Raw genomic sequence first — 230,686 nt, forward strand, 5'->3', positions numbered from 1 at the left:
GGTTTTAAACCAACTTATGCTTATTTTTGAAGAAAGGCTCAGATTATAAAATCCAAGACCTAACTTTTTAACTTACAAACTTAACGGAATAGTGTCAGACTTGCTTTTGAGAAACAAGTCTATTACTGTAAATCCATCACTTGTTTTTCTATATAGCAAAGATATTGCTATGTCTAATTGCAACCTATTCTTAAAGTGATCTTGTCTTTTGAAACTACCACAAACACTATATTCTAAATCATAAGTTTTCCATATTATTAATTTTTTTTAACTTTTTCATTTAAGAAATCGTGACAACGTGAGAAACCATTTAACTGTTTAAAGATTTTAATGAATATTACACTAATTCAAATTTATCTATAACTGAAGTTTTATACTAAACCAATACTCGTGCCTTATCTATATTTCATCGGTAAAAATCTGCGTTCTATCGGTAAAGATTTTAATTAACGTTTGACGGTTTTAGTTTTGACAAAAAATAAACATTATGTCATTACTAACACCACTTCTTTGGATTGCAATTATGCTTCCTTTCATTATTTTAGCAATTGTAAAAACTAACAAACCGAACTTAAAATATCTGCTCTATTTTCTTTTGTATTTTTTGGTCGATTGCAGTATACAAGGTTTAGCAAAAGATTATTTTCACTTCAAATCATTAGAATTAAATTTTGCTTGGGGAGGGAAAATTTTAAGTTTATTACTTTCGTTAGGAATTATATTTTCTTTAAACATGCAAAACCGCGAAGCTGTTGGATTCACTTTTAAAACCAATTCTAAAAAACAAGTAAAAGTCGGTGTTTTTGTGTTTCTAGGATTTTTGTTATTTGATTTTATCTTCAAAATGATTTTGTTCCCTAAAGGAGGAACTTTCGATTTAGAAACTTTTTTATTCCAAGCAACATTGCCAGGTTTAACGGAAGAAATTGCATTTCGTGGAATTGGATTTTGGCTTTTAGATAAAGCTTTTCCTACAAAATGGAATTACAAAGGAATCCAATTCGGTTGGGGATTTATCATCATCACAATACTTTTTGGCGTTGGTCATGGTGTCATTTTAACGACAGATTATCAAGTGAAATTTGATTTTGTAACCATTATTTATCTCATTTTAATCTCCTCATTTAGCGTTGGTGTGCTCAGAAAATTCAGTGGAAATCTCATTTTTCCAATTATTGGGCACAATTGTATTAATCTCATGAATGCTCTTATAAGAATTTTGTAATATTTTTACCATCAAAAACTTTATTGAAAGCTTCCTTTCGATAAAGTTTTCAACTAAATTTTATGGAAAATTCATCTTTTTTATCCAGTAAACTGTCCGAAAAAATTGCCGATTTAGATTTTGAAAAAGAAATAACTTGGAAGAATCGAATCATACTTCACACCTTTATGTGGCTAAGTTTTGCAATCCTTTTATTTTTGAGTTACCGATTAGCTTATGCTTTAACAACGTTCAATAGTGTTATTTTAACCCTCCGAATGGCAGTTAGTAATATGACGATATTTTATCTGTTTTTTTATGTAATTGCTCCCAAATTATTTAATCAAAAATTGGGAATTGCCATGATAATTCTTAGTCTCACATTGCCTTTATTGACAAACATTTGGTTATGGATTACATTTGGTTTTTCGGTTTTATACCATTATTTAGGCTATGAAATTGGTTTTGGAGAATTAAAAGGAGCGATAACTGCAAGTGCGCAACAAACATTTTGGGGAGCGGTTTCGGTATCTAGAATTATTTCGCAAACTATCATCATTATTTCGTTGTTGTCGCCTTTTTTCTTTGTTAAAATTTTGTTTGAAATTTCAAAATTATATTCAAAATCTTTAAAAATATCGAAGCAAAATTCTCAACTTCAAATCCAAAATATCAATATCGAAAAAGACTTTTTAAAATCTCAACTTAATCCCCATTTCTTATTTAACACCTTAAATAATTTATACAGTTTAAGTCTTAAAAAAGATGATAAAATGCCCGATATGATTCTCAATTTATCCTACACGATGAGTTACACACTTTACGAATCGAACGCGGAACGACTACCATTAACAAAGGAAATTGAGTTTATTAAAAACTATGTCGAACTAGAAAAAATGCGTCATGGCGAAGAGAAAAGTATTTCGATAATTTTACCCAACGAGAACGAAACCAAAGGAAAAACAATTGCGCCTTTACTCACTTTTTCACTTATTGAAAACGCTTTTAAATATGGTTTAAAAAATAAGGAAAACGCATTTCTTAATTTAAAAATTGAAGTTAAAGATCATAAGTTTTCATTTAATTTAGAAAATGATTTTCTTCCCAAAACTGAACTTAAAAACTTTGGAGGCATCGGTTTAGAAAACCTTAAAAAGAGACTTCAACTGATATATCCAGAGAAACATTTTCTATTGGTAACGAAGAATAAAAACACGTTTAACGTGCAACTTGACATCGAACTATAACCTATGAAGACGATAAAAACGATTATTATTGATGATGAGCCTTTAGCAATTGAAGTGATTGAAAATCTTGCTTCGCAAATTCCTTTTTTGGAAATTATTGGGAGTTTTCAACATCCAATAGACGCTGTATGGTTTCTGCAAAATAATGAAGTGGATTTGGTCTTTTGTGACATTGAAATGCCGCAGCTTAATGGTATAGAAATTATCAAATCTTTAGAAAAACCACCTGTTTTTATTATGATTACGGCGTATCGAGATTTTGCAATTGATAGTTTTGAAGTTGGCGTTTTTGATTATTTGGTGAAACCTGTTCGCATGGATCGATTTTTAAAAGCTGTAAATAAAGCCAAAGATTTTATTAATTTGAAATCACATTCAGAAATTCAACAAGTTAATGAAGATCGAATTTTCATCAAGACTGAAGGTAAATTGGTAAAAATTTTGTTAAACGAAATTTTATATATCGAAGCGCAAGGCGATTATCTTAAATTTGTTTTAAAAGATCAAAGCTACTCTACTCAGACGACTTTAAAATCACTTGAAGAAGCTTTAGTCTTCCAATCTTTTTTTAGAGTTCAAAGGTCATTTATCATCAATCTTGAAGCGGTACGAAGTATCCACGGCAACCTTGTTGAATTGACCACAGGAACACAAATTAGCATTGCGCCCAACAAAAAGGAAGAGCTTTTGAAATTGTTAGGAATAAAATAATTTCACCCCATCCTCCTGGGCAAGCCAATTTCGTGCTCTTGTGGATATGGTTTTCGGTGTGTCATGCTGATGTCTTCTTTTAGCTTTTGCATAACTTCAAAGCGCTTTTCTTCTGTGGAATGATAGCGCGGATCCGGAATCATCGGCATTTTTGCCATTTTATGAATTGTAATCGTCGGAAAATGAAAATCGACTTCTACAGTTCCCAGAAGCAAATAACAACCGCCACCCTGAAAATCATATTCTTTTAAACTATCAGGAAAATGTGCGGTGTCAAAATAATCACCATTTACGTCAATCCAAGTTCCGAAATACATCGTTCCTTTCTTTGTAGGAACGTGTTTTCGCGAAATAAGATACGCCAACATTCGCACTTGTTTTTTATGATTTTGAAGTAAATCTTTTACAAAAACATCACCTCGAAATTTGGTTTGCAACAAGTCAAAAGGCGTGCAAGAAACGGTAAAACCAATCAATTCGAATTCATCAAAAGCATCTTCAAAAGGCTCTCTTTTCAGTTGTGGAAGTCGATATTCTTGGATTGGTTCTTCAATCAACATCAAACCTCTATTTTCTGGTTTAAAATTGACTAAAAGTAATCTCGCTTCAACGAGCAATTCATTTTTTTGTTTTCCTGTAAACCTAAAAGCATCAATAAAAATGAGAATTTGTATCGTTTCCAAACCAACGGGAATTCTGCGAATAAAATCGTGTAAAGATTTAAAATCTCCATTTTTACTACGTTCTTCGGCAATTCCGTGAGCGATTTTAGATTCTAAACCATCCAAAAGCATAAAACCCAAATAAATTTCTTTTCCTTTTAAAACCGTTTGAAAACAACTCGTATTAACACAAGGATTTCGGATGATTCCTCCCGACATTTTGGCTTCGTGAACATAAACTTCGGTACGATAAAAGCCACCTTGATTGTTAATCACCGACACCATAAATTCCAGCGGATAATAAACTTTGAGATACAAACTTTGATAGCTTTCCACAGCATACGACGCGGAATGCGCCTTGCAAAACGAATATCCCGCAAAAGATTCTATCTGTCTATACGCTTCTGCAGTCAGTTTTTCGGAATGTCCTTTTTCTTTACAAGATTTGAAAAAATTGTTTTTAACTTCTTGAAGTTTTTGGATAGAACGACTTTTGCCACTCATCGCTCTTCGCAAAATATCGCCGTCCGCCAAAGTTAAACCTCCAAAATACTGTGCAATTTTAATCACATCTTCCTGATAGACCATGATTCCGTAGGTTTCTTTTAAATGTTTTTCGAATTCGGGATGAAAAAACTCGAACTGATCGGGATTATTATGGCGGAAAATATATTCGCGCATCATGCCACTTTGCGCCACACCAGGACGAATAATCGACGAAGCCGCAACCAAAACCTTGTAATTATTACATTTCAAACGGCGAAGCAAACCACGCATAGCAGGAGATTCGATGTAAAAACAGCCAATGGTTTTTCCAATCTGCAAATATTCGTTGGTTTTTACTTCATCTTTAGACAAAGTCGTGTCGCGAATATCGACGTCGATTCCGCGGGTTTCTTTAATGAGTTTCACCGTGTCATTAATCGTTCCCAAGCCACGTTGCGACAAAATATCGAGTTTTTCCAACTTAATTTCTTCGGCAACATTCATATCAAACTGAACAATCGGAAAACCTTTCGGCGGCATTTCCAAAGCGGTAAAATTCGTAATTGGCTCCTCGGAAATCAAAATTCCACAAGCATGCATACTTCGCTGATTTGGGAACTTTTCCAGCAATAATCCGTATTTATGAACCATCTTCACTACATCATTCTTATCATGCGTAGCCATCGGATTTTTTGCCAATGCATCGAGTTCTTCTTTAGGCAAACCAAATACTTTCCCCACTTCCCGAAAAATCGAACGGTATTTAAACTCTACATTCGTTCCGCAAAAAGCAACGTGATCGCGACCATAGCGATTAAAAATATATTCTAAAATCGTATCCCGATCTTGCCAACTCCAATCGATATCGAAATCGGGCGGAGATTTTCGGTTTAAATTTAAAAAACGTTCGAAATACAAATCCAATTCGAGTGGACAAATATCCGTGATTCCCAAACAATAACTGACAATAGAATTGGCACCACTTCCGCGTCCAACATGCATAAAACCCATTCTATTGCTGTACTGAACAATATCCCAAGTGATGAGAAAATATGCGCAAAAATTAAGTTCATCAATAACTTTCAGTTCTTTTTCCACTCTTTTTTTGGCGACTTCATGGTTCAATCCATAACGTTTTTCCAGACCAGAATAAGCTAGCTTTTTGAGAAGTTCTACATCTTCTTCTTTTGAATTGGTGAAACTTTTTTTGTTCTTAACTTCATTAAAATCAAACTCGAAACTGCATTGTTTCAATAAATTTTCGGTATTTTCTATTAATTGAGGATGAAATTTAAAATCATCTTTTAACTGTGATAAAGTTTTGAAACGCTCATTTGACTTACAACAATCCTTATCATTGAGTTTTGAAATTAATGTATTGAGTTCAATCGCTCGCAAAATCTTATGAAGATTGAATTCTTTTTGCGAACTCACCGTCACAGGCTGCCAAACGAGCATTTTGTATTGTAAATCCTTTAATTCAGGGCGGATTAAAAAATTAAGTTCCTCTTCTCGAATACCGATAAACTCGTTTTCTAAAAGTTTTTCGGGGATATTTTCTAAAGGATAAACTACAAAAACCTGCTTGAAATCTGGATTTTGTTTTGGTAAATCAATGCCGTGACAATTATAATTCGTCAACATTTTATTGATTTCACCAATCCCTGAAAACTCCTTTGCAATGCAGATGTACAGTAATTGATTATCTTTTCTGATTTCTACACCAACAATAGGTTTAATGCCTTTTTCTTCACATTTTTTCTTGAAATCGTAAATTCCTGTCACGGTATTAATGTCTGTTAACACCAATTCTTTCAAGCCAAAATAGTCGGCTTGTTCCACCAAACCATCGATGGATAAAATACCGTAACGCAGACTGTGATATGAATGACAATTGATGAACATGGGAAGATTTGAAATTTGAAATTTGAAATTCGGGACGTAAAACATTAAACTTGAAACCCGAAAACATTAAAAAATTTACACCTTCAACACATTAAAACCCGCCGCGCGACCGACCGCATTGGAGCCAAACCTATTTTTGAGATAATCCATGCTTTGATAGAGGTTGATTAACTCTTCGGTATCTTCAAATAAATCCATTTGATGTTGACCGTGAACAAGATTCGTAAACCGAAGTCCGACCAATCGCAAACGCATTCTTCGGGTATATAACTTCTCGAAAAGATCCAGCGCAACTCGTGACAAAGTATGATCTACAGCCGTATAAGCGACTCTGCATTGCTTGGTTTCGGTATCGAAATTGGCATAGCGAATCTTTAAAGTCACAGTAGAAGTCAGCCATTTTTCTTGCCGAAGTTGATATGCTAATTGTTCTGCCATTCCTGCAATCAAGCCTTTTAAAGCGACAATATCCATGGTATCGTTGGTGAATGTTCGTTCTGTGGAAATCGACTTCCTTTCAGAATAAGGAATGACGGGATTTTCATCAATTCCGTTGGCTTTTTTCCAAAGTTCGGTGCCGTTTTTACCAATCATCTGTTGAAGCACATGAACAGGCATTTCCGACAAAGTTTGTATCGTTCGAATTCCAATTCTTGATAACAATTGAAACGTAACATTCCCAACCATCGGAATTTTCTTGATGGATAAAGGGTTTAGAAAAGGTTTTATTAAAGCCTCTTTGATTTCTAATTTTCCTAGAGGTTTAGCTTCTCCAGTTCCGATTTTAGAAACGGTTTTGTTTGTAGATAAGGCAAAACTGATGGGCAAACCAGCTTCTTTTTTAACCGCTTCTGCAATTTCTGTCGTCCATTGATAGCACCCAAAAAACTTGTCCATTCCAGATAAATCGAGGTAAAATTCATCAATACTCGCTTTCTCCATCACGGGAACTTTTTCTTGGATAATTTCGGTCACGAGATGTGATAAATTAGAGTACAATTCGTGATCGCCACGGATGATTTTTGCATCAGGACAAAGTTTCATCGCCATACGAATGGGCATTGCAGAACGAACGCCAAATCTACGCGCTTCATAAGAGCAAGACGCCACAACACCACGATCGCCACCACCGATTATCAAAGGGATACCATTAAGTTCAGAATTGTTCCGTCTCTCGCATGACACAAAAAAAGTATCCAAATCCATATGTACAATTGCACGATCCATCATTAAGTTGAAATTTGAATTTCAAAATTAGTATGTTTTATATCAAAAAACAACATATTTATTGATACAAATTATAACAATTTTAATTTTATATAAAACCTTTAGTTGTCAAAAAAAATAGTTAGTTTTCCGGAGTAGGTTAATATCAAATAACAATTTTTAAAGCTTTGAAGTCGTAAATTATTTCCTTAGTATTTCTTTATTAAAGCTGTCATATTCTTTTAATTTTAGACTAAGAACAACTGAAATTTCGAGTACAAAACGCTGATTGACGATATTCCTAATTTTACTCTTTGCTCTTCAGCAGAAATCCTTCTGCACTAGAAGCCAAGCAAGCTGTTTGTTTATTTTATAGCATAAGGATTTCATCATTAAATTCTTAATCGTACTTTTCAATTGTTTTGACTTAAGACTCTAATTCGGTTTCCAGCGTATCCTCAGAAAGTTGAAGATGTTCAACAATTTAGTAGATTCCAAGCGATGATTGAAATAGTTTGCGATCTCTAATTGGAAATTTTTCGCTTTTTCGTATCGAAATTTTTCCCTATAATAGAGATTTTTTGTAATTCGTTCAATTTATGTAACATGAAAATGCTCAAGAATCATTGTCCTGTTTTCTAACTGAACCAATATCGTCTAATGTTAATAAGATTTCTTTGACTTTTAGATCGGCTTTTGTTTAATCTAATATTGTAATATTACGTAGATGAACTGTATAAAAAAAATCCTAAACATTATGTTTAGGATTTCATGTGCGGAGAGAGAGGGATTCGAACCCCCGGACCTGTTACAGTCAATAGTTTTCAAGACTACCGCAATCGACCACTCTGCCATCTCTCCAAAACAATAATTATATCGTTGTTTTGAGTGGTGCAAATATATAAAGCTTTTATATACTGACCAAATTATTTTCTAAATTATTTAAATTCTATTTCTTTTATTAACAGATCATACAACACATTCCTTTTACTTGTAAATGAAAAACTAAGTCACGATCTCATTAATCTTTGCTTATCTAAACATCATTGCTACACCATATTATAAATTATTATTTGTTGAGATAGGATTATTTTAATAATTTATATAATAAATCCAAAGCGACTACCCTCACCTATTTCGCTTTCTACGAAGATTTTTCCGCCTTGTGCTTCTATAAACTCTTTGCTGATGCTTAAGCCAAGTCCTGTTCCTTCTTTTCGAGTTCCTGGGATTCGGAAATATCTATCGAAGATTTTCTCTTGATATTCCTTTTCGATGCCGCGACCTTGATCTTTAACAACAAACAAAATTTTATCATTTTCAGGATACACTTCAACCGTCACTTTCGAATTTTCATGCGAGTAACGTATCGCATTTGATAAAAGATTATTAAGAACCCACGAGGTTTTTTCGCTGTCTGCTGTTACAAAGTCTGCATCATCGGAAAGCTTAACTTGGATATCGATTTGCTTTTGTTCGGCAGCCGCTTTATTTGCCATCACCGCATAATCAACAATTTCTGCAACGCTGGATTTTTTGATATTCAGTTGCATTACACCACTTTCGACTTGCGTAATGTTAAGCAACTCGGATGTAATTTTTAATAAACGTTCGGTATCTTCTTTGATGCCGTCAACAAGATTTTTTTGTTCAGAATTTAATTTGCCAATCCTATTATTTTCTAAAAGTTGTAATCCCATTTTAATGGAAGAAATTGGCGTTTTGAACTCATGCGAAACCGTACCCATAAAGTTGGTTTTAGCCAAATCTAATTCTTTGAAAGGTGTAATATTTTTTAACATTATTACTTGTCCGATAAACTGCGAATCGCTTTCCCCCGTTGATATAATGTTGATGTCGATAACTTCTTTTTCAAAATAGCTTTCTTTAGCATCTGCATAGATTTTCATCGGCTCTTCATTAGGATTAATCGGCGTCCCAGCAATAATTTCTTTAATCATTTCACGAATTAAATCGTTATTAATAGCGACATCCTGAATTTGTTTTCCGACAAGCTGTTCTTTTTTTAAACCCGAAATTTTTAAGGCTTCATCATTTACAAAAAGGACGATTTTATGTTCATCAATTCCGATGACAGGATCGTGCATATTGTCGATAAGTGTTTCTATACGACGTTTTCCTTTAATGATACGATCGAGTTTACTTTCAGAATAAGCTTGAATTTTTTCTGCCATAATGTTAAAAGATCTTGCTAATTCTCCAAATTCGCTATGACTCTCAAAATGGACACGTTCTTTGTAATTTTGATTTGCAATTTGCTTAATACTGTTCGACAATTCTTGGATTGGATTTGCAATATTAGCTGGTAAATTAATTAATAAAATAAATGCTAAAAGAAAACACAAAGTCCCAACCACCGACACGACTGTAATTGCATTGTGCGCCGTTGTGTCTGCGATGCTACTTTTATGTTCGATAGCTTCCATGTTAAGCCGCATTAGTTCGGCAATATCTTTCCTAATCGAGGAAATAATCTGCTGATTTTCTGGCTCTTTTTTTAATAATTCAAAATGGTTAGCAACATTTTCGGTAGCTTCTTTTTCGCCAAGTTCTGTTACATTTTTTTGTTGTTTCTGGAGGTGTTTTTGAAAGGTCGAAATTGCCATTGGGTCGGACTTAACATCTTCCAAAGTCAGCAACATATTACGAGAATACAACAAGGTATTGTAATTGGCCATCAATATATTATTGGTGTCGCGTTTTAGCTGATTGATGTACCATCCACTAACGACAGAAAGAACAATAATCATCAAAAAAAGGAAACCTACACCAAAGGTTAATTTTGTTTTTATTTTCATCTCAAATTGCGTTTCTGTGGTATATTAGCTAAGAATTACCAAGTCTATTTTTTCTTTTTCTAAACGGTTAAGAAGAGTATTAAAAGTATCGGTTGCCAACACGATTTTCCAAAGTTTAAGCCTTGGTTTCCCAATGCATACATTTGTAATCTTGCGCTGGTCACATTGTTCGATAATACTTTTGGTTACATTAGAAGCCTCCACTTTTATAATTTCGGCGCCCAATTCTGTCGCTAATTTAAAATTATTAATTAAATGTCGTTGCTTGTCTAAAGCTATTTTGTCAGCACTTTCTTTCGGAATTTGCACATAGAATACAAACCATTTGCTGTTATAATAATTTGCTAAACGAGCGGTTTTTCTGATAACATTTTTCGCGGTTTTTTCGTTGGAACTTATACAAGCCAAAAATTTTTCTTTCTTCGTGTTTTTTGATAATACAACTTCGGTTTCAACTTTTCTTTGTACTTGCGATGCGACTTCCTTCAGCGCTAATTCACGAAGTTGCAGAATATGTTCGGATTTAAAAAAGTTAGTTAACGCAGACTGAATTTTGGTTTGATCATAAATCTTGCCCTGAGTCAATCGACTAATCAACTCTTCGGCAGTTAAATCAATATTAACAACCTCATTAGCCTGCGCTAAAACACTATCAGGAATCCTTTCTTTAACCTCTACACTTGTAATCTGCCGAACTTCTTCATTAAGACTTTCGATGTGTTGAATATTAACCGCACTTATCACATTAATACCAGCATCCAAAATATCCATCACATCTTGCCAGCGTTTTTCGTTTTTGCTACCTTCGATATTGGTATGCGCCAACTCATCAACAATAACCACTTCGGGATGCATATTGATTACCATTGCAACATCCAACTCTTCCAACTCTTTGCCTTTATAGAATAATTTGCGACGCGCAATCATCGGAAGACCTTCGAGTAATGCATGGGTTTCTTTACGATTATGAGTTTCGATGTAGGCAATTTTGACATCAATGTTGTTAGCTAAAAGACTATGCGCCTCTTGAAGCATACGGTAGGTTTTTCCAACGCCCGCACTCATCCCGATGTAGATTTTGAATTTTCCACGGCGAGATTTTTTAATGAGATCTAGAAATTCTTCTGCAGATTTGCGTGTTTCCTCCATGTTATGTTTAATTCTATTCGAATAGTATAAGTTACTTAAAATTAAATAAAACGATTATTTCCATTAAAAACTGACTGCCAGAGATGTCGTTACAAAATAGTTGTTAGGAACCAACTGGTTATCTTTTTCAAAAATTCTATCTTTCGATGATAAGCCGCGGGCTTCAACACGCCACATTACATTATCTAGGATTTTGTAATCGTAATTGATTGAATATCCAAAAGTTTGAAATTCGTTTTTAGTTTCCGTAGGAATCATCACGCCATTTTTATCATTATAATATTCTAATCTTGCACTTAGTCTGCTTTTTTCATTGGGTGTAAAATGCGCCATCATCACAGGCGAATACCAGCAATTATATTGGCTACTGGCTTTTTCTTTCTGTTCTACACCAATGTCGAATCCAGCTAATAATGCCCATTTTTCGTTTAATTGAAAATTGGCGTAAAGGTCATGAAAATAACGCATCTGGCGAAGGCTATCTGTTTTATCATTACCAATGAAAGAGCTACTATTAATGCTTATTTTATCATTGAATTTATAAGTCAATTGATGACCAAAGGAAATGGAGTTATTGCCATCTACTTTTTGGATCCTTTGCCAAGCATTAAGCACCAATCCGGCAAGATACAATTTGCCGTTATCTGAGGTGTAAGATACGCGCGCACCAGTCTCAAAATAAGGCGAATTTTCGGCAGTAATACTTCTTGTTAAAGTCCAACAATCGGTTCCAATAGCGCTTTCCCAACCGATATGAGAAGGTAAAATCCCAGCATCTAGCCAGATATCTTTGGATTTTGATAACTTAACTCCAATGTTAGCTTCGTAGATATTTTTAAGTACACCTGACTCCGCAGCATAATTCGCATTCATGTAAGTACCCGTGCCCAAAGCGATGTTAGCTCGTACATTCTCTTTGTTGTATGACGCTTTTATTATACCGATATTAAGATTAACCTCATTATGACGCTGAAATGCGTACATAAAATCGGGACGATTGTGATGACTTGGATTTCCAAAATCGTAGCTATAATAGACATCAGCATATCCACTGATTTTTAAAGGAGATTCTTGTTTCAAAGAATCGATTTGTGCATAAGATATTGAAGTAAACAATGTCATAATGCCGAAGAAAAGTTTTTTCATTGTTTTGGAGAAATTTTCCGGCAAGCCATACAACTTGCCAAAAAACAAAATATAAATTAATAAATATGGATTCTTTAGAAATTGACGAATAACAGTCATCCGTCAATCTTTGTTTAATGTAATTGATCTAGCGCAATATTAATCTTCAAGACATTAATTTTTTCTGGTCCAAAAAGTCCTAATGCAGGTTTTTCGGTTTCAGTTTTTATTAGATCTAACACTTTAGTTTCAGAAAGTTGACGACGACTCGCAATTCTTTTAGCTTGTACTTCTGCTGCTTTTACAGAAATATGAGGATCTAGACCCGATCCACTCGCGGTAATCATATCCATTGGGATGTCCTGTTTTGCAATACCAGGATTATGTTTCTGAAAATGCTGAATTCTCGCTTCTACTTCTTTAAGATATTCTGGATTGGTTGCCCCTTTATTACTAGCTCCAGAACCTGCTGCATTGTAGTCTACAGCTGACGGTCTCGACCAAAAGTAATTGTCGTTATCAAATTTTTGCCCCACATTCGAGTAGTATTTTTTGCCTTGATAAGTTACAATTTCACCTTTTCCTTGGTTGGGACTCAACTGAGCAATTCCCCACATCAAAGCTGGATAAGCAACAGCCAAAACAAGTATTAAAACTAAACTCATACGCAAGGCTGGTAATATATTATTTTTCATTTTTTTTTAAATTTTAAATAAAAACAAGTCAATGATTAAAAGAAGAATGACACTAGTATATCGATGATTTTAATCCCAATAAACGGTACGATAATACCACCAAGTCCGTAGATAAATAGATTTCTTCTTAATAAAGCCGAAGCTCCGATCGGTTTGTACGCAACACCTTTCAAGGCCAACGGAATTAAAAATGGGATAATAATCGCATTGAAAATAATCGCAGAAAGAATAGCTGACTCTGGCGAATGCAATCGCATGATATTAAGTCCTTGCAAAGCCGGAATTGCCGCAATAAAAAGCGCTGGAATAATAGCAAAATACTTAGCCACATCATTCGCAATACTAAAAGTTGTTAGCGTACCACGCGTCATCAAAAGCTGTTTTCCGATTTCTACAATCTCGATTAACTTCGTTGGGTCGTTGTCCAGATCCACCATATTCCCCGCTTCTTTGGCTGCTTGCGTTCCGCTGTTCATCGCTACGCCAACGTCCGCTTGGGCCAAGGCTGGTGCATCGTTGGTCCCGTCTCCCATCATCGCTACCAATCTTCCTTCGGATTGTTCTTTTTTGATGTAGTTCATTTTATCCTCGGGTTTTGCCTCCGCGATAAAGTCGTCGACACCAGCTTTCTCTGCAATGTATTTCGCTGTTAAAGGATTGTCACCCGTAACCATCACGGTTTTAATTCCCATTTTGCGAAGTCTTTCAAAACGCTCTTGGATCCCTGGCTTTATAATATCTTGAAGTTCGATAACGCCTAATACTTTCTCATTTTCTGCCAAAACTAAAGGCGTTCCGCCGTTGGTCGAGATTCTGGTAACTTCTTCTTGAATTTCTTTGGGAACTGTATTTCCCGCTTTTTCCACTAAATTTTTAATCGCGTCAAAAGCACCTTTTCTAATTCTTTGATTTTCGAAATCAAATCCAGAACTCCTCGTCTCTGCCGTGAATTTTATAAATTGAATTTTAGACAAGGCATAATTCAACATTGTTCCGCGGTTGTTATAAGCGATTTTCTCACTATCTGTTGTCCATTGTCCTTCGTCCTGTTGTGCTGCCAACTCCACAATCGATTTTCCTTCAGGCGTTTCGTCCGTTAAAGAACTCAACGCGATAACATTTAGAAAATGCTGACTATCTACCCCTTGCGCTGCAAAAAAGTTAGTAGCCTTACGATTTCCAATGGTGATTGTTCCGGTTTTATCCAAAAGTAAAACATCGATATCACCAGCCGTTTCGACAGCTTTACCACTTTTAGTAATAACATTGGCACGTAGAGCTCTATCCATTCCCGCAATACCAATCGCAGAAAGCAATCCACCAATCGTTGTCGGAATAAGACAAACAAATAATGAGATAAATGCTGCAATGGTAATTGGCGCTTGTGCGTAATCTGCAAAAGGTTTTAGCGTCACTGTAACGATGATAAACACTAATGTAAAGCCAGCCAATAAGATTGTTAAAGCAATTTCGTTAGGTGTTTTTTGACGTGCTGCACCTTCTACCAATGCAATCATTTTGTCCAAAAAACTTTCGCCTTGTTCGGTGGTTGCAACCACTTTAATTTGGTCAGACAAAACTTTAGTTCCGCCAGTCACGCTACTTTTGTCACCACCAGCTTCACGAATAACAGGCGCACTTTCACCAGTAATGGCACTTTCGTCAATCGTTGCTAAACCTTCGATAATTTCGCCATCGGCAGGAATAATATCGCCCGCTTCGCAAAGGAAAATATCGCCTTTCTTTAAAGTTGATGAGTTGATAACCGTAATCGGATATTGATCAGATTTTTCACGAGAAAATTCGCTGTTTCCGATATTCAGCTTTTTTGCGGGCGTTTCTTCTCTTGTTTTTCTAAGACTATCCGCTTGTGCTTTTCCTCGTGCTTCTGCGATAGCTTCAGCAAAATTTGCAAAAAGCAAAGTCACAAATAAGATTAAAAAAACTGCAAAATTGTATGCAAAACTGCTTTGTGATTTTTCGCCAAGTAGCGTCCAAATACTAACGCAGAGCATAATAACTGTCGCTATTTCTACCAAAAACATAATTGGATTACGGAACATTGTTTTAGGCTTTAGTTTAACAAAAGATTCTACAAGCGCTGTTTGCACCATATCTTTTTGAAACAATGATTTATTTTGAGATTTCATTTCCTGTTAAAATTTATTTTATAGAAAAATATTCAGCGATTGGTCCCAAAGCAAGTGATGGGAAAAATGCAAGTGCTGCAATAATGATGATAACGGCAAAAATCATTAATCCAAAAGTTGCTGTGTCGGTTTTTAAAGTACCTGCACTTTCTGGGATAAAACGTTTCTCAGCCAATAATCCAGCGATAGCAACAGGACCAATAATCGGAAGATAACGGCTAAGGATTAATACAAATCCTGTAGAGATATTCCACCAAGGCGTATTATCACCAAGTCCTTCGAAGCCACTTCCGTTATTAGCTGAGGCGGAAGTAAATTCGTACAACATTTCGCTAAATCCGTGAAAACCTGGATTATTAAGCGTTGCAGCGCCTTCACTTGGCATTGCCGCCGTTAAGGCTGTCCCCACAAGAATTAAGAAAGGATGTAAAAGTGCTATCATCATAGCGATTTTCATTTCGCGCGCTTCAATTTTTTTACCTAAAAATTCAGGCGTTCTACCCACCATTAATCCGCTGATGAAAACAGCCAAAATAATAAAGACGAAAAAGTTAAGAATACCAACGCCAACACCGCCGTAGAAGGCATTAATCATCATGGCCAGTAGCTCATTCATCCCAGATAAAGGCATCGAACTGTCTTGCATTGCGTTAATAGATCCGGTTGAGATAACGGTCGTTACAATACTCCAAAAGCCTGATGCCGCGGCACCAATTCGGGTTTCTTTACCTTCCATTGCACCTAGTGCATTATCAATCCCCATGGACGAAATCATTGGATTGCCATTCATCTCCATAATGATATTTGGTACCGCTAAAGCAAGAAAACCAACAGTCATTACGCCATAGATCATCCAAGACAATTTTCGACGTTTAATAAAAAATCCAAAAGCGAAAACCATTGCTACAGGAATTATGAACTGCGCAATCATTTCCGTCATATTAGTTATATAAGTAGGGTTTTCGAAAGGATGAATACTATTAACACCGAAAAACCCTCCACCATTGGTCCCTAAATGTTTAATAGCAATAAAAGCTGCTGCTGGACCACGAGAAACGTCGATTTTATCACCTTGGAAATTAACAATCGTATCCTTTCCTTCAAAAGTCATTGGCGTACCTTGGAAAGCCAAAATACTTGCAACAACAATAGACATTGGTAAAAGAATACGTGTACAAGATTTCACAAAGAAGTTGTAAAAATTACCGAGTTGCGTTGTTGTCTTGTCCCTAAATGCGCGGAAAACAACTGCAGCCGCCGCCATACCAACACCAGCACTTACGAATTGTAAAAACATCAACCACATCTGTCCCAAATATGACATGCCCGTTTCTCCAGAATAATGCTGAAGATTACAGTTAACCATGAAAGAGATAATTGTATTAAACGCTAAATCTGCAGACATGCTAGGATTATGATCAGGATTAAGAGGTAAGCTACCTTGCGTCATCAAAATGACCATACCTAATAGAAACCAAACCAAATTGATTGTTAATAAGGCTTTAAGATGTTTTTGCCACGTCATTTCTGCGTTAGGATTGACACCTGCAACTTTAAAAATTAGTTTTTCTAGTGGACCGAAAATCCGATTACCACTTTTACTTTCTCCGCCATATACTCTGGCAATGTACTTCCCTAGCGGAAAAGCCATCAGCATTGTTAGCGTAAACATGGCTATAACGCCTAGTATTTCTGTGTTCATTTCTGAAAAAAATATTTTATAGAATTATTAAATCTGCTTTAGCCGAATCAAAGTCAAGTATACTATAGCAACAACAAATGCCCACATCATTAATACAATAAAAAAATTGTGAATTTGCTTTTTGATTTCGGGTTTCATTTTTTAGAATTTTTCTGGTTTTAACAACACATAGATGATGTAGATAAACACCATGATTGCGATAATAAATAGTAATGTCATTTTGATAAATTTTGAATTTTGATCTGTAATTACATTCTTTCGAAAAAGTCAATGGCTTTATAAAAAATTGCAAAACACATAATTCCTGCAAGGACTAGAATAATTGTAAGCATCAGTGGAAAATTTAATCATGATAAAAATTGAGCGATAGCGCATGCGATAAATCCGAAGATTGCAATTCCCAAAACAATATGTTTGGGTTTTATACCGTAATGATGAAACTGTGTTCGTCTTACTAAATGAATTTTTTGAGCTCTTGTTCTCATATGTTTATTTTATTTGTTCGAAAACACTAATGCCAAAACATAATCCATTTCAGAAATAAACAAACTAACCCACTGAAAACAAGAACATTATAAAACAACCCCTTATTTACAAACACAAAAAAAGCCTATCAAAATGATAGGCTTCTTCTCAAAACGATACTATTTTTTAGAGTTGGTACTCTTCTATTTTTCGGTACAGAGTGGCAATTCCGATTTCCATGAGACGCGCGGCCTCGGCTTTGTTACCTTTGGTAAATTTCAGAATCTTTTGGATGTGTTGCTTTTCTATATTCGCCATCGAAAACTCAGACAAATCATGATCCTTAGCAGAAGCCGAATTAACAATAAAATCTAAAGGAAGACTTTCTAACAAAAGCTCGGAACCATCAGTTAAAATGACACTTCGTTCTATAATGTTGCGAAGTTCGCGAATGTTGCCCTTCCAGTTATGTTTTTGCAAAGCCTCCAAATATTCTGACGAAATCGACCTAATATGTTTGGAAGATTTAATGGAAAATTTAGATAAGAAAAACTGTGCTAATGCAGGAATATCAGCAACTCGATCGCGCAAAGAAGGCAACAAAATTTGGAAAACCGCAATCCTGTAAAACAAATCTTCTCGGAAATTAGAAGCGTCAATTTCTTGTTGTAAGTTGCGGTTGGTTGCGGCAATAATCCGCACATTGACTTTTATAGGTTTGGTATCGCCGACTTTCAAAAACTCGCCAGATTCTAGAACTCGTAATAATTTGGCTTGTAAATCGAGCGGCATTTCACCAATCTCATCGAGGAAAACCGTACCGTTATTTGCTTCTTCAAAAATGCCTTTTGCATCTTTAACCGCGCCAGTAAAAGCACCAGCTTTGTGTCCAAACAATTCATTTTCCAGAAGTTCTTTGCTAAAAGCCGAACAATTGACAGCAATAAAATTCTGTTTATTGCGTAAACTAGCATTATGAATGGCTTGTGCGAAAACTTCTTTTCCCGTTCCTGTTTCGCCAGTCAACAAAACTGTTGCATCCGTTGTTGCTACTTTCTTTGCCGAATCTATTGCCAGCTTCAGCGACTTCGATTCTCCAACAATACTGTCAAATGATTGTTGATCTCCTAATTGTTTTTCAAGTTGAAGAAGGCGACGATTAAGATTTACTTTTTCGGCAGCTTTGTAAACCAACGGAATAATCTTGTTATTGTCATCGCCTTTAGTAATATAGTCGAACGCACCATTTTTAATCGCTTGGACACCGTCTGGAATGTTTCCAAACGCGGTCAACAAAATAACTTCGGTCGCTGGATATTTATTTTTCACCAATTTAGAAAAATCGACACCGCTACCGTCCGGCAATTTGACATCGCAAACTACTACATCAATATCATCCAATTCTAAACGTTTGGTAGCTGCTTTCAGATTAGAAACAGTTATAACATCAAAATCTTCAAGGCCTAAAATTCGGGCTAATAAAGTTCTGATTTTTTCTTCGTCGTCGATGATAAGAATCCTCGTCATAATAGGAAATTATTGTGCAAATATATTTTTATAGTTTCAAATAAGGAATTAAATCAATTATTTTAAATTCTATTTTACATATAAACGCTTAATTAGTTCATAAATCTCAAAATTGTAATGGGAAAAATTATAAGATAAAAGGCTTTAGAAGAGATTTTTATTTAAAAATAAAAATAAGGGAAAGTTGATGATATGATTTAACTGTTTTAGTGCTAATTTGCTCTTGATATCAAAATTTTGGACTGAGAAAGCGATTTTAATTTATCAAGAGTATTTTACTTCATTATAATTTTGAGTTTCCATGAAGTTATTAAATCATTTATAATTTGGATAAAAAAAGTCCCAAACTTTCGTTCGGGACTTTTAGTAAGCGGAGAGAGAGGGATTCGAACCCCCGGACCTGTTACAGTCAATAGTTTTCAAGACTACCGCAATCGACCACTCTGCCATCTCTCCAAAACAGCGATGGTATCGTTGTTTTGAGTGGTGCAAATATATAAAGCTTTTATATACTGACCAAATTATTTTTTAAGTTTTTTGATGAAATTTAAACTCGCTATCATCAAAATATTTTAAAAGTAAATATACTTTATTGAAAATTAATACTTTGTAAATTTTATACTTAAAGTGTAATTTAAAAAAAATAATATTAAAAAGTTAGATTTTAGTTTTTTGCAAAAGATAAACCCATTAATACTGCAAAAAATCCTAAAATGATACTTAGTAAAATATAAGAAATAAGGGAAACGTAATTTCCGTTTTGATAAAGCGTGACATTCTCTGCAGAAAAGGTTGAAAATGTTGTAAAACCGCCACAAAACCCAGTGATAAACAAAAATTTGAGTGCTGAATCTTGTTTAATAAAATAAGCCGAAAATAAGCCTATTAAAAAGCAACCAACCAAATTAATGATCAAAGTTGCAATCGGAAAGCCCGAAGTTTTGAAAAACTTCAAGGAAAAAAAAGAGATGAGATAACGCAAAATACTGCCTATCCCACCTCCTACGAATATTAAAACTAAGTTTTTTAACATTAGTCTTGCACTACCCAAGTATGATTTTCGCCACTTAACTCGCCAATGTATTTTTCTGCATCCATTGCCGCCATACAACCGCTACCAGCCGCTGTAATCGCTTGTCTGTAATGCGAATCTTGTACATCACCCGCAGCAAAAACGCCTGGCAAATTGGTTACAGTAGATTTCCCTTCTGTGATGATGTAACCATGCTCGTCCAAGTTAATTTGTCCTTTGAAAACATCTGTATTTGGTTTGTGTCCAATCGCGATAAAAATACCATGAACATCAATTTTTGATTGTTCTTGCGTTTGGTTATTAATCGCTACAGCTCTTTCTACCATAGAGTTTTCACCTTCGATAGCAATTAATTCATGATTAAATTTAACTTCGATATTTGGAGTTGACATCACGCGATCTACCATTACTTTTGACGCACGGAAATGATCTTTACGAACCAACATTGTCACTTTATTACAGATTTTAGATAGATAAGTCGCTTCTTCCGCAGCCGTATCACCAGCGCCTACCACGATAACATCTTTTCCTCTATAGAAAAATCCGTCGCAAGTTGCACAAGCCGAAACCCCGCCACCAGCGTACTTTTTCTCATCTTCAAGCCCAAGATATTTAGCAGCTGCACCAGTTGAGATGATCACCGTTTTTGCTAAGATATCGCGACTTCCCGTAGAAATCTTGTGTACCCCACCTCTTTCTTTAGCGAAGTCTACTTTCGAAATCATTTCGTAATGTACTTTGGTCTCAAATCGTTCTGCTTGCTTTTGCAATTGCATCATCATTTCTGGACCAGTAACGCCATCAGGGTAACCTGGGAAGTTTTCGACTTCTGTCGTCGTTGTCAACTGTCCGCCTGGCTCAAGTCCTGTGAATAATTCTGGTTTTAGGTTAGCTCTTGCAGCGTAAATTGCCGCTGTGTAACCTGCAGGTCCTGACCCAACGATAACACAATCTAAAATGTTTTCCATATCTTTTTTCTCTCTTTTAAAATTAAAGTTTCAAAAATCGTAATTAATTTTAGTTCAAGCTAATTTTGACTAATTAATTTTTTCGATTTTGATATTTATATAATCTTATCTATTTATGAAGCTTTTTTGTTTTAAACCATTTTTTAAAAGTTTTAAACAACTTAAAGTCTTTATAATTAAATAGTTAAATTAATTCATCTTGATTTGGTCGATGTTTAAAATTTTAAAAGTCATTTCGACATAGATTTCATCATCTTCCATTTGACGTACGCCTAGACCTTTTGATTTTAAATCCATTTCGCGAATGACAGAGATAATTCTGGTCGCTAATTTAAGTGGATAAAAACGTGCTGCTTCTGCAAAATTCTGAATAGCATAAGGATTTACGCCAATTTCTTTTGCGATAACCGATGGCGATTGCCCAATTAAAGTATGGTACATCACCAGATCCGAGAAGAATTTATACAAAGCGCCAATCGACATTTGGATGGGATTTGACTTTTTATTTTTGCCCATATAATAAGCAATTTTAAAGGCACGTTCTTTATTTTTTGTTGCTATAGCTTTTTGAAGTTCGAAGATGTTGTAGTCTTTGCTAATCCCGATATGTTCTTCAACAATTTTGTTATCGAGAACATCACCTTCTTTTAAAACTAGTTTAAGTTTATTAAGCTCGTTCGCAATACGAGAAAGGTCGCTACCAAGATATTCAGCTAAAAGGAAACTAACATTGGGCGCCGCTTTGTAACCAAATCTTTCAATTTCGGATTGTATCCAAGTGGCTAATTGTGAGTCTTTTATTTTATCACTTAAAAATAAAAATTTCTTTGTTGTCAGTTCTTTACTAACTTTTTTACGAGAGTCCAGCTTCTTGTGTTTGTGGGCAAAAACGAGAATTGTCGATTCAACCGGCGCATTGAGATAAGCCAAAAAAGCGTCGGATTCTGACTCTTCCAATTTGAGATCTTGCGCTTCTTTAACAATGATTAATTGCTTGTCGCCCATCATCGGATATTGCCTTGCCAAGGACAAAATCTCGCCATAATTAGTGTCTTTTCCGTAGACAACGGTTTGGTTAAAAGCCTTTTCATCTTCTTCCAAAACATCATTTTCGAAATGTTTGGTCGCTACATCAATATAATAAGGTTCTTCGCCATGTAAGAAATATATTGGTAAAAACTCTTTATTTTTAATACTTTTGAGGACAATTTCTATATCTTTCATAAGACTTTATGCAACTACCTAAACTAAACTTCAATACCGAATTTGACTTGAAAATCAAGCAAGACAAAGATACATTATTTATTTATGATTCGGTGCGTAAGATGTGGTTGGTATTGACGCCGGAAGAATGGGTGCGACAACATTGGGTTGCTTATTTTCTGAAAATTAAGAAGAAAAATGCGTCATCTCTTATTTTGGAACAAAAATTGGAACTCAATTCTACGACCAAGCGCCTAGATATGCTGATTACGCATCGTACAAAAGCACAAATTTTAGTGGAATTGAAAGCGCCAAATATCAACTTGACCGAAAAGCAATTTGAGCAAATTGCACGGTACAATTCTGTTATCCAAGCACCAGAAATCATCTTGTCCAACGGCTTACATCACATTTATGCAAAATATCTGGATGGACAATATCGATTTGAAGCTTTTGAATTTTAATTATCTTTGAACAAAAACGCAATAGATGGAAACTAAAAAGACATCAAAAAGAAAGAAAATAATTGTAACAAGTATTTCTGTTCTATTGTTACTTTTGGTAGCTTTTCCTTTTCTGCTCAACATTTATCTGAAAAGCAAACTTCCGGATTTAGTCAACGAAAAAACACCTTATCATGTTGATATGGCTCAATTTAATTTTGATTTAATTTCGGGAAATCTCCTTATTAACGATGTTAAAATAAAAACTAAAAATCCTAAAGATACCGCCGTTACACAATTATCTGGAACAATTGGCGAATTACAGGTTGCTGATTTTGGTGTTTTCAAAGCGCTGTTTTCTAAAACTTATAAAGCGAAACTTGTTAAAATTAAAAACCCAAACTTGGATATTCGGTTTGCAAAAAAGAAAAAAGATGCTGCAAAAAATAACAAAAAACCAGACATTTTTCTCAGCGAATTATTAATCGAAAATGGTGAGATAAAAGCTGTCAATGATGAGGGTAAATCGGTTTTTAATGGTAATAAAATCAATGTTGATCTCCAAGATATTGATCTAAATAATGATGATAATACGCGTTTGCCTATTGGTTTTAAAAAGTTGAGCATTCATGCAGAAAATCTTGTTGTTACGGTCAACGATTATTATCAAATTCTAGCTGATAAAGTTAACACGGTTGATAAAGAAATAGCCATCCAAAATCTCCACCTTAACCCGACACAATCGACAGCAGAATATAATGCAAAAAGCGTTTTCGATTTTAAAGCTAAAAACTTTACGGCGTCTAATCTTAACATTAATCGTGACTCGCTAATCGCTGAAAGCACGTTAATTGACGAGCCAAATTTGACGATAACCGCAACCAACAAAAAGATCATAAAAGACAATCCTAAAGAACTGAATCTCAAAATTGCGTTAAAAGATATCAATCTCAAAAATGGGAAATTATTGGTGCAAAAATCCGATAAAACCAAGAGTGCGTCTGCTGACAAATTCAATATTAATATTACAAAAATTGTATTTGATAAAAATACTGTTAAAGAGAAAATTCCTTTCAAGTTTGATCAGCATAATGTTGACATTTCTAAAGTTTATTTCCGAGTAAACAACAACCAGGAAGTGCGTGTTGGTCATGTTTTCTCGAAAGATGCTAACCTTGCGGTAGACAGCATTCAAGTGGCGAAATTAGGTGCAAACCCGACTCAAAATCTTTGGTCAGGTTTTATTAAAAAAGTCAATATTCAGAATATTAAGCCAAAATTTGAGGGTCAAAAAATTAATTTAAATTTGAATGCAATGACGGTTGATGATGCAAGAGTTGCCATGATTTCTAAAACCCATAAAGCTGCAAAAAAACCAGACCGAAAAAATTCAGATTTAAACTTAAATATTGGCGCTATAAAACTGAATAATGCCAACTTTCAACAACTAACAAGTAGTGGGCAGCAGAAAGCTACAGTTGCAAGTATTAATGCGATTTTCAATAATTTTAAAATCAATGAAACCACTTTAAAATCCAAGACCGCATTTACGATTGCTAATCATAATATCAAAACGGGAGAAATCTTTGTCGATGCTGGTAAATATTATACGCTGCGCATTAAAAATCTTGAAAATAGTGATAAAATTAGTAGCATCAAAAATCTAGCATTTAAATCTAAATATAATCGTAAAGAGTTTTCTAGGATTATTTCGAAACAAGAAGACTTATACGATGTTACAGCAAATAGCATTCAGATTTTTGATCGCGTGTCACTATTCGAAAATCATGACCAGATTCTTTTAAACAAAGTTGTACTAGATGGTGTTAAATGTAGTATTTTTCATGATTTGGCGCCACCAGAAGACAAAACTGCCAGAACAATGTTTAATGAAAAGCTGAGAAATATTAAGGTGCCTTTGTTTGTTAACAATGTTGAGCTTCGTAATTCTTATATTTCTTACGAAGAAGATGCGGTTAATAATAACAAACCTGGCAAATTATTCATGGATGCTTTTAATGCTACTATCAAAAATGTTGGGAACGGAAAAGTAAAAGGTACGTCAAGTGTCGTGGCTGTTGATGCAGGTTTTAAGTTTTTTGGGACTGCTCCTACAAAGGTTAATTGGACTTTTGATGTGTTAAATAAAATGGACAATTTTAAGATCAATGGGAAAATTGAAGATCTTTCTGCCAACGAAGTCAATCTTTTTGTTAGACCTTATCTTAATCTAACTTTGGACGGTGAAATCAATTATTTGAAATTCAATTATTTCGGAAACAAAAATGTCATTAAAGGTGATTTCTTCCTAAATCATCACAATATTAAAGTTAACTTCCTCAACAAAAAAGGAGAAAAACGCAAATTCTTGAGCAAAGCTGTCAATATTCTAGTGAAAAGCGACGCAAAGGGAGGTGGTAAAAATGTACAAATCCAAAAAGAAAGAGATGCCGATCGTTCGTTCTTCAACATGCTGTGGAAAGGTATTATGGAAGGATTAAAGAAAACTTTAATCTCAGAGAAAATTTAAATTTACAACTAGAAATTTGATATATTTTCTTGTAAATTAAGGATTCTCAGCATTGTTAGTTTTATTATAAAATGTGTAGTTTTTTGCTGCAAGTCTTAAAGTTTTTTCCATTCTTTCACGCAATTTCAACGGTTTTAGAACGGTTAAGAACTCTCCCATCCCGAGGATCATTCTTTCTAGCTCAAAATTAAGCTGAACACAGATTCTAAAAGTTGTTCCGTTTTCATCTTCATTCAAAATCTGTTGACTGTGATGGAAAGGCTTTGTTTTGACATAAGGCGCCTGTTTTTTGGAAACAAAAAAATCTACATTTCGTGGACGCTGCGTCTCGGAAACTGTTGCCCCAATGACTTGTCCAAAATAACGATCAGCATCCAAATTGTAATCGATGTAAGTTGAGTTTTCATCGACCGTAATTTCCTGCATTCTGTCCAAAGCCAAATTGTAAAGCTTCCCTTTGTGCAGACAAATCAAAAACCAACGATTGTTATATTCTTTCAACAATTGTGGATGAACAGTCATTTTTTGCACTTCTCGAGCTGTAAAACTTTGATACAAAATTCGTATAACTTGCTTATTGAGAATCGCTTGATACAAAACATCAATATACTCTAAACCTTTTAAGCGCTCATTTTTATCAAGATGAATAATCGATTTTTGTTGCGTAGCTTGTATAGAATCTTCCAATTTCTGGATTATCCCATTCATTTCCTTGAACATCGAAAAATCTTTAAACTGCTTCAAAATTTGAACAGCGTCAGTCATTGCTTTCAAATCGCTTTCTGTAACCGAAATATTATGAATACTGTATTCTGGGTCGCTATAACGATAGTATTTTCGCTCGTAAACTTCGATAGGCGCTTCATAACCAAATTTTTCGCTGCGCATATTCTGCAAATCCATTTGTATAGTTCGTTTGCTAACAAAAGATTCTTTGCCTTCAAACTCGAACAAAGCTTCGGAACACTCATCGATTAAATCGTCAAGCGAATACTTTTTATACATATTCTTCAAGCATTTATCGAGGGTTTTGTACCGAATTAAGGCGTTTTTATTAGAAGACATTTAATTAGTATTAGTGGTTGGAGATATTAAGTAGTTCTTTTTGTTCTTTTGTAAGTCCCTTAAATCTTATTTCCAAAGTCATTGAGGGAAAATTCTCATCGCTTAATTTGATAAGTAGATCTCGATCAATATAATTATGGATTGTTCTTACTATTGGAAATTCTGCTTTAGGAAATAACTTTTTATGTTCTATTTTATTCTTAGAAACAACAAAGACTGTTTTACAAATTTTCAAATTAAAGAGCTTGTAGTAGCCGCAAATTAAAAAAGCACCATCAAAAATATATAAATCGGCTCTATTAAAAAGGTAATTCGTATTTCTACTTCCAAAAACAAGAGTCGTGCATTGAGTACCAATAATTTTCTTCAGTTCCTGAGTTCTTGATAGCTCGTTTATAACTTCAATGGAATTATGAAAAGCTTTTGACCTTTCATGAAAGAAAAAAACACTTAATACTATTAGAATTAAAACAATGAAAAGATAAAATGTCATGGAAAATTTATACTTAACATTATAAAAATACAAAATTAAAATATCTACGCAACATCAATGCGCAATAAATTTCCGAGTACAAAAAAAGCTTGTCTCTTTTCGAAACAAGCTTAGATATTATAGAGAAGTAAAGATTACTTCACTATTTTAATATTGACTGCTGAAAAACCTTTTGGAGATTTTTCTTTCTCGTAAGTTACTTTGTGACCTTTTTTCAATTCTTCTTCCGAGTTGTTGATGTGGAAAAAGATGTTTTCTTTCGATCCATTTTCTGTGATAAAACCATAGCCTTTATCACTCAAGAATGTAATAATTCCTGTGATTTCTGTATCGTCCACCTCAATTGGAGCTGCACCTAACTGAATATCGTCTAGGTCAATTTCAATTTTTTCACGTTGGTCTGGTGGCGTGCTTGTCAATTGACCAAACTCGTCCACGTACATAAACATTTCGTCAAGCGCTTTACCTTTGTTGTTATCAGATTTGCGCTCTTCACGGCGTGCCGCTTTTTCTTTTTGTTTCTGTTGTTTCTTTTTAAAGTTTTCTTTTTTTGAGAAAGAATCTGCCATAAATATTTTTAAATTTTATTTTATTGTTACTAAATTACACGTTATATTGAGTTCAATTTTCGGTAAAAACCTACTTTAATTGACCTCTTCATTTTTTGAGAATCCCGAGAGATTTCTCTTCTGTTTGTCGTAGTTTGTATTTAAGTTGCTGGTGAAAGCAGCGAAAAACTGAAAGTAATGAATATAATAAACTCTTCTAAGTTTACGAAAAACAAGTGCTTTCTTTACTAATGCGGTACAAAGATACGATAAAAGAAATTAATATAGTCTATAACTCCTATTTCTAAAATCTGATGATAGTTTCCATGGTTAGAATTATATATTGATTAAATGTTTTTAGTCCTTATTCTTTTGTCTTGAAACAAAAGAACTAAAAATTCAAGACTTGGAAATTCCCGCTAAAATTCTGAATATTTTCCTAAAATCTCCAAAACTCGGGCAGAAGAAAAGATTTGACATATCAAGATAAATTTCCCCCCTTCAAACCGTGGAGATTTTTTTACGGAAATTCTTCAAAATTTCTTGACGCTTCCATTTCCGAGGTCGAATTAATGACACCCAAAAATTTTAACCTCAACAATAAATTAGAATCATTTTGAAATATTTTAAAATATTTTTTACTACGCAAATAGATTGCGCACTAAGGCAATTACTTTGCATCATCAAACAAGGAGATTGTAGTTCAGTTGGTAGAGCAACGTAAAACGCTTTATTAAGTTTGAACCTTTTCAAATAGGTGTGATAGTAAAGTTACTTCGATTATTAATCCGTGTGTCGCAGGTTCGAGTCCAGCCAATCTCCCAAATTGGAAGCGGTGTGAGGATACTGGTTACTTCGTTCAATGGAAAAAAACACCATATTCAGATTTAACCGCTTCTTATTTTTAATTTTAAAAAAGAAAAAAATGTCAAAATTCAACTTAAAAAAATCAATTTTCGGAACGGGAAAAATTGCAGGTGCAACCACCGCAAAAGCTGGAAAATATACAGATTACGAGTTGTTAAGACGTGTAACGCTTGCCAATCTTTTATTTGAATCCAATTACTATCAACCTGCCGACGAAATTATGACGCAGATTGAAAATTTGTGTTCAAAAGTTTCGGGTGAGCAAATTGTAGAATTGGCTTTGGAATGTCGTTTTGAACAAAAATTGCGACACACACCGCTTTGGTTACTGATTTTAGCCAATGAAATTCACGATACGCCTGTGAAAGACGCAATTGCGAAAATTTCGAATCGACCGGATATGACCATGGATCTTTTGCAAATGTTGAAGGTGAGAAATGGTTCTTACAAAATGTCGAAATCCGTGAAAAAAGGCTTGGCTAGAGCTTTTGATAATTATGATGAATATCAAATTTCAAAATACAAAAAAAACAATTTAGACTTATCTTTAGTTGATGTTGTGAATTTGGTTCACCCAAAACCAACGGCAAAAAATGAAGCGGCTTTAAAAGCTTTAATTAATGACGAATTGAAACCTGCAAACACGTGGGAAGTTGCTTTATCACAAGGTTCTGACAAAAAAGAAACCTTCGAAAGAATGATTTCTGAAAAAAGTTTGGGTTCCTTAGCGATTTTGCGAAATCTTAGGAATATGATTGAAACGAATCTTTCTCGAAAAGATATTCAAAATGCGATTTCTCAAGTGAACAGCGGTTGGTTGACGCCTTTGAACTTTTTGGCTGCGCAAAGAAATGCACCAGAATTTACTTCGGATATTGACAAAGCGATGAGAAACTGTTTTTCTCAAGAGAAAATCTCAGGAACAACCATTCTTGCCATCGATGTTTCGGGAAGTATGGGCGGAATTACAAGTTCTAATTTAAAATTTTCGAGAATGGATTTGGCTTTTGCGATGGCAGCTGTTGGAACTTATGTTTTTGAAGTTTTAATCTTGGTTTTCACAGCAGGTAGCGATGCAGAACGTAAAGGTGCGCATCTCGTTTGGAAAAACGGTTATGGGCTTGGACTTTTCGATCATTTTAATGATATTTATGGGAGTTTAGGCGGCGGTGGAATTTTCACTTACCAACTTTGCGAATGGCTGAAAGACGAAGGTTATGCAAAAGATGCGGATCGATTAGTGGTTATTTCTGATAGCCAAGATATCGACGCACATTACGGTTCGGCAAAAATCCCTGACACAAAACCGTATAAATCGTCATATATTATTGATATTTCGTCGCACACACATGGAATAAAAACCAATCATTGGATCGCGGAAATCAACGGTTGGAGTGATAAAGTTTTTCAATACATTCGCGCGTTGGAAAAGGATTTGAATTCATAATAAATTCAAGAATTTAATATGAATCCACCTCGATTTGAGGTGGATTTTTTTTTATTTCATTTTTGATTTTGCAGCTATTTTGTTGAAATCTAAACTAATTTTCATCCAATAATTAAAATCTTTGGCTTTTCTAAAACCTTCTGGCTCAACATAACAAAATCCATCCATTTGTTTTCCCTTCATAATCATTGGAAGGAAGCCAACTTTTCTGGAAACTTGCTCTTCTAAATCCGGATTATAACGCAGCATTAAATTTTCGCCACTCACATTGACGCACATTTTATCGTCAACCAGAAAAGCCAAACCGCCAAACATCTTCTTTTCTGCAATATTTAGATTTGGGATTTTCGCGAGATATTCACGTATGCGGTCTGCAAGCTCAATATTGTACGCCATAAGATTTTTATTAAAGTAGTTTACGATCCCAAAATAGCAACAATCTCTTTGAAGCCCATCTCTTTTGCATGTTGTAGAGCGGTAATTCCATCTTTATCTGGAATTGATAAATCCGCTTTATTATCTTTTAAAATCTGAATGATTTCTTGATATTTTTTACTTCCGTTTCCGAGAACAACCGCTTCCATTAATGCTGTCCAACCCAGTCGATTTACATGATTGATTGGAAAATCTTTTGTCGTCGCTAATACTTTTACCGTTTCTACATGACCGCGTTCACATGCTAGAATTAAAGCCGTTCCATTGATTCGATTAAAAACATCGAATTTTGCTCCATTTGCTAGGAATAATTTCACCAATTCGGTTTGTCCGCTCGCTCCAGCGTAAAGAAAAGCGCTATCCAAATTTTCCGCTTGTAAATTGACATCTGCTTTGTTAGAAACCAATAATTTCGCCATTTCAGTTTGTTGATTAAGCGTCGCAATTAACAATAACGACTGTCCGTTTTTGTTGTGGGTATTTACATTTGCGCCTTTTTCCAAAGCAGATTTTACGGCTTCAATTTTATTATTTTGAACTAAATTTACGATATCGCTTTGTTGCATAACATTTTCTGTTTGAGAATTTTTAAAATCTGATGAACAAGCATTGACATTTGCGAAAGAGAGAAGAAAAAGTAAGGTTTTCATAGACTCTGTTTTAAATCTAAATTACTCCGAAGATAAGGAAAACCAAAAAACCACCTCAATTTGAGGTGGTTTCGTATTTATATTAAGCTAAATTAAGCTTGTTCTGCTGGTTTGTCTCCTTCTGGTTTTGGAGCGTCGCCTTCAGTCCTTGGCTTTTGTTCTGGCTTTGGAGGTCTTGGAAGAAGAACTTTTCTTGAAAGTTTCATTTTCTTACGATCATCGTAACCCATGAATTTCACTTCAACTTCGTCGCCTTCAGCATAAGGAACTTTATCCAAACGCTTCCACTCGATTTCTGAAATATGTAATAGACCTTCTGTCCCTTTTGCAATCGCTACGAAAGCGCCAAAATCCATTACTTTCACTACTTTTCCTTTGTAAACTTCGCCTACAACTGGTACGAAAGTAATTTCGTTGATTTTTGCAACCGCCGCGTTGATTTTCTCTCTATCAACACCAGAAATTTCGATACGTCCGATTTCACCAATTTCTTCAATTGCGATAACGGTATCCGTATCTTTTTGCATTTGCTGAATGATTTTTCCTCCAGGTCCGATTACCGCACCAATAAAGTCTTTAGGAATTTCCATCATCACCATTTTCGGAGCGTGAGGCTTCACGTCTTCTCTTGGCTCAGCAATTGTTTCTTTGATTTTTCCTAAAATATGTAATCTTCCGTCTTTTGCTTGCATTAAAGCTTGCTCCATGATGTCCATAGAAAGACCTTGGATTTTGATATCCATTTGACAAGCCGTTATTCCGTCCTCAGTTCCTGTTACTTTGAAGTCCATATCACCTAAGTGATCTTCGTCTCCTAAGATATCAGAAAGAACGGTGAATTTTCCTGATTTTTCATCAGTAATCAATCCCATTGCGATACCAGAAACTGGTTTTTTAATTTGAACTCCCGCATCCATCAAAGCCAATGTTCCAGCGCAAACTGTTGCCATTGAAGATGAACCGTTAGATTCTAAAATATCAGAAACTACACGAATCGTGTACGGATTTTCTTCAGGAATCATGTTTGCTAAAGCTCTTTGAGCCAAGTTTCCGTGTCCAACTTCTCTTCTTGAAGTTCCTCTTAATGGTCGCGCTTCACCTGTTGAAAATGGTGGGAAATTATAATGCAAGAAGAATTTTTCGTCGTGGTTGGTAACAACGCTGTCTACCATATTTGCATCTTTAATCGAACCTAAAGTTACTGCTGTTAAAGATTGCGTTTCACCTCTTGTGAAGATTGCAGAACCGTGCGCTCCAGGCAAATAATCGATTTCTGACCAAATTGGACGAATCGTTTGAGGATCACGACCATCAAGACGAACTTTTTCGTTCAAAATCATTTGACGCATCGCTTCTTTTTCCACATCGTGGTAATATACTTTTACGAAAGGCGTAACTCTCGCCAATTCCTCTTCATCTGTATATTGAGCTAAGAAATCGTTAAGAACCGCTTTGAAGTTTTCACCTCTTTCTTCTTTAGCAGAAGGCGTTTTAGCAACTTCATAAACTTTATCGTAAGTCTCTTTCCAAACTTTTTCACGAATTTCTTCGTCGTGAACTTCGTGAGAATATTCTCTTTTTGGAGAAGAACCAGCTACTTTTGAAGCCAATCTTTCTTGAGCTTCAATTTGATTGATAATTTCTTTGTGTGCGAATTGGATAGCTTCCAACATCTCTTGCTCAGAAATTTCTTTCATTTCGCCCTCTACCATTACGATAGAAGATTTTGTAGCACCAACCATAATATCCAATTCAGCGTTTGCTAAATCTTCATATCTTGGGTTAATTGCTAATTTTCCGTCCAATTTTACAACTCTAACTTCAGACATTGGTCCATTGAAAGGAATATCTGTAATCGCGATCGCTGCAGAAGCCGCTAAACCAGCTAAATCATCAGGAATTGTTTGACCATCGTAAGAAATTAGGGAAATCATCACCTGAACTTCCGCATGGAAATCTTCAGGGAATAAAGGTCTCAAAACTCTGTCTACCAAACGCATCGTCAAGATTTCTTGATCCGATGGTCTTGCTTCTCTACGGAAGAAGTTTCCAGGAATTTTACCTCCTGCGTAGAATTTTTCTCTGTAATCTACTGTTAAAGGAAGGAAATCAACGCCAGGATTTGCTTCTTTATTTGCTACAACGGTAGCCATAAGCATTGTTCCTCCTAATTTTACTACAACAGATCCGTCGGCTTGTTTCGCCAACTTACCTGTTTCTAGAGTAATTTCTCTGCCGTCAGCTAGAGTAATTAGCTCTGTGATTGCTTGTGGTGCACTCATAAAAATGTCTTTTGTACTCCGTATTGAGTACGTTAAATTATTTAAACTCTTTAAATTTTCGTGGGCAAAGATACGGAATTTGGGCGGAAGTTGGTTGGTTTTGGTTGATGGAGTGTCCTTTTAATAATAATGAAATGTAAAAATTGAATTTGAAAGTTTAAATTTTAAGTCAAAACAAAAAAAAGAAGACCTACTCGCCTTCTTCTTTTTCCTTTTCTTTAATTCTGTCGATGAGACTTTCAAGTTCCGAAATTTTATCTCTTAATTGTTTTATTTCGTAACGATTAGATGAGACTTTACTCTTTAACATGACTGTTCTAGCACGTTCGCCGTGATCCTCGTCTTCTTCATCTTCATTAATTTCCTCAATATCTTCTTGGATTTCGTCGATATCTTCATTAATCTCCTCGATGTCTTCACTGATATCTTCTATATCTTCGCTAATTTCCTCGATATCTTCACTAATCTCTTCAATATCTTCTTGGATTTCGTCTATATCTTCCTGAATTTCTTCTACATCTTCTCTCAGAACCTCAATATGTTCGCTACTTTTATTAACAGACATCTGAATAAAAATCGCTAAATAAATCGCTTCTAAAGACAATAAAGTTGTTAATACCAACAACATGTGATCCCAATCTACAAGACCAATTATCGGTAATGCGAAACATACAATAAAGAAAATAGTATGCACAACCAAAGATGGTATCGATCCAATCCACCACATAATGCCATTAGCAATCTTCTCTAAAGCGCTTAGTTTTTCTTGATTTTCATCCGTTAATTTCATGCTTCTTATTTTTCTATTTGCAAATTTAAAGATTCTTATTAAAACTATGTATCAACAAAAAAGCAACTCTTTGGGAGTTGCTTTATGTTTTTTCTTAGCAAGAAATTATTTTCTAATTCCAAGTTCAGCGATAATCGCTCTATATCTTGCGATCTCAACTTTCTTAAGATAATCTAATAATCTTTTTCTCTTACCTACCAACATCACTAGAGAACGCTCTGTGTTGTAATCTTTGTGATTAGCTTTAAGGTGTTGAGATAAATGATTAATTCTGTAAGTGAACAATGCAATTTGTCCTTCTGCGCTACCAGTATCTGTAGCTGACTTACCATGCTTTGCGAAAATTTCCGCTTTTTTTTCTGCTGTTAAATACATTCCAATATTGTTTAATGATTATTATGTAATTCGGGTGCAAATATACAACTTATTTTAGTTTTGACGACATTAGTTTTAATTTATTTAAAAAATAAGATTCTATTGACTAACTTTACCATCACAATAATATAAGAAAGCTCATGCAAGTCTTCATCAAAAATATGGTTTGTAATCGCTGTATATCGGCGGTTGAAGGAATTTTTAATCAATTAGAAATTTCCATAGATGATATTAAATTAGGTGAAGTAAATACGAAAAATTCTATTTCGGATGAGGAATTATCACTTTTGGAAACCAATTTAAAAGATCTTGGGTTTGAAAGAATTAGAGATTCTGCACATCAATTGAACGATAAAATAAAGACTTTTATAATTCAAAAAATATCGGATTTGGATATTAGCGAAAACTTTGTCCTTTCTGAATTTTTAAGCAATAATTTACATAAAGATTATTCTGCACTTTCTAAGAATTTTTCTCAAAATGAAAATTTTACTTTAGAACAATATTTTATCCTTCAAAAAATTGAAAAAGTAAAAGAACTCCTCCTCTACAACGAATTAACATTAACGGAAATCGCAGGAAAGCTAGGTTACAAAAGTGTTCAACATCTTTCGACACAGTTTAAAAACAATACAGGTTTCACACCAACCGAGCTTAAAAAAGCCAAAGACCATAATCGTATAGCCTTGGATGAATTATAATCAATTACTGGTATTAGATTTCAAACACCAATTGGGTTCGTAAAAAACTAAATTTACTATTGATTTTATTCTCCAAAAATTTCATCAAATTATTCGTTTATTCCATCCTAAAATTAATCTCTGCATCTAACTTTGGAAATTTATAGTCCGAAACGAAATTTTTCCCAGTACAATCTATTTCTTTCCAACCTTTTTTACGACCCAAATCTCCGATTTCAACAACATAAGGCACAAGCTTTATATTTTTGATTTCTTCATCGAAAATTTCTTTATATTGTACCGCAACATCTAACACGCAGTCAAAATTGGTATTAAGCTTTACATTGCGATAAATAATGTCAAAATGACTTTCTTTATTCTCAGGAATGCTAAAATAAGTTTCATAACCAATAGAATCGCCTCGCAAAACTGCCATCGCTTTTAGAGCGTAAAACAAAGCATAGGTATAGAATTTTCGTGTTTTTTCGCGACCATAATCGTCTGGATAAAATCCACCTTCAAATAAAATAGTCGGAATGCCTGATTTCATAAGATTATCTCCCGCGGATGTTGGATAAAACTCATCATTATAACGCGCTATTTGTTTAGGCAAAAAGTTTTGCATTTGGATAAATATTCCAGCAATAATTGCCATACTTTTTTTACGATTCTCTGTCAAACTTCTGTCAATATCTTCTGATGGCGCAAGGAAAGATAAGGTGGCAGGCATATCATCACTTGCCGAAAATATGGTGCGTTGATCATGAAGATTAAGCGCATAATCATACTTCTTAGCCTTGATAAAGTCTTTAAGAAGACGAAGCTCTATACTCGATTCTTTCAAAAAATCACGATTGATATCGATATCAAATGCATTGCGACGCGTCCAGATTTCGGAACCATCAGGATTTAGCATGAAGATAAAATCTAAAGTTAAAGCCGAAAACAACTTTTGCTTAACCTGATCATTCTCTTTAAAGAATTCTAAAAGATCCAACATCGCCAATGTAGCAGTTGATTCGTTACCATGCATTTGCGACCAAGCAGCAACCTTTACAGGTCCATTTCCTAAACTCAGTTTATAAATTGGTTTCCCTAAAGATGATTTTCCGATTTCAGAAATGTAATCGCTGAGATTGTCCTGTAGGTAAGAAAATAATTTTTCAGGGGAAACATATCGTTCTGAGAAATTTTGGTTTTTAACGTATTGAAAGACTCCAGCCATTTATTAACAATTTAAGTTTGTCAAAAATAATGATTTCAAATGAAAACTTACCTGTTTACAAATGTAATTTCATTAAACATTTACACATGCCATTTTGTCTGTTAATTTTAATGTTGATTACATTTATTATAATATATAATCATAATTATTTCAAAATCACATTGTAATAACATTTATATAAAGTTAAATTATAAACCTACTTTAAGTATTTAAATTTAGATTTATCCCCAATTAAGGAAGAATTTACCAAACAATGACAATGTGGATAATGTATTGTTAATTAAATAAATATACATTAGTAAACTACTAGAATTTTAATGGAAATGTCATAAGTTGACTTTAAAATAGCCATAACTATATATCAATAAACTATTTAATTTAATCTGTAATAGTTTCTAGATATTATCTAATATTATAATTTAATAATGTAAACTGAAATTTTCATAACATATAATTCACAAAAAGAGCTTACTAACATTATAAATAACTGATTAACAATATTATTAACATTAATTTACATTTGTACATTTTTGCGATATACTTTTGTTAATTTGAACGCTTTTACAGTTCTAAAACATTTATTACATTTGTAACATGGAAATAAATGAGAGAATCTCCATCATTATGGAGCATTTTAATATAACACCTTCGGAGTTTGCAGAAAAAGTCGATGTGCAACGTTCGAGCATTTCGCACATCACTTCGGGACGTAACAAACCATCTTTGGAATTTATCACTAAAGTCAAAAACGCCTTCCCAGACATAGAATGGGATTGGTTGATCAATAGTAATGGACCTATGATAAAACCAAAAATCGAAATTGTTGAGGAAAAACCCGAAGCCAAGAAGCTTCCCCTACCCGACCTCTTCTCTATTATAGAAGATGAAAGTTTTGGTCAAGAAAATTCCGAAAACAAATTGCTCAAAAAGACTAATCGTTCAGAACCGATTGTTTCTGCTCCTATTAAAGAAGAAAAAAAAATAATCGATTCTCAGCCATTAGAGAATTTTCCAATTCCGCAAGGAAAAACAACAAAAAAAGTAAAGCGCGTTATTCTTTTTTTTGAAGACGGAACTTTTGAAGCTTTTGAAAATTAATTTTTGTTAGGCATGAATTTTGAAAAAGAGAATGTCATGAAAAACTCATTTTATTTTCTCATTATCCTCTTCGCACTAAGCTCGTGTGGCGCTATACATAATACTCCAAAATCGCAAACGCCCAATAAAATCGAAAGCTCTAGCATGGCTTATTCCTTCGTGGATCAAAACGGAAATTTCTATCCAGATAATTGGAGTTCGCAATATGGAAAACCTCCTAAAAATGCGAAAAGCAAAGAGTTTTCTTTAAAAAAATTAGCGAGTGAAAAAGGCAAAGAAATAGAACTTTCGGCTTCTGAAAAAACCAAAATCGCACAAGTCGCCAATAGTGGAAAAAACAAGAATCGAATTTTCGTTTTTGTTCATGGTTTTAATGCAAGTTCGGAGGAAGTTACGAAGAGTTATAGAGCGATAAAATCGCAACTTAATACAACAAACAAAGATCAAATTATCAATTTCTACTGGGACGGATTGGTGGCGCAGTCGATGTTTGGGGCAGGTAAAATTTGGTTTAACGCCACTAACAACAGTCAAATGGCTGGAGAATTTGGACTTAGACGACTTCTTAATTCTTATCAAAACAAAGACATTTATATTATTTCGCACAGTCGTGGTGCATCGGTTGTTCTTAGTTCTTTAAGCAATCCACCTTTTAGTAAACGTGAAATCGAGGATCGAAAAGACGACCACAATGTTGATATCGACAACGATTCCAAAATATTGCAAGAGAAAAACAACAGTATCTATTGTATCATGTTGGCGCCAGCGATTGGGACAAAAGATTTCAAATCGGAAGATCTAAAATCGGGCGAGGACAGCTACCGCGAATTCAGTCCGCAACTGAAAAAAGTGCATATTACAATTAATAATACAGATCCTACTTTGAAGAAGTTTTTAGGCTTTTTATCGGACAAACTAAAACCGACCGATTTGGGCTATAAATCAGACGCTTTTGATGCTTTGAAGGAACATTATGACTTCTTAGAGAAAACGGATTTTAGCGGTCAAAAATCACATAATTTTGATGTTTATATTCGGAATCCGAAGTTCAAAGCTATTTTAAAAGAATTCAATATTGCGAAATAAAAAAAGCCTTGAGATTTTCAAGGCTTTTTTGTTATTTAAGAATTTCCGCTAAAAAAATCAAAGTATGTTTCCAAGCACGTTTTGCCATAATTTCGTTATAGTCAGGCGATTCTGGATTTGTAAATGTGTGCCCAGAATTTGCATAAGTAATAATTTGCCAATCCGCTTTTCCTTCATTCATTTCTTTAATTAAATTATCATAATCATCTTTAGTCACACTTTTATCATCAGCAGGATTTTCGACTAGAATTTTTGTTTTAATCAAAGAATTTGGACGCGATTTATCTTTCGCCAAATCACCGTGAATACTCACAACACCTTCAACAGGAAAGCCAGCTCTCGCCAGTTCTAAAGCACCAGTTCCACCAAAACAATAGCCAATAACAGCAATCTTTTTAGGATCAGCATTTTGTTTGATTAAGGCTTCTAACGCCAAATTGATGCGATTTTGGTAAGCTTTGTAATCCGTTTTATACGACGTTGCGATTTTTGACGCTTCTTCGTTGGTCTTCGGGATGTAACCTTCTCCATAAATGTCGGCGATTAAAGCAATGTAACCTTCTTTTTGAAGATCAAGCGCCGCTTGTTTTGCTTCGTTATCAATACCTTTCCAAGCAGGTAAAATAAGAACTGCTGGACGTTTTTGGTTGGTATTATCCGTTACCAAAGCATTTAACTTTTGTGAGCCATCTTTATAAGCAACATTTTTGAGTGTTTGTGCAGAAATATTTGTCATCATAACTAAACTCAAAATTGCAATTATCTTTTTCATATTCAAAATTTTTGGTGTTTTTAAAATTAATCATTTTTGAAATAATTAAACAAAAAAAAACAGTTCCAAATCTGAAACTGTTTTAATAATTTATCTTGTATTTTTTCCGTCAACTTTGATTCGTTCTGGACGATTCGCCAACTCCCAAGCCGTTGTGAAAACCAATTGTGTTCTCTTATGCAGCAACGGATAGTCGATTCTGTCCGGCGTATCTGTTGGTTTGTGATAATCCTCGTGGATGCCATCAAAGAAAAATGCAATTGGCACATTATGCTTTGCAAAATTATAATGATCTGACCTGTAATACAATCTGTCCGGATCGTTAGGATCATCGTATTTATAATTCAGGATTAAGTTATGAGTGTCTTTGTTAGCTTGTTCGTTAATTTTTTTTAATTCTGTACTTAACATTTCAGAACCTATAACGTACACATATTGCTTACCTCTATTTTCGGCATCATCACGACCAATCATATCAATATTAAGGTTAGCAACAGTATTTTCTAATGGGAAAACTGGGTTTTTAGAATAATAATCAGAACCCCAAAGTCCGTGCTCCTCACCTGTTACGTGTAAAAACAAAATAGAACGTTTTGGACCGTAACCCGCTTTTTTAGCTTTTTGAAAAGCCTCTGCAATTTCCATAACAGCTACCGTTCCGCTACCGTCATCATCTGCGCCATTGTATACAACACCGTTTTTAGTACCGATATGATCGTAATGTGCAGAGATCACGATAAGCTCCTCTGGTTTTTCGCTACCTTCAATATAAGCAAGAATATTTTCTGACTCTGGAAGTTGACCGTTACGCGTTTTCATAAACTCCGACGGCACTGTTTGATAATAAGAACCTAAAGCTTTTGGAAACGAAACGCCATAACTTTTGTATTGGCTAATCATGTATTCGCCAGCTTTCTTTTGACCTTTAGTTCCCGTGTCACGACCTTCCATCTCGTCCGATGCAATGATGTAAAGATTCTTTTTAAGATCCTCAACCGTGATGCTGTTATAGGCTTTTTTGAATCCATCACCATTCACCGCGTAATTCTTGCTACCAGCGACATTAGAACTTGTGAAACAACTTTGCACAAAAGCAGCAACTGCGACAAGTCCTAAATACTTTAAATTCTTCATATAGTTTATTTTTTGCTTTTTTAAAATTTTTTAATGCGCTTCTAGCCAATTGTCACCAACACCAACCTCCACTGTCAAAGGTACTTTTGTTGAATAAGCCGACTCCATCGCATCTTTAATAATTGTCGAAACCTCATCAACCTCATCCAATGGCGCTTCGAAAATTAATTCGTCATGAACCTGAAGTAACATCTTGGTTTTCAATTGTTTTTCTGTCAAAATGTTATCAATTTTAATCATTGCTAATTTAATAATATCAGCTGCACTTCCTTGGATTGGTGCGTTAACGGCATTACGTTCCGCATGACCTTTCACTACAAAATTACTAGAATTAATGTCTTTAAGATGTCGTTTTCTTCCCAACATTGTTACAACGTAACCGTTTTTTCTTGCATTTTCGACTTGTTCGGACATATATTCTTTAAGTCTCGGATAAGTTTTAAAATACGCATCAATCATCGCTTTAGCTTCTGATCTCGACATTCCTGTTTGATCCGCAAGTCCAAATGCACCTTGTCCATAGATGATTCCGAAGTTGACACTTTTCGCTTGAGAGCGTTGTGTTTTGCTAACTTCTTCAATCGGAATTTTAAACAATTTTGCAGCCGTTGCAGCATGAATATCTTCACCGTTTTGGAAAGCTTCAATCATGTTAAGTTCATCAGAAATCTCTGCAATAAGGCGTAATTCGATTTGTGAATAATCAGCAGAAATAATTTTGTAACCTTTATCCGCAACAAAAGCGCCACGAATTTGCTGTCCACGAAGCGTACGAATCGGAATATTCTGTAAGTTAGGATTAACACTCGCCAAACGTCCAGTCGCTGCCACCGTTTGTGCGTAAGTCGTATGCACACGATCGTCAATTGGATCAATCTGGTTAGGAAGTGCGTCTACATACGTTGACTTCAGTTTTTGAAGCTGACGATAATCGAGGATTAAAGCAATAATTTCGTGTTTTGAAGCCAACTTTTGTAACACATCTTCCGATGTTGCGTATTGTCCAGTCTTAGTTTTTTTAGCTTTTGGATCAAGTTTTAATTTTTCAAATAAAATCTCTCCCAATTGTTTAGGAGAATTCATATTAAATTCTTCCTCAGACAATTCAAAGATTTTGGTTTCCAGATTTCGAAGGTCGTTTTCTAGATCGCCACTTTCTTTTTTAAGCCATTCAGAATCGAGTTTAACACCAATTAATTCCATTTTTGCAAGAACCAACATCAAAGGCATTTCAATATTATTAAAAACCTCTTCTAAGTTTTCTTTAATTAATTGCGGAGCAAAAAGTTGATACAATTGGAAAGTAATATCGGCATCTTCCGCAGCGTAGGCGGTTTGTTCCTCCAAACTAACACCTCGTAAAGTCAACTGATTTTTACCTTTTTTACCAATTAAAATTTCGATCGGAATTGGTGTATAATTAAGGTACATTTCGGATAAATAATCCATACCATGTCGACCATCAGGATTCAGCAAATAATGCGCAATCATCGTATCGTACATCGGACCTTTGACTTCGATATTGTAATTTTTTAATACTTTAAAATCGTATTTAAGATTATGAGCAATTTTTAGAACTTTTTCATCTTCAAAAAATGGTCGGAAAATTTCAACAATTTCTTGTGCTTTTTCTTGATCTTCAGGAATCGGAATATAATACGCCAATCCAGCTTTGTATGAGAAACTTATCCCAATAAGTTGCGCCTCTAACTCGTTAAGCGACGTTGCTTCTGTATCAAAACAAACCGCAGACTGCGCTAACAAATTGTTAAGCAAAATTCGCATCGCTTTCGGCTGATCTACAAATTGATAAAGATGATCTTTTTCTTTAATATTCGATTTGGAAGACGTGGCTTCATTTAACTCTTCAAAATTGGCGAAAAGATCAAGTTGTGTAGTTTGGGGTTTTGCTGAAGTCGAAGTTTTAACCTCAGAAACTTCTGCAGGAGCAACAGTTTCTGTTGAGAAACTTCTGTAAAGATTCTCGTACAAGCGACGGAATTCTAATTCTTCAAAAATCTCTTTAACCTTCTCAAAATCAGGTGTTTCGAGGTCGTAATCTTCTTCTTTAAAATCAATCGGGGCATCACAAAGAATCGTCGCAAGCTTTTTTGACAACAAGCCACGCTCGGCACTAGCTTCAACTTTTTCTTTTAATTTACCTTTTAACTCGTTGGTGTGCGCCAAAAGATTCTCCATAGAACCATATTCTTTAATGAATTTCTTAGCGGTCTTTTCGCCAACACCTTCCAAGCCAGGAATATTATCAACGGCATCGCCCATCATCCCAAGATAATCTATAATCTGTTTGGGATCGTCAACTTCATATTTAGTTTTAACTTCTTCAACACCTAAAATCTCAACATCGCCACCTTTTAATCCTGGTTTATAAATTTTAACCTTATCCGTCACCAACTGCGCAAAATCCTTATCTGGTGTTACCATAAAAACATTATAACCTTTGTCCGAAGCTTTACACGACAAAGTCCCGATCACATCATCCGCTTCATAACCTTCCACTCCCAAAATCGGAATGTGCATCGCTTCAAGAATCTGATGAATATAAGGTTTTGCAAGAATAATCGCTTCTGGTGTTTCGGCTCTGTTGGCTTTGTAATCGCTATAATCATCGTGTCGAACATTAGTTCTTCCAACGTCAAAAACCACCGCTAGATGGCTAGGACGCTCTCTTTTAATAAGCTCTATCAAAGAGTTGGTAAATCCGAAAATAGCTGATGTATCCAAACCTTTTGTGGAAAGTCTCGGATTCTTTATAAATGCATAATAACCACGAAAAATCATCGCATAAGCATCGATTAAGAAAAGTCTTTTGTCTGTTGTCATAGCAACAAAAGTAATGAAAATTGAAAATTCAAACAACGATTATTAAAAATACGGCAAATGTCTTATTTCACAATAATCATGTTTAAAATAGATTTGCTAATAAATAATACAAAATTAATTTACATGAAAACAAAAATTTACTTTAGAAAAATTGCATTTGTTGCAATGAGTTTGTTTGCTTCATCATCTTATGCAAACAATTTGAAAATCACAGGAACAACAATTGATTCCAGTGCAGGAACTGTTACCTTTAATATACAATGGGACAACAGTTGGAAAACTAATATAGCACCAAGTAATTACGACGCTGTTTGGGTATTCATTAAGTATCAAGATTGTTCTGATAAACTTTGGAAACATGCTAACCTAAGTTCAACGTCATCAGATCATTCGACCACATCTTTATTAAAAATAGATGCGGTAACCGATGGTAAAGGTGTATTCATCTACAGAAATGCAAATGGTGGTGGTAATATACCATCAACAAGTATTACCTTAAAAATGAATGTTGCTTCAGCCAACTATGAAAATTATAACTTTAAGGTTTCGGGAATTGAAATGGTGAATATTCCTCAAGGTTCATTTTGGATAGGTGACACTACAAATATTGGATTTGGCGTAAGCAGCAGTACTCCTGCATACACCTACCAAGTGACAAGTGAAAATTCTAATCTAGCAGCAGGCTCTATCGGAACAGGTAATACAGCCGGAAGTAATTTTCCGAAAGGTTATAAGAGTTTTTATTCTATGAAATACGAAATTACTCAAGAGCAATATGTAGAATTTTTAAACACATTAACATATAAGCAACAAGCGAGACGATCAATTGCTAGTCCAGATTCTGCAGCTAATACTTTTGCATTTAATAGTACTTATGGTAATGGTGTGAAAATAAAAACACCTGGTAATAATGCATCTATCCCAGCCGTATATGGTTGCGACCTTGTGACGGGAGACTTTGATGATTTAAATGATGGACAAAACAATGCCATGAATTGGTTAAACTGGGAAGATGTAAAAGCCTATCTAGACTGGTCTGCCTTACGACCAATGACCGAAATAGAATTTGAAAAAATATGTCGAGGACCACTAGATCCTGTTGCTGGAGAATATGTATGGGGAACAACAACAATTAATAATGTTATTGCAAGTGGTGTCATTAATGCAGGAACGGGAAATGAAGGATACAATTCTGTTGCAGATGGTAGAGCAAATTATGGTGTTTACCCAACCTCATACACAAAACCTACAAAAGTTGGCTTTACAGCAACTAACTCATCTGGTAGAGCTTCTGCATCAGCATCATACTATGGTGTTATGGAAATGGGAGGAAATGTCACTGAGATGACAATTACAGCTAAAGCAACTGCAGCCAATTTTATCAACAAAACAGGTGATGGTAACCTATCAGAACTTGCAGCAACAGCAGGAGATGCAGATATTACAGAATGGCCTGATACAACTGGTACAATTATGAGAGGAGGCAGCCTAGGAGGTAGCGAAACTTGGAATTACAATGGTGCTTCCCTTGTTCGTACATCCGACAGAAATGGAGGTGCAGTAGGTACTACACGTTATCAAGGTTATGGTGGTCGCGGTGTAAGATAATTACTTCTAATTTGACTGAGTGGAAAACACTCTAATAAATAAACAATAACTAACAAATAAATCAAATTAGAAGATGAAAACTTATATTACCAAAATTTCGGTGGTCTGTCTCATCTTGCTATTCCATCTGAAGGTATTTGCTCAAGATGAAGTATATGCATATCGTGGTGGTATTGCAGATGGTTTCACAACAGAGACAATCGTCAACAATACTTGCGCGACTCCAATCCATCATTATGCTTATTTTGGAGGAGAAGGAGACGGATCGGCACTAATGACATTAGAAAATGTATCTTGTTCAACTCCATTTCATCATTACGCATATTTTGGAGGAGAAGCCGATGGCGCCACAACTATGACTATTGAAAGCTCATCATGTGCAACGCCATATCATCAGTACGCGTACTTTGGTGGTGAAGCCGATGGTTATGGCTCGAACAGTACTACTAATGTTTGCCCTATTAATCCACCAGTAGCCGATTTTATTGCAGATAAAACAAATGTTTGTACAATGCAATCAGTACAATTTACTGATACATCGACGAATATGCCAACTGGTTGGAATTGGACTTTTGAAGGTGGACAACCTAGCACTGCTACTACCAAAACGGTGACAGTTACATACAATACTTCTGGATTATATCAAGTTAAATTGGTGGCTGCAAATTACAATGGCACAGACACCAAGATAAAAGTTGATTACATCAACGTTGTGGAAGATTGTAGTAGTTTAGGATTAGGCAATATCAGTAAGAAAAATATTGAAATTTATCCAAATCCTACAACAGGAATTCTTAACCTAAAATCTCAAAGCGAGATTAAAACTATTGATGTGTACGACATGAGTGGTAAGAAAGTAACTTCCATTGTACCAAATAACAAGCAAGTTCAAATTAATCTTGAAAAACTTAATGCAGGTGTTTACATCCTAAAAATAAAATCTATTTCAGGTGTAGAAACAGTAAAGGTCATCAAAAAAGATTAATAACAAAACATTTACTTTATAAAAAATCGCTCTACTGGAGCGGTTTTTTTTATTACAACTTTCACTATATTAAAAAAAAAATTATAAATCAAGTAATTACATAAAAAAAAATTAACTTTATCAAAAACATAGCTAAAAACTCTAACCTAAACTAATTATACATGATACGTATCGCCATTGTGGAAGATAATTTTCTTTTATCTAAAGCAATACAAGAGAAAATCGAATTTTATGATAATATAAAAATAAAATTCACCGCAGAAAACGGCGCAGAGTTGCTCAAAAAGATGGAAGAGAATTCACAAATCAATCTTATCTTGATGGACATTGAAATGCCAATAATGAATGGCATCCAAGCGACCGAATATATCAAAAAAAAATATCCTCAAATTAAGATTTTAATTTTGACTGTGATGGATAATGATGAAAATATCTACAACGCAATAAAAGCAGGTGCTGATGGCTATTTACTAAAAGAAGTTACATCAGAGAATTTATATAAAAGCATTATGGATACCTTAGAAGGTGGTGCGGCAATGACGCCAGCAATAGCATTAAGAACATTAAAATTTTTGCAAAATTTTCTATATATAGACTCTATCGAAAAAACTGAAGATATCAAACTTAGTAAGCGCGAAATTGAAGTTTTACAACAGTTAAGTAAGGGGCTTAGCTATAATAAAATTGCTACCAATCTTATCCTTTCTCCATTCACTATTCGCAAACATATAGAGAATATCTATAAGAAGTTGCATGTCTGCTCAAAGATTGAAGCTATTGAGAAAGCAAAAAAAGAAAGGTTAATCTGATAGTTATGAAATCTTTCCTTTTATTTTTTATCACCAGCATTAGTTTTTGTTTTGCGCAAAATTCAAAAAAAGTAGACTCAGTAAGCAATATGCCTTTAACCTATTTGCAAGCAAATCTAAAAACAGCAATACCTATACTTGAAAGAAATGCAGAAGATGCAAACAAAATCGGGAATACAAAAGCTGAAGCAAAAACCTATGCACTATTAGCATTAGCAATGTATTTTCATGGTGATTATGATCAAAATATTTTTTACTTAACTAAAGCTATTAACTTATTCGAAAAAATTGGAGATTGGGAAAATGTATCAAAAGAATATAGCGAATTGGGCTACCGCCTAAAGGCTACCAATATAGTGGATTCCGAAAAATATCTTCTAAAAGCAATGAAAATTGCAGAAAATAAAAATTTTTCAACGCCATTATTAAGTATTTATAATCAATATGGTGAAGTCAAATCCTTAAAAAAACAAGAAGATAGTGCAATGATTTACTATAAAAAGGGACTTTCAATTAAAGAAAAAGTTAATGATAGTGTTGGTATCCCCTACAGTTTAGTTAATATTGGCTACTCATATACGAAAAGTAAAAAATTTGGATTGGCCAAAAAATATTTTGACAGAGCCATGAGCTACAGAATTGCACTCAAAGATCATTACGGGATTTCTGACACATATGCTTATTATGGCGATATGTACTTTGAAATGAAGAAATATAACCATGCAATTGATAACTATAAAAAATCATTAAATATTGCGACAAATTATGAAATAACAAATTTAATTCGACATAATCTTAATATGATTTCACAAGCCTATGAAGCACAAAATGACTATCAAAATGCTTTGTCATATTATAAAAAAAGTCAAACAATTAAAGATAGTATTATTAATAAGGAAACTTATGATAAAATGTCCGAGTTGCAAATTAAATTTGATACATTCTCCAAAGAAAACCAAATATTACAACAGCAAGCCATTGAGAAAAAAAGAAACAATACGATAAAAATTTTAATCATAATAATAGCTTTCCTTTTACTAACAGCATTCTTAATCAATCGACAATTAAATCTTAGAAATCTAAATCAAAAAAAAGAATTTGAACTGAAAACTGCATTTGAAAAAATTGAATCACAAAATAAACTAAGCGAGCAACGACAGTCCATATCTAGAGATTTGCATGATAACATTGGGTCACAATTAACCCTTATAATTTCATCTATTGATAACCTTAAGAATATCCCCAAAATAGACCAAACTATTTTAAGCAAAAAACTTTCATCAATTAGTAACTTCACTCGAGAAACAATTACAGAGCTTAGAGACACGATTTGGGCTATGAATTATGATAACGTTAATTTTGAAGAAATCCATTTAAGAGTTTTAAATTTTATTAGCAAAGCACAATACTCTTATGAAAACATCAATTTTACATTTAATATTGAAGAACAACTTCAATCGAGAAAACTTAGCTCAAATGAAGGATTAAACATTTTTAGAATAATACAAGAAGCCATAAATAACGCCGTTAAACATAGCAATGCAAAAAATATAGATATCTCGATAACAACTTCTAAGAATCAAATTATTTTCTCAATAAACGATGATGGCAAAGGATTTAACCCTAATGAAATCAACTTTGGAAATGGTTTGAGAAATATGGAAAGGAGAGCCAAAGATATTGCTGAAAATTTCGATATTTATTCTGAAAAAGGTTCAGGAACAACAATCAATTTCTCAATTAAAAAATTGTAAATATTAAATTGTAAATACATTATTTTAAGTCTTAATAATATCCAACAAAAACATCATAACTATACTAAATACTTATTTGTTAACGAGAAATATTATTCAAAAACAAATATTTGTTAAATTTTCTTAAAAAAAAGTCATTTAAGAAAAAAATTGGTAGTATTTTTGCATTATAATCGCGATGAATAAAAAAGTACTTTTTGGCATTGGCATTTTTGCCGTTTTTTTACTTGTAATAAGCTGTTCCACTGCTGGAAAAAGCCAAATGGCTGTTGCGCAATTAGCAAAGAAAAATGATATCAAAAGGATTCTTTATTTCATACCTGAAGTTATTCCTGATATTGAGGAAATAAAACAACCAACCTACGACGTATTTTTTACAGCTGCCAGCGACAAAATGATGTCTCTTGGTACTCGCGATTATTTAAGAATTGATATTCCTGTAGAATATGACAGCGTTAATGTTGATATGCTTCGAGAGTTTTGTAAAAACAACGATGCGGACGTTGCTGTTGTACCTCGTGTTAAATACTTTAAAGTTGGATTAGGAAAATATGTATTTTCTAACCAAGTCGAAGTTAGTCTTAAACTTTTCGACGCAGAAGGTAACCTTATGTTAGAAACCAGTTATGACACCTTCAAAGCTGGTGGTCGTATGCTAGGTTCCGCTGCCAATTCTGTAAAAATCGGAACAAAAGGTGCACTTCAAAACATGAATAAAGAATTACAAAACAATCAAATTTTCTTTATTAAATCTACTTAACATTTTTATAAGGACTTCGCTAGATTTCTTTATTCATAGACTTTTTAATACTTTTGCACTTTAAACAAAAAAGCTTTGGAAAACACGGAACTTATAAAGAACCCAGCTGATATTGCCGAATCTCTAAGTGGACTTCCCGCTAAAGATAGGCTTTTGGCGTTTTTGAAAGTTCCGAAATCCGATAAAGCGGAAGTTTTTGCCCATCTCGATCCCGATTTCCAAGAAGAAACTATACGAAGTATTGGTAGTAACGAAGTGGCGTACATCCTTAACGAAATGACGCCCGATGACCGTACGCAATTGTTTGAGGATTTCCCAGATGAGCTTATTAAATATTCCATCAATCTACTTAATCCGCAAGAACGTCGTGTTGCCCTAAAACTTTTGGGTTATCACTCGGACTCTATTGCTAGATTGATGACCCCTTATTATATCCAAATTCGCAAAGAATGGACTGTTAAACGTTGTTTTCAACAGATTAAAAAAGTTGGTGCTAAAGTAGAAACCATGAATTATCTATTTGTGGTGGACGAAAAAAATCGATTAATCGATGATATTACAATTGGTACTTTGTTGTTAGCAGACGAAGATCAATTGGTTTCTGAACTTTGTGACAATCATTTTGTAGCGATTACAACGACAACTTCCAAAGAAGATGCAGTCCCTTATTTTGAAAAATATGACCGAAGTGCAATGCCGATTATCACTGAAGCGGGCGTTTTGGTTGGGATTGTAACGATTGATGATATCCTTGACCAAATTGAACAACAAAACACCGAGGATATTCAGAAATTTGGTGGTTTAGAGGCTTTAGATTTGCCTTATACGCAAACACCTTGGACAGAAATGATTAAGAAAAGAGCTACTTGGCTTATTATTCTTTTCGTGTCCGAAATGTTGACTGCCAGTGCAATGGGCTATTTTGATAAAGAAATTGAAAAAGCAGTTGTTTTAGCATTATTTGTTCCGTTAATTATTTCGAGTGGCGGTAATTCGGGTTCTCAGGCGGCAACCTTAATTATCCGTGCAATGGCGCTACAAGAGCTTAGTCTTAAAGATTGGTGGTACGTCATGAAAAAAGAAATTGTATCGGGTATAATGCTTGGTTTAATTCTTGGTGCCATTGGATTTTTAAGAATTATGATGTGGCAAGAGTTGGGACTTTTTAACTACGGAGAATATTGGGTTTACGTAGGATTAAGTGTTTCGGTATCCTTAATTGCCATTGTACTTTGGGGAACGCTTTCTGGATCAATGATACCGTTTGTTTTAAAGAGATTAAACCTTGACCCCGCAACATCATCTGCTCCTTTTGTGGCAACTTTAGTGGATGTCACAGGATTAATTATTTACTTTACAGTGGCGGGATTATTCTTAACAGGCAGATTATTGTAAACTTCCCCACTCGACAATCACTTTTTTTTTATTTGTTTATCAATATTAGGTCGTAGAATTCTGTAATTTTTAGTATTTTTAAACCACAGAAACAGAATCTCATTATGATTAATAAAACGGTAAAAAACGTTGAAGAAGCTTGCCATGACATCCAAGATGGCGCTACCATTATGCTAGGCGGTTTTGGTCTTTGCGGAATTCCAGAAAATAGTATTGCCGAATTGGTAAAAAAGAACGTCAAAAATTTAACTTGTATTTCTAATAATGCTGGTGTTGACGATTTTGGACTTGGATTATTACTTCACCAAAAACAAATCAAAAAAATGATTTCGTCTTATGTTGGCGAAAATGCTGAATTTGAACGTCAATTGTTAAGTGGCGAATTAGAAGTTGACCTAATCCCACAAGGGACTTTGGCGACACGTTGTATGGCTGCTGGTTACGGTATGCCAGCAATCTACACGCCTGCTGGTGTTGGGACCGAAGTTGCGGAAGGCAAAGAAACGCGAAATTTCAACGGGAAAGATTATTTGTTAGAATATGCTTTTGATGCAGATTTTGCGATTGTAAAAGCTTGGAAAGGCGATACAGCGGGTAATTTGATTTTCCGTTCGACGTCACGAAATTTTAATCCTTTGATGGCGATGGCTGGTAAAGTAACAATTGCCGAAGTTGAAGAATTGGTTGAAGTTGGTGAATTGAATCCTGACCAAATCCACACACCGGGAATATACGTGCAACGGATCTTCCAAGGTGAGAAATACGAAAAAAGAATTGAACAAAGAACTGTTCGTAAGGCTAACTAATATGAGGCTCCAGATTTTTGGAGCTTTTTTTTAAATTAAATTTTATCAAATGAAATTAGGTGCATTTTCTATAAGCTTGAGTGTCAAAAATTTAGAAGTTTCTAAAAATTTTTATGAAACACTTGGATTTGAGGTTTTTGCTGGCGCATTAGCTCAAAAATATTTAATCATGAAAAATGGCGACAGTCTTATTGGTCTTTTTGAAGCAATGTTCGAAGGGAATCTCTTGACTTTTAACCCTGGATGGGACCAAAATGCACAAGCATTGAAAGATTGGAACGATGTCCGCGAAATTGCTAAACATCTTGAAGAAAATGGCATTAAAGCCAATGTACAAATCGATAACGAATCTGGTCCAGGAAGCTTGACTCTGCAGGATCCAGATGGTAATATGATATTAATTGATCAACATCGATAATATTAAAAACAAAAAGCTCAGAAAATTCTGAGCTTTTTTATTAAGATTTATCTGTTTCCTTTTCTTTTGTTTCCTTTTTCTTTCGACCAGCATTGGTAAGACTTTGATGAATGAGAAATTCGATTTGCCCATTCACACTACGGAACTCATCGATTGCCCATTTCTCAATCAATTTATACGTTTCTTCATCAATCCTTAAAACAAAACTTTTCTTGCTCATTTCGTTTCATTTAAAAGCTCAAAAGCTTCGTTTACATTAATTATAAAGAGTTCCTGTATTCAGGATTGGTTGCGCGGCTTTTTCACCACATAACACTACCATAAGATTGCTTACCATCGCTGCTTTGCGCTCGTCATCCAATTCTACAATATTCTCTTCCGATAATTTTTTTAATGCTAAATCTACCATCCCAACTGCACCTTCAACGATTTTGGTTCTTGCCGCAACTATTGCCGTCGCTTGTTGTCTTTGTAACATTGCACCTGCAATTTCGGAAGCGTAAGCCAAGTGCGAAATTCTCGCTTCTTGTACGATAATTCCCGCAGGAGCAAGACGTTCTGTCAACTCTCTCTCCAAGATATGGTTAACATCTTCCCCACCGCCTCTTAAGGTAATTGGAGCATTTTCGTCCTCCAAATTATCATAAGGAAAACTAACCGCCAAGTGACGAACAGCCGCTTCACTTTGCGTTCTCACATATTCCAAATAACGTTCAACATCGAAAGCTGCTTTGTAAGTATCGCCAACTTTCCAAACAATAACTGCTCCAATCTCGATGGGATTTCCCATTTTATCATTAACCTTGAGTGTTTGACCTTGCAAGTTTTCGGAACGCAAACTCATCCTTTGTGATGAATAAAAAGGGTTGATAAAAAACAAACCATTTTCCTTAACAGAACCCACATATTTTCCAAAGAAATTAAGAACACGCGAATGGTTGGGCTGGATGATCATTAATCCTTTCATAAAAAAGAATGACAATAACACCATCAAAATCGCTACAACTCCCAATCCTACGCTATAATCGATAGAATAAATAAACAATCCTACGCCTGCAAAAAACAGGATTACGCTTATTAATAAAGCAAGATAACCAGACATTGGTTTTAAAACTTTTTCCATGTGTTTGAAATTTTGATATTAATTTGATATCATAAAGATATATATTTTTAAAATACAAAACATAAAAAAAACGCCTAAAAAAGCGTTTTAAATTTTTATTGTTTGATAAAGCTTTGTTTAATGAGCTTTTCGTTGGTGTTTAAAACCAAAATATATGTTGCTTTAGAAAGTTTAGAAACATCAATTTTTGAAAAATTTAAAACTCCCGATTGCAGCAACTGCCCGCTCATATTGAAAATTTGGAAACTAGGATTTTTAAAATCTCCTTCAACATTAATAAAATCTTTCACTAAAGTTGGATAAATTTTAATCCCATTCGCAGTTTGATTATCAACCGACATAGCGCAATTAGTCTCAACCGTTATATTTGGAACACTTACAATTTGATCCTCACAATCTTTTTTAATCAAATTAAAATTAGAATTTCCTTCAACGTTAATTAGCGTCACATTGTTCAGCGTTCCGTCCATAAAATCAAAAGAAGTTAATTGATTATTCTTCGCTAAAATCGTTTTTAACAACGGATTATTTTTGAATGCAATATTCGTTAATTGATTAGAGTCAGCCGAAAACCAATTAAGTTTCGTAAGTCCAGACAAATCCAAAGTCGTCAACTGGTTGTTGTTGATATGAATTCTTTCTAGGTTAGTATTTTGTAAAACATTCAAACTCGTCAATTTGTTGTTAACCAAAAATAAACGTTGCAAATCTTTAAGCTCGGACAAATCAATCGATGCCAAGGCATTCTCATTGATGTAGACGATTTTTAACTTCGAGTTTTGAGGAAAAATAATACCAGTCAACTGATTTTTATTAAGTTCGATATTCGTTATTTTATCAAGTGCCGAAACATCCAAAACGCCTGTTAGTTTATTATTACGAAGATTAAGCGTCGTAACTTTCGTATTTTTTGAGACATCAATTTTGTTAAGATTAATAAGATCTCCCAAATTAAGCTCTGTCAAATTTGTAAAATACTCAATTCCCGTTGCATCATAGATATTAGGATAATTGGAAAGATTACGAATCGTCGTCAAAGTCAAAGCCTCTGTCTCCGAAATTTGTCCATCTTTGTTAGCATCTACCGCCGGATAAGCCTTGATAATTGCTGCCTTGAAATTAGCATCTGGAAAGTTGATGTTTTGTGCATTCATTGCACTTGCGCCCATAACTAATAGGCTGAACGTGGTAAAAAACCGCTTCATAAATATAAAAATTAAATTAGTTTAACTCCCGAAACTATTGGGGATTACACACAAAGAGTTGTAATGAAAAGACAGAATGTCCATAATCTTTATCCCCGAAAGTATCAACATTAGGCAGGTCTCCTGGCTCACATCTTGATATCGTCCTTCCCAAATATGACTTCAGTGGACAACGATTTGACATCAAGTTTTGTAGTTTACAGTTGCGGGTACAGCTTAGGTATTACACCTAATTCTCTTTTAATAAGATAAAAACATCTTAACCTAATTGCCGCAAAGATAGCATAAATAAAGCTTTTTATGAAGTTTTAAAACTAAAAAAGGCACATCATTAATGACATGCCTTTATTAATTTATTAATTAAAATTAAGGTTGATCTTGCGTACGTTCATCTTTTTTAATTAAAAGACTTTTGTGTAAACTTTTATATCTAAAGTAAGACACCACTGACAAAGTCGCCATGAATAACAATCCTAAATATACCCAAAGCGGAACCGGAATAGGATCTCCTTTAGCATACGAGTGAAGACCTGTCAGGTAGTAATTAACACCAAAATAAGTCATTACCATAGAACAGAATGCAATCATAGTCATTACATGGAAAATATGTCTTCCGCGAAGTCCAGGGACCAATCTCATGTGCAATACAAAGGCATAAACCATAATCGAGATGAAAGCCCAAGTTTCTTTCGGGTCCCAGCTCCAATAACGTCCCCAACTTTCGTTAGCCCAAATACCACCCATAAAGTTACCAACTGTAAGTGCAACAAGACCAATACTTAAAGACATTTCGCTAACGATCGCCAATTCTTTTAAAGTTGTATCATTATGTTTTTTGAAAACTGTTGGTGATGCAATAATGTAGAAAATCAAAGATATTACGGCAATCAACATCGATAATGAGAAGAAACCATAACTCGATGCAATAATCGCAACGTGCACAATTAACCAATAAGATTTAAGAACTGGTACAAGAGGCGTTATCTGAGGATCCAAAGCTGCACCACCGTGCGCAAATCCCATCATAACAACCGCAACCAAGAATCCTGCTGCAGGAATTAATGCATTCGAATTTCGGTACAATGCGAAACCTGCCGAGATACCAACCCACGAAATGAAGATAATCGCTTCATAACCATTACTCCAAGGGGCGTGACCAGAGATATACCATCTTGCAATTAATCCTAAGAAGTGGAAGAAATAACCAACTGCTCCTAGATAGATTAATCCTTTAACGATTTTATTTAAAACCTTGCTTGGTCTGAATAATTCAATAAAAGCAAAAATCAACAAGACACTACCTAAAATTGTATAGAAAATCAACAACTTAAAGTTGATATCTAATTTATTTAAAAGAACTTCTAATTCTATTTTTGCATCGGGCGGAATAACTTGTTTTCCCCATTTGTGTTGATAAGCTTCAACTTTTGCTAACTCTTCGTCTGCTTTTTTCCAATTTCCGTTTTGTGTTGCAAGAAGAACACTTGACAGATATGGACCAAGAACATCTTGCGCATTTTTATCCATTTCGAAATCCGCTGTCATCACCGAATTCCAAGTGTGGTTAGCGTCATTCTGAACAGGTACTGCACGGAAATATTGATAAGACATCAACGCATTAAGAACCTGAACTTTATCATTTAGTTTAATAACCGCTTCATCGAATTTTGTCTTTTCAACTGGCTTTTTACGGAATGCCGCATTATATTCGTCTTCCAAAACGAAACGAAGATTTCCGTTCTTATCAGCTGGGAATAATTTCACTAAACTTGTAAAACTGTCATCATTAGCTTTAGTAATTTTTGCTAAATCTCTGCCAACTTTTCCTCGAGTTTCGATTTTAATAATATTAACCTGAGCCCAAAACATTGGATCGATTGTGGCTGCTAAAAACCATTGGTTAGCATCCAAATGTTGGAAGTGATCGCGGTTGGTTAATTTATGCAAAATGTCTATCGCCTGCGTGTTAGCCGGTTGTATACGACCTTCATAACTTTGCACCAGCATATGCCCAAACTTCTCCGCGTGCTCTTTATCAATTTGAATATTCTTCACCAAATCATCTGCAGAAATGGTATTCATTTTAGAAGTTGGCGCAGGATTATTAGTTTTAGGCGCTGACACATTATCTTTGCTACCATCCGATGTCGAATGGGTTTCAATTTTTTGTGCATTAAGTCCTAAACTTAAAAACAATAATAAAGCACCAGCTACTTTAGCTTTTTTCTTGCTGACATCTTTCAGCATTTTGTTAAGATTCCAGAATCTAGAACCTTTCCAGAACATTGTGACAAACATCCCTACGAACAAAAATCCATAACCGATATACGAGATTAAAGTCCCCCAATAATCGTGGTTAACAGACAAAATAGTCCCTTTTCTATCTGGGTCAAAACTCGCTTGGAAAAATCTGTAACCTTTATGATTAAGAACGTGGTTCATATAGATTTTATAAGGTGTTTGTTTGCCTTCATCAATAATTTGTACATGAGATTCGTACGCTGATGGCGACGAACTTCCTGGATAAGTTTCCATCACGAATTTATCAAGTTTTAAAGCAAAAGGCGTGTTATAAACTTTTGGACCGAAGCCAATCATCACATTCATACCGTCCAATTGGATTTGTTTGTATGCGTTAGGGTTCCCTTTCTCAACAGAAAGATCAACCATCATTTTAGATTTTGGACCTTTAACCTCGACAGTTAATTGATCTGGTACATCTTTATCTTTTTGTTTATCACCTTCGTAAGCTTTCAAACTTCCTTTTTTAAGACCTTCTGGCACAACCAATTTTAGATCATTAATAGAGTAAAGACTTCTCAAAACCAAAGGTTGAAATTTATCTTTAGTCGTTGTCCCAGTTGCTTGCGTTGCCATCGTCATAAACTGCGCATCAACAGGCGTTTTAATAAACAATGAATCTTTTTCTTGTCGGAATTCTACCGCACCTTCAATAGCAGTTCTGTTAAAACTCACCAAAGTCCCATTAATATTTTGAACATCGCCTGGCGCCAAGTAGATATTTTGTCTTCCGCCTTTTTCATTGGTAGAAACAAGGTGTAGATACTCTTTACCATTCGGGTTAACGACCATGCTGTCCATTTTGCGTTGCATATAGTTAACCGCTTTCACTTCCAATTGTTTTTCGTGGAAGTTATATTTTGCATTCATTTTGTAATGAAGCGGCGACATAAGATACGGAATATCAGGATAATGCAGCTCTTCTCCTTTTTCTTCAACCTTTACTTTTAGAAAGGTTTTATCTGTAACAATCTCGTTGTTGGTTTCACCTTCGCGGATGTGCATCACCCCTTCGAAACTGATGTATCGCGTAATAGCACCACCAATAAAAATTAAAATAAATGCCAAGTGAAACATTAGAACTGGCCACTTTTCTCTTCTCAGAAGTCGATATCTACCAATATTCCCAATAAAATTAAGAATCAGTAAAAACATAATCGCTTCAAACCATTTGGCCTCATAGATTAGAGCCTTTGCAGTTGGCGTTCCGTAGTCATTTTCTACAAAAGTAGCGACAGCCATTGCGATAGCGTATAACAATAGCAAAGTCGCCATTGTACGCGTCGAAATCAGAATATCCTGAATTTTTTTCATAGTAATTCTATATAAACGATGATCCTAAATCCAGTAAAAACACACTTAAAAATAGCCTAGATTCAGTCGAATGCAAAAATAGTGATGTTATTTAGATTAAATATATAAAATCAGGCATTAATGACAATTCTCATAATCGATTTTGACTATTAATTGGCTAAAATTTGATTAGTTAAAGTAATAATTTAGGACTAAAATTCACTTTCCGAATTGTTATTAAATATTTACTCACTTTTTTATGTTATTCAATCTTAAAAATCAGATATAAATTCATTTTTTAAATTTTAATTTTTATTAAATCTAAATAACATTACGCTTCAAAATTATTTTTAAATCTAAATATATCAAAACCTCAATTATTTACACCAGAATCGATAAGAAAGCCCTATATTTAACTTCAAAATTCATTTAAAAAAGATTAAATTTGCACGGAATTGACCGTATTTATCAATGGAAAAAAGCAAAACAACGAACACAAACGACCAAACAAAAATTCTTCCCAAATCCCGCATCGTTACAGGTATTTTACTATTTTGTATCGCTGGGATGATGAGCATCGCTTTCGTCTCCTACCTTATGAACTGGAAAGCAGACCAGTCGCAAGCTGGCACAATGGGCGATAGACACATCAAATCTTCTAATGTTTTAGGAAAAATAGGCGATTGGCTGGGTAATCTTTTCATCTTCGATAGTATAGGCGTTGCTGCTTTTATTATTCCGTTTTTGTTGATGGTTTTCGGATTTATTATCCTTAAGAAAAACTACTTCAAACCTTGGAAAACCATTTCGCACAGTTTATTTTTCATTTGTTGGTTGCCTATTTTTCTTGGGATAGTAACTAAAGGCGATGGTGTATGGAGTGGGGTTTACGGATATCAAATCATGGATTATCTTAAAGCCTATGTCGGATCGGTTGGACTGTGGCTTATCATATTAGTAAGCATATTGCTTTATTTTGTTTTAGAATTTAATTTAAGACCAAGTAGTATCAGGAATAAATTCAATGAGATTAATGACAATACCATTGGAAAACTAAAAGAAATGATGCCAAAATCGGAGGAAAACTTCGAAGCTGATGACGAACTGGAACAAAAAGAGGATCTTGAAAAGGAAAATATTATAGAGAAAGAAGAGATCCCAACGGAACTTCCAAAAATAAAAGTTACAGAAGACATCCAACCGATTGCAACACCTAACAAAACAACTTTTGAAAGTGTTGAAACACCACCTGTTAGACCTCAAAAGGATTTGGAAGCGATTTCTATTAAATTGGATAATGATTTCAGCAAAACTCCAGTTGTAGAAAAACCAATTACAACGCAGCAAAACATCGCATCAAATGCTGAAGATATTGCTTTTAATATCGAAGTTAAAAAAGAGGAGCAACTTGATCCAAATGAAGCAAAATCACAAGAATTGGTGAAAGAACACGGTTTGTACGACCACAGATTGGATTTAGCAAAATTCCAAATGCCTAGTTTTGATTTACTAAAAGATTACGGAAGCGAAGAAATTACGATTAACAAAGACGAATTAGAAGAAAATAAAAATAAAATTGTTGGACTTCTTAAGAATTTTAATGTTGGAATTTCTGAAATTAAAGCAACGATTGGTCCAACCGTTACACTTTACGAAATTGTCCCAGAAGCGGGAATCCGTGTTGCACAAATTAAAAAACTACAAGACGATATTGCGCTTAATCTTTCGGCTTTAGGAATTCGTATTATTGCACCAATGCCAGGAAAAGGAACCATAGGAATCGAAGTTCCGAGAAAAAATCCTACGATGGTCTCGATGCGCTCGGTGATTACTTCCAATAAATTCCAAACCTCGGATATGGATCTTCCTGTGGTATTTGGTAAGACCATTTCCAACGAAATTTTCATGGCAGATTTAGCAAAAATGCCACACTTACTAATGGCCGGGGCAACTGGTCAAGGTAAGTCTGTTGGTATCAACGCCATCTTGACTTCCTTACTCTATAAAAAACATCCAAGTGAACTTAAGTTTGTAATGGTTGACCCGAAAAAAGTAGAATTATCACTTTATTCTAAAATTGAAAGACATTATTTAGCAAAACTTCCAGATGCTGAAGATGCGATTATCACGGACAATAACAAGGTAATTAACACGCTTAATTCACTTTGTATAGAGATGGATAACCGTTACGAATTGCTTAAAAATGCATTCTGTAAAAACTTAAAAGAATACAATAAAAAATTCACAGAACGAAAGTTAAACCCTGAAAACGGACATCGTTATTTACCTTACATTGTTTTGGTTGTGGACGAATTTGCGGATTTGATTATGACAGCTGGTAAAGAAGTTGAAGTCCCGATTGCACGTCTTGCACAGCTTGCCAGAGCGATTGGTATCCACTTGATTGTGGCGACGCAACGTCCATCTGTTAACGTTATTACGGGTATGATTAAAGCCAACTTCCCTGCTCGTGTGGCTTTCCGTGTAATTCAAAATACCGATTCGCGTACGATTTTGGACTCTCCAGGCGCAGAGCAATTAATTGGAAAAGGTGATATGCTTTACTTTAATGGTAACGAAATTACACGTCTACAATGTGCTTTTGTTGATACGCCAGAAGTTGAAAAATTAGCAGAGTTTATTGGTGAACAAAAAGGATATTCGGATGCCTATATCTTACCTGAATACAGCGGCGAAGAGACTTCTTCTAATGTTGGAAGTTTTGACCCGAACGAGAAAGATCAACTGTTTGAAGAAGCTGCAAGAATCATCGTTTCGACGCAACAAGGTTCGACATCGATGTTGCAACGTCAGTTAAAACTAGGTTACAACCGCGCTGGAAGAATTATGGATCAATTGGAAGCTTCAGGCGTTGTTGGCGGTTTTAACGGTGCCAAAGCAAGAGAAGTTTTAATTTCCGATTTACATAGTCTCGAACAGTTTTTAGATAACTTAAGAAAATAGAAAATCGGCATTCAGAATTGAATGCCGATTTTTTATTGTTCTATACTAAAACTTTCTTCTATTTCGCTTCAAAAAAAGCTCTTAGATTCTCCAAATTCTTTTTGTCACTACCAGCAAAAATTTCTTTATCAGTGATAAATACTGGTCTTTTCAAAAAACTGTAATGATCGAGAATCAAATCTTTGAAATCTTTTTCTCCTGAGGTCTTTACATCAATTTCTCGCGCCTTAATTTGCGTTGACTTTTTACTAAACAAAGCTTCGTAAGATTTCGTCAAATTATACATTTCCGCCAACTCTTCTTTTGTAATTGGCGCTGATTTTATTTCACGAAGATCCCAATCTGACAAATCAAATTCCGCCATTATTTTTTTGCAAGTTCCACAAGTTTTAAGATAAAATACTTTTTTCATAATCAATTATATTTAATTAAAACTTAAAAGTATTTGCAGGGAATTCTTTATTTACTTCAATTTTAAAAATAGAAAGAACATAATCTCCATCTTTTTTAGGCGAAGAAGATTCGATGCGATGCGCCATCACAAGATTTCCAACTTTCTTGTATTCATCATAAGTTAAGGTCTCATCTTTCTTTACTTCTCTGTACAACATATAAGTTTTAACATCGAAATAATAAATCGTTTTGTTAACATTTTTGGTCAATTCAACCTTAAAATAACTATTATTTCCGATTTGTTCTTTACCTAGTAAATTGGCTTCAAAACCTTTATTTTCCCAATCGATAAAATCGTTATCAAAACTTTCAGGGACATAACTCGGATATTCTTGAATTTTGTTTTGAGCGTAATTCATCGCATAGCCTTTTTTACCATCATAACCTTCAACCGTCGTTTCCTTTTGATTAATCATAATCACGGTTTTTGTCAAATTAGGACGTTTTTGATAGATTTTAAAAGGATATTCGTCATTAACTCCCAATGTCACGCGACCTTGTAATAAGACAGAGTTTAGAAGCTTCCAGTTGGTTAAACCACCCGAAAGTTCAATATTTTTGTCGATAATTTCTTTTGCTGTTTGTGCTTGAATAAAACACGATAGAACCACACCAAATACTAATAGTAATCTCTTCATTAATTGCAATTAAGCTCCAAATATAAGTTTTTTAAAACGCTTTTTTCTTTTAAAAATTATAAAAGATGTTAATTCTGACCAATTATCAACTTTGCTTTTTCCAAATCTTCGGGTGTATCAATACCAACACCCACGAAATGGGTTTCTATCAATTTAATTTTCATGCCATATTCCAAATAGCGAAGACACTCAATTTTCTCGGAAATTTCTAATGGTTTCATTTCTAATTTTGAAAACTGCAACAAAGCTTCTTTTCTAAATGCATAAACACCAATATGTTTGTAATACTGAACATTAAAGCTTGTTTCGCGATGAAATGGAATAACCGAACGACTGAAATATAGGGCAAAACCATTGTTATCCGTAATCACTTTTACGTTGTTAGGATTTTCGATTTCCGATTTTTCTTTAAGTTCAATTTTTAAAGATGCTAAAGATATTTCTTTATTGTTATCGGTTTTAAAAACGTCCATCAACTGTTGTAGAGGCTCCAATTTAAGAAAAGGTTCATCGCCTTGAACATTAATAACAATATCACAATCGATATTCTGAACAGCTTCTGCAATTCTGTCGCTCCCCGTTTCGTGTTCGCCTGTCATAACAGCTTTTCCGCCGTTTTTTTCAATTTCATGGAAAATAATTTCGGAATCTGTTGCCACAAAAACATCATCGAAAAGTCCTGTCGCCAAAACGTTTTGATATGTGGTTGTAATAATGGTTTTGTCACCCAGAATTTCCATTAATTTCGCTGGAAATCTGGTAGAATTATAACGTGCGGGAATAACTGCAATGATTTTCATAATTTTCAAATGTAGCAATTTAGAAATCTAACAATGTAGCAATTTTTAAAATACAATTGCTACATTGTTAAACTATTAGATTGTTAGAGTAATTTATTTAGCGCAGCTTCTAATTTTGGAAGCATTTCTTTGATTTCATCAACTGAAAGTCCGCCAACCGATGCACGGAACCAAGGATCCGTAACAGAACAACCAAATGCTGAGAATGGTACAAATGCAACCCCACCTTCACGAATTAAATAAAACACCAAATCCGAAGTTTTCTCAATAACATCTCCGTTTGACATTTTTTTGCCGATATAATCCATTTTGATGGTTAAATACATCGCACCCATCGGTTGGATACTATCAACATTCAATCCTTTTGATTTTAAATCTTGAATTCCGTCATGCAAAACCTTTAAACTGTTTTCTAGTTCACCTTTGAAATGATTTACAAAACGATTTAATTCCGTGGTATTTTGATAATAATTCGCTGTTGCTTCCTGCTCTGGTTTTGGTGCCCAAGCTCCGATGTGTGTATTGAGAGCTTTCATTTTTTCGATAATTTCTGAAGGTCCGAAACTCCAACCTACTCTAACGCCAGTTGCAGCAAGGCTTTTTGAAATTCCATCAACGAAAATCGTATATTCTTTTAATTCTGGAAATAAAGAAACTGGATTGAAATGTTTCTCACCAAAAGTTAGATTAGAGTAAATTTGATCGTACAACAAATACAAAGGCTTTTGATCTGCCGAACGTTTTTTGTTTTCTTCTAAAATTAATTCACAAATTCCGTAAAGTTGGTCTTTCGTAAACATCGTCCCAGTTGGGTTTAGCGGCGAACACAACGAAATAAGAACAGCATCCGAAACATGCGGTGCAATTTCTTCGGCCGTCGGTAAAAAGTTGTTTTCTGGCTTGGTTTCAACTTCTATTCCTTGTGCTGAAGTCAAATAAGTGTAATGGTTGTTATTCCATGATGGAACGGGATAAATTACCTTGTCGCCTTCATCCACAATCGTTTTGTAAATAGCATAAATCAAAGGTCTTGCACCAGCTGTAATCAAAATATCTGCTGGCGAATAATCTAGATTCCATCGGTTTTTTAAATCCTCAGAAACGGCTTTTCTCAATGATAAAATTCCGTTTGCTGGTGGATAATTGGTTTGATGATTTTTGTATGCTTTTTCGATTTCCTCCTCTAATAAAGCAGGAATTGGATATAATTGAGAATTCAAATCACCGATGGTAAGGTTGGCAATTTGCGCTCCGTTAGCCTTCATATCGTTTACTTCATTTCCGATTTTTACGATTTCGGAACCGATAAGGTTGGCTGCTAATTTTGAAACTTTCATTTTCTTTTTTATAGATTTTATTTAGATTTTTTCTTTTTATTAAACGAAAAATAAAAGACTATTTATTTCCGTATAAATTTATTTTTAAACAAAAAATTCGGGATTTATTCATCCCGAATTTAGATATTAATTGAGATTAAGACTCTCTTTTACGGCTTCAATTTTCTTTTCTAAAATCGGAAGTTTTGCGACAAAATCAGCTTCCGAGTTGATGCTATCTTTCACAGAAACATAAAATTTAATTTTTGGTTCTGTTCCCGATGGACGCACACAAACTTTAGTTCCATCTTCTGTGTAATAAATCAAGACATTGGATTTTGGAATATCATCCATTACTTTTTTCTCGTTGCTTGCAACCATTAAGCAAGTTTGCTCTTTAAAATCTTTAACTTCTGCAACTGGCGAACCAGCGATTTCTTTTGGTGGATTTTCACGGAAATTCTTCATCATTTCCTGAATTTCTTCTGCGCCTTCACGACCTTTTTTAACAACATTTATCAAGCCTTCGTAGTACATTCCGACTTCTTTATAAATGTCAATCATGTACTGATACATCGTTTTACCATTGGCTTTGCACCAAGCCGCAATTTCGCACGCCAACAAGATAGAACCGCAAGAATCTTTATCTCTAACGAAATCTCCCGTCATAAATCCGAAACTTTCTTCACCACCACAAACAAATTTTTCTTGACCTTCAAAATCGCGAATCATTTTACCAATCCATTTGAAGCCCGTTAATCCAACTTTGCAATCAACACCGAATTTCTCAGCAACATCAAAGAAAACATCAGAAGTTACAATCGTAGAACCAATAAATTCTTTACCCGTAATTTTTCCTTGTTTTTTCCATTGGTCAAGGATATAATAAGTTAAAATTGTGTTGGTTTGGTTACCATTTAACAATTCTATATTTCCATTTAAATTTCGAACGGCGATTCCTAATCTATCGCCGTCTGGATCAGTCCCAATAACGATATCACCATTGGTGATTTTCGCTAAATCCATTGCCATTTCCAAAGCTGCTGGCTCTTCAGGATTCGGAGATTCTACTGTCGGGAAATTCCCGCTCGGAATCATCTGTTCTGTTACCAAATCAACTTTTGTGAAACCCGCTTTTTTCAAAGCTTTAGGAATAGTTGTGTAAGTCGTACCGTGAATTGAAGTGAAAACAATATTCAAATTATCTCTTCCAACATTTTGATACAAAGAGTTTTCCATACAAGCATCGATGTACACATCATCTTGCTCCTCGCCTATCCACTCTATTAAATCATCATTTCCATCAAATTTTATAGCATCAAATTTAGTTGCATAAACTTCTTTGATAATATTTTCGTCATCTGGTGGAACCACTTGCGCTCCATCATTCCAATAAACCTTGTAACCGTTATATTCTGGCGGATTGTGTGATGCTGTCAACACAATTCCTGCGTTACATTTTTTATCACGAACTGTAAATGACAATTCTGGCGTTGGACGGTGATTTTTGAACAACAAAACTTTAATTCCGTTTGCTGTCAAAACATCAGCAACCAATTTTCCAAATTCTTTAGAATTGTTACGAACGTCGTACGCAATCGCAACTTTAATCTCTTGATTTGGAAATGATTGATGAAGATAATTCGCCAAACCTTGCGTAGCTTGTCCCAGTGTATATTTATTAAGACGATTAGTCCCAACGCCCATTATACCACGCATTCCGCCAGTCCCGAACTCCAATTCTCTATAAAAAGAATCTTCTAAATCTGGTGAATTGCTGTCGATAAGTTGTTGTACTTTTTCTTTAGTTTCAGTATCAAATGTATCCGTAAGCCACAATTGAGCTTTTTCTAATGTTGTCATAAAAAGTTATGTGTGTTTTTAGTTTAAATTCTTTTGCTGCATCGTTGCTTTTTCCTCAACTTTTATCTTCTTTGAAGGATTCCCGTAGTAGACTAATTTGCCTGTATTGGTGATAGTTCCTTTAATTTCTTCATCCACATTGACCTCGGTATAGTTTCCGTTTTTAGAATCCAATTCTAGACTGTTGATAAACCAATATGGCGAAATGATACTCGCAGTATCCGAAATTTTAACATAAGCTTGATCGGTTTTCCCTAGAAGATTAGCACGACTTTTTTGCGTCATATTTAACCAAGTTTTGGTAGAAATAATGCCACCTATAAATTTGGATTGATCTTTAAGCGTCAACTTAAAGTCATTGACTTTCATCTGACTAGAGATATTTAATTCTACAGAATCCGCCAATTTAACATCATCAAAAGGATGTTTTCCGTATATTGTTAAGTTATAAAAACCTGCTTTTTCGGTTGGTCTTTTTTCTTTAATGGTTAAAATTTTATTTTCAACACCGATTTCTAAATTATTAAACAAATTGGGTGTTGTCTCAACCGCCACAAAATTATGCGGACTTTCTACATAAAAAAGTCGAAATTTCCCCTTTGCATCGAGTTTTGAAAACTCTGCAAGTTCCACATCTTTAGCTTCGATATCGCCTTTTGGACTAATATTTCCACAAGAAAATAAAGTCGTTATCAGCAATAAATAAACTAGGTTTTTCATTCTTAAAATTTGAAGTTTCAAGTTAGCTTTTTTCCTAGAAATAAGGGCAAATTTTTTCAAAAAAATATCATTTAGAAATACAAAGAAAAATCACGACGATTTTTACGAAATTTTCAATTTAAAACAGAAAAAAAATTAATTTTCTTGAATTTTATTAATTGAAACAACATTCTTAAGTTTAACCTCAGAACCAGAATTCTCTAGATAAACATCAAAAAGATTATCGGTTTTATTTAATTTAAAAACAAAATAAAAATCTTTAGACTTAGATTTTTGTAATAAAGTGTTATAAAACTCCATCACCTGCATACGATCATGTAAAAAATCATAGCGAAAACCTGATTCATCCTCATAATATTGCAACTGAAGTTTTTGTGAAAACAAATTAGTTTCTAAGCTTGTTGTATTATTTTTGAAATCTGTAAACTTAAAATCATTCTGTAGAAAATCTGTTGCAAAGACAATCTTAGCATTTAGATTTTTAACATAGTCAACTATTATTCCCCAATTGGCTTGAGTTATATAGACAAACATATAATCTTCTAAAATTTTTACATCCTCGAATCGATCTCCATCACTCCTTAATAAATTAAGATTTTCGGGTATTTTCTTCCCTTGAAAAGTACCGAGAGGAAGTGTGTTTATTTTACTATCCTTCTCAAAACGACTATCGGATTTGAAGTTTCCTACTGATTCTGTCATTCCAAATCCTAGTTTTCCGTTTGGAAGAATTTTAGCTACGAAGCAAGGATCTGATTTAAGATTTTTAGTTAATTCTTTAATTTTTTGTGATGGTAATTTATTTTCAGCTTCATAAAAAGTTTCGTCTTCGTAAAAAAACCATTTTAATCTTATAGAATGAGGATATGGTTTTGTCGATGATCGAGAATATAAACTTGGACTAAATACATCTCCTAAATTATTAAAATTGGTAGCATTTTTTGGATTAAGAATTTGATATTCTGCTTGCCAAATTCCATCATATTCGTTGTCACCATAAATAAGTTGATATTCTATAATTTTGTAATGTTGATGAGCATCTTCTGTTGTCAAATATCAATACCAAACTTTTTTATCAAAGTATTTATCCTTTTTTAATTGAATAAAAAACGCCACACAAAAACCGACTAATATTAGAAATAGTCCCAGATTGACTATATTGACACGATTCCTAAACATTATTCTTATTTATTCCCACTTCCTAAACCAATTAAAAATTGGGTTACTAAAAAGTAAAACACGAAAAATATCGCCGAAAACTTAAAAGCTTTTTTAAAAAATTTGGAGTAAACAAGATCTGACTTCATCGTCAACAACCATAAAATCAAGAAAAAGAACAAGGTCATAATCGGGTTAAAATAAAACACTGATGTACGACCTAGCTCTAAATATTTGAAAAGAAATTGGTAACTAACTGCGTTAATAAATACTAGTAAAACAAAGTACAATGCTATTTGTCCGAAAACTTTATCTTCCGTTTTTGTATTATTAATCGAGTTAAATTACTTCTTCCACATTATAATTTTTGTGGTCTCTTTTGGAACGGACAATCATCTCGCCCAAAAATCCTGAAACAAATAATAAAGTTCCTAAAATCATCATTGTCAAAGCGATGTAAAACCAAGGATTTAACGCAATCAAATGACCATATACACCTTTGGAAACATCAATTAATTTGGAGATTCCTAACCAAAGTGCCGACAAAAATCCGATGATGAACATTAAAGTTCCTGCAGCGCCAAAAAAGTGCATTGGACGTCCACCAAATCGACTTACAAACCACAAGGTTACTAAATCTAGGAAACCACGAATAAATCTTTCGGTCCCGAATTTTGAAGTTCCGTAAGGACGCGCTTGATGTTGTACAGGTTTTTCTGTAATTCTCTTGAAACCCGCATTGGCAGCCAACACTGGAATATAACGGTGCATATCGCCGTACACATCAATAGATTTTACTACACGTTTTTTATAGGCTTTCAATCCACAATTAAAATCGTGAAGATGAACACCAGACAACTTACGAGCCGCACCATTAAAGAGTTTTGATGGAAGATTTTTCGTCATAACATTGTCAAAACGCTTTTTCTTCCAACCCGATACGATGTCGTAATCTTCTTTAGTCACCATGTCATACAACTCAGGAATTTCTTCTGGAAAATCCTGTAAGTCCGCATCCATCGTTATCACAACATCACCTTGCGCTTTCTCGAAAGCCGCATGTAAAGCTTGTGATTTTCCATAGTTTTTGGAAAATTTAATCCCATGTACTTGCGGATGTTGCACTTTTAGATTTTCTATAATGCTCCAAGAAAGATCCGTACTACCATCATCGACAAACCAAACATCATAACTTAACTGATGTTGCTTACACACAGCATCAATACGGTTAAAAAGCTCTTCGATGGATTCTTCTTCGTTGAGAAGTGGAATAATTATAGAAAGATTCATTAATTAAATTTAGGTAAAAATAAGATTATTCGTAGCGTTTTTTGTTTTTCAAAAAGGCTGCAATAATAATCGACAAAAGTAAATAAAATAATAAAATGCCGGCAAAAAGTTTTCCTAAAAATTCGAAAGAGAAATAGTTACGCTTTTCCTTTAAAGCTATTTCGCGCGCTTCTTTCGCTTCTTTATAATTCTTTTCTAACTCAACAACGACATTGGCATCTTTATGATTAGCAGCATCAATTTTTTGTTTTTGATAAGCTTCTTCAAGATTAGTAAGCTCAGTTTGTACGTATTGATAATTTAGTAAATCACGTGCATTTTTATCCACATAATTTAGGAATCCGAACATTGTCACCATCGATAAAAACCCGCCAACAAAAAGCGTTACAAACGATTGCTTAAAAGCTTGAGGATAAGTAATTTGAGTTCCTTTTCGCAACCAATATGTTGATAAGAAAGCGGCGATACCGTAAAGAAAAGTTAAACCAAACGCATTGATTTTCATACTAATATCCCAATAATTAGGACCAGCAAAAAAATAATAAACACCAAAGAATAACAACATCGTTACTCCGTATAAACCAAGACCAATAACTACTGGATTTTTCGTCATAATTTTCTAAAATGTGGGAAGATTATCTCTATCAAACTTCATTTTTGTCATTTTAAAAACCGATTTTTTTTATTAAATGACAAAATTTTTAAAATTTTCAAGATTTTTTCAAATTAAAAATCAAGCTATTAGACTAATTAACGCCTATAAATTCTCATTTTCTTGAGAAGACTCTTCCAAATTCATAAATAATTTCTATATTTGCACTGGCAAGTCCTACACAACCAGCTCCTGAGAATCCTCCAGGGTGGGAACGCAGCAAAGGTAATCGGTTGTAGCGGTGTGATGTAGGTAGCTTGCCATTTTTTGTGTCTATATGTTTCGTAATTTTATTTAAAAACTGAAGCATTAAATCCTCCAAAATCTCTGAATATTCTAATTTTACTTTATTTAAAATCAAACTATTAGCTGAATTTTTCAAAACTTAAAGCTTCAATTTATTTTAATTAAAATTCAAATTCCTCACCTAATTCTGGTAAACTGAATTCGATGCCTGCGTCTGCAAAATGTTTCTTTGCATTATCATGATTAATTTTGATTGGCTCAAACGTATCAAAATGACAACCGATAACTTTTGGCGTCAACAATAATTCTTTCGCCGCAAAAGCTGCTTTGCGAGGACACATCGTATAATGACGACCAATGGGAAGAATCGAAACATCTAGCTTTCCAAAAACTTTTGGGAAAATAGCCATCTCTGCAGAAACGCCCGTATCACCTGCTAAATAAAGATTTTTACCTGGCAAACGGAAAATATATCCTGCCGCTTCACCCCCGTAAGTTCCGTCCGGAAAAGAGCTTGTATGGCTTGCTGGCACCATGGAAATTTTAAGATCGTCAATTTTTGCAGATCCACCGAAATTGATGTCAATATTGTTCGCATGTTTGAAGTAGCCACAAATTTCTGGTTGCCCAATAATGGTCGCATCTGGATGATTCGCCAATACCTCAGCTACATCTGCAGTATGATCACCGTGCGCATGCGTAATCAACACATAATCAATTTTTTGCGCTGTAATATCGAATCCTGTTTTATCTTTTTGAAAGTTGTAAAAAGGATCACTCAAAATCGTTTTTCCGTTATGTGTGAACAAAAAGCAATTTTGTCCTAAGAATTTTATTTTCATTTTTTAATTTTAAAATTTAATTATACTTATTCAGCTGGGAATTTATCTTCGATAAGATTTAATTTAATCCCATGTTCTAACCAAGCTTTACAACCATCCAAAACCGTTGTAAAACCGCCCGTATTATCATTAACGACTTTAGCTAAGTCATCGCCAGTTTGCGGATAACCATAACTTTTGATGATTACTAAAGTTCCGTTTTTCATCTCTTGAAACTCGTAATCGACATTGGTTGCAGGATTTCCCCACAAAGTTTCGATTTTTTGATTTGGAACAATCTTCAAAGTTTGTACTTCTGATGACACATTATACATTTCCCAAGTCCAAGTTGTCGTAGTCCCTTCTTCCAGCTTTCCACTCGATTTTGTAAACCAAAATTTGGTTGTTATTTCGGGATTTACAAATGCCTCAAAAACCTCAGCAATTGGCTTTCTGATTAACATTTGACATTGTACAAAAATTGGATGTTCCATATATTTTGTTTTAAAAAAGATTAAGTCCAGCAGCGGTTAAAATCGCCATCATAAAGGTTAAAATCCCAACTTGTTTTAGGAAAGGATCTAACTCGCGGTTTTCTTTAATTTGCATAATCTTGCGTCGAAGTCCAGCAAATGGAAACAACAAAATCATTACAATAAATGCGTAATATCTGCCTTGCGCTTGCAATTGGTTAATCATTAAAAAAGTCAAAACCAACAAAATAGGAAGTTGCAATAACACCATTTCGTAGATCATCGCATTTTTGTAACCAAGTTTCAGAGCCAAAGTTTTTTTGCCAGAAGCTTCGTCGTTTTGCATATCGCGCATATTGTTAAGATTAAGCACTGCTGCGCTCAACAAACCAACAGCTGCCGCTGGAAGCAAAACATCCCAACTAAAAGTTTTAGTAAATAAGAAATAACTTCCGCAAACCGATACCAAACCGAAAAAGACAAACACGAAAATATCGCCCAAGCCCATGTATCCGTAAGGTTTTTTGCCAACTGTATAACCAATCGCTGCCAAAATACAAGCTACGCCCAAACCAATGAAAATATAAAATTCATTCATATAATTTGGGATAAATGCCACATACAACAAGGCAACGGTCGCTACAAAAGACAAAATTGAAAGTAGAATAACGGCATTTTTCATTTGTTTGGCTGTTATTTTCCCCGAAGCCACTGCTCTAGCTTCCGCTTCGTTGATTCTCAGTTTATCAGTTCCTTTTACACCATCTCCATAATCGTTGGCATAGTTGGAAAGGATTTGATACAGCAAGGTCACCAAAAGCGCCAATGCAAAAATCTTCCAATCCCAAAAGCCACCATCCTCCTTCAATCGCCATTTGGCAATAAAAGATCCCATGATAATTCCACTTAAAGAAAGTGGTAAAGTTCGCAGACGCGCTGCATGTATCCAGTCAATCATTTTTATTTAGGTAATAGAAAACAGAAATAAGGTTTTAGTTTTAGCATTGATGCTAATTTCTAATTCCTAACTTCTAATTCCTTATTTAAGATATCCATTGGTCGTCGCCAAAGTTTGGTTTTCTCTTTTCTAAGAAAGCATTGCGGCCCTCGATAGCTTCGTCAGTCATATAAGCCAAACGCGTTGCTTCGCCAGCAAAAACCTGTTGTCCTACCATGCCATCGTCTGTTAAATTCATAGCGAATTTCAACATTCTGATTGACATTGGCGATTTTCCAAGAATCTCTTGCGCCCATTCGTATGCGGTATCTTCAAGCTCTGCATGTGGAATAACAGCATTAACCATTCCCATTTCGAAAGCTTCTTGCGCAGAATAATTTCTTCCCAAAAAGAAAATTTCTCGCGCTTTTTTCTGCCCCACCATTTTTGCTAAATAAGCAGAACCATAACCACCATCAAAACTTGTTACATCAGCATCCGTCTGTTTAAAAATCGCGTGCTCTTTACTTGCCAACGTCAAGTCACAAACCACATGAAGTGAATGTCCGCCACCAACAGCCCAACCAGGAACAACTGCAATAACCACTTTTGGCATAAAACGAATCAAACGCTGAACTTCCAAAATATTAAGACGATGTCTTCCGTCTTCCCCAACATAACCTTTTTGACCACGCGCTTTTTGGTCGCCACCACTACAAAATGCCCAACCGCCATCTTTAGAACTTGGACCTTCGCCAGACAACAACACAACGCCTATCGATGGATCTTCCGAAGCATCAAAAAAAGCATCATATAATTCTGAAGTTGTTTTGGGACGAAAAGCATTTCTAACTTCTGGTCTATTAAAGGCGATTCTCGCAACGCCACCACATTTTTTGTACGTGATATCGTCGTATTCTTTAACTGTTTTCCAGTCTATCATTTTAATAAAATTTGGCGTAAAGATAAGGCTATAATGACAATTATTAAAATCTTAAAATTATTAATTCTCGAAAACAATTTTATTTCTATTTTTAGAAGTTAAAATCAGGATTATTGAGATATAGATTAACAAAACACCAATCCTGCTTTAGTTCGAAATGAATTTTATGAAAAAGAAAAATATTTTGTACGCAGCGCCAATCGTTTTGGTGATTATTTTTAGTCTTATTAATTCATATTTTACAAGTGGAAAAATTAATAAACATCCAAAATATACTACTGCAATTCTTGTTAATGAATATTTAGCACGTAGGTTAACTACTTTTGATTATAATTACAGCATTAATGGAATTAAGTATACCAATGCAGTTAGTTCTAACAAAGTAGAAATTGGAGAAAAATATCTTGTTGTTTATGATTCTCTAAATCCTAAAAACTGTGCTTTACTGCTAATCTATCCTATTGAAAAAGATTATGAACCCGCAAGTAATGGCTGGAAGTACAATGAAGTTCCATTTAAAATAGACACTGTATTAATACAAAAATATGTGAAAAATTATAAGTAATTATGAAGAAAGAGAAACTTTTGGACAGGTTACAAATATCTAGCAGTATATGATTCTCTAAATCCGAACTTTGCAATATTGTTACAAATTAACATTACAGATTTTAAGTTTCCTTCTCCTAGAAATGGTTGGAAGTTAAAAGAAATTCCTTTTCCTGTAGATAGCTTACGAATAAAAAAGATGTTGGAATAAATTTTCAAAAAAAAATTAAGCGCCTTCAACAGATGTCGAAAGGCGCTTTACAATATAATAATTGTGATTGGTCGGTGTTGATTATTTCACGACTTTAATAGCACTTGCTAAAAAGCGTGTTTCTGTTTTTGGATCTTTGATAGCATCAATCTCCGATTGTGGTTTTTTAGCATCTTCAGCGTAATGTTTCAGCTCGTTAACGGAAGTTGTTTTGCTTTCTGCATTGCCTTCTAGCACAACATTTTTCCCAACTAAAGCCATCGGTACAAAGAAACCATAATCTTTCATTTTAACAAAGAAATCTTTACCATCATCCGTTTTTAGTTTTACCCAACATCCTTTTTTAGGACAAACTTCGGTAACTGTACCTTTAACAGCAACGTTTTCAACTTTTGCTTCTTTCGTTAATTTTTTATTTAAATCTTTAACTGTAATTGCTTTTTTCGCCACAGTCATTTCTACGTCTTTTCCGTAATACTCACCAACTTTTGCTTCACCAGCTGGTGGACCAGATTGTGCGAAAGTGATAACACCAATCCCTAATCCTAATAAAAATAACAAGTTTTTCATGCTAATGTTAAATTTTTGTAAATGTAATAAAAATTATTTTGAAACAGACTTATCCAGCTTTTTATTTTTCAACCAATAAGACGTCGCCTCGTATGTAGCCACAGTTTCATTCTTTAATTGCTCGTCAATTGTCGTTCTCGGAACTTCATCAAAATACGGATTATAGATTGCTGAGATGTTATTTTTTTGAGGTTTTAGATCATATTGTTTCACCTTTTTTGTTGGTGAAATAATCGTCAAAATATTATCTTTTATTAAACCTAAATCTTGATAAGTCGCAATATAAGCACGCGGCTGATAATTGGTTTTAAAAATATCTTGACCTAAAAACTGACTTTCATAATTGAAATTCATCAAACCAAACAAAGTCGGCATCACATCAATCTGCGACATCAAAGTGCTCACCTCTTTTGGCTGTACAAGACCTTCGGAAAAAATAAGTGCTGGGATTCTGTATTTATCCATCGGCAATTCGGTTTTACCAGCAGACGATGCACAATGATCGGACACGATTACAAAAATTGTATTCTTATACCAATCTTGTTTTTTCGCCATTTCGAAAAACTTCTTAATTGAGTAATCGGTGTATTTAACGCCACCTTCACGCGATTTTGCATTTCCAGGAATGTCGATTCGTCCATCTGGATAGGTAAAAGGTCGATGGTTACTAACTGTCATCCAATGGTTAAAGAAGGGTTTTCCAGTTTTAGCTTCGGCATTCATCGTTTCGATCGCTTTTTTCGCCATATCCTCATCACTAACGCCCCATATGTTAGCAAAAGTAATTTCTTCAGGTTTAAAAGCTGCTCTGTCAACAATATCATAACCATTTCCGCCAAAGAAATCTTTCATATTATCAAAATAAGAATCGCCGCCGTACAAGTATTTAACTTGATAACCTTTCGATTTGAAAACCGATCCCGTCGTAAATTTATTCTTGTTATCTTCACGTTTAACAACACTTTCTCCAGCAGTTGGCGGAATACAAAGCGTTAAAGCTTCCAAACCGCGAACAGTACGATTTCCTGTTGCATAAAGATTGGTAAACATCATACTTTTGGTTGCTAAACTATCCAAAAACGGTGTGATATTTTGCTCGTTTCCGTAATGTTTTAAGAAATCTGCAGAAAGACTTTCAATGGAAATTAGAACCACATTTTTACGAATTTCCGCCGAATCACCCACAACTGGACGACGCAATTCTGATGGTTGATATTGACTTAAAAATTGTTTTTCCGCTTCTTCTATTCCTAAGCTTGGATAGAATTTAACAAAATCCAACTCTTTGGTATTAAATGCAGTATAGAATTTCTCCAAACCATTGCTTTTAATTTCTTCCGAAAAAGTATTTTGATAATGTATTTTTTTAAGCTGCCCAATCGCAAACAAACTCAATCCAAATAACACTACATAAGCTATAACAAAGATTATTTTTTGTATAAAATTTGGAAGTGTTAGCAGCTCTGATTTTGTTTTTTTATAAATGAAAATCGTAACGCCAATTGCAATTGCAATAATCACCGAAAACAACGGAACAACTGGATAAGATTCCATAATATTACCGATAACTTCGTTGGTATAGATTAAATAATCAACCGCGATAAAGTTGTAACGAACCCCAAATTCATTCCAGAAAAAATATTCGCTCACCGCATTTTGAATGATTAAAAACACATATAAAAACAGCGTAATGAAATATAAAATATTTCTAAATCTTTGTCTTTGATTCGGAACAAATAACAACAATCCGAACAGACTCGTTTTTAAACCAACAAAAATTAACGCAATCTCTGCGACAGAACCGCCATATTGTTTAAAAATATTATTTGGGACAAAGGCGATATACAATGCAAAAGCCAATAACAATCCGAAAATAATGTAACCCCAAGGTTTGTTGTATTTCGAATTGGATAAAAACAAAAAGTAAATCACCAAAAATACCGACGCAATACTAAAAATAAAAATATCGCTAATTGCGCCAACTAACAAAATCCCCAAGCTTTCGAAAAAGCCAAAACTACTGGTTGTTATTGGATGAAAAAAGAAAACCAATCTCAACAAAAATGAAATTAGCAAGTAAAAGCCGCCTAAATAAAAATAGGCTTTTAGTTTTTTGAAGTCCATAATTCGGTTTATAGTTGCTGTTTTTTGCGCCCGCAAGTTAAGATTTTATAAATTATTAAAAATATTTAAACTAAAATGTAACATACTTGCCGTTTTGATTGTCTAACTATTATAACATTACAAATTATATCACTATGAAAACAAATAAAATCTGTGCTATATTATTAGGTTTAAGCCTTACATTAAGCGCTTGCACTTACTCAAAATCTAATGGAGAAACCGAATTTACAATTGGAGGTTTTAACATGGGAAGTAATGAAGGCAAAGGCGCTTTGACCGACAAAACTTATACTTTTGATTTTGATGAAATAAAATCTTCTAATGCTTTGGACGTTGAAGTTGTAAAATCTAGCACCGAAAAAATTGTTGTTAACGCACCATCGGACATTATCGACCAAATCGAAGTTGTACAAGAAGGCTCAGCTGCAGTTATTCGTATTGCGAGAGGCGTTAGAAATGTTTCTACTAATCGAGTTAAGGTGAAAGTCTATGCTAAAGATTTTAACAAATTATCAGCTTCGTCAAGTTCGACAATTACCGTATCAGACGATTTTAAATCGAATGGATTTCTCATAAATGCATCTAGCTCGTCAACTATTAAAGGGACTTTCGATGCACCTTCTATCAATATCCAAGCAAATAGCAGCGCAGATATTGTGGCAAATATTATGTCAAAAGATATTATTGCACAAGTTTCTTCCTCGGGAACTATAAGCCTAAAAGGTCGTTCGGAAAGTATTAATGCTCAGGCTTCATCATCAGGAGATGTGGAAGGTGCAGAATTTACAGCAGATTCGGCCATGTTACAAGCCTCATCATCAGGTGGAATAAAAATAGGCGTTAGAAATTCGGTATCGGGAAGTGCATCTTCTAGCGCTGATATTGTTGTCCTAAAACGAGGGAATCTAGAAAGTAAAAATATAAAAGAAAGCAGCTCGGGTTCTGTCACTATTAAATAAAACTAATTTTTTGTCCTATTTGTACCGTTTGGCATACAATTGTATGTTTAGACTTTAACTTCTAAAAACTAGAAGCATCTAAACTATACGAACTAGAAAAGAATAAAAATGAAAAAATTATTAGAAAAGACAACTTTGGTGGGGCTTTCATTATTCACATTTGGATTGTCTTTTGCGCAAAAAATTGACCAAAAATCACAAAGCATTTTGGATGCTGTAACATCTAATTATAAGAGCAAAAAAAACACGTACTTCAAATTCACTTATGGTTCAGGTTCTGGAAAAGTAACCAAAGCCGAAACTGGGATTTTCTATTCTAGCAATGATAAATACAAGTTAAAAATCATGGGGATAGAACAGATTTTTGATGGTAGCAAAGTATACAACATCAACGATTCTGACAAAGAAGTTACGATTGCAAAACCAAATGATAGCGATGTGATGTTTTCGCCGCTTAGTTATTTAGAATCTTATAAAAAAGACTATAATGTAACCTATGTTGGCAAAAGAACTGTTAGCGGAAAATCTTTGGATTATATCAAGATGACGCCTGTTAAAGAAAATGGTCTATCGCAAGTTAATCTTTATGTTAACAGTGCCCAAAACAAATTAGTAAAACTAGAACAAATCGCTACTAACAACCAATTAGCAACGATTAGCATTAGCGATTACAAAGAAAATCAAAACTTATCTTCTAATGTTTTCAGCTTCGATAAAGCGAAGTATGCTAAATATTTAATCACAGAACTTTAATCTTATCATTAAAGCTTAAATATAAAAAGTCATAATGTCTTTCGCATTATGACTTTTTTGCTGTATTTTTGACGTCAAATTAGATAATTTTTCCATTTGAAAAAGTTAGACAAATATATCATTAAAACCTTTTTCGGGCCATTTTTCTTTATATTCAGTGTCCTGTTTTTCATCTTCATTGTCAACATCATTTGGGTGCAGATGTCTCAATTCACGGGTAAAGGACTGACTTATTGGGAGATTATTAAGTTTTTGTTCTACATGAGCGCCAATGTCGTGTCGATGGTTTTACCATTAACGATTTTGTTATCTGCCATTATGACCTTTGGTGATTTTGGGGAACGTTATGAGCTCGCTGCGATGAAAGCTGCTGGTATTAGCTTGACACGAGTTATGGCACCACTTTTTATCACGGTGACCATGATGTCCTTTGTCCTCTTTTTGTTTTCAAATAATGTCATACCCGACTTCCAACGGAAAGCTAAAAATATGTTGTTTAACATTGTTTCTAGTAAACCTGCGCTTAATTTTACACCTGGGGTTTTTATTGACCAAATGTCTGGGTTCTCAGTAAAATTTGATAAAATATCGGGAGAAAATAAGGAAAATTTAGAAGGCGTTTTTCTTCATAAAAAAGCAAATTCTTATGAAGATCAACAAACGATTATCGCAAAAAAAGGCCGTTTTGCAAAAGCGCCAGATCCTAACTTTTTAAAACTTGTACTTTATAATGGTTATATCTATGAAGACGATATCGCCAACAAAGCTTATAATGAAAGGTTAAATCAGCCCAATCAGTCCATTAAATTTGATTCATTAGCTTTCCACATCGACATTAGTGATCTTATCAACAAAGCCATCGAAAGTGAGAAAATTACGGATGATTATCGTTTTCAAAACTATTTTGAAGTCAACGAAACCTTAGCAAAAACTGATGAAAACAACAAAGTTAGCATCAATAGTATATCGAATCAGTCGATGATGACGGTCAATGCTTATGTTCAATATTTAGATAATCCACATAATAAAACCAAGGTTGATCCAACGCCAAACTTTACAGGTGAAGATCTCGCTGCGGACAAAAAAATGGAAGTCTTTTACAATGCTTACGTAAGACTTAACAATCTAAAAGACAGCAACAAACAATCGCAAGAGCAAATCTTGGAAATGAAAAAATACAAGAATAAAATAGTCATTTACCAACAGAGAATCCTTTCTTATTCAGTGACTTGTATTATTTTCTTCATGATTGGTGCGAGTCTCGGATCCATTATCCGAAAAGGCGGAATGGGACTTCCCGTCGTTATTGCGATTATCATTTTCATTATTTTCTACGTCATTAATTTGAGTGTCGAAAACTTATCTTGGAAAGGACAACTCGATCCTTATTTGGCAACTTGGGCACCTAATATGATTTTGTTCCCGTTTGCTATTTGGTTGACATACAAAGCTTTAACAGACTCTCAACTATTTGACATTGAGAAATATCGAACTTTGTTAAAACCAATCACGAAAAGATTTACAAAAACTAAAGAACACAAACGTTATCAATAATATGGAATTCTCGCTGCAATCTCGATTAGAAAACGATTTTTTGATTTTGGAACCACTTCAAAAAGAAGATTTCGAAGCTTTATATAAAGTTGCATCCGAAAAGGAAGTTTGGGCGCAACATCCCAATCCTGACCGTTATAAAATAGAAGTTTTCCAAAATTTTTTCGAAGGTGCCATAAAAAGCGGAGGTGCGTTCAAAATTTATGATAAAAAATCTGGCGAATTAGCAGGAAGTTCGCGCTTTTACGATTACAATGAAGCTGACAGTAGTATCTTAATTGGTTACACTTTTTATGGAACTAAGTTTTGGGGAACTGGACTTAATCACAAAGCGAAACGCATGATGATGGACTATATTTTCCAATATGTTGATAAAGTTATTTTCCACATTGGCGCAGAAAATTTACGTTCTCAAATTTCTATTTCGCGTCTCGGTGCCGAAAAAATTGACGAACAATTGGTTGAATATTTCGGAGAAAGTCCAAAATTAAATTTCATTTATCAAATTAAAAAAGAGAATTATCAGAAATAATTTTCATTTTTAAAATACTCAATTACAACAACTTACAATTTAATTTAAAAATAATTACATTTTTGATGTAACAGGAAATCCTTCTGCTTTATTATACCTATAAAATTAGTGTTATGAAAAAAGCAAGTTTCTTGTTAATCAATTTAATCGGCATTTTTACTTTTAGACAAAAAATCGAAGGCAAAATAACTGATACCAACAATACCAATCTTTCGTACGTTGAAATTGTGGCAACACAAAAGGATAAAAAATATTCCAGTATTAGTACCGAAAATGGAAATTTTGCTCTGCAACTTCCCGAAAACGGAACTTACAAACTAGAAATTTTTAAAGACCAAAAAAGTATTTTCAATGAAGAAATCCAAGTGCAAGGGACACTTCTTAAAAATATACAAACAACATCGCAACCCACAGCAGAAAAGCAAATCGAAGGCGTAACTGTTGTTGCAACAAGTAAAAAATTGGTAGAGCGAAAAGTTGATCGCTTGGTTTTTAATGTAGAAAATTCTGTAGCGTCGCAAGGTGTTGACGCTGTCGAAGCTTTGTCCCAAACGCCAATGTTGCGCACAACCGACGACGCCATAAGCATTGCGGGGAAAAGCAGCGTTGCAATTATGATCAACGACCGACTTGTGAATTTGTCAGGTGAAGAATTGATCAATTATCTTAAAAATCTACGTTCTGATGACATTGCAAAAATCGAAGTGATTACGACGCCACCTGCAAAATATGCTGCTGAAGGCAAAAGTGGCCTTATCAATATTGTACTCAAGAAAAATACAAATATTGGTTGGAATGCATCTTTGCAAACTTCGGGAAGCGTGAGTTCTGTCACAAGTTGGCGCGATGGTGCAACTTTTAATTACCAAGGCAAAAAACTTTCGGTGTCGACATCTGGAAGTATGGGCGAAAATATTTGGAAGCAAAAAAACTATAATTATAGCATTGGTGAAGATCAATATTGGAATTCGGATGGAAGTTATTGGGGAAATTATCGTTACAAAAATGCCAACATAAAAACGGAATACAAACTCAATGACAAAAATTTAATAGGTTTTAATTATAATTACTCATTTTCAAATCCTTACAACATTAGCAAAAAATAATGTTAGAACTTTACAAAACGGAACTTCGACTGAATTTGTATCGCAAAATGTCAACCACAATCATAACAATAATCATTACGCAACAGCTTTCTACGATATCAAATTGGACAGTTTAGGCAGTAAATTAAGTTTTTCTGGAAATTTAATCTCCAATAAATTGGCGTTGATTAACAATGTTTCAACCTTACAAAACACAGAAAAAAAAGCTGTTAACTACAACGATAACTTGTACAATGTTTACTCTAGACAAGTCGATCTTGAAAAGAATTTTTCGAAAATTAAAACCGAATCAGGTCTTAAATATACCATGTTTAAAAATGAATCTACAGCTCAGTTTTTTGATATTGAAAATGAACAAACACAGTTAAATCCTCTGCGAAGCAACGCCTTTATTTATCATGAAAAAAATTATGCAGCTTATGTGTCATCAAGTTTTAAAATAGCTGAAAAATGGGATGCAAAATTAGGACTTAGATACGAACATACAGAGTTGGATGGGACTGCAAAATCTGACGGAGCAATGGTTAAATCGTCTTATGGGAAATTCTTCCCAACGGTTTATTTTAGCTACAAAGCGAACGATAACAACACGATGTCGCTTAACTATTCGCGTAGAATTCGTCGTCCGTATTTTGGAAATCTTAGTCCTTCAAAAGTCTACACTTCAGACTATGAATATTATGTAGGAAATCAGTTTTTGAAGCCTTCTTTCTCGGACAATGTGGAATTGAGTTATGTTTTAAAAAATAACTTTACGACAACGCTTTACTTCACACATACATCCGCTTCTTGGGGTAGAATTCAGAAGATTGAAAACGGAAACAAAATCACGAAAACCGAGAATTTCTTTACCGAAAATCAAACTGGGATGAGTCTTAACTACAGCTTTAACAAATTACGTTGGTTGGAGTCAAATGTATTCTTAACGGGCTTCTACAACCAATCTACGAGTACCAGATCCGATGTCAATATTTTCCCAGCAAGTTTTGGCGCCAACCTTAATATCAACAATAGTTTCTATTTAAGAAAGGATAAAAACTTAGCATTTACGCTTGGTTATTGGATGGATTTGCCAAGCAAACAAGGCAATTCGGATATTAATTTCAGTAATAATCTTTATGCAGGTTTAAAACTAAATTTACTATATAAGAATCTTATGATCACCTTGAGTGTTAATGATATTTTTAACACACAAACTTACAAAGGCCGCGAAACGTACTCGAATTTCACATCGAATTTCAAATACAAAGGTCTTTCGTAAAGCGCCAACCTTTCGTTGACTTACAAGTTTGGAAATAACAACATAAAAGGCGCAACCAACCAAACCAAATTTGAGGAACAAAGTCGCGTTGGCGGTTAAGAATTTATTTAATATTTACTCAAAAAAAATCGGCAGTCTCATTGGGAACTGCCGATTTTGATTTATTTAAAAATTAATATTTCTACGCCTTCTTCATCTTTTTTACGATAGTTTGAATTAAAGTAATTACCGCAACCATCGCAGTTCCGACAATAATACCAAGTCCAGCTTCATTTATAATATCCGGAATATGAGGAAGATAATCATGAAGATGATCTATATTATGCATAAAAATTCCGCCAGAAACCAGTAACAATGCAATCGTCCCAACAACGCCCAAAACTTTAATAACAATCGGAAGAAGTTTCACTAAAAAATGTCCAATTTTTGAGAAAATTCCGCGGTCGTTAGATTTATCAATCAATCTAAAACCTGCGTCATCCATCCTAACAATTAGCGCAACAATCCCGTAAACACCTACTGTTGCTAAAACTGATACGACGCAAACGGTTACAATTTGGATATTAAGAGGTTGCTTAAGAACCGTTCCCAAAGCAATAATCACAATCTCGATGGACAAAATAAAATCGGTTGTAATCGCAGCTTTTACTTTTGCTTTTTCCTGTTGTTCAGGAAGTTGATGCTCGAGAACTTCAGTAATATTATTATCCGTTTGCTCGATTTCTTTTTTATGAAACAAAAAATGGAAAATCTTTTCCATGCCTTCGAATGCTAAATAACAGCCCCCCGCAATCAAAACATATTTAATAATAACTGGGAAAAAAGCGTTTAGCAACAACGCAATCGGAACGATTATTAACTTATTAAGGAACGAACCTTTCGTAATCGCCCACAACACAGGAATCTCGCGCGAAGACTGAAATCCTGTTGCTTTTTCGGCATTTACTGCGAGGTCGTCCCCCAAAATACCAGCGGTTTTTTGAGTTGCGACTTTACTCGCTACTGCGACATCGTCCATTAACGCTGCCAAATCATCTAAAAGTGCAAAAATGCCTGAAGCCATAAATTATTGTAAATTTTGTTGAACAAAAATATCAAAAGCTTAGAAAATATTAAACTTTGAATTGCATTTTTTTCTAAAAATTAATTCAAATTGCGGATGGCTGCAACAAATTCTTCAATTGCTTCGTCCGTCGTTGCCCATGAACAAATCAAACGTATCGCTGCGAAGTCTGTATCTATTTCTTTCCAAACATAAAAATCAAATTGGGTTTGCAAAACTTCAATATCTTCCTTTTTAAGAATCGGAAATATTTGATTACTCGACGAATCTGTCAAAAATTCTGTCCCAACTTCAACAAAAGCATTTTTAAGTTTTTGAGTTTGGTGATTCGCATGTTCTCCAAGTTTTAAATACAAATCGTCTTTCAACAATTCTAAAAACTGAATGCCCAACAATCGTCCTTTTGCCAACATCGCACCTTTTTGTTTGATGAAATATGGAAAATCTTCACACAATTTTTCGTCATTAAAAATAATAGCTTCACCGATTAACGCTCCATTTTTTGTTCCACCAAAATAAAAAACATCCGAATTTTTAGCGATAATTTCTAAACTTAAGTCCGCTTCAGGAATCGCAATCGCCTGAGATAATCTTGCGCCATCAACAAAAAACAAAAGATTTTTTGACTGACAAAATCGATATAAATCTTCCAATTCAGATTTGGAATAATGTGATCCGACTTCTGTCGTGTTTGATATATAAACCAATTTTGGACGGACTTGATGCGGAATATTTTGATGTGTGTCCAATACTTTTTGGATCGCATCTGTCGTTATTTTTCCATTGTCAGTTGGTATCAAATTAATCTTATGACCAACTGCTTCGATAGCGCCAGTTTCGTTGGATTCGATGTGACCAGTTTGCGCCGCGATAACGCTTTCAAAAGGTTTTAACAAAGAAGAAATCACCAACAGATTAGCTTGTGTCCCACCACTTACAAAAAAAATACCTGCTTTTTCATTTTTAATTTTTGATCGAAAAATAGCAGCAGCTTGCTTGCAATAATCGTCATGTCCGTAACCCAATTGCTGCATCGAATTAGTATCCACCAAAGCTTGCAAAATATTAGGATGACAAGCTTCTGTATAATCATTTTTAAAAGAATATTTCATTTAGAATCAATCAATTATATTTTACTTCGAGACCATTCGCTCCAAGAACCAACATAAAGATTTGGTATCTCGTAACCAGCTTCATTCATCGCCAACAAGGTGTGACAAGCCGTTACACCAGAACCGCAGTGCACAATAATTTGATTTTTAGAATGTTGATTAAAAATTTCCTCATATTTTTTATGAAGTTCTTCTGGCGTTTTGAAGTTTCCATTATCGTTAAGATTCTCAGCAAACGGAATATTAATCGCATTCGGAATATGGCCAGCAACCAAATCGATTGGTTCAGTAATCCCCGCATATCTTTGGTTTTCGCGAACATCAATAATCACAAAACCGTTGTCTTGTGTTGCCTTTTCAACGTCCTCAATTTTTATAGTTGGTAAAATCCAATCAGAACTTGGATAATTTTCTTTTTCATATTTAAAATCTCCTGATTCTATTTCAATATTGTTGGCTTTTGCAGATTGAAGTCCGCCATCCAAAACTTGTACTTTCTCGTGACCAAGTGCTTTTAGCATCCACCAAAACCTCGCCGCAGCATTGCCCCCATTTTTATCATCATATATCACAACATGCGAATTGGGATTTACTCCTAGATTCCCTAAAGTGTCCGCAAATTTTTCTGAGCTCGGCAATGGATGTCGTCCACCATTTTTGAAATCACCAATCTCCGCCAAATCAGTATCCAAACTTACATAAGCTGCATTTTTGAGATGCTCATTTTTGTAATTTTCAACAGCATTTGATCCTGTTCTCACATCATAAATTCGAATGTCAGGATTGTTTTTTATTTTAATAAAATCTTGAAGTCTCAGGATAGGTTTCATTTTTAAAATTTTAATGAAACTAAGGTACTTAATAATTCTTGGGAATCGCATATTTATCATTATAAAATCGTGGATAATTTCGATTAAAAATTTCGGTGAGCAGTTATTTTTCTTTAGTTTTGTATAACATAAAAAGTAATTATGAGTAGCCCTACAGAACGCATTCTTGTGACTGGTGCTTTGGGACAAATCGGCACCGAATTAACATTAAAATTAGTTGAACTTTACGGTAAAGAAAATGTGTTTGCATCTGGCCTTGACAAGTGGAAAGAAGGCATTACAGAAGTTGGACATTACGAAAGATTGGACGTTAGCAACTTTGACGCGATGACCACCTTTATCAAAGAACATAATATAACAACAGTTTATCATTTGGCTTCCCTACTTTCTGGGACGTCGGAAAAGCAACCTCTTTTCGCTTGGAAGCTTAATCTAGAGCCACTTCTTCATCTTTGTGAATTGGCAAAACAAGGTGTAATTAGTAAAATATTTTGGCCAAGTTCTATCGCTGTTTTCGGAAAAGGACTTCCTAAAGAAAATGTTGGACAAGAAGTCGTACTTAACCCGTCAACAGTCTACGGAATCTCAAAAATGGCGGGTGAAAAATGGTGCGAATATTATTTTGATAAATATGGTGTTGATGTGAGAAGTATCCGTTATCCTGGTCTTATCTCTTGGAAAGCGCCTGCTGGTGGAGGAACAACAGATTATGCAGTAGAGATTTTTTATGAAGCTGTAGAAAATGGTAACTACACAAGCTTCATCAAAGAAGATACAAAAATGCCAATGTTGTACATGGATGACGCCATTAATGCAACGATTAAATTGATGACTGCGCCAAAAGATGATGTGAAAGTTAGAACGTCTTACAATCTTGGAGGCATGAGCTTTAATCCTAAAGAATTGGCTGAAGAAATCACAAAAATCATTCCTAATTTCACGATTAAATATGAGCCAGATTTCCGTCAAGCGATTGCTGACTCTTGGCCAGCAAGCATTGACGATTCTGTTGCAAAACAAGATTGGGGACTTAGCTACGATTTTGATATCAAAAAAATGTCGGAAGACATGATTAAAAATCTAAAAATAAAATTGGCTAAATAGTCATAAAAATATGTTCTGGAGATGCTGTTATTGAGTTTCAATCTTACAATTCCTTTTGGAGAAGATCGCGCGGATCCGAATTTGGACGACGAAACTTTGATAGCATCTTTGGAACAAAACCTTGAGATTATTCTTCAAAATCTTGAGATCTATTCCATTTTAGTGACTTTTTTTGTCGAAGTTAAAATAGCTGAACGACTTAGCAAAACTTTAAAAAAGTTAGTTTCTGCAGGTCACGAAGTCGCCTTGTACAACATTTCGTCCTCCGTTGCAGATATCGAAATTGTCAAAAATAATCTCGAAGATCAGCTTCAAAAAAGTGTCCGTGGACTTCGCCAAAAATTATTACGACTTCCCAATAAAGATATTAAAAACCTAGGTTTTTCTTACGTTTCGGATATTGAGCATTCTAATATTGGTTTCGTTTTTCGTCGTTTAAAAAAGGAAAAAACGCAGCTTTATTATGATGATAATCTTGTGATTGTCCCAGAAAGTTTATCGCCTTATTCTCAGTTGCCCTTCAATGATTATGTTTTCCAGATGACGCCTTTGCAGTTTTATGAAAACATGATTTTGGAAACGCTTCAAAACGAAGATTACGTCCAAGTCTACATGAATGCTTGGCAGTTTTATGAAAAGGAAAATTTGCCTTATAAGTTTCCGTTTTATAAAAAATATAATCTTGGAAAAAAATTTGAGGACAAACTTATCGCTTTCTTAGAATTTGTTACCGAAAAAGAAATCGCAACGTCGAGAATGAAGGATTATTTATTTTAAAATTTTGATTAACTAGAATAAAAAAACCTTTCAAAGTTTGAAACTCTGAAAGGCTTCTATATATTTAAAATAAGTTTTAACTCAATTCAAATAAGGTAATTTCCGGTAAAATCCCTACTCTTCCCGAATAACCAATGACGCCAAAACCTCGATTAACGTAGAGATAGCGATCGTTACTTTCATAAAGATCCATCCATTTTTTATACTTATATTCTACTGGCGACCATTTCACATTTTTGAGATCAACCCCAAATTGCATCCCATGTGTGTGCCCAGACAATGTCAAGTGCACAAAATTAGGATGATTTTTAACTACATAATCAAAATGCGTTGGATCGTGCGACATCAAAATTTTAACAGAATCTGTTGGCACATTTTGTAAAGCTTTATCAAGATCTCCGTATTGTGGAAAAGGTTTTTCGCCCCAGTTTTCGACACCGAGTAGGTAGATTTTTTCACCATTTCTATCGATGCTAAGATTTTCGTTTCGCAACATTCTAAAGCCAGCTTCTTTTTGAAATTTAATTAGATTCGGAACATTTTGACGCTCTTCTTCTTTAGAATTAAATTTTCCATACATGCCGTAATCGTGATTACCTAACACCGAAAATTTTCCATCTTTCGCCTGAATAGATTTAAACAAATTAATGAACGGCTGGAATTCTTCCGCATAATTATTCACCATATCACCCGTAAAAAGGACTAAATCTGGTTTTTGTTGATTAATTAAATCGATCGCATGTTGCAATTTTGCGGGCTCTTGGAAAGTTCCGCTGTGGACATCTGAGATTTGTACAATTTTGTAACCTTTAAAACTTTCGGGAAGACCTTTCAATTTTAATTTCACTTTACGAACGCGATGACGGTATTTTCCGAAAATCATTCCATCCAAAAACGCGTAAGACATCAATCCTGCAACACCCAAACCTACCAAACTTACAAACTTCCTCCTGCTCGGCATATGCGCAGAACTGGTTGAAGAAAGCGCCTGAAATCCATACCTTGACAATCTAACGATATCTTCTATTAATAAGAAAACAAAGGTTAAAAGTTTGGGCATTACAAACACCAAAATAAGTCCCATAATAATGTTGACCCGCATTGGATTACGAACGGTACGATCGAATTGGGTAACCAAATATATCAAAATTGCATAGATAGCAATGGTGATCACCCAATATGCGCCGCGCGCCCAAGGCTGACTAACGACAGTGCGAACAGCTTGGTAAATATAAAATTCTATGAGAATAAAGAAAACTATTATTCCCAAAATATTTTTCATCATTTAAAAACAATTTAAAAAAATGTGCAAAAAGAAAAAGCACAAAGTAAACCAAATTGTTACTTTGTGCCTTTTTGACTTATTTTTATTTAAATAAATTAAATTTTATCAGCTGGAAAACGATATACCACGCAATTGATATTCATCCCAGCGCCAACAGAAGTGAAAATAATGTAACTTCCAGGTTTGAAACTTTGTCCTTCCATTTTGCCCTTTCTGATCAAATCAAACATCGTCGGAATTGTTGCTACCGAAGAGTTTCCGAACTTCTGAATCGTCATTGGCGAAATCGCATGATCATAATCTTTAATCCCATAAAGCTTGAACAATCTCGAAATCATTGCATAATCCATTTTCGCATTCGCTTGGTGAATTAAGATTTTATCAATGTCCGAAATATCTAAGTTAGCTTTATCGATCGTTGCTTTTATTGCATCAGGAACATTTTTAAGAGCATATTCGTAAATTTTGCGACCACGCATTCTGATGTATAAGCGCTTCTCTTTATCTTCTAAATTTAATGATGGTCCATTTTCCAGATAACATAATTCTTCGCCATTATCACAAATTGTAGAATCTGCGATGATCCCAACATTTTCTTCGTCTGTTGTTGTCACGACAACCGCACCAGCGCCATCTGCAAAGATTAATTTGTTTCGGTCATAGTTATCTGTAACGCGGCTCAAAGTTTCGCCACCCACAACCAAAATATTTTTTGCACGACCAGATTTTAGTAGAACATCAGCCAAAATCAAAGCTTCTACCCAACCTGGACAACCGAAAATCATATCATAATTGATACATTTTCTGTTTTTGATGCCCAATTTATTTTTTAATCTAGCCGCTAAAGAAGGCATGAAATTCGGAATTCCTCTTTCATCAACTTCACCAAAATTAGTTGCGTAGATAATGTAATCAATTTCTTCTTTATCAATACCCGCATCATCAATCGCTTGTAAAGAAGCGCGAAGTCCCAAATCCGAGTTATAGTCACCTGCACTGATGTAACGTCTTTCTTCAATTTCTGTAATTTCTACAAATTTTTGAATGATTTCATCATTTGGTTTATCAATTTTTTCGTTGTTTTCGTCAAAAAAAACTGAGTCCATGAAGTGAGAACCGGTGATAACATTCTCTGGGATATAACATCCAGAGCCTATAATAACTGTATTTGGCATTGAAGATTTTTGAATAATTAAAAGAACAAAATTACATATTTTTTTGAATAAGAAGTCGAGATTTCTTAGAAAAGCTATGCACAATCACAGAGAAGTATCTACAACTATAAGTAATACGAAATTTATCATCTAAATTTCTTACAAATTATTACTAAATTTGCGCATTGTCTTTTTGAAAACTAATCAACAAGATAAATTTTAAAATGTTAAAGAACAACCCATCGTTAAAGGGGCTTTTGTTTGCTATTTTGGCAGCAATTGCGGCTTTTGCAACTTATTTTATATTTCTAGCAAAACAAAATTATTATTTGGTGGATAATCCAACACCAGACACTTATTTCTTTAGTGTTAATAATGGCGAACAAAAGATTTTATCATCTGGTCAATATCTAAAGGTTGACCTTAATAAAGGAAAAAATAGCATCAAAGTTTTTGACCAAAACAAAAAAATGCTGTATGATTCTGCTTTTGATGTAAAGAACCAACGAGGACTAATCAATATTGCGCATAAAGATTACTATGTTTTCAAACAGTTTTATGGTTACTTCCGTGATAAAGATTCTTTGATTATGGCACAAGGAAGTATTAACATCGATGGTAAACCTTTTCTTGGAAACATCAAAAAAGAGAACAAATTGTATTGCGAAGATTTCTATTTTAATATCGATGAAGATTATAACAAAGTCATCAAAAATATTGACAAGGTAGAAAGCCGCACCAAAATCTTTAGAAAACAAGATTTTATTAATTATTACAACGAAAACTATAAGTTTTAATCAAATTTCACGTTTAATTATATATTTTTATTTTGGATCATAATAAAGTAACACCATATAACAGCGGTAACAGCAAAAAAAGTCAAGTCGAAGACATGTTCGACAACATAGCACCAAAGTATGACCTTCTTAATCATGTTTTATCAATGAAGATTGATGTGCTTTGGAGAAATACTTTGGTTAAATGGTTAAATAAAGACCAACCAAAAAGTGTTTTGGATGTTGCAACAGGAACGGGAGATCTTGCTATTGCAGTGCAAAAAGGTACACAAGCGCAAGTTACAGGACTTGACCTTTCTCAACAAATGTTGAATGTTGGTATCGAAAAGGTGAAAAAGCAGAACCTGTTGGACAAAATAACGATGATTAAAGGCGATGCAGAACATCTACCTTTTGAGGACAATCATTTTGATGCGGTGACAGTAGCTTTTGGTGTTCGTAATTTTGAAAATCTTGAAAAAGGTTTAGCCGAATTAAAAAGAGTTGTGAAAAATAACAAAAGTGTTTATATATTAGAGTTTTCAAAAGTTGAAGGACTTATGGGACCACTTTATATGTTTTATTTCAAAAACATTTTGCCAGCAATTGGCAAGTTGGTATCCAAAGATAACAGGGCTTACACCTATTTGCCAGACTCGGTTAATGCCTTCCCTTTTGGCGAAAAAATGAAAAATATATTGTTGCAAACAGGCTTTTCTAATGTAGAATATAAAAAACTAAGCTTAGGTATTGCAACTATTTATAAAGCCACAAAATAGTAGGATGATAAAACTGAAACTAAAACATCTTGTAGTATTCGGACTCTTGTGCAGCTTCTCAGCTAATGCACAATTGACGGATATTTTCAGGAAAAAAGATAGATTAGATAACCTAGAAGATTTTGACACACAAAAATTCAGTTGGGGATTTTATCTTGCCGCGAATAATTTTGATTCAAAACTAGTTTTGGATCCGTATTACGGGATGAATGGTCAGCAAAGTCTTATCACCTCAAAACCTGGCTATAGCTTTGGTGCAGGACTTATAGGGAAGATGCGTCTTAACGAATATTTAGATCTTCGTATGGAACCTGGACTTCATTTTACTGAGAGAGAATATACTTTTAATACGCAAAGTAATGATAAATATTCAGGTGGTACTACACAATTTCCAGCTTTTACACCAATCAGTTTAACAGATATCGACAAGGTAAAAAGAGTAAAATCGACCTACCTTGACATTCCAATTATGTTAGAAATCCACGGTGACAGATGGTACAATACACGTCCTTACGCCGCTGGTGGTGTCAATTATTTGATGAATTTACAATCCAACGAAACCAGTACAGAAGATAATTCTCGAAATATTTTCCGTTCTACAACGCACAATTTTGGTTGGACCGCGGAGATCGGAATGCAGATCTACTTCAGCCGTTTCAAACTGACGCCAGCTATTCGTGGAACATTCTTTATGAACAACGAAATTGTTGCCGACAATCCAGAAACTGCACCTTATTGGGCAGCTGGTATTTCAACAATGCAAACACATGCTTTTATGTTTGTTCTTAAATTTGAATAAAAAATTTCTTAAAACTATTGTTTTATTAAAAAAAAAAATTACATTTGCCTTATGAATTTATCATTAAACAAAAACTGGTGGTGGTCTCAAAATCTTGGTCAAGGTCTTGAAGCCATTCGGCTTTTTGTATAGTGTAGAAATAAAATATTAAATCACAAAGACTTTGACGAATCCGTTAAAGTCTTTTTTTGTGGGATTTTGCGGCTTGGTCAAACTAAAAACATTATTAAAATGAACATCAAACGCAATATCCAAATCAAAACATCGGTTAAATCTAAACTAGCTGATTTGTTTACACCAATCGGAATTTATCTAAGACTTCGAGATCAGTTTCGTGATACCATTCTATTAGAAAGTGCTGGTAATCAAAATAATGACAGAAACTATTCTTTCATTTGCATTAATGCTATCGCTGGTATCGAAATCAGAAATTACAACGAAGCCGAACTGAAATTTCCTTTGGAAAATCCCTTCAAAGTCCAACTAACAAACGAAAAACTAACAGAAATACTTCAAGACTTTTCTCAAAGTTTTAACTGTGAAAAGCCAAATCATGACATCGGAACCCAAGCCCAAGGACTTTTTGGATATACGAGTTATGACGCCATTCCCTTCTTTGAAAATATTAAGTTTAAAGAAAAAAGTTACGAAACCAAAATCCCACTTCTTCGTTACAGATTGTACCAATATGTCATCGCAATTAACCACCACAACGACGAAATGTACGTTATCGAAAATAAAATCGATGGTTTAAAATCTGAAATTTCTTTAGTCGAAAATATCATCAATCAGAAAAATGCGCCAATTTATCCTTTTGAAAAAATAGGTGAAGAAGCTTCAAATCTTACCGATCAAGACTATCTAGATTTGGTAGAACTTGCCAAGAAACACAGTTTCCGTGGCGATGTTTTTCAATTGGTGTTAAGTAGAAGATTTGAGCAGCAATTTCGCGGTGACGAATTCAATGTTTATCGAGCATTGCGGAATATTAATCCGTCGCCTTACTTATTTTTCTTCGACTATGGCGATTACAAATTAATGGGTTCGAGTCCGGAAAGTCAATTGATCATCAAAGATGGAAAAGCCATTATTCATCCTATTGCTGGGACTTTCAAACGAACAGGAAATGTAGAAACAGATCTACAATCGGCGGAAGACCTTAAAAAAGACCCGAAAGAAAATGCAGAACACACAATGTTGGTGGACTTGGCGCGCAATGATTTAAGTATTCATGGGAAAAACACAACAGTTTCAAAACTCAAAGAAATTCATTTCTTTTCGCATGTCATTCACATGGTTTCGGAAGTTGTTGCCGATGTTTCAGAAAATCAAAATCCTTACGAAATGATTGCAACGACCTTTCCACAAGGCACTTTGAGTGGCGCACCCAAATATCGCGCGATGCAATTAATTGACGATTACGAAAAGACTTCGCGTAGTTTTTATGCAGGTTGCATTGGTTTTGTTGGTTTCGATGGGAGTTGCAATCAAGCGATTATGATACGTACTTTTTTGAGCAAAGACAACCGACTGTATTATCAAGCTGGTGCTGGTTTGGTGGCAAAATCAATCCCAGAAAATGAACTCCAAGAAGTCAATAATAAATTAGGAGCACTCAAAAAAGCGATTTCCAAAGCTGAAAAAATGCATTAATTTTTGGGCAGCATTTCCGCCTTCCGCTCCCACTCTTTTTTTGCCAAAGCTTTTGCAATTCAAAAAAGGAGTTCCGCTCAAGTCGGGCTGCAATTCAAGGATAATAATAAATCATCAAAAAACAAAAAAGTCCCAAAGGGACGGTATAACAAAGAATAGAATGAATCCTATTTATTTTGATATAATTTATTACTAAAAAATAAAAACATGAAAAACAAAATATTAGTCTTCGACAACTACGACAGTTTTACATACAACCTTGTACAGATCATTGAGAAAATCGCAGGTCACGAAGTTGACGTTTTTAGAAACGATGAAATTACTAATGAAGAAATTCAGAAGTATGATAAAATCATCCTCTCTCCCGGCCCCGGAATCCCATCTGAGGCAGGAATACTTTTAGAAGTCATCAAAACCTATGCGCCCACCAAATCCATTTTCGGCGTTTGCCTTGGTCAACAAGCGATTGCAGAAGCTTTTGGTGGAAGTTTAATCAACCTTTCCGAGATTTATCATGGCGTTGCAACCACGGCAACTCAAACTAAAAAACATTCGCTTTTCAAGAATTTACCAGAGAATTTAGAAGTTGGGAGATATCATTCTTGGGCAGTTAATCCTCAAGCATTTCCAGAAGAATTAGAAATCACTTCAGTTGATGAAAAAGGTATGATTATGAGTCTTAAACACAAAACTTATGACGTCCATGCCGTACAATATCATCCAGAAAGTATTTTAACACCGCACGGAAAACAAATCCTCGAAAATTTTTTAAATTTTTAGCTTTTAAAACCCAAGCACCGACAACCGACAACTAAAAACCCAACCAGATTATGAAACAAATATTAGAATATCTTTTCAATCATCAGACGCTTTCAAAATCCGAAGCCAAAGCTATTTTGACAGAAATCTCGATGAACAAATTCAATGACAGCGAGGTCACAGCTTTCATCACGGTTTTCATGATGCGCAGCATTACTTTGGACGAGTTTGATGGATTTCGCAAGGCGTTATTGGAATTGTGCACCAAAATTGACCTTGGCGCAGACGATGTTGTAGATATTGTCGGGACAGGCGGCGACGGAAAAGACACGTTTAACATTTCCACTTTGGCGAGTTTCGTTGTTGCAGGCGCTGGTCAAAAAGTTGCAAAACATGGTAATTATGCAGCATCTTCGGTTAGCGGTTCATCCAATGTTTTAGAAGAATTGGGTTACAAATTCAAGTCGACTCAGACAGATTTACAACAAGATTTAGAAAAAGCCAATATTTGTTTTTTGCACGCGCCTTTGTTTCATCCTGCGTTAAAGACTGTGGCGCCACTTCGCAAACAATTGGGTTTGAAGACATTTTTCAATTTGATGGGACCTTTGGTCAATCCTGCACAGCCAAAATATTCGATGATTGGCGTTGCAAATCTGGAGATTGCAAGGATTTATCAATATTTACTTCAAAAAGAAAACAAGAATTTCATGTTGGTTAATGCCTTGGACGGCTATGATGAAATCTCACTAACTGCTGATTCCAAGATATTTACACAACAAGGCGAAAAGATTTTTTCTGCGCAAGATTTAGGTTTCGAAAATCTAAAACCAAGAGAAATTTTCGGTGGAAAAACTAAAGCTGAAGCAGCCAAAATCTTCATGTCAGTTTTACAAGGCGAAGCGACAGAAGCTCAAAATAAGGTTGTCTGTGTCAATGCTGCAATGGCTTTGTTAAACACCGAAAAGTATGGTAATTATTCGGATTGTTTGGCTTTAGCAAGCGAAAGTTTAACCTCAAAAAAGGCGCTTAAAGCCTTTCAAAATTTAATTTAATATTTGGGCGTCTTTTCCGCCTTCCGTTCCCACTCTTTTTTGCGAAAGCTTTTGCCATGCAAAAAAAGGAGTTCCACTTAAGTCGGGACGCAGATTCTACAACAATAGAAAATTAAGTAACAAAATGACAATTTTAGATAAAATCATAGAACGTAAAATGCAAGAACTGGAAGTTTCAAAAACGAAAGTCAGCCTTCAACAATTAAAAGACTCCGAGTTTTTTAACAGAGAAACTATTTCCTTAAAAAACACTTTAAAATCAAAATCTGGCATCATTGCAGAATTCAAAAGACAATCACCAAGCAAAGGTATTATCAACAATCAATTTTCGTCTTTGGAAGTTGTTACAGCTTACGAAAAATTTGGAGCAAGCGCGGTTTCTATTTTGACAGATTCAGATTTTTTCGGCGGAAATTTTGAGGATATTATTTCTGTCAGAAATCATATTAACATTCCGATTTTGCGTAAGGATTTTATGATAGATTCTTATCAATTTTATGAAGCCAAAGCAATCGGCGCTGATGTCGTTTTGTTGATTGCAGCTTGCCTTTCTCCAAATCAAGTTTCAGAATTTACAGATTTAGCACATCAACTTAATCTTGAAGTTTTATTGGAAATCCATTCAGAAAAAGAACTAAAACACATTAACAACAACATCGACTTTGTCGGCATCAACAACCGAAATCTCAAAGATTTCAAAGTCGATTTACAAAATTCGGTTAATCTCAAAAATCAATTACCGAAAGACATTTTATCCATTGCTGAAAGCGGAATTTACAATGAAGAAGATTTTAGATTTTTAAAAGAAAAAGGCTTTGATGGATTTTTGATGGGCGAATATTTTATGAAATCTGACAACCCGAGAAACAAATTTGAAGAATTTGTAACTAATGTATCAAAATAGAAATATATCAACCGACAATGCAATCTCAAATCTCAAATCTCGAATCTCAAATCCAATTGAAAGTCTGCGGATTGACAAAGCTTTACCAAATCCAAGACTTGGTTGCGATGGATGTTGATTTTTTGGGATTTATCTTTTATGAAAAGTCGCCGCGATATGCGTTAGATTATTTAAGTGTAAAGCAAATTTCAAAAATCAATCATAAAGTAAAAGTCGGCGTTTTTGTAAACGAAACCATAGAAAACATTCTCGAAATAACAGAAAAAGCAAAACTCAATTATATTCAACTGCACGGCGACGAACACGAAAATTTTATTTATGAATTAAAACAAAAACTGTCTAAAGATGTCCAAATCATCAAAGTTATTCGAGTTGGAAATGACATTTCGGAAGTCAAAAACAAACTAGCGAAAATCTTAAATCTCGAATCTCAAATTTCAAATTTATTATTTGATACGGATTCCAAAGCTTTTGGCGGGACAGGAAAATCATTTGATTGGTCAATGTTAAACGAATTAGAAATTCCTTTGCCTTATTTTTTGAGTGGCGGCATTTCAGAAGATAATTTCCAACAATTAACAAGTTTAAAACAAAAACCTATTGCCTTTGACATCAATTCAAAATTCGAAATCGAAGCTGGTAATAAGGATATTGAAAAAATAAAAAATTTTATAACACAAATAAAAAGTCGCAAAGGGACGAGTTAGATCAGAATCGGATAAAATCCGATTTATAGAATTCAATTTTTCGAAAAAAATAAAATAGAATTATGTCACAGTTATTAGTCAAAAATTATGTTCACATCATTTTTAGCACAAAGAATCGTGTCGACTTTATTGACGAAGCAATAGAAAATGAATTGTTTTCGTATATAACCAGCCTTAACAAAGATTCCGAAAGTCAAGCTTTACAAATTGGTGGCACAGACAATCATCTACATATTTTATGTTTATTATCACTAAAAATTGCTTTGATAAAGCTTGTTCAAGAAGTAAAAGCGCATTCTTCTAAATGGATAAAAACGAAAGCCGAAAAATATGAAAACTTCTTTTGGCAAGATGGTTACGGTGCATTTTCAGTAAGTCCAACTAATGTAAATACAATCATCAATTATATTAAAAACCAACGGGAACATCATAAAGAATTTGGATCCAAAACCGAAATCCTAAATTATTATAAAAAATATTAAATCGAATACGACGAAAAATACCTTTGGAACTAAAAAACTAAAACTCTATAAAGATAGGAATAGCTTCCTATCCTTTGCTAAATCGTTCCTTCGGAACTCTTTTCAAATAAAAAATAATATTAAAAACATATAACTCTTTTAAATAAAAAAAATTATAAAATGAACTACAAAAACCCAGATAACAATGGCTATTACGGCGAATTCGGAGGTACATTTATTCCTGAAATGTTGTACCCGAATGTCAAAGAATTGCAAGAACAATATTTAGAAATCATCGACTCAGAAGATTTTCAAAACGAATATCAGGAGCTTCTTAAAAATTATGTTGGACGTGCAACATCGCTTTATTTTTCGAAAAATTTAAGCAAGAAATATCACACCAACATTTATTTAAAACGCGAAGATCTCAACCATACCGGCGCTCACAAAATCAACAATGCACTTGGCCAAGCTTTGCTAGCAAAAAAGCTAGGTAAGCACCGTATTATTGCAGAAACTGGCGCTGGCCAACATGGCGTGGCAACCGCGACAGCTTGCGCACTTCTTGGGCTCGAATGTATCGTGTATATGGGCGAAATCGATATACAACGTCAGGCGCCCAATGTTGCTAGAATGAAAATGCTTGGCGCAAAAGTTGTGCCCGCAACTTCGGGTTCCAAAACTCTTAAAGACGCTGTCAACGAGGCTTTGCGAGATTGGATCAACAATCCAACGACCACACATTACATCATTGGTAGCGTTGTTGGACCGCATCCTTTTCCCGATTTGGTGGCGCGATTCCAAAGTGTGATTTCAAAAGAAATTAAAGAGCAACTTCACGAACAAACCGGTCGCAAAAATCCCGATTATGTTATCGCTTGTGTTGGCGGCGGAAGCAATGCAGCGGGGACTTTTTACCATTTTGTAAACGAACCCAAAGTCAAAATTATTGCTGCCGAAGCTGGCGGTTTGGGCGTCGATTCGGGGAAGTCGGCGGCAACCACTTTTCTTGGGACTTTGGGCGTTATGCACGGCAGCCAAAGTTTGGTGATGCAGACTGAAGATGGCCAAGTTATCGAGCCATATTCAATTTCTGCCGGTCTGGATTATCCAGGGATTGGACCGATGCACGCTAATCTCTTCAAAGAAAAACGCGCAGAATTTTTCAGTATCAAGGATGATGAAGCGCTGAAATCAGCTTTCGATTTGACCAAGCTCGACGGCATTATTCCAGCGCTCGAAAGTGCCCATGCGTTGGCGGTTTTGGATAAGAAAAATTTCGAAAAAGATGATGTGGTCGTGATTTGTTTGTCCGGACGTGGCGATAAAGACATGGAAACCTATCTTTCTGTACTTAGTACGATGTAAAATGTACATAATATTAAACTAAAAAAATAATACAATTTACGTTGTACTTTTTACAATTAAATATATGAAACAACTCAAAATAACAAAAGAAGAAATACTCAACATCTTCGAATGGATTTCTGTAATTATTGTAGCGATTTACATGATTGGATATGGCGTTGGAAAACCTTTACAATTTGGAGACATTTCTAGTTATACAAAACTAGTTAATAAGCTAGATCCTATGGCGTTGATGTGGGCTTTTTATTCCTATTCAAAACCTTATGTTATAATAATTGGCTTCTTCGAAATTTTGGGTGCACTTCTTTTAGTAATCCCAAGAACACGACTAGTTGGAGGCTTGGTATTGACAACTATTTTGACAAACATCATTTTGCAAGATTACTTTTTCGGAGTTCTCCAAGGCGCTTTAGCCAACGCTATTTTTTATCAATTGGTTATTTTATTTGTTTTTTATAGACATAGACACAAAATTATTAAAGCTTACATAGCCTTGGAAGGCAGATTCACTTTCAAATTTAGATGGATTTATATTCCTGTTGCGGTCGTTGTCGTACTGATTAACGAAGTCATTATGTACGCAATTAATCAACTATTAACACTTATTTTATAATGAAAAAATTAAACATATACTTTACAGCAGGCGTTCCTAATCTTATTGATACGGGGAAAATTGCTCAACTTATCCAAGATTCTGGAGCAGATATGATGGAAATAGGTATTCCTTATTCGGATCCTGTTGCAGATGGACCTGTTATCCAAGATGCCCACATTTTGGCTTTAAAAAACGGAATGACTATCGCGAAATTGTTCGAACAACTTTTAGAAATAAAAGATTCTGTTACGATTCCAAAAGTTTTGATGGGCTACATTAATCCAGTTTTGCAATTTGGTTTTGAGAATTTTTGCAAAAAATGTCAGGAAATAGGCGTTTCGGGATTAATAATTCCAGATTTGCCAGCTTTCGAATTTGAGAAACAATACGGCGAGATCTTAAAAAAATATGATATTAATTTTAGTTTTTTGGTGACACCCGAAACTTCGGAAGAGCGCATCAAATATTTGGATTTGTTGAGTTCTGGATTTTTGTACGCCGTAAGTTCATCTTCGACAACAGGAAATGCCAACGCAACTTTGAAGAATGATGGTTATCTGAGTCGACTTGCTTCGCTCAATCTTAAAAATCCTGTTTATGTAGGATTCGGAATTAAAAACAAACAGGATTTTGAATCGGTGACCGAAAAAGCACAAGGCGGCATCATCGGAACTGCTTTCGTGAAAATCCTCCTCGAAAATAAAAATTGGGAATCGGAAGCTTTCAACTTTGTGAAGTCGGTCATAGCCTGAGTTTAAGATTAGAAAATTATCGTCAGTTAGAATAGATTTTGAAAAAACCGTATCGAGAACTTTGTTCAAAATAGTTCTCGATACGATTCGCTACTCGAACTGACGCCTTGGTAGAGAAAATATCTTTCCTGAACCAATGATCATAGAACAGTAAATCCCCTAGCCCTGATTGACACGGCATCCTTTTGGGTTGGCGTGAGGCGGCGGAGCGCAGCCGAGCCGTCCGAGCGACAACCCAAAAGATATAGTGGAAAGCAGGTTCCTGGCTCCTAAGAATTATCAGCGCTTTTATGAGGCGTGGGAGAAAGCAATTGCTTAACTTTGCAAATTAAATTTTAACCGAATGAATGCATTTATTGAAGAACTAAAATGGCGCGGGCTTTTTGCCGACATGACGCCTGGGATTGAGGAGCAACTTGAAAAAGAGATGACCACAGCCTATATTGGTTTTGACCCAACTGCAGATTCGTTACACATCGGAAGTTTGATTCCAATTAAAATTTTGGCTCATTTTCAACGTCATGGACACAAACCAGTTGCTTTGGTTGGTGGCGCGACAGGGATGATTGGTGACCCATCTGGAAAATCCGCAGAACGAAATCTGTTAGATGAGGCTACCCTTTTGTATTACGTTGATTGTCTTAAAGGTCAATTGTCACGATTCCTAAACTTTGATGGTAACGAACCTAACAAAGCAGAATTGGTGAACAACTATGACTGGATGAAGGATATTTCGTTTTTGGATTTTGCTAAAAATATCGGAAAGCACATCACCGTTAACTATATGATGGCGAAAGATTCTGTTAAAAAACGTTTCTCTGGCGAAGATGGCGCGGACGGAATGAGCTTTACAGAATTCACTTACCAATTGATGCAAGGTTACGATTACCTGCACCTATACCAAACTATGGGTATGAAGTTGCAAATGGGTGGATCTGACCAATGGGGAAACATCACGACTGGGACTGAACTAATCCGTCGTAAAGCCCAAGGTGAAGCTTTTGCATTGACAACTAAATTGATTACTAAAGCGGACGGTTCAAAATTCGGAAAGTCTGAAAGTGGTGAAAACTACTGGCTGGATGCGAAAAGAACCTCGCCTTATCAATTCTACCAATTTTGGTTAAATGCGACAGACGACGATGCTGAGCGCTTTATTAAATATTATACTTTTATAGACAAGCCAGAAATCGAAGCTTTGATCGAGGAACACAAAACGGCGCCACACGAGCGCAAACTTCAGAAGCGTCTAGCGGAAGAAGTGACAATTTGGGTTCATGGAAAAGAGGAGTTCGAAAAAGCGTTGAAAGCTTCGGAAATTCTTTTTGGACGTTCGACTGCTGAGGATTTACAAAGTCTTGATGAAGATTTGTTTTTACAGATTTTTGATGGCGTTCCGCAAAAGGAAATCGCAAAATCGGAAGTTATCGGTGCTAACATCGTGGATTTGGTTTCGGAAAAGTCTGGTTTCTTGAAATCAAAATCTGAGGCTACGCGTGAACTAAAAGGGAATTCAATTTCTGTAAATAAAGACAAAGTTGATGATACTTTTACAGCTTCGGAAGGTGACCTTATCGATGGTAAATTTTTACTCTTACAAAAAGGCAAAAAGTCTTACTTTATCATAAAAGTTGTTTAAGTTTTTATTTAAACCTACATAGACTAAGCTTCCTCAAATCGGGGAAGCTTTTTTTGTGTCAAAAATCTTAATATTCGTTGGACAAACACAATTATGCATCCATTTTCGCTTTCTTTCGAGGACAGTGACAACATTTTCATACAGATATTTACAGTTCTGGCAGCTTTATGTATTGCTGGGACATGGTTCTCTTATCAAAGTCATCGACCAATGTTTCAACGTATTTTTGGAGGAATTGTTGGTGGCGTTGCTTCTTATTTTGTTGCTGTGTTGTTCTTCGGAATTTTTGGAAGTTTTTATACCACAATTAAAGACGAACTAAATCCTAATAAACAAACCGCAACTATTGGTAATTACGACACTTTTACAAGTACTTCGCAAGACTCAAATCGAAGAAATATCGGCAGAGGAACAAGCACTAATACTTACTATAAACCAACTTTAGAATATCGCGATAAAAACGGAAATATTAGACAAGCCAAAGGAGATGTTTCTTTCAGTAAAATTAATCAGAAACCAGTCGGGAGCGTCATAAAAGTTATTGTTGAAGATAACAAAGTTAGGATGCAAGAAACACCTATCAAAACATTTGCATTTGTCATGAACATTGTGACACTAGCTTTTATGTTTATGTTTTACTTTATCTTTTACACTTTTGCAAAAACTGGAGGTTTCGAAGAGTCTTCCAATTTATTGCTTATAATTTTCGCTTACATTGTTTTTCCCATTGCATTTTTTGTTTTAATCTATCTATTCCTAAATATTGGTTACGATTATTTTATCTTAGGCAAAAGGTACACGAGCTTTGGCGGTGCAGTAATTTGTACAGGTTTAGGATTTTTTCTCGTTCTATCTATTTACGGTTTTATTAAGTATAAAATAGAATATGCTGCGAAAAAAAGAAAAAAGCTTTGAAAAAACTTGAAAAGAAAGCGAAAAAAGAAAGAAAGAAAGAAAGAAAGAAAGAAAGCCTATGCTATTCAACATTAATTATTTATAAGACAATTCGTCATTTAGGATTTTTGCTTCTTTAAAAACTAAAAAAGTATCTTTGCTTTATGGATTTAAAATACCTTCTTAGAGAACCCGAAAATATTACTTCTTCTACACCACTTTTAGTTTTAATACATGGCTATGGAAGCAACGAAGAAGACCTTTTTAGCTTTGTACCAACGCTTCCCAAAGATTGGTTAGTTGTAAGCTTTCGAGCGCCAAAAGACACGCCTTATGGTGGTTATGCTTGGTATGACATCGATCTTACAAATCCCGAAAAATATGTGGATGTGGAACAAGCGGAAGCTGCAATTTCTGGAATAATGGAAGCTATCATGAAAATCAGCAACCAATACGGCTTGGTCGATAACCCCACGCATCTTTGTGGCTTCAGTCAAGGCGGAATTTTGAGTTACGCGATGGCATTACGTTTTCCTCAATTATTTAATAAAATTGCATGTCTTAGCAGTTATCCAGAAGAAAAGCTTTTAACAAACATTGTTAAGGATAAGAAAAAACTAGAGCAATTAAGATTTTTTGTTTCTCATGGGACAGATGACGCTGTTATCCCGATTGATTGGGGACGAAAAGCTGCAGAATTGCTTTACGATTTAAGTTGCTACTTCAGTTTTAGAGAATATATGAGTGGACATGGTGTTAATCAAAAAAATTATATGGATTTGATGACATTCTTCGAGTCTTAATAAATCTCAATTTATTTCTGTGGCATAGCATTTGCAAGCTTTTCTACGAACACAAATAATGGAGAACAATAAAATAAAAAAGCTATTCACAACTGAATAGCTTTTTTTTTTATAATCGATTATTATTAAATTATTTATAATTCACTTTTCCGCCGATAAATTTTTTCTCGTTTCGATTTTCTGGATTACCATATACATTAATAATTCCACCTGCACGAGTCGTTGTCGTAACATCTTGACTCGCAAAAACATTAGCTTCACCGCCAGCATTAACAGTCACCGAAGTATTTTCGGACTTCAATTCTGCACCTTCATATTTTCCGCCAGCGTTAACAACAACATCCTGTGTAGTCGTTTCACCAGCAATTTTTATTAAACCTCCAGTGTTCACTTTAGAAGTAATAGCTGCGGAGTTCGCAAGAACATCAATCACCGAACCTTCATTTGATATTAAACTTAGATTAGAAGACGTAATTGGAGAGGTCGATGAAATAATAGAGCCTTGGCTCGCTTGTATGCTTCCAAGGTTTTTGTAATACAAGATAATTTTCGTTGCATCACCTTGCATCACTTTAGAAGTGACCATTCTAACTTTTAACTCATTGCCGCTATTTACAAATTCTACATTACTAGCATTTTTTCCAGAAATATCGGCTTTATACTCGTCGCCAGGGATTAGTTCTACATTAATCTGATCAAAAACTTTAAGTTTTGTAAAGCTTCCTACATTTTTCATTTGTGCAAACGCAAGTGTCGTACCTGCTGCAATCATCATTGTGGTCAAAATTTGTTTAATCATAATTTTGGTTCTTATTTAGCTTTTTTAGTCATGACAAAATCAATACCATAATGGGTTAGCAAGATAATTTAATTTTAATTAATTATCATTCATAAATAGTTTTTAAAAACTTTTCAATAAAAACATTACATTTGATTTCGGAAAGATTTATATTCGATGTCAAGACTTTATTTATTCGTTTTTTGTTTTTTAATAACAGGTTGTCAATCTGTCAAAAAAGCTAATGCCGAATTCGAAAAAAAAATCCCTATCCAGCAACTGCAAGACGATATTGACCAAACCTATGTTTCTCTTAAACGATTTCACCCCGAACTTTATTGGTACATTTCTGAAAAAGGTTTAGAAAAGAAATTTGACAGTCTCAAAAGCACGATTTCGGAACCGTTAAACAGGCAAGAATTTTATTTTAAACTCGCGCCAGTTATCGCGCAAATCCGACAAGGTCATCTACGACTTCGCATTCCGCAAAAACAATACACAAAGGCAGAAACAAAAGTTTTTGATAAAAAAACGCCACTTTTTGGACAATATACCTATCGTATTTCGGATGAAAAAATGATCGTTTATAAACCAACGGTTGATTCAGAGAAGAAGCTTCTTCCTGGCACCGAAATTTTAGAAATAAATGGTGTAAAAGTTAAAGATTTAATCAAAAAATATCGAAGTGTTATGACTTCGGACGCTTACAACCAAACCTATTACAAATATGCGTTGAGCGAGACTTTTTTTAATTATTACACCGCAGAATATGGTCTTTTGAGTGAAGCTAGTTTAAAGATAAAATTCAAAAATCAGATTAGTGATTTTGTCTTAAAAAGAGTTGATAAAGAGGAAATTAAAAAACAAAAATATACGCCTAGTAAAGAGATAAAAAAAATCTATGATTTTGATGCGAGAACCAACTCTTTCAACCGAAATATGCGTTTTGCAGTCGCAGATAGCTCTGTCGCTTACATGAAAATAAAAACTTTCTCGGATATAGGTTCTTCAAAATTTTATAAAAAAAGCTTTAAAAAAATAAAAGAAGCTAAATCAAAATATTTAATTCTTGATATTAGAAATAATCTTGGTGGTTCTTTGGACGAAATCAACAATCTGTATTCTTACCTAACAACTGAGAATTATACTTTGGCAAAAATGCCAGAAATGACTTTTGAAAATGCAGCAATTCACCGTAATTATTTTTACAATTTACCAACAACCAGCAAAATAATTTCAGCGCCAGCTTATCCGTTTTTTATCGCTGGTAATCGTTTTTTATCAGGAAAAAATAAAGAAGGTAAATCTATTTTTAAAGAATCTGCTGCTAAGGAAAGTAAGTCCAAAAAAGATGCTTTCCAAGGGAAAATTTATGTTTTAGTAAATGGCTCAAGCTTTTCTGCATCTTCTGTTATTTCAGCAAAATTAAAACACGACAAACGCGCCATTATCGTTGGTGAAGAGACTGGCGGCGCTAATGATGGTACAGTCGCAGGTTTCAATAACACGATTGAACTTACCTATTCTAAACTTAATCTACCAATCGGTTTACTTTTTATCCAACCTAACATCGAACCTCTTGGGCAAAAACGTGGCGTAATGCCTGATGTTGAAGTTGATGCAGATTTCTATAATGTAAGTCAAGGCAAAGATCTTCAACTCGAATGGATTCTTAAGGATATCAAAAAAAAATCGGACTAAATGTCTAAAATTCCGTTTTGGCAGTTTCTTTGTGTAATCTGACAAAGAAATACATAACATTATGGAAGATAATAAAGATATACACGAGGAAAACGAACATTTAACGACTGACGAACCAACCAATACAGAAGAAAATGCGACTGACAATGTGACAGCCGAAAAGACTTCTGAGGAATTATTGGCAGAAGAAAAAGACCGTTACCTTCGTCTTTATGCAGAATTCGAAAACTACAAAAGAAGAACTGCAAAAGAAAAGAACGAATTCTTTATATACGCTAACCAAGATATTATGATCTCGATGTTAGCAATCCTTGACGACTTCGAAAGAGCACTTAAAGAAATTGCTAAAACGGGTAACGAAGATGATATTAAAGGCGTAGAATTGATTTATCAAAAATTCAAAGGAAAATTAATGGAAAAAGGTCTTAAACCAATTGAAGTTAAACCTGGCGACGACTTTAACGTCGATTTTCATGAAGCGATTACGCAGATCCCAGCACCAACACCTGAATTAAAAGGAAAAATCGTTGACGTTATTGAGAATGGTTACCAACTTCATGATAAAGTCATTCGTTTCACAAAAGTAGTAACAGGGGCTTAAAATCGCTTATATAAAGCATTTTTAGAATTTAAGACAATGGCAAAAAGAGACTATTACGAGATATTAGAAGTTACGAAAACTGCAACTTCCGAAGAGATTAAGAAAGCTTATCGTAAACAAGCGATCAAATATCACCCTGACAAAAATCCTGGCAACGCAGAAGCTGAGGAAAAATTCAAAGAAGCTGCAGAAGCTTATGAAGTATTGAGCGATGACAACAAGCGTGCGCGTTATGACCAATATGGTCACGCAGGTCTTGGTGGCGCTGCAGGTGGCGGATTTGGCGGAGGCTTCGGTGGCGGCATGAACATGGAAGATATTTTCAGCCAATTTGGAGATATTTTTGGTGGGCATTTCGGCGGTGGCTTTGGTGGCGGTCGTCAACAACAAACTAGAGGAACTAACCTTAGAATCCGTATCAAACTTAACCTAGAAGAAATGGTGAATGGTACGCAGAAGACGGTTAAAGTTAAGAAAATGAAGTTGGCAGAAGGTGTAACTTCAAAAACTTGTCCTACTTGTCAAGGTTCTGGCGTGCAGATTAAAGTGATGAACACCATGTTCGGACAGATGCAAACTCAGGCTAATTGTGGAACTTGTAATGGGATCGGAAAAGTTGCTGATAAAATTCCTGCTGGCGCTAATGCACAAGGTTTGGTTAAAACTGAGGAAGAAATCACGATCAACATCCCAGCTGGAGCGAGAGACGGCATTCAACTTAATGTAAGAGGAAAAGGTAACGAAGCGCCTTTTGGTGGTGCAGCGGGCGACCTGTATGTTGTGGTTGAGGAAGAAGTTGACAAATTGATCAAACGCGAAGGCGACAATCTTCACCAAGAATTGTTTATTTCTTTTGCGGAAGCAGCTTTAGGAACTTCTAAAGAAATCAATGTCGTTGGTGGAAAAGTAAAAATCAAAGTTGAAGAAGGGACGCAGTCTGGAAAAATTTTGAGACTTGCTGGTAAAGGTCTTCCAAATATTGAAGGCTATGGTGGCAAAGGCGATATGTTTGTACACATCAATGTATGGACGCCTCAAAAGCTAACTAAAGAACAAAAAGCATTTTTCCAAAGTCAAATAGATAATAACGAAATGGCTGCAGAACCAACTGGAAAAGAAAAATCTTTCTTTGAAAAAGTTAAAGATTTATTTGATTAAATAGTTGCAAAATATATCTAAAACCTACTTTCTGAGTAGGTTTTTTTATTTAAAAATGTCAGCAACGTTTTTCACAATAGCATAGTGAATCGTCGTAGCAATAAGATTTTCATCTGTTGAAAAAGCAAAAATACAACAAGCCAAAAAATATAAAATCCGATATTATGAATCAGGTCAAGAACTTCCCAGTAACTGCCTTTGACAAAAGAATAAATCGTCAATCCGAAATACAAAAAGCTAATAATCGATGCGCTAAACATTAAAAATAAACGTCCACGAAAGCATCTCCGAGTGGTCTTTCGATATTGACTTCGTAGAGAATTTGATAGATTATCACAAGCCGAATTGATGTTTTCATTTTTATCACCATTAATGATAATCTTAGAATTCTCAGCAAATAAATTTCTCATAAGTTGAGCTTCGTCAAGAGACAAATTATTGTCAGGTTCTTTCAAAACTTCTAATTGATACGTGATATTAACTTTTGATTTTCGAATTTTAATGTACTTTTTAACCGCCAAATTAATGATCAAAGTCGACAACATTCCTGTTCTGAAGTCACCATAAATTAAATAAGCCATTTCAGCAGGCGACATATTTTTAGGCGAAGAAAATTATGGAATGATAATATCTTTTTTCCATTTTCTAGTCATTAAAAAACAGAGTAAAAAATAGACGATCATAATAGCAAAAGCTCTCATCACCCAATGTGTATTGTCGTACACAACTCTTTCTACGTAAATAACATTGGGTTCGTTTTGCATTATTAGGAATACTTTTTTTTGATTATTTCGATTCTAAAATACAAATTTTAATCAAAAAACCAATTTTAATTAAAAGATAAAAGTATCAGACAAAAAAAGCCTTTCAAATTTTAAAAGGCTTATCATTATTTATTTTACTAAAAGTTTTTCGCAAACCAACTTACTAAAAACTTCCTGTTTATCATCAATTTCGATGAGCATCGATTGGTCAAAATTTTCGATACTTATAACTTTCATTTCGGTTCCTAATTGGATATTCCGTTTATTAAGATAACTAAGAAAATCGTCGGAAGATGTTGTAACGGAAGCAAAAACAACATTTTCGTTCTCTTTGCATTGACTTAATTTTTTAAGCTCTGGTTGTACGACAACACCATCTTTATCAGGAATTGGTTCACCATGAGGATCAACTTTTGGGTGATTTAGGATTTCATCCATTTTATCAAAAAAAGCATCAGAATGTATATGTTCTAATTGCTCTGCAATTTCGTGAACATTCTCCCAACCAAATCCCATTTTTTCCACCAAAAACATTTCTGTTAGACGATGTTTTCTCACGATGAGCGCAGCCTCTTTCCTACCCGATTCGGTGACACGGATTGGTTTATAAGATTCGTAAATCACCCAATTTTTCTCTGCAAATTTTTTAATCATACTGTTCACAGATGGCATTTTAATTTGCAGACGTTTGCTAAGATCATTTACAGAAACCTCGTGTTCATCACTCATTAGATGATATAAGGCTTTCAAATAATTTTCTTCTGTTAAAGAATTCATACATCAAAGATACAAAATGTTAGATTAACTTAACTTTAAAACTAACTTTTAATAATTTCGACATTTTTACTGAATTAAAAACGATTAAAACCATATTATTATTTGTAATTTTGAAAGCAATTTTAAATTTAATACTGAAAATAAAAATAGAACATGACTACAAAATACGACAGAATTCCTAATACTTTGTTCATCAAAAATCGCAAAAAATTTGTCACTCAAATGAAGCCAAATTCTATAGCGATTTTTAATTCTAACGACATTTATCCTATCAGCGCCGATTCTACACTAGCTTTTCAGCAACACCGCGACATTTTTTATCTTTCGGGTGTTGACCAAGAAGAAAGCATTTTGTTAATTTTTCCGAATGCTTACAAAGAAGAGTATCGCGAAATTCTATTTGTTAGAGAAACTAACGATCATATCGCCGTTTGGGAAGGTGAAAAATTGAGCAAAGAAGATGCAACGGAAGTATCTGGAATTAAAACCGTAATGTGGTTGTCAGAATTCGAAAAAGTATTTTATGATTTGATGGCTGAAGCAGAAAATATTTATTTAAATAAAAATGAACATTATCGCGCGGCTGTAGAGACACAAACGCGTGAAGATCGCTTCATCGAATTTGTAAAAAAACAATATCCACTTCATATAATTTTGCGCAGTAATCCTATTTTGCAACGTTTAAGAAGTATCAAAGAACCTGAGGAAATTGCTTTGATTCAACATGCTTGTGACATTACAGAAAAAGGAATTCGCAGACTTCTCGGCTTTGTAAAACCTGGCGTTTGGGAGTATGAAATCGAAGCTGAATTGGCGCACGAATTTATAAAAAATAGAAGTCGTGGATTTGCTTACACACCCATTATCGCAAGCGGAAACAATGCGAATGTTTTGCATTATATTTCTAACAATATGCAACTGAAAGATGGTGATCTTATCCTATTAGATGTCGGTGCAGAATATGCGAATTATTCATCGGACTTAACTCGTACAATCCCCGTAAATGGAAAATATACACCTCGCCAAAAACAAATCTACAATGCCGTTCTTAATTGTAAAAAAGAGGCTGAAGATCGTTTGATTGCTGGAAATAATTGGCATAAATTCCATAAAGAAATGGGCGAAGTCTACACTTCTACTTTGTTAGATTTGGGATTAATTGATAAAGTTGATGTCCAAAATGAGGATCCAAAATGGCCAGCTTACAAAAAATACATGATGCACGGGACATCCCACCACATGGGCCTTGACACGCACGACTATGGTCTTTTGTCTGATGATTTTGTGACAGGCATGGTCTTTACCAACGAACCTGGATTCTACATTCCAGAGGAAGGTTTTGGCGTGCGACTTGAAGACGATTACGAGATTCAAGCTTCAGGAAATCCGAAAAACTTTATGAAGAATATTCCTATCGAAGCCGACGAAATCGAGTCTTTAATGAATTCTTAGGTTTAAAAACAACAAAAAGGCTCTCAAATTTGAGAGCCTTTTATTTTATTCGAAAATACGTTGTGGTTTTTTATTCTCGTCAATCGCTACCAAAGTAAAATCTCCAGAAACTGCTTTCTCACGCGTATCGGCGTACATTTCTTCGATAAAGATTTCGATGTTAACTTTTAGGCTCGAGTTCCCAACATATTTTACTTTTCCTATCAGCTCTACTAAAGTGTCTGCTGGTATAGGTTTTTTAAAATCGATTCGGTCACAACTCACTGTTACAAAAGATTTTCTGGCAAATCGGGTTGCTGTCATAAAGGCAACTTCGTCCATCATTTCCATAACTTTTCCGCCGAACATGGTGTTGTGATGGTTGGTTGTGTTTGGGAAAACCACTTTAAAAACGTGGGTTTCAGACGCTTTAATTTTGTCGTCGTAATTCATTTCTTTTTTTAGAATTAAAAGTTTAACAATTGAAATGAATAAAAATCTATGAGATTCTTACTTCAAATCGCGAAAGTTTTCGGGGATCCGGCTTTGCAAAAGCATCACGGTTGCGCGACAGCTCGTGAGTTACACACGATTCACCCTTTTCGAGTGCAAAGATAATTTTTTTTGAAGTGATTTTGTAACGTTGTAATATGAAATTCTCCTTTAATCAGGTCAATTTTCTTGCTTTATATTTTCAATTTTGAATATCTTTAAAACCAATTTTGAATTTCAAATCTCAAATTTCAAATTAAATAATGACATTTCAAGAACAAATAAAACAAGGGATTCCTACGGAACTTCCTCAACCAAAAGCTTACGAACCCAATATCAATCACGCTCCAAAGCGTAAAGAAATCTTAACCGACGAGGAAAAGAAATTGGCTTTACAAAATGCGTTGCGTTATTTCAATCCTCAATTTCATGCCACTTTAATCCCTGAATTCAAGAAAGAATTAGAGGATTTTGGAAGAATTTATATGTATCGTTTTCGTCCGGATTATGAAATGAAAGCCCGTCCGATAAACGATTATCCGGCGAAATCTCAACAAGCTGCGGCGATTATGTTGATGATTCAGAATAATTTGGATTATGCCGTGGCGCAACATCCTCACGAATTGATTACCTATGGCGGAAATGGTGCGGTTTTTTCCAATTGGGCGCAATATCTTTTGACGATGCAATATTTGTCGGAAATGACGGACGAGCAAACTTTGGTGATGTATTCTGGGCATCCGATGGGGCTTTTCCCTTCTCACAAAGACGCTCCGAGAGTTGTTGTAACTAATGGAATGATGATTCCAAATTATTCAAAACCTGATGATTGGGAGAAATTCAATGCTTTGGGTGTTACGCAATACGGACAAATGACGGCAGGAAGTTATATGTACATCGGTCCACAAGGAATTGTACATGGAACGACGATAACGGTTCTGAATGCTTTTAGAAAAATCAATAAATCACCAAAAGGAGGCTTGTTTGTGACTTCTGGATTGGGTGGAATGTCAGGAGCACAGCCAAAGGCAGGAAATATCGCAGGTTGTGTAACGGTTTGTGCTGAGGTGAATCCTAAAATCACGAAAATTCGTCACGACCAAAAATGGGTGAATGAAATCCATGAAAATATGGATGAATTGATTGAAAGAGTGAGAAAAGCTCAAGAAAATCAAGAAACCGTTTCTTTGGCTTACCTTGGAAATATCGTTGATGTTTGGGAAAAATTTGAGGATGCTGGTTTGAAAATCGATATCGGTTCCGACCAAACGTCTTTGCATAATCCTTGGGCAGGTGGTTATTATCCAGCTGGAATTTCTTTTGAAGAATCCAATACGATGATGGCTGAAAATCCAGAATTATTCAAAGAAAAAGTTCAGGAAACCTTGAGAAGACACGCTGCAGCAATTAACAAACATACAGAAAAAGGAACCTATTTTTTCGATTATGGAAATGCCTTTTTATTGGAAGCGTCGCGTGCAGGAGCAGATGTGATGTCTGCAACGCCATCATTAGGAAGAGAATTCAAATATCCAAGCTATGTTCAAGATATAATGGGGCCAATGTGTTTCGATTATGGTTTTGGACCGTTCCGCTGGGTTTGTACAAGTGGAAAACCGGAAGATTTACAAAAAACAGATGATATTGCTTGTGCAGTTTTAGAAGAGATGATTCAGAATTCTCCTGCTGAAATTCAGCAACAAATGAAAGATAATATCCAATGGATAAAAGGCGCTCAAGAAAATAAATTGGTGGTTGGTTCACAGGCGAGAATTTTATATGCCGATGCGGAAGGAAGAATGAAAATCGCAGAAGCCTTCAATAAAGCCATTGCCAACGGAGAAATCGGAGCAGTAGTTTTAGGAAGAGACCATCACGATGTTTCGGGAACGGATTCTCCTTACCGTGAGACTTCTAATATTTATGATGGTTCAAGATTTACAGCCGATATGGCGATTCACAACGTGATTGGCGATAGTTTCCGAGGAGCAACCTGGGTTTCTATCCACAACGGTGGTGGCGTTGGTTGGGGAGAAGTGATTAATGGTGGTTTCGGAATGTTATTGGATGGAAGCGATGATGCAGACAGACGATTGAAATCGATGCTTTTCTGGGACGTTAACAACGGAATTTCCAGAAGAAGTTGGGCAAGAAATGAAGGTGCTATTTTTGCCATCAAACGTGCCATGGAAGCCGAACCAAATTTGAAAGTTACGCTGCCGAATTTGGTCGATGAGAGTTTGTTTTAATCATTTTTTTAAAAATATTATTAAACAACAAAAGTTATTTATTTTTACATTTTATAACTTTGAGTAAACTAAAAAAGCTATCAAATTGTGATAGCTTTTTTTTATTTATTTTCACCTTATTTAATTAGAAAACAAGTTGGTACTGAAAATATTATTTAATATTAAAAAAGTCGTTTATTTAATTTAACTTTTAAAAAGAATAAAACTCTAAGTTTTAAATATTAAATTATGAAAATCTCCATTCCAAAACCATGTCACGAAAATTGGGATCAAATGACACCCGCCGAAAAGGGAAAATATTGTGGTATTTGCAGTAAAAATGTTACTGATCTTACCACAATGTCTGATGATCAAATTCTAAATGAATTACAATCTAACACCGACATCTGCGTCGTTGCGAACCATTCTCAAATGAATAGAAATTTAGAATATTCTTTTATTAATTCATTATTTTCAAAATTTGCATTAGGTGTTATTTTGACCTCCGCTGGAATTGTAAGTATCAATGCTCAACAAAAAGAAAATCAACAAACGACGAAAGGAAAAGTGACACATATTAGTGCTAACAAAGACACTAACAATGTTCGTGTAATGGGCAAAATGGCTTATATTCCTCCGAAAAAAGATACGATTAGAAAGCCTTTCCGCCTTGGGAAAATTGCGGCTTACCCTAATAAAGACAAAGCCAACCCAATCTATGTTTTGGACGGAATTATCGTTGATGAGAAAAAAGTTAAAGATCTAAAACCTAGTAATATAGAAAAAATCGAAGTCCTCAAAGATGAAAAAGCGAAAAATAAATATGGCGAAAAAGCAAAAGATGGCGTCATTGTAATCACCTCGAAAAAGAAATAATTTAAAATAAAAAAGGCTAATTCAGATTTGAAATAGCCTTTTTTATCTTTAATACTTTGTATCCGCAGATGGTCCGTAGCTTGGTGGTAATGGAATATCATTTAATCGATAATAGACGCCTAGTTGCGCTCTGTGATGCGTCGCTTGATTCAGCGCATGTCGGATGGCACAGTACTTTGTCCATTCCATCATCGTTTCGCCATTATTTTTTATAGCCCAATTCGGTTCTAGTTGATCTTCTGTCGCCGCTTCTAGACTTGCAATTCCAGCATTGTAATCGTCTTCTAACTTTTGCTGAAGTTCGGCTTTTGTTGAGATCTTAACTGGTTGATAATCGCCTTTTCCAAAGTCTAACTCTGATGTGTTAAGAATAAATTTGGCCACGCAAAAACCTCAGCAATATGTGATGCTAACGGCATTAATTTCATACTTTTCTCGTGCGGTGCGTAATCATTTTTATTCTCAGGAAAACGATCAAAAATGCTTAAGTTGTTTCGTACTCGTTTTTTAATTCTTCTTTAAGTTGTTATAATGTATCCATTTTTGTGTGATTTGTGAATTATAAAATTACTGTCTTTAATTTCAAAAATATGTTAATGCTTTATTAAATAAAGATAAAACTAAAGCTTCTCGATTTCGTTTAATAAAAATTTAATAAAATGACAAAATTTTAAATATAACGTATCGCATAATAAATATCATGAAAGTCGGATAAGGTATATATTTTGCAAGTTATTGGTATTCAAAAAAATTATTACAATGAGTCAAAACTACACAAATCCGTACAAGTACTGGTATCTTCCGTTAATTACAGGGATTATCTTTATCATTAGTGGAATATATATTTTCCGTACACCGCTTGCTTCTTATTTAACATTATCGATGATATTTGCAGCTATCTTTTTTGTTACAGGTATCATGGAAGTTGTTAACGCTTTTAGCAACAGACAATATCCCAACTGGGGATGGTCGCTAGCTGGAGGTATTGTTGATTTGGTTTTAGGGATTATGCTAATCTCCTCACCTGCTTTGAGTGCGACAATATTGCCGTTATATGTTGGGATTACGATTTTGTTTCGTTCGATTATGGGTATTGGATCGTCTTTAGCATTAAAAAAAGTTGGGATTAAATCTTGGGCGACTGTGATGATTTTTAGTATTTTGGGATTATTATTCGCGATACTAATGATTACAAATCCTGTTTTTGGAGGTTTAACAATTGTGTACTACACCGCTATTTCATTTATTATGATTGGTGTTTTCCAAATCATGCTTGCTTTTGGTTTGAAAAAACTGAAATAAATACAATCTTTCTTAAACAAAAAACAGTCTCAAAATTTTGAGACTGTTTTTTTATTTTTTAATTGCTGCTAAAGCTTTATCATAGTTAGGTTCTTGACTAATGTCTGCGACTTGTTCTTCGTAGACGATTTTGCCTTGCGGATCAATAACAACCACCGCGCGACTTAGCAAGCCTCGTGACGCGCCATCGATCATTTCAACGCCGTAACGTTTCCCAAAATCTGTTCTAAAATCTGACAACATTACAACATTTTTAATACCTTCTGCACCACAAAAACGCTTTTGCGCAAAAGGCAAATCTTTAGAAATACATAACACCGAGGTATTTGGAAGATCGGCAGCCATCTCATTAAACTTTCTTACTGACATCGAGCAAACGCCTGTATCAACACTCGGAAAAATATTTAGGATTAAATATTTTCCCTTGTAACTCTCAAGACTTTTGCTTTCCATTTTGTCATCTGTCAGTTCAAAATTAGGAGCCACAGCACCAACATTAGGAAGTTTTGCAAAAGTTTTTATTTCTTTACCGCGCATTAACACTGTCGATTGTTGAGCGTTTGAAAATCCAACAACCAGTAACAATCCGAAACTTAATATTTTTAAAGCTTTCAATATTTCTAAAATTTAAATCAAATTTAAAACAAAAAAACTTCCTTTCGGAAGCTTTAGCTTATTTTAATAAAGATGTATTAATCTCACTCATCACAGCTTTTAGCTGATCGAGTGTATAACCTTCGCCTTCTATTTTTATTGCATAACGGTCTTTAACAAGATACTGAATTTCCGATTCCATAATTTCTCCATTTTTCTTCTCAGAAACGCTTGCACGTACGTTATTAAAATTGGTTGTTTTCTCATAACCTTCAGCATCTGTTTTTTCTGATTCTGCTTTTAGCGCCATCATCAACATAGCAAGCATACCGCTCCCAGCTTCGCCTGCGCCGTCCACAATGCTAATCTCAACATACTTATCTGCGTTGTCGCTATACTTTGCATCTGCCGAAGCTAAACCCATCATAGAGCTATCTCCTACTCTTATTTCGGTTCTTGCTAAGCCTAGTGCGGTTGTTGGCAGAATAGACTTTAGCTCATCATTAGTTGCTGGAGCTGTTGTTTTCAACTCTTCCATTTTTTTCTCGATGTCATCCATAGATGCTGATAAGTTGTTGAGTGTTTTCGCACCGTTGACAACGTCACCTACCGAAGTGGAAGTTTTTGCGTTAGCATCTTCATTTTTTTTACAAGCAACTAAGCTGACTACAGCCAATGCTAAAAGTGTTCTTTTCATAATTTTATCTTTGATGTGATACAAATCTAATATTTTAAAACTAAATTGACAATTATCAAATTCGAGCCTCGAAAAAATAATATTATTTTTTTGTAACATTTTAAAGAATCAGTCACTAACCTTGTGAGAACTAAAATAAATGACAACTCTAGAATCTGAGTTTTTACAAAAAATCGACAAGCATAAAGGCATCATTTTCAAAATTTCGAAAATGTATATGGACAATCGAGAAGATCAAGAAGATCTTTTCCAAGAGATTACATTTCAGGTTTGGAAGGCTTTTTCGAGTTTTAAAGGCGAAAGCGAATTTTCGACTTGGCTCTATCGTGTGGCGCTTAACACCGCTATTGTATTTTTAAAATCAGAGAAAAGAAGAAGCTTTATCGACAATGCAGAAGTCTCAAATTTTAAAATTGAACAAGAAGATTACAACCACGAAAAAGAAGAGAAACTTCAAAAAATGTACGAAGCCATCCAACAACTTAATCCTATCGATAAAGCTTTTATCTTTTATTATCTCGAAGATTTTTCGGGAAAAGATATTGCACAACAAATGGGAATCTCCGAGGGCAACGTCCGCGTAAAAATGAATCGTGCAAAAAATAAATTAAAAGACAATTTATCTAATCCATAAATTACAAAGAAATGAATATAGATGAACTAAAAAATATTTGGGATAATGACGAAAGCCAAAATACGCCTGAAGTCAGCCTAGAACAAAGAAAAAGCCTAAATCTACCTTTAGAAAAAATCCGTCGGAATATGCGTTGGGAGTTTTGGTCAACCGTAATACTTTTAGCTTTTGTGTTGGTTGCAATTTGGGGAATCCAAATGCCATTTAGATTCCGATTGTATTTAGAAATTTTGGTAGCTGCTATGACTGTGGTAACCTTCTTTTTCTATGCTAAATTTTTCAAACTTTATAAAGAAATCAGCAATCCCGAATTAGAAACTTTAACATCATTAAAAGACTTGTTGACACAATTTAATCTTAATAAACAATATTATTTGTCGTTCTACATCAGCTTTGTGCCATTCTTAGTTGGCGAAATGATTATCGTTATAGAATCTATTCCAAAATCTAGAGATTTGCCCGACTTAGCATTAGCCATTTATTTTGTTGGATCAATCTTGGCTGGACTTCTATTTTTATGGCTTTTAGGAAAATTTTGGTTTCAATATTATTACGGAAAATATATTGACAAAGTTGAAAAACTTGTTGAAGAATTACAAGCTTAATTATTAAATACGAAGCGCGATGTCCAAGGACATCGCGCTTTTTTTATTCTTATTGTTGCGCTTCTGTATAACTTTGGAAAGCCTGTTCGAGACTTTCATATTTTCCTTTGAATTCTGAAATTGGAGAATCTTGAATGATATTCCCTTTATGAATCAAAATAACGCGTGAGCAAAGCGCTTCCACTTCTTGCATGATGTGTGTTGATAAAATCACCGTTTTTTCTTTCCCAATTTCTTTAATCACATTTCGGATTTCGACAATTTGGTTAGGATCTAGACCGTTAGTTGGTTCATCCAAAATCAATAAGTCTGGTTGATGAAGAATCGCTTGTGCAAGGCCAACACGCTGTTTGTAACCTTTAGAAAGTTGACTTATTTTCTTCGATTTTTCAGGTGTTATCCCAACCAATTCGACAACCTCGTCTACTCTATTTTTTTTGATTCCGTGGATATTCGCCACAAATTGAAGATATTCTTTAACGAACATTTCTTGATAAAGTGGATTATTTTCTGGTAGAAAACCAATCTTTTTTTTGCTTTCGATATCGTGCGTTGTGATGTCTTTTTGATCCAATAAAATTTGACCTTCATCAATCTTCAAAGCGCCAACAATAGACTTCATCAGCGTTGATTTTCCTGCACCATTTGGACCTAGAAGTCCGATAATTTCGTTTTTATTAATTAAAATATTAACATCATTAAGTGCCACTTGGTCACCAAATTTCTTCGTCAGATTTATAATATCTAAAGCCATTATTTACAAATATCTAGGGCAAAAATACTAAATCTTAAACATTAAATCATTTCTCTTTTAAAACAATTTTCAAAGCCTAAAATTTTTCGTAAATTTGCAAACCTATGGGACAAATCCTCGCAATTGACTACGGAAAAGTAAGAACAGGACTCGCTGCAACCGATGATGCTAAGATTATCGCAAGTGCATTGACGACTGTAGAAACGCCAAAGTTGATCGATTTCCTAAAGGATTATTTCAGCAAGAATAATGTAGAAGCGGTTGTTGTTGGCTTACCAACAGACCTCAAAGGACAACTTTCTGAAATAGAAACGGACATTCAGCAGTTTTTAAAAGTTTTTGAAACTGAATTTCCTGATAAAAAAGTACATCGTTTGGATGAGCGTTTTACTTCCAAAATGGCTTCATTTTTTATAAGTCAAAGCGGAAAAAATAAAAAACAAAGACAAGAAAAAGGTCTTATTGACCGTGTAAGTGCAACCATAATTTTGCAAAATTTTTTAGATCAACAATGATTTTACCAATACGCGCCTTTGGCGATTCAATATTAAGAAAAGTGGCTCACGATATCGACAAAGATTATCCTGAGTTACAAACTTTGATAGACAATATGTTCGAAACCATGAATGGTGCTAACGGCATTGGCCTTGCTGCGCCACAAATTGGCTTGGACATTAGACTTTTTATCGTGGACATCACGCCACTTGCAGACGACGAAGATTACGAAGATATTGCGGAAGAACTTAAGACTTTCAAAAAAGTATTTATCAATGCGCAAATCCTTGAAGAAAGCGGTGAAGAGTGGAAATTCAACGAAGGTTGTCTATCGATTCCGGAAGTTAGAGAAGATGTAAAACGCAAAGAAACTATCAAAATTGAATATTTTGATGAAAATTTTGTGAAACATATCGATACTTTTTCGGATATTCGTGCGCGCGTTATTCAACATGAGTACGACCACATCGATGGTATACTTTTCACGGATCACCTAAGCGCACTAAAAAAGAAATTGGTAAAAGGAAAACTACAAAAAATCGCTAACGGCGATGTAGGCGTTAACTACAAAATGCGCTTTCCGAAATAATTTAAAATAAATAAGAAAAAAATAAACAACGACTAAACATTGAAACAATGCAGTTAGAAAAAATAATTTCAATCTCAGGAAAACCAGGACTTTTCAAATTAGTTTCTCAATTAAGAAATGGATTTATTGTTGAAGATATCACAACTAAAAAGAAAGTTAGCATCTCAAACTCTAGCCAAGTTAGCTTGCTAGACAATATCGCGATGTTCACTTTTGATAAAGAAGTTCCGTTATTTGAAGTATTTGAAAATATTGCTAAAAAATACGATTTCAAACAAACGATTAACCACAAGTCAAAAAGTGACGAGCTTAAGACTTTTATGGAAGAATCGCTTCCTAACTACGATACAGAAAGAGTATACGAGTCTGATATCAAAAAATTAGCGCAATGGTATAATCTTTTGCAAAAAGCGGGTTACATTACACCAGAAAGCTTTGTAAAAGTTGAGGAAGTTGTAGAAGAAGCGCCAGCAGCTGAGGAAAAACCAGCTAAAAAAACGACTAAAAAAGCAACTGAAAAAACTGAGGATGCTGAAGAAAAACCAGCTAAAAAACCTGCAACTAAAAAGACCACTAAAAAAGAAGATTAATTATAAATCGTCAATTCGGGTAAAATTCGTTGAAAGTTTTATGTAAAGAATTGTCACAATTTTAATTAAAACAATAAAAACTCTATCAAAAGGTTTATTTTTGATGGAGTTTCTTTTTAATATTGAGTTATGAGAATTGTGTCCTTGGTACCGTCGTTGACAGAGATTTTGTTTGATTTTGGATTGACTTCCGAAGAGGTTGTTGGCAGAACAAAATTCTGTGTTCATCCCAAAAATAAAGTCCAAGATGTTGCGATAATTGGCGGAACCAAAAACATTAATATTGAAAAGATAAAATCTCTAAACCCCGACATCATCCTCGCCAACAAAGAGGAAAACGTTAAAGAGCAAGTCGAAGAATTAATGCAAACGCACAAAGTGATTGTCACGCACGTCGAAACTTTGGAAGACAATTATTATTTGCTAAAAAACCTCGGAAATTTACTTAACAAAAAAGAAGTTGCACAACAATTCAATCTTAAAATTCAGGAGCAATTTAATTTTGAAAAAGCTAAAACCAAATTAAAAGTCGCTTATCTTATTTGGAAAGATCCTTTTATGAGCATTGGTCGCGACACTTTTATTCATCATGTTTTACAAGACATCGGTTTCGAAAATTTCTTCGCCAATCAAAAACGTTATCCAAGTTTTGAGCTAACAGATTTGGCGGATGCTGATGTTATTTTTCTGTCTTCAGAACCTTATCCTTTTAAAGAAAAGCACGTCGAAGAACTTCAGAAAATTTATCCCAACAAAATCATCAAAATTGTTGATGGCGAAGCTTTTTCTTGGTACGGCACCCGAATTGCGCACATCGGAGATTATTATCAAAACTTGGTTTCGGAGGTTTTAAAAAGTAAGTAAAGAGAATTTAAATCAAACTACTTTTTATACTCTAGATAAATTCCGTCCCAGATTTTTACAATTTCTTTGGATAGTTTTTCAAGCGATTTGTTTTCGGATTCTAATCGCAGATTATCTACATCTTGATTTTCTTTCCAAATATAAGATTTTTTCTCAACTTCATCCGTTGCTTCTGTCAAACCGTATAAATATTCTGTATGCACATCAAACAAAGCCGCAGAAGAGGTCGTTCTCACTTTCACTTCTTTGTTTTTAAGGTAGCCCAAAGCAAAAACATTTTGAGGTCCAAAATTCTTTGCATCGACAGAAAATTCTGTATCAAACGTGTAAACTAAGAGCATTTGTGCTTTCATTTTTGCAGCAGCCAAACGCAAATCTTTTATCGTTCTATAATTATAAGGAAGCAACAATCTGTTGAATGGTGAAATCTGTTTGATGCCTTGCAGTTTTTCAATCTCTTGAATTTGTTTTTCCTCGTTTGCATCTCGTGTCAAGATTATCGTAAAATTTCCATTATTGGCTTGATTTTCATTTTGAGAATAACGATAATTAGAATATCTCGGCGCTTGGATTCTTGCAATGGCAATCGTTACGGGAAATTCAGCTGTTGGTTTGTTAGACAAAACTTTAGAAATGTCTTCGTCCGCCAATTCCGAAAATTTGACATCGCCGCCTGGCGTCACATATTTGGTGGAGCAAGAACTTAAAACAAGTAATAAAAAACTGGTAAAAAAAGTTGAGATTTTAGTTTCATAATAAATAATTTGACTGTTGTGATTTTATTTATAATACAACGGAAAAATAGTTTTACAAGTATTTGGTAAATAAATATTTTTTGAACAATTTCCAAAACAAAAGGCTAATTTTCCAGGTTAGCCTTTTTGTTTTTTATGTAAGATTAAATCCAATGAAAACTTAGTACAGATTTCATTTCTTCGATAATGTTGTCATTGTTGAGATATTCTGCTTCTCCAAAGCGGAGTTTAAAATCAAATTCGTTGGAAAGATTTTCCAAAATATGTGACAAAGATTTTATTTCACCTTCAAACCAATTCGACCAAGCGAATAAGATTTCTTCTTGATCTTTTTTAAACTGATAAAAATCGAAATCAACGCCTTTATCAAAAGCCAAATGACTGTATTAACAAATCAATTTCCAAGAACTTTTTTGCAAATATTCTATAATTGCGTAAAACTTAGAAGTCTCGATATTGATGGCAATTTGTAAATCCATGCCTCAAAAATTATGATTAAATAATCTCGGCAACTTTCTCGCAAATCCATTGCAAAAGCTCTTCGTCGGCCTTTGTGAAAGGATCAATCTTGTGACTGTCGATGTCGATTTGGCCAATGTTTTTTCCGTCTTTAAAGATCGGAACAACGATTTCGGATTTTGTATCAATCGAACATGACAGATAATTGTCTTGCGCATGTACATCTGGAACCACGAAAATCTCTCCAGAAACGGCAACTTGCCCACAAATCCCTTTCCCAAACGGAATCACCGTATGATCAGTTTCTGCACCAACATAAGGTCCTAAAATCAACTCTTCTTTATCTCCATTTCTAAAATAGAAACCCGTCCAATTGTAATAGTCAATCTCTTGGTCAAGAAGTTGGCAGATTTTTAATAATTTAGAATTAACATCGGTATCTGGCGCATCTAGAATTAGGCTCGCACGTTTTTTTAATTCGTTCATTTTCAATAATATTAATCGATAAGACTTACCTCTTTGTAACCAAACATCCCACGATCTTTAATAATTTCGGCAACACCTTTCGGCAACTGCTCTTCCCAACCGCATTCGTGGCAATTGATTTTTTTGAGAACGTCTCTCGAATAGATTTCTAAAAACTGAGGATTGTAATCTTTGATGTCAACAATTCTCTTATTTAGTTTAAAATATTTGTAAAGTTCTTTTAGATTTGACTGGACTTTCAAGTTCTCGGAAGTTAGCAAATCGCCTGTTGTAGCATCTTTGTACGGATAAAGATACACGCGCATATCTTTTTTAAAAAACTTACCAAAAGCCTCCAAAATTCCACCTGATAGATTTTTGTAATACTCCTCATCAAAAACATCCAAAAGGTTGTTAACGCCCATCGCAACACCAATATTCTGATTGGTATAGGTTGAGAAATATTCCACCATTCTGTAATATTCTGAGAAGTTAGATATCATAATCGTATAACCTAACTTAGCCAAAACATCCACTCTATCTAGGAAGTCTCTTTCGTCGATATCGCCGTGTGCACGTAGATTTGCAATGGTAATTTCGAAAAGAACTTGCGTATCTTCATTAGTACAGCCCACGTCTTTCAAGAACATATCGAGTCCATTGACAAACATATCGATGTTCACTTTTGTAACTGGTCTAAAGCTTCCTCTAACCGCGAAAATATTTTTCTTATAAAGAATATCTGCTGGCAGCATATTGTTACCTTCAGAATTAAAAATAACAGCATCGGTCATGCCTTTTTTCACCAATTGCAAACTCATCAATCGATTATCAACATATTCGAAACATGGACCATTAAAGTCAATCATATCGATTTCCACACGGTCTGTCGACAATTCATCATAAAGGGAATCGATTAATCTTCTTGGGTTATCTGCATAATAAAACGCACCGTATATCAAGTTAACGCCCAAAGCACCCAAAGTCTCTTGTTGCAAAGTTGCGTCATTGTCATTGAATTTGACATGTATAACAATCTCGTTATAATTTTCATTTTCTGACAATTGATAACGAATCCCCACCCAACCATGACCTTTCATGGTTTTATCAAAATTGATGGTTGTTACAGTATTAGCATAGGAAAAGAATTTTTTCCCTGGATTGTTGTCTCGAGAAATACGTTCTTCCACCAAGCCAACTTCATAGCGAAGCATCTTGCGAAGACGATTTTGGGTTACGTAGCGGTTTTTAGTTTCTTTTCCATAAATAGCATCACTAAAGTCTTTATCGTAAGCCGACATGGCTTTTGCGATTGTTTGTGATGCCGCCCCAGCACGGAAAAAATATCTTACTGTCTCTTGTCCCGCTCCAATTTCCGCAAAAGTTCCGTAAATTGAACTATCTAAATTAATTGCTAAAGCTTTTTGTTTTGGTGTTAATTTTTGATGAATAACAGACATGTAGAATTTTTTGTAAATTTACCAAAATAAATCCAAATCTAACGAATGCGGCTTAAATTTTTAGGCACCGGAACTTCCCAAGGAATCCCTATTATAGGCAGTCACCATCCTGTCTGTTTATCAACAAATCCCAAGGACAAACGCCTTCGCGCGTCGGTTATTATCACACTTGATAATGACAAAAAAATCCTTATTGATTGTGGTCCAGATTTTCGTCAACAGATGCTTGCGAATCACGAAGAACAAGTGGACGCGGTACTCATCACGCACGAACATAATGATCATGTAATCGGGTTGGATGATTTACGCCCTCTCATTTTTAAAAACAAAATGGAAATGCCACTCTACTGTCAAGAGCGCGTTGGTAAAGAGATTAAATTCCGTTTTCCGTATGCCTTTGCTGAAGAAAAGTATCCTGGTTCGCCATCGTTCATGATAGAAAGAGCAACAGAGCATTTCGAAGTCTTTGGAGAAGACATTACAAGTATTGATGTAATGCATTCTGCATTGCCAATTTTGGGCTACAAACTTAGAAATATGGCTTATGTAACAGATGCTAATCACATTTCTGATACCGAGAAAGAAAAACTCAAAAATCTTGATTTTTTCATTATCAACTGTCTTCGTAAGGAACAGCCGCATCATTCGCACTTTATACTTCCTGAAGTTTTAGAATTAGTGAAAGAATTAAAACCAAAAATGACCTACTTGACACATATTTCTCATCTGTTAGGTTTTCATGATGATTTGGTAGCCGAACTTCCATCACATATTCAGCCTGCTTATGATGGTTTGGAAATAGAATTTTAAATTTTTGAAATTGATTTTCAAATAAATAGAATTTCCAAATTAAAAAAACAATGAAAACATTTTTACTAAAACGAAATATTTGTATATTTGCACACCTCAATACAACGCTCGGATGGCGGAATTGGTAGACGCGCACGACTCAAACTCGTGTTCCTAGGAGTGTGGGTTCGATTCCCACTCCGAGTACTAAAAGCAAGCATTTTTAATGTTTGCTTTTTTTTGTTTTTACACTCAAAACTTTTTTACAAGTTCTTAATTAAAATATTTTAAAACTTATTCGTTTATTTAAAACAAATACAAAATAAGAATGATTTTTGCATCAATATTTAGTACATCAAAACTTTATATTATGAAAAATCTAAAAAATAAACCTCCAATATTTGTTATTGTTTTGTTTGTAGTTATTGTATTAATGATAATTGGATACTTTGCGATAGCCGCACTTTTCCCAGATATCTTTAACAACCTTAACGAAACCAATCAAATCAACAAATAAATTACAAAGCCTATTTTTAAACAAATGGGCTTTTTTATTTTTAAAATGTGAGATTAGAAATAGACACTAGTTTTACACCTATTCATTTTGCCGATGTCATTGATTTCATTATGAAAATTCAATTCTATTAATTACAATTTTTCTCATCAAAACAGAGTTCCCAAACCTTGATTTTTGTCACTCAAAAGTCCTATTCATCGACTAATGAATACTTTTTCTTCAATTAACATCCATATTTCTTTGTACTTCTATACACAATCATTTAAGACATATTAAAAAAATGGCTTTTTAGGAATGGCGGCTGTTACCAACGGCCGATTTAACCAAAATACTACAGGTTGAACAAGTCCTTCAGTCTACGCAAAAATTAGTTATGACAAGCAAGTTAACAATGATCTGAGAGTTCGTTTAACAGGTTCGGTTTACAATGCAGCGCAAACACATAGTTTATATTTCTATGACGGTGACAGAGCTGGTTCTCGATATTATTATGTGATGGAAAATGCAGCAGTTACATCTTCTGCTAACTTTGATTTACAAACTGCCACCTAATACCTGAAACCTATTACATAATATCTATCACTTCAATTTCTTATCTTTGTCGTGTGCAAGTCAGTCAAGAAAATTTACAAGAATTAGAGTTTCCGCGCTTGTTGGCCGAAATCGCGCCACTCGCCTACTCTCCCAAAATATCCGAAAAAATCCTCGAGCTTCAACCAATGTCTATTGATGAAGCCGAATTATCATTAAAAAAAACATCCGAATTCCTAAGTTCTTACGAAAGCGAAAATGCTATTCCTTTTGATGAGTATGAAGACATCGAAGATGCGTTAAAGGTCATGCACATCGAGAATTATCGACTAGAAAACCATGCTTTTGTCAAGATTAAAAACCTAACAGAGCAAGTTGGCAAGCTTCAAAATTACTTTCCAAAGTTGATAGAAGTTTTCCCAAATCTTAATAATGATGTTAAAGATTTAGACTTTAGAAAAGAAATCATTGATAAAATAGCAAAAGTTTTTAATCGTTTTGGAGAAGTTAAAAGTGATGCATCTTCGGATTTAAAAACAATTCGAGGCGAAATTCAACATGCCAGAAAAGCCATTCAGGAGAATTTTAATCGCGCATTATCTTCGCTTGCGCAAGGTGATTTTTTGGATGATATTCGTGAAAGTATTATCGATGACCAACGCGTTTTGGCTGTTAAATCTGGTTACAAAAAAAGAGTTGCTGGCCGGACATTAGGTGTTTCCAAAACAGGATCTATCACTTATATTCAGCCAGAAAGTGTGATTAAACATCAATTTCGTCTTCGAGAAAATGAAGAAGAAGAAAAAAAAGAAATTGACAGAATTCTTCGAAAACTAACCGCCGAACTTACGGAGTTTCAGCCGCAACTAGAGGATTATCAAAATTACATTTTTGACCTCGACATCATCCGAGCAAAAGCTAGATTTGCAAAAATGATTAATGGCGTTTTACCAAAAATTAATCGTCACAAAAGCTTAAAACTGATTAACGCTTTCCATCCCTTACTTTGGTTAAGAAACAAAGCCGAAAACAAAGAGATTTTTTCGCAGACGTTAGAACTTTCTGAGAAGAATCGCATCATCTGTATTTCTGGCCCAAATGCTGGCGGAAAATCTATTACGTTAAAAACTTTAGGATTGCTTCAATTGATGATTCAGACGGGGATTTTGGTTCCTGTCCATCCAAAGTCGGAGATGTTTTTCTTTGATAAATTAATGACAGACATCGGCGATAACCAATCGATTGAAAATCATCTTTCTACCTACTCTTCTCGACTCAAAAAAATGGCAAGCATCATTCGTGAGGCCAACGACAATACGTTATTGCTAATCGACGAATTTGGGACAGGATCTGATCCAGAATTGGGAGGTGCTTTGGCGGAAGCTTTTCTAGAATTTTTCTACGAAAAAGGAAGTTATGCGATTATCACAACGCATTACACCAATATAAAATTGGTTGTGGAGCAACTTCCACATGCTATGAATGCGGCAATGCTTTTCGATGAAGAAACTTTGGAGCCGATGTACAAGTTAGAAATCGGTCAGGCAGGAAGTTCGTTTACTTTTGAAGTTGCTGAGAAAAATAGAATTCCGAGATTCATCATTCATAATGCAAAAAAGAAAGTTGAGCACGACATCGTTAATCTTGACAAAACAATTGTAAAACTTCAACAGGAAAAATACGAAGTCGAAAAACTAAAATCTGACCTTACTACACGAAAAGAATCCGTCGAAGACAAACGTGATAATCTTCACAAACTGAATGAACAATTGCAACAAAAGTTGTTTAATTTTCAGAAATTGTATGAAGACGAGCATCGCAAATTGCAATTCGGAAACAAAGTCGAAGCCTTTATAGACAGCTATACCAAAGGAAAATCGCGTAAAGATGTTGTTAAAGATTTTGTTAAACTTTTGGAACAAGAAAAATTCCGAAAAGTTGGTGCAGACAAAGATGAATCCAAACGTCTACAAGTTGTAAAACGTAAAATTACACAACAACTGAAGAAAGAAGAAGTCATCGAAAAAATTGCCGAAACCAATGAAAAAATCCAAGAAAAACGTCAAAAAGAACGCGCACTTTGGTTGAAAATTGGGCAACGTGTTCGCATCTCCGGAAGTACCAGCGTCGGTACGATCGAAATGATTAACAAGAATAAAATCACTGTTAATTACGGAACTTTCAAAACGGTGATTAGTGCGGACGAGCTGGAGAGGATTTGAGGTTTTTAAAAAGCTAAAGATAAAGCAGTTTTGTTATCATATTTTAATTAAAAAGTTAAAGTTTAAGATGAGTATCCATTATTAAGCGTAACGGAAAATTTTAACATAGCTTTTGTCATTCAGACGAAGGAAGAATCACACTCTCCGATCCTTCGCTTTGCTCTGACTGACAGTGCTTTATATTTAAAACTTCAAACAATCATTAATCACTTCGAAAAATGTCGAAACATCTCTAAATAAAAATAAGCCATTTCTTTAGAATGTCGATCATTAACCCAGCTGGAAATATTCTTCGTAGCTAAAAGCACTTCTTTATTTTGGATTTTAGTTTTCAAAATGGCAGCATAAGCGACTTGGTCAAAAACGTCCGTCAATTCTAAAATCATGGCGTCCGCATCCGAATATTCGACTTTATAATTTTTATACTTTGCAAAAGAGGATTCAGAATTTGGGAAGAGATTATCGTCGATATCTTTTATCTTTTTAGAATAATAATTTTGAAGCGTAATCCACGATTTTTTAGCATCTGTCGAAATTGGCATCACTTCGATCGACATTAATTTTAATTTCGAAAACTGCTTTTCTTTAGCAGATTCTAAACTTTTTGTGAGTTCGGATTTTGTTTCTTTAATCGTTTCTAAATCGAGACTATTCAAGCTTTTTTCATAAGCTTCCCAATCTTTTGACAATGAGGCTGGCGCAGATTTAAAAAAATTTTTAGCCAAAGACAATTGACTAATCGCAAGCTCTAATTTTTGAGGAATGTCTAGGTCAAACGAAAAATGATCATTCGATGAAAAGAATATAGCAAAGGCTTTTTTTTCTTTTAAATATTTAAAATAAATACTGTTAACCGAACCTCCGTCGCGGTAGACAATACTCTCGTTATCAGAATAATAAACTACATCAACATCTTTTAATTGTTCTTTAACCTTTGCAATCGTCACCGCATCTTGCTTGTCTGTCCACACAAGATTCATCGCACCTTGATCGAGATTATTAAATTTATACGCTAACTCATCTTCGAAACCAAAGCTAAAGAAATTATTGCTTTCACTATTCAATTCTAGATCGCCAAGTTGCCATAAAAACAGAGATTCTGCACGGTTTTTGGCTTTCATTTTAATATTAAAAGCGAGGCTAAATTTATCCTTGTCAAACGTCACAGTTTTTTCAACTTTCTTCGACTGAAGCATTTTCGCGATCTCTTCTTGCGACGGAATTTTTTCTGATGTGGTTGTTGTTTTTACAATTTTTTCGCTTGATGATGTTGGCTTTTGTGCTTTGTCAGAGCAAGAACTTAGGAGACAAATTGTTAGAAAACATACTCGGAATAATTTCATTTTTAGTGTTTTACTTTTTCCTTTTTTAAATATAAAAAAAATCAACTGCTCTAACTTAAAAATTTTACAATAAAAATGAAAAGATTTAAAAAAAATTGATTCGACATTCTAAAAACTAGAAATATATTTTTATTTTTAAACAAATTACAATATGAAAAAACGCCTTTGCATCAGCTGCTTTGGCTTTTGTACATTTGGTTAGCATATTATTTTCTTTACAAATCTTATTTTTAGGAAGTAATTAACACGATTTAAAAAAAAGAAAGACATCAACACGAATCCCAATTTTAATTTTAAACGAAATAAATGAAAACAATAAGATTTTTGAGCTTTACTTTACTACTATTTGTCAATACTTTAGCATGGGCCAACATGGCGAAACCGACTGTGGATGGATCAAGTGGTTCGACATTATTAGGAAGTAAAGATTGTGATGTCATTAGCGAAAGGATAGATATCACCGCGATTGCAAAGTACAATGAGTATCAGTTGTTTGATTTGCATTACAAAGTTTCTTACAAAATAAAAAGCTCAAAAACCGCGAATCTGCCTTTGCTTTTTATTGGTAATGGACTTACAAGGCCTGACTACATTATGGTAAATGCTAAAAAAGTAAACTACCAATCATCTAACAAAAATTCGATTGAAAAGTTTCCATTTCTTAAACCTGCTGATGATCTTGGTAACGAAAAAAAAGTGAGCTTCGATGGTGAGACAGATTATACAATCCCTGTAAATGGAAATCTATATTTCGAAGCGCCGTTGGTAGAAGGTGAAAACACCATCACTTTAGAATATATCGGAAGCCCAGAATATAATGTCTATGGTATTTTGCGCGAATTTAAAATTGAATACGCACTTTATCCGTCAAAATATTGGAAATCTTTTGGTCCTATTACCGTCTTTTTGCATCTGACACCTGATACTGAAATAAGATCAACCAATATCGGAAGTGCAAAAAGATTGGAAAATAATGACTACCAAATCAACATCGACCATCTAACCCACGACAATCTTGAAATTGTATATTCTAAAAAAATATCCTTCTTTGCAAAGTTTTTGATAATGATTGATCCACTAGGTATTGCTTCCATTTTCTTAGTAATAATGGCTTATTTCCATTATCGTTGGGTTGTAAAACTTCGAAAAAAACGACCTAACAAATTCAATTATAGTGTTTTATTAGGAAGTCTTATTATTTCGATTTTATATTCTTTAATCTACATTTTCAGTTTTGATTTTATCGATTGGCTGACTGACGAAAAAGGATTGAAACATGGTTACATTGTCCTTGGCATATTCATTATGACTCCCTTCGCATTTTTATTCGAAATCATTTTCTCATGGTATATCGATTTTAGAACTAAGAAAAAACTTATTAAACAAGAAGAATAAAATACTTAAAAAAACCACAAATTTTACTTTGTGGTTTTATAATTCAAGCTGTTCCCCATTTTTTCATATTCGATGTCGTTGGGTTTCCAAAGCTCAATTTTGTTACCTTCGATATCCATAATATGTACGAATTTTCCGTAATCGTAGGTTTCAATTTTATCTAGAATGCTAACATTTTCTTGTTTAAGAACTTCGACTAATTTTTAAAGATTTTGTACACGATAATTAATCATAAATTCTTTTTCTGATGGTTGAAAATACTTAATTTTTTCATTAAAAGGACTCCATTGCGTAAAGCCTTTTTTAGAATTGTCTGCGCCTTGATACCACTCGAACACCGAGCCATAATCGTTGACACTAAGTCCCAGATGATCGCTGTACCTTTGTCGAAGCGCCTTTGGATCTTTAGCTTTAAAGAAAATCCCGCCAATGCCTGTAACACGTTTCAGATTTTTATCAGACTTCCAGCTTGTATCGGTTAAAGTTTTAAAACCAAAACCCAAGAAAAATGCCGCCAAAATAGAAAGTGCAAATAATATTTTTTTCATATTTAAATTTAGAATTAAATCAAATTTAAAACAAAATACTTAATACGTGGTACAATTATTAAATGTGATCCTCATACATTTAGTAAAAAAATAAATTAGAATTAACATTAACTAAATTTGAAAAAGAGATAAAATTTCCAATTCATTAGAATTGTGTCACTTGAAATATGATGTCTAAGTATTTATAATTATTAAACTTTTAAACCATAAAAAAAACGCAAAGCCAAAGCTTTACGTTTTTTATTCTAACCGAGATAATTTTATTTCAATCGTCCTTCAGCAATATTTTTTTCAATAAGAACATCGAAAACTTCGCCCATTTCGTCCGACGAGCGCTTCACCGCATTTTCGATAATTTTGCGTGCTTGCTCCGAGGTAACACCAGCTTCTGTCCAGCTTTTTCCTTCTGTATAAGAATTTAAGATGAATGGCATAATACGATCGATAGAACAAGCAAAAATAGCATCAGGTGTTTTCTCTTCTTCAAACTCAATCCAAAGCTGATAAAATTCTTCGGCTAGATCTTCATTAAGAATCCCGAATATCTTGCGTGCTGCAATTTTTTCACGCTCGAATTTTCCTTCCATTAAAGCTTCATCGAAAATAAAAGTATCTCCCGCATGAATTTCAACCAAATCATGGATCGACAACATCCTGATCACGCGTAACAAATCAATTTGTTCTTTGTGTTTGGCGTAAGGATGAAGGATCTGCGCCAAAATGATAATCTGCCAGCTATGTTCAGCGGTGTTTTCGCGACGACTGTCGTCAGCATTATAGTTTCTTCGATTAACATTTTTTAGCGCATCAACCGCCAATATAAAGTCTATTTCTTTCTGTAATTTCATTTTTATTATTTGTAATTATAACTCGCTTCCCGATTCGATTTCGTAAGGTTCTTTGCCTTGCTCGAATATTCGGGTTAGTTGTGAGCCTTCAACCGTAATTTTGTTGTCAATTCTTCTGATCCAGTTTCCTTCTCGTAGTCCAATAACTTTAAGATCGTTCTGCGTCAGAAATTCTAAAATTCTTGTTTCGCGGGTTTCGCCATTGTGGTGCAAATCTGGATTAGGATCCAAATAATGTGGATTAATATTAAATGGAACCAATCCCATACAATCGAAACTTGGCGGATTCACAATCGGCATATCATTAGTGGTTTTCATATTAACACCACCGATATTGCTTCCTGCGCTGCAACCTAAATAAGCTTTCCCTGATTCTACATTTTGTTTTAAAACTGACATCAAATGTTCTTCGTGTAATGTCTTTACCAATAGAAAAGTATTTCCGCCTCCTGTGAAGTAAGCTTTTGCTTGATTAATGGCTTCGGCTTTATTTTCGAATTCATGAAGTCCTCTGACTTTTTTACCAATTGTCGAAAAAAAACTTACAGCTTTCGCAGTATATTCTTCATGCGAAATTCCTCCTGGACGTGCAAATGGGATAAATAAAATCTCGTCAACGTCGGCGAAAAGTTTTTCTAATTGTGGTTTTAAGTATTCTAAATATTGTCCTCCAAATAATGTGGAAGTCGATGCTAATATTATATTCATTTTTATTGTTTTAGTTTTTGGCTTATGGCTTATGGCTTATGGCTTATGGCAAAATTAATTCCTAATTCCTAATTCCTAATTCCTAACTCCTAACTCCTAATTCCTAATTCCTAATTCCTAATTCCTAATTCCTAATTCCTAATTCCTAATTCCTAATTTATACACAAATTTCGGGATTCTGATTTGGATGAAGAAATTTTCTTATTATCACTTTCTGTGAGGGATGGCAGCGGCATCCTTGCGGGCGAGTGAGGCGGCGGAGCGCAGCGGAGCCGTCCGAGGGAGTCCGTCAAGATATAGCGAACAGCCCGACCCAAGCGAGGAACTATAGGCGCAGCGTAGCAAGCGCCGAAAGTTAGCGAGCGAAGGGACACAGCCTAAAACAAAAATGCTTCGCAAAATTGCGAAGCATTTTTTTATAGTTTAAACTCTAATTTCACATTAAAAAATCGTCCTGTTAATCGAACCGGAACTGGATAATAAGCCGTGCTGTTAACATCATTCACCCATTGATTTGCAACCGTATTATTGATATTAAATGCATTGAAAATTTGTACACCTAAAGTCAATTCTCGGAAGTTACCCCAGAATCCGCCCGTTACTTTGTTGTCCTTTTGATCAATAAACACTTTAGAAAGTCCAATATCTACACGCTTGTAAGCCGGAAGAGTTTTTTGGAAAGTATAAGCCGCAGTATAATCTGGCTGTCCATTGCTATCGAACATAACCGGCGTACCAGACGGCAATCCGCTTGCATAAGTTAAGGTCAAGTTAACGCGCATACTCGGGAACTTCGGCATGTAATCCTGATAGAACAACGAAAATCTAAATCTTTGATCGGTTGGTCTTGGGATATAACCTTTGTTTTCAATATTTTCGTAAACGCGAGCATAACTTGCAGAAATCCAAGAATCTACACCCGGAACAAATTCACCAAACAATCTTGTATCCAAACCATAAGCATAACCTTCTGCATTATTTTTACCAGAATAACGAATTCTAACATTATCCAAGTAATAGGGAATTAAGTTATCAAACTTCTTATAATAGGCTTCCGTTGTTAATTTAAACGGTTTCGAATTTTTTGCATTTCCGATACGGAATTCATAATCGTTGCTTAAGATAATTTGGTAAGAACGTTGTGCTTTGATGTTTGGGTTAAAATCGCCACTAAGATCTTTAATCTCTTTATAAAAAGGCGCTTGATAGTAGACACCACCCGTCAACTTGAATAACATATCCATATCCCAATCAGGTTTAATAGCAAACTGAGCTCTTGGACTGACCAAAGTTTCTTTATTAAAACTCCAGTTTTGTACTCGCACACCAGCATTCACAAAAACTTTGTTATCACCCCAATTGAATTTTTGAGAATATTGAGCATAAGCTGATAATCTCGTGGCGTCGATATCATTAACACCAGCCATGTGGTATTTTAACTTTAAGGCAGAAGCATCAAGATTTCCTGGAAGGATAAAATCTCTTGGCGTACTGTAACCTAAAGAATCTACCAATTGCCATTCGTTAGTATTATCTTGTAGTTTTTCTTTTTCCACTTTAACACCAACTTCGAAGTCAGTATTTACATTAGGAGAAAAACGTGCTCTTGCTTGTGCGCCCATCGTACGAACTTTAAGGTCGTTACGAGCATGGTCGATTTGTCCACCAGCATCGTAAGTCGCTTCTGGATCGCCCGTTTCGGGGTTAAAAGCCTGCAACATATAACCAGAAGCAATACTATAATATTCGCGCTCACGGTTTTGGTAAGCAAAAGCATCAACGCCAAGGTTCCATTGTTTGGTTGGTTTGTAGTTAAGGCTTAATGTCCCCATCATGTTTTTGTACTGATCGTCTTCCTTACCATTATAACCCACAGTCAAACGAATTGGCTGTAATAATGATCCAAACTCAACTTCTTTTTGTTTTGGAATCATTTCGTAATCATTTTTCGAAAAATATCCTAAAAACGATAACTTTAGTTTATCATTAAAATCATAGTTGATATATGACTGAAAGTCCATATACTGAGGATTAAAGTCTGTATCTTCATTAAGTGTATTTAATACCAAATTCGTATTACGATATCTTCCACTTATTAAAGCTGACAATTTTTTATCCTTAGTTGTTCCACCTAAAGTTAAACGGCCACCGATAAGAGAAGCTTCACCAGAAAGTTCCAATTCTCGAGGTTGTCTATAGTAGATGTTAAGCACAGACGACATTTTGTCACCATAACGTGCTTCGAAACCTCCCGCCGAAACGTTAAGTGAGCCCACCATATCTGGGTTAATGATACTCATCCCTTCTTGCAAAGAATTTCTAACTAAGAATGGACGATAGATTTCTATGTCATTAATGTAAATTAAGTTTTCGTCATAATTACCACCGCGCACCATATACTGCGAACTAAGTTCGGTATTGGAGTTAAATTGCGGCAGCGTCTTGATCAAACCTTCCACACCACCAGAAAGTGAAGCGACAATTTGTGCTTCTCTTGGCGAAATCTCAACAGAACTAAGGTCATTGGATTTGGGTTTAATTTTCTTTTGGAAAACAACTTCTTTAATCTCATTAACCTTTGTAACAGGTATAAACAAGACATTAAGATTCTGCGTTTTTGGCGTTAGAGGAATTTGTTTAGTAAAAGATTTGAAATCTTCTTTTTCCACCGATAAGCTTGTAACTTCTGTTCCTAAAGGGATTTTAATAAAACCTTTATTGTCGGTTTGGTATTCTTGATTGTTATATGTCACTTTTGCTTGCCCCACTGCATTACCATCTTCGTCTAATACTTTTAAGTTAATTTGAGAGAAAACAGCCAAAGGCGTCATCAAAAGAAATAAGGAAATAAAATTTTTCAATGCTTCGTTTTTTTTGCCGTTAAATATACGATTAATGTTGATTATCTAAAGTCTAAAAACGTTGAAATCTGTAAAAAGATTGTCTAAGTTTCTTCTTTTTATTTATTTAATTTAGCAAAAACAAAATTATTTTCAGACTACTAAATTGCGATGGGTTAATCAGAAATATTTGCTTCCGCAATTGACAGGAAAAAAAATGATATTCACGATTTGACAGAGAATAACTCTGATGAAAAAACCGTGAAACTTATTTTTAGGTTTTTCATCCTGTTATTTGTTATTTTAATTATATATCTCGTGGTTACAAATAATACATCTACAATTAATAAATTGTTGTCTATAGAACAATATGCTAAAGTTAATCGGATATATAACAATGAAAAAGAACACAACTCTCGCTATGTTGAATACAGTGATGGGAAGAAAAAGCTGCTAGAATACAATTATAAAATTGGAGATTCAATTTCTAAACGAAAAGGAGATTCGATAGAATATATTTTCAGAGGAGATACAATTTTAAAAAACAATCTTTTAGAAAAAGCGCGACAAGAAAAATTAATCAAATAATTATCTAACATGATAATTTTTAATTATTTTTTAATCACAAAAAACTATGTACAAAATACAAATAACCTAGCTTTGTTATATTAAAAAATCATTCAGATTTTTAATTGTTGTAAAATTTTTTCCACTAAAACAAAAGGAGCTTGATATTATCAAACTCCTTTTTTATTTTTAAATAATCGCTTCTCGTACGCGTGTCAATTTTTGCATAAGATCTTCTAATCTGTCTAACCTTAGCATATTTGCGCCGTCGGATAGCGCCGTTTCTGGTGTTGGATGCGTCTCAATAAACAATCCATCGGCGCCCACAGCAATACCAGCTTTCGCAATCGTCTCAATGAGTTCTGGTCGTCCACCTGTAACACCCGAGTTTTGGTTAGGTTGCTGCAAAGAATGCGTTACATCCAAAATAACTGGCGCATATTGTTGCATGGTCGGGATTCCACGGTAATCAACAATCAAATCTGTGTATCCAAAAGAATTCCCTCTTTCGATGATCGCCACTTTTTGGTTGTGAGAATCTGTCACTTTCTGAACCGCAAATTGCATCGCTTCTGGTGATAAAAATTGTCCTTTCTTAAGTGTTACACATTTTCCAGTTTTCGCAGCAGCAACCAAAAGATCGGTCTGACGAACCAAAAATGCTGGAATCTGCAACACGTCAACATATTGCGCTGCCAAAGCTGCATGCTCGTTTTCGTGGATATCGGTTGTTGTCGGAATGTTAAATGTTTCGCCAACCTTTTTAAGAATTTCTAGAGATTTTTCTTCACCAATTGTTGTGAAAGAGTCTACTCTACTACGATTCGCTTTTTTAAAACTTCCTTTAAAAATGTAAGGAATATTGTACTTATCAGTGATTTCAATCACTTTTTCTGCAATACGCAGCGCCATATCTTCACCTTCGATAATACAAGGTCCAGCAATTAAAAAGAAGTTTTTGGAATCTTTGTGCTTTATGTTTTCTAAATATTGTATCATTATTTTTTCTGATTTTCTTTTTCTTTTATAATTGAAGTAATCGTGTCTATGTTTTTTTGAAACTTGGATGCATTTGGTTGTAAACTTAGTTTTGCCAACCATTTTTTTGCAACATCTAATTTATCAAAATGTGCGCTATAAACCCCAATATTCAAATAGCATTCTGACTTTGCAAAATCATTACTAAACTTATTTTCGTTTGCTACCATAAAGTCCTCAGCTTCTGTAATCTTTTTTTGATTAACCAATGCATAAACATATTCCTTCTTCAAATTGTCATTATCCTTTTTTAATTTTATCGCTTCATCTGTAATTTTTTCTGCATTTTGAAAATCTTTCAAAGCGTTGTAAGCAAAGGCTAATTCGAAATATAAATCCTGACTTCTAAAATTTTTATCATATAATGATTTCAATCTTGGCAAAGCAAGTTGAGGAGCGCCACCACCATTCAGCATACTCGCTCTTTTTAAAAGTTGTTCATTGGTTGGTGGATTATTAGAATAGTAAGTTGCAAGCCAATCAGGAGGATTTTGCAATTTTAACTCTTCAATAGTTTTTGAATTAAGCTTTGCAAGTTTTAACCCAAAATTTCCGACGCGTGAAACATGCATCGATTTCTTAAACTCTTCAGGAACTGAAAATGATAATTTATTATTAAGCACCTTCAACTCACCAATTGCACGGAAAGAATATCCAGCCATACCATCAAAATAAATATATCCTAGCATATATTCTTGTTGAGAAGAATCTTTGTTCGGGAGTATCACATAACTAGGCTCGGCATCGGGCACATTCGTTACAAATTCAAATTTTTGTACTTGCGAAAACATGGAAATACCTATAAAAACTAAAGCTCCGATGAAATTTTTTTTCATATTATTTCAGTTTTGTTATAATTTTTTCAATGGTGTTAAAATTACGACTTGTAAGTTTATCCTTTAGACTTTTCTTTCCCAAAATTTTGCCAAAGTCGGATTGCAAAGTATTTCCTTTCGGAGTCTGCCAATAGAACACATCCTTGACAATTTTGGCAGATTCTTGGTCTTTGTTTTTAGCGTTTTCGAAAAAAGCTAGCAAATTTTTCGTTGTATTTTTATCTGAAATAAAAACATAATTATGAAATTCTTCTTTAGTTTCAAAAGGTGTACTTTCTGCAATAGATTCAATTTCTTCCAAAGTTTTGACAAACAAAAAAGCCTCATAACTAAATGCTTCAGACATCGCTTTCTCTAAAATTGTTTTTAAAGTTTCAGCATCATTTTCAGATTCAAAAAGGATATTACCACTTGCTAAAAGGCTTTGTACATTCTGCATTCCCGAATTTGAAAAAACGTCACAAACGTCTTTCATCTTCATGGAAGTTCCGTTGACATTGACGCCACGAAGAAATGCACAAAATTTCATCTTTAGGTTTTAGGTTTTAGGTTTTAGGTTTTAGGTTTTACAAAATTAATTCATAATTCATAATTCATAATTCATAATTCATAAATCACAATTACTACTTAATTCTTTCGTACAAATTATAATCTCTACCAGAAGGTTTTAGTTTATAAATTTTTTCCAAAATTGGATTATCACTTTTAAGATGATCTTTAATTCTAAACTCTTTTAGAAGCTTATAATGCTCTTTGTAATACTCAGATTCAGGATCTTGATAAATATCTTTGTAAGCCAAAATATATTTCGGTTGTCTGTTTTTAATGGTATTAAACCAATAATGCTTTTTGTCCTTTACAATTTCGGTTTGAACACCACGATCAACCAGACCAACTTCATCAATAGTTTTAAGATGCGAATAATAAGGAACAAAACCTGCTGGCTCTAGGAAAATCCATTGGTTTTTATCTTTTTCATACTTGTCCAAAAATAATCCAATGCTTCGTCTGTAATTCCATTCGCCATTTCCAGTTGCGATAGAATGTATGGTTTGATAAGCAAGCATCGGAATAATGTAAAATAAGAGCAACAAAGCCATCCAAAGATTTGGTTTTGTTTTTTGTTCTAAAATAAATACAATAATCACCGCAAATAACAAAATCTGTGGCACCCAATAATACCAATCGAAATAAGATTTTTGAGAGATAAATATAATTTGTTTAGCCCAAGCAAAAAGAAAAATAATCCATAAAATAATGTTACGAGAATTCTTTTTTGTTACTAAATAAATGAAAGCGCACAACTCAAACAACAACACCAAAATCGTATAAGGATTAAAGCTAGCCGTCATCTTTAACATTCCCCAATAGTTGCCATAATTAATCAAGAAATACTTCCAACTTAGACTCGTTGAAAATTCTTTATGATAAGCCAATTTTTTCGCAGTAATCGTATTGTTGACAACTTCTCCAAAATAAAACCAGTTAAATGCTAACACAACGCCAACACCGATTATTCCACCTAAAATGTAACGCCAATTTATTTTTTTATTCCAAATTAAATCAACAATAAAAACGATTCCTAAAAAGATAACCGTATCGATTCTCGTAAACAAAATCAGTGGTGGAAAAAGCAATAACGCCCAGTTCTTTTTTTGATAAAATCCATAATACAGCAAAGACATTTCTAAAAAGAAAAGAATACCATATTCCATCCCAAGAATTGAAATCTTAATCGACGGTGGCAAAATCCCGAATAGCACAATGAAAACCGCTTGTTGCCAATATTCTTTTAACAACATTTTCATGAGAAAATAACTTCCTATTGTGAACAAAACTGAATTAAAAATGAGAAGCGGATACATAAAATACGCTTTCCCAAAAATCAAATTGAAAAAATAAGAGACGAAAACATAAGTATGCGTCGTAGAAGATGAGATTTTTTCGTCGCCATTAAAACCTATAACGCCGTAGTCCAAAAGATTCTGAGCGACACGCCAAGTGATCAACGCATCCTCCTGAATATGATGCGTCAAAAGAAACAAAAACTTGATCAACACGATGGCGATACAAGCATAAATGGGTAATTTTTTATTCATTGTTTGTGTTTTATAATAACAGGCCTCAAGAAAACTTAAGACCTGTATTTATTTTAATTTTCAATAAATTTTATTGCGCGACTTTCATCAAAGCTTGTGTCACTTGCGCTTCTTTTTCGGTGGCGTAAGTTGTATCATACTTGTTGGTCACATCAAATAGATATTGATAGAAGTTTGTAATGTTATGAGATTCGTCTAATCTATTAAAAGCTTTCTCCTTCCCTAACATTTGTAACTCTTTTACAAACGCATCAAATCGCTTATCAATAACTAACACTGCATTAACCGTGTATTGGTAACCTTTGTCTTTTTGACCTATCACATTATAAGCGTCCGAGATTGAATTAACCAAATAGGCATATTCCATTGGTTTTGCACCCATTTGTCTTGCCGAATAAGCTTGGAACTGAGGCTTTAAACCTAAATAATAATCGTATTCTTTAAAGATATCTTTCTTAATAACCTCCGCCATTTTAAGACCTTTTTGTTCATCACCGGCAACAATATATGCATGAGCAATGGCACTTACAGAACGTGGATCATTGTATTTTGATTCAGGAATTTCTTTGCTAATTAGATTAAGTAATTCGATAGCTTTTGCTTTTTGACCAGTTTGTGCCAAAGCAACAGCCGCACGGCTTGTTGACAATCTGTAACCCAAAATATTTTCTAATGCTGCAACATCAAAATGGACATTCAGATTTTTGAAATTACCCCATTTATAGTTTTTAACAACATGATACATTTGCTCTGCATTAACTCTTCCTATTTCACCAGACTCAGATTCTGGCGTTTTGATCGGAACCAAACGATAACTAAAACCATCCAATTGAAGATAATCTTGAAGGAAGAATAAGTTTTCAGGATCGTATACGCCACCATTTGAGAAGTTAAGCGGACGTTTCCAATCAAAATTTGCAAGGATATCCAACAACATCAAATTGTTTTTGAACATGCTATTTTTCTTGTAATTAATCAAAATAGACTTCTGTGCCAATGGTGCTTCGGCCGCAGTTATAATACCAGCTTTAACAGCGTTATCAACATTAACTGGCAGTACAAACTTAGAAACTGGGATAAAATTAAAACGTTCTGTTTTGCTATTTTCACCGAAAATCATTTTTAAGATTTCGGTTTTATTTTCAGTTTTTTGTTTTAAGAAACTAATGGCTTCTTTAACCGTCAGTGAGTCTTGCGTTAAGAATTTTCTATACTCTGCAAACTCCGTTTCTGGCGCACCAGCTTGTTTTAGATTAGCAAAAATATTCTCCCAATCTTTTTTTGTCATCATATAGATCTGGTCATTCGCACCATCTCTATAATCTTCGTGTACAAATGTTGACGGTACAGGTGCTGCATCATACGTTTTACGCTTCATTTGGTCCAGATACCAAGGCGTTGTTAACAATGTAAAATTTACGATTTTAACATCTGGACGCATCTCTTCCGTCTCTTGTAATCCCCAAACTGGATAGGTATCATTATCGCCAAATACAAACAATAATGCATTTTTCTGTAAAGATTTAATAGAAGAATAAGAATAATCGTAAGCAGCACTTCTTTGACTTCTGTCATGCGAATTATAATTTTGGAAGCCCATCATTAACGGAATTGCAATTAATACCGCACCTAGAGCCCAATTTACATTTTTGCTGTCAGCTTTTCGTTGTACAAAATGGAAAATCGTCGCAGCTCCCAAACCGATCCAAATCGCAAAGGCATAGAAAGCGCCAACCATCGCATAGTCACGTTCTCTAACTTCGAAAGGTTTAACACCTGTGTAGAAAACAATTGCGACACTCGTCAATATAAATAAGGATAAAATCGCGTAGAATCTTCCAAAATCTCTGTTTAGTTGGAAGAAGAATCCTAAAAGACCCAGTAATAATGGCAACATGAAAAAGTAAACTGTACTTTCATTTCTGAATTTTACAGGCATATCATTTTGATTACCCCAAAGATTATTATCAATAAAAGAAATCCCTGTGATAAAGTTACCATTCGTGTTTTGCATATTTCCTTCAAGATCATTTTGTCTTCCTGAGAAGTTCCAAAGTAAATATCTAACGAAATAATAATAGTTTTGGAATGTGATAAAATAATCTAAATTCTGTGCTAAACTTGGACGCTGAACATTAATTAATTCAAACTGTTTAGCCTCGTTATAATCGCTATATTTTAAACTTCCGTTCTCGAATTTCTTTCTTAGAGCATCAAAATATTGTTGTGCTTCCTGGCTATTCGCGGCATCTTCATTATCATAATTAAATGTAAAATCTGGCGCACCATACATCGAGATATAATTAGCAATAACACTTTTATCTTCACTGAACATTCTTGGCAAGAAGCTCACTTGTGCAGGATTAAAGACATAATTAAAACGCTCTCCAACTACACGATAACGTCCAGATTTTTCATCTTTTTCGTAAACATCACCAGTTTTCTTAGTTTTAAAACTTCCGTCTTCATTTTTAAGAATCCCGTTATAATCCAAATATGCGGTATAATTTTGACCATACATTGTCGGCCAATCACCATACTGCACGCGATTGTAGTAATCAAGCATTCCAATAGCATTATCAGGATCATTCAAGTTCATGGGTGGATTAGCATTCGCACGAATAGGAATCACCATCCAACAAGAAAAACCAATCACCATATATACAATTGATAAAGCAATCGTTTGATACAAAGACTTCCCTATTTTTCTTGAATAATTGATTAAGAAATAACAAATCAATACCAAAACTGCAAAAGCGAAAATTGTCCCACTATTGAAAGGCAGTCCCATTCCGTTAACGAAGAAAATTTCACTCTTACCAAATAAAGTCATAATCAAAGGAAAAATACCTTTAAAAACCGCACCTAATATTAATAAGGTAACAAGATTTGCGATGATAAAATTCTTCCAAGTAAATTTATAATTACGGGCATAATAGACAAAACAAGCTGCAGGTAATGCCAACATACACATCATGTGTACCCCAACAGAAAGTCCAACGATGAAGAAAATTAGAATAATCCAACGTTCGCTACCACGGTCATGATATTCGTTTTCCCATTTAGTACTTAACCAAAGTAGTAAAGCAATAAACATTGTGGCCATCGCATATACCTCTCCTTCAACTGCGGAGTACCAAAAAGTATCAGAAAATGTGAAAGCCAAAGCACCAATAGCTCCAGAAAACAATACACCAATTTGTTCAGTTACCGAAAGATCCGAATATTCTTTATTAAATAATCTTCTTGTGAAATGTGTAATCGTCCAAAACAAAAATAAAATAGTAAACGCACTACAAATTGCCGACAAAGCATTAATAACTAAAGCATAGTTCTCAGAATTACCTAACGCAAATATCGCAAATACAGCTCCAATTAATTGGAATAAAGCTGCACCGGGCGCGTGAGTTACCTCCAGCTTAACCGCCGAAGAAATATATTCTCCACAATCCCAAAAGCTAAGACGACGCTCCATCGTTGATAGATACGTGATTAAAGCAATGCCAAAAACAACCCAACCCAATATGGTATTCCATTGTTTAAAAGTCCAATTCTTCATATTTTATACAAATTAGTGCGAAAATAAGACTTTTAACTGATTTTCATTCGTCTTTTAACAGAATTTTAATTTTGGCTCAATATTTGAAACTTTCACAAAACTTAAAAAAACCATGAAAAAGCAATAGCTGATATTTTTTAGTGATAAACACTAACTTCGCTATTATTTTTTTTGTATTTTTGCAAACAGTTTTTTAGTGAGAAAAATGTTAAATAATGACTAATGTATACGATAACATTCTTGGTTTAATTGGGAATACTCCCCTTATAAAATTAAATCAAGTTACAAAGGACATTCCTGCGACTGTATACGCTAAGTTGGAATCTTATAACCCTGGACATTCTACCAAAGATAGAATAGCACTTCATATTATAGAAAGTGCTGAAAAGAAAGGACTTTTGAAGCCTGACTCTGTCGTTGTAGAAACTACTTCGGGGAATACGGGTTTCTCTCTAGCAATGGTGTGTATTATCAAAGGTTACAAATGTATCCTGGCCGTAAGTGACAAAACAAAACCTGAAAAAATCGCCTACCTAAAAGCTTTAGGAGCAACGGTTTTCGTTTGTCCAGCTAACGTAGCAGCCGACGACCCGAAATCTTATTACGAAGTCGCTAAGCGCATTGCTAGCGAAACGCCTAATTCTATCTATATCAATCAATATTTTAATGAACTAAATATTGATGCACACTACCAGACAACTGGTCCCGAGATTTGGAAGCAAACACAAGGTAAAATAACTCATCTTGTTGCTTGTACTGGTACTGGCGGAACATTAACTGGATCGGCAAAGTATTTGAAAGAACAAAATCCAAACATCCAAATTATTGGTGTTGATGCTGATGGTTCTATTCTTAAAACTTATCATGAGACTGGTAAAATAGATAAAACTCAGATTCATCCTTATCAGATTGAAGGTATGGGGAAAAACTTAATTCCTTCTGCGCTTTTGTTTGAAAAAGTGGATCGTTTTATCAAAGTTAATGATGAGATGAGTGCTTACCGTACAAGAGAAATTGCTCTTAAAGAAGCTATCATGGGTGGCTATACGACCGGTGCTGCAGTACAAGGATTAATACAATATGCTAACATCAATCCTCTTAAAGATACCGATGTTGTTGTTGTGATTTTCCCAGACCACGGTTCTCGTTACATTACTAAAGTGTATAGTGACAAATGGATGGCAGAACAAGGTTTCGTCAACAATTGCTTTCACAATTACGAAGACGTTTTTAAAACAGAAATAATTAAATAAAAATACTCCCGGTTTTTATCGGGAGCTTATTTTTTATAAAGAAATAGTACATGGATATTTTTGACAGAATTAAACAAAACCCTGGACCATTAGGACAATTTGCAGATTATGGCGAAGGTTATTTTATATTTCCAAGATTAGAAGGACCAATCGGACCAAGAATGCAATTCCAAGGTAAAGAAGTTATCTTCTGGAGTGCCAACGATTATTTAGGACTTTGTAATCATCCAGAAGTTATTGCTGCAGATGCAAAAGCAGCAGCAGAATATGGTATGTTCTACCCTATGGGAGCACGTGCAATGTCTGGAGAAACTGACCAACATTTACAATTAGAAAAAGAGTTAGCAGATTTCGTTCAAAAAGAATCGGCTTATCTACTTAACTTTGGTTACCAAGGTATGGTCTCTACAATCGACGCTTTAGTTGATCGTCATGACGTTATTGTCTATGATATGGACTCTCACGCTTGTATCGTTGACGGTGTAAGATTGCACTCTGGCAAGCGTTTTACTTACAAGCATAACGATATCGAAAGTTTAGAAAAAAACTTAAAAAGAGCTACTAAAGTTGCGGAAGAAACAGGTGGCGGAATTTTAGTAATTACTGAAGGTGTTTTCGGAATGAGAGGACAACAAGGTAAGTTAAAAGAAATTTGCGCACTAAAAGATAAATACCAGTTCAGATTACTGGTTGACGATGCGCACGGATTTGGTACCTTAGGAAAAACTGGAGCCGGAGCGGGTGAAGAGCAAGGTTGTCAAGACCAGATTGATGTATATTTCTCAACTTTTGCTAAGTCTATGGCTGGTTTTGGAGCATTTATCGCTAGTAATAAAGACATCATTAGATATCTAAAATTCAACTTAAGATCTCAAATTTTTGCTAAATCTTTGACAATGCCGATGGTTATTGGTGGTCTTAAAAGATTGGAATTATTAAGAACACGTCCAGAGATTAAAGCTAAACTTTGGGAAAACGTATATAAACTACAAAACGGATTAACAGAAAGAGGTTTTAACCTTGGTGACACCAACACTTGTGTAACGCCAGTTATGATGCAAGGTACACCAGTTGAAGCGACACTTCTAGTAAAAGATCTTCGCGAAAACTTCGGAATCTTCACATCGGTTGTTGTATATCCAGTTATTCCGAAAGGGATGATTTTATTAAGATTAATCCCAACAGCTTCTCACACAGACACAGAGATTAATGAAACACTTGCCGCCTTTGAAGCAATCCATGATAAATTGGTTAGCGGCCATTACAAGGAGCAAGCTGAAAAGCTGTTAGCAGAACAACATTTAGAATTCAAACCTATCTAGGTTATAAAAATACAATCCCTACAACGTCGGTTTCTTTATAGAAGTCGACGTTTTTTATTTACTATATTAATAAAACATCAATATATTTTCTAACAATAATGTAATAATTACTTTTTAATAAAGTAAATAAAAACCCACTTTCTTCATAAATTGAAATTATAAAAAACTGCTACATTTTAAAAAATTAACTAACGTTAGTTAGTTTGTAGATAGATAAATTATCTACTCTTTGTACTAAAATCAACAACAACAATTTTTAATATATGGGTTATTAGTGTATTACAAAATTTTAAATCTTTCTTGCATCATTAACAAATGTTTGTATATAAACACCGAACAAAAAAAGTAATATTTTATAAATATTATAAAATATTACTTTTTTTGTTCGTATAAAATTTTAAGGATTTTATATTTAAAAAATACAATAAACCGAACAACAATTTTAATTCTGAAATTATTCAGTTAACTGAAAATTTCAACCAACAATTGAGTTACTATGAAAAGAAATCAACTAAAGGCTTTTTTAATTCTTCCTGCTGTTTTGGCATTTATTTTTGGAAACGCACAATCTTACGAAGATCAAATTTCAAAATATTTAAAATCTGATAAAAAATGGCTGCAGTGCCAACTGCAATCAACGATTTTAAAATTAGAAATATCGACAACTCTCAATCTATGAATGCAGATGTAGTAGTTGTGCAACAAACAATAAACGGAATACCTGTTTTTGCAAAATCTGCAACTTTTTTAATAAAGGATAAAAAAATAGTGTCCGCAACCAACGGATTAGCAACTTCAGTTACTAGCACATCTAAGATTGCAAGTAATAAAGCTAGCCTAAGTGCCGAAAGTGCATTCGCTATTGCTGTTAATCGTTTGAAAATTAAAAATCAGGCAGATTATAAATTCGCAACAAATAATTCTGATAAAAAGGACTTTTAAAAATAAATTCGGTTGCCGATGTAACCGATGAGGTAGTTTATTTTATTAAAGGTCGCGAAGCAAGATTGGCACATCAAATAAGATTTAGCAGATCAGGTTGAAGACTTCGAAATTCCTGCAGAATGTAAGTTAGCGACTAACGAAACTGCTTCTAAAACAGACATTAGCATCGATCCTAATCCTGCAAAAGATCAAGTTTTTATAAACACTAAAAATGCGAAAGGCAACCTAATTGTTAAAATTTATCACATGGTTGGTAACCTTGTTTCTGAAAGCAAAATCGTATCTGGATCTAACCAAAGTATCAACACTTCAAAATTTTCTAACGGTGTATATGTTGTTAAAGTAGAGGGATTTGGAATTGGCCAATCTCAAAAATTGATAATTAGAAAGTAGTATTTCGAATTATATTATTTAATTTTACAAACGGTAAAGCGCAACCAGATTTGGTTGCGCTTTTGTTTTATATTGTTATGAGAGTTACGGATTCGTTGAAAAAATTGAACCATTCGCAATCACTGCTCTGCGATTCATTTTTAAAATATCTCTAACCCATTCTGCAAAATCTTCTGGTTGAAGAACCGTTTCTGGATTTCCGTCTGTTAATCCACCTTGGATGCTCATATCAGAAGCAATTGTACTTGGTGTTAACGTGATGACGCGGATATTATCCTTTCTCCATTCTGCCATCATCGACTGCGATAAAGAAATCACCGCTGCTTTACTCGCTGCATAAGCAGACATGCCTGCGCCACCTTTAAGACCAGCTGTAGAAGCCACATTCACAATATCACCTTGACCTTTTTCTTTTAAAAATGGATACACCGCTTTCGAAGTATAAAGGACTCCAAACAAATTCGTTTTCATCACTTGCTCCCACACATCGGTTGACATATCATTGATTTTTCCAAAATCACCAATTCCCGCATTATTTACCAAAATGTCGATACTTCCCAAATCTGCAACCAAAGTTTTGATTCCGTTATTTACCGATACCTCATCATCAATATTAAAAACCGAATAACTTGCATTAACGCCCAGATTTTTCAGCTCTTCAACTGTATTTTTAAGATTTTCTTCGTTTCGTCCTGTAATTCCTATATTCACACCTTCATTAGCAAGTGCAATGGCAACCGCTTTTCCCAAACCTCTTCCACCGCCTGTTATAATTGCATTTTTTCCTTTTAAGCTCGTCATTTTATTATTTTTCATGATTTAACTTTATGTTTTGCAAAGTTACACAATGAATTTCGTTTTCTAATAATTGCGTGCTAACTAATTATGCATTTTGTTTTTAGTAAAGGCATTATTCGCAACGTCCTAATAGCTGTTTTTTAAAACAAAGATTGTATTAATTTTAAAAACAAGATAAATTAAGATTGAGAAATTCGGCGTCAGTTGAACTATATTTTTTCTAAATTACATCATTAACAATCTATGTAAATATGTAGGATTTGTAAGCGAATCTAAGCCCACTTACATGACCGGTTTTTTATTAATTTCTCATAAAAACATCGGGCGTATTTGTTTTAATAAACGCAATACAAGTGTTGTAAAGTATTTCAAAAACTTCAAAATCATTTACCGTCCAAGAATTGATTCTTAAACCTAAACTTTGCGCTTCAGGAATCCAGTTAAGATGTTATAAAAGCAACTCAAAATTGTAATCAAGACCATCCAAACCTGCTTCTTTCAATTCTTGTGGATCTAAATCACCATTCAAGTAAAACAATAAGCTTCGCATCTTTAGTCATTTAAACATCGAATTCGGAATCGTAAACATGGAACTTTTAAGCATTTTTTAAAGATTGAACAGAATTTTCAGACGTTTCTGGAATGGTTTTCCAAAATCCGCGATGCGCAATTATTTGTGTTTTTTTCATGTTTTACATTTCAACCCAACCAAAACTAATTTAAAAATGAAATATTAGAGCCTCACCGCTATTTTGAATTTTTAAAAAACTGAAAACTTTTACGGTTTCTACGGTTTTAAAAAAAAATCAAAAATGACTTCAGATTTAAAAATCAGCGAGAAGCTTTTTATAGTAATCGAGGTAAGATTTATTATCTTTGTTTTTACAATTTCAAAAAGATGTCCCACGATATTCAGCATAAAATAGAGGCTTTGCGCCAAGAGCTTCACCAGCACAATTACAATTATTACATTCTTGATGAGCCAAGTATTTCGGATTTCGAATTCGATGTTATGCTTAAAAAACTACAAGATTTAGAAGAAAAATATCCCGAATTTGCAGATGCCAACTCTCCTACTTTGCGTGTTGGTGGCGGTGTGACCAAAAATTTTCCGACAGTTCAGCATCAATTCAGAATGTATTCTTTAGATAATTCTTATGATTTTGATGATTTGGAAGATTGGGAAAAGCGAATCATTAAAACCATCGAAGAGCCTGTGGAATTTGTTGCAGAACTAAAATACGATGGCGCGTCGATTTCTATTTTGTACGAAAACGGACAGCTCTCCCAAGCGGTAACGCGTGGCGACGGATTTCAAGGTGATGAAATCACGAATAATGTTCGTACAATTTCGGATATTCCATTAAAACTAAAAGGCGATTTCCCGAACAGATTTTTTATTCGAGGCGAAATTTATTTAACCCGAAAACACTTTGATAAACTCAACAAACTACGTGAGGAGGAAGGACTTGATCCTTTTATGAATCCCCGAAATACAGCAAGCGGAAGTTTGAAAATGCAAGATTCTGCGGAAGTGAGAAAACGTGGACTTTCAGCGGTTTTGTATCAATATATTGCAGAAGAATTCCCTGCGGAGACGCATTGGGATCTGCTGGCTAAAGCTAAAAATTGGGGTTTTAAAGTTTCGGAAGACCAAGCAAAATTGTGCACTACTCTGGATGATGTCAAAAATTTTATCAATTATTGGGATACCGAGCGTCACAATTTACCTTTTGAAATCGATGGAATTGTAATTAAAGTCAATTCTTTAAAACACCAACGACAATTGGGTTATACAGCCAAATCTCCGCGTTGGGCGATGGCGTATAAATTCAAAGCAGAGAAAGTTGAAACCGAATTGCAGAGCATTTCTTACCAAGTCGGAAGAACCGGAGCCGTGACGCCTGTTGCTAATCTGAAACCTGTTTTACTGGCCGGTACCATTGTGAAACGCGCTTCTTTGCACAACGAAGACATCATTAAAAAACTCGATTTACACGAAAATGATTTTGTTTACGTCGAAAAAGGTGGCGAAATTATCCCGAAAATTGTTGGTGTAAATACCGAAAAACGTTTTGCAGAAAGCGAGGAAGTGAAATACATCACGAATTGTCCAGAATGTGGAACTGCCCTAGTAAAAATTGAAGACCAAGCTATTCATTTTTGTCCCAACGATTTGCACTGTCCGCCGCAAGTTGTGGGAAGAATGATACATTATGTCTCTCGAAAAGCTTTAAACATCGAGAATCTGGGAAGTGAAACGATTGAGCAATTGTACCGCGAAAAATTAATTGAAAATCCAGCGGATTTTTACACCTTAACCAAAGAACAATTGTTGCCTTTGGAAAGAATGGCAGAAAAATCGGCGCAAAATATTATCGATGGAATTGAAAAATCAAAGCAGATTCCGTTTGAAAAAGTGTTGTACGGAATCGGCATAAAACATGTTGGTGAAACGGTTGCAAAGAAGTTAGTAAAGAATTTTGCAACGATTGAAGATCTGAAAAATGCAACCGCCGAAGAACTAACACAAGTTGAAGACATTGGTGGAAAAATCGCGGAAAGCATTGTTGACTTCTTCCATAATCAAGAAAACCTTTTGATGATTGAGCGGTTGAAAAATTATGGCGTTCAACTCGAAAAAGGCGAAAGTACCAACGAAATCATAAGCACTGTTTTAGAAAATAAAACTTTTCTTTTCACCGGGAAACTATCTTTATTCACAAGAGAACAAGCCGAAGAAATGGTAGAAAAACACGGCGGAAAAAATATTTCTGCGGTTTCTAAAAACCTTAATTATCTTGTTGTTGGCGAAAAAGCAGGAAGTAAATTGAAAAAAGCCCAAGATATCGGAACAATTACGATTTTGGACGAACAACAGTTTTTGGATTTGGTTGAAAAAAAATAAATTTATCAAAAATGACAACTAGCGAAATAGAAAAAATTCTCGAAAATAAAAACATCCCAATTACGCCTATGCGACAACTGGTATTAGCCGAGTTTTTGAAAACCGAGCATTCTATTTCGTTGGCTGAGCTGCAAGAAATCTTGGAAACTGCTGACAGAAGCACGATTTACCGAACATTAAAAACCTTTGAAAAAAAAGGTTTAATCCATAGCATTCAAGAAAATCATACCACGCAATATTTGTTCTGTCACGACAATTGTAATGAAGATAGTCACCATGATTATCATCTGCATTTTTTCTGTACAGAATGCAAAAACACGGTTTGCTTAGAAAATATCAATTTCCAGAACGTAGATTTTCCTAAAGATTATGTAATTAAAGAATTAAAATTCGTGGCTAACGGCATTTGCAAAAGTTGTGTTGAAACTTTGCAATAGTGTTGCATGTGCTTTGTTCGTAAATTTGTTTAAAATAAAAAAATATGGAACATTGCTGCTCAACCGATAATCGTCCAAAAAATAAATCTCAAAACCACAATTCTCACGACCATAATCACGATGACAATCATGAGAACGGACACTCTCATAATCACGACCACGAATCCGACAAATCGACTTTTCAATTATTTTTGCCGGCGATCATTTCGTTGGTGTTATTACTTGTCGGTTTAGGATTAGATTTTCTTGTAAAACCAGATTGGTTTTCGGGTTATGTTAGACTGGTTTTTTACTTGATAGCTTACATTCCTGTTGGTTTTCCCGTGATCAAAGAAGCCATTGAAAGCATCAGATATGGCGATTTTTTCTCCGAATTTTTCTTGATGTCGATTGCGACAATTGGGGCTTTTGCGATTGGTGAATATCCTGAAGGTGTTGCCGTGATGCTGTTTTACGCTGTTGGTGAAGCTTTTCAAGGAATGGCGGTTTCTCGAGCGAAATTAAATATCAAAACTCTACTGGACCAAAGGCCAGATGAGGTAAACATTTTAGAAGGAAATCAAGTAAAAACAATTAAAGCTGAAGAAGCACAAATTGGTCAAATTATTCAGTTGAAACCTGGTGAAAAGTTAGCTTTGGACGGCGAATTATTATCGGAAAAAGCATCTTTTAATACGGCGGCTTTAACGGGAGAAAGTAAACCTGATGGCAAGCAAAAAGGCGATCTTGTTTATGCTGGAATGATTAATTTAAATTCGGTTTCAGAAGTTGTAATTAAAACAGAGTTTAAAGATTCTAAACTTTCTAAAATTTTGGAAATGGTACAAAATGCCACTTCTCAAAAAGCACAAACAGAACTTTTCATCAGAAAATTTGCGAAAATATATACGCCAATTGTCACGTTTTTGGCTTTAGGAATTTTCTTGCTACCCTACTTTTTTGTTGAAACTTACGACTACAAAGATTGGTTGTACAGAGCTTGTATTTTCTTGGTCGTTTCTTGTCCTTGCGCCTTGGTAATAAGTATTCCGCTTGGATATTTTGGGGGAATTGGTGCTGGAAGTAAAAACGGAATTTTATTCAAAGGAAGTAGTTTTCTTGATATTTTATCAGACATTAAAAATGTGGTGATGGACAAAACAGGAACGCTAACAGAAGGGGTTTTCGAAGTGAAAGACGTTAATATTTCTACTGATTTTAATAAAGATGAAATTTTAAAATTCTTAAATTTTATCGAAAGTAAATCTACACATCCGATTGCCACTGCAGTTCATGAATATGTTGGTGAAATTGACCATCACTTAAAAATGGAAAATATCGAAGAAATTGCAGGCCATGGTTTGAAAGGAAAAATTGAAGGTAAAGATTTTCTTGCAGGAAATTTTAAATTAATGGATAAATTCGGCATTCGATACAATGTTGATCATTCTCAATTTGTAGAAACCTTGATTGCTATTGCGTTGGACGGAAAATTTGTTGGTTATATTACAATTTCAGACAAAATTAAAGAAGATGCTGCCAAAGCGATTTCTGAACTTAAAAAACTGAACATCAAATCAACGATGTTGAGTGGTGATAAATCTGCTGTTGTAAAATCTGTTGCCGAAAAACTCTCTATTGACAATGCTTTTGGAGATCTTTTGCCCGAAGATAAAGTTAGTAAAGTGAAAGAAATAAAATCGCGTGGCGCAAGTGTAGCATTTGTTGGCGATGGCGTTAATGACGCTCCTGTTGTTGCTTTGAGCGATGTCGGAATTGCAATGGGCGGATTAGGAAGTGATGCCACGATAGAAACTGCCGATGTGGTGATTCAGGATGATAAACCATCAAAAATCCCTATGGCAATACGCATCGGCAAGGAAACTAAAAAAATTGTTTGGCAAAATATTATTCTTGCTTTTTCGGTGAAAGTCGTAGTTTTAATACTTGGTGCTGGCGGAATTGCAACGATGTGGGAAGCGGTTTTTGCTGATGTTGGTGTTGCTCTTTTAGCAATTTTGAATGCGGTGCGAATTCAGAATATGAAATTTAATGCTTAAACAAAATAAAAAAAAAGTCGGCTAGCAAAGTAACCGACTTTTTTATTTTAGTAATAATTTACTTTACCTAATTCTTTTTCGTCAACGGGTGTTTCCTCAAGATAGCGTGCTAAACTATCATCCATCTCCTTCATCCAAGGTGTATGATGTATATTCGCTTCTGTACCATCAACTACTGAAGTATATATCTTATCACGATAATTGAGGATATTTTCTTCCTTATCTTTTAGCCAACTTTTAAACATTTCGGCTACTTTATCTAAATTTAAAAAAGGATAATCTGTGTAAGAAAGAATATCTTTAATATAATCTGTTTGAAAATCAACATGATCTTCACCCGTTTGTGTTGCTAATTCTTCGGCTTTCCATAAATTAATATCGTCGGTTCGAAGTTTTAGTTCTGGTAAACTTATTCGGCCTAACATATAATCGCGCGCAAACCACGCTTGCGCATCAAACATGTTAAAAGTATAGTATTGATCTTGCATACCTAGATAGATTAATCGTTCGTTATTGTTGAAAATTACGCCTTTATACAATTGATCGGGGTACAAACAGTTTTTGGTCTTCAACCTTAACTCGTCTGGTAAAAAAGGTAATTTATGTTGATAGCCCGTACAAAAAATAACCGCATCATAAGCTTCTGTAGAACCATCTTTAAAATAGGCTGTGTTATTTTCAAAATGGGTAACTAGAGGTTTTTCTTTTATTTCTTTTGGCCATTTGGTATCAATTGGATTGCTTCTGTAAGAAATGGTAATAGATTTCGCACCGTGTTTGTAACATTGTACCGCAATATCTTCCGCTGAGTAACTACTGCCAATCAATAAAATATTTTTATTAATAAATTGATCCGCACCTCTAAAGTCGTGCGCATGCATCACGGCGCCAGGGAAGTTTTCGATGCCTTTAAAGTAAGGCAAATTCGGGGTAGAAAAATGACCTGTACCTACAACCAAATAATCAAAATATTCTTCAAAAGTTTCATTATTAACCAAGTCATCAAAAATCACTCGGAATTGTTTTTTATCTTCTAAATAGTCTGCCCAACGCGCGACAGTATTGAATTTAATAAAATCCCGAGCTTTACTTTTTTTTATTCGACCTTGGATATAATCAAAAAGGACCTCTCTAGGAGGATAAGATGAAATGGGTTGTCCAAAATGTTCGGTAAAACTATAATCAGAAAACTCTAGACATTCCTTAGGCCCGTTGGACCACAAATATTTGTACATACTACCATGCAATGGCTCCCCATATTTGCCAACACCCGTCCTCCAGGTGTAATTCCACATACCACCCCAATTGTCTTGCTTTTCATAACATTTAATTTCTGGGATGGGATTACCTTTTTTCTTTTCCGATTCAAATGCTCTTAACATGGCTAGTCCACTAGGACCTGCCCCAATAATTCCAACTTTAAAATTTGTCATATATATGTATATTGTTCTTTTCGCTGTAAAACGAAAAGAGGATTAAACGTCTGATAAAATGAATCACTGTTTGATTCTAGATACTACTTAAAAGAAGTAGTTTTTATGTGTAATTTTTTTTGATAGAATATCTATGTATTCCAAAAAAGAGAGACTTCTTATACTAAGAAATCATTGCGTACACTGGTTAAAGTAGTTCAATATAGGGCAAATTTGCCATAAAACCAAATTAATACAGTCTTTTATAAATAATCTATTAAAAATTAATGTATAAGAAAGAGATAAATTAAGGCGCAGGATAATACTTATTATTTTAGTACTTTAATCGAAATAAACTTCTTCTAGCAACAGCCTACCGAGGAATTAAGAAATTAGCTAAAACAATATTTCCTTGAAAAAAACATTGAATATTACAGAAAAGGAACTAATTTTATTAAAATAGTTTTTATGGAAGAGTTTATTAATTTAAAAACCGAAAATGAAGTTATACTCATTAGTATTTCGCTTGTTGTTGGGATGATTATTGGTACCGAGCGAGAATATTATAATAAATCTGCTGGTCTCAGAACTTTTGTATTGGTAAGTTTTGGCGCTTGTATTTTCACTATTCTTTCTACAAAAATAGGACTGTCTTCGGATGACAGAATTGCCGCCAACATTATTACTGGCATAGGATTTATAGGTGGTGGCGTCATTTTTAAAGATGAAAATCGGATCAGCGGGATCACAACCGCAACCACAATTTGGGCAACCGCTTCTCTGGGCATGGCTGTGGGTTCGGGCTATATTTATCTTGGTTTGTTAGGGATGATTCTCGTTATTTTAATTCTAAATTCTTTGAGTTACGTACAAAGTCTTATCGATATACATCATAAAATAAGAAATTATCACATTATTACCTCGTCTTATAGTGAGCTAAACTATTGTAAAGAATTATTTGTAAAATATAATCTGAAATACGAAATAATTGGTGAAAACCATCGAGAAAATAGTATAGACACTGAATGGCGAATTATTGGAAAAAACGAAAATCACAAAAAATTACTACAACAAATAAGAGAAGATTCCCGAATAATTGGGTTTGAATATTAAATAAAAAAGCCAGCATTTTAGAAATTAAAATGCTGGCTTTGTATTAAAAAGAATAGTTTATAATTTTAATGCATGGCTTCGCTGAGGTCAATTTTTTCGCCACCTTTTTTATTTCTAACCAATAACACAAACGGAATACAAACTAAGAATGCAAGCCCTAAATACAAGAATACATCCATATACGATAATACCGCAGCTTGTTTGGTCACCGAAAAATCTAAAATTTTGTAGGCAGATTGTAATGCAACATCCGGCGACATACCTTTTGACATAAAGCTAGCTTTTAGTCCTGCAATTCTTTGTTGCACATCCAAATCGTTAACATCTAGTTTCTCCACCAGATTACTTCGATATTGCATACTTCTATTGGCGATAAAAGTTGTAATTGCCGCAATCCCAAAAGACCCGCCCAACTGTCGCATCATCCCAGTAAATGCCGCACCTTGTCCAATTTCGGGACCTTTCAAAGTACTTAATGACAAAGATGTGATTGGGATAAATAATAATCCTAGACCACAACCGCGCACAATTAACATCCAGAAAAACGCATCTTTTCCTGTATCTGGCGTCAAAATCTTGTAACCCCAAAAACTATAAACGAAAAAGATAAATAAACCTAAAGCTACCAACACCTGTTGCTTGGCTCCTTTCGTTAAAAGTCGTCCAATAATTGGCATCATAAAAGCTGTTGTTAAAGCAGCAGGAATCATCAACGCGCCAGACTGTAAGGCCGTCCACCCCAAAATACTTTGCGTATAAAGTGGCACTATAAAGGTTGAGCCATACAATCCGAATCCTAAAATAAATGACATAATTGTCCCTACACGAAGATTTCCGTTTTTAAGGACGCGAAGTTCTACAATTGGATATTTAAAAGTTAACTCTCGCCAAATAAACAATATAAAACCAATACTCGCTGTCAATGTACAATATACAATCGCTCTACTTTCGAACCAATCATCCTCATGTCCTCTTTCCAAAATGTATTGTAATGAGCCAACAAAAGCTGCTAGAAGTCCAATCCCTAGCCAGTCAACGTCGGACGCTTTCCGCTTTTCGGCAAATCTTGGACTTTTAACAAATTGAATTGTCAATAAAGTCGCAATAATACCCAATGGAATATTGATGTAAAAAATATAAGGCCAACTGTAATTATCAACGATATAACCACCAAGTGGCGGTCCCAAAGTGGGGCCAATAATAACGCCAAGACCATAAATGGCTTGTGCCATACTTCGTTTTTCAATAGGATAAGATTCGGTGATAATGGTTTGTGACGTTACAAGCAAAGCGCCACCGCCGATGCCTTGACAAAGTCTGAAGAATACCAATTCCCAAATATTGGTCGCATTACCACATAAAAATGAGAATATGGTAAATATAATAATCGAAGCTGCGAAATAATTTCGGCGTCCAAACTGTTGAGACAACCAGCTCGTCATTGGTACAATAATCACGTTACCAATAGCATAAGCTGTAATTACCCAACCAACTTCTGACAACGTTGCACCGAGATTCCCTTTCATCTCGTTAAGTGCAACGTTGACAATCGTTGAATCTACGATTTCCAAAAGTGCACAGATAATCGCCGTAATGGTGATAATGGCACGTCGAAAACCATATTCTATTAAAGAGTCATCTTGCATTGTCGTGTTTAGCTTTTTAATGAAACGCTAACTTTAACATTCATCCCAGCACGTAGTTTTTCAAAAACTTTAGGGTCTGCATGATCAAATGTAATTTTAACAGGTAGACGTTGCACCACTTTCACAAAGTTACCACTCGCGTTATCAGGCGGAAGTAATGAAAAAGTAGAACCCGTGGCTGGGGAGAAAGAACTAATCACCCCATGGAATTCTTGATCAGGAAAAGCATCAATTTCGATATTAACTTTTTGACCTTCCACCATTTTAGAAAGCTGCGTTTCTTTAAAGTTGGCGATTATCCATTTATCGTTTTTATTAACTAAACTAAAAATCTGAGAACCAGCTTGTAAAAATTGACCTTTTTGCGTTGGCACTTTTGATACAAAACCATCTTCTGGCGCAAGAATCACGGTGTAAGAAAGATTAAGTGTTGCATTTTTTACATCAACTTGTCTTTGTTTAACAACAGAATTTGCGATCCCAATTTGCTCGGACGTCGCCATCGATTGAGAGCTAACGCTTCCCGTCTGTTGCGTTGCCTGATTTCTTTGCTCAATTAAAACTTGCAATTGTCTATCAGCAGTTTGTTTCGCTGCTAAAGCTTGTTCATATTGTTGCTGCGTGATGGAATGATCTTTAACCAAAATTGTGTAACGTTTTAGATCTTGATCGGTTTTCCAAACATTAACTTTTGCCGCTTCGATTTGTGCATTGGCTGTTGCAATCGCCGCTCTCGACGTGTTAACATTTTGAGATGCTGCATTAGCACCCGCTTGCGCACTGCTCACGTTGCTAGATGCTGTTTCTAGTGCTGCTTGTGCTTGTTCCAAAATCATTTTTTGATCACGATTATCCAAAACGACAAGGGTATCACCTTTTTTCACAAACTGGTTGTCTTTAACTTTAATTTCGGCAACATAACCAGAGATTTTAGAAATAACAGGCGTTACATCTGCAGCAATTTGCGCATCGTCTGTCTCCTCATGCCCTTGTGAATATTGATATTCTTTAAGTCCGTAATAGCCACCACCTAAAATAACCGCCGCCATAACGATATATTTAATGGGACTTTTCTTTTTCGGCGTTTCTATTGTTGTATTGTTTGTATCTGACATTGTGTTAAGTATAGTTTTATTAATAGTTTCCTGTTGTTTGTAATAATTTTTTGTGTGCTAACGTTGCATCTGCTTTAGAATTTATAAGGTTAACTTGAGCAGCTAATTTTGCAGTATCAGCATCTAGCAATTCGGTCATTGTTGCTAAACCATTATCGAATTTATTTTTAGTAATTCTAAAATTTTCGTTGGCTTGTTCGACAGCACGTTGATAAACATCGATTTTTCTGTAAGCTAATTTTTCGTTCTGAATATCTTTTTTTACATCCAAAGTAATGTGGTCATCTAATAATTCAGAAGAAGCTTCCAATTGTTTTTCGACCGCTAAAGATTTACCCAAACTCGAATTTTTCTTCCAAATATTTGCTAGGTTATATTGTACGCCTACACCGAAATTAACTGCATTGGTCACTGTCAAAACCTTCGGAATGTCCGCTGCGACGTAACCTCCTGTTAAAGCAATTGTCGGAAGATTCTCGGCTTTTGCAGCTTTGGTACCAAGTATTGCAGCTTTTTGTTGATATTCTAAAGCCTGCTTGTCTTTTCTATTTTTAAATGCTTCCGTCAAATAATAATTATCGTCTTGCAAGTTTTGATCTTCGATATAATTAGGATCAATTTCGATTTCTGTATTATCTGCCAAACCTAACAACAAATCCATATTGATGTTTGCAATGTCGTAATTGTTGTGGGCTTCCAATAACTGAACTTCGATATTAGAAGTTTGCAATTGCGCTTTCAAACGATCATTACGTGCGATAACGCCATTGTCTTCAAGTTTAATAAAAGATTGATCACGCTTTTCGGATGCCGAAAGACTTTCTTCCAAAAGTTTAATCGCTTGTGACGCTTTAAACATGTTATTGTAAGCTTGTGCCACATTATAAGCCACCGAAATTTTATCATTTTCAGAGCTTAATTTTGAAGCTTCTACTAAATATTTTGCGGACTCAATGCCGTATTTAATTCGACCACCAGAAAAAATCGGGTATGATAAATTTGCAGAACCAAACATCACCTGATTAACCTCTGGACCTGCGCCACCGCCCATACCAGGAAGTTTGATATTAACATTCGGCTTTATCGGCATGTACATATAAGTCCCAGAAATTTTAAGATCGGGAAGTTGTCGATTTTTAGCCTCGAGAAGATTAGCAGTTGCTTCTTCAATTTTTGCTTCGTCGATTTTAAGACTTTTACTATTCTTAATACCAAGATCGATGGCTTCGGAAAGTGTTAAATTCTTTTTTGACTGTGCTTGAAAAAAAATATTACTACTGATGAGTAGTAATATTCCTAAATTAATTCCTTTATTTTTCATTATAACCTAACAGGTATTTTAATACGTTTTTTAAATGTTCGCTTAGTCCTTCGTAGTATACAGCTTCGAAGTTGTCATCGTTTTGAGCACCAGCAAATTCTTTATACATAGGTGTTGCGTTAACGCCAGCAAATAAAGTCCCTGCAATTGTTGAGTGGACATATTCTACTTTTGGAAGTTTTGTGAAAACGCCATTATCGTAACCAGACTTTATTAATTTGGAATAAAACTCTAAAAAATTCATTTTAGACGTTTTTAAAAAATCGATGATGAAAGCGGTTTTGTTACTTAATTGTTCACGTTGCATAATCCTGTAAAAAGCACGTAGACGAACCACTCTATTACAAAATTGGTCAATAAGAAGTTCGAATTTTTCCCATTCGTTAAGATTGGGTTTAGAAATAATATCTTTTCCGAAACTCACACTTTCGTTCATTCTGTATTCGAAAATGCGTTCGTAAAGTTTTTCTTTAGAACCAAAATAATACGAAATCATTGAAATATTTACATTCGCTTCCTTACAAATTTCGCGTGTGGAAGTACTGCCAAAGCCATTTTTAGCAAAAAGCCTTTCGGCGGCAAAAAGAATATTTTCTTCCTTAGAGATTTCCATTCACATTAATTTTGCTGCAAATGTAAATTATTTTTAAATAAAATCAAACGATTGATTGAATAAATTTTTATTAAATAAAAATTAAAATTTTTGCGAAAAGCTTAAACAGCCTTTTTATGAATGTGTCGTGTCAATTTGATGCCCATATCAGTCAAAACAACTTTGGCGTTAGCATTACGAGAAATATGATAACTGGCATCCGTCAACTCATCAAGAATCGCTTCGATATTGGCTCCGCTGATATAAGTCGAAAAAGCATCCCAACCAAAACCATTGCTATCCAACTTTCTATATACAAGATTTGAACTCGCATAATTTTGCAACAATGCCAAACGGAAAGTCTCTGTACAGAATTCTAAAAAACGAATTTGTTTATCACGATTCCAAGTGCTAATCTCATGTGACCAACGGATGATGGCACGCAAAACTTCAGGTTTCTTTTTCGCCATAAAAGCATTACGAACCCATTGTATAAACAAAGTTTCGAACTCGTTAGATGATGATCCTGTTTCTAATATCTTTTGGGCGTCATTTAGATTTCCTCGAGCTTGTCCAACTGCAGCATCAATTTGTGATGCATCAGCATCTGGAAATTTTGAAGAAAGATAAGTTTTTATGTCCGTATCATCAATTCTTGGGACTTCAACAATTTGACAACGAGAAAGTATCGTCGGCAGAATATTATCAATTTTTTCCGAACATAATATAATGTAAGTCTTCTTTGGCGGCTCTTCTAAGAATTTCAGAATTTTGTTAGCCGCTTCTTCATTCATTTTTTCAGCACGCCAAATGATGAGAATTTTGCTACCGCCTTCAAAACTTTTTAGTGCAAAATTAGCATGCATATCTTCGGCTTCTTGTGCCGAAATAAAGAATTGTTTCTTTTCTGAATCTAGATAATTGGTCCAGTCGTCAAAACTAGAATACGGATTTTTGAGAATCATCTCACGCCATTCTGTAAAATAACGTTTACTAAGCGAAATATTTTTCTCAGTAAAAATTGGAAAACTAAAATGTAAATCGAGATGGTTAAGATGTTCTACTTTTTGAGCTGCAGTTGCATTTTCACGAGACAAAATCTCTTGAGAAAAAGCCAAAGCCATTGCCAATGTACCGTAACCTTCTTCACCAACAAAAAGCTGTGCGTGTCCTACTCGATTATCGTCAATACTGGATAAAAGAAGATTTTTCAGTTTTTGTTGCCCGATTATGTTTTCCCATTTCATGTCAACAAATATAAAGAAATAAGTTTGAGGATTTGTATTGTTTAAGTTTAATAAAAATCTAAAAGGAACGTCAATTATTGTAGTATTCATCTACTTAACAAACTTTAACGCCAAATAAATTTTTGAGATTCATTATTAATTAAGATATTTGCGGTTTGATAATAATAACGGATGAAAAAGACTTTTGTCGTATCATTACTTACAGCGGGAATCTATCTAAACGCACAAAGCGTGGGTAATTCTCCATATGCAGCCTACGGAATTGGTGATGTAAAGTATGATAACACTGTGGAAATAAATTCAATGGGAGGCGTTTCTACTGCATATATTTGGGATTTTAATAATAGTTTTAACTTTAGAAACCCAGCAGCTAATACCAACCTAGAATTAGCAACCATTAAAGTTGAAGGAACCAACGAAAATAACTTTTACAAAACCGACTATAATAATACAAGTGTAACAAAACACTCTAATTATTTGTCAAATATTGCTATTGCAATGCCCCTTAGCAAGAAGGTTAAATTCGGATTAGGCTTTCAACCTTATAGCTCTAAGCAATACGAAATACTTCGTACATCGACTAACGCAGACACCGGAACTATCGAAGGGCACAAATACACAGGAAAAGGTACTCTTAACACGATACAAGCAGCGCTTGGTTATCAGATTACACCAAGTTTTGCTTTAGGTATTAGAACAAATTTCTATTTCGGAAAACTTTACGATCTTGAAGAAGTAACTTTCTCTGACGCAGAATTGTTAAGCGGTTACGAAAATAGCAACAAGATTAAATCTTTCAACTTTACGCTTGGTACAACCTACCAAAAGAAATTCATTAACGATCACAAGTTGACTGTTGGTGCAACTTATACTTTTGGTACGACTGGTCAAATGGAAAGTACATACACCAATAGCACATATTACAAAGGTGTTGGCGATGTTAAAGGTTACGAAACGATTATCGATCAATTAGAAACTAAAGATAAAAAATTCTTACCTCAAGAATTTTCAATTGGTCTTGGTTATGGTCATGAGACAAAATGGTTTGTTGGGACGCAGTTAGACTACAAAAATGGAGAAAACTTCAACTTTTTGGGACAAACTTTAGCATATCAAAATTCTTATAAAATTTCTGCTGGAGGTTGGATTCTTCCTAACTACAACAACTTTAGAAATTACTTCTCTCGTGTTACCTATCGTTACGGGGCTTATTATCAAAAAGGAGCACTTAACCTAGCTGGACAAAACATCAATAGATTTGCAGTAACTGGAGGTGTTACGTTACCATTCCAAAAAAGTAGTGTAACAAGAATGAACTCTGTTGATCTTGGTTTAGAAATCGGAAAAACAGGTACACTTACCAACAATCTTATTCAACAGAACTTTATCAACTTACGCATAGGTATTAACTTTGCCGATAAGTGGTTTGCAAAAAGACTTTACAACTAGAATTAAGATTTATTACTAATGATTTTTAAAATTAGTAACATATCAAATCATACAGCATTAAGAAACAAAATTCTATTAAGTTTCTTAATGCTTTTTGTTTTACACTCTTGCGACGAAGACATCACAAAACGCGATCGTAAGAAAAACACCAATTTTGCGTCTCAAGTTATCCATAACGCAAAAATTATACAGAGAGATTCGGGTAAGGTAAAAGTGCGATTTGATGCGCCTTTGCTAGAAAAATACGAGTTAATAGACTCGCCTTATGTCGAGGCAAAAAAAGGAATCTATCTAGAATATTTTGATAAAAAAAATCCGAAAGTTCCTGGGAAAATTTGGGCAAAATATGCAAAATATGATGAGAAAAAAGACTTCTATTTTGCGAAAGGTCGCGTAAAAATTGTTACTAATGAAGGTCGAACTTTCGTAACAGAAAGTATTAATTGGGACAAAAAGAACCGAAAAATGTACACCAAAGACACAGTTTTTGTGTCCGATCAAGATGGTAATATTTTGGTTGGTGCCAACGGAATGGTCGCAAAAGACGACTTTACAGAATATACATTCTACAACAACTCAGGTCAATTCAACACCAAAGGTCTTCCTAAAACCGGCTTATAATGGCAACTTCACAGGAGTTTTTCGCACTTGGATTAATGTCTGGAACAAGTCTCGACGGACTAGATTTATGTTATTCTAAATTTTGGAAAAGTGATGAAAATTGGCGTTTTGAGATTTTAGAAACTGAAACAATTCCTTATTCAGAAACTTGGGAAAATAAACTCCGAAACGCTGTTAACCTCAATGCTGAGGGGTTATTTGAATTAAATTCCGATTATGGATTTCTACTTGGAAAACTTAGCCAAAACTTTATTTCTAAACACAACATTGAAAATTTAGATGTTATCGGCTCACATGGTCACACGATTTTTCATCAACCTGAAAAGAAATTTACACTTCAGATTGGCGATGGTCGCGCCATACAGATTTTAACGAAGAAAAATATCGTTTACGATTTCAGAATGCAAGACGTTTTGATGGGCGGAAGCGGCGCTCCGTTGGTTCCGATAGGTGACGAACTTTTGTTTTCGGAAGTTGATGCTTGTGTTAATCTCGGTGGATTTTCTAATATTTCGTTTAAAAAAGATGAAAAAAGAATTGGTTACGACATTTGTCCCGTCAATATTATTTTAAATTATTTTGCGAAAAAACAAGGTCAAAATTTCGATAAAGATGGCGAATTAGCAAAGCAAGGAAATGTTGATTCGGAACTTTTAAAAAAGTTAAATAACATCGAATTTTACCAATTATCCGAACCAAAATCTCTAGGTTACGAATGGGTAGAATCTCACGTAATGCCTTTATTAAAAGACTTTTCGGATTTAGAAATATTAGCAACTTTTACAGAACATGCTGCTGAGCAAATCGCTATTAATTTAATTCAAAATAACATCAAAACTGCTTTGTTTACAGGCGGTGGAACTCACAACACTTTTTTAATAGAAAAAATTAAAGCAAAAACCAAAACCCAAGTCATTATTCCAAATAGACAAATAATTGATTACAAGGAGGCTTTGATTTTTGCTTTTATGGCTGTCCTAAAAACAAACGGCGACATTAACATACTTTCCTCAGTTACAGGAAGTTCAAACGACCATTCATCAGGGATTTTTCTTAAATTCTAAAGTTGCTCGATTTTATCAGTCAAAGCATCGATAAAGTTTTTCAGGGGTTTTTCAACCATCATTTTGATAAATGGATTGAATTTTCCATCAAATAATAATTGAACTTCAGTTTGATTCTCATTAATTGGGCTCATATTACCAGTCAACGCGAAATCCAAACTAGAACTTGCAGAAACTAAAACAACTTTTTCTTCTGTAACTTCCTGAATCTTAAGCGCAATCTCAGGCATTCCTTTTAATCCAAATTTGAAACCACCTTCTCTCGCTTCAAAATTTTGAAGACTCTCTGGCATCAATGCTTTGTAATCTTCAGCATTCTTAAGCATTTCTGTCAAATCTTTAACCGATTTATTTACGATAATTTTGCGTCCTTCTAGATTCATTTTTCTATTTTTGTATTAATATTAAAGCTACGCAAATGTATAAAGTTTTTATCAATGAAAAAAAATTAATCCTTAGTGAAACGCCTCAAAATGTTGAGCGTAACATAGCATTTGAGGAGAATCTTCAATTTGATATCGCTTTGGATCTTTTGCAGAACACTTCGACCAAAGATGTTGCCATATATCACAACAATCTGGAAGAGCTTTGGCTTAATTATCAACAACATTTTCAAGTTATTGAAGCTGCTGGTGGTATTGTTTTAAACCCTGAAAAGAAAATACTTTTCATCCATCGATTAGGAAAATGGGATCTTCCAAAAGGTAAAATAGAAGTTGGAGAATCTAGTGATATTGCTGCTTTGCGCGAAGTTGAAGAAGAATGTGGACTGACAAATCTAGAACTTCACGAGTTTATTAATTCGACCTACCATATGTACCACATCAGGTCAAAACCTGTCTTGAAAAAAACCTATTGGTATTACATGCAACATGACGGCATTGCTGAACCAAAACCACAAGTTGAAGAAGGAATCACCAAAGTGGAATGGAAAAACAGAGTGGAAATCCAACGCGATGTCGAAACTTCCACTTTTAATAATATTCTTTTAATTCTTACAGATTTTTTATCGAAACACGACATCTCATAACAGGTCGATTGCTCTCTCGAGAGCAATTCCGCGAGATGCTTTTAACAGAATATTGTCTGTTGTTATAGGGTTTTCTTTTAAAAACTCTATTAATTCTGATGTATTTTCGAATGCAAAATCAGTCGGATTTACTTTTTTAAATTCTTTTCCGACAGTAATAATTTTATCAAAACTAAGCGCTTTTGCTTTGTCATAAATTAGTTGATGCTCAAGCTCACTTTCTGTACCAAGCTCCAACATATCACCGATAATAATTGTTTTTGAACCTTCAAATTCATTAAAATTATCCAAAGACGCCGACATACTACTTGGGTTGGCATTATATGTATCTAGGACTAATGTTTTACCATCTTTTTTCTGAACTTGCGAACGCATATTACTAGGAAAATAGCTTTCTATCGCTTCTTTAATATCATTAAATGGAATATTAAAATGCAAACCTAAACTAACCGCAGCTGATAAATTAGTGAAATTGTAATTTCCTGTTAAATTAGAAAGCAACTTTTTGTTTTGATATATTAAACCAACGAAATGATCTTTTGCAAAAATTTCAAAAACATAATCAGAAGTTGGTTTTCCAAAAGAGATTTTGTTAACGTAATCCGTTGTTTTTTCTAATTGAATTGCATCTGCTTCGTTAACTAAAATTGTTTTATCATTTGCTTTTAAATAATCGTACAATTCAGATTTTCCTTTAATAACCCCGTCGAAACCGCCGAAACCTTCAAGATGTGCTTTTCCAAAATTGGTGATATAACCAATGGTTGGTTGCGCAATTTTACAAAGCGCTTCGATTTCTTTTTGATGATTTGCTCCCATTTCGACGACAGCTAATTCATGTTCTGATTTGATGGACAAAATCGTTAGAGGTACACCTATATGATTATTTAGATTTCCAAAAGTGTATTGAAGATTAAACTTTTTTGACAAAACCGTGCTAATCATTTCCTTGGTTGTCGTTTTACCATTGCTCCCCGTTAAACCAATAATCGGAATATTAAGTTGATTTCTGTGATAAATTGATAAGTCTTGTAAAAACTGTAAAGTTGATTCAACAAAGAAAATATTACGGCCAGGATTATTGTATTTAGGATCTTCGACAACAACCGCTAAAGCGCCACTGGTAATAACTTCTTCCGCTTTTTCGGCTGCGTTGTAATTTTCACCAGAGAATGCAAAAAAGATGTCGTTTGGTTGTAGCTTTCTACTGTCAATAATACAGTTGTTAGCCTCTTTATAAAGTTTATAAAATGATTCGATATTCATGTCTCAAAATTAAGATTAAAAAATAATTTCGCATAAAAAAAGCAGTAGAAAATCTACTGCTTTATATGAAGTTTTATCTTTTGCTTCTTTTTCCAGAGTCTTTAGCATCTTGTGCTACACGGAAACCAATCCAACTGAATGTTTTTCCTTCTTCTTTGTATCTTCTGTGTCCTGGATCTAACCAATAAGAAGAGTCTAACCAAGAACCTCCTTTAACAACACGAACTTCGTTAGTTATAGCGGTTGTAACTTGTTTTTTCTGTTTCTCAAGGATTACATTACCATGTTTATCAACTACAAATCCTTTTCTTACTGAATTATACATATTAAATGTACTATCAGAATTTGTACCTGACATATCTAAAGATGATTGATAATCTCCATCTCTATAGTTTCTGTCATCTTGTACAACTTTTCTTTCATATTCTCCAGGAAGACCTCTATAAACTAATTGACCGTTAGCCATGGTATCATATTTAATATCCATATTACCAACTTTTTTATATGTACCGTCAGCATTCTTTTCAGTTTGAACAACAACATTACCTCTATAATAGTTAAAGTCATTGAAGTCTTCATCAATTTGTGGACGATATACATCTGCTACCCATTCTGCAACGTTACCATACATACCATAAATTCCTAAATCATTAGATTGATATTGTCTAACATCAGAAGTTGTAGGAGAACCATCATTCTTCCAACCAGCAACTCCAGAATAGTCACCTCTTGACATTTTGAAGTTTTCAAGATACATCCCTCTATTACGACCTTTTGTACCTTTTAGCTTATCAATTTCTGGTGTCTTGCCTAAATAGTTATTATACTTACGATTTTTTTGCATGCCTAATGCTGCAAATTCCCACTCCACCTCAGTTGGAAGTCTGAATTTTTCCACCATACCAGAAGATGCGCTACGGTTAGCAGCTGCAATTCTTTGAGAAGATGTTTTAATACCAGATTGTTTTTGCAATTTATCTTTATTGATAACTGCATCTAACTCGGAATCATTTGCTTTGTATTTATCCATGCTAAATGTACTTTCACCGTTAAAGTTCGAGTCATTTGCATATAGATCTTTGGATAAAATACCTTTTTGCATTAATGCTTTTTCGTTAGCTCTGTTAGTTAACCAATCACAATATTTGGTAGCTTGTAACCAAGACACACCAACTACTGGATAATAGTCAAATTCTGGATTACGGAAATATGTTTCTGCGTAAGCATTACGAGATAACTTATTATTCCAAACTACAGTATCTGGTAAAGCACCTGAATAGATATTTTTGAAATTCGGATCTGATGGAGGGAATACATACTTTAACCAAGTAACGTATTCTCTATATTCATAGTTAGTAATTTCAGTTTCACCAATAAAGTAAGAACTTACCTGCATACGACGTGGCGTGTTATTCCAGTCATGCATTACATCGTCTTGCACCAATCCCATAGTAAAGGTACCACCGTCAACATACACCATCCCTGGCCAACCTTTCTGCTTTTGCTGTTTGCCAGAGAAAAAGTATCCGTTTTTCTCATTTGGTTTCCATCCCGTTTTACTAGTAAAACGCTTTGTGCCACCACCTTTTTTAGTGTTACCTCCACCACAACTCGCAAGAACTAAAGCTGAGCCAAGGGCAAGTGAAAACAATTTAATTTGTTTCATAGTTGATATAATCATTTACAAAGTACAAAGAAAAAATAAAAATTTCAATTAATCAAATAATGATATGCTTTTTTTCTAACGCAAATAAATAAGTTTTATTGTTATATACCTTTTTATCTAAATTTTCGTTTATTTTGTAAATTGAATATTTTCTAAATGAGAAAGAAATTTTACTCTCTATTACTAGTTGCAATCTCTATCGGTGTATTTGGTCAAAAGGTCAACATACAATGGGAAGGTAGCAAAACATTCGATTACGGCTCTTATAAACAAATTATGCCTTTTTTTAAAAATGAAGGATACAACGTAGGATCTCGTGGCGTCGTTATTTCTATCGAGAAAAAAAATGACGGCAAAGAAATCCTTGCTAAAAACTTTGTTTGGGAAAAAGCAAAACCAGAAAACTTATTTGATGTTAATCAAGATATTTTGGTTAATACAGACTATTATGACATCAGTTATGAATATAGCGACAAACTAAATACTGATGTAGGGGTAGCACATATTCCTGTTCTTAAAAAAGTTAACAATGAGATTTATCGATTAGTTTCTGTTGATGTTGATCTTTCCTCAAAACCGCTAATCTTGCACAAAGGAGCCGATATTGGCACAACAGATAACCCGCTTCAAAGTGGTACATTTTATAAAATAAAAGTTGATAAGTCTGGTATCTTCAAAATTTCTAAAAAGTTTTTGCAAGATAATGGTATTAATGTATCCAGCATTAATCCTAAAAATTTCAGAATTTATGGAAATGGCGGTATTATGTTGCCTGAATATAACCAAGATGCTACATTTTCGTCTTTACAACAAAATGCGATAGAAGTTGTTGGAGAAAACGATGGTGTTTGGAATGATGAAGACTATGCACTATTTTATGCCCAAGGGCCTAACGGTTTTAATCAAACAAAAAGTGCGACTAGAAATGGTAGAACAGATACAAGATTGGATACAAGCCTTAATTTGGTAAATCTGTATGAAGATTCGTCTTATTATTTTATTAATTTTGACATTGGTCCTGGTAAAAGAATTCAAGAAGATAACATAAATCCACCTTCTACTTTAATAACAAGGTACGACGATTACCAATATATTAATGAGGAGAAATTTAATATCATCAAATTGGGTCGACTTTGGGTTGGTGATTCTTTCACAACTAATAAAGAAGTAAAATTTGACCTTAGAACACCTCTTAAGTCAACAGATCTAATCTTGTATAAAACTAGAGTAGCAGGTTACAACGGCCAAGGTAATCAAATCGAATTTTCTATAAATGGACAAGATACTAAGTCTAGTACAGTAGCGCAAAAAGATGTATCGTTACTGACTTTCAATGGCAGTATAACAAATTCGCCAACATCTAGTATAACTCTTAGCTACAAACCTAATCTTAGTCCTAACCCACTTGGTCAATTTTATTGGGATTATGCTGAAATTGTATATAAACAAGACTTAACCTATAATAACGCAGGTCAATTAGCATTTAGAGATTTTAGTATTAATGAAAAAAGTAATAATACTTACGGGTTTTCGATCTCTAATACCAATGGATTAGAGCAAGTATGGGACGTATCGGACACTACAAATGTTAAGAGAAAACTTAATCAAAGTGGGAATTCAAACGTTTTTAACATTGGTTATCTTGCAAATAGTCCCACTTTCAATAATGAATTTGTAGCTTTTAATCAATCTGCAGCTTTCGCCCCAAGCTTTGTTGGTCGTATTGAAAACCAAAATCTTTCGGCTTTATCCAATGTAGACTATTTGATAATTTCTCCTGCAAATATGATGTCTGAAGCTCAACGTCTAGCCAGTTATCATAGAACAACTAATTCTTATAATGTTGAAATAGTTGATGTTAATAAAATCTATAATGAATTTAGTAGTGGAAGTAAAGATATCACTGCAATTCGTAGTTTTATTACAAAGTTGAATGCTTCTTCTAGCTTAAAATACGTTTTACTCTTAGGAGACACATCTTATGACTTTAAAAACAGAGTTGCAAATAATACAGATATTATCCCAAGTTATCAAAGTGAGAATAGTCAGGACTTTGCGCAAAGTTACGTGACAGATGATTATTTTGTTATGACAAGTCCACAAAGCGCTTCGGATATTTCAAATATTCTTCCCGACATCCCTATTGGTCGATTACCTGCGGCTAACCCATCGGAAGCCAAACTATTAATTGACAAAACTTTAGCATATTATAATGCTCTACCGGGACAATCTTCTCCTTTTGGCGAGTGGCGAATGAAGCTAGACTTTATAGTTGATGATGATGCTGACAATAATGTACCTTTCCATAATACAATGGAAAATGCATTCAAGAGTGCAAATATGGAAAATGGCTATCTTAATCCAACTCCTAGTTTCCCTAATCCACCTATTTTATACCAAAACAAAAGGCCAGAATATAATATCCGTAAACTTTATCTTGATGCCTTCCCTCCAGAAACAAGTGCTGGAGGTCAACGTTTTCCACAGATTAATCAAGCTATTAGTAACGATGTTGGTAATAGTTTATATTTATTCTATTTTGGACATGGTGGTATTAATGGTTGGGCACAAGAACGGGTTTTAACCTCTACGGAAGTTCAAAATTTTAATAATTACACTTCACTTTACAGCAGATTCCCTTTAGTTTCAACAATTACATGCGAATTCACGCTTTGGGATGAGCCAAATACTAATTCTGTAGGAGAACAAATTATTAAATTAAAGTCCGGAGGGGCGGCTACAATGATTACTTCTAGCCGAGCAATCGCTGTGACTTATGGTGAAGATTTAACATCACTTTTTACTGCAAGTATTTTTGATTTAAATCAAGACGATTTCTATACTCTTGGTCAAGCCTTTTTAAAAGCTAAAAAAATAAAAGGAAAAGATATTAATCACTTACGTGTTAACTTTCTTGGCGATCCAGCAATGAAATTATCGCGTCCAAAACGCTTATTAAAAATTGATAACATCGACACGCCTGAAGATGGTAAAATTCGAGCTTTAGATTTTGTTAAAATAAAAGGACGTGTTACAAAAGCTGATGGAAGTCTAGATAGTAACTTCAATGGTCGTGTTGTTATTAATATTTTTGATAAAAAATTAACAAAAAAAACAAGAAATAACGATAATCAACCAAAAATGAATCCTACAATTAGCTTTAGTGAAGAAGGGAGTCCTATTGTTAAAGCGTCCGGTAAAGTAGAAAACGGAAATTACATTGTAGAATTTTATGTTCCGAAAGATATCAATTATACAGATGGAGATGGTCGTATATTAGCCTATGCAGATAACTTTGTTAAAGGTAATACCACTGCATATGATGTATTTACAAATCAAGCTCAAAAAATTGGAGGAATTAATCCTAATGGAGTAAACGACTCAGAACCACCAAAAGTACAGTTGTATATGAATAATACAAACTTTGCTGATGGAGGTATTACTGATCAAAATCCTAATCTGTTAGCCTGTGTTACGGATAATATTGGTATTAATTCCACCGGTTCTGGTATTGGACATGACATCACGGTCTTATTAGATGGCGAAGTTATAAACACTAAAGTTCTTAATGACTACTTCACTTCTGGTGAGAGTAATGGTTGTATCAATGCAAGTTTAGCAGACTATCAAAAAGGTAGCGTAACTTATCCGTTCCGTGATTTGAAACCTGGACAACACCAATTAACATTTAAAGTTTGGGACATCAACAATAATTCTACAAGCTCTACGTTAAACTTTGTAGTGAAAGATGAAAGTCAACAACAATTGGTTATTAATCGACCTCTTAACTGGCCAAATCCATTTACCAATAAGACATATGTACAGTTTGAGCATAATTGCGACGATATATTGGATGTTAATGTTCAAATTTTTACTATAACGGGTAAATTAGTAAGAACATTAACCAACTCGATCACTGCAGAACCATTCTTAGAAGGTTACAGAACACCTAAACAAGCTATCGAATGGGATGGTAAAGACGATTTTGGTGATAGTGTTGCAAAAGGAACATATATTTTTAAGATATTTGCAAAAAGCCAAAATCAAGACAAATGTAAAGGCAGTGCAACAGCAGTCGAAAAAATGGTATTATTAAAATAACTAAAGAATAAAAATATTAAAACGGTAAAATTTACCACTAACTAACTAATTATGAATTTGACAAAAAAACTCTTTTTAGGTTTGGGATTAGGAATAAGCATTGCTGCCTACTCTCAATCTGACTACACAGTACTAACAGGAGCTCCTTTTTTAAGAATTTCACCAGACGCAAGAGCAGGAGGTATGGGAGATCAAGGGGTTGCGACATCTACAGATGTTTTCTCACAATTTTGGAACGCTGCAAAATATCCTTTTGCTAAAAATACTTCGGGGGTTGGGGTTAACTATACACCTTATATGAGTAAGTTAACAAACGACGTTTTCCTACTTTATGGTTCATTCTACACGTTTTTAGGTGACGACGAAAGATCAACGTTGAGTGCAAGTATCTATTACTTCAACATGGGACAAGTTGACTTAACATCTTTAGTGGGTAACGAAGTTATCTCTGGAGGAACAACTAAACCTAATGAATTTTCATTAGACGTTGCTTATGGTCTTAAGCTTTCTGACAACTACTCTATGGCTGTTACTGGGCGTTTCATTAGATCAGATTTAGGTGGAAGTTTCAACACAGATAACACACTAAAACCAGCTAATACTTTTGCAGTTGATGTATCTGGTTACTTCAGATCTCCAAAACATCAAAGTATCGGTGATTACGAAGGACGTGTTAACGGAGGTTGGGCTATACAAAACCTTGGACCAAGATTAGACTACACAGGTGATGAAAACTCTAGATCATATCTACCAACAATGGCAAGATTAGGTGTAGGTTATGACTTATTTATTGATGATCTTAACAGATTTAGCATCAGTGGTGAAGCTTCAAAACTATTAGTACCAGGTCCAGAAGTATCTGATCATGATGCTAATGGAAAACCAATTTACACGATCCCTAACGTGGGTGTTATGGAAGGTATCGGAAAATCTTTCGGTAACAAAAAAAGTATTATGTTCTCAGGAGCTGCAGAATATTCTTACGATGATGCATTTGCAATCCGTGCGGGTTACTTTACAGAAAGTCCTGAGCAAGGTGCAAGACAGTATGCAACAGTTGGTGTAGGTCTTAAGTATCAATCTTTTGGATTAGACTTATCTTATCTAATTAATATGTCAAAAGTTAACAGTGCTTTGGACAACACTCTTAGATTTGGTCTAACTTGGAATATTGGAGGCGAAACTTACAACTCTCAAGATTATTAATCTTTATCCAAATATTATTAAAAATGCCTCTGTTATGAGGCATTTTTCTTTTATTTTTGTTATATGAATTATACTTCGGAACTCAAAAAATTTTTAACAAGCCAATATATTTTTGCAGGGACAAGAATTGCCTTGGCTATTGTTATTCCGAGTATTATTCTAGCGCATTTTGGCTTATTGCAAGAATATTTTCTTTTCCCGATGGGGACAAGTTTTGTAGGGCTTACCGACCAACCTGGACCCTTTGTAAGACGACGTAACACTTTAGCTTTTGCTGTCATTTCTTACTTTTTTGTAGCCTTAATAGCCAGTCTCGTCAAAGATTTCCAAATTATCGTTTATTTAGAAATCATTCTTTTTGGGATGTTCTTTTCGCTAATTGGCGTTTACGGAACACGACTTGCTGGCGTTGGATCATTATCTTTAGTCGTCCTCAGTATCTTTATTGATGGACATCTGACGGGACATGATGTTATTAAAAGTTTAATCATATTTCTCGGAGGTTGTATTTGGTTTGTCATTGTATTTTTGGTGGTCTCGACTTTACAACCTTATAAATTAGCGAGTCAAATGGTGGGCGAAAACTATCTAGAACTCGCCGATTATTTAAGAATAAAAGCTAAATTTTATCGTAAAAACCAAAATGTTGATACACTTATCAGTCAGCTTATTTCGCAACAGATAAAAATAAAAGACCAACAAGAGGCTACACGAGAGATGGTTTTTAAAACCAGAAAAATCGTCAACGAATCCACAACGCAAAGTCGAATTTTGATGTTGATGTTCCTTAATTCTATTGACCTTTACGAGAAACTTTTCACCTCGGAGAATGATTATAGAAAACTAAATCATGTTTTTGGAGAAACCAAAATTCTCAACATGATGCACGATTATTTGAACAACATGGCCAACGAAATCACCAATATCGGTATTGCGTTGCAAGGTAGTATTAGAACAAAAGAGCAATTTAATTTTGATAAAGCTTTAAAAGAAATTTACCACGAGTTTTACGAACATCGTCTTAAACAAATCAATTCGGATAATCTAGAAGACTTTATGCTTCTCCGCCAAGTTTTGATGCGTATAACGGACGTAACGGACGAAGTGAAAACGATTTTCCGAGTTTTTGATCAGGATGTTAAATTGGCGAAAAGTCTTTCCACAGGTCTTGATCTCAACAAATTTGTTCCTAAAGAAGAACGTCTTAATCGGAAGGTGCTTTTGAGCAATATATCGTTAGATTCTGGACATTTTCGTCATGCTGTACGTGTGACTTTAGCATTGTTTATTGGTTATCTTTTTTCTAAAATGGAATTTTTAGGAATTGGTCATGCTTATTGGATTATGATCACCATTACAGCCATCCTAAAACCTTCCTATAGTACGACAAAACATCGCAATCTTCTTCGACTTTACGGCACTATTGCAGGTGGAGTCGCAGCTTATATTGTTTTGTATTACATTACGGATCATAGCATTTTGTTAGCAATTTTATTGACGACAATGACTCTATGTTTCAGTCTTTTAAAATCAAAATATTTTTGGGCAGTATTTTTCATGACCATTTATGTTTTTTTATCCTTTAATTTTTTACGTCCGGGTAATGTCAACCTCATCTTCAAAGACCGAATTATAGATACTGCTATTGGAGGCGCTGTTACATTTTTGGTCGCTTATTTTGTTTTTCCTGTTTGGGAACATACTCAGAATTTACAATTGATGAAAAAATCCGCAAAGAGCAATTTGGAATATTTCCGTGTGGTGATGGATCTTTTCATTAATAAAAAAGAAAATGATGAGCAATATCGTCTTAGAAGAAAAAATGCTATTATCGATCTTGCCAACCTATCGGATAACTTCCAAAGGATGATTTCGGATCCGAAAGATCAACAAAAAAAATTGGAAACTGTGCATCAATTTGTGACGACTTCTCACCTATTGACCGCCTATACAGCTTCGCTTTCGCAATATGCAAAAAATGAGGATCAATATCCTGAGATTGACAGCCAAAGTTGGAAAATAAAAATTTCATCAGAATTAATTAGAAGTAATTCTCTTTTACATAAAGAAGAATTCGATCATGATATTATCGACCAAAGCAAAATAGAACCCGACGATCACGTTGACGAATTACTCGAAAAACGCAGACGCGAACTTGACGAAAGCGAATACAAAGATCATCGTGATCCTACAAAAATTAGTCATTTAACAGAGTTAAAAAGTATTCAGGATTTGTTAGAACTGATATATGATGTTGCTAAAGACCAAAGAAGAGTGGTCGAAAATTACTACAAAAGTAAATCCGAATAAAAAAGCTGACTCATCTCTGAGCCAGCCTTTGACAAATAATATATAATAGTATTTTCTATTTAACGATTACTTTCGATGTTATAACAACAGAATTAGTAGTCAGTTTAACAATATAAAGACCTTTTCTAAAACTAGCGGCAGATATTTTATTTGTATTCGAAGCAACACTCACCAAATTACCAACAGCGTTATAAACCTCGGACTTATCAGCTTTTTCTAAACTTCCAATAACTTGCGACTTATCATCATAATAGATTTTCACTTTATTTTTAGCAACATCCGTCGTCGCCAAAGTTGCTAGCGGCAAATCGTAAAACTCTGTTGTAATATCTTAGTTGTCAGCACGATAAATAACAGCTAATTTTTTAATGTCAGTTTCTGTTTCATCTCTCACAAAACAACTAGAGATTACATCGCCATAAGAAGAATCTCCTTTTGCAGAGAAAATCGGCGTTTGATAGTATTTAGTTACACTGTATTCATTATACAACTTAGTCCCTGTTGGGAATTTATGTTTATGAAGGTAAGTGAATTCAACATCATTATCATTGTTATAAATAGTTGGCGATAAAGTTTCAGAATTCAAAATAGGCATTAACATTTGTGGATCTGTACCGATGTTTAGTTTAATTTCTTTTTCCATAATTATTTTTAGAAAAAGAGAATTAGAAGAAATAGAATTTCTAAAATAAATCACATTATTATCAATAAATAAATATTGGATTTAGAGTTCGAAAAGTTTAGAAATAGGCTTCAAGAAAGTATAAAATTCGAAAATCCTTTTCATTAAAATCATCTATTCTGCTTTCCAAAAATATCGAAGTAAGTCAATGAAATCAAGAAAAGAGATATTGAAATTCCATAAAATCGAAAAAAGTTAATCCTTAAATATTATGAATCAGCATTTAAAAAAATTACTCCAAAACCACAGAAAAATAATAATCATCAATTTTTCTGACTTTCACTTGGAAGTAATCTTCAAAATTATGATCATAAACGCGTGCTTTAACTGTGAAATCATCTGTCGGTTGAAAAGCTTGGATATCGTAATGTTTCTTTAACGACCAATATTTAGAATGATGGATTTTGTATAAAGCTTCCTTCACACTCCATATGCTTGTTAGATAATCGACCTCGTGATTATTATCAATAAAGTCGTTTTCATGAAGAATAAATTTATGTCGAATAAGCTTAATTTTTTCTTTTTTAAGTTCGAGATCGAGACCGATTTTTGATTTCGAAATTCCTATCGCCGCCAAAGGGAAAGAATGACTTATGGAAATACTAAAGTCTTGTGGTTCTAGAAATGGTTCGCCATTGTCTTTGTAAAGGATTTTATGATTGGGCAAAATCTGTTTTAACATTTTACGAACCATCAAAACCTCTTTTATTTTCTTAGGATGATACTCTTTAACTTTATTGTAATTCTCCTTTTCTAACAAAGTATCCATATCCAAAACCTCTTGTTCATCATATTTCCAAACAAGAAGTTGTGCTTTATCATCCGAAAAATCTCTGTACAAAGGCATAGAAAAAATTTAGATTGCAAAATTACAAAATCTTAAACCTGAAACTAAATTAAAGCTTAAAAAACTCTCAATCTTAAAATATCATTAAAATTTTATTATTAGCATTTTTTTAACACTTTGTGAAGTAATTTTGCAATGAGAGAAATGAAAACTGTTTTTGTGTTCATATTAACAGCTTTGCTGCTACTTTTCTGTGTAGAAAGCAAATCTTACAAAGTTGATGCTGCCAATTTTGCGCAGACATCGCATACACATACGTCAAAAACTCAGCATCTCAGCAAAAGCTTAGACAAGTCTGCGAAACATTCTCAATCTGCAGATAACTTCTCTATTGTTGATACTGAAACGGATTTCAATCTAGAATTAGATGTTGACAATCTGTTTGTTTTCGCTAATATTCTTGGGATTTCAAGTCTTCTTGCTTTATTTTTCAAATCGATTCGTAAGAAAGAAATCTTTTCACAAGATTTCCATTTTCATCATGTTAAAACATTTATTCTTATTCAGTCTTTAAGAATATAGAATTTCATTTTATAATTGTTGATTTTTAAATAAATCTTCAATATCATTATTAAATTATTACTCGACAAATAATAATTTAATCCTTTAACTATACCAAACTTTTTTACCCACAATTTTAATATCAAGTTATGAAGAGAGTCGCATCATGCGTTGCTCTAAGCGCTATCTTGTTGTTAGCAAGTTGCAACAACAAAAAAGAAGAGAAAGGAGAAACTGAAATCTACCCAACAACTTCGGCTGTTAAGATGGATACAGTAATTACTAAAGAATTCGTGTCTCAAATCCGCTCCGAAAAAAACATCGAAATCCGAGCACAAGAGAAAGGTTTTTTACAAAATGTCTACGTTGACGAAGGTCAATATGTTCGTGCCGGGCAGACTCTTTTCCGAATAATGCCTCAAATCTACGAAGCTGACGTTATGAAAGCCAAAGCAGAAGTTGCACAAGCCCAAATCGAGCTACAAAACTCCAGCACACTTGCTAATAACAACGTCGTGTCGCCTAACGAAAAAAGAATGGCAAAAGCTAAGCTAGATGCTGCAAATGCTGAACTTAGATTAGCCCAAACACACCTATCTTTCACTACGATTAAAGCACCTTTTTCTGGAATTATTAATAGACTTCCGCTAAAATTGGGAAGCTTGGTAGACGAAGGTGATTTACTGACAAGTCTTTCTGATAACGGTGGAATCTATGCCTATTTCAATGTGTCAGAACCTGAATACCTCAACTATCAAATGCATTCTGGGGAACGTGGTAACAACATCGTATCGCTAACAATGGCGAATGGTGAAACCTATCCTGACAAAGGAATTATCCAAACTATTGTGGGAGAATTTGACAGCGAAACAGGAAACATCGCTTTCCGTGCAAAATTCCCTAACACAAAAAGTATTTTGAGAAACGGACAGACAGGAAAAGTGCAAATGACACTTCCTTTGCACGATGCCTTAATTATTCCGCAAAAAGCAACCTACGAAATCCAGGATCAAATCTATGTTTTCGTGGTGGACAAAAACGGAATGGTAAAATCTAGAAATATAAAAGTTGCTTACGAGCTTCCTGATATTTACGTTGTGGCTTCAGGATTGACAACTGGCGACAAAATCCTTCTAGAAGGTGTACAAAAAGTGAAAGATGACCAAAAAGTAAAAGTGAAATTCGAAGATCCTAAGAAAGTGCTGAGTTCATTAAAACTTCAAGCTAACTAAAAAAGAGTTCCGAAGGAACGATTTAACAAAAAATAGGATGAAGTCCTATTAAAGTGAAAAGTTCAGTCGAATTTCAAATCTAAATTTCTATTTAAAAATGTTTAAGAAATTCATACGCAGACCAGTTCTGTCGATAGTCATCTCTTTGATTATCGTCTTTATGGGGACTTTATCCTTGATGAAATTACCCGTAACACAGTTTCCAGCGATTTCACCTCCCAAAGTTAATATTTCCGCTTCCTATCCTGGCGCCAACAACGAATTATTAATTAAATCGGTTATAATACCGTTAGAACGTTCTATTAATGGTGTTCCAGGGATGAAGTACATGGCGTCCGATGCAGGTAACGATGGCGAAGCCTCTATCCAAGTAGTCTTCGACCTTGGGACTGATCCTAACGTTGCGGCAGTTAACGTACAAAACCATATTTCTTCTGCTATTAACAAATTACCACCTCTAGTTGTAAGAGAAGGGGTGAAAATCACACGTGAAGAACCCAATATGTTAATGTACATCAACTTGTACAGTGACGACCCGAAGTCCAATCAAAAATTCTTATTCAACTATGCTGATATCAATATTTTATCTGAATTAAAAAGGATAAAAGGTGTTGGAGATGTCGATATCCTTGGGACGAGAGAATATGCCATGCGTGTTTGGTTAAAACCTGACAGGATGACAGCTTACAACATCTCAGCAGATGAAGTTATGCAAGCTTTAGACGAGCAAAGTATCGAAGCTTCACCTGGTAAAACGGGAGAAAGTTCTGGTAAACGATCTCAATCTTTTGAATATATTCTAAAATATCCAGGACGATATAGCAACGAAAAAGATTACGGTAACATCATTCTGAAATCATCATCAAACGGCGAATTTGTAAGATTAAAAGACATTGCTGATATCGAGTTCGGAAGTTCGATGTACGACATCTACTCTACCCTTAATGGTAAACCGTCAGCTGCGATTACCGTAAAACAATCTTATGGATCCAACGCTTCGGAAGTAATCAAAAATGTAAAAACCTTAATGGAAGATTTACAGAAGCACAACTTCCCAAAAGGTATGCATTATGAGTTAAGTTATGATGTTTCGAGATTCTTAGATGCCTCAATCGAAAAAGTGGTACATACACTTTTTGAAGCTTTCATTTTGGTGGCGATTGTTGTGTTTTTATTTTTGGGCGATTGGCGTTCGACTTTAATTCCTACCATTGCAGTTCCTGTTTCATTGGTTGGGACATTTGCAGTGATGTCAGCTTTCGGCATTACATTAAATATGATTTCGCTCTTTGCGCTCGTTATGGCGATTGGGGTCGTCGTCGATGATGCGATTGTCGTCATAGAAGCCGTCCACGCCAAGATGGAAGAAAAAGGACTTTCGCCTCTTAAAGCCACAGAAGAAGCAATGCACGAGATTAGCGGCGCCATTATCGCAATTACTTTAGTTATGGCATCGGTGTTTATTCCAGTTGCTTTTATGAGTGGACCTGTAGGGATTTTTTACCGTCAGTTTTCGATTACAATGGTATCTGCAATTATCCTTTCTGGTACGGTAGCCTTGACTTTAACACCAGCTTTATGTGCTTTAATTCTTAAAAATAATCACGGACAGACAAGAAAGAAAACACCTATTAATAGTTTCTTAGATAAGTTTAATAGTCTTTTCAATAAAGGTCAAAACAAATACGAAGGTTTATTAAATAAAACAGTTACAAGAAAATTCTTTACACTTCCAGTTTTATTATTATTCTGTTTAGGAACTTATTTTTTAAGTAATAGTTTGCCGTCAGGATTTGTACCAACGGAAGACCAAGGGATGATCTACGCCATTGTACAAACGCCTCCTGGATCAACTTTGGAACGTACCAACCAAATTGCATTACAACTGCAAAAAGCATCTGAAGGCATCGACGGCGTACAATCGGTTTCTTCTTTGGCAGGTTACGAAATCTTAACGGAAGGTACTGGCGCTAACTCCGGAACTTGTTTAATTAATTTAAAACCTTGGGACGAGCGTAAAGAATCTGCTGCCGAAATTATCGAACAACTCGAACAAAAAGCGAAAGAAATTCCTGGTGCTAATATCGAATTCTTCCAACCGCCTTCAATTCCGGGTTATGGTGCAGCTGGTGGTTTCGAATTAAGACTTTTGGATAAAGCTGGAAGTGGCGATTATCAAAAGATGGAACAAGTTAGTAAAGACTTTGTCAAAGAATTACAAAAACGTCCAGAGCTAGGTTCTGCTTTCACCTTCTATTCGGCGAGTTTCCCACAATATATGCTAAAAATTGATAATGATTTAGCAGAACAAAAAGGCGTTTCTATTGAGAAGGCAATGGACAATCTTTCAACCTTAATTGGTTCGAATTACGAAACGAGTTTTATCCGATTTGATAGACCATACAAAGTTATTGTACAAGCTGGACCACAATACCGTGCATTACCATCTGACATTTTGAAACTCTATGTTAAAAATGATAAAGATCAAATGGTACCTTATTCTGACTTTATGCATTTAGAAAAAGTATATGGTTTGTCCGAGATTACACGTCACAATATGTACAACGCCGCGGAAGTAAGTGGAACGCCTGCACCAGGATACAGTTCTGGACAAGCGATTGCAGCGATCCAAGAAGTGGCAGACAAAACACTTCCTCGTGGTTTCGGAATCGATTGGGCTGGGATTTCTAAAGATGAAGTTTCTAGAGGAAACGAAGCGATATACATCTTCTTAATTTGTCTTGGGTTCGTGTATCTCATTTTATCAGCGCAATACGAAAGTTTCATCTTGCCGTTGCCTGTTATTTTATCCTTACCAACAGGAATTTTTGGAGCCTTTTTATGTTTAAAACTTTTAGGTTTAGAAAATAATATTTACGCACAAGTAGCGATGGTTATGCTCATAGGTCTTCTCGGTAAAAATGCCGTTTTGATTGTAGAATTTGCAGTCCAGAAAAAAGCCGAAGAAAATATTCCTGTAGCCAAAGCCGCAATTGAAGGTGCAACAATACGTTTTAGACCAATTTTGATGACGTCTTTCGCCTTTATCGCAGGTCTTATCCCGTTGGTGATGGCGACTGGTCCAGGTGCTGTTGGTAACCGAACTATTGGTACAGCCGCTGCAGGTGGTATGTTGATTGGGACAGTTTTCGGTTTAATAATAATTCCTGGATTATATTACATTTTTGGATTAATATCTGAGAAAACGAAATTATCTTACTACGAAGAAGAGAATCCGTTGACAGAGCAAACCGAACCTTACAAACATGATGAAAAATATGCAGAACATAATAAAAAATAAAATAGCCTTAAGCCTCGGGGCAGCGCTACTTCTTGCAAGTTGTAAAGCGCCAATGGCAACCAAACTTCAAGATCGTGTCAAAGAGACTTTGCCGACGACTTTTGGAGGTGATAAAAATAGCGAAAGTGTCGAAAACAATTCGGGGATAACGCCTTGGAAACAGTTTTTTACAGATCCAAATTTGGTGAGTTTAATAGAAGAAGCTTTAAAAAATAATCAAGAATTAATGATTACGCTTCAACAAATTGAAATTGCAAAATCTGATGTTCTCTACAAAAATGGGAAATTGAAACCTACAGTTTCCGCTGGTGTTGGTGCTGGTGTAGAGAAAGTTGGCCGGTACACCTCAACAGGTGCTGGCGATGCTTCTACCGATATTACTGACGGAAAAGAAGTTCCAGAAAATTTAATGAATTTTGAAGCTGGACTAAGAGCTGATTGGGAAATCGATATTTGGCATAAACTCAGAACCGAAAAAAAAGCAGCTGTTGCGCATTATCTATCAACGGTTGAAGGCAAAAATTTTGTGTTATCAAGCTTGATTTCGGAAGTGGCGGAAAGCTATTACGAATTACTGTCTCTGGACAACCAACTGGACATGATTCATCAATACATGGAAATTCAGAAAAAAGCTTTAGAAATTTCCAAAATCCAAAAACAAGCGATGGCAGCAACTGAATTAGCGGTGAAGAAATTCGAAGCTGAATTGGCAAAATCTAGCGCAACAGAATATGATTTAAAACAACAAATCACCGAAAAGGAAAACCAAATCAATGCGCTTTTGGGACGTTACCCGCAACCGATTCTTAGAAATAAGGAAAGCTTTATGAACATCGTTCCGCAGAGTATTTACACTGGCGTTCCGTCGCAATTGTTGGCGAATCGTCCCGACATCAAACAAGCAGAACTAGAGCTAGAAGCGGCAAAACTTGACGTTGAAGCGGCTCGTAAAGAGTTTTATCCAAGTTTAAGCATTTCTGCGACTTTGGGTTTAGAAGCTTTTAAACCTTCATATTTGGTGAAACTTCCAGAATCTATTGCTTACAGTCTTGCTGGCGAACTGGCTGGTCCACTCATCAACAAATCGGCAATACAAGCCAACTTTAAAACGGCAGACGCTAAACAAATTCAGGCTTTGTACGAATATGATAAAACGATTTTGAGCGCTTATCTAGATGTTGCCAACCAAATGTCAAAAATTAAAAACATTGACCAATATTATATTTTGAAAAAGCAACAAGCGCAAGCCTTAGACCAATCTAATGATATTGCGAATCAACTTTTCAAAAATATGAGAGCGGATTATTTGGAAGTTTTAATGAATCAAAGAGATGCACTCGATGCCAAAATGGAATTGATCGAAGCCAAAGAAAAACAACTGAACACTGTCATCGACATTTACAAAAGTCTAGGTGGCGGCTGGAAGTAAACGATACACATTTCTCTCACCTCATCTTTCGGGATGAACTAGCGCGAAACGTCGATTAGCAAAGAAAAACTTCTACGCTTGAAAGCGTTTCCGCTTTTTTTTATTATCTAAATTTTTAATCGTATTTTTGCATCGAAATTTTACTTAAAAAAATAAAATCCATATATGGACACAACAACACAATACGTTCCTTACAAAGTAAAGGATATTTCTCTAGCTGAATGGGGAAGAAAAGAAATCACTTTGGCTGAAGCTGAAATGCCTGGTTTGATGGCGATTCGTGAAGAATACGGACCATCTCAACCATTAAAAGGTGCTCGAATTGCAGGATGTCTTCACATGACAATCCAAACTGCTGTTCTTATCGAAACTTTGGTAGCTCTTGGTGCAGAAGTTACTTGGTCTTCTTGTAATATCTTCTCAACTCAGGACCATGCTGCTGCTGCAATTGCTGCTGCTGGAATTCAAGTTTACGCTTGGAAAGGTCTTAACGAAGAGGAATTCGATTGGTGTATTGAGCAAACTTTATTCTTCGGTGAAGATAGAAAACCATTAAACATGATTTTGGATGATGGTGGAGATTTAACAAACATGGTTTTTGATAAATATCCAGAATTAACAAAAGACATCAAAGGACTTTCTGAAGAAACAACAACAGGTGTTCACAGATTGTATGAAAGAATGAAAAACGGAACTTTGGTAATGCCTGCAATCAACGTTAATGATTCAGTTACTAAGTCTAAATTCGATAACAAATACGGTTGTAAAGAATCTGCTGTTGATGCGGTAAGAAGAGCAACTGACGTGATGTTAGCTGGTAAAAGAGTGGTTGTTTGTGGTTATGGAGACGTTGGTAAAGGTACTGCAGCATCTTTCAGAGGAGCTGGTTCTATCGTTACGGTTACAGAAATCGACCCGATTTGTGCGCTTCAAGCTGCAATGGACGGTTACGAAGTTAAAAGATTGGATACTGTTGTTGATAATGCGGATATCGTAATCACAACTACTGGTAACTTCAACATCGTAAGAGCGGAACACTTCAAAAAAATGAAAGATAAAACCATCGTTTGTAACATCGGTCACTTCGATAACGAAATCGATATGGCTTGGTTAAAATCAAACTACGGTTCAACAAAAACTGAAGTTAAGCCTCAAGTAGACATCTACAACGTTGATGGTAAAGAAATCATCATCTTGGCTGAAGGTCGTTTAGTAAACTTAGGTTGTGCGACTGGTCACCCTTCTTTCGTAATGTCAAACTCGTTCTCGAACCAAACTTTGGCTCAGATTGAATTGTGGACAAACTCTGCTGCTTACGGAAACGAAGTTTATATGTTACCTAAACATTTAGATGAAAAAGTAGCAGCTTTACACCTTAAGAAATTAAGCGTTGAGCTAGAAACTCTTTCTCCTGCGCAAGCTGATTACATTGGTGTTCCAGTAGAAGGACCTTTCAAACCAGAATATTACAGATACTAAGATTTCTTAGTTTTTAAAATATCAAAATCCCGTTCTAAAATTTGGAACGGGATTTTTGTTTAATATAAAATGCCATACTTTAAGAAAAATTTTTAAAACAAAAATCTCTAATTTTTATATATGCAAAAAACGAAGGTAATAATTCCGATTTTGCAAAAGCAATCGGTGGCGGAACCAAAGAAAAACTGTCCATTGCAATTTATCTTTTAGGCATTGCGGTTTTGTTTTTCGAGCCTCACATTGCTTTAGTTTTCTACTATATTGTAGCACTAATGTGGAATATTCCCGACAAACGATTAACCGAAAAAGAATAATAAAACAAAAGCCTTCTCACTACAAAAGGCTTTTTTTATTGATTTATTTTTAAACTTAAAATTTAATCCATCATTTTTTTAGCATTCGAAAACAAAAAAGTAATCACCAATGCGACAGTACAACCGATTATCACGCAGACAATTCTTTCGATAGCCACCAGCCAATCGCGACTACTACTCTCTTCCACCAGCACAATAACGACCGCTGCCAAAGCGGTACGTATGGTTTTATCAAATCGTAAAGCAAGACCAATCACAATGGTTAAAGCAATGCCCATTCCTAATAAAATCATGTTCGGGAAAGGCACAAAATATAATAGTAATCCGATTGCGCCACCGAGAAGATTACACTTAATCCTATCAAACGCCAATTGGTTATTATTTTCTGGACTAAAAACCAAAACCGTCGACACAACCGCCCAATACAAAGGATACTGTGGTAATAAGAAATAAAACGAATAACAAATTAATGCACCAAGAACACATTTAATCAAATAGATTTTTTCGGCTCGCGTTGCATCAAACCGAATAAAGGAAATTATTTGTCGAAATAATCGAATCATGTTATTAAATATTGAACCCATAAAATTACGAATTCCTTAAGCAAATAATCATTAATTTAAGAACATTTAAAGCTTAAAAATTTCCAAAAAGCGCCAATTATTAGTAACTTGCAGTAATTAATTAAGACTTAATACAATATGGAATATTCACAATTAGAACCTAAAAATATTTGGAAGAATTTTGCGTTGCTAAATGCTGTGCCACGTCCTTCGAAAAAAGAAGAACGAGTTATTGCATTCATCAAAAAATTTGGTGAAGACTTAGGCTTAGAAACGTTGGTAGACGAAGTTGGTAACGTTATCATTCGTAAACCTGCAACTGCTGGTATGGAAAATCGTCAGCCAATCGTTATGCAATCGCACCTTGACATGGTTTGTCAAAAAAACAGCGATGTCGATTTTGACTTTGACACGCAAGGTATCCAAATGTATGTTGATGGCGATTGGGTAAAAGCAAAAGGTACAACTTTAGGTGCTGACAATGGACTAGGTGTAGCGACTATTATGACTATTTTGGAAAGTAATGACATCCCACATCCTGCATTGGAAGCGCTTTTCACGATCGATGAAGAAACTGGTATGACGGGGGCTTTAGGTCTTAAAGGTGGACTTTTGCACGGCGATATTTTATTAAATCTTGACACCGAAGAAGATGACGAGATCGACATCGGTTGTGCTGGTGGTGTCGATGTGACGGCGACGGCGACCTTCGGGACTGTTGATGTAAAAGCTGATGTGTATACAATTCAGATTAAAGGATTGCAAGGTGGACATTCTGGGATGGACATCCACAAAGGTTTTGGAAACGCTAACAAAATCCTTGGCAGATTTTTATTTGAAGGTTTAAATAATGACATTCAAATTATCAATATCGATGGCGGTGGACTTAGAAATGCAATCCCAAGAGAAGCAAAAGCTATCGTTTCTGTTACTAATGCTGCAGATTTTGAAAAAGTAACTTCCGATCTTAAAGCAAGTATTCTTGAAGAATTTGCTACGATTGAAAAAGATATTGATATCACGATTGAAAAATCATCTACGAGCGAAAAAGCTCTAAGTTTTGAAGATTCAAAAAAAGTGATTTATTCAATAAATGCTGCTCATAATGGTGTTTTCCGAATGAGTCCAGATGTTGAAGGTCTTGTAGAAGCATCTAATAATGTGGCGCGCGTTGAGGTTAAAGATGGCGCTGTTAAGATTTTAAACTTAACACGATCTTCGGTTGATTCTACTAAAACCGAAGTTGCGCAACAACTGATTTCTTCGTTTGAAAGCAACGGGATCAAAACCGAATTAACAGGAAGTTACCCAGGTTGGAAACCAAATCCTGGTGCAGAAATTATCCAAATAATGACTGATCTTTACGAAAAGGATTTCGGTGCAAAACCAATGGTTGTTGCTTGTCATGCAGGTTTAGAATGCGGTATTATCGGTACCAATTATCCTAAGATGGAAATGGTAAGTTTTGGGCCAACCATCAAAGGTGCACACTCTCCAGACGAAAGAGCGAGCATTTCTTCAGTTCAGAAATTCTGGAAATATCTACAAGAGGTTTTACAAAATATCCCTAAAAAGAAATAATCTCATTTAATCATAAAAAAACGCCTTTCAAATATTTGAAAGGCATTTTTTTTAATATTTTCTTTATAGTTTGATAACGCTAGCGCCAGGTCCACAGACCTTTACATTAGGACGTTTTGACTTATTATCAGTCGTCTTATAATAGACTTTAGAACTCGAACCACTAATGGAAACGTTATTCACCTTGTCACCATAAACAATGTTACCTGCGCCTTCCACAACAATTTTGGATGCAAAACCATTAATAGTAATCACATTACTTGTCCCTTCAATCAAAAGTGTCCCACCTGTAAGAGAAATAGTCTTTTTGTGTCCCACACCTTCTACATGTACATTTCCATTTTCTTCTGTAATATCGCCCGCTGTCCCTGCTTTTCCTCCAGCTTTACTCGCCATATCGACTGCATCATTTAGGATACCGCCAAGACTTTGACTATAAACATTGCTAAAATTAAAGCCTAAAACTAACATTAATACAAATTTTAATTTTTTCATTTGGTTTTTATTTAGATTATCTAAACATATTTAACGATTAAATCAAAATAAAATTCCTTAATAAATATTAAATAATTAATAATTTATTGTAACAGAAATTATTTTTCAACATAAAATCAAATAAGTTAAAAACATTAACCAAACAAAGATTAAAGTAACCAATTATTAAATATTTTCATTAAATAATTCAAAAACTTAAAAAATAATTTAGAAAAAAAGGATTAAACAATGACATTAATCATAATTTTTTATTAATTTGGCGCAACATTAAATCCCATACAATTAAAATTTAGTAATGAGAAAAAATCTACTTAGCTTAGGCTTTATAGGAATCTTGTTTTTGTCAAATAGTTTGACAGCACAAGCGCAGGTAAGTAAAAGAATATTACATGACAATGGTACACCTAGCTTAATAAGCTTTGCATCTGGCAACAATCTATCGTCTTTAACTGCTCAAAATATCTTTGAACAGTATCTTAACATCTCCTCTAATACGACAATGAAGCTTGCTTCAACAAAAGTTGACAATGTAGGAAAATTCAAAACCGAAAAATATCAAATGTATTTTGATGGTATACCAGTAGAATATGCCATATACAATCTTCATTACAAAAACGGTTCTTTAACTGCAATGAATGGTGAGATTTTCAAAACTGATGCAGTACAATCTCAGACAAAAATCTCAGCGGAACAGGCATTTATAAAAGCTAAAAAATATGTAAACGCTTCTTCTTATATGTGGGAAGATGCTTCTTATACAGAGATCTCTGGTTACAAAAAACCTGTTGGAGAGAAAGTGCTACTTCCGATTTTAGTAAGCGAAGGAAATTACAAACTTATCTCTGCTTACAAATTTGACATTTATGCAGCAGCACCTATTAGTAGAGGTTGGGTATATATTGATGCTAATGACGGGAAGGTTTTGGCTTATGATGCTATTATGAAGCATGCTAAGATGAACAATTTCCCAACAAAAGATGTTACAACTCCAGAACCAATCACTCTTAAAGAAAGTTTTAAACCAGATGCTTTATTCGTAGCAGGAACTGCAGCAACACGATATAGTGGAGAGCGCAGTATTGACACATCTTTGTTAACATCTGGTACTAATAGTGGCAAATTTGCATTAATAGATTCTTCACGTGGAGGAGGTGTTATTACAAAGAATGCTAAAAAATCACAAACTGTATCTGCGACATTGGATTTTATTGATAATGACAATAACTGGACGGCTGCAGAATTTGATAATTCAACATTCGATAATGCAGCTTTGGATGCACATTGGGGTGTTGCAAAAACTTACGATTACTTTAAAGATACCTTTGGTCGTGACAGTTATGATGATAATGGTACAGCTTTACGTAGTTATATTCATTATGGGAGCAACTACGAAAATGCGGGCTGGACTGGCGCTGAAATGGTGTATGGTGACGGCGCGAGTAACTTCAAACCTCTTACAGCATTTGATGTAACTGCCCATGAGCTTGGTCACGGTGTTTGTCAAGAGACCGCAAATTTAGCATATCAAAGAGAATCAGGCGCACTTAACGAAGGTTTCTCCGATATATGGGGAGCAATTATCGAACATAAATATGCGCCAGAAAAACAAGCTTTCTTAGTTGGTGAAGATATTGTAAAAGTATCGCCAAACTATTTAAGATCGATGATTACCCCAAAAACAGGACTTAATAAACAACCTGACACTTACCGAGGTACACATTGGTATCCTGCAACAGTTGAAGAAGGCTGTACCTCTCCTAATTCACAAACTAATGATAACTGTGGTGTGCATTATAACAGTGGCGTTCTTAATCATTGGTTCTACATCCTTGTTATGGGTAAAGTTGGCACTAACGATTTAGGGAATTCTTACGATGTTACAGGTATCGGCTGGGAAAAAGCTGAAAAAATTGTATATAAATTAGAAAGTGAATATCTAACAGCAAACTCAAACTATAAAAATACTCGTGACTACGCCATCGAAGTAGCAAAAGTACTTTATGGAGATAATTCTCCCGAGATGATTGCGGTTCAAAATGCATTTTTTGCAGTAGGTGTAGGTGTTAAATATCTTTCGACGCCTGATACTACGCCACCAACTATTCCTACTAACTTAGCAGCAAGCAATATCAAAGGTACATCAGCTAAGTTAACTTGGGGTGCATCTACGGATGATAATGCAATGGAAGGCTACATCATATATAAAGACGGAACTGAGATTGGCAGAACAACTACCGCCCTAACTTACGATGCTAAAAACTTAACAAGACTTACGACTTACGACTTTACAGTTAAAGCATTAGACGGATACGGAAATATTTCTGCTGCTAGTAATATTGCTAAAGTAACAACAACTGACGCACTAGATTATTGTGCATCACAAGGGAACAATACAACTGACGAAAAAATCAACCGTGTACAATTTAACACGATTGACAAAACAAGTACAGGAACTGCCGGTTACGAAGATTTCACAGACGTTTCTACAACTTTAGAAGTTGGAAAAACTTACGAAATCAAAATCACACCGAAATGGGGATCAACACCATATAGCGAAGGTTACGCTGTATTTATTGACTGGAACAATGATGGAGACTTTAATGACGCCAACGAAAAAGCTTTCACAAGTGCACCTTCTAGCACAACTCCTATTGTTGGCAACATAACAGTTCCTAGCACAGCTGTCCTTGACAAGCCTACAAGAATGAGAGTATCTCTAAAATGGAATGGGATACCTACCGCTTGCGAAACATTCTCTTATGGACAAGTTGAAGATTACACAGTAACAGTTGGACAAAACTTAGCAGTGTCGGATATCAACAAAAATAGTGCTTTCAGCATCTTCCCTAACCCTGTTAAAGATGTGCTTAACATCCAAACAACAAGATCAGGAGAGATCAGCTATCAAGTAATTAACACAACTGGACAAGCAGTATTATCTGGCAAGACTAAAGGACAAAACATCCAAGTACAGTCTTTACCAGTTGGTAACTACATCATCCAGATGACAAATGGCGAAGAAACTTCTACTCAAAAATTCATCAAAAAGTAGAGGTTTTCCATAACCAAAATAATAAACCGTTGCTTTTTGCAGCGGTTTTTTTATTTGAAGCTAATCCCGCTGTCCGCTATATCTTTAGTGAGAGGCTCGGATGGCTCCGCTACGCTCCGCCCCGCCCCCTCACCTCACCCCAAAGGATGCCGCTACCATCGGGGCTAGAATAAGAAATAATAATTTAATTTTACAAGTAATAGAAAAATTCTCAGTCAAAAACCAAAAAAGTTTAAAATCAACAAACATCAACATTTATCAGTTTTCAAAAGCTATGGCTTTTTCAAAAAAAATCAAGAAATTAGCAGAATGGCAAAACTAAAAACCGTCTACTTCTGTCAAAACTGTGGCACGCAATTCCCAAAATGGTTAGGACAATGCACCAACTGTGGCGAATGGAATACACTCGTAGAAGAAGTTGTCGAAAAATCATCGACTTCCAAAAACTATTCTGGCGACAAGAAGCAACATATTATCAACATTATCGAAGTTAATGCGCAAGAAGAACCGCGCATTGCAACGCCCAGCGAAGAGCTTAATCGCGTTTTGGGTGGAGGCATTGTCTTAGGATCAGTAACACTTATCGGTGGCGAACCAGGCATCGGGAAGTCAACTTTGCTGTTACAATTAGCCTTGAAGATGCGCAAAAAAGTTTTCTATGTTTCTGGGGAAGAAAGCGCGTCGCAAATCAAAATGCGCGCAGACCGATTAACCGATTTACAAAACCCAGAATGCTATCTTTTTACAGAAACGTCGGTGGACAAAATCTTATACGAAGCCAAAAAATTAAAACCCGATTTCATCATTATCGACTCAATCCAGACTCTGCATTCAGGTTTGATAGAAAGTTCGCCAGGGACCGTTTCTCAGATTAGAGAATGTTCTGGTGAGATTATAAAATTCGCGAAAGAAACCAGCACACCAGTCTTTTTGGTTGGTCACATTACAAAAGATGGACAAATTGCAGGACCTAAAGTGCTAGAACACATGGTCGATGTTGTCCTTAATTTTGATGGCGACAGAAATCATCTTTTCCGATTGTTACGCGCCAACAAAAACCGTTTTGGATCCACCGCCGAAATCGGAATCTACGAGATGATTTCTCAAGGTTTAAAAGAAATTAAAAACCCGTCCGAAATTTTAATCACCAAAAAATTTGAAGAACTTTCTGGCAACGCCGTAGCGGTGACTTTGGAAGGCAATCGCCCGATGTTATTAGAAATCCAGGCTTTGGTGAGCACTGCAGTCTATGGCACGCCACAACGTAGTTCAACAGGATTTGATTCCAAAAGGTTGAATATGCTTCTAGCAGTTTTAGAAAAAAGAGCAGGTTTTCAATTGGGTGCGAAAGACGTTTTCCTCAACATCACAGGCGGAATAAAAACCGACGATCCAGCTTTAGATTTGGCGGTCATCGCTTCTATCCTTTCATCTAATGAAGATTTTGCGATTTCGGAGAAGTATTGTTTTGCGGGAGAAATTGGTTTGAGCGGTGAAATCCGTCCGATTCCACAAGCGGAACAACGCATTTCGGAAGCCGAAAAATTAGGTTATGAAAAGATATTTGTGTCCAACCTTAACAAAATTCCGAAGCGTAAATTTGGGATTAAAATTGAAGAAGTCGGGAAAATAGAAGATTTCCACGAACGATTGTTTTAGGTTTTATTTTAATTAAACTAAAATAGCTGCCCAAATATTGAGCAGCTTTCATTATTTAAAAGAAAAATATCAAATTAGTTTTTAACTAATTTTTTCTGATAAGATGCTTTGTCTGTTGTAATTTTAAGAACATAAACACCTTTTGCAAGACTTCTTACATCCAATTGATTATTCAACAATGGCAATTCTATACGTTTTCCTGATAAGTCAAATACTTCAACATTTGTTACTTTATCCGTAGATTTTAAACTAACAAAATCCGTCGCTGGATTTGGAAAAATTTGAAGATCAACTTTAGAAACGTGGTCTGTCGCTAAGGTCGAAGAAGAAATCGTCATTGTATGATCTAGAACTTTTCCGTTCGAGTTAAAGCTAAGTATCAACGTCGCAGTTCCTGATGTAATCGGCGTAATAACCAACTCATCATTTTCATTAATTTCCGCTGAAATAATTGCGTTTTTACTAATCGATTTAATACTTACAACAACGTTTGCGCCGATATTATCCTGATCTGTTACTTTATTTTTAAGATCAATTGTCGTAACAGCATTTACTGTCAAACTAGTTGGTAAATTGCTATCTAAAGTTGGTTCAAAAACGTCTGGGAATACCGTCATTGCAGGGAACCAATAGTAATCGTTAAGCGTTTGTGTTTTGATTAATGCGCCCGTTGTGTCATAAGTATGAATCCAGTTTTTTTGATAATGCGCACCGTAACCACTTTCTGTAGTATTCAGAATTAATTTATCAGAAACTGGGTCAACTCGTAATGCCGCACCATAAGGAATTTGTTTGTAAGTGCCCGTCTGTCCTGGGATTGCTGCAAAGTTTTCATTAAAAGTTTTAGTTGTTACATCAAATTTTACAATCTGAGTTCCAGACGCCCATTCACTTTTAGAATTAATCCAATATAAAGCATTTTGTTGTGTACTCGCTGTGAAACTTCCTGCATTCCAAGCGCCCCATGATGCGATATATTTTGTTGTTGGGATCGCATATTCTGTCGTTGCAAAAGTTGTTGGATTAATATTGATTAACTTTTGATTCTGAATCGCCCAAACACTTCCATCTTTAGCTTGTGCAACCGAATGGAAAGATCCTGGAATGGTCGTTTTTAATGTATGTGTTTTAGGATCGATGATTAAAACGCCACCATTTTGTTTAACCACAAAAACATACTTAGAAGTTCTAATCATATTTCCTATTTGGCCAGAATAAGTGGCTCCACCACCAGTTCCTGTAATGACAGGTCCCACTTGCATATTTGCAATATCGAAAAGGTAAACACCATTAGACGCTGCAATGTAACCTGTATTTTGGTCAACACCAACGAAAGAACGACCATCGCCACCGCCGATGTTATCGAAACCTGCAATCTTCTCCATTGTTTTTGCATTAGCAACGACTAATCTTCCACCTGGTATATATTGTGCATCTCCTCCGTCCGAATGTTGTTTAGAAATAAAGTAAAACTTGTCACCATAGATAGTGCCATACTGTGTGGTAGCACCGAAAGCCTGATTATTATTTTTTTCGCTGTAGATACGATAGTAAATCTGGTCATTGTCTCCAACAAAATTAACAGAACCATTGGTATGCCCAAACCATTCTTCGTTCACCATAAAGAATCCTTTGGTAAAATCTGCTTGTGATGAATAAACAGAAACTGGCGTGAAAGTGCTTGAAATGTCTTGAGGATTCATATCGACATTGTAATTCCATAAATCCCAAGAACCATTTACCAACTGACGACTCGTCGCTCCAAGACCAGAATATCCAAAATCATCCGTCGCCGAATCTTTAACCCAATAAGACCAATAGCCTTGGTACCAACCAGATTGCCAGTGATCATTAGCATCAACAGCTTTGTAGTCGTCAAAATCATAAGCTGTCGTATTAATAATACCATCCAAAGGATAAAGCGGATATGTTGTATTGTTGTTTTTGTACAAACCTATTGTTCCTTTACCATCTAGGTCAAAGCCAATACCACCAATTGCTGAACCGTATTGAGTCCCCTGATAAAGCAATGTATAAAAACGTTTGTCAACTTTTGCTATGGCTTTTATCATATCTTCGCCAGTTGCGTTACCATCCCAACGGAATCCCCAAACGAGAGCATCAGGATTTTTTTGATCATTCCATTGAATAGCCAACACCGCTTTGTTAGATCCAGTCCCAACCCAATAGACAACGTCGTCCATTGTAAAATTGCTGTTTTTAGATTGTTTTTTCGACCTTATGTTTTTGACCTCCGATCGAGGAACGCCTTGCACTGTAACTTGAGCATTAACAGAAAATGCAAAAAGAAACAGCAAAAAGAAAAGATACATCTTTCTCATAAGTACTGATTTTTATTGTTTGTTTTTAATTTTATTTAAAATGTAAGTTATAAGCTCCTGCCACTTCTGTCGAAACTTCGCCTAGCCAACCAGCTTCTTGATTGATACCTGTATATACTTTCACGAAATCGATACCCGGAAGTTTAACATAGTTTCCATACTTATCAACCGCCCAAGAGATATCGATATTGGACGCATCATCATTATTTGGTGCGTTGTCAGCATAACCATACGCATAAGATTTACCAACCCAATAGGTGCCTGTGCCGCTTTGATCATAGAAGTTATCCTTAAGGCGAGTTCCTTTTAAAGAATAAGACATTTCTGAAAACCATAAAGGATAATAGCTTTGCGCATGGAAGGTATTTCGAGTTTTAAAACCAGAAACACCTCGGTTATCTTGCCATTTGATATACTGTGTGTCGGTCTGCCAGAACTCAGTGCCAGGAACGGGCACTTTATTTTCATCTGGTTTGAAGTAAGTAATTTCGTAATTTTTAGTAGTAGTATCTTTAAAATACTCGCTACCTGCAATCTCATACCACTCATCTTCATCGGGTTTTCCATTTTTATTTCGATCGTAGGCCACCATGATAATGCCAGGTTCGCAAGAGCCAGCTCTTTCTTCGATTGCTTCATTTCCCCAAAAAGCATTTCCTAGAATTTTGAAATCTCGTCCATCGTAATTCGGAATGGTATGATCAAAACCAAAAACCACATATCCTCCAAAGCCGCCCAAAGTCACCATGGTCGAATTACCACCAACCAAAGATTCTTTGGCTTTTTTAATCATTTTCTCTTGAGTGTCTCCAATGGCATACTCTGGAATTTCGTTAATGAATTGACCAACCGCAGGTCGATAATCGAAAACATCAGCAATATATTTACTATAGGATTTCAATTCCTTATTGACGATAATTTGGGATGTATATTTTTTAGAAACACCATTCGTTTCGGCAGTTAAAGTCAACGCATAATTCTTGGCATACCGCGAAATAAACTCGAGTTTGGGTACATCTTTAGCAATGATGGAATCATAAACCACTTCCTTGTTATCAACTATTTTCTTGGCACTAATGCTCCAAGTAAGTTTTGAATTCAAACCTAATTTTGAATCGATATCCAAAACACGATAACGACTAACCGAATAGTGATCTTCCAAAGTTTTTCCGGGAAGTTCTCCTAGGTTATCAACTTCTTCGCGATCCGACTTACAAGCAACAAGCCCGATCAACAAGCTGCTTGCAAAACCTAAAGTCAAAATTTTTATAGTATTTTTTTTCATAATACATTTAGATTTTATTTGTACAGAAAAACAAAATGCGCAGGGATATTTCCGGCTTCTGTTTTCCATTTGAATTTTCCATTTTTATCAAAACAATACACAAATCCCATCGATACATAATTGCGAGCATCTGTCATATAGATGTCTTCCGTAATAGGATTAACCGCAATGCCATAAGGCGTTTTTATAGCGTTTGCATAAGTAGGTTCAATGATGTTTTTAGAAATAATTTGTTCGGTTTTAACATCAATAATTCCGAAAGATTTGGTGTAGGTGTGCGTGTTGTAATTAAACTCATTACCATAATAATAGAGTTTGTCATTAACAATCGTCATCTCGCTGACCGCCACGCCAAAATCTTTTTTAACCTGTCCCGAAACGGGATCCAGTAAATATAAACTTGACGGAACCGTGTAATAATCGCCGCGAGAACTTACATAAAGATCGCCATAATTATCTTTTTCGATATGGTGAAGATTAATCGCAACATCTATTTTTCTTAATTCTTTAAATGTTGTTAAATCTACTTCCGATACGGTTTTATCATAATTCGGAAAACGATAACCACCCGAATTGGCGACATAAAGTCTATTCCCGATTATTTGCATTTCTTCAGGTTGATAACCCACTGTTACCTCTCTGGTAATCGCCAAAGAAAGTGTATCTATCTCCGCGACTTTACCGATTGGTGCGTTAGGGTCCAAAACCACTGGACCAGCATAACTACTGGCATAGGCTTTCCCATCTTTGAAGGTCATATAACGGCAGTTTTGAAGTTTAATCGTTTTGATACGTTTGGCGGTTTTAGCATCGAGAACTTCAATTTTGTTTGAAACATTAACCACAACATACATTTTGCTGCCGTAGATTTTAATATCGTTACCAACATCCCCCAATTCTTTAACCACTTCGGGATTAATATCGGCGTAGATATTTCGGTGATACGTTCCCGTTGCATAGTCGAAATAATCCAAAGTCGACTTGTTACTTCCCATATTACCTTCATTTAAAAGATAGAAACCTTTGATGGCGGTATTTTGAGGTGGTTCTAGACCAGATTCTACTTCGGGGCGAACAATAACATCATCCGTTCGACAAGAAAAAATCAACAATAAAAGTGAAAATGAAAAATATAGTTTTAGATATTTCATAAAGTGTAATTAAGGATAAGACGGAAACTTCTGCCAGGCATCGGAAAATTGATAACCACGTCGTAATACTGATTGAAAATATTGTTCAGCTCCAAACTTGCTTTAAACTGCTGCTGCTTCCATCGGAAGATTTTTTGCACCGACAAATCGTGCGTATACCAAGGTTGCACATAGTTGTACTTAATATTATCTTGGTTAACATCATAACGCTCGCCAACATAGATTGCGCTGTAGTTAAAACTCCAATCTTTATAGTCCGCCATCATCGTGAAAGTCCCACTGTGCCACGGCGTATACGGAATTTGATTTTTATAAAACGTATCTTCAGGATCGCTAACATCCTGCGCTTTTTGATAAGTGTAGGAAAGCAATGGTTTTAGTTTTACATTTCCAATTTTAATAGTAGACTGTAGGTTAACGTCCACACCTCGGATCTCTACACGTCCAAGATTCATCATCAACCAACGGAACATACTACCATTAGGCGCTGCAACAATTTTGTCCAAAACTTCATTGTAGTAAGCATCAGCTTTTAAATAAAATTCTTGAAAAAAATCATTTCTAAAATTTTTATGATAGGTAAAACCGACATCGTATTGCGTGGTATATTCCGGTTTCAAATAGGTATTTCCGATGTTGGTATAATACAAATCATTAAAAGTTGGCATTCTAAAAATCCGTTTATAAAAAGCTCTTAACGTTAAATCTTTAGTATTGAAAGGCTGATAAGCAGCATAGAAAGCAGGCGTCCACTCTCGTCGGTCTGGAGATTTCGCATTTTTCTCAACATTTTCGTGCACGAAAGTTCCTAGAAGACTTCCCATAAAACGCAGTCGATTCCATTGATAAGTCGACGCTAAAGCCACCAAATTGGTATAACGTGTAGGGTATGAAAAGTTGATTAAATTGGCATCTAAATTATTAAACTGGAAATCACCATTTAAGCTGATATCCCAACTCGGTGTAATCGTGTAGATGTTAGAAGAACTAACGTAAACTTCACGTTGGATGTAAGAATTCTCGAATCTGATCACATATTCTGTACGCACCGTGTCCGCATAATACGTGTAATCGTAAGCGAACTTGGCTTTAAGTTGGGTTTCGAATTTTGGAAAAAGTTTCTTTCTAAAAGTGCCTTGCACAAAGTAATTGTCATCCGTCATCCTAGAACCACGAGCACCAAATCTACCGTTAACAATGGCCGCAGGAATGCCACGGTTAGAGTTATAGGCGTAACCACGAATATTCCAAGTTCCGTTACGGATTATTCCATTTATTGTGGTTTCAAAACGTTTGGCTTTAATATCCGAATCTTGTCTTTTTGCAATCGTGTCATACGCAATCGCGCCATCTGGATATCTTTTGAAATAGCGAAACTTATACACGCCATCACTTTCCAAATATTCAGAACTAAAACTAAACGCAATTTTGTCTGACAATTTTTGCTCTAGCCTAAAAGAAGGATTAAATAATTGTATCGTGCCATTTTTGAGACGAATAGAAAGATTTGTTTTTTTGTTTCCAGTAAACGAAGGTGTTTTGGTTTGAAGATAAATAGCACTTGCAGAAGCAAAATCCTTTGCCGGTTGGAAGATTTCACTTTTTTGACCATTATATAAGGAAATACCTTCGAGATCATCTAAAGAATAACGCCCCAAATCGACCAAACCATTTTGTGCATTTCCGAGCTGGATACCATCATAAAAAACGCCAACATGTTGGCTTCCCAAACTTCGTACATTAATAGTTTTTAGACCACCAACGCCGCCATAATCTTTGATCTGGACTCCCGAAAAATAACGTAAAGCATCCGCAACCGATTGACTGCTCAAGCGTTGCAAGTCTTCTCCACTTAAGGTTTGTGCAGGAATTACATCTTTCAAATCGCGTTTGAAAAGAATAACTTCCGTGATTTCTTTTTTGGAAATACTATCTTTACTCTGTCCAAAAACTAAAGACATCACAAAAAAAGCCACAAGAAATGCCGCTTGAAAAACCGATAAAAAAAGTCGTGTCACCATTAGCTCATTTAGAATAATGATGACGCTAATGGAAAATAAGAATACAAAGCAACAGCGCAAAAACTGCACAGTAACTTCGTTGTTCTAGGCTTTATTCCACGAAAGCGTCAAACGTTAAACATACTGGCAGGTCTTCTGACTTACTTCATTTTTGGAATCCTTCCCATTCTAAGAACAGTGGATATTGTTACCAAAAACCTTGCGTGAAGCTTACAGCAGCGGGTCTGTCTGGGATTTTCACCCAGTTCCCTTTTAAAGCTTTTTATAGCTCACCAGTTTTGCAAAAGTATTAAATTTTTATTAAACAAGAAAGCCTTTTTCGTTAAAGTCCAAAATCACAAATAATTTTCCTAATTTTTAAATTATTCTAGAAAAATTTATCTAATGTAATAACATTTGCTTTGTACAAAAACAGCATTTAAAAGAAATAAATTACTTAAATTGTATTTACTTTTATAACACAAAAAATCGCACAAACATTATAATGAATTATCTTGCACACTCCTATTTATCCTTTACTGACGGGCAACTTGTCGGGAATATGATTGCAGATTTCATCAAAAATAATGAGCGCGAAAATTTCCCTTTAGAAATTCAAAAAGGCATCAAACTACATCGCGCCATTGATAGTTTCACCGATACACATCCAGCAATTTCGCAAGCAAAAAAAGTATTTAGTCCTTTGGTAAGGCTTTATGTAGGGGCTTTTGTTGATGTTGCGTTCGATTATTTTGTGGCGCACTCTATTTCGGATGGAGCACTTTTTGAACATTCCCAAAAAGTCTACAAAACACTTTGGCAATATGAAGAATGGCTTCCAGAAAATTTTAAAATTATGCTCAAAAAAATGGAAGAAGACAATTGGTTGTACAATTATCGCGAAGATTGGGGCATCAAATTTAGCACGAAAAATGTCCTCAACAAAGCCAAATATTTGGAAAAAGACATTCCCGTTTTTGAAGCATTTTTGAGCCATAAAAAAGAAATCGGAAAAGAATTTGAGATTTTCTTTCCCGATATTAAATCTTATCTCGATACTTTGGATTTAAAAATTTAAAGCTTCGACAAATATCTTTCTTCGATAATATTAAGATGATGAATATTGTGACCAACAATCAGTTTTCCGATAGTTTCAACACTTAAAGCATTGCCGTTGGCTGCACCTTTTAGCTGCAAAACTTCTTCTGACAAATCATCAAAAAATAAGATACTTCCTTTTCTGACAAAAGAAAATTCGTCGATGAGGTTTTCCAGGCTTCTATCATTTGCATGAGAATTTTTAGCCCAAAGTTCTTCATCAAAACCTGGCAATTCTGTTTGATCTTGCCTTGCAAAAGTCATGGCACGATACGCAAAAACTTTCTCGGTATCTATTAAATGTTGTAATAATTCTTTGAGTGTCCACTTGCCATTGTCATAAGCAAAAAGTCCTTGTTCCTCAGTCAAATCACTGAAAATACCAAAAGTTTTTCCGCCCGAAGTGTCTAGAGCATCAATCCATTCTTCATCTGGAACCAAATCCAAATAGCGCTGGATGTATTTTTCGAAATCTGTCATAGTTATAGTTTTTGAATATTATTTAAAGATAACAATTATTCGTTAACCCATTCGAAAAAATTAACTTCATCATATTTTTTGAAGCCACAGGAAGGATATAATTGGTTACCAATTTCGTTTTGCTTACCTGTTTCCAGCAACATTCCACATGCATTTGTATCGCGACAAAGCTCTTTGGCTGCTTCTAGTAGAGCTTTAGAATAAGATCTTCCTCTGTAATTTTCATCGACAAATAAATCGTTTAGCAACCAATATCGCTGCATTCTTGTAGACGAAAAAATAGGAAATAATTGTACAAAACCTACCAAATTATTTTCGAATTCCGCAACAAAAATTTCGGATTCTTTATTTTTTATTCTTTCTGTTAAAAAGCTTTTTGCAGCTTCGATATCCGAGTTTTTATGATAAAATATTCGATAGTTGTCAAATAATTTTGACAGAGCATCCAAGTCTTTTATATCAACTTTTCTAATCATCTTAATCTGTTAAATCGTCTTCTGAATCGGCATCTTCGTCATCTTCGAATTGCTCCAAATAATATGAAAACGTAAAGCCTTCAACCTCTTCTTCTGCATCTTCCAAAGTTGTTAAAAGATCTTCAAAAGTCTCCAGTTGATCAACCATCATGTTGACAAATTCGATATGAAGTGGCATTTCTAAATCGCCCGAAATAACGTCGTACAAAGCATCTAGATTATCTCCAAAATAATCTGGAAGTGTTAATTTAGTTTTTAATTGAGCATAAAAATCTTCGTAGTCGCCCAAATCTACAAAGTCGATATATATTGTTTTTTCCATGTTCTATTGTTCTTGAAAAGTTTTGTAATGATCGGTTGTTACGAAGATTAAACCATCGTTGCTAAAAACAACTCTGTCAGCATTTCTACGTCCACAATTGTAGTTGAGATCGGCTTCGTAATAGTTACGTCCTTTTTGCGTTGGCAGATTTTTTTCACGGTTCGTGAATTTGTCTCCGCCGATAGCTCTTCCTGGCAAAACATCACAAAGATTTCCTTTGCTAGCTTCCCAACCAGAAGATTTTGCTGCTTTCTTAGTGATATAATAATCAGGAAGTTTTTGATGCGTTTTAAGATAAGCTACAACAACCGATTGTTTTGTCAGCTCATCAATTGATTGTCCGCTATAATTATTAGAAGACTTTTTGTTATCGTTTTCAGTTCCTTTTTGGGGATTTTTTTCTTGATTAAAATCTGAATTTTGACGATTAGCATTTGTCGTAATTTCAGTGTCTACAGCTTTGTCAGATTTTGGTGGATTAATGACATACATCACCGCAATACCCGCCAAGGCGCCAAAAAAGAAGAATAAAAAGGTTTTAAGTTTTGGATTCATTAAAAAAAATTAAGATTTATACTCCTCTGGAATATCACAAATTGGGATGGGATTAACCTTGTGCAAGGTTGCACGATGCATCTTTTGATACTTTTCGAAGACTTCACGTTGTCTTCCTTCAAAATGATCAGGTGTTAAACTTTGATCTTGCTCCATAGCCCACTCCAGTTCTGGATAAGTTGCACCAATCTGCTGCTCGTCGGTTCTTTCAACGTCCCAAAGACCGTCCGTTGGTATCGCTTTTTGGATACTTTCGATAATTTCAAGATGCCTCGCTAACTCATAGATTTGTGTTTTGTACAAATCAGCAATTGGCGAAATATCAACACCACCATCGCCATATTTTGTGAAAAATCCGACACCAAAATCTTCAACTTTGTTCCCAGTTCCTGTTACCAAAAGTCCATGAATTTGTCCATAATAATACAACGTCAACATCCTAAGTCGCGAACGAGAATTGGCTAAAGCCAATTGCTCTGCTGGGAAATCTTGGTCTTTAACATCAACCGTTTTTTGGAACGTATCAAATGTCGGCGTCAAATCCACACGAAAACTTTCAACATTAGAAAATTTTGATTTTAGATCTTCGATGTGATCTTGCGCACGATTGACTTGATCTTCTTTTTGACGAATTGGCATTTCTAACAACAAAACTTTAAGACCAGTTTTTGCAGCCAACATCGACACAACGGCAGAATCTATCCCGCCAGAAACGCCGACTACAAAGCCTTTCATCCCAGAATTTTGTGCGTAATCTTTCAGCCAGTTAACAATATGATTAATTATTTTTTCGGATTGCATTTTATTTATTTTATTTAAATTTTAATTCGGTTTCGAAGTCATTTCATACCAAAAACAATTGCCATCAGGTTCTGTAAAAGTTCCAGTTTTAGTAAAACCTAATTTGGTAAGAACATGATTGGAAGCACCATTTTCGGAATGTGCGTAAGCGTAAAGATTTTTAAGTTTCATCTCATCAAAAAACTTATCAACAAAGGCTTTTCCTGTTTCGGAAGCGTAACCTTTCCCCCAAGTTTCGGGAAGAAAACGATAACCCAATTCGTAAAAATCTTTGAAACCATTAATTTCGGAATCGTTAAATTTTAATCCACTCCAACCCACTAACAGTCCAGATTCTTTTTCTACAACAGCAAATCTGCCAATGCCAAAACGCTGATATTGATTACGAATCATCTCTATAACTTTCACAGATTCTTCTTGCGCGGTTAAAGCAGGCATCCCGATGTACTTCATAACTTCTGGATTACTGTCCAAAAGATACAGTCTATCAGCATCTTGCAATTCTAAAGGTCTTAAAATTAATCTTTCGGTTTCGAAGGTGTTGAGCAACATTAAAATTCTTATTTTTGTGGTTTCAAATTCTTGAGTAAAATTAAAGATTATTTTCTAGCCTACTTTAGAGAAAATTTGATTTTTAAAAGAAAGTTTACAAAAGTATCTAAAAAATGAAAAAACTTATAGTAAGTCTATCGATAATCGCTTGTCTGTTTGGTCTTAACTCTTGTAAAAAAGATGCTGAAAAACCGCAATGGGAACAGGAAGTTAAAAACCCGATACAGAAAATTGATTTGGTGGACATTTCGGAAAAGTTATACGACCCGAATGTGAGTATGGAAGATTTTAAGAAAGATTTTCCGTGGTTCCAAGGGACGGTTCCAGACAATGTTTTTGTAGAACGCAGAAAAGATCCTGAGGAAATAAAAATCTATAAAGACGCCATTTCGAAAATTGATAAGGCTAAACTTAATAAAGATTTAGCTGCACTTTTTTCGCATATTAAAACGTATTTCCCGAACTTTAAAGCGCCAAAAGTTTTCCTGTATTCAACCGCAGTTTATTACGAAAGTATGCTGGCTCCTATTTTTTATAAACCCGAAGAAAACTATCTATTCATAGATGTTTCGGCTTTTATGGGAATGGATAACAAAGCTTACAACGGTATCGATAAGTATATTCAAAAATCAATGAATCCTAGTAATATCGTCCCAAAAGTGTCAATGTCTTTTGCTGAACAAATGGTGCCGAGAAAACCGACGGAATCAAAATTTATTGATGAATTGGTATACAATGGGAAAATCCAGATTTTGCAAGATATTTTCTTACCTGAAACGCCTGATTTTTTAAAAATAAATTACACCAAAGAACAGGAAGAATGGAACATTGCAAACGAATTTAACATTTGGAATTACTTTGTTGAAAACGATTATCTCTTTAAATCTGATCCCGAATTGGCTGGACGATTTATCCAACCAGGACCATTTTCTAAATTCTATACAGAAATCGATAAAGATAGTTCGCCACAAGTTGGTGTGTGGACGGGATGGCAAATCTGTAGAGAATATTTAGCGAAAAATCCAAATGTCAAAATCCCTGAATTTTTAAACAAAAACGCCACCGATATCTTTAACGGATCTGGCTACAAACCAAAAGAAATTAAATAAATTACATACAATGAGAAAGACCCAAATAACTATAAATGTGGAACTTGACGAAAACCACGTTCCCGAAAAAATGACTTGGAATGCTGAAGATGGGGGCATTAATGCGCAAGAAACTAAAGCAACGATGATTTCGGTTTGGGATGACAACGCAAAGGAAGCACTTCGTATCGATCTTTGGACGAAGGATATGCAAGTAGACCACATGAAGCAGTTTTTTCACCAGATTTTGGTGTCGTTAGGTCACTCTTATCAACGTGCAACTGGCGAAGATGATGTAGCAGAATGGCTAGGTGAAGTCGCTGAAGAATTTGCAGTGAAGTCAGCAATTAAGTAGTTTAGATTAAGGATTAAGGATTAAGGATTAAAGATTTGTATTTTTAGTTTTTAGCAAAATTAATTCATAATTCATAATCGATTTTAAAATAATAAAAAATAAAAAAAATATGAAATTCAATACAAAAGTGATCCACGGTGGACAACAACACGAGCCACACACAGGATCTGTTAATGTACCCGTATTTTTAACATCAACATTTGCGCAAAAAAGTCCAGGTCAACTAAAAGCTGGCTACGAATATTCTAGAGGTGCAAACCCAACACGTCAAGCTTTGGAAGATGCTTTGGCTTCTATCGAAAATGGTGCAAGAGGTTTAACTTTCGGATCAGGATTGGCTGCGATTGATTGTGTTCTAAAATTACTAAGTCCTGGTGACGAAGTGATTGCAGTTGACGACCTTTATGGTGGAACTTACAGAATGTTCACAAGATTATTTGACAAATATCAGATTAAATTCAGTTTTGTAAACTTTGACGAAGTTGATACGATTAAAGATGTAATCACAGACAAAACAAAATTGATTTGGTTAGAAACACCAACCAATCCTTTGATGAAATTGGTGGATATAAAAGCGGTAACTGATTTAGTAAAAGGAAAAAATATTTTGGTAGCTGTTGACAATACATTTGCGACACCTTACATCCAAAGACCAATTGATCTTGGTGCTGACATCGTAATGCATTCTGCGACTAAATATCTAGGTGGACACTCTGACGTTGTTGCTGGTGCTTTGGTTGCAAAAACACCTGAGTTGGGCGAACAGCTTCACTTTATCCAATTTGCAAGTGGCGGGATTTTGGGTCCACATGACTCTTATTTGGTATTAAGAGGGATCAAAACTTTATCTCTTAGAATGCAACGTCACAGCGAAAACGGTGTTAAAGTCGCTGAGTTTTTAGAAAATCATCCTGCGATTGATAAAGTATTCTATCCAGGATCAAAAAATCATCCACAATACGAATTGGCTAAAAAACAAATGGCAGAATTCGGAGGTATGGTTTCTTTCACTTTTAAATCAGGTAAAAAGGAAGATGCTATTAAGTTTTTAGAAAATCTAAAAGTTTTCACATTGGCTGAATCTCTTGGTGGTGTAGAATCTCTTGCAAATCATCCTGCGTTAATGACACATGCTTCTATCCCAGCGGAGAAACGTGCAGAACTTGGCATCACAGATGATTTGGTAAGATTAAGTGCTGGTATCGAAGATATCGAAGATCTTATCGCTGATCTTGAGCAAGCTCTGAAGTAGGTTTTGGTTGATGGTTGATGGTTGATGGTTGATGGTCAAAATTAATCTTTTAATCGTTTAATCGTTTAATTAAAAAAATAAAATCCCGAATCAAATAAATGATTCGGGATTTGTTTTAAAGTAATATGAAGAAAAAAAAGCTTTTGTGTTTAATTTCTAAAATACGTTGGATTAGTTACCAGCATCAGCTACGTCAAAACTATTAAGTCCAGTCCATCCTTTTGCCCACTCTGGCAATGCAGTACCGTTACCAGCACCTCTAGCATCAGCACTCTTTGTGAAAGCTTTAGATAAATCTGGATTTGGGTTAGCTGTTGTTGCTTTCGCTTTCCATTCTGTACCAACATTTACAAAACGTACATTGTTAATTTTTGTACCGCTATTGAACCAAGTATAAGTTCTATCCGTTTCGAAATCTAAACCTGTTTGAAAGTTTGCGATAACGATATTATCAAAACTACCTTGAGATCCTGCTCTGATTTTCATACCTTGAGATTCTGCACCTGCAGTATTTCCGATGAAAGTAGCATTTTTAACTGTTGGGTTAGATACACCACCATTAGCACCATTAGTTGTGTTAGGATCTGTATCTTGGCTATCTGCTTCGATACCTCTGTTACCTGGCTCAACTGCACCCATAAATGCTTTCATTCTTGCAGCATAAAGATAATCTACAGTACCACTCCAGCTTTCTGTCCAGTCAAAAGAATCGTCTCCAACTCCTGTTACTACAATGTGATCAACATTAACGTTACCACCAAACATCTCTACACCATCATCAGCACCATTAGTTACATATACATAAGAAACTGTTGTTCCGCTACCAACACCAAATAATGAAAGACCGTTAAATTCTTTCTCTGGGTTGTATTTATAACCTGAATCTTTAATAACTACATACTTAATAACACCGGAGTTATCAGCTTTATCTGTTCCTCCGTATGTTAAATCTCCTAATTCTGAAGTTGAAGTTCCAGCAGCACTTCTGTTAGATGGTGCATTACCTAAAACTACGATACCTCCCCAATGTCCTTGCTTATGTGCTGTACCTTCGAATACAACTGGCTTAGCAGCAGAACCATTGATGAAAATTTTAGCTCCTCTTTCTACGACTAGATAATTAGCACCTTCAGCTACTTTAATCTGTGTACCTTCAGGGATTGTAAGAGAAGCTCCCGCTTTAACTGCAACTTTACCTGTAATGGTATATACTTTAGCTGGATCTAATGTTACATTTTTTGTAATATCACCTTTAAAGTTATTTGCATCGATACCAGAGTTATCAACTACTACTGGATCATCATTGTTCTTATCATTACAAGATACCACTACTGCTGTTGTAGACGCTACTAATGATAAACCAAGAATAGCTTTTAAAAATGTTTTTTTCATTTTACTTAGATTTTAAATATTTACTTTTAATTATTTTGAAAATTTGTATGTTAAACTAAGGCCAACTTGACGACCTCTCGTATAATCTTTATGGATGAAAGTTCCGGCATCATTAATCTGTTCAATTTTAGAATGCGGATTTAGTAGATTTTTGCCGCTAATCCCGATACCTATTTGTTTTAGCGAAAAATTGATATTAACATCTAAGATATCTTTTGCAAGCTCATAGAAGTCACCAACTTTGTTAGTACCGATAGAGTAAAGATTTTTACCTACACGAGAGTAAGAAACAACTAGATCAACAGTATTATCGCCACCCCATTTATAATTATATCCAACATTAGCATTAGCTAAGAATTTTGCAACACCTTGCACATCATTTTCTAATTTGCTGAACTGTGCAGTTTTTCCGTTGTTTTCTTTAGCTAGTTCGGTTTCATTTTTTAGCTCTTGTTTCGACTGCATAAATGTTCCGTTCACAAAAGCATAAATTTTTGATTTGTCCCAACTAAATATATCCTTTCTAATTTCTGCTTCAGCACCATAGATATAACCCCAATTTGCAATATTGAAAAACGTCATATCACTTGGAGAAGCAGAAGAATATGTACTTCTACCGATTGGGTTTTGGATGTACTTACCAAAAGCTGTCAAAGAGATTATCTCTCCAGTTTTCGGGAAAAACTCCCATTTAAGATCCGCATTATAATTATCTGAAGGATACAAATATGGATTACCATATACGTTAGCAGTTACATCATAATAAGCAATCGGGATCAACTCTTTTGGTTGAGGTAATGTATAGGTTTTAGAAGCTGAGAATCTCAAGTTTTGTCGATCATTTATGCTATATTTAGCATTAAGTGCTGGCAAAAACTTGTTGTATTGTTTTTTTCTTGTACTGTCATCTAAGATGTCTTTCCAAGCCATATCAAAATCAATATAGTCGAATCTTCCACCGATTTGCAAAGTAAATTTATCTGACAAATTCATATCAAAGTTTGCAAAACCAGACTGGATATTTCTTTTGATAGAATAATTACTTTTTTGAATATTATAAATAAATAAACTATTATTATAAGCATTAATGAAGGCATCAATATCTTGATAATTAACAGGTACTGAGGTTGTGAAGTTCATCCCCAAAGTTGTTTGGTTAAACTGTCTATCCTTGTATGACCCATCATAACCGACAACCAATTTATAATTTTGGTTAAACTTTTTAGTTAAATAAAGATGTCCTAGATAGGTTTTATCTTTTAACTCATCAAAATATCTGTGATTACTAATTGCACTACTTGCCAAGAATTCGTTAGTCTCTGCATTAATAGTATTCTGCATACGATCTGGTCTTTTGCTATTCATCAGGTTAAATGCTAAAGCCCAATCTAAAGTCCAACTACCATTGATGTTATGATTACCGAAAAGCTGATTAATCCAAGTGTCGGTTAACTTATTATCACCTCTGTTAATAATTACATTTCTATCAACGTCATAAGCATAACCATTGTAGATTTTTGCTTCTTGCTGAGATGAATGTATGTAGTTAGTCGTAAATTTTAATTTATTATTCGCGTTAATTTTATAGTCAACATTCAATAACGCTGTTGTGTTCGTTTTATAATCTGACTTCTCAACGTTATAATCTTTGTTAGCATCACCATTTGCGAAGTAGAAACCTTCTTTTCCGATGCTGTACTCGTAAGAATTATCAAATCCTGCATATCCAAACAACATAAACTTCCCTAGTCTTGCACCACCTTCAAAATCCATATTGGTATTAAAAGGATTCTGAGCGTTTTTAAAATTCCATTTCGTTGTGAAAGGATATTTATCGTAAGGACTTCCTGTTCTATAAGTTGCCTCATTAAAACCGAAAAAACCTGGTCCACCATCTTGCATCTTAAAATTAGCCTTATCAAAAGTCTGAAGATTGATAGAACTTCCTAAACCAACTTTGAAATACGGTTTTCCTACATGTGTTTTAGAAACGATATCAATATTAGCACCACCAAAATCACCAGAAAATCTAGGATTATATACTTTATCCAAAGAAAGATACTCGATCATCGAAGTCTTGAAAATCTCTAAATTTATATTCTTGAATTCTGGATTATCAGAAGGAATTTCAAGACCATTAAGAGTTGTACCATTATAGCGATCTCCTAATCCACGAACAAAGATCTGTCCGCTTCCTTCTTGCTTTTGCGTTCCTGTTGCTTTGGTAACTGCTGTTGCCACGTCGCCAACACCTTGTTTTTCTAATTGTACAGAACCAACTCGTTCTATAACTTCAACAGATTTTCTTTGTAAATTGATAAGGTTAGACTCTTTACCTTTTTTGGTGCTACCTTGGATGATGACACCTTCGATATTTTTTGTAGATTTAACAGTGTCGTTTTTTTGTTGAGCTAATAGCATTGTGGTACTTCCTAATAAGAATAATACGCCGATGCTTAGTTTGTTGATTTTCATTTTTACTTACTTACTTTTTTTCTTCGCTGACAAAGGAACTGAAGTATAGTAGGAGAATTCGTATTGAAAGATTTAATTAAATTTTAAAAAAATATTAAGAAATTACACTTTATGTTAAATTAATTTTAACATCTGAATTTTACATAAACTTCCGTTCATTTATAGTTAAATTTGCAGTATCGAAAACCAATTTTGGAAAATACAGTTTTAATAAAAAGCCTATTATTCAATAGTTTATAATTTTAAGCTTTTGTAACATTCCAGATTAATTCATTTTGAATCATGAGCATAGAAAAAACAATAGAGTCTTTACAAAACGGTGGCACAATTCTTTATCCAACTGACACAATTTGGGGCATAGGATGTGACGCAACTAATCCTGAAGCGATAAAAAAAGTATTCGACATCAAACATCGCGACGCGAATAAATCCATGATTATTTTGGTCGAAAACGAAAAGAGACTACAAGATTTGGTGGATGTTCCGGAGATGGCTTGGGAGATTATCGATCTCTCCGAAAAACCAGTTACCATTGTCTACGAATCGGCAAAAGGTCTTCCAAAAGAAGCTTTGGCTGAGGATGGTTCTATCGGCATACGTTTGGTAAAAGATGATTTTTGTAAAAAACTAATTTCTAAACTTAATAAACCAATCGTTTCAACTTCAGCAAATCTAAGTGGAGACAAAAGTCCTCTTAAATTCTCAGATATTTCCCAAGAAATAATAGATGCTGTAGATTATGCAGTGGAAGAAAACCGCGAAAAAATCTCTAAATATTCTGGTTCTTCAGTTATTAAAGTTTGGAAAAACGGACAGATTAAAGTCTTGAGAGAGTAATTTTTTTAGTTAAAAAAAGTTTCATCTTAATAAAGCTTTTATTTTTTCGTATAAAAAAACTTCAGGCGGCACCTATGGTGTCGCCTGAAGAAAAAATAAACTATGAAAAAAAACTACTACTTTTTACTACCCAATAAATTTTGATGAGTTAGCTTTTGTTCGATAAGATATTCACCACATTTGTACCAATTAAGAAAATCTGCCATCGTTAACAACTATCATACTAATAAGTTATAGCAATTTGACATATTTGTCAACTTTCAGACAAATTATCTGACAACATGACTTTTTCTTATTCAAAAAATGACAAATCATAATTAAGGAAAGCCTTATCTTTGCAAGCAAATATTTGCGGAAAGCCTTATGAATGTTAATTTAACTCAGAACAAAAATTTAAAACTATTCAAAATCATTTCGGAAGTTGCCCATCGCAACGGTCAATCTGTCTATATAGTTGGAGGTTATGTTCGAGATTTGTTAATGAAGCGCAAGGCGCCGACCGACATCGATTTCGTTACAGAATCTTCGGGAATCGAGCTTGCAGAAAGCATTGCGAAAGAAATTAATCCTAAACTAAAAGTTGCTGTTTTCAAAACTTATGGCACCGCAATGTTCCGTCACAACGACCTCGAACTAGAATTTGTTGGTGCTCGAAAAGAAAGCTACAGCGAAGACAGTCGCAAACCTTTTGTAGAAATCGGAACTTTAGAAGATGACCAAAAACGTCGCGATTTCACAATTAATGCGATGGCAATTTCGCTTAATAAAGATAATTTCGGCGAGTTGATTGATCCTTTTAATGGACTTCAGGATTTAGAACAAAAAATCCTTCGTACACCGCTAGAACCTTTTCAGACTTATTCGGATGATCCACTTCGTATGATGCGCGCGATTCGTTTTGCGTCAACACTTGGATTTAACATCGAAGAAAAATCTTTAGAAGCTATAAAAACTGAAGTTGAGAGAATCCACATCGTTTCTATGGAACGCATTATGGTGGAATTCAACAAAATTATGCTTTCCGAAAAGCCTTCAGTTGGATTAAAATTACTCGAAGAAACTGGACTTCTGCAAATTATCTTACCTGAATTAACAGCTCTAAAAGGTATTGAAGATGTCGATGGACAAACGCATAAAGACAACTTTTATCACACTTTAGAAGTGGTCGATAATATTTCTGAAAACACAGATAAATTATGGCTGCGTTGGACAGCGCTCCTCCACGACATTGGAAAAGCGCCAACCAAGAAATTTGTTGAAGGAACAGGTTGGACTTTCCATGGACACGAGTTTCTGGGTTCCAAAATCGTTAAACATATTTTTAAACGTCTTAAACTTCCTTTAAATCAGGATTTAAAATACGTTGAAAAATTGGTCAGAATGCACGCACGTCCGATTGCTTTGGTGACAGACAATGCTTCGGATTCTGCACTACGACGACTTTTGTTTGATGCTGGCGAAGATTTAGAAGATTTAATTGTTCTTTGCAAATCTGACATTACGACTAAAAGTTATGCTAAACAAACCCGTTTTAAAAAGAACTTTGAATATGTCGCAGAAAAAATAAAAGAGGTTGAAGAAAAAGATCATATCCGCAACTTTCAACCACCGATTTCGGGAGAAGAAATTATGGAAATGTTTGACCTAAAACCTGGTCGCGAAATTGGTATTCTGAAAGAAAAGGTTAAAGAAGCCATTTTGGAAGGTATTATTAGTAATGATAAAGAAGAAGCGCGAAATTTTGTCATTGAAGAAGCAAAACTTCTAGGCTTGGATTTGGTATCCTAAATCAATTCTTCGTCATTTCTTTTTTTACTAAATTTGAATTTCAATACTTTTAAAAACGGAAAATATTTTTCTATTTTAAACATAAAATTAAACTCTTATGCAAAACTATTTGGATCTCCTAAAACATATTAAAGATAACGGAACTGACAAAACCGATCGCACCGGAACTGGTACTAGAAGCGTTTTTGGTTATCAATTACGTTATGATTTGTCGAAAGGTTTTCCGATGGTTACGACGAAAAAAGTTCATCTTAAATCGATAATCTATGAGTTGCTTTGGTTCTTAAAAGGTGATACTAACATTAAATATTTAAAGGATAATGGCGTTTCCATTTGGGACGAATGGGCGGATGAAAACGGAAATCTTGGTCCTGTCTACGGCGCACAATGGAGAAGCTGGGAAGGTGCCAATGGAAAAATCGTTGACCAAATAACAGAAGTCATTGACCAGATCAAAAAAAATCCAGATTCTCGCAGACTTATCGTTTCCGCTTGGAATGTTGCCGAAATCCCGAATATGGCTTTAGCGCCTTGTCATGCGATGTTTCAGTTTTATGTGGCGGATGGAAAATTGTCGCTGCAACTTTATCAAAGAAGTGCGGATGTCTTTCTAGGCGTACCTTTTAATATTGCGAGCTATGCGTTGTTATTGATGATGGTGGCGCAAGTTTGTGACCTCGAAGTTGGCGATTATGTGCATAGTTTTGGTGACGTCCATATTTACAATAACCATTTTGAGCAAGTTGACAGACAATTGGCGCGCGAACCAAAAGCGCTTCCAACAATGAAATTAAATCCAAACATCAAAAATATTTTTGATTTTGATTTTGAAGATTTCACTTTAGAAAATTACGATCCACATCCAGGAATAAAAGCGCCTGTTGCGATATAGGATGCGAAACTTTATATTTTTAATTTTTATTATTTGTTTTCAAAACTGTGCAAAACAAGAAGTAAAAATTACTGAAAATGAAGAATATCCGCCAGTCTTAGTTGATATTTTAGAACCTAGAACAGGCATTATTGATACGCTTCAAGTTCCAAAATATATAAGATCAGAAGTAGCTACAATTTCGAAATTAAATTATTTTTCAGATGGTATATCTGGTAAAGGTGATGTAGAAGAAGATAAGATACCACCCTATTCTACCTTTATTGAACTTAAAAATAAGGCGTCACGAACGGATTTACAAAAACTGACATCAAATAAAAATGATGTTATTGCTTTCTATGCACATCTAGCTATTTCGGAAAATAGCCCAAATGTTATTCCTATCGTTTTCTCAAATTTCTTAGAAAAAAACAAAAAAATATTTTCAAGAAGAGGTTGTCTGGTTGGAGAAGTAGAAACTTCGGAATTATTTTATGATGAGTTTTCGAAATTTAATCTAAGTCCCGAATTGTCAGCGGAAATATCAAAAATTGCACGACAACATAGAAATACAACAAAATATGTCTTCACATTAGAGAAACGAAAAACATCTAATTGATAATTGAATTGAGCCCACGGTTTTAAGCGTGGGCTTTTTGTATATTTAATAAAAATCTTCCTATCAAAAATTTGATGATTTTCTAAAACTAAATGGACTACAAATTGTCGAATAAATAACATTTTTTTATAATAGTATTTTGTAACAATTTATCATCTTTGAGCACTTATTTGATAACAATTCAATAAAGAATGAAAAAAACATTCTTCATCATTTTTGCTGTTTTCTGTGTGTTAATCGGACTTTATCCTTTGATTTATGTTTTCCTAGATCGAAGTTTTGGACTACTTCGGTTTAAAGATCAAGAAGTTTTACAAAATCTATTTTGGAATATTGGTTTCTACACGCACATCATCTTTGGAGGACTTTCGTTATTTAATTGGTTGGATACAATTTGTTCCAAAATGGAGAAATAAAAATCTAAGCTTCCATCGAAAAGTGGGGGAACTTTATATCATTTTTGTATTCTTAAGCTCGTTGGCTGGGATCGGAATTGCGACACAAGCAACAGGCGGAATTAACACTGCAATTGGATTTGCTTCTCTAGGCATCGTTTGGTTTTTAGCAATATTTTTAGCATTTACTTCTATTAAAAAAAGGAACTTAGTAATGCATCAAAAAATGATGATTTACAGTTATGCTGCCTGCTTTTCTGCTGTGACATTAAGAATTTATTTGCCATTACAACAAAGGATTTTCCAAGATTTTATCATCGCTTATCGCATCGTTGTGTGGTTATGTTGGATTCCAAATATTATCTTTGCTTATATTATCACTAAAAATATTAAAACATCGACTTTAGATGTTATTAAATAATAGAACTCTTATGAAAAAAATCGTCATATCTTCATTATTGTTAGGCGCTTTATTTAATTCTAATTTAGCTTTTGCGCAAACAGATTATTCGGGACGAGAAAAAGTCTACCGTGCGACACATACCAAAATGACAGAATTAAAACACACCAAATTAAAAGTTAGTTTCGACTACGAGAAAGAACAGCTTCATGGTGAAGAATGGTTGACTGCATCACCTTACTTTACGCCGACAGATTCTTTGGTTCTTAATGCAAAAGCCATGTTGATCCACGAAGTTGCTTTGGACAAAAACGGATCAAAACAAGCACTTAAATACGATTACAAAAACGATATTTTAAAAATAAATCTTGACAAAACTTATCAAAAAAATCAAAATTACACGGTCTACATCAAATATACAGCGCGTCCGAACGAAGTAACGCAAAAAGGAAGTGCTGCAATTAACGATGCAAAGGGTTTGTACTTCATCAACGCTCAAGGAAAAGATCCTGACAAACCAACGCAAATCTGGACGCAAGGCGAAACCGAATCTTCTTCAGCTTGGTTCCCAACCATTGATAAAACCAACCAAAAAACAACTCAGGAAATCTACATGACGGTTCCTGATAAATACGTTACGTTATCGAACGGACTTTTGAAAAGTTCAACAAAAGAAGCTAACAACATGCGAACCGATTATTGGGTAATGGACAAAAAACATTCGCCTTATCTATTCTTTATGGGCGTTGGCGATTTTGCAGTTATTAAAGATAAATGGAAAAATATTCCTGTAAATTACTATGTAGAAAAGGAATACGAGCCTTATGCTAAACAGATTTTTGGAAACACACCAGAAATGATGGAGTTCTTTTCGAACAAGTTAAATTATCCTTATCCGTGGGCAAAATATGATCAAATGGCTGGACGCGATTATGTTTCTGGTGCGATGGAAAATACGACAGCGACTTTACACGGCGAAGCTTCTCAACAAAAACCTGGCGACCTAATTGACGAAAACCGTTGGGAAGACACCATTGCACACGAACTGTTCCACCATTGGTTTGGTGATTTGGTAACAGCCGTAAGTTGGAGCAATTTAACAGTTAATGAAAGTTTTGCTGACTACTCCGAATATCTTTGGAACGAGCATAAATACGGTAAAGACGAAGCCGATTACAAATTAATAAAATCACTTCAAGCTTATAAAATGAATCCTGCCAACTTCACGAAGAATTTGGTTAGATTCGATTATGATTCGCGAGAAGATGTTTTCGATTCCGTAACTTATAACAAAGGTGGTGGCATTCTTCACATGTTAAGAAATTATTTGGGTGACGATGCTTTTTTCTCAGGATTAAATGATTATCTTAAAACCTACGAATACGGAAATGCTGAAGCGCATCAATTGCGTTTGTCTTTCGAAAAAGCTTCAGGAAAAGACCTTAACTGGTTTTTCAACCAATGGTATTTCGGCGCTGGACATCCAAAACTTAGCATCAATTACACTTACGAACCTGTTAAAAAACAAGTGAATGTTGCCGTAACACAAACACAATCTGGTGCTTATTTTCAGTTTCCGTTAGCGATTGATGTTTACGAAAATGGTATTCCGAAGCGTTATAATGTTTGGGCAGATGCGAAAGCTAGTCAAAGTTTTACATTTAATTTTGCACAACAACCCAACTTAGTGAACGTTAATGCAGATCAAGTGCTTTTAACTGAAATAAATGATAACAAAACTGCGGATCAATATTTAGTTCAATACACAAAAGCAAAAGAATTTAAAAGTAGATATCTTGCTGTAGAATTTGCAAAAGAAAATATTGATAAAAATACTTCTGTTTTAAAAATATTAACAGCCGCACTTAAAGATTCTTCACATAGAATCAGAATTCTAGCACTTTCAGCCATTGACTTATCAAAGCCTGAACAAGCTAAACTTCTTCTAAAAGATGTTGAAAATATTGCTCAAAACGATTCAAAAACATTAACACAAGCTGCGGCAATTTCGGCACTTTCTAAAACGAAAGATAAAAAGTACGTTAGTATTTATGGAAAAGGAATTTCTGCGGTTTCCAATTCAGTTACAGGAAACTCTATCGCAGCTTTTGCAGATATCGAGCCTCAGAAAACTGTTGCATTAATGCAGAAAATTGATTTATCAAATGCTTCTGAAGATCTAATCAACAAATTGATGCCGATTATCGTTAAAAATAAAATCGAATCGCAAATGGAAAATATTGGTGGTCAAGTTTTATTTTATCCTTTTATTAAATTCCAAGATGCAGAGCTTGGCGCTGTTGCCGAAGAAGGTTTTAACTGGATTATGAATTCTGATAATACGAAAGCAACCAAAGCGATGACCAAAGTTATGGGACAAGCAAAAAGTGAGATTTCTGCAAATCCACAGGCAAAAATGATATTGGTACAAATCATGAAAGAAGGCTTAAATAAGAAGATGCAACTTCTAAAACAAAATCCTCAAAGCCAAAGTCTTCATGAACAAATTGACGCGATTAATAAAGCGATTGAAGATTATAAATAACATTTTCAAAAATTATTATTAAAAACAAAATCCCGCGAAACTTCGTTTCGCGGGATTTTTATTTATTTAAGAAAAAACTTACTGAAAAATATAGGAAATACCTAGACCAATCATATGTTCACTTTTCTTTTTAGCAACACTTAGGTCAGTTGTAGCTTGTTCAATTGGTGAATTTTTGAGATCTGGATACACATTTAGCAAGTGATAATCATATTTCAGAGTAGCTTCCCATTGTCTTTTATAACTGAATCCAATCCCTAGACCAAGTCCAACATTAAAAGCTCTACCTTTTCCGTAGCGGTCAACTGCATAATCCTCTTTACCTGGCGGAATATTTTTATTAGATTGATTAATCAAATAATCAAATCTTGGTCCTCCTAAAGCAAAGAATTCACTTTCTCCTTCAGAAAAATAAGCTTTAAAATTAATTGGTAAGCTCAAATAATTATTAGCATATACCGCATGATTCCAACCTCTTTTGCTTTCAGTACTTTTATCACCCGTTTCGCCCGCACCTACATATAATAATTCTGTTTGTACATAAAATTGATCATCTCCACCAACCGGAGTTATAGCTACAACTCCTCCATAAAATGAATATCTTGGTCCAGATGGATTATGTGCATGTTGGATTCTAGAATATGTCGGACCAGCCGTTAAACCAAATCTTGTCGCACTAAAATCAACTTGAGCTTGTACCATTGTAGCCAATGCTAAAGCACATCCAAAAATTATTTTTTTCATCAAACGAAAGTCTTGGGTTCTAAAATATTATCCTAAAACTTTAGCTACAGTTGCACCAATCTCAGCTGGAGAATCAACAACGTTTATACCACATTCGCTCATGATAGCCATTTTAGCTTGCGCAGTATCTTCTGCTCCACCAACGATAGCACCAGCGTGTCCCATTGTTCTACCTTTAGGCGCAGTTTGTCCAGCGATGAAACCAACAACTGGTTTTTTAGAACCGCTATCTCTGTACCATCTTGCAGCTTCAGCTTCTAGAGAACCACCAATCTCACCAATCATAACAACTGCTTCAGTTTCTGGATCGTTGATGAATAATTCTAAAGCTTCTTTAGTTGTAGTACCAATAATTGGGTCACCACCAATACCGATTGCAGTAGATACACCGTAACCAGCTTTTACAACTTGATCAGCAGCTTCGTAAGTTAAAGTACCAGATTTAGAAACGATACCTACTTTACCTTTTTTGAAAACGAAACCTGGCATAATACCAATTTTAGCTTCATCAGAAGTAATGATCCCAGGGCAGTTAGGTCCAATTAATCTACAATCTCTGTCTTGGATGTAGCTCTTAACTTTTACCATGTCTTCTACAGGGATACCTTCTGTAATACAAACGATAACTTTGATACCTGCATCTGCAGCTTCCATAATTGCATCTGCAGCAAATGCTGGCGGTACAAAAATGATACTTACGTTAGCTCCCGCTTTTGCAACAGCATCTGCAACTGTGTTGAATACTGGTTTTCCTAAGTGCTCAGTTCCACCTTTTCCTGGTGTTACACCTCCTACTACGTTTGTTCCGTATTCGATCATTTGACCTGCGTGGAAAGTTCCTTCGTTACCTGTAAAACCTTGTACGATTACTTTAGAATCCTTGTTTACTAATACTGACATTTTATTTTTATTTTTTAAATTTTAAATAATATTGATAAAACACAAAAATAGTCAATATTCTTGGAAAGTGAATACTGATTTTTGTTTTTTATCACAGAATTAATTTAGAGTTTTTTAAGTTTAACCTCTTTCTTAAGATAATCTCTAAAAGGATCTGCCAAAAGTCCAAAATAAGTTCCTTTTTTAAGATCGCGGTTAACACCAGTCTTGGCAAGAAGTACCGTCCCAGAGTCAATTCTAAGACCTGAAGCCATACCAACTTGTCCCCAAATTGTCACCTCGTCTTCGATAATACAACAACCTGCGATTCCTGTTTGTGATGCAATTAAGCAACGTTTACCAATAACGGTATCATGTCCAATTTGGATTTGGTTGTCTAAGACGCTGCCTTCACCGATTAACGTAATATCTGTAACGCCTCTGTCAATTGTACATCCAACACCGATTTCTACATTGTTTTCGATAACGACATTCCCGACAGAAATTAATCTATCAAAATTGCAATTTAACTTTCTGTAATAAAATGCGTTTCCGCCCAAAACCGTATTAGCTTGGATTATAACATTATCACCAATTATTGTGTCATCTCCTATAACGACATTAGGGTAAATAATGCAATTTTTTCCGATTTTAACATTGTTACCAATAGTTACACTTGGATGGATTTGAGAATTCTCACCAATTTCTGGTTTAGAAAGTTCACCAAAAAAATTACTAATTTTCGTGAAATGTGTATTAATTTTATTAAAATCTCTAAAAGGATCTTCCGAAATTAACAACGCTTTTCCTTCTGGACAATCTACTTCTTTATCAATTAAGATAATCGTTGCATCCGAGTGTAATGCTTTATCATAATATTTAGGATGGTTTACAAATACAATTTCTCCAGCTTTAACACGGTGAATTTCATTAGTACCTAAAATTTGAAAATCTTCGGGACCAACATATTTTGATTGGATAAGATCAGCGATAGACTTAAGCGTCTGCGGTTGGCTAAATGTCATAACAATAACTATTTATCAAAAAAAAGCGCTTTGGAAATCAAAACGCTTATATTATTTATTTTACTCTTTCCAGATAAGAACCGTCTTCTGTATTAACTTTAATCTTATCTCCAGCTTCGATAAACAACGGAACCAAAACTCTTGCTCCTGTCTCAACAATTGCATTTTTAAGAGCGTTAGTTGCTGTGTTACCTTTAACACCTGGATCAGCTTCTACAACATCCAAATACACTGTTGGTGGGATCTCAGCAGAAAGTGGCGTCTCATCAGCTTCTTTCAAAACAATAGTTACCTCTTCTCCAGCTTTCATGAATTGTGCGTTTTCAATCATTTCTTTATTGATGTAAAGTTGAGAAAAATCGTCGTTGTTCATAAAGTGGAAACCATTTTCGTCATCGTATAAATACTGGAATTTTCTAGTAATTACTTTAACTTCATCGATTTTGTGCCCTGCAGAAAACGTGTTATCTATAACTTTTCCGTTGGTTACACTTTTCAATTTTGTTCTTACGAAAGCAGGACCTTTTCCTGGTTTAACGTGTTGAAAATCTATGATTTTGTAGATGTCATTACTGTATTCAATACAAAGACCTTTTTTGATATCAGCTGTTGTTGCCATTAATATTTATTTCTTTATTTTATAATTTTTAAATTTAGTCTTTTGATGAGCCGTAGCCTTTAACAATACCTCGCGGTGAGTTTTGGATAAAGGTTAAAATCTCGTCTCTTTCTACCGTTGGTAGCATTTCTTTTTCGATGAATTCGATGGCTTGTGTTGTGTTCATTTTCATTTGAAAAATGGCACGATAAATCTTCTGAATTTCAAAAATTTTATCATTGTTAAAACCACGTCTTCTAAGTCCAACTGAGTTAATACCAGCATACGAAATTGGATCTCTAGCCACTTTAACATAAGGCGGAATATCTTTTCGGATCAAAGATCCTCCAGAAATCATCACGTGTTTTCCAATTTTGCAAAACTGCTGAACGGCACTTAATCCTCCCATCACAACGTAATCACCAATTTCTACGTGACCTGCAATTCCGCAAGCGTTAGCAATAATCACATTATTACCCAATACGCAATCGTGAGCGACGTGCGCTGTTGCCATCACCAAACAATCGTTTCCGATTTTGGTATAACCTAAAGCTTTGGTGCCACGGTTAACTGTTACAGCTTCGCGAATCACCGTGTTATCGCCGATATACACAAACGTATCCTCACCATCAAACTTCAAATCCTGCGGTATACCACCCAACACAGCACCTGGAAAAACTTTACAATTTTTCCCTATTCTGGTACCATCCATGATGGTTACATTAGGACCAATCCAAGTTCCTTCTCCTATTTCTACATCGCCGCCAATAGTAGTAAAAGCTTCTACAACGACGTTTTTGCCAATCTTGGCACGTTTGTCTACGACTGCTAACTGATGTACCATTTAGTCTACTTTATTTCTTGCTACTTGTGCCATAAGTTCTGCCTCCAGAGCGACAGAATCGCCAACATAACCGTAACCTTGCATATGCACAATACCACGTCTTATTGGTTCAATTAATTCAATTTTAAAGATAAGTGTATCTCCAGGAACGACTTTTCTTTTGAATTTTACTTTATCAATTTTAATAAAATATGTCGAATAATTTTCTGGATCCGGAACACTAGCCAAAACCAAAATTCCTCCAGCTTGCGCCAAAGCTTCTACTTGCAAAACGCCTGGCATAACTGGTTCTTTAGGAAAATGTCCCACGAAGAAAGGTTCGTTCATGGTTACATTTTTAAGACCTACAACATGCGTATCTGACAATTCTAAAACCTTGTCTAACAATAAGAATGGTGGACGATGGGGCATCAACTTCATAATACCATTAATGTCAAACACCGGTTCTTTTGTCAAATCAAAATCTGGAACATTTTTCTTCTTCTGAAGTTTCCATTGTCTGTTAAGTTTCTTCGCAAACTGTGTGTTTACAAAATGTCCAGGTTTGTTAGCGATAACACGACCTTTAATTTTAACACCAACTAAAGCTAAATCACCGATTACATCAAGCAATTTGTGACGCGCCGCTTCGTTAGGATAGTTAAGCGTTAAGTTATCCAAAATACCGTTTGGACGGATAGAAACATCTTCTTTACCGAAAGCAACTTTCAGTTTTTCCGTTGTTTCTGGTGTTAATTCTTTATCAACATAAACGATTGCGTTACTGATGTCACCGCCTTTGATAAGGTTATGATCCAACAATTGCTCAAGCTCATGTAAAAAACTAAAAGTTCTTGCCGAAGCAATTTCTTCTTTAAAGTCAGAAAGATTTTTTAAGCTTGCATTTTGAGTTCCTAAAACTTTAGTCCCGAAATCGACCATCGTCGTCACTTCGTAATTCTCCGACGGAATAATTGTAATTTCTGAACCTGTGTTAGGATCAACATAACTAAGAACTTCTTTAATAACAAGATATTCTCTGTTCGCAGCTTGTTCTTCAACACCAACTTTTTCGATAGCTTCTACAAAAAACTTAGAAGATCCATCTAGAATTGGTGGCTCCGAGCTATCCATTTCCAAGATAACATTATCAAGATCCATCCCAACCAACGCCGCTAAAAGATGCTCGCAAGTGTGAATTTTAACACCTAATTTTTCTAAAGTAGTTCCACGTTCAGTAGTTGTTACATAATTAACATCAGCTTCAACTTGTGGGCGACCTTCCAAATCTGTTCTTACGAAAACAAAACCAGTATTTTCTTTAGCTGGTTTCATGGTAAGATTCACTTCTTTTCCTGTGTGCAGTCCTATACCTGATAGATGTATTTCTTCTTGTATAGTTTTTTGTTTATCACTCATTGCAAAGATATTTTTTTTAACAAATTTTATTTTTTGTTATTTTCTAAATTATTAATTCTCGTTATAATATCGCCAAAGTTTCTGAAATGTACATAACTTCTACGATAATCTCCCGCAGGAATAGCTGGCGAACCATAAAGAACTTCTTTGTCCTTTACATTACTATTAACGCCACTTTGAGCTTGGATTTTAACTTGGTTACCGATTTCGATATGTCCAACAATACCAGCTTGACCGCCGATTTGGTTCCAGTCTCCAATTTTGGTTGAACCTGCAATACCAGCTTGTGCAGCGATTACGTTATTCTGACCGATTCTCACGTTATGAGCAATCTGAATAAGATTATCGATTTTCGTCCCTTTTCCAATTACGGTTGAACCAATTGTTGCGCGGTCAATACTACAGTTAGAACCAATCTCCACATCATCTTCCAAAATGACATTTCCTAGTTGAGGAATTTTTTTGAAACCTTCTGGACTCAATTGGAATCCGAAACCATCGCCACCAATAACTGTGTTAGAATGGATGATACAATTATCGCCAATCACACAACCATCGTAGATACGCGCACCAGAATCAATTTTGCAATTTTTTCCGATTTTAACGCCTTTGCCGATGTAGACTTGTGGATATATTTGACAGTTATCGCCGATAACCGCCTTGTCCGAAATATAAGTAAATGCACCGATGTACACATCGTCACCAATTACCGCAGAATGGCTAACGCTAGACGGCTGCTCGATGCCTGACTTTTTCTTTTTAAGATCGTTGTAAAGATTCATCAAAATCTGAAACGAAAGATAAGCATCTTCCACCGCAATAATAACTGGTGAATAGGTGTGATTTTCTTTCAAGAGATTTTGTGACACGATAAGTACAGAACAATCTGTTGTGTCTATGAAATGTGAAAAACGCTCTTGTGCTACAAATGATAAATGACCACTTTGGCCATTTTCTATAGGAGAAACCCCAGTAATAACTGTATTTTTATCACCGATGATTTTACCATTTATAAAGTTAGCAATTTGCTCTGCAGTAAATTCCATATCGTGCAAAGATAACAATTTCTTAATTACACATTACATTTTTGATAACATTTTACAATTTTGTCAAATATTTTTAATCTCCTAAATTCTCTGCATTTTTTTGAAAGATAATTTTTTCTAAATAATTTTCTATCACAGATAATCTGATTAGTAATACATACTAAAACTGGTGATTTTTCGATTTTATTGAATTAAAAACTATTCCAAATACATAATTTTTTTCTTCATTAATTTTCTGAAAAATCCACTCTAGACTATCTTTTTTTTGAATTGTCAATGAAATTAAAATATTATTAAATTTTGGAAACTTAATTTTCTAATTATTTCTGCAATAGGGATAGATGCGGCATCCTTTGGCTTGGCGCGACGCGGCGGAGCGCAGCGGAGCCGTCCGAGCAGCCAAGTTAAAGATAGAGAGGATAGCCCGACCTTGCGGATTGAGCATCGGCAAAGCTAGGCGAAATGCGCAAGGGATTGCCCAAATATTATATCACTTCGCGAGGAAAAGACAGAATATATTTTGTATTGACTTGATTGATAAACGACGACAAAATCTGATTTTCGGAATCTTCCAATTTGATTTTTTTGCCCGATTTGTCTAACAAAAATATTGGTTGCTTTTCGGTGTCATAAGGCAAAAGACTTCTCGAAATTTGATCCACCAACTCGTTCCCATTATCGATACCGAAAAGTTGATTGGTCTTCTGAATTTTGGCCTGAATAAAATCTTCGGAAAAATATTGTGATGATGACATCGTTTTCGGGAAATGACGATAAATAACAGCTTTACAAAGATAAGACAACACAAAATCGTCTGATTCTGTCCACGATTTTATCGCTTGGTAAACGTCCATATCATCCAACATCGTGAAGTTTTTCAAGTTGAGTTCGTTCTCTTCTTCGAAATGCTGATTTTCTAAGAAATATTTTAAATATTTTGGCGCATCCAAAGAAGTTCCTTCAGAAACCAACTTTTTTGCTCTTCCCAAAATTTTCACCAACAGATGTTCTGACAAAGCCGCCGTTTTGTGGTAATAAACCTGCCAATACATGAACATTCTCGCTGTTAAATAATTCTCTACCGAATAAATTCCTTTGGAGTCAACGACCAACTCGTCGTTCGACACATTAAGCATGGAAATAATACGCTGCGTATTAACATTACCTTCCGAAACGCCCGTGTAGAAGCTATCTCGCTTTAGATAATCCAAACGATCGACATCCAACTGCGACGAAATCAATTGGTTGAAAAACTTGCGCGAGTATTGTCCTTTGAACATCTCAATCGCTAAAGTCAACTCACCCGAAAATTCTTCGTTTAGTTTTGTCATTAACAATAAGGACAACTTTTCATGGTGCCAATTGTCCATTAATCGATTTTCCAACGCGTGAGAAAATGGTCCATGTCCAACATCGTGCAACAAAATCGCCAACAAAGCCGCTTTTTCTTCTTCCTTGGAAATGGAAATGCCTTTTAACTTCAAAGTTTCTAGTGCTGTAAACATCAAATGCATCGCGCCCAAAGCATGATGAAATCTGGTATGCTTGGCGCCCGGAAAAACCAACGACAACAATCCTGTCTGAGAAATCCTGCGAAGTCTCTGGAAATAAGGATGTTCGATTACATCATAAAGAATCTCGTGTGGAATCTTGATAAAACCGTGAACCGGATCGTTGATAATTTTGAGTTTGTTAAGCATAGAAAGGCTTTGTTTGACTCAAAGATACAGTTTTCGATTCAAATCAATATTAATATCAATTCAATTTTGAGTTTTAGATCGCCAAGTTTTAACATTAAATTTTTCACTAAAAAATATAAATAACGAAAATCTTCAATATCAATAAATAACTTTTTTAATTTAAACCAAAATTCTCAAACTTTTAGGAAGTACTTTAATCTCAACTGGCGATTTTATTTTGTGATATTCACCGTCAAGATGCCAAGCTTCTGAATCCACCGTAAAAGAAATTTCGGAGGCAGAAATATATTGTAAATATTTTCCAGGTTTTAAGCTTTTTGTAAACATTCTGTAAGCAAAAGAAAGTCCTGCAGGCAACGGAAATTTCTTAACCAAAGCGATTTCTACTTTACCGTCCGACATATCTGCTTGTGGCGCAATGTAGGCATTATTCCCGAATTGACGACTGTTAGCGACATTCACCATCATATATTCGCCGTCGAATTGTTTGTATTTTTCTTCAAACTTAACTTGAATAGGTTTAAATTTAAAATACTTCTCTACCGTAATTTTGATGTAACTGCTAAAACCACGTTCAGAATGTTCGAATCCTTCGATAATGTTACCGTCTAGACCAACGCCAGAAACGTTAATCGACAAATTCCCATTCACCGAGAAAGAATCCACCAATTTGAAATCTTTCTTTTTTAGCTTTGTTAAAAGAGAATCGATGTTTTTAGAAAAATTAGTTTCATTAGAAAAACCATTACCCGAACCAGCTGGAAAAACCGCCAAAATTTTATCAGAATTAACCAATTTACTTGCAACCGTAGAGATTGTTCCATCGCCGCCGATTGCCACAAAAACATCAACATCGTTCCAATTTTGTTTAATAAAATCAAAACTGTCTTCAATCGATTTTGAAACTAAAACCAAAGGATTTTCAACTCTCGATTCTAAAGCTGTCAAAAAGCTTTTATAATTTTTTTTAGCTGAAAAAGGATTGATAATGTAAGCTGTTTTCATGGATAAATTCTAATAAAAAACTCCGATAATTCGGAGTTTTGATATTGCAAAAATACGTTTTATTAATTAATTGTTAATTAAATCGTACACGTTGTAAAAATTCAGGTTTTAGTTGGTCTTTAATATCTTTATAATCTAAAGTAATATAGACTACGCCCGCTGCATAAGCGGTAATCTCGTATTGGTTATAGACAAAAGTAATCGACTTGTTTCCAAAATAAAAATTGGTATTAAGTGGAATTACTTTTTCTAACAACATATCTTTTTGACCATCTTTATCATTTTTCGTAAAACTGTCCATCAAGAGCTGGTTCCAAATTTTATCTTTTGGATTTTTGACAATGTCAGAAAGTAGAATACTTTTATTGTTTTTAAGGTCAAAAACTTTATAAAGTTCATTGTAATAACCATGTGCACCTCCTGAAAAACCGCCGTTTGTATATCGAATTGTTAACATGTCATCTTGGTTAGAAAACACCGACATGTGCGATTGAGAGTCCCAAGTCTGATGCGATCCTGGTTGAAAATCTTTTGGTTTACTTTCTTTATAAAAATTAGATTTATCTTCTTCGAAAGCCGTTGCAAAACCTGTTTTAGAATAATCATTTGTTTTTAATAATGTTGGTGCATAGATGCTATCCAAAACCGTTTTATTAGTAATTGTCGGAAATAACAAGACGCTATTATCATAAGCCAAAGTTAGGTTAGTACCAGCTTTTATCGAGTCCGAAATCCTAATAGAATCCATCTTAAATGCTGCTTCCGCGGCAATACTATCTTTATCAAACGTAGGGATATTGACCTCCGTGGTCTGTTTTTTTGAACAACTAAATAATACCAACGAACCCGCAACCAAGCTTCCAAAGAATAACTTCACAATCTACAGTTTTGCTTTTTGGACAGCAAAAAACCTTCCAAAAGTGGAAGGTTTTAATGTTTTATTTTAAATTTAAAAAGAAAAATTATGCATCAATTCTTGCATAGATTGCATTGTTCTCAATAAACTCTCTTCTTGGTGGAACTTCGTCTCCCATCAACATCGAAAATGTACTGTCTGCTTCAACAGCATTTTCAATAGTGATTTGCTTCAGGGTTCTGTGTTCTGGGTTAAGCGTTGTATCCCAAAGCTGTTCAGGATTCATTTCCCCAAGACCTTTATAACGTTGTACTTCTACTCCTTTTCCGTCTGGTGACATTTCTAGAGTAATTTCTTCACGCTCTTTTTCGTTGTATGCGTAGATCTTTTTGTTACCTTTTTTCAACAAATACAAAGGCGGTTGAGCGATATAGACATATCCATTCTCAATCAATTCTTTCATATATCTAAAGAAGAACGTCAAAATCAAAGTCGAAATGTGAGATCCATCGATATCGGCATCGGTCATAATCACAATTTTATGATAACGAAGTTTTGTTAAATTCAAGGCTTTTGA

205 protein-coding genes, 4 tRNA genes, 1 other RNA gene and 2 riboswitches (1 of these 212 cut by a window edge) are annotated in these 230,686 nt (G+C 34.8%); of the genes, 98 read left to right on the forward strand and 112 right to left on the reverse strand.

Annotated features, from left to right (window positions below; genetic code table 11):
• Positions 1–487 precede the first annotated feature (487 nt).
• The 3 genes from AC23MB_RS03140 to AC23MB_RS03150 all read left to right on the forward strand — a co-directional run bounded on the left by AC23MB_RS03140 (position 488) and on the right by AC23MB_RS03150 (position 3,162).
• Positions 488–1,225 (forward strand): CPBP family glutamic-type intramembrane protease, encoded by a 738-nt coding sequence (locus tag AC23MB_RS03140; RefSeq protein WP_313028239.1) that lies wholly within the window; start codon positions 488–490, stop codon positions 1,223–1,225.
• A gap of 62 nt (positions 1,226–1,287) precedes the next feature.
• Positions 1,288–2,451 (forward strand): sensor histidine kinase, encoded by a 1,164-nt coding sequence (locus AC23MB_RS03145; protein ID WP_313028237.1) that lies wholly within the window; start codon positions 1,288–1,290, stop codon positions 2,449–2,451.
• Positions 2,452–2,454: 3 nt separating this feature from the next.
• Positions 2,455–3,162 carry a LytR/AlgR family response regulator transcription factor gene (locus tag AC23MB_RS03150; RefSeq protein ID WP_312323780.1) on the forward strand — a complete coding sequence of 236 codons (708 nt, stop codon included), beginning with the start codon at positions 2,455–2,457 and terminating at the stop codon, positions 3,160–3,162.
• Between the two features lie 2 nt (positions 3,163–3,164).
• Here AC23MB_RS03150 and AC23MB_RS03155 read toward each other — a convergent pair whose 3' ends face one another.
• From AC23MB_RS03155 to holA, 15 genes are all read right to left on the reverse strand, one after another.
• Complete coding sequence (locus AC23MB_RS03155; protein ID WP_487786502.1) at positions 3,165–6,215, reverse strand: DNA polymerase III subunit alpha; 3,051 nt, start codon at positions 6,213–6,215, stop codon at positions 3,165–3,167.
• Positions 6,216–6,290: 75 nt separating this feature from the next.
• On the reverse strand, positions 6,291–7,442 hold the full coding sequence (gene dinB, locus AC23MB_RS03160) for a DNA polymerase IV (RefSeq protein WP_312323783.1): 1,152 nt from the start codon (positions 7,440–7,442) through the stop codon (positions 6,291–6,293).
• A 755-nt stretch (positions 7,443–8,197) separates the two neighbouring features.
• Positions 8,198–8,282: transfer RNA gene (locus AC23MB_RS03165), tRNA-Ser, on the reverse strand.
• Positions 8,283–8,521: 239 nt separating this feature from the next.
• On the reverse strand, positions 8,522–10,240 hold the full coding sequence (locus tag AC23MB_RS03170) for a sensor histidine kinase (protein WP_313028231.1): 1,719 nt from the start codon (positions 10,238–10,240) through the stop codon (positions 8,522–8,524).
• A 24-nt stretch (positions 10,241–10,264) separates the two neighbouring features.
• Entirely contained in the window at positions 10,265–11,389 is a 1,125-nt protein-coding gene (locus AC23MB_RS03175) for a sensor protein KdpD (protein WP_313028230.1), read from the reverse strand.
• A 63-nt stretch (positions 11,390–11,452) separates the two neighbouring features.
• Entirely contained in the window at positions 11,453–12,535 is a 1,083-nt protein-coding gene (locus AC23MB_RS03180; protein ID WP_487786503.1) for a porin, read from the reverse strand.
• A gap of 113 nt (positions 12,536–12,648) precedes the next feature.
• A complete protein-coding gene (locus AC23MB_RS03185) occupies positions 12,649–13,209 on the reverse strand; it encodes a K(+)-transporting ATPase subunit C (protein WP_431413042.1) in 561 nt (186 codons plus the stop codon).
• A 35-nt stretch (positions 13,210–13,244) separates the two neighbouring features.
• Positions 13,245–15,359 carry a potassium-transporting ATPase subunit KdpB gene (gene kdpB, locus AC23MB_RS03190; RefSeq protein ID WP_487786504.1) on the reverse strand — a complete coding sequence of 705 codons (2,115 nt, stop codon included), beginning with the start codon at positions 15,357–15,359 and terminating at the stop codon, positions 13,245–13,247.
• Between the two features lie 13 nt (positions 15,360–15,372).
• Positions 15,373–17,061 (reverse strand): potassium-transporting ATPase subunit KdpA, encoded by a 1,689-nt coding sequence (gene kdpA, locus AC23MB_RS03195; protein ID WP_487786505.1) that lies wholly within the window; start codon positions 17,059–17,061, stop codon positions 15,373–15,375.
• Between the two features lie 141 nt (positions 17,062–17,202).
• Positions 17,203–17,280, reverse strand: a complete 78-nt coding sequence (locus AC23MB_RS03200) for a potassium-transporting ATPase subunit F (RefSeq protein WP_079667143.1) — start codon at positions 17,278–17,280, stop codon at positions 17,203–17,205.
• A 432-nt stretch (positions 17,281–17,712) separates the two neighbouring features.
• The gene (locus tag AC23MB_RS03205; protein WP_487786506.1) at positions 17,713–19,053 is read right to left on the reverse strand and encodes a sigma-54-dependent transcriptional regulator; all 1,341 of its coding nucleotides are present in this window, start codon (positions 19,051–19,053) and stop codon (positions 17,713–17,715) included.
• 371 nt (positions 19,054–19,424) lie between these two features.
• Positions 19,425–19,509: transfer RNA gene (locus AC23MB_RS03210), tRNA-Ser, on the reverse strand.
• 208 nt (positions 19,510–19,717) lie between these two features.
• Complete coding sequence (gene crcB, locus AC23MB_RS03215; protein WP_487786507.1) at positions 19,718–20,086, reverse strand: fluoride efflux transporter CrcB; 369 nt, start codon at positions 20,084–20,086, stop codon at positions 19,718–19,720.
• Complete coding sequence (gene trxB, locus AC23MB_RS03220; RefSeq protein ID WP_487786508.1) at positions 20,086–21,054, reverse strand: thioredoxin-disulfide reductase; 969 nt, start codon at positions 21,052–21,054, stop codon at positions 20,086–20,088. Before trxB ends, crcB begins: the two co-directional genes overlap by 1 nt.
• A gap of 189 nt (positions 21,055–21,243) precedes the next feature.
• Positions 21,244–22,278 carry a DNA polymerase III subunit delta gene (holA, locus tag AC23MB_RS03225; RefSeq protein ID WP_313028217.1) on the reverse strand — a complete coding sequence of 345 codons (1,035 nt, stop codon included), beginning with the start codon at positions 22,276–22,278 and terminating at the stop codon, positions 21,244–21,246.
• A gap of 8 nt (positions 22,279–22,286) precedes the next feature.
• On the opposite strand from holA, the gene AC23MB_RS03230 reads away from it, so the two are divergent.
• Both AC23MB_RS03230 and AC23MB_RS03235 read left to right on the forward strand, forming a co-directional pair.
• Positions 22,287–22,721, forward strand: a complete 435-nt coding sequence (locus AC23MB_RS03230) for a type I restriction enzyme HsdR N-terminal domain-containing protein (protein WP_313028214.1) — start codon at positions 22,287–22,289, stop codon at positions 22,719–22,721.
• Positions 22,722–22,746: 25 nt separating this feature from the next.
• Positions 22,747–25,230 carry a hypothetical protein gene (locus AC23MB_RS03235; protein ID WP_487786509.1) on the forward strand — a complete coding sequence of 828 codons (2,484 nt, stop codon included), beginning with the start codon at positions 22,747–22,749 and terminating at the stop codon, positions 25,228–25,230.
• Positions 25,231–25,266: 36 nt separating this feature from the next.
• Here AC23MB_RS03235 and AC23MB_RS03240 read toward each other — a convergent pair whose 3' ends face one another.
• The 3 genes from AC23MB_RS03240 to AC23MB_RS03250 all read right to left on the reverse strand — a co-directional run bounded on the left by AC23MB_RS03240 (position 25,267) and on the right by AC23MB_RS03250 (position 27,357).
• The gene (locus AC23MB_RS03240) at positions 25,267–26,295 is read right to left on the reverse strand and encodes a helix-turn-helix transcriptional regulator (protein WP_374330024.1); all 1,029 of its coding nucleotides are present in this window, start codon (positions 26,293–26,295) and stop codon (positions 25,267–25,269) included.
• Positions 26,296–26,305: 10 nt separating this feature from the next.
• Positions 26,306–26,788 carry a hypothetical protein gene (locus AC23MB_RS03245; protein WP_313028208.1) on the reverse strand — a complete coding sequence of 161 codons (483 nt, stop codon included), beginning with the start codon at positions 26,786–26,788 and terminating at the stop codon, positions 26,306–26,308.
• Between the two features lie 134 nt (positions 26,789–26,922).
• Positions 26,923–27,357, reverse strand: a complete 435-nt coding sequence (locus AC23MB_RS03250) for a cold shock domain-containing protein (RefSeq protein WP_079667966.1) — start codon at positions 27,355–27,357, stop codon at positions 26,923–26,925.
• Between the two features lie 671 nt (positions 27,358–28,028).
• Between AC23MB_RS03250 and AC23MB_RS03255 the strand changes: the two genes are divergently transcribed.
• Together AC23MB_RS03255 and AC23MB_RS03260 are read left to right on the forward strand one after the other, a co-directional pair.
• Positions 28,029–28,158: transfer RNA gene (locus AC23MB_RS03255), tRNA-OTHER, on the forward strand.
• Between the two features lie 103 nt (positions 28,159–28,261).
• Positions 28,262–29,650: a TROVE domain-containing protein gene (locus AC23MB_RS03260; protein ID WP_312324421.1), complete on the forward strand. Its 1,389-nt coding sequence runs from the start codon at positions 28,262–28,264 to the stop codon at positions 29,648–29,650.
• A gap of 51 nt (positions 29,651–29,701) precedes the next feature.
• Here AC23MB_RS03260 and AC23MB_RS03265 read toward each other — a convergent pair whose 3' ends face one another.
• The 5 genes from AC23MB_RS03265 to rpsO all read right to left on the reverse strand — a co-directional run bounded on the left by AC23MB_RS03265 (position 29,702) and on the right by rpsO (position 34,182).
• The gene (locus AC23MB_RS03265) at positions 29,702–30,046 is read right to left on the reverse strand and encodes a TfoX/Sxy family protein (RefSeq protein ID WP_312324424.1); all 345 of its coding nucleotides are present in this window, start codon (positions 30,044–30,046) and stop codon (positions 29,702–29,704) included.
• A gap of 20 nt (positions 30,047–30,066) precedes the next feature.
• Positions 30,067–30,735 (reverse strand): ankyrin repeat domain-containing protein, encoded by a 669-nt coding sequence (locus AC23MB_RS03270; protein WP_313028206.1) that lies wholly within the window; start codon positions 30,733–30,735, stop codon positions 30,067–30,069.
• A gap of 92 nt (positions 30,736–30,827) precedes the next feature.
• A complete protein-coding gene (locus AC23MB_RS03275; RefSeq protein WP_487786510.1) occupies positions 30,828–33,017 on the reverse strand; it encodes a polyribonucleotide nucleotidyltransferase in 2,190 nt (729 codons plus the stop codon).
• A gap of 190 nt (positions 33,018–33,207) precedes the next feature.
• Positions 33,208–33,807 carry a DUF1003 domain-containing protein gene (locus tag AC23MB_RS03280; protein ID WP_487786511.1) on the reverse strand — a complete coding sequence of 200 codons (600 nt, stop codon included), beginning with the start codon at positions 33,805–33,807 and terminating at the stop codon, positions 33,208–33,210.
• A 105-nt stretch (positions 33,808–33,912) separates the two neighbouring features.
• Positions 33,913–34,182 carry a 30S ribosomal protein S15 gene (gene rpsO, locus AC23MB_RS03285; RefSeq protein WP_079667866.1) on the reverse strand — a complete coding sequence of 90 codons (270 nt, stop codon included), beginning with the start codon at positions 34,180–34,182 and terminating at the stop codon, positions 33,913–33,915.
• A gap of 161 nt (positions 34,183–34,343) precedes the next feature.
• Between rpsO and AC23MB_RS03290 the strand changes: the two genes are divergently transcribed.
• The gene (locus AC23MB_RS03290) at positions 34,344–34,883 is read left to right on the forward strand and encodes a helix-turn-helix domain-containing protein (RefSeq protein ID WP_313028199.1); all 540 of its coding nucleotides are present in this window, start codon (positions 34,344–34,346) and stop codon (positions 34,881–34,883) included.
• Between the two features lie 97 nt (positions 34,884–34,980).
• Here the strand turns inward: AC23MB_RS03290 and AC23MB_RS03295 are convergent, their stop codons facing one another.
• Complete coding sequence (locus tag AC23MB_RS03295; protein WP_312324252.1) at positions 34,981–36,087, reverse strand: M14 family zinc carboxypeptidase; 1,107 nt, start codon at positions 36,085–36,087, stop codon at positions 34,981–34,983.
• 594 nt (positions 36,088–36,681) lie between these two features.
• Here AC23MB_RS03295 and AC23MB_RS03300 point away from each other — a divergent pair.
• Both AC23MB_RS03300 and AC23MB_RS03305 read left to right on the forward strand, forming a co-directional pair.
• Positions 36,682–37,185, forward strand: a complete 504-nt coding sequence (locus AC23MB_RS03300; RefSeq protein WP_313028196.1) for a helix-turn-helix domain-containing protein — start codon at positions 36,682–36,684, stop codon at positions 37,183–37,185.
• 36 nt (positions 37,186–37,221) lie between these two features.
• Complete coding sequence (locus AC23MB_RS03305; RefSeq protein ID WP_312323993.1) at positions 37,222–38,271, forward strand: alpha/beta hydrolase; 1,050 nt, start codon at positions 37,222–37,224, stop codon at positions 38,269–38,271.
• Positions 38,272–38,302: 31 nt separating this feature from the next.
• Here the strand turns inward: AC23MB_RS03305 and AC23MB_RS03310 are convergent, their stop codons facing one another.
• The 3 genes from AC23MB_RS03310 to polA form a co-directional block, all read right to left on the reverse strand.
• Positions 38,303–39,043, reverse strand: a complete 741-nt coding sequence (locus tag AC23MB_RS03310; RefSeq protein ID WP_313028191.1) for a dienelactone hydrolase family protein — start codon at positions 39,041–39,043, stop codon at positions 38,303–38,305.
• A gap of 90 nt (positions 39,044–39,133) precedes the next feature.
• Complete coding sequence (locus AC23MB_RS03315) at positions 39,134–40,177, reverse strand: M28 family peptidase (RefSeq protein ID WP_419309826.1); 1,044 nt, start codon at positions 40,175–40,177, stop codon at positions 39,134–39,136.
• Between the two features lie 30 nt (positions 40,178–40,207).
• Positions 40,208–43,021 (reverse strand): DNA polymerase I, encoded by a 2,814-nt coding sequence (gene polA / locus AC23MB_RS03320; RefSeq protein ID WP_419309828.1) that lies wholly within the window; start codon positions 43,019–43,021, stop codon positions 40,208–40,210.
• Positions 43,022–43,144: 123 nt separating this feature from the next.
• Here polA and AC23MB_RS03325 point away from each other — a divergent pair, with 123 nt between their 5' ends.
• The 8 genes from AC23MB_RS03325 (at position 43,145) to AC23MB_RS03360 (ending at position 51,556) form a co-directional block, all read left to right on the forward strand.
• A complete protein-coding gene (locus AC23MB_RS03325) occupies positions 43,145–44,629 on the forward strand; it encodes a formylglycine-generating enzyme family protein (protein WP_312322816.1) in 1,485 nt (494 codons plus the stop codon).
• A 73-nt stretch (positions 44,630–44,702) separates the two neighbouring features.
• Entirely contained in the window at positions 44,703–45,614 is a 912-nt protein-coding gene (locus AC23MB_RS03330) for a T9SS type A sorting domain-containing protein (protein ID WP_374329732.1), read from the forward strand.
• Between the two features lie 161 nt (positions 45,615–45,775).
• Positions 45,776–46,423, forward strand: coding sequence for a response regulator (locus AC23MB_RS03335; RefSeq protein ID WP_312322814.1), 648 nt, complete (start codon positions 45,776–45,778; stop codon positions 46,421–46,423).
• A 5-nt stretch (positions 46,424–46,428) separates the two neighbouring features.
• Entirely contained in the window at positions 46,429–48,177 is a 1,749-nt protein-coding gene (locus AC23MB_RS03340) for a tetratricopeptide repeat-containing sensor histidine kinase (protein WP_487786512.1), read from the forward strand.
• A 262-nt stretch (positions 48,178–48,439) separates the two neighbouring features.
• Positions 48,440–48,937 carry a pyruvate decarboxylase gene (locus AC23MB_RS03345; protein ID WP_245797203.1) on the forward strand — a complete coding sequence of 166 codons (498 nt, stop codon included), beginning with the start codon at positions 48,440–48,442 and terminating at the stop codon, positions 48,935–48,937.
• A 75-nt stretch (positions 48,938–49,012) separates the two neighbouring features.
• Positions 49,013–50,332, forward strand: a complete 1,320-nt coding sequence (mgtE, locus tag AC23MB_RS03350) for a magnesium transporter (RefSeq protein ID WP_313028181.1) — start codon at positions 49,013–49,015, stop codon at positions 50,330–50,332.
• 104 nt (positions 50,333–50,436) lie between these two features.
• On the forward strand, positions 50,437–51,138 hold the full coding sequence (locus AC23MB_RS03355) for a CoA transferase subunit A (RefSeq protein ID WP_313028179.1): 702 nt from the start codon (positions 50,437–50,439) through the stop codon (positions 51,136–51,138).
• A 49-nt stretch (positions 51,139–51,187) separates the two neighbouring features.
• The gene (locus AC23MB_RS03360; RefSeq protein ID WP_312322017.1) at positions 51,188–51,556 is read left to right on the forward strand and encodes a VOC family protein; all 369 of its coding nucleotides are present in this window, start codon (positions 51,188–51,190) and stop codon (positions 51,554–51,556) included.
• Between the two features lie 40 nt (positions 51,557–51,596).
• Here AC23MB_RS03360 and AC23MB_RS03365 read toward each other — a convergent pair whose 3' ends face one another.
• From AC23MB_RS03365 to AC23MB_RS03380, 4 genes are all read right to left on the reverse strand, one after another.
• On the reverse strand, positions 51,597–51,776 hold the full coding sequence (locus AC23MB_RS03365) for a type II toxin-antitoxin system antitoxin (RefSeq protein ID WP_312322019.1): 180 nt from the start codon (positions 51,774–51,776) through the stop codon (positions 51,597–51,599).
• Positions 51,777–51,812: 36 nt separating this feature from the next.
• Complete coding sequence (locus AC23MB_RS03370) at positions 51,813–52,679, reverse strand: SPFH domain-containing protein (protein WP_312322020.1); 867 nt, start codon at positions 52,677–52,679, stop codon at positions 51,813–51,815.
• Between the two features lie 95 nt (positions 52,680–52,774).
• Positions 52,775–53,848 (reverse strand): T9SS type A sorting domain-containing protein, encoded by a 1,074-nt coding sequence (locus AC23MB_RS03375; RefSeq protein ID WP_487786513.1) that lies wholly within the window; start codon positions 53,846–53,848, stop codon positions 52,775–52,777.
• A gap of 132 nt (positions 53,849–53,980) precedes the next feature.
• Positions 53,981–54,167, reverse strand: a riboswitch (cobalamin riboswitch).
• 83 nt (positions 54,168–54,250) lie between these two features.
• Positions 54,251–57,499: a cytochrome c biogenesis protein gene (locus AC23MB_RS03380; protein ID WP_487786514.1), complete on the reverse strand. Its 3,249-nt coding sequence runs from the start codon at positions 57,497–57,499 to the stop codon at positions 54,251–54,253.
• A 450-nt stretch (positions 57,500–57,949) separates the two neighbouring features.
• On the opposite strand from AC23MB_RS03380, the gene AC23MB_RS03385 reads away from it, so the two are divergent.
• Entirely contained in the window at positions 57,950–60,442 is a 2,493-nt protein-coding gene (locus tag AC23MB_RS03385) for an FtsK/SpoIIIE family DNA translocase (protein WP_312322024.1), read from the forward strand.
• A gap of 58 nt (positions 60,443–60,500) precedes the next feature.
• On the opposite strand, the gene AC23MB_RS03390 is transcribed toward AC23MB_RS03385, so the two are convergent.
• From AC23MB_RS03390 to AC23MB_RS03430, 9 genes are all read right to left on the reverse strand, one after another.
• A complete protein-coding gene (locus tag AC23MB_RS03390) occupies positions 60,501–60,854 on the reverse strand; it encodes an arsenate reductase family protein (RefSeq protein ID WP_374330652.1) in 354 nt (117 codons plus the stop codon).
• 16 nt (positions 60,855–60,870) lie between these two features.
• Positions 60,871–61,533 (reverse strand): histidine kinase, encoded by a 663-nt coding sequence (locus tag AC23MB_RS03395; RefSeq protein WP_312322026.1) that lies wholly within the window; start codon positions 61,531–61,533, stop codon positions 60,871–60,873.
• 68 nt (positions 61,534–61,601) lie between these two features.
• Entirely contained in the window at positions 61,602–62,333 is a 732-nt protein-coding gene (kdsB, locus tag AC23MB_RS03400) for a 3-deoxy-manno-octulosonate cytidylyltransferase (protein WP_374330654.1), read from the reverse strand.
• A gap of 83 nt (positions 62,334–62,416) precedes the next feature.
• The gene (locus AC23MB_RS03405) at positions 62,417–63,670 is read right to left on the reverse strand and encodes a pyridoxal phosphate-dependent aminotransferase (RefSeq protein ID WP_312322028.1); all 1,254 of its coding nucleotides are present in this window, start codon (positions 63,668–63,670) and stop codon (positions 62,417–62,419) included.
• A 126-nt stretch (positions 63,671–63,796) separates the two neighbouring features.
• Positions 63,797–65,512 carry a phospho-sugar mutase gene (locus tag AC23MB_RS03410; RefSeq protein WP_312322029.1) on the reverse strand — a complete coding sequence of 572 codons (1,716 nt, stop codon included), beginning with the start codon at positions 65,510–65,512 and terminating at the stop codon, positions 63,797–63,799.
• 18 nt (positions 65,513–65,530) lie between these two features.
• Entirely contained in the window at positions 65,531–66,232 is a 702-nt protein-coding gene (locus AC23MB_RS03415) for a GIN domain-containing protein (RefSeq protein ID WP_313028160.1), read from the reverse strand.
• Positions 66,233–66,367: 135 nt separating this feature from the next.
• Positions 66,368–67,285, reverse strand: coding sequence for a hypothetical protein (locus AC23MB_RS03420; RefSeq protein WP_313028158.1), 918 nt, complete (start codon positions 67,283–67,285; stop codon positions 66,368–66,370).
• A gap of 444 nt (positions 67,286–67,729) precedes the next feature.
• Positions 67,730–68,680, reverse strand: a complete 951-nt coding sequence (locus tag AC23MB_RS03425) for a glycosyltransferase family 2 protein (RefSeq protein ID WP_313028156.1) — start codon at positions 68,678–68,680, stop codon at positions 67,730–67,732.
• Positions 68,681–68,705: 25 nt separating this feature from the next.
• Positions 68,706–69,293 carry a DUF4199 domain-containing protein gene (locus AC23MB_RS03430; protein ID WP_312321721.1) on the reverse strand — a complete coding sequence of 196 codons (588 nt, stop codon included), beginning with the start codon at positions 69,291–69,293 and terminating at the stop codon, positions 68,706–68,708.
• Positions 69,294–69,500: 207 nt separating this feature from the next.
• Between AC23MB_RS03430 and ffs the strand changes: the two genes are divergently transcribed.
• Positions 69,501–69,598, forward strand: an RNA gene (gene ffs / locus AC23MB_RS03435) — signal recognition particle sRNA small type.
• Between the two features lie 141 nt (positions 69,599–69,739).
• Here ffs and AC23MB_RS03440 read toward each other — a convergent pair.
• From AC23MB_RS03440 to AC23MB_RS03455, 4 genes are all read right to left on the reverse strand, one after another.
• Complete coding sequence (locus AC23MB_RS03440; protein WP_487786515.1) at positions 69,740–70,420, reverse strand: metal-dependent hydrolase; 681 nt, start codon at positions 70,418–70,420, stop codon at positions 69,740–69,742.
• 26 nt (positions 70,421–70,446) lie between these two features.
• Complete coding sequence (locus AC23MB_RS03445; protein WP_487786516.1) at positions 70,447–70,893, reverse strand: SRPBCC family protein; 447 nt, start codon at positions 70,891–70,893, stop codon at positions 70,447–70,449.
• Positions 70,894–70,903: 10 nt separating this feature from the next.
• Positions 70,904–71,830 carry a 1,4-dihydroxy-2-naphthoate octaprenyltransferase gene (menA, locus tag AC23MB_RS03450; protein ID WP_487786517.1) on the reverse strand — a complete coding sequence of 309 codons (927 nt, stop codon included), beginning with the start codon at positions 71,828–71,830 and terminating at the stop codon, positions 70,904–70,906.
• A gap of 85 nt (positions 71,831–71,915) precedes the next feature.
• Positions 71,916–72,752, reverse strand: a complete 837-nt coding sequence (locus AC23MB_RS03455; protein WP_079668032.1) for a 1,4-dihydroxy-2-naphthoyl-CoA synthase — start codon at positions 72,750–72,752, stop codon at positions 71,916–71,918.
• Positions 72,753–72,918: 166 nt separating this feature from the next.
• Here AC23MB_RS03455 and AC23MB_RS03460 point away from each other — a divergent pair, with 166 nt between their 5' ends.
• Complete coding sequence (locus AC23MB_RS03460; protein ID WP_312321732.1) at positions 72,919–73,317, forward strand: hypothetical protein; 399 nt, start codon at positions 72,919–72,921, stop codon at positions 73,315–73,317.
• Between the two features lie 273 nt (positions 73,318–73,590).
• Here the strand turns inward: AC23MB_RS03460 and AC23MB_RS03465 are convergent, their stop codons facing one another.
• Together AC23MB_RS03465 and AC23MB_RS03470 are read right to left on the reverse strand one after the other, a co-directional pair.
• Positions 73,591–74,079 (reverse strand): DUF4920 domain-containing protein, encoded by a 489-nt coding sequence (locus AC23MB_RS03465; RefSeq protein ID WP_313028145.1) that lies wholly within the window; start codon positions 74,077–74,079, stop codon positions 73,591–73,593.
• Between the two features lie 33 nt (positions 74,080–74,112).
• Positions 74,113–76,203: an LTA synthase family protein gene (locus AC23MB_RS03470; RefSeq protein WP_374330663.1), complete on the reverse strand. Its 2,091-nt coding sequence runs from the start codon at positions 76,201–76,203 to the stop codon at positions 74,113–74,115.
• A gap of 134 nt (positions 76,204–76,337) precedes the next feature.
• Here AC23MB_RS03470 and AC23MB_RS03475 point away from each other — a divergent pair, with 134 nt between their 5' ends.
• From AC23MB_RS03475 to AC23MB_RS03500, 6 genes are all read left to right on the forward strand, one after another.
• On the forward strand, positions 76,338–77,162 hold the full coding sequence (locus tag AC23MB_RS03475; RefSeq protein WP_487786518.1) for a GIN domain-containing protein: 825 nt from the start codon (positions 76,338–76,340) through the stop codon (positions 77,160–77,162).
• Positions 77,163–77,270: 108 nt separating this feature from the next.
• Positions 77,271–77,915 (forward strand): outer membrane lipoprotein periplasmic chaperone LolA1, encoded by a 645-nt coding sequence (gene lolA1, locus AC23MB_RS03480; RefSeq protein WP_374330667.1) that lies wholly within the window; start codon positions 77,271–77,273, stop codon positions 77,913–77,915.
• 96 nt (positions 77,916–78,011) lie between these two features.
• Entirely contained in the window at positions 78,012–79,469 is a 1,458-nt protein-coding gene (locus AC23MB_RS03485) for an LptF/LptG family permease (protein ID WP_487786519.1), read from the forward strand.
• 1 nt (position 79,470) lies between these two features.
• Complete coding sequence (locus AC23MB_RS03490) at positions 79,471–80,001, forward strand: GNAT family N-acetyltransferase (protein ID WP_313028138.1); 531 nt, start codon at positions 79,471–79,473, stop codon at positions 79,999–80,001.
• 113 nt (positions 80,002–80,114) lie between these two features.
• Complete coding sequence (locus tag AC23MB_RS03495) at positions 80,115–81,107, forward strand: TonB-dependent receptor (protein WP_313028135.1); 993 nt, start codon at positions 80,115–80,117, stop codon at positions 81,105–81,107.
• A complete protein-coding gene (locus AC23MB_RS03500; RefSeq protein ID WP_487786689.1) occupies positions 81,082–82,368 on the forward strand; it encodes an outer membrane beta-barrel family protein in 1,287 nt (428 codons plus the stop codon). The genes AC23MB_RS03495 and AC23MB_RS03500 overlap by 26 nt, the downstream gene beginning before the upstream one ends.
• A 181-nt stretch (positions 82,369–82,549) precedes the next feature.
• Here AC23MB_RS03500 and AC23MB_RS03505 read toward each other — a convergent pair whose 3' ends face one another.
• The 3 genes from AC23MB_RS03505 to AC23MB_RS03515 form a co-directional block, all read right to left on the reverse strand.
• A complete protein-coding gene (locus AC23MB_RS03505) occupies positions 82,550–83,431 on the reverse strand; it encodes a DUF808 domain-containing protein (RefSeq protein WP_313028133.1) in 882 nt (293 codons plus the stop codon).
• Between the two features lie 80 nt (positions 83,432–83,511).
• Entirely contained in the window at positions 83,512–84,543 is a 1,032-nt protein-coding gene (locus AC23MB_RS03510; protein ID WP_487786520.1) for a threonine aldolase family protein, read from the reverse strand.
• A 14-nt stretch (positions 84,544–84,557) separates the two neighbouring features.
• The gene (locus AC23MB_RS03515; protein WP_487786521.1) at positions 84,558–85,373 is read right to left on the reverse strand and encodes a sulfurtransferase; all 816 of its coding nucleotides are present in this window, start codon (positions 85,371–85,373) and stop codon (positions 84,558–84,560) included.
• A 141-nt stretch (positions 85,374–85,514) separates the two neighbouring features.
• Between AC23MB_RS03515 and AC23MB_RS03520 the strand changes: the two genes are divergently transcribed.
• Together AC23MB_RS03520 and AC23MB_RS03525 are read left to right on the forward strand one after the other, a co-directional pair.
• Complete coding sequence (locus AC23MB_RS03520) at positions 85,515–86,477, forward strand: NAD-dependent epimerase/dehydratase family protein (RefSeq protein ID WP_487786522.1); 963 nt, start codon at positions 85,515–85,517, stop codon at positions 86,475–86,477.
• Positions 86,478–86,498: 21 nt separating this feature from the next.
• Positions 86,499–87,254 (forward strand): polysaccharide deacetylase family protein, encoded by a 756-nt coding sequence (locus tag AC23MB_RS03525; protein ID WP_312321746.1) that lies wholly within the window; start codon positions 86,499–86,501, stop codon positions 87,252–87,254.
• Between the two features lie 76 nt (positions 87,255–87,330).
• Here AC23MB_RS03525 and AC23MB_RS03530 read toward each other — a convergent pair whose 3' ends face one another.
• Both AC23MB_RS03530 and AC23MB_RS03535 read right to left on the reverse strand, forming a co-directional pair.
• Entirely contained in the window at positions 87,331–88,539 is a 1,209-nt protein-coding gene (locus tag AC23MB_RS03530) for a metallophosphoesterase (RefSeq protein ID WP_374330682.1), read from the reverse strand.
• A gap of 95 nt (positions 88,540–88,634) precedes the next feature.
• On the reverse strand, positions 88,635–89,714 hold the full coding sequence (locus AC23MB_RS03535) for a 3-oxoacyl-ACP synthase III family protein (protein WP_312324283.1): 1,080 nt from the start codon (positions 89,712–89,714) through the stop codon (positions 88,635–88,637).
• Between the two features lie 203 nt (positions 89,715–89,917).
• Between AC23MB_RS03535 and AC23MB_RS03540 the strand changes: the two genes are divergently transcribed.
• The 15 genes from AC23MB_RS03540 to AC23MB_RS03610 all read left to right on the forward strand — a co-directional run bounded on the left by AC23MB_RS03540 (position 89,918) and on the right by AC23MB_RS03610 (position 103,637).
• On the forward strand, positions 89,918–90,490 hold the full coding sequence (locus tag AC23MB_RS03540) for a hypothetical protein (RefSeq protein ID WP_374330684.1): 573 nt from the start codon (positions 89,918–89,920) through the stop codon (positions 90,488–90,490).
• 32 nt (positions 90,491–90,522) lie between these two features.
• Positions 90,523–91,248, forward strand: a complete 726-nt coding sequence (ubiE, locus tag AC23MB_RS03545; protein ID WP_313028118.1) for a bifunctional demethylmenaquinone methyltransferase/2-methoxy-6-polyprenyl-1,4-benzoquinol methylase UbiE — start codon at positions 90,523–90,525, stop codon at positions 91,246–91,248.
• A gap of 4 nt (positions 91,249–91,252) precedes the next feature.
• Positions 91,253–92,047 (forward strand): type IX secretion/gliding motility protein PorT/SprT, encoded by a 795-nt coding sequence (porT, locus tag AC23MB_RS03550; protein ID WP_487786523.1) that lies wholly within the window; start codon positions 91,253–91,255, stop codon positions 92,045–92,047.
• 231 nt (positions 92,048–92,278) lie between these two features.
• On the forward strand, positions 92,279–93,700 hold the full coding sequence (locus AC23MB_RS03555) for an anthranilate synthase component I family protein (RefSeq protein ID WP_487786524.1): 1,422 nt from the start codon (positions 92,279–92,281) through the stop codon (positions 93,698–93,700).
• A gap of 207 nt (positions 93,701–93,907) precedes the next feature.
• Complete coding sequence (locus AC23MB_RS03560) at positions 93,908–94,480, forward strand: anthranilate synthase component II (protein ID WP_312324263.1); 573 nt, start codon at positions 93,908–93,910, stop codon at positions 94,478–94,480.
• A 50-nt stretch (positions 94,481–94,530) separates the two neighbouring features.
• Positions 94,531–95,514, forward strand: coding sequence for an anthranilate phosphoribosyltransferase (gene trpD / locus AC23MB_RS03565; RefSeq protein ID WP_312324264.1), 984 nt, complete (start codon positions 94,531–94,533; stop codon positions 95,512–95,514).
• A 124-nt stretch (positions 95,515–95,638) separates the two neighbouring features.
• The gene (gene trpC / locus AC23MB_RS03570; protein WP_374329887.1) at positions 95,639–96,418 is read left to right on the forward strand and encodes an indole-3-glycerol phosphate synthase TrpC; all 780 of its coding nucleotides are present in this window, start codon (positions 95,639–95,641) and stop codon (positions 96,416–96,418) included.
• A gap of 17 nt (positions 96,419–96,435) precedes the next feature.
• Positions 96,436–97,125: a phosphoribosylanthranilate isomerase gene (locus AC23MB_RS03575; protein ID WP_374329885.1), complete on the forward strand. Its 690-nt coding sequence runs from the start codon at positions 96,436–96,438 to the stop codon at positions 97,123–97,125.
• A 62-nt stretch (positions 97,126–97,187) separates the two neighbouring features.
• Positions 97,188–97,607, forward strand: coding sequence for an IS200/IS605 family transposase (gene tnpA / locus AC23MB_RS03580; protein WP_487786525.1), 420 nt, complete (start codon positions 97,188–97,190; stop codon positions 97,605–97,607).
• A gap of 159 nt (positions 97,608–97,766) precedes the next feature.
• Positions 97,767–98,954: a tryptophan synthase subunit beta gene (trpB, locus tag AC23MB_RS03585; protein ID WP_487786526.1), complete on the forward strand. Its 1,188-nt coding sequence runs from the start codon at positions 97,767–97,769 to the stop codon at positions 98,952–98,954.
• A gap of 64 nt (positions 98,955–99,018) precedes the next feature.
• Positions 99,019–99,567: a DoxX family protein gene (locus AC23MB_RS03590; RefSeq protein WP_487786527.1), complete on the forward strand. Its 549-nt coding sequence runs from the start codon at positions 99,019–99,021 to the stop codon at positions 99,565–99,567.
• The gene (trpA, locus tag AC23MB_RS03595) at positions 99,567–100,301 is read left to right on the forward strand and encodes a tryptophan synthase subunit alpha (protein ID WP_487786528.1); all 735 of its coding nucleotides are present in this window, start codon (positions 99,567–99,569) and stop codon (positions 100,299–100,301) included. Before AC23MB_RS03590 ends, trpA begins: the two co-directional genes overlap by 1 nt.
• Positions 100,302–100,644: 343 nt before the next feature.
• Complete coding sequence (gene tyrS, locus AC23MB_RS03600; RefSeq protein WP_312323788.1) at positions 100,645–101,940, forward strand: tyrosine--tRNA ligase; 1,296 nt, start codon at positions 100,645–100,647, stop codon at positions 101,938–101,940.
• Positions 101,941–102,033: 93 nt separating this feature from the next.
• Positions 102,034–102,855: a hypothetical protein gene (locus AC23MB_RS03605; RefSeq protein ID WP_313028099.1), complete on the forward strand. Its 822-nt coding sequence runs from the start codon at positions 102,034–102,036 to the stop codon at positions 102,853–102,855.
• A 143-nt stretch (positions 102,856–102,998) separates the two neighbouring features.
• Complete coding sequence (locus AC23MB_RS03610) at positions 102,999–103,637, forward strand: alpha/beta hydrolase (protein WP_312324648.1); 639 nt, start codon at positions 102,999–103,001, stop codon at positions 103,635–103,637.
• Between the two features lie 130 nt (positions 103,638–103,767).
• On the opposite strand, the gene AC23MB_RS03615 is transcribed toward AC23MB_RS03610, so the two are convergent.
• Positions 103,768–104,436 carry a head GIN domain-containing protein gene (locus AC23MB_RS03615; protein WP_312324647.1) on the reverse strand — a complete coding sequence of 223 codons (669 nt, stop codon included), beginning with the start codon at positions 104,434–104,436 and terminating at the stop codon, positions 103,768–103,770.
• A gap of 156 nt (positions 104,437–104,592) precedes the next feature.
• Here AC23MB_RS03615 and AC23MB_RS03620 point away from each other — a divergent pair, with 156 nt between their 5' ends.
• The 3 genes from AC23MB_RS03620 (at position 104,593) to dnaJ (ending at position 107,875) form a co-directional block, all read left to right on the forward strand.
• Positions 104,593–106,116 carry a S41 family peptidase gene (locus tag AC23MB_RS03620; protein ID WP_487786529.1) on the forward strand — a complete coding sequence of 508 codons (1,524 nt, stop codon included), beginning with the start codon at positions 104,593–104,595 and terminating at the stop codon, positions 106,114–106,116.
• Between the two features lie 61 nt (positions 106,117–106,177).
• Positions 106,178–106,717 carry a nucleotide exchange factor GrpE gene (locus tag AC23MB_RS03625; protein WP_374329937.1) on the forward strand — a complete coding sequence of 180 codons (540 nt, stop codon included), beginning with the start codon at positions 106,178–106,180 and terminating at the stop codon, positions 106,715–106,717.
• Between the two features lie 36 nt (positions 106,718–106,753).
• Positions 106,754–107,875 (forward strand): molecular chaperone DnaJ, encoded by a 1,122-nt coding sequence (dnaJ, locus tag AC23MB_RS03630; protein WP_487786530.1) that lies wholly within the window; start codon positions 106,754–106,756, stop codon positions 107,873–107,875.
• Positions 107,876–107,946: 71 nt separating this feature from the next.
• Here the strand turns inward: dnaJ and AC23MB_RS03635 are convergent, their stop codons facing one another.
• The 3 genes from AC23MB_RS03635 to AC23MB_RS03645 form a co-directional block, all read right to left on the reverse strand.
• Entirely contained in the window at positions 107,947–108,471 is a 525-nt protein-coding gene (locus AC23MB_RS03635; RefSeq protein WP_487786531.1) for a DUF2207 family protein, read from the reverse strand.
• An 18-nt stretch (positions 108,472–108,489) separates the two neighbouring features.
• The gene (locus tag AC23MB_RS03640; protein ID WP_374329929.1) at positions 108,490–108,639 is read right to left on the reverse strand and encodes a hypothetical protein; all 150 of its coding nucleotides are present in this window, start codon (positions 108,637–108,639) and stop codon (positions 108,490–108,492) included.
• Between the two features lie 129 nt (positions 108,640–108,768).
• A complete protein-coding gene (locus AC23MB_RS03645) occupies positions 108,769–109,416 on the reverse strand; it encodes a metal-dependent transcriptional regulator (protein ID WP_374329927.1) in 648 nt (215 codons plus the stop codon).
• Positions 109,417–109,569: 153 nt separating this feature from the next.
• Between AC23MB_RS03645 and AC23MB_RS03650 the strand changes: the two genes are divergently transcribed.
• Positions 109,570–110,868: an aminopeptidase P N-terminal domain-containing protein gene (locus AC23MB_RS03650; protein WP_374329925.1), complete on the forward strand. Its 1,299-nt coding sequence runs from the start codon at positions 109,570–109,572 to the stop codon at positions 110,866–110,868.
• Between the two features lie 45 nt (positions 110,869–110,913).
• On the opposite strand, the gene AC23MB_RS03655 is transcribed toward AC23MB_RS03650, so the two are convergent.
• Positions 110,914–111,300 (reverse strand): acyl-CoA thioesterase, encoded by a 387-nt coding sequence (locus tag AC23MB_RS03655; RefSeq protein WP_312322323.1) that lies wholly within the window; start codon positions 111,298–111,300, stop codon positions 110,914–110,916.
• A gap of 302 nt (positions 111,301–111,602) precedes the next feature.
• On the opposite strand from AC23MB_RS03655, the gene hutU reads away from it, so the two are divergent.
• Both hutU and AC23MB_RS03665 read left to right on the forward strand, forming a co-directional pair.
• Positions 111,603–113,588, forward strand: coding sequence for a urocanate hydratase (gene hutU, locus AC23MB_RS03660; protein ID WP_487786532.1), 1,986 nt, complete (start codon positions 111,603–111,605; stop codon positions 113,586–113,588).
• A 228-nt stretch (positions 113,589–113,816) separates the two neighbouring features.
• Positions 113,817–114,443 carry a hypothetical protein gene (locus AC23MB_RS03665; RefSeq protein ID WP_312322329.1) on the forward strand — a complete coding sequence of 209 codons (627 nt, stop codon included), beginning with the start codon at positions 113,817–113,819 and terminating at the stop codon, positions 114,441–114,443.
• Positions 114,444–114,491: 48 nt separating this feature from the next.
• Here the strand turns inward: AC23MB_RS03665 and AC23MB_RS03670 are convergent, their stop codons facing one another.
• The gene (locus tag AC23MB_RS03670; RefSeq protein ID WP_313028087.1) at positions 114,492–114,827 is read right to left on the reverse strand and encodes a DinB family protein; all 336 of its coding nucleotides are present in this window, start codon (positions 114,825–114,827) and stop codon (positions 114,492–114,494) included.
• Between the two features lie 375 nt (positions 114,828–115,202).
• Between AC23MB_RS03670 and AC23MB_RS03675 the strand changes: the two genes are divergently transcribed.
• Positions 115,203–115,745 (forward strand): HdeD family acid-resistance protein, encoded by a 543-nt coding sequence (locus AC23MB_RS03675; RefSeq protein WP_487786533.1) that lies wholly within the window; start codon positions 115,203–115,205, stop codon positions 115,743–115,745.
• A 51-nt stretch (positions 115,746–115,796) separates the two neighbouring features.
• On the opposite strand, the gene tpx is transcribed toward AC23MB_RS03675, so the two are convergent.
• Both tpx and AC23MB_RS03685 read right to left on the reverse strand, forming a co-directional pair.
• Positions 115,797–116,282, reverse strand: a complete 486-nt coding sequence (tpx, locus tag AC23MB_RS03680) for a thiol peroxidase (protein ID WP_487786690.1) — start codon at positions 116,280–116,282, stop codon at positions 115,797–115,799.
• Positions 116,283–116,418: 136 nt separating this feature from the next.
• On the reverse strand, positions 116,419–117,036 hold the full coding sequence (locus AC23MB_RS03685; RefSeq protein ID WP_487786534.1) for a hypothetical protein: 618 nt from the start codon (positions 117,034–117,036) through the stop codon (positions 116,419–116,421).
• Positions 117,037–117,175: 139 nt separating this feature from the next.
• Between AC23MB_RS03685 and AC23MB_RS03690 the strand changes: the two genes are divergently transcribed.
• Both AC23MB_RS03690 and AC23MB_RS03695 read left to right on the forward strand, forming a co-directional pair.
• Entirely contained in the window at positions 117,176–117,670 is a 495-nt protein-coding gene (locus AC23MB_RS03690) for an RNA polymerase sigma factor (protein WP_487786535.1), read from the forward strand.
• Positions 117,671–117,681: 11 nt separating this feature from the next.
• The gene (locus AC23MB_RS03695; RefSeq protein ID WP_487786536.1) at positions 117,682–118,275 is read left to right on the forward strand and encodes a hypothetical protein; all 594 of its coding nucleotides are present in this window, start codon (positions 117,682–117,684) and stop codon (positions 118,273–118,275) included.
• 49 nt (positions 118,276–118,324) lie between these two features.
• Here AC23MB_RS03695 and AC23MB_RS03700 read toward each other — a convergent pair whose 3' ends face one another.
• Positions 118,325–119,029, reverse strand: coding sequence for an ABC transporter ATP-binding protein (locus AC23MB_RS03700; protein WP_487786537.1), 705 nt, complete (start codon positions 119,027–119,029; stop codon positions 118,325–118,327).
• A 104-nt stretch (positions 119,030–119,133) separates the two neighbouring features.
• On the opposite strand from AC23MB_RS03700, the gene ruvX reads away from it, so the two are divergent.
• The 4 genes from ruvX to AC23MB_RS03720 all read left to right on the forward strand — a co-directional run bounded on the left by ruvX (position 119,134) and on the right by AC23MB_RS03720 (position 121,567).
• The gene (gene ruvX, locus AC23MB_RS03705; protein WP_079667079.1) at positions 119,134–119,544 is read left to right on the forward strand and encodes a Holliday junction resolvase RuvX; all 411 of its coding nucleotides are present in this window, start codon (positions 119,134–119,136) and stop codon (positions 119,542–119,544) included.
• Positions 119,541–120,113 carry a peptide deformylase gene (gene def, locus AC23MB_RS03710; RefSeq protein ID WP_079667078.1) on the forward strand — a complete coding sequence of 191 codons (573 nt, stop codon included), beginning with the start codon at positions 119,541–119,543 and terminating at the stop codon, positions 120,111–120,113. The genes ruvX and def overlap by 4 nt, the downstream gene beginning before the upstream one ends.
• A 47-nt stretch (positions 120,114–120,160) precedes the next feature.
• On the forward strand, positions 120,161–120,703 hold the full coding sequence (locus AC23MB_RS03715; RefSeq protein ID WP_313028077.1) for a DUF5606 family protein: 543 nt from the start codon (positions 120,161–120,163) through the stop codon (positions 120,701–120,703).
• A gap of 129 nt (positions 120,704–120,832) precedes the next feature.
• Entirely contained in the window at positions 120,833–121,567 is a 735-nt protein-coding gene (locus AC23MB_RS03720; protein WP_313028075.1) for an ABC transporter substrate-binding protein, read from the forward strand.
• Between the two features lie 17 nt (positions 121,568–121,584).
• On the opposite strand, the gene AC23MB_RS03725 is transcribed toward AC23MB_RS03720, so the two are convergent.
• The 4 genes from AC23MB_RS03725 to AC23MB_RS03740 all read right to left on the reverse strand — a co-directional run bounded on the left by AC23MB_RS03725 (position 121,585) and on the right by AC23MB_RS03740 (position 124,706).
• The gene (locus tag AC23MB_RS03725) at positions 121,585–122,250 is read right to left on the reverse strand and encodes a hypothetical protein (protein WP_313028073.1); all 666 of its coding nucleotides are present in this window, start codon (positions 122,248–122,250) and stop codon (positions 121,585–121,587) included.
• A 215-nt stretch (positions 122,251–122,465) separates the two neighbouring features.
• Positions 122,466–122,699: a hypothetical protein gene (locus AC23MB_RS03730; protein ID WP_313028071.1), complete on the reverse strand. Its 234-nt coding sequence runs from the start codon at positions 122,697–122,699 to the stop codon at positions 122,466–122,468.
• Positions 122,700–122,817: 118 nt separating this feature from the next.
• Positions 122,818–123,267 (reverse strand): GAF domain-containing protein, encoded by a 450-nt coding sequence (locus AC23MB_RS03735; RefSeq protein WP_487786538.1) that lies wholly within the window; start codon positions 123,265–123,267, stop codon positions 122,818–122,820.
• 11 nt (positions 123,268–123,278) lie between these two features.
• A complete protein-coding gene (locus AC23MB_RS03740) occupies positions 123,279–124,706 on the reverse strand; it encodes a TonB-dependent receptor (protein ID WP_487786539.1) in 1,428 nt (475 codons plus the stop codon).
• Between the two features lie 45 nt (positions 124,707–124,751).
• On the opposite strand from AC23MB_RS03740, the gene AC23MB_RS03745 reads away from it, so the two are divergent.
• From AC23MB_RS03745 to AC23MB_RS03760, 4 genes are all read left to right on the forward strand, one after another.
• Positions 124,752–125,516 carry an MBL fold metallo-hydrolase gene (locus AC23MB_RS03745; protein WP_487786540.1) on the forward strand — a complete coding sequence of 255 codons (765 nt, stop codon included), beginning with the start codon at positions 124,752–124,754 and terminating at the stop codon, positions 125,514–125,516.
• A 106-nt stretch (positions 125,517–125,622) separates the two neighbouring features.
• Positions 125,623–125,702 (forward strand) — tRNA-Leu (locus AC23MB_RS03750).
• 163 nt (positions 125,703–125,865) lie between these two features.
• Positions 125,866–126,012, forward strand: a complete 147-nt coding sequence (locus tag AC23MB_RS03755) for a hypothetical protein (RefSeq protein WP_159447643.1) — start codon at positions 125,866–125,868, stop codon at positions 126,010–126,012.
• Positions 126,013–126,617: 605 nt separating this feature from the next.
• Positions 126,618–128,765 carry an endonuclease MutS2 gene (locus AC23MB_RS03760; protein ID WP_487786541.1) on the forward strand — a complete coding sequence of 716 codons (2,148 nt, stop codon included), beginning with the start codon at positions 126,618–126,620 and terminating at the stop codon, positions 128,763–128,765.
• Positions 128,766–128,971: 206 nt separating this feature from the next.
• Here AC23MB_RS03760 and AC23MB_RS03765 read toward each other — a convergent pair whose 3' ends face one another.
• Positions 128,972–130,108, reverse strand: coding sequence for a hypothetical protein (locus AC23MB_RS03765; RefSeq protein ID WP_487786542.1), 1,137 nt, complete (start codon positions 130,106–130,108; stop codon positions 128,972–128,974).
• Positions 130,109–130,414: 306 nt separating this feature from the next.
• Here AC23MB_RS03765 and AC23MB_RS03770 point away from each other — a divergent pair, with 306 nt between their 5' ends.
• On the forward strand, positions 130,415–131,503 hold the full coding sequence (locus AC23MB_RS03770) for a hypothetical protein (protein WP_487786543.1): 1,089 nt from the start codon (positions 130,415–130,417) through the stop codon (positions 131,501–131,503).
• A gap of 203 nt (positions 131,504–131,706) precedes the next feature.
• Here AC23MB_RS03770 and AC23MB_RS03775 read toward each other — a convergent pair whose 3' ends face one another.
• The 4 genes from AC23MB_RS03775 to AC23MB_RS03790 all read right to left on the reverse strand — a co-directional run bounded on the left by AC23MB_RS03775 (position 131,707) and on the right by AC23MB_RS03790 (position 136,438).
• Positions 131,707–132,051, reverse strand: a complete 345-nt coding sequence (locus AC23MB_RS03775) for a hypothetical protein (protein ID WP_487786544.1) — start codon at positions 132,049–132,051, stop codon at positions 131,707–131,709.
• Positions 132,052–132,311: 260 nt separating this feature from the next.
• Positions 132,312–132,899, reverse strand: coding sequence for an HD domain-containing protein (locus tag AC23MB_RS03780; protein WP_487786545.1), 588 nt, complete (start codon positions 132,897–132,899; stop codon positions 132,312–132,314).
• Between the two features lie 15 nt (positions 132,900–132,914).
• Entirely contained in the window at positions 132,915–133,607 is a 693-nt protein-coding gene (gene pepE, locus AC23MB_RS03785) for a dipeptidase PepE (protein ID WP_487786546.1), read from the reverse strand.
• Between the two features lie 416 nt (positions 133,608–134,023).
• A complete protein-coding gene (locus AC23MB_RS03790) occupies positions 134,024–136,438 on the reverse strand; it encodes a TonB-dependent receptor plug domain-containing protein (protein ID WP_409508308.1) in 2,415 nt (804 codons plus the stop codon).
• A 363-nt stretch (positions 136,439–136,801) separates the two neighbouring features.
• On the opposite strand from AC23MB_RS03790, the gene AC23MB_RS03795 reads away from it, so the two are divergent.
• Positions 136,802–137,035 (forward strand): hypothetical protein, encoded by a 234-nt coding sequence (locus AC23MB_RS03795; protein WP_487786547.1) that lies wholly within the window; start codon positions 136,802–136,804, stop codon positions 137,033–137,035.
• Between the two features lie 168 nt (positions 137,036–137,203).
• On the opposite strand, the gene kdsA is transcribed toward AC23MB_RS03795, so the two are convergent.
• The 5 genes from kdsA to AC23MB_RS03820 all read right to left on the reverse strand — a co-directional run bounded on the left by kdsA (position 137,204) and on the right by AC23MB_RS03820 (position 144,546).
• Positions 137,204–138,013, reverse strand: a complete 810-nt coding sequence (gene kdsA / locus AC23MB_RS03800; protein WP_487786548.1) for a 3-deoxy-8-phosphooctulonate synthase — start codon at positions 138,011–138,013, stop codon at positions 137,204–137,206.
• The gene (locus AC23MB_RS03805) at positions 138,013–138,888 is read right to left on the reverse strand and encodes a tetratricopeptide repeat protein (RefSeq protein WP_487786549.1); all 876 of its coding nucleotides are present in this window, start codon (positions 138,886–138,888) and stop codon (positions 138,013–138,015) included. The genes kdsA and AC23MB_RS03805 overlap by 1 nt, the downstream gene beginning before the upstream one ends.
• Before the next feature lies 1 nt (position 138,889).
• On the reverse strand, positions 138,890–139,417 hold the full coding sequence (locus AC23MB_RS03810) for a DUF1697 domain-containing protein (protein ID WP_487786550.1): 528 nt from the start codon (positions 139,415–139,417) through the stop codon (positions 138,890–138,892).
• Positions 139,418–139,511: 94 nt separating this feature from the next.
• Positions 139,512–140,987, reverse strand: coding sequence for a hypothetical protein (locus AC23MB_RS03815; RefSeq protein WP_487786551.1), 1,476 nt, complete (start codon positions 140,985–140,987; stop codon positions 139,512–139,514).
• A gap of 70 nt (positions 140,988–141,057) precedes the next feature.
• On the reverse strand, positions 141,058–144,546 hold the full coding sequence (locus AC23MB_RS03820) for a glycosyltransferase family 117 protein (protein WP_487786552.1): 3,489 nt from the start codon (positions 144,544–144,546) through the stop codon (positions 141,058–141,060).
• Positions 144,547–144,761: 215 nt separating this feature from the next.
• On the opposite strand from AC23MB_RS03820, the gene AC23MB_RS03825 reads away from it, so the two are divergent.
• The 4 genes from AC23MB_RS03825 (at position 144,762) to AC23MB_RS03840 (ending at position 148,459) form a co-directional block, all read left to right on the forward strand.
• Entirely contained in the window at positions 144,762–145,799 is a 1,038-nt protein-coding gene (locus tag AC23MB_RS03825; RefSeq protein ID WP_487786553.1) for a PLP-dependent cysteine synthase family protein, read from the forward strand.
• A 50-nt stretch (positions 145,800–145,849) separates the two neighbouring features.
• Positions 145,850–147,121 carry an aminotransferase class I/II-fold pyridoxal phosphate-dependent enzyme gene (locus AC23MB_RS03830; RefSeq protein WP_487786554.1) on the forward strand — a complete coding sequence of 424 codons (1,272 nt, stop codon included), beginning with the start codon at positions 145,850–145,852 and terminating at the stop codon, positions 147,119–147,121.
• Between the two features lie 612 nt (positions 147,122–147,733).
• Positions 147,734–148,063 (forward strand): hypothetical protein, encoded by a 330-nt coding sequence (locus tag AC23MB_RS03835; protein WP_487786555.1) that lies wholly within the window; start codon positions 147,734–147,736, stop codon positions 148,061–148,063.
• Positions 148,064–148,231: 168 nt separating this feature from the next.
• Complete coding sequence (locus tag AC23MB_RS03840; RefSeq protein ID WP_487786691.1) at positions 148,232–148,459, forward strand: T9SS type A sorting domain-containing protein; 228 nt, start codon at positions 148,232–148,234, stop codon at positions 148,457–148,459.
• A gap of 84 nt (positions 148,460–148,543) precedes the next feature.
• Here the strand turns inward: AC23MB_RS03840 and AC23MB_RS03845 are convergent, their stop codons facing one another.
• Positions 148,544–149,275 carry a 3-ketoacyl-ACP reductase gene (locus AC23MB_RS03845; RefSeq protein WP_487786556.1) on the reverse strand — a complete coding sequence of 244 codons (732 nt, stop codon included), beginning with the start codon at positions 149,273–149,275 and terminating at the stop codon, positions 148,544–148,546.
• A gap of 880 nt (positions 149,276–150,155) precedes the next feature.
• Between AC23MB_RS03845 and ligA the strand changes: the two genes are divergently transcribed.
• Genes ligA through AC23MB_RS03860 form a run of 3 tightly spaced genes read left to right on the forward strand, consistent with a single transcriptional unit; the run spans position 150,156 to position 154,641 of the window.
• On the forward strand, positions 150,156–152,165 hold the full coding sequence (ligA, locus tag AC23MB_RS03850) for an NAD-dependent DNA ligase LigA (RefSeq protein ID WP_487786557.1): 2,010 nt from the start codon (positions 150,156–150,158) through the stop codon (positions 152,163–152,165).
• A gap of 11 nt (positions 152,166–152,176) precedes the next feature.
• Positions 152,177–152,602 (forward strand): Fur family transcriptional regulator, encoded by a 426-nt coding sequence (locus tag AC23MB_RS03855; protein ID WP_487786558.1) that lies wholly within the window; start codon positions 152,177–152,179, stop codon positions 152,600–152,602.
• 44 nt (positions 152,603–152,646) lie between these two features.
• Entirely contained in the window at positions 152,647–154,641 is a 1,995-nt protein-coding gene (locus AC23MB_RS03860) for a heavy metal translocating P-type ATPase (protein WP_487786559.1), read from the forward strand.
• Positions 154,642–154,688: 47 nt separating this feature from the next.
• Here AC23MB_RS03860 and AC23MB_RS03865 read toward each other — a convergent pair whose 3' ends face one another.
• Entirely contained in the window at positions 154,689–156,074 is a 1,386-nt protein-coding gene (locus AC23MB_RS03865; protein ID WP_431411965.1) for an NAD(P)-binding domain-containing protein, read from the reverse strand.
• 447 nt (positions 156,075–156,521) lie between these two features.
• Here AC23MB_RS03865 and AC23MB_RS03870 point away from each other — a divergent pair, with 447 nt between their 5' ends.
• Positions 156,522–157,166 (forward strand): MgtC/SapB family protein, encoded by a 645-nt coding sequence (locus AC23MB_RS03870; RefSeq protein ID WP_487786560.1) that lies wholly within the window; start codon positions 156,522–156,524, stop codon positions 157,164–157,166.
• A 65-nt stretch (positions 157,167–157,231) separates the two neighbouring features.
• On the opposite strand, the gene AC23MB_RS03875 is transcribed toward AC23MB_RS03870, so the two are convergent.
• The 5 genes from AC23MB_RS03875 to AC23MB_RS03895 form a co-directional block, all read right to left on the reverse strand.
• Entirely contained in the window at positions 157,232–158,812 is a 1,581-nt protein-coding gene (locus tag AC23MB_RS03875; RefSeq protein WP_409506861.1) for a DHA2 family efflux MFS transporter permease subunit, read from the reverse strand.
• Positions 158,813–158,820: 8 nt separating this feature from the next.
• The gene (locus AC23MB_RS03880) at positions 158,821–159,927 is read right to left on the reverse strand and encodes an HlyD family secretion protein (protein ID WP_487786561.1); all 1,107 of its coding nucleotides are present in this window, start codon (positions 159,925–159,927) and stop codon (positions 158,821–158,823) included.
• Positions 159,928–159,946: 19 nt separating this feature from the next.
• The gene (locus AC23MB_RS03885) at positions 159,947–161,248 is read right to left on the reverse strand and encodes a TolC family protein (protein WP_487786562.1); all 1,302 of its coding nucleotides are present in this window, start codon (positions 161,246–161,248) and stop codon (positions 159,947–159,949) included.
• Positions 161,238–161,861 (reverse strand): TetR/AcrR family transcriptional regulator, encoded by a 624-nt coding sequence (locus tag AC23MB_RS03890; RefSeq protein WP_487786563.1) that lies wholly within the window; start codon positions 161,859–161,861, stop codon positions 161,238–161,240. The genes AC23MB_RS03885 and AC23MB_RS03890 overlap by 11 nt, the downstream gene beginning before the upstream one ends.
• Positions 161,862–161,962: 101 nt before the next feature.
• A complete protein-coding gene (locus tag AC23MB_RS03895; protein ID WP_487786692.1) occupies positions 161,963–163,087 on the reverse strand; it encodes a DNA polymerase III subunit in 1,125 nt (374 codons plus the stop codon).
• A gap of 171 nt (positions 163,088–163,258) precedes the next feature.
• On the opposite strand from AC23MB_RS03895, the gene bamG reads away from it, so the two are divergent.
• From bamG to AC23MB_RS03910, 3 genes are read left to right on the forward strand one after another with little or no spacing between them, the layout of a single operon-like run.
• Positions 163,259–164,536, forward strand: coding sequence for a BamG family beta-barrel-assembly machinery protein (bamG, locus tag AC23MB_RS03900; RefSeq protein WP_313028037.1), 1,278 nt, complete (start codon positions 163,259–163,261; stop codon positions 164,534–164,536).
• Positions 164,537–164,554: 18 nt separating this feature from the next.
• Positions 164,555–165,157: an LPS export ABC transporter periplasmic protein LptC gene (lptC, locus tag AC23MB_RS03905; protein ID WP_079665818.1), complete on the forward strand. Its 603-nt coding sequence runs from the start codon at positions 164,555–164,557 to the stop codon at positions 165,155–165,157.
• On the forward strand, positions 165,157–166,221 hold the full coding sequence (locus AC23MB_RS03910) for an anhydro-N-acetylmuramic acid kinase (RefSeq protein ID WP_487786564.1): 1,065 nt from the start codon (positions 165,157–165,159) through the stop codon (positions 166,219–166,221). The genes lptC and AC23MB_RS03910 overlap by 1 nt, the downstream gene beginning before the upstream one ends.
• Here AC23MB_RS03910 and AC23MB_RS03915 read toward each other — a convergent pair.
• The gene (locus AC23MB_RS03915) at positions 166,218–166,604 is read right to left on the reverse strand and encodes an SRPBCC family protein (protein WP_312321509.1); all 387 of its coding nucleotides are present in this window, start codon (positions 166,602–166,604) and stop codon (positions 166,218–166,220) included. The genes AC23MB_RS03910 and AC23MB_RS03915 overlap by 4 nt on opposite strands.
• A gap of 35 nt (positions 166,605–166,639) precedes the next feature.
• Between AC23MB_RS03915 and AC23MB_RS03920 the strand changes: the two genes are divergently transcribed.
• A complete protein-coding gene (locus tag AC23MB_RS03920; protein WP_487786565.1) occupies positions 166,640–167,251 on the forward strand; it encodes an NUDIX hydrolase in 612 nt (203 codons plus the stop codon).
• On the opposite strand, the gene AC23MB_RS03925 is transcribed toward AC23MB_RS03920, so the two are convergent.
• Together AC23MB_RS03925 and gldJ are read right to left on the reverse strand one after the other, a co-directional pair.
• Complete coding sequence (locus AC23MB_RS03925; RefSeq protein ID WP_487786566.1) at positions 167,246–168,517, reverse strand: UDP-N-acetylmuramoyl-tripeptide--D-alanyl-D-alanine ligase; 1,272 nt, start codon at positions 168,515–168,517, stop codon at positions 167,246–167,248. The genes AC23MB_RS03920 and AC23MB_RS03925 overlap by 6 nt on opposite strands.
• 73 nt (positions 168,518–168,590) lie before the next feature.
• Positions 168,591–170,183 (reverse strand): gliding motility lipoprotein GldJ, encoded by a 1,593-nt coding sequence (gene gldJ / locus AC23MB_RS03930; RefSeq protein WP_312321512.1) that lies wholly within the window; start codon positions 170,181–170,183, stop codon positions 168,591–168,593.
• Between the two features lie 156 nt (positions 170,184–170,339).
• Here gldJ and porU point away from each other — a divergent pair, with 156 nt between their 5' ends.
• From porU to AC23MB_RS03945, 3 genes are all read left to right on the forward strand, one after another.
• On the forward strand, positions 170,340–174,284 hold the full coding sequence (gene porU, locus AC23MB_RS03935; protein WP_487786567.1) for a type IX secretion system sortase PorU: 3,945 nt from the start codon (positions 170,340–170,342) through the stop codon (positions 174,282–174,284).
• A gap of 51 nt (positions 174,285–174,335) precedes the next feature.
• On the forward strand, positions 174,336–175,490 hold the full coding sequence (gene porV, locus AC23MB_RS03940) for a type IX secretion system outer membrane channel protein PorV (protein WP_312321514.1): 1,155 nt from the start codon (positions 174,336–174,338) through the stop codon (positions 175,488–175,490).
• 63 nt (positions 175,491–175,553) lie between these two features.
• The gene (locus AC23MB_RS03945) at positions 175,554–177,800 is read left to right on the forward strand and encodes an FUSC family protein (RefSeq protein WP_312321515.1); all 2,247 of its coding nucleotides are present in this window, start codon (positions 175,554–175,556) and stop codon (positions 177,798–177,800) included.
• Positions 177,801–177,855: 55 nt separating this feature from the next.
• Here the strand turns inward: AC23MB_RS03945 and AC23MB_RS03950 are convergent, their stop codons facing one another.
• The 3 genes from AC23MB_RS03950 to AC23MB_RS03960 form a co-directional block, all read right to left on the reverse strand.
• Positions 177,856–178,107, reverse strand: coding sequence for a T9SS type A sorting domain-containing protein (locus AC23MB_RS03950; protein WP_487786568.1), 252 nt, complete (start codon positions 178,105–178,107; stop codon positions 177,856–177,858).
• A 24-nt stretch (positions 178,108–178,131) separates the two neighbouring features.
• Positions 178,132–178,443, reverse strand: coding sequence for a hypothetical protein (locus tag AC23MB_RS03955; protein ID WP_487786569.1), 312 nt, complete (start codon positions 178,441–178,443; stop codon positions 178,132–178,134).
• A gap of 271 nt (positions 178,444–178,714) precedes the next feature.
• Positions 178,715–179,329, reverse strand: coding sequence for a 4'-phosphopantetheinyl transferase superfamily protein (locus tag AC23MB_RS03960; RefSeq protein ID WP_312321517.1), 615 nt, complete (start codon positions 179,327–179,329; stop codon positions 178,715–178,717).
• Positions 179,330–179,488: 159 nt separating this feature from the next.
• Here AC23MB_RS03960 and AC23MB_RS03965 point away from each other — a divergent pair, with 159 nt between their 5' ends.
• From AC23MB_RS03965 to ahcY, 5 genes are all read left to right on the forward strand, one after another.
• Positions 179,489–179,851, forward strand: a complete 363-nt coding sequence (locus AC23MB_RS03965; protein WP_487786570.1) for a hypothetical protein — start codon at positions 179,489–179,491, stop codon at positions 179,849–179,851.
• Positions 179,852–179,979: 128 nt separating this feature from the next.
• Positions 179,980–181,062 (forward strand): efflux RND transporter periplasmic adaptor subunit, encoded by a 1,083-nt coding sequence (locus AC23MB_RS03970; RefSeq protein ID WP_487786571.1) that lies wholly within the window; start codon positions 179,980–179,982, stop codon positions 181,060–181,062.
• A gap of 97 nt (positions 181,063–181,159) precedes the next feature.
• Positions 181,160–184,363 (forward strand): efflux RND transporter permease subunit, encoded by a 3,204-nt coding sequence (locus AC23MB_RS03975; RefSeq protein WP_487786572.1) that lies wholly within the window; start codon positions 181,160–181,162, stop codon positions 184,361–184,363.
• A complete protein-coding gene (locus tag AC23MB_RS03980) occupies positions 184,341–185,792 on the forward strand; it encodes a TolC family protein (protein ID WP_487786573.1) in 1,452 nt (483 codons plus the stop codon). Before AC23MB_RS03975 ends, AC23MB_RS03980 begins: the two co-directional genes overlap by 23 nt.
• A 165-nt stretch (positions 185,793–185,957) precedes the next feature.
• On the forward strand, positions 185,958–187,271 hold the full coding sequence (ahcY, locus tag AC23MB_RS03985) for an adenosylhomocysteinase (RefSeq protein WP_313028019.1): 1,314 nt from the start codon (positions 185,958–185,960) through the stop codon (positions 187,269–187,271).
• Positions 187,272–187,647: 376 nt separating this feature from the next.
• On the opposite strand, the gene AC23MB_RS03990 is transcribed toward ahcY, so the two are convergent.
• The gene (locus AC23MB_RS03990) at positions 187,648–188,148 is read right to left on the reverse strand and encodes an FUSC family protein (RefSeq protein ID WP_312321523.1); all 501 of its coding nucleotides are present in this window, start codon (positions 188,146–188,148) and stop codon (positions 187,648–187,650) included.
• Positions 188,149–188,286: 138 nt separating this feature from the next.
• On the opposite strand from AC23MB_RS03990, the gene AC23MB_RS03995 reads away from it, so the two are divergent.
• Complete coding sequence (locus AC23MB_RS03995; RefSeq protein WP_487786574.1) at positions 188,287–189,729, forward strand: aminoacyl-histidine dipeptidase; 1,443 nt, start codon at positions 188,287–188,289, stop codon at positions 189,727–189,729.
• A gap of 63 nt (positions 189,730–189,792) precedes the next feature.
• On the opposite strand, the gene AC23MB_RS04000 is transcribed toward AC23MB_RS03995, so the two are convergent.
• Positions 189,793–190,224: a DUF3060 domain-containing protein gene (locus tag AC23MB_RS04000; protein ID WP_487786575.1), complete on the reverse strand. Its 432-nt coding sequence runs from the start codon at positions 190,222–190,224 to the stop codon at positions 189,793–189,795.
• Between the two features lie 295 nt (positions 190,225–190,519).
• Here AC23MB_RS04000 and AC23MB_RS04005 point away from each other — a divergent pair, with 295 nt between their 5' ends.
• The 3 genes from AC23MB_RS04005 to radA all read left to right on the forward strand — a co-directional run bounded on the left by AC23MB_RS04005 (position 190,520) and on the right by radA (position 194,935).
• Positions 190,520–193,276 (forward strand): M4 family metallopeptidase, encoded by a 2,757-nt coding sequence (locus tag AC23MB_RS04005; protein ID WP_374329238.1) that lies wholly within the window; start codon positions 190,520–190,522, stop codon positions 193,274–193,276.
• 100 nt (positions 193,277–193,376) lie between these two features.
• Entirely contained in the window at positions 193,377–193,598 is a 222-nt protein-coding gene (locus tag AC23MB_RS04010) for a hypothetical protein (protein WP_374329237.1), read from the forward strand.
• Complete coding sequence (gene radA / locus AC23MB_RS04015; RefSeq protein WP_487786576.1) at positions 193,586–194,935, forward strand: DNA repair protein RadA; 1,350 nt, start codon at positions 193,586–193,588, stop codon at positions 194,933–194,935. Before AC23MB_RS04010 ends, radA begins: the two co-directional genes overlap by 13 nt.
• 74 nt (positions 194,936–195,009) lie before the next feature.
• Here radA and AC23MB_RS04020 read toward each other — a convergent pair whose 3' ends face one another.
• From AC23MB_RS04020 to AC23MB_RS04035, 4 genes are read right to left on the reverse strand one after another with little or no spacing between them, the layout of a single operon-like run.
• Positions 195,010–197,277 (reverse strand): T9SS type A sorting domain-containing protein, encoded by a 2,268-nt coding sequence (locus AC23MB_RS04020; protein ID WP_487786577.1) that lies wholly within the window; start codon positions 197,275–197,277, stop codon positions 195,010–195,012.
• A 31-nt stretch (positions 197,278–197,308) separates the two neighbouring features.
• On the reverse strand, positions 197,309–198,562 hold the full coding sequence (locus AC23MB_RS04025; RefSeq protein ID WP_487786578.1) for a cell surface protein: 1,254 nt from the start codon (positions 198,560–198,562) through the stop codon (positions 197,309–197,311).
• Positions 198,563–198,576: 14 nt separating this feature from the next.
• Complete coding sequence (locus tag AC23MB_RS04030) at positions 198,577–199,713, reverse strand: YncE family protein (RefSeq protein ID WP_487786579.1); 1,137 nt, start codon at positions 199,711–199,713, stop codon at positions 198,577–198,579.
• Positions 199,710–201,734 carry a TonB-dependent receptor plug domain-containing protein gene (locus AC23MB_RS04035; RefSeq protein ID WP_487786580.1) on the reverse strand — a complete coding sequence of 675 codons (2,025 nt, stop codon included), beginning with the start codon at positions 201,732–201,734 and terminating at the stop codon, positions 199,710–199,712. Before AC23MB_RS04035 ends, AC23MB_RS04030 begins: the two co-directional genes overlap by 4 nt.
• Before the next feature lie 108 nt (positions 201,735–201,842).
• Positions 201,843–202,026: riboswitch (cobalamin riboswitch) on the reverse strand.
• Between the two features lie 192 nt (positions 202,027–202,218).
• On the opposite strand from AC23MB_RS04035, the gene AC23MB_RS04040 reads away from it, so the two are divergent.
• The gene (locus AC23MB_RS04040; RefSeq protein ID WP_487786581.1) at positions 202,219–202,791 is read left to right on the forward strand and encodes an acyl carrier protein phosphodiesterase; all 573 of its coding nucleotides are present in this window, start codon (positions 202,219–202,221) and stop codon (positions 202,789–202,791) included.
• Here AC23MB_RS04040 and AC23MB_RS04045 read toward each other — a convergent pair.
• The 6 genes from AC23MB_RS04045 to AC23MB_RS04070 are packed head-to-tail and all read right to left on the reverse strand — an operon-like array spanning position 202,788 to position 205,997.
• Positions 202,788–203,291, reverse strand: coding sequence for a DinB family protein (locus AC23MB_RS04045; RefSeq protein WP_312324740.1), 504 nt, complete (start codon positions 203,289–203,291; stop codon positions 202,788–202,790). The genes AC23MB_RS04040 and AC23MB_RS04045 overlap by 4 nt on opposite strands.
• A 35-nt stretch (positions 203,292–203,326) precedes the next feature.
• Positions 203,327–203,767 carry a GNAT family N-acetyltransferase gene (locus AC23MB_RS04050; RefSeq protein ID WP_312324741.1) on the reverse strand — a complete coding sequence of 147 codons (441 nt, stop codon included), beginning with the start codon at positions 203,765–203,767 and terminating at the stop codon, positions 203,327–203,329.
• A 1-nt stretch (position 203,768) separates the two neighbouring features.
• Positions 203,769–204,089, reverse strand: a complete 321-nt coding sequence (locus AC23MB_RS04055; protein WP_487786582.1) for a barstar family protein — start codon at positions 204,087–204,089, stop codon at positions 203,769–203,771.
• 3 nt (positions 204,090–204,092) lie between these two features.
• Complete coding sequence (locus AC23MB_RS04060) at positions 204,093–204,644, reverse strand: ribonuclease domain-containing protein (protein ID WP_312324801.1); 552 nt, start codon at positions 204,642–204,644, stop codon at positions 204,093–204,095.
• A gap of 9 nt (positions 204,645–204,653) precedes the next feature.
• Entirely contained in the window at positions 204,654–205,445 is a 792-nt protein-coding gene (nadE, locus tag AC23MB_RS04065) for an NAD(+) synthase (RefSeq protein ID WP_312324802.1), read from the reverse strand.
• Between the two features lie 21 nt (positions 205,446–205,466).
• Positions 205,467–205,997 (reverse strand): GNAT family N-acetyltransferase, encoded by a 531-nt coding sequence (locus tag AC23MB_RS04070; RefSeq protein WP_313027983.1) that lies wholly within the window; start codon positions 205,995–205,997, stop codon positions 205,467–205,469.
• Positions 205,998–206,110: 113 nt separating this feature from the next.
• Here AC23MB_RS04070 and gldB point away from each other — a divergent pair, with 113 nt between their 5' ends.
• The 3 genes from gldB to AC23MB_RS04085 all read left to right on the forward strand — a co-directional run bounded on the left by gldB (position 206,111) and on the right by AC23MB_RS04085 (position 208,692).
• On the forward strand, positions 206,111–207,106 hold the full coding sequence (gene gldB, locus AC23MB_RS04075; protein WP_313027981.1) for a gliding motility lipoprotein GldB: 996 nt from the start codon (positions 206,111–206,113) through the stop codon (positions 207,104–207,106).
• 10 nt (positions 207,107–207,116) lie between these two features.
• Positions 207,117–207,440, forward strand: a complete 324-nt coding sequence (gene gldC / locus AC23MB_RS04080; RefSeq protein WP_487786583.1) for a gliding motility protein GldC — start codon at positions 207,117–207,119, stop codon at positions 207,438–207,440.
• Between the two features lie 91 nt (positions 207,441–207,531).
• Positions 207,532–208,692 (forward strand): cystathionine gamma-synthase, encoded by a 1,161-nt coding sequence (locus AC23MB_RS04085; RefSeq protein WP_312322154.1) that lies wholly within the window; start codon positions 207,532–207,534, stop codon positions 208,690–208,692.
• A 171-nt stretch (positions 208,693–208,863) separates the two neighbouring features.
• Here AC23MB_RS04085 and AC23MB_RS04090 read toward each other — a convergent pair whose 3' ends face one another.
• Entirely contained in the window at positions 208,864–210,084 is a 1,221-nt protein-coding gene (locus AC23MB_RS04090) for a Vmc-like lipoprotein signal peptide domain-containing protein (protein WP_487786584.1), read from the reverse strand.
• 30 nt (positions 210,085–210,114) lie between these two features.
• Entirely contained in the window at positions 210,115–212,559 is a 2,445-nt protein-coding gene (locus tag AC23MB_RS04095) for a TonB-dependent receptor plug domain-containing protein (protein WP_374329397.1), read from the reverse strand.
• Positions 212,560–212,841: 282 nt separating this feature from the next.
• On the opposite strand from AC23MB_RS04095, the gene AC23MB_RS04100 reads away from it, so the two are divergent.
• From AC23MB_RS04100 to AC23MB_RS04130, 7 genes are all read left to right on the forward strand, one after another.
• The gene (locus AC23MB_RS04100; RefSeq protein ID WP_374329396.1) at positions 212,842–213,396 is read left to right on the forward strand and encodes an L-threonylcarbamoyladenylate synthase; all 555 of its coding nucleotides are present in this window, start codon (positions 212,842–212,844) and stop codon (positions 213,394–213,396) included.
• A gap of 363 nt (positions 213,397–213,759) precedes the next feature.
• A complete protein-coding gene (locus AC23MB_RS04105) occupies positions 213,760–215,184 on the forward strand; it encodes a CCA tRNA nucleotidyltransferase (protein WP_487786585.1) in 1,425 nt (474 codons plus the stop codon).
• Positions 215,185–215,281: 97 nt separating this feature from the next.
• Entirely contained in the window at positions 215,282–216,076 is a 795-nt protein-coding gene (locus AC23MB_RS04110; protein WP_313027974.1) for a thymidylate synthase, read from the forward strand.
• A gap of 1 nt (position 216,077) precedes the next feature.
• On the forward strand, positions 216,078–216,674 hold the full coding sequence (locus tag AC23MB_RS04115) for a hypothetical protein (protein WP_487786586.1): 597 nt from the start codon (positions 216,078–216,080) through the stop codon (positions 216,672–216,674).
• A 191-nt stretch (positions 216,675–216,865) separates the two neighbouring features.
• Positions 216,866–217,090, forward strand: a complete 225-nt coding sequence (locus AC23MB_RS04120; RefSeq protein ID WP_374329477.1) for a hypothetical protein — start codon at positions 216,866–216,868, stop codon at positions 217,088–217,090.
• Positions 217,032–217,490 (forward strand): DUF2306 domain-containing protein, encoded by a 459-nt coding sequence (locus tag AC23MB_RS04125; RefSeq protein WP_487786587.1) that lies wholly within the window; start codon positions 217,032–217,034, stop codon positions 217,488–217,490. The genes AC23MB_RS04120 and AC23MB_RS04125 overlap by 59 nt, the downstream gene beginning before the upstream one ends.
• A gap of 10 nt (positions 217,491–217,500) precedes the next feature.
• A complete protein-coding gene (locus AC23MB_RS04130) occupies positions 217,501–220,014 on the forward strand; it encodes a M1 family metallopeptidase (protein WP_487786588.1) in 2,514 nt (837 codons plus the stop codon).
• 78 nt (positions 220,015–220,092) lie between these two features.
• Here the strand turns inward: AC23MB_RS04130 and AC23MB_RS04135 are convergent, their stop codons facing one another.
• The 11 genes from AC23MB_RS04135 to gyrB form a co-directional block, all read right to left on the reverse strand.
• Positions 220,093–220,758, reverse strand: a complete 666-nt coding sequence (locus AC23MB_RS04135; protein WP_313027966.1) for a porin family protein — start codon at positions 220,756–220,758, stop codon at positions 220,093–220,095.
• Between the two features lie 27 nt (positions 220,759–220,785).
• Positions 220,786–221,658 carry a succinate--CoA ligase subunit alpha gene (gene sucD, locus AC23MB_RS04140; protein ID WP_079667132.1) on the reverse strand — a complete coding sequence of 291 codons (873 nt, stop codon included), beginning with the start codon at positions 221,656–221,658 and terminating at the stop codon, positions 220,786–220,788.
• Positions 221,659–221,762: 104 nt separating this feature from the next.
• Positions 221,763–222,662, reverse strand: coding sequence for an LpxD N-terminal domain-containing protein (locus AC23MB_RS04145; protein ID WP_313027965.1), 900 nt, complete (start codon positions 222,660–222,662; stop codon positions 221,763–221,765).
• Positions 222,663–222,717: 55 nt separating this feature from the next.
• Positions 222,718–223,281 carry an elongation factor P gene (gene efp / locus AC23MB_RS04150; protein ID WP_312323491.1) on the reverse strand — a complete coding sequence of 188 codons (564 nt, stop codon included), beginning with the start codon at positions 223,279–223,281 and terminating at the stop codon, positions 222,718–222,720.
• Between the two features lie 34 nt (positions 223,282–223,315).
• A complete protein-coding gene (lpxA, locus tag AC23MB_RS04155) occupies positions 223,316–224,104 on the reverse strand; it encodes an acyl-ACP--UDP-N-acetylglucosamine O-acyltransferase (RefSeq protein WP_487786589.1) in 789 nt (262 codons plus the stop codon).
• On the reverse strand, positions 224,105–225,502 hold the full coding sequence (locus tag AC23MB_RS04160; RefSeq protein ID WP_079667128.1) for a bifunctional UDP-3-O-[3-hydroxymyristoyl] N-acetylglucosamine deacetylase/3-hydroxyacyl-ACP dehydratase: 1,398 nt from the start codon (positions 225,500–225,502) through the stop codon (positions 224,105–224,107). It lies immediately after the preceding gene.
• 26 nt (positions 225,503–225,528) lie between these two features.
• Entirely contained in the window at positions 225,529–226,548 is a 1,020-nt protein-coding gene (gene lpxD, locus AC23MB_RS04165; protein ID WP_374329392.1) for a UDP-3-O-(3-hydroxymyristoyl)glucosamine N-acyltransferase, read from the reverse strand.
• 485 nt (positions 226,549–227,033) lie between these two features.
• On the reverse strand, positions 227,034–228,248 hold the full coding sequence (locus tag AC23MB_RS04170; protein WP_487786590.1) for an HD domain-containing protein: 1,215 nt from the start codon (positions 228,246–228,248) through the stop codon (positions 227,034–227,036).
• A 159-nt stretch (positions 228,249–228,407) separates the two neighbouring features.
• Positions 228,408–229,253 (reverse strand): diacylglycerol/lipid kinase family protein, encoded by an 846-nt coding sequence (locus AC23MB_RS04175; RefSeq protein ID WP_313027958.1) that lies wholly within the window; start codon positions 229,251–229,253, stop codon positions 228,408–228,410.
• A gap of 73 nt (positions 229,254–229,326) precedes the next feature.
• Entirely contained in the window at positions 229,327–230,130 is an 804-nt protein-coding gene (locus AC23MB_RS04180) for an RsiV family protein (RefSeq protein ID WP_487786591.1), read from the reverse strand.
• 85 nt (positions 230,131–230,215) lie between these two features.
• On the reverse strand, positions 230,216–230,686 hold the final stretch of the coding sequence (gene gyrB / locus AC23MB_RS04185; RefSeq protein WP_487786592.1) for a DNA topoisomerase (ATP-hydrolyzing) subunit B. It continues 1,464 nt past the right edge of the window; 471 of the gene's 1,935 nt are visible here — the last part of the coding sequence; the start codon falls outside the window, past its right edge; it ends in the stop codon at positions 230,216–230,218.

It is taken from the genome of Soonwooa sp. T0.1_25 (assembly GCF_057652215.1).

What these genes read in the sequence shown, in the direction of transcription:
- AC23MB_RS03235 (WP_487786509.1), top strand. Translation starts at nt 22,747, where the DNA reads ATGGAAACTAAAAAGACATCAAAAAGAAAGAAAATAATTGTAACAAGT.
- porU (WP_487786567.1), top strand. Translation starts at nt 170,340, where the DNA reads ATGAGAAAGAAATTTTACTCTCTATTACTAGTTGCAATCTCTATCGGT.
- tnpA (WP_487786525.1), top strand. Translation starts at nt 97,188, where the DNA reads ATGTCACAGTTATTAGTCAAAAATTATGTTCACATCATTTTTAGCACA.
- AC23MB_RS03245 (WP_313028208.1), bottom strand. Translation starts at nt 26,788, where the DNA reads ATGACATTTTATCTTTTCATTGTTTTAATTCTAATAGTATTAAGTGTT.
- AC23MB_RS04115 (WP_487786586.1), top strand. Translation starts at nt 216,078, where the DNA reads ATGCGAAACTTTATATTTTTAATTTTTATTATTTGTTTTCAAAACTGT.
- hutU (WP_487786532.1), top strand. Translation starts at nt 111,603, where the DNA reads ATGACATTTCAAGAACAAATAAAACAAGGGATTCCTACGGAACTTCCT.
- AC23MB_RS03620 (WP_487786529.1), top strand. Translation starts at nt 104,593, where the DNA reads ATGTCAAGACTTTATTTATTCGTTTTTTGTTTTTTAATAACAGGTTGT.
- crcB (WP_487786507.1), bottom strand. Translation starts at nt 20,086, where the DNA reads ATGTTAAAAAACTTAGTTTTAATATTCGTAGGAGGTGGGATAGGCAGT.
- AC23MB_RS03145 (WP_313028237.1), top strand. Translation starts at nt 1,288, where the DNA reads ATGGAAAATTCATCTTTTTTATCCAGTAAACTGTCCGAAAAAATTGCC.
- AC23MB_RS03370 (WP_312322020.1), bottom strand. Translation starts at nt 52,679, where the DNA reads ATGGAAAAAGTTTTAAAACCAATGTCTGGTTATCTTGCTTTATTAATA.
- AC23MB_RS04100 (WP_374329396.1), top strand. Translation starts at nt 212,842, where the DNA reads ATGAGCATAGAAAAAACAATAGAGTCTTTACAAAACGGTGGCACAATT.
- AC23MB_RS03980 (WP_487786573.1), top strand. Translation starts at nt 184,341, where the DNA reads ATGCAGAACATAATAAAAAATAAAATAGCCTTAAGCCTCGGGGCAGCG.
- AC23MB_RS03610 (WP_312324648.1), top strand. Translation starts at nt 102,999, where the DNA reads ATGGATTTAAAATACCTTCTTAGAGAACCCGAAAATATTACTTCTTCT.
- sucD (WP_079667132.1), bottom strand. Translation starts at nt 221,658, where the DNA reads ATGTCAGTATTAGTAAACAAGGATTCTAAAGTAATCGTACAAGGTTTT.
- AC23MB_RS03720 (WP_313028075.1), top strand. Translation starts at nt 120,833, where the DNA reads ATGAGAATTGTGTCCTTGGTACCGTCGTTGACAGAGATTTTGTTTGAT.
- efp (WP_312323491.1), bottom strand. Translation starts at nt 223,281, where the DNA reads ATGGCAACAACAGCTGATATCAAAAAAGGTCTTTGTATTGAATACAGT.
- AC23MB_RS04020 (WP_487786577.1), bottom strand. Translation starts at nt 197,277, where the DNA reads ATGAGAAAGATGTATCTTTTCTTTTTGCTGTTTCTTTTTGCATTTTCT.
- AC23MB_RS03635 (WP_487786531.1), bottom strand. Translation starts at nt 108,471, where the DNA reads ATGTCGCCTGCTGAAATGGCTTATTTAATTTATGGTGACTTCAGAACA.
- AC23MB_RS03865 (WP_431411965.1), bottom strand. Translation starts at nt 156,074, where the DNA reads ATGACAAATTTTAAAGTTGGAATTATTGGGGCAGGTCCTAGTGGACTA.
- AC23MB_RS03155 (WP_487786502.1), bottom strand. Translation starts at nt 6,215, where the DNA reads ATGTTCATCAATTGTCATTCATATCACAGTCTGCGTTACGGTATTTTA.
- AC23MB_RS03895 (WP_487786692.1), bottom strand. Translation starts at nt 163,087, where the DNA reads ATGAAATGGGAAAACATAATCGGGCAACAAAAACTGAAAAATCTTCTT.
- AC23MB_RS03700 (WP_487786537.1), bottom strand. Translation starts at nt 119,029, where the DNA reads ATGGCTTTAGATATTATAAATCTGACGAAGAAATTTGGTGACCAAGTG.
- nadE (WP_312324802.1), bottom strand. Translation starts at nt 205,445, where the DNA reads ATGCAATCCGAAAAAATAATTAATCATATTGTTAACTGGCTGAAAGAT.
- AC23MB_RS04170 (WP_487786590.1), bottom strand. Translation starts at nt 228,248, where the DNA reads ATGCTTAACAAACTCAAAATTATCAACGATCCGGTTCACGGTTTTATC.
- AC23MB_RS03410 (WP_312322029.1), bottom strand. Translation starts at nt 65,512, where the DNA reads ATGACAACATTAGAAAAAGCTCAATTGTGGCTTACGGATACATTTGAT.
- AC23MB_RS03345 (WP_245797203.1), top strand. Translation starts at nt 48,440, where the DNA reads ATGGCTGTTGCGCAATTAGCAAAGAAAAATGATATCAAAAGGATTCTT.
- AC23MB_RS03875 (WP_409506861.1), bottom strand. Translation starts at nt 158,812, where the DNA reads ATGCAAGATGACTCTTTAATAGAATATGGTTTTCGACGTGCCATTATC.
- AC23MB_RS03360 (WP_312322017.1), top strand. Translation starts at nt 51,188, where the DNA reads ATGAAATTAGGTGCATTTTCTATAAGCTTGAGTGTCAAAAATTTAGAA.
- AC23MB_RS03355 (WP_313028179.1), top strand. Translation starts at nt 50,437, where the DNA reads ATGATTAATAAAACGGTAAAAAACGTTGAAGAAGCTTGCCATGACATC.
- AC23MB_RS03945 (WP_312321515.1), top strand. Translation starts at nt 175,554, where the DNA reads ATGAATTATACTTCGGAACTCAAAAAATTTTTAACAAGCCAATATATT.
- AC23MB_RS04025 (WP_487786578.1), bottom strand. Translation starts at nt 198,562, where the DNA reads ATGAAAAAAAATACTATAAAAATTTTGACTTTAGGTTTTGCAAGCAGC.
- AC23MB_RS03640 (WP_374329929.1), bottom strand. Translation starts at nt 108,639, where the DNA reads ATGCAAAACGAACCCAATGTTATTTACGTAGAAAGAGTTGTGTACGAC.
- AC23MB_RS03185 (WP_431413042.1), bottom strand. Translation starts at nt 13,209, where the DNA reads ATGAAAAATAATATATTACCAGCCTTGCGTATGAGTTTAGTTTTAATA.
- AC23MB_RS03470 (WP_374330663.1), bottom strand. Translation starts at nt 76,203, where the DNA reads ATGGACTTCAAAAAACTAAAAGCCTATTTTTATTTAGGCGGCTTTTAC.
- gldB (WP_313027981.1), top strand. Translation starts at nt 206,111, where the DNA reads ATGAAAAAACTTATAGTAAGTCTATCGATAATCGCTTGTCTGTTTGGT.
- AC23MB_RS04010 (WP_374329237.1), top strand. Translation starts at nt 193,377, where the DNA reads ATGGCTCCGCTACGCTCCGCCCCGCCCCCTCACCTCACCCCAAAGGAT.
- AC23MB_RS03920 (WP_487786565.1), top strand. Translation starts at nt 166,640, where the DNA reads ATGTATAAAGTTTTTATCAATGAAAAAAAATTAATCCTTAGTGAAACG.
- AC23MB_RS03305 (WP_312323993.1), top strand. Translation starts at nt 37,222, where the DNA reads ATGAAAAACTCATTTTATTTTCTCATTATCCTCTTCGCACTAAGCTCG.
- AC23MB_RS03230 (WP_313028214.1), top strand. Translation starts at nt 22,287, where the DNA reads ATGCAACTACCTAAACTAAACTTCAATACCGAATTTGACTTGAAAATC.
- AC23MB_RS03175 (WP_313028230.1), bottom strand. Translation starts at nt 11,389, where the DNA reads ATGGAGGAAACACGCAAATCTGCAGAAGAATTTCTAGATCTCATTAAA.
- menA (WP_487786517.1), bottom strand. Translation starts at nt 71,830, where the DNA reads ATGATTGACTGGATACATGCAGCGCGTCTGCGAACTTTACCACTTTCT.
- AC23MB_RS03280 (WP_487786511.1), bottom strand. Translation starts at nt 33,807, where the DNA reads ATGAAATTAACGGATGAAAATCAAGAAAAACTAAGCGCTTTAGAGAAG.
- AC23MB_RS04060 (WP_312324801.1), bottom strand. Translation starts at nt 204,644, where the DNA reads ATGAATCCAAAACTTAAAACCTTTTTATTCTTCTTTTTTGGCGCCTTG.
- AC23MB_RS04040 (WP_487786581.1), top strand. Translation starts at nt 202,219, where the DNA reads ATGAATTATCTTGCACACTCCTATTTATCCTTTACTGACGGGCAACTT.
- trpD (WP_312324264.1), top strand. Translation starts at nt 94,531, where the DNA reads ATGAAACAAATATTAGAATATCTTTTCAATCATCAGACGCTTTCAAAA.
- AC23MB_RS04050 (WP_312324741.1), bottom strand. Translation starts at nt 203,767, where the DNA reads ATGATTAGAAAAGTTGATATAAAAGACTTGGATGCTCTGTCAAAATTA.
- AC23MB_RS04035 (WP_487786580.1), bottom strand. Translation starts at nt 201,734, where the DNA reads ATGGTGACACGACTTTTTTTATCGGTTTTTCAAGCGGCATTTCTTGTG.
- radA (WP_487786576.1), top strand. Translation starts at nt 193,586, where the DNA reads ATGGCAAAACTAAAAACCGTCTACTTCTGTCAAAACTGTGGCACGCAA.
- AC23MB_RS03765 (WP_487786542.1), bottom strand. Translation starts at nt 130,108, where the DNA reads ATGAAATTATTCCGAGTATGTTTTCTAACAATTTGTCTCCTAAGTTCT.
- AC23MB_RS03810 (WP_487786550.1), bottom strand. Translation starts at nt 139,417, where the DNA reads ATGAAATTTTGTGCATTTCTTCGTGGCGTCAATGTCAACGGAACTTCC.
- AC23MB_RS04145 (WP_313027965.1), bottom strand. Translation starts at nt 222,662, where the DNA reads ATGACATTTAGCCAACCGCAGACGCTTAAGTCTATCGCTGATCTTATC.
- AC23MB_RS03385 (WP_312322024.1), top strand. Translation starts at nt 57,950, where the DNA reads ATGGAAAAAAGCAAAACAACGAACACAAACGACCAAACAAAAATTCTT.
- holA (WP_313028217.1), bottom strand. Translation starts at nt 22,278, where the DNA reads ATGAAAGATATAGAAATTGTCCTCAAAAGTATTAAAAATAAAGAGTTT.
- pepE (WP_487786546.1), bottom strand. Translation starts at nt 133,607, where the DNA reads ATGAATATAATATTAGCATCGACTTCCACATTATTTGGAGGACAATAT.
- AC23MB_RS03805 (WP_487786549.1), bottom strand. Translation starts at nt 138,888, where the DNA reads ATGAAAAAAAATTTCATCGGAGCTTTAGTTTTTATAGGTATTTCCATG.
- AC23MB_RS04090 (WP_487786584.1), bottom strand. Translation starts at nt 210,084, where the DNA reads ATGAAAAAAACATTTTTAAAAGCTATTCTTGGTTTATCATTAGTAGCG.
- tyrS (WP_312323788.1), top strand. Translation starts at nt 100,645, where the DNA reads ATGAATGCATTTATTGAAGAACTAAAATGGCGCGGGCTTTTTGCCGAC.
- AC23MB_RS03310 (WP_313028191.1), bottom strand. Translation starts at nt 39,043, where the DNA reads ATGAAAAAGATAATTGCAATTTTGAGTTTAGTTATGATGACAAATATT.
- AC23MB_RS03675 (WP_487786533.1), top strand. Translation starts at nt 115,203, where the DNA reads ATGAGTCAAAACTACACAAATCCGTACAAGTACTGGTATCTTCCGTTA.
- porT (WP_487786523.1), top strand. Translation starts at nt 91,253, where the DNA reads ATGATAAAACTGAAACTAAAACATCTTGTAGTATTCGGACTCTTGTGC.
- AC23MB_RS03440 (WP_487786515.1), bottom strand. Translation starts at nt 70,420, where the DNA reads ATGAAAATAAAATTCTTAGGACAAAATTGCTTTTTGTTCACACATAAC.
- AC23MB_RS03715 (WP_313028077.1), top strand. Translation starts at nt 120,161, where the DNA reads ATGCAGTTAGAAAAAATAATTTCAATCTCAGGAAAACCAGGACTTTTC.
- AC23MB_RS03460 (WP_312321732.1), top strand. Translation starts at nt 72,919, where the DNA reads ATGAAAAAGAAAAATATTTTGTACGCAGCGCCAATCGTTTTGGTGATT.
- AC23MB_RS03615 (WP_312324647.1), bottom strand. Translation starts at nt 104,436, where the DNA reads ATGATTAAACAAATTTTGACCACAATGATGATTGCAGCAGGTACGACA.
- AC23MB_RS03295 (WP_312324252.1), bottom strand. Translation starts at nt 36,087, where the DNA reads ATGGCTGGAGTCTTTCAATACGTTAAAAACCAAAATTTCTCAGAACGA.
- AC23MB_RS03645 (WP_374329927.1), bottom strand. Translation starts at nt 109,416, where the DNA reads ATGAATTCTTTAACAGAAGAAAATTATTTGAAAGCCTTATATCATCTA.
- AC23MB_RS03925 (WP_487786566.1), bottom strand. Translation starts at nt 168,517, where the DNA reads ATGAATATCGAATCATTTTATAAACTTTATAAAGAGGCTAACAACTGT.
- AC23MB_RS03445 (WP_487786516.1), bottom strand. Translation starts at nt 70,893, where the DNA reads ATGGAACATCCAATTTTTGTACAATGTCAAATGTTAATCAGAAAGCCA.
- AC23MB_RS03820 (WP_487786552.1), bottom strand. Translation starts at nt 144,546, where the DNA reads ATGAAGAATTGGACTTTTAAACAATGGAATACCATATTGGGTTGGGTT.
- AC23MB_RS03335 (WP_312322814.1), top strand. Translation starts at nt 45,776, where the DNA reads ATGATACGTATCGCCATTGTGGAAGATAATTTTCTTTTATCTAAAGCA.
- AC23MB_RS03405 (WP_312322028.1), bottom strand. Translation starts at nt 63,670, where the DNA reads ATGAAAGTTTCAAAATTAGCAGCCAACCTTATCGGTTCCGAAATCGTA.
- AC23MB_RS03870 (WP_487786560.1), top strand. Translation starts at nt 156,522, where the DNA reads ATGGAAGAGTTTATTAATTTAAAAACCGAAAATGAAGTTATACTCATT.
- AC23MB_RS04070 (WP_313027983.1), bottom strand. Translation starts at nt 205,997, where the DNA reads ATGTTGCTCAACACCTTCGAAACCGAAAGATTAATTTTAAGACCTTTA.
- lolA1 (WP_374330667.1), top strand. Translation starts at nt 77,271, where the DNA reads ATGAAAAAATTATTAGAAAAGACAACTTTGGTGGGGCTTTCATTATTC.
- AC23MB_RS03415 (WP_313028160.1), bottom strand. Translation starts at nt 66,232, where the DNA reads ATGAAAAACCTAGTTTATTTATTGCTGATAACGACTTTATTTTCTTGT.
- AC23MB_RS04000 (WP_487786575.1), bottom strand. Translation starts at nt 190,224, where the DNA reads ATGAAAAAATTAAAATTTGTATTAATGTTAGTTTTAGGCTTTAATTTT.
- trpA (WP_487786528.1), top strand. Translation starts at nt 99,567, where the DNA reads ATGAAAAAATTAAACATATACTTTACAGCAGGCGTTCCTAATCTTATT.
- AC23MB_RS03380 (WP_487786514.1), bottom strand. Translation starts at nt 57,499, where the DNA reads ATGAAAAAAATTCAGGATATTCTGATTTCGACGCGTACAATGGCGACT.
- ruvX (WP_079667079.1), top strand. Translation starts at nt 119,134, where the DNA reads ATGGGACAAATCCTCGCAATTGACTACGGAAAAGTAAGAACAGGACTC.
- rpsO (WP_079667866.1), bottom strand. Translation starts at nt 34,182, where the DNA reads ATGTATTTAACAGCAGAAAAAAAAGCGGAAATTTTCGCAAAGCATGGT.
- AC23MB_RS03390 (WP_374330652.1), bottom strand. Translation starts at nt 60,854, where the DNA reads ATGAAAAAAGTATTTTATCTTAAAACTTGTGGAACTTGCAAAAAAATA.
- AC23MB_RS03465 (WP_313028145.1), bottom strand. Translation starts at nt 74,079, where the DNA reads ATGAAAAACTTGTTATTTTTATTAGGATTAGGGATTGGTGTTATCACT.
- AC23MB_RS03830 (WP_487786554.1), top strand. Translation starts at nt 145,850, where the DNA reads ATGGATATTTTTGACAGAATTAAACAAAACCCTGGACCATTAGGACAA.
- AC23MB_RS03890 (WP_487786563.1), bottom strand. Translation starts at nt 161,861, where the DNA reads ATGGAAATCTCTAAGGAAGAAAATATTCTTTTTGCCGCCGAAAGGCTT.
- AC23MB_RS03560 (WP_312324263.1), top strand. Translation starts at nt 93,908, where the DNA reads ATGAAAAACAAAATATTAGTCTTCGACAACTACGACAGTTTTACATAC.
- AC23MB_RS04120 (WP_374329477.1), top strand. Translation starts at nt 216,866, where the DNA reads ATGAAAAAAACATTCTTCATCATTTTTGCTGTTTTCTGTGTGTTAATC.
- AC23MB_RS03910 (WP_487786564.1), top strand. Translation starts at nt 165,157, where the DNA reads ATGGCAACTTCACAGGAGTTTTTCGCACTTGGATTAATGTCTGGAACA.
- AC23MB_RS04030 (WP_487786579.1), bottom strand. Translation starts at nt 199,713, where the DNA reads ATGAAATATCTAAAACTATATTTTTCATTTTCACTTTTATTGTTGATT.
- AC23MB_RS03325 (WP_312322816.1), top strand. Translation starts at nt 43,145, where the DNA reads ATGAAAACAAAAATTTACTTTAGAAAAATTGCATTTGTTGCAATGAGT.
- AC23MB_RS03990 (WP_312321523.1), bottom strand. Translation starts at nt 188,148, where the DNA reads ATGATTCGATTATTTCGACAAATAATTTCCTTTATTCGGTTTGATGCA.
- AC23MB_RS03860 (WP_487786559.1), top strand. Translation starts at nt 152,647, where the DNA reads ATGGAACATTGCTGCTCAACCGATAATCGTCCAAAAAATAAATCTCAA.
- porV (WP_312321514.1), top strand. Translation starts at nt 174,336, where the DNA reads ATGAATTTGACAAAAAAACTCTTTTTAGGTTTGGGATTAGGAATAAGC.
- bamG (WP_313028037.1), top strand. Translation starts at nt 163,259, where the DNA reads ATGAAAAAGACTTTTGTCGTATCATTACTTACAGCGGGAATCTATCTA.
- AC23MB_RS04055 (WP_487786582.1), bottom strand. Translation starts at nt 204,089, where the DNA reads ATGGAAAAAACAATATATATCGACTTTGTAGATTTGGGCGACTACGAA.
- AC23MB_RS03685 (WP_487786534.1), bottom strand. Translation starts at nt 117,036, where the DNA reads ATGAAAAGAACACTTTTAGCATTGGCTGTAGTCAGCTTAGTTGCTTGT.
- AC23MB_RS03330 (WP_374329732.1), top strand. Translation starts at nt 44,703, where the DNA reads ATGAAAACTTATATTACCAAAATTTCGGTGGTCTGTCTCATCTTGCTA.
- gldC (WP_487786583.1), top strand. Translation starts at nt 207,117, where the DNA reads ATGAGAAAGACCCAAATAACTATAAATGTGGAACTTGACGAAAACCAC.
- AC23MB_RS03520 (WP_487786522.1), top strand. Translation starts at nt 85,515, where the DNA reads ATGAGTAGCCCTACAGAACGCATTCTTGTGACTGGTGCTTTGGGACAA.
- AC23MB_RS03655 (WP_312322323.1), bottom strand. Translation starts at nt 111,300, where the DNA reads ATGAATTACGACGACAAAATTAAAGCGTCTGAAACCCACGTTTTTAAA.
- AC23MB_RS03960 (WP_312321517.1), bottom strand. Translation starts at nt 179,329, where the DNA reads ATGCCTTTGTACAGAGATTTTTCGGATGATAAAGCACAACTTCTTGTT.
- def (WP_079667078.1), top strand. Translation starts at nt 119,541, where the DNA reads ATGATTTTACCAATACGCGCCTTTGGCGATTCAATATTAAGAAAAGTG.
- AC23MB_RS03590 (WP_487786527.1), top strand. Translation starts at nt 99,019, where the DNA reads ATGAAACAACTCAAAATAACAAAAGAAGAAATACTCAACATCTTCGAA.
- lpxA (WP_487786589.1), bottom strand. Translation starts at nt 224,104, where the DNA reads ATGGTACATCAGTTAGCAGTCGTAGACAAACGTGCCAAGATTGGCAAA.
- AC23MB_RS03205 (WP_487786506.1), bottom strand. Translation starts at nt 19,053, where the DNA reads ATGACGAGGATTCTTATCATCGACGACGAAGAAAAAATCAGAACTTTA.
- AC23MB_RS03425 (WP_313028156.1), bottom strand. Translation starts at nt 68,680, where the DNA reads ATGAATCTTTCTATAATTATTCCACTTCTCAACGAAGAAGAATCCATC.
- kdpA (WP_487786505.1), bottom strand. Translation starts at nt 17,061, where the DNA reads ATGAACACAGAAATACTAGGCGTTATAGCCATGTTTACGCTAACAATG.
- AC23MB_RS03315 (WP_419309826.1), bottom strand. Translation starts at nt 40,177, where the DNA reads ATGAAGAATTTAAAGTATTTAGGACTTGTCGCAGTTGCTGCTTTTGTG.
- AC23MB_RS03745 (WP_487786540.1), top strand. Translation starts at nt 124,752, where the DNA reads ATGCGGCTTAAATTTTTAGGCACCGGAACTTCCCAAGGAATCCCTATT.
- AC23MB_RS04110 (WP_313027974.1), top strand. Translation starts at nt 215,282, where the DNA reads ATGCAAAACTATTTGGATCTCCTAAAACATATTAAAGATAACGGAACT.
- AC23MB_RS03140 (WP_313028239.1), top strand. Translation starts at nt 488, where the DNA reads ATGTCATTACTAACACCACTTCTTTGGATTGCAATTATGCTTCCTTTC.
- AC23MB_RS03505 (WP_313028133.1), bottom strand. Translation starts at nt 83,431, where the DNA reads ATGGCTTCAGGCATTTTTGCACTTTTAGATGATTTGGCAGCGTTAATG.
- trxB (WP_487786508.1), bottom strand. Translation starts at nt 21,054, where the DNA reads ATGGAAAACATTTTAGATTGTGTTATCGTTGGGTCAGGACCTGCAGGT.
- AC23MB_RS03395 (WP_312322026.1), bottom strand. Translation starts at nt 61,533, where the DNA reads ATGAAGAGATTACTATTAGTATTTGGTGTGGTTCTATCGTGTTTTATT.
- AC23MB_RS03605 (WP_313028099.1), top strand. Translation starts at nt 102,034, where the DNA reads ATGCATCCATTTTCGCTTTCTTTCGAGGACAGTGACAACATTTTCATA.
- AC23MB_RS03495 (WP_313028135.1), top strand. Translation starts at nt 80,115, where the DNA reads ATGAAAAAAGCAAGTTTCTTGTTAATCAATTTAATCGGCATTTTTACT.
- AC23MB_RS03855 (WP_487786558.1), top strand. Translation starts at nt 152,177, where the DNA reads ATGACAACTAGCGAAATAGAAAAAATTCTCGAAAATAAAAACATCCCA.
- AC23MB_RS03695 (WP_487786536.1), top strand. Translation starts at nt 117,682, where the DNA reads ATGAATATAGATGAACTAAAAAATATTTGGGATAATGACGAAAGCCAA.
- AC23MB_RS03735 (WP_487786538.1), bottom strand. Translation starts at nt 123,267, where the DNA reads ATGAACGAATTAAAAAAACGTGCGAGCCTAATTCTAGATGCGCCAGAT.
- AC23MB_RS04005 (WP_374329238.1), top strand. Translation starts at nt 190,520, where the DNA reads ATGAGAAAAAATCTACTTAGCTTAGGCTTTATAGGAATCTTGTTTTTG.
- AC23MB_RS03780 (WP_487786545.1), bottom strand. Translation starts at nt 132,899, where the DNA reads ATGAAATTACAGAAAGAAATAGACTTTATATTGGCGGTTGATGCGCTA.
- trpB (WP_487786526.1), top strand. Translation starts at nt 97,767, where the DNA reads ATGAACTACAAAAACCCAGATAACAATGGCTATTACGGCGAATTCGGA.
- AC23MB_RS03375 (WP_487786513.1), bottom strand. Translation starts at nt 53,848, where the DNA reads ATGGGCGCAAGTGCAATGAATGCACAAAACATCAACTTTCCAGATGCT.
- AC23MB_RS04130 (WP_487786588.1), top strand. Translation starts at nt 217,501, where the DNA reads ATGAAAAAAATCGTCATATCTTCATTATTGTTAGGCGCTTTATTTAAT.
- lpxD (WP_374329392.1), bottom strand. Translation starts at nt 226,548, where the DNA reads ATGGAATTTACTGCAGAGCAAATTGCTAACTTTATAAATGGTAAAATC.
- AC23MB_RS03885 (WP_487786562.1), bottom strand. Translation starts at nt 161,248, where the DNA reads ATGAAAAATAAAGGAATTAATTTAGGAATATTACTACTCATCAGTAGT.
- AC23MB_RS03290 (WP_313028199.1), top strand. Translation starts at nt 34,344, where the DNA reads ATGGTTTGTAATCGCTGTATATCGGCGGTTGAAGGAATTTTTAATCAA.
- AC23MB_RS03540 (WP_374330684.1), top strand. Translation starts at nt 89,918, where the DNA reads ATGTTAAAGAACAACCCATCGTTAAAGGGGCTTTTGTTTGCTATTTTG.
- AC23MB_RS03270 (WP_313028206.1), bottom strand. Translation starts at nt 30,735, where the DNA reads ATGAAAACCTTACTTTTTCTTCTCTCTTTCGCAAATGTCAATGCTTGT.
- dnaJ (WP_487786530.1), top strand. Translation starts at nt 106,754, where the DNA reads ATGGCAAAAAGAGACTATTACGAGATATTAGAAGTTACGAAAACTGCA.
- AC23MB_RS03650 (WP_374329925.1), top strand. Translation starts at nt 109,570, where the DNA reads ATGACTACAAAATACGACAGAATTCCTAATACTTTGTTCATCAAAAAT.
- AC23MB_RS03555 (WP_487786524.1), top strand. Translation starts at nt 92,279, where the DNA reads ATGAACATCAAACGCAATATCCAAATCAAAACATCGGTTAAATCTAAA.
- AC23MB_RS03510 (WP_487786520.1), bottom strand. Translation starts at nt 84,543, where the DNA reads ATGAAATATTCTTTTAAAAATGATTATACAGAAGCTTGTCATCCTAAT.
- AC23MB_RS03265 (WP_312324424.1), bottom strand. Translation starts at nt 30,046, where the DNA reads ATGGCGTACAATATTGAGCTTGCAGACCGCATACGTGAATATCTCGCG.
- trpC (WP_374329887.1), top strand. Translation starts at nt 95,639, where the DNA reads ATGACAATTTTAGATAAAATCATAGAACGTAAAATGCAAGAACTGGAA.
- gldJ (WP_312321512.1), bottom strand. Translation starts at nt 170,183, where the DNA reads ATGAAACAAATTAAATTGTTTTCACTTGCCCTTGGCTCAGCTTTAGTT.
- AC23MB_RS03740 (WP_487786539.1), bottom strand. Translation starts at nt 124,706, where the DNA reads ATGTCTGTTATTCATCAAAAATTAACACCAAAACAAAAAGCTTTAGCA.
- AC23MB_RS04045 (WP_312324740.1), bottom strand. Translation starts at nt 203,291, where the DNA reads ATGACAGATTTCGAAAAATACATCCAGCGCTATTTGGATTTGGTTCCA.
- AC23MB_RS03770 (WP_487786543.1), top strand. Translation starts at nt 130,415, where the DNA reads ATGAAAACAATAAGATTTTTGAGCTTTACTTTACTACTATTTGTCAAT.
- AC23MB_RS03665 (WP_312322329.1), top strand. Translation starts at nt 113,817, where the DNA reads ATGAAAATCTCCATTCCAAAACCATGTCACGAAAATTGGGATCAAATG.
- AC23MB_RS03575 (WP_374329885.1), top strand. Translation starts at nt 96,436, where the DNA reads ATGCAATCTCAAATCTCAAATCTCGAATCTCAAATCCAATTGAAAGTC.
- dinB (WP_312323783.1), bottom strand. Translation starts at nt 7,442, where the DNA reads ATGGATCGTGCAATTGTACATATGGATTTGGATACTTTTTTTGTGTCA.
- kdpB (WP_487786504.1), bottom strand. Translation starts at nt 15,359, where the DNA reads ATGAAATCTCAAAATAAATCATTGTTTCAAAAAGATATGGTGCAAACA.
- AC23MB_RS03775 (WP_487786544.1), bottom strand. Translation starts at nt 132,051, where the DNA reads ATGAAAAAAATATTATTTGCACTTTCTATTTTGGCGGCATTTTTCTTG.
- ahcY (WP_313028019.1), top strand. Translation starts at nt 185,958, where the DNA reads ATGGACACAACAACACAATACGTTCCTTACAAAGTAAAGGATATTTCT.
- AC23MB_RS03815 (WP_487786551.1), bottom strand. Translation starts at nt 140,987, where the DNA reads ATGAATAAAAAATTACCCATTTATGCTTGTATCGCCATCGTGTTGATC.
- AC23MB_RS03530 (WP_374330682.1), bottom strand. Translation starts at nt 88,539, where the DNA reads ATGATGAAAAATATTTTGGGAATAATAGTTTTCTTTATTCTCATAGAA.
- AC23MB_RS03955 (WP_487786569.1), bottom strand. Translation starts at nt 178,443, where the DNA reads ATGGAAAAAGAAATTAAACTAAACATCGGTACAGATCCACAAATGTTA.
- AC23MB_RS03475 (WP_487786518.1), top strand. Translation starts at nt 76,338, where the DNA reads ATGAAAACAAATAAAATCTGTGCTATATTATTAGGTTTAAGCCTTACA.
- tpx (WP_487786690.1), bottom strand. Translation starts at nt 116,282, where the DNA reads ATGCGCGGTAAAGAAATAAAAACTTTTGCAAAACTTCCTAATGTTGGT.
- AC23MB_RS04095 (WP_374329397.1), bottom strand. Translation starts at nt 212,559, where the DNA reads ATGAAAATCAACAAACTAAGCATCGGCGTATTATTCTTATTAGGAAGT.
- AC23MB_RS03845 (WP_487786556.1), bottom strand. Translation starts at nt 149,275, where the DNA reads ATGAAAAATAATAAAATGACGAGCTTAAAAGGAAAAAATGCAATTATA.
- AC23MB_RS03300 (WP_313028196.1), top strand. Translation starts at nt 36,682, where the DNA reads ATGGAAATAAATGAGAGAATCTCCATCATTATGGAGCATTTTAATATA.
- AC23MB_RS04105 (WP_487786585.1), top strand. Translation starts at nt 213,760, where the DNA reads ATGAATGTTAATTTAACTCAGAACAAAAATTTAAAACTATTCAAAATC.
- AC23MB_RS04175 (WP_313027958.1), bottom strand. Translation starts at nt 229,253, where the DNA reads ATGAAAACAGCTTACATTATCAATCCTTTTTCAGCTAAAAAAAATTAT.
- AC23MB_RS03275 (WP_487786510.1), bottom strand. Translation starts at nt 33,017, where the DNA reads ATGAGTGCACCACAAGCAATCACAGAGCTAATTACTCTAGCTGACGGC.
- AC23MB_RS03200 (WP_079667143.1), bottom strand. Translation starts at nt 17,280, where the DNA reads ATGACATTACTATTTATTATCGCAATCATGGTGTTTATCTACATCATC.
- AC23MB_RS03365 (WP_312322019.1), bottom strand. Translation starts at nt 51,776, where the DNA reads ATGAGCAAGAAAAGTTTTGTTTTAAGGATTGATGAAGAAACGTATAAA.
- AC23MB_RS04135 (WP_313027966.1), bottom strand. Translation starts at nt 220,758, where the DNA reads ATGAAAAAAATAATTTTTGGATGTGCTTTAGCATTGGCTACAATGGTA.
- AC23MB_RS03915 (WP_312321509.1), bottom strand. Translation starts at nt 166,604, where the DNA reads ATGAATCTAGAAGGACGCAAAATTATCGTAAATAAATCGGTTAAAGAT.
- AC23MB_RS03150 (WP_312323780.1), top strand. Translation starts at nt 2,455, where the DNA reads ATGAAGACGATAAAAACGATTATTATTGATGATGAGCCTTTAGCAATT.
- AC23MB_RS03250 (WP_079667966.1), bottom strand. Translation starts at nt 27,357, where the DNA reads ATGGCAGATTCTTTCTCAAAAAAAGAAAACTTTAAAAAGAAACAACAG.
- AC23MB_RS03260 (WP_312324421.1), top strand. Translation starts at nt 28,262, where the DNA reads ATGTCAAAATTCAACTTAAAAAAATCAATTTTCGGAACGGGAAAAATT.
- AC23MB_RS03975 (WP_487786572.1), top strand. Translation starts at nt 181,160, where the DNA reads ATGTTTAAGAAATTCATACGCAGACCAGTTCTGTCGATAGTCATCTCT.
- AC23MB_RS03535 (WP_312324283.1), bottom strand. Translation starts at nt 89,714, where the DNA reads ATGCCAAATACAGTTATTATAGGCTCTGGATGTTATATCCCAGAGAAT.
- kdsB (WP_374330654.1), bottom strand. Translation starts at nt 62,333, where the DNA reads ATGAAAATCATTGCAGTTATTCCCGCACGTTATAATTCTACCAGATTT.
- AC23MB_RS03625 (WP_374329937.1), top strand. Translation starts at nt 106,178, where the DNA reads ATGGAAGATAATAAAGATATACACGAGGAAAACGAACATTTAACGACT.
- AC23MB_RS03240 (WP_374330024.1), bottom strand. Translation starts at nt 26,295, where the DNA reads ATGTCTTCTAATAAAAACGCCTTAATTCGGTACAAAACCCTCGATAAA.
- AC23MB_RS03170 (WP_313028231.1), bottom strand. Translation starts at nt 10,240, where the DNA reads ATGAAAATAAAAACAAAATTAACCTTTGGTGTAGGTTTCCTTTTTTTG.
- AC23MB_RS03690 (WP_487786535.1), top strand. Translation starts at nt 117,176, where the DNA reads ATGACAACTCTAGAATCTGAGTTTTTACAAAAAATCGACAAGCATAAA.
- kdsA (WP_487786548.1), bottom strand. Translation starts at nt 138,013, where the DNA reads ATGATACAATATTTAGAAAACATAAAGCACAAAGATTCCAAAAACTTC.
- AC23MB_RS03825 (WP_487786553.1), top strand. Translation starts at nt 144,762, where the DNA reads ATGACTAATGTATACGATAACATTCTTGGTTTAATTGGGAATACTCCC.
- AC23MB_RS03340 (WP_487786512.1), top strand. Translation starts at nt 46,429, where the DNA reads ATGAAATCTTTCCTTTTATTTTTTATCACCAGCATTAGTTTTTGTTTT.
- polA (WP_419309828.1), bottom strand. Translation starts at nt 43,021, where the DNA reads ATGACAACAGACAAAAGACTTTTCTTAATCGATGCTTATGCGATGATT.
- AC23MB_RS04160 (WP_079667128.1), bottom strand. Translation starts at nt 225,502, where the DNA reads ATGAGTGATAAACAAAAAACTATACAAGAAGAAATACATCTATCAGGT.
- AC23MB_RS03790 (WP_409508308.1), bottom strand. Translation starts at nt 136,438, where the DNA reads ATGACGCCTTTGGCTGTTTTCTCTCAAATTAACTTAAAAGTATTAGAC.
- lptC (WP_079665818.1), top strand. Translation starts at nt 164,555, where the DNA reads ATGATTTTTAAAATTAGTAACATATCAAATCATACAGCATTAAGAAAC.
- AC23MB_RS03515 (WP_487786521.1), bottom strand. Translation starts at nt 85,373, where the DNA reads ATGAAACCTATCCTGAGACTTCAAGATTTTATTAAAATAAAAAACAAT.
- AC23MB_RS03835 (WP_487786555.1), top strand. Translation starts at nt 147,734, where the DNA reads ATGGCTGCAGTGCCAACTGCAATCAACGATTTTAAAATTAGAAATATC.
- AC23MB_RS03525 (WP_312321746.1), top strand. Translation starts at nt 86,499, where the DNA reads ATGCTGTTATTGAGTTTCAATCTTACAATTCCTTTTGGAGAAGATCGC.
- AC23MB_RS03880 (WP_487786561.1), bottom strand. Translation starts at nt 159,927, where the DNA reads ATGTCAGATACAAACAATACAACAATAGAAACGCCGAAAAAGAAAAGT.
- AC23MB_RS03490 (WP_313028138.1), top strand. Translation starts at nt 79,471, where the DNA reads ATGGAATTCTCGCTGCAATCTCGATTAGAAAACGATTTTTTGATTTTG.
- AC23MB_RS03455 (WP_079668032.1), bottom strand. Translation starts at nt 72,752, where the DNA reads ATGATAGACTGGAAAACAGTTAAAGAATACGACGATATCACGTACAAA.
- ligA (WP_487786557.1), top strand. Translation starts at nt 150,156, where the DNA reads ATGTCCCACGATATTCAGCATAAAATAGAGGCTTTGCGCCAAGAGCTT.
- AC23MB_RS03755 (WP_159447643.1), top strand. Translation starts at nt 125,866, where the DNA reads ATGAAAAATCTAAAAAATAAACCTCCAATATTTGTTATTGTTTTGTTT.
- AC23MB_RS03430 (WP_312321721.1), bottom strand. Translation starts at nt 69,293, where the DNA reads ATGACGAAAAATCCAGTAGTTATTGGTCTTGGTTTATACGGAGTAACG.
- AC23MB_RS03180 (WP_487786503.1), bottom strand. Translation starts at nt 12,535, where the DNA reads ATGAAAAAACTTTTCTTCGGCATTATGACATTGTTTACTTCAATATCT.
- AC23MB_RS03970 (WP_487786571.1), top strand. Translation starts at nt 179,980, where the DNA reads ATGAAGAGAGTCGCATCATGCGTTGCTCTAAGCGCTATCTTGTTGTTA.
- AC23MB_RS03995 (WP_487786574.1), top strand. Translation starts at nt 188,287, where the DNA reads ATGGAATATTCACAATTAGAACCTAAAAATATTTGGAAGAATTTTGCG.